185 protein-coding genes, 4 tRNA genes and 16 pseudogenes (2 of these 205 running past the window's edge) are annotated in these 230686 nt (G+C 34.6%); 93 read left to right on the top strand and 112 right to left on the bottom strand.

The window, feature by feature from the left end; all coding sequences use genetic code 11:
- Together ABWU38_RS05215 and ABWU38_RS05210 are read right to left on the bottom strand one after the other, a co-directional pair.
- A protein-coding gene (locus ABWU38_RS05215) for a recombinase family protein (RefSeq protein ID WP_353272608.1) crosses the window boundary here: on the bottom strand, nucleotides 1–148 show its beginning. Its footprint begins 1523 nt before the window's first position; the window shows 148 of its 1671 coding nt (coding positions 1–148); it begins with the start codon at nucleotides 146–148; its stop codon lies beyond the left edge, outside the window.
- Nucleotides 135–353, bottom strand: coding sequence for a hypothetical protein (locus ABWU38_RS05210; RefSeq protein ID WP_341819653.1), 219 nt, complete (start codon nucleotides 351–353; stop codon nucleotides 135–137). Before ABWU38_RS05210 ends, ABWU38_RS05215 begins: the two co-directional genes overlap by 14 nt.
- Before the next feature lie 156 nt (nucleotides 354–509).
- On the opposite strand from ABWU38_RS05210, the gene ABWU38_RS05205 reads away from it, so the two are divergent.
- From ABWU38_RS05205 to ABWU38_RS05175, 7 genes and pseudogenes are all read left to right on the top strand, one after another.
- Nucleotides 510–635 (top strand): BRCT domain-containing protein, encoded by a 126-nt coding sequence (locus ABWU38_RS05205; protein WP_410542156.1) that lies wholly within the window; start codon nucleotides 510–512, stop codon nucleotides 633–635.
- Nucleotides 636–1035: 400 nt separating this feature from the next.
- A pseudogene (locus tag ABWU38_RS05200) lies at nucleotides 1036–1281 on the top strand (PD-(D/E)XK nuclease family transposase); the annotation flags it as partial.
- Nucleotides 1282–1640: 359 nt separating this feature from the next.
- A complete protein-coding gene (locus tag ABWU38_RS05195) occupies nucleotides 1641–1907 on the top strand; it encodes a hypothetical protein (protein WP_265017506.1) in 267 nt (88 codons plus the stop codon).
- An 8-nt stretch (nucleotides 1908–1915) separates the two neighbouring features.
- Nucleotides 1916–2155: a reverse transcriptase N-terminal domain-containing protein gene (locus tag ABWU38_RS05190; protein WP_253309103.1), complete on the top strand. Its 240-nt coding sequence runs from the start codon at nucleotides 1916–1918 to the stop codon at nucleotides 2153–2155.
- Nucleotides 2156–2302: 147 nt separating this feature from the next.
- The gene (locus tag ABWU38_RS05185) at nucleotides 2303–2695 is read left to right on the top strand and encodes a group II intron maturase-specific domain-containing protein (protein ID WP_353272831.1); all 393 of its coding nucleotides are present in this window, start codon (nucleotides 2303–2305) and stop codon (nucleotides 2693–2695) included.
- On the top strand, nucleotides 2608–2901 hold the full coding sequence (locus ABWU38_RS05180; protein ID WP_353272607.1) for a hypothetical protein: 294 nt from the start codon (nucleotides 2608–2610) through the stop codon (nucleotides 2899–2901). The genes ABWU38_RS05185 and ABWU38_RS05180 overlap by 88 nt, the downstream gene beginning before the upstream one ends.
- Complete coding sequence (locus ABWU38_RS05175) at nucleotides 2898–3698, top strand: Rpn family recombination-promoting nuclease/putative transposase (protein ID WP_353272606.1); 801 nt, start codon at nucleotides 2898–2900, stop codon at nucleotides 3696–3698. The genes ABWU38_RS05180 and ABWU38_RS05175 overlap by 4 nt, the downstream gene beginning before the upstream one ends.
- A gap of 34 nt (nucleotides 3699–3732) precedes the next feature.
- Here the strand turns inward: ABWU38_RS05175 and ABWU38_RS05170 are convergent, their stop codons facing one another.
- On the bottom strand, nucleotides 3733–4374 hold the full coding sequence (locus ABWU38_RS05170) for a latrotoxin-related protein (protein WP_265016784.1): 642 nt from the start codon (nucleotides 4372–4374) through the stop codon (nucleotides 3733–3735).
- Between the two features lie 2 nt (nucleotides 4375–4376).
- On the opposite strand from ABWU38_RS05170, the gene ABWU38_RS05165 reads away from it, so the two are divergent.
- Nucleotides 4377–4601, top strand: a complete 225-nt coding sequence (locus tag ABWU38_RS05165) for an ankyrin repeat domain-containing protein (protein ID WP_253309672.1) — start codon at nucleotides 4377–4379, stop codon at nucleotides 4599–4601.
- Nucleotides 4602–4759: 158 nt separating this feature from the next.
- On the opposite strand, the gene ABWU38_RS05160 is transcribed toward ABWU38_RS05165, so the two are convergent.
- The 5 genes and pseudogenes from ABWU38_RS05160 to ABWU38_RS05145 all read right to left on the bottom strand — a co-directional run bounded on the left by ABWU38_RS05160 (nucleotide 4760) and on the right by ABWU38_RS05145 (nucleotide 9090).
- Nucleotides 4760–5869, bottom strand: a complete 1110-nt coding sequence (locus ABWU38_RS05160) for a hypothetical protein (protein WP_353272605.1) — start codon at nucleotides 5867–5869, stop codon at nucleotides 4760–4762.
- Nucleotides 5870–6244: 375 nt separating this feature from the next.
- Nucleotides 6245–6381: pseudogene (locus tag ABWU38_RS08415) on the bottom strand (IS4 family transposase); the annotation flags it as partial.
- A 204-nt stretch (nucleotides 6382–6585) separates the two neighbouring features.
- Nucleotides 6586–8397, bottom strand: a complete 1812-nt coding sequence (glmS, locus tag ABWU38_RS05155) for a glutamine--fructose-6-phosphate transaminase (isomerizing) (protein WP_253309670.1) — start codon at nucleotides 8395–8397, stop codon at nucleotides 6586–6588.
- Nucleotides 8398–8429: 32 nt separating this feature from the next.
- The gene (gene yajC / locus ABWU38_RS05150) at nucleotides 8430–8876 is read right to left on the bottom strand and encodes a preprotein translocase subunit YajC (RefSeq protein ID WP_353272604.1); all 447 of its coding nucleotides are present in this window, start codon (nucleotides 8874–8876) and stop codon (nucleotides 8430–8432) included.
- A gap of 137 nt (nucleotides 8877–9013) precedes the next feature.
- Nucleotides 9014–9090: transfer RNA gene (locus tag ABWU38_RS05145), tRNA-Asp, on the bottom strand.
- A gap of 192 nt (nucleotides 9091–9282) precedes the next feature.
- On the opposite strand from ABWU38_RS05145, the gene rpsB reads away from it, so the two are divergent.
- Genes rpsB through frr form a run of 4 tightly spaced genes read left to right on the top strand, consistent with a single transcriptional unit; the run spans nucleotide 9283 to nucleotide 12282 of the window.
- On the top strand, nucleotides 9283–10131 hold the full coding sequence (gene rpsB, locus ABWU38_RS05140; RefSeq protein WP_353272603.1) for a 30S ribosomal protein S2: 849 nt from the start codon (nucleotides 9283–9285) through the stop codon (nucleotides 10129–10131).
- Nucleotides 10112–10972, top strand: coding sequence for a translation elongation factor Ts (gene tsf, locus ABWU38_RS05135; RefSeq protein WP_264732175.1), 861 nt, complete (start codon nucleotides 10112–10114; stop codon nucleotides 10970–10972). The genes rpsB and tsf overlap by 20 nt, the downstream gene beginning before the upstream one ends.
- Before the next feature lie 10 nt (nucleotides 10973–10982).
- A complete protein-coding gene (pyrH, locus tag ABWU38_RS05130; protein WP_182182811.1) occupies nucleotides 10983–11717 on the top strand; it encodes a UMP kinase in 735 nt (244 codons plus the stop codon).
- A gap of 7 nt (nucleotides 11718–11724) precedes the next feature.
- A complete protein-coding gene (frr, locus tag ABWU38_RS05125) occupies nucleotides 11725–12282 on the top strand; it encodes a ribosome recycling factor (protein WP_164224746.1) in 558 nt (185 codons plus the stop codon).
- A gap of 124 nt (nucleotides 12283–12406) precedes the next feature.
- Here the strand turns inward: frr and ABWU38_RS05120 are convergent, their stop codons facing one another.
- Nucleotides 12407–12619 (bottom strand): hypothetical protein, encoded by a 213-nt coding sequence (locus tag ABWU38_RS05120; protein WP_265016780.1) that lies wholly within the window; start codon nucleotides 12617–12619, stop codon nucleotides 12407–12409.
- Between the two features lie 173 nt (nucleotides 12620–12792).
- Between ABWU38_RS05120 and uppS the strand changes: the two genes are divergently transcribed.
- Together uppS and ABWU38_RS05110 are read left to right on the top strand one after the other, a co-directional pair.
- Nucleotides 12793–13488, top strand: a complete 696-nt coding sequence (gene uppS, locus ABWU38_RS05115) for a polyprenyl diphosphate synthase (RefSeq protein WP_353272602.1) — start codon at nucleotides 12793–12795, stop codon at nucleotides 13486–13488.
- Entirely contained in the window at nucleotides 13478–14104 is a 627-nt protein-coding gene (locus ABWU38_RS05110; protein WP_253309667.1) for a phosphatidate cytidylyltransferase, read from the top strand. Before uppS ends, ABWU38_RS05110 begins: the two co-directional genes overlap by 11 nt.
- 24 nt (nucleotides 14105–14128) lie before the next feature.
- On the opposite strand, the gene ABWU38_RS05105 is transcribed toward ABWU38_RS05110, so the two are convergent.
- On the bottom strand, nucleotides 14129–14320 hold the full coding sequence (locus ABWU38_RS05105) for a zinc-finger domain-containing protein (protein WP_253309666.1): 192 nt from the start codon (nucleotides 14318–14320) through the stop codon (nucleotides 14129–14131).
- A 68-nt stretch (nucleotides 14321–14388) separates the two neighbouring features.
- Entirely contained in the window at nucleotides 14389–14895 is a 507-nt protein-coding gene (coaD, locus tag ABWU38_RS05100) for a pantetheine-phosphate adenylyltransferase (protein ID WP_253309665.1), read from the bottom strand.
- A gap of 81 nt (nucleotides 14896–14976) precedes the next feature.
- Between coaD and ABWU38_RS05095 the strand changes: the two genes are divergently transcribed.
- Both ABWU38_RS05095 and ABWU38_RS05090 read left to right on the top strand, forming a co-directional pair.
- Nucleotides 14977–15049, top strand: a tRNA-Phe gene (locus ABWU38_RS05095).
- Nucleotides 15050–15129: 80 nt separating this feature from the next.
- A complete protein-coding gene (locus ABWU38_RS05090; RefSeq protein WP_353272830.1) occupies nucleotides 15130–16131 on the top strand; it encodes a gamma-glutamyl-gamma-aminobutyrate hydrolase family protein in 1002 nt (333 codons plus the stop codon).
- Between the two features lie 120 nt (nucleotides 16132–16251).
- On the opposite strand, the gene ubiH is transcribed toward ABWU38_RS05090, so the two are convergent.
- The 8 genes from ubiH to ABWU38_RS05050 all read right to left on the bottom strand — a co-directional run bounded on the left by ubiH (nucleotide 16252) and on the right by ABWU38_RS05050 (nucleotide 27206).
- Complete coding sequence (gene ubiH / locus ABWU38_RS05085) at nucleotides 16252–17400, bottom strand: 2-octaprenyl-6-methoxyphenyl hydroxylase (RefSeq protein WP_253309980.1); 1149 nt, start codon at nucleotides 17398–17400, stop codon at nucleotides 16252–16254.
- Nucleotides 17401–17952: 552 nt separating this feature from the next.
- Nucleotides 17953–18963, bottom strand: coding sequence for an Mrp/NBP35 family ATP-binding protein (locus ABWU38_RS05080; protein WP_353272601.1), 1011 nt, complete (start codon nucleotides 18961–18963; stop codon nucleotides 17953–17955).
- 545 nt (nucleotides 18964–19508) lie between these two features.
- The gene (gene typA, locus ABWU38_RS05075; protein WP_253309662.1) at nucleotides 19509–21338 is read right to left on the bottom strand and encodes a translational GTPase TypA; all 1830 of its coding nucleotides are present in this window, start codon (nucleotides 21336–21338) and stop codon (nucleotides 19509–19511) included.
- Between the two features lie 105 nt (nucleotides 21339–21443).
- Nucleotides 21444–22040, bottom strand: a complete 597-nt coding sequence (gene pyrE, locus ABWU38_RS05070) for an orotate phosphoribosyltransferase (RefSeq protein ID WP_253309661.1) — start codon at nucleotides 22038–22040, stop codon at nucleotides 21444–21446.
- A gap of 3 nt (nucleotides 22041–22043) precedes the next feature.
- Entirely contained in the window at nucleotides 22044–23228 is a 1185-nt protein-coding gene (locus ABWU38_RS05065; protein WP_264732084.1) for a dicarboxylate/amino acid:cation symporter, read from the bottom strand.
- A gap of 1006 nt (nucleotides 23229–24234) precedes the next feature.
- Entirely contained in the window at nucleotides 24235–25560 is a 1326-nt protein-coding gene (locus tag ABWU38_RS05060; RefSeq protein ID WP_264688260.1) for a dihydroorotase, read from the bottom strand.
- 122 nt (nucleotides 25561–25682) lie between these two features.
- Complete coding sequence (locus ABWU38_RS05055) at nucleotides 25683–26924, bottom strand: hypothetical protein (RefSeq protein WP_265016776.1); 1242 nt, start codon at nucleotides 26922–26924, stop codon at nucleotides 25683–25685.
- A 102-nt stretch (nucleotides 26925–27026) separates the two neighbouring features.
- On the bottom strand, nucleotides 27027–27206 hold the full coding sequence (locus ABWU38_RS05050; protein ID WP_253302580.1) for a hypothetical protein: 180 nt from the start codon (nucleotides 27204–27206) through the stop codon (nucleotides 27027–27029).
- 22 nt (nucleotides 27207–27228) lie between these two features.
- Here ABWU38_RS05050 and ABWU38_RS05045 point away from each other — a divergent pair, with 22 nt between their 5' ends.
- Together ABWU38_RS05045 and secF are read left to right on the top strand one after the other, a co-directional pair.
- Nucleotides 27229–29049, top strand: a complete 1821-nt coding sequence (locus ABWU38_RS05045; RefSeq protein WP_353272600.1) for a heme lyase CcmF/NrfE family subunit — start codon at nucleotides 27229–27231, stop codon at nucleotides 29047–29049.
- Nucleotides 29050–30144: 1095 nt separating this feature from the next.
- On the top strand, nucleotides 30145–31020 hold the full coding sequence (secF, locus tag ABWU38_RS05040; protein WP_265044950.1) for a protein translocase subunit SecF: 876 nt from the start codon (nucleotides 30145–30147) through the stop codon (nucleotides 31018–31020).
- 6 nt (nucleotides 31021–31026) lie between these two features.
- On the opposite strand, the gene ABWU38_RS05035 is transcribed toward secF, so the two are convergent.
- Nucleotides 31027–31542 (bottom strand): TIGR02281 family clan AA aspartic protease, encoded by a 516-nt coding sequence (locus ABWU38_RS05035; RefSeq protein ID WP_182182693.1) that lies wholly within the window; start codon nucleotides 31540–31542, stop codon nucleotides 31027–31029.
- A 134-nt stretch (nucleotides 31543–31676) separates the two neighbouring features.
- Between ABWU38_RS05035 and yidC the strand changes: the two genes are divergently transcribed.
- The 3 genes from yidC to nusB are packed head-to-tail and all read left to right on the top strand — an operon-like array spanning nucleotide 31677 to nucleotide 34274.
- On the top strand, nucleotides 31677–33386 hold the full coding sequence (gene yidC / locus ABWU38_RS05030) for a membrane protein insertase YidC (protein ID WP_353272599.1): 1710 nt from the start codon (nucleotides 31677–31679) through the stop codon (nucleotides 33384–33386).
- Nucleotides 33364–33792 (top strand): 6,7-dimethyl-8-ribityllumazine synthase, encoded by a 429-nt coding sequence (locus ABWU38_RS05025; RefSeq protein ID WP_253309653.1) that lies wholly within the window; start codon nucleotides 33364–33366, stop codon nucleotides 33790–33792. The genes yidC and ABWU38_RS05025 overlap by 23 nt, the downstream gene beginning before the upstream one ends.
- Nucleotides 33792–34274, top strand: a complete 483-nt coding sequence (nusB, locus tag ABWU38_RS05020; protein ID WP_353272598.1) for a transcription antitermination factor NusB — start codon at nucleotides 33792–33794, stop codon at nucleotides 34272–34274. The genes ABWU38_RS05025 and nusB overlap by 1 nt, the downstream gene beginning before the upstream one ends.
- 110 nt (nucleotides 34275–34384) lie before the next feature.
- Here nusB and ABWU38_RS05015 read toward each other — a convergent pair whose 3' ends face one another.
- The 3 genes from ABWU38_RS05015 to ABWU38_RS05005 all read right to left on the bottom strand — a co-directional run bounded on the left by ABWU38_RS05015 (nucleotide 34385) and on the right by ABWU38_RS05005 (nucleotide 36510).
- Nucleotides 34385–35014: a hypothetical protein gene (locus ABWU38_RS05015; RefSeq protein ID WP_264688253.1), complete on the bottom strand. Its 630-nt coding sequence runs from the start codon at nucleotides 35012–35014 to the stop codon at nucleotides 34385–34387.
- 78 nt (nucleotides 35015–35092) lie between these two features.
- On the bottom strand, nucleotides 35093–35554 hold the full coding sequence (gene dut, locus ABWU38_RS05010) for a dUTP diphosphatase (protein ID WP_264688252.1): 462 nt from the start codon (nucleotides 35552–35554) through the stop codon (nucleotides 35093–35095).
- Nucleotides 35555–35703: 149 nt separating this feature from the next.
- A complete protein-coding gene (locus tag ABWU38_RS05005) occupies nucleotides 35704–36510 on the bottom strand; it encodes a YgfZ/GcvT domain-containing protein (RefSeq protein ID WP_253309649.1) in 807 nt (268 codons plus the stop codon).
- Nucleotides 36511–36683: 173 nt separating this feature from the next.
- Between ABWU38_RS05005 and ABWU38_RS05000 the strand changes: the two genes are divergently transcribed.
- From ABWU38_RS05000 to ABWU38_RS04980, 5 genes are all read left to right on the top strand, one after another.
- A complete protein-coding gene (locus ABWU38_RS05000; protein WP_410542155.1) occupies nucleotides 36684–36974 on the top strand; it encodes a co-chaperone GroES in 291 nt (96 codons plus the stop codon).
- Nucleotides 36975–37074: 100 nt separating this feature from the next.
- Nucleotides 37075–38724: a chaperonin GroEL gene (gene groL, locus ABWU38_RS04995; RefSeq protein WP_264688251.1), complete on the top strand. Its 1650-nt coding sequence runs from the start codon at nucleotides 37075–37077 to the stop codon at nucleotides 38722–38724.
- A gap of 631 nt (nucleotides 38725–39355) precedes the next feature.
- Complete coding sequence (locus tag ABWU38_RS04990; protein WP_253309646.1) at nucleotides 39356–39859, top strand: protein-disulfide reductase DsbD domain-containing protein; 504 nt, start codon at nucleotides 39356–39358, stop codon at nucleotides 39857–39859.
- 254 nt (nucleotides 39860–40113) lie between these two features.
- Nucleotides 40114–41448, top strand: coding sequence for an alanine/glycine:cation symporter family protein (locus tag ABWU38_RS04985; RefSeq protein ID WP_353272597.1), 1335 nt, complete (start codon nucleotides 40114–40116; stop codon nucleotides 41446–41448).
- Nucleotides 41449–41567: 119 nt separating this feature from the next.
- On the top strand, nucleotides 41568–44255 hold the full coding sequence (locus ABWU38_RS04980) for a hypothetical protein (RefSeq protein ID WP_353272596.1): 2688 nt from the start codon (nucleotides 41568–41570) through the stop codon (nucleotides 44253–44255).
- A gap of 274 nt (nucleotides 44256–44529) precedes the next feature.
- Here ABWU38_RS04980 and ABWU38_RS04975 read toward each other — a convergent pair whose 3' ends face one another.
- Together ABWU38_RS04975 and ABWU38_RS04970 are read right to left on the bottom strand one after the other, a co-directional pair.
- A complete protein-coding gene (locus ABWU38_RS04975; protein WP_253309643.1) occupies nucleotides 44530–44961 on the bottom strand; it encodes a hypothetical protein in 432 nt (143 codons plus the stop codon).
- A 65-nt stretch (nucleotides 44962–45026) separates the two neighbouring features.
- Nucleotides 45027–45102 (bottom strand) — tRNA-His (locus ABWU38_RS04970).
- A 150-nt stretch (nucleotides 45103–45252) separates the two neighbouring features.
- Here ABWU38_RS04970 and murJ point away from each other — a divergent pair.
- The 4 genes from murJ to ABWU38_RS04950 all read left to right on the top strand — a co-directional run bounded on the left by murJ (nucleotide 45253) and on the right by ABWU38_RS04950 (nucleotide 50335).
- Nucleotides 45253–46749 carry a murein biosynthesis integral membrane protein MurJ gene (gene murJ, locus ABWU38_RS04965; RefSeq protein WP_353272595.1) on the top strand — a complete coding sequence of 499 codons (1497 nt, stop codon included), beginning with the start codon at nucleotides 45253–45255 and terminating at the stop codon, nucleotides 46747–46749.
- Between the two features lie 124 nt (nucleotides 46750–46873).
- Nucleotides 46874–47014, top strand: coding sequence for a hypothetical protein (locus ABWU38_RS04960; protein WP_353272594.1), 141 nt, complete (start codon nucleotides 46874–46876; stop codon nucleotides 47012–47014).
- A complete protein-coding gene (locus ABWU38_RS04955; protein WP_353272593.1) occupies nucleotides 47011–49563 on the top strand; it encodes an AsmA-like C-terminal region-containing protein in 2553 nt (850 codons plus the stop codon). Before ABWU38_RS04960 ends, ABWU38_RS04955 begins: the two co-directional genes overlap by 4 nt.
- Before the next feature lie 97 nt (nucleotides 49564–49660).
- Nucleotides 49661–50335 carry a hypothetical protein gene (locus tag ABWU38_RS04950; protein WP_353272592.1) on the top strand — a complete coding sequence of 225 codons (675 nt, stop codon included), beginning with the start codon at nucleotides 49661–49663 and terminating at the stop codon, nucleotides 50333–50335.
- 302 nt (nucleotides 50336–50637) lie between these two features.
- On the opposite strand, the gene ABWU38_RS04945 is transcribed toward ABWU38_RS04950, so the two are convergent.
- The 3 genes from ABWU38_RS04945 to ABWU38_RS04935 form a co-directional block, all read right to left on the bottom strand.
- The gene (locus ABWU38_RS04945; RefSeq protein ID WP_353272591.1) at nucleotides 50638–51822 is read right to left on the bottom strand and encodes a phage portal protein; all 1185 of its coding nucleotides are present in this window, start codon (nucleotides 51820–51822) and stop codon (nucleotides 50638–50640) included.
- Between the two features lie 235 nt (nucleotides 51823–52057).
- Complete coding sequence (locus ABWU38_RS04940) at nucleotides 52058–52300, bottom strand: type II toxin-antitoxin system RelE family toxin (protein WP_264688493.1); 243 nt, start codon at nucleotides 52298–52300, stop codon at nucleotides 52058–52060.
- On the bottom strand, nucleotides 52297–52530 hold the full coding sequence (locus ABWU38_RS04935) for a DUF6290 family protein (protein WP_010081986.1): 234 nt from the start codon (nucleotides 52528–52530) through the stop codon (nucleotides 52297–52299). The genes ABWU38_RS04940 and ABWU38_RS04935 overlap by 4 nt, the downstream gene beginning before the upstream one ends.
- Before the next feature lie 275 nt (nucleotides 52531–52805).
- On the opposite strand from ABWU38_RS04935, the gene lipB reads away from it, so the two are divergent.
- A complete protein-coding gene (gene lipB, locus ABWU38_RS04930) occupies nucleotides 52806–53423 on the top strand; it encodes a lipoyl(octanoyl) transferase LipB (protein WP_253309637.1) in 618 nt (205 codons plus the stop codon).
- Nucleotides 53423–54400, top strand: a complete 978-nt coding sequence (locus tag ABWU38_RS04925) for an LD-carboxypeptidase (protein WP_253309636.1) — start codon at nucleotides 53423–53425, stop codon at nucleotides 54398–54400. The genes lipB and ABWU38_RS04925 overlap by 1 nt, the downstream gene beginning before the upstream one ends.
- Nucleotides 54401–55227: 827 nt before the next feature.
- On the opposite strand, the gene ABWU38_RS04920 is transcribed toward ABWU38_RS04925, so the two are convergent.
- Nucleotides 55228–56475: an IscS subfamily cysteine desulfurase gene (locus ABWU38_RS04920; protein ID WP_353272590.1), complete on the bottom strand. Its 1248-nt coding sequence runs from the start codon at nucleotides 56473–56475 to the stop codon at nucleotides 55228–55230.
- A gap of 459 nt (nucleotides 56476–56934) precedes the next feature.
- Here ABWU38_RS04920 and ABWU38_RS04915 point away from each other — a divergent pair.
- The 6 genes and pseudogenes from ABWU38_RS04915 to hemA all read left to right on the top strand — a co-directional run bounded on the left by ABWU38_RS04915 (nucleotide 56935) and on the right by hemA (nucleotide 65511).
- A pseudogene (locus ABWU38_RS04915) lies at nucleotides 56935–57950 on the top strand (IS110 family transposase).
- A 1231-nt stretch (nucleotides 57951–59181) separates the two neighbouring features.
- Entirely contained in the window at nucleotides 59182–61086 is a 1905-nt protein-coding gene (gene htpG / locus ABWU38_RS04910) for a molecular chaperone HtpG (RefSeq protein ID WP_353272589.1), read from the top strand.
- Between the two features lie 159 nt (nucleotides 61087–61245).
- Nucleotides 61246–62709: a lipase family protein gene (locus ABWU38_RS04905; RefSeq protein ID WP_353272588.1), complete on the top strand. Its 1464-nt coding sequence runs from the start codon at nucleotides 61246–61248 to the stop codon at nucleotides 62707–62709.
- 294 nt (nucleotides 62710–63003) lie between these two features.
- Nucleotides 63004–63834, top strand: coding sequence for a hypothetical protein (locus ABWU38_RS04900; protein WP_353272587.1), 831 nt, complete (start codon nucleotides 63004–63006; stop codon nucleotides 63832–63834).
- Complete coding sequence (locus ABWU38_RS04895; protein ID WP_353272586.1) at nucleotides 63818–64234, top strand: hypothetical protein; 417 nt, start codon at nucleotides 63818–63820, stop codon at nucleotides 64232–64234. The genes ABWU38_RS04900 and ABWU38_RS04895 overlap by 17 nt, the downstream gene beginning before the upstream one ends.
- 68 nt (nucleotides 64235–64302) lie before the next feature.
- The gene (gene hemA, locus ABWU38_RS04890; RefSeq protein WP_253307234.1) at nucleotides 64303–65511 is read left to right on the top strand and encodes a 5-aminolevulinate synthase; all 1209 of its coding nucleotides are present in this window, start codon (nucleotides 64303–64305) and stop codon (nucleotides 65509–65511) included.
- Nucleotides 65512–65629: 118 nt separating this feature from the next.
- On the opposite strand, the gene ABWU38_RS04885 is transcribed toward hemA, so the two are convergent.
- From ABWU38_RS04885 to rimM, 3 genes are all read right to left on the bottom strand, one after another.
- Nucleotides 65630–66325 carry an inositol monophosphatase family protein gene (locus ABWU38_RS04885; RefSeq protein WP_264736261.1) on the bottom strand — a complete coding sequence of 232 codons (696 nt, stop codon included), beginning with the start codon at nucleotides 66323–66325 and terminating at the stop codon, nucleotides 65630–65632.
- An 8-nt stretch (nucleotides 66326–66333) separates the two neighbouring features.
- Nucleotides 66334–66900 carry an elongation factor P gene (gene efp, locus ABWU38_RS04880; RefSeq protein ID WP_253307236.1) on the bottom strand — a complete coding sequence of 189 codons (567 nt, stop codon included), beginning with the start codon at nucleotides 66898–66900 and terminating at the stop codon, nucleotides 66334–66336.
- Between the two features lie 62 nt (nucleotides 66901–66962).
- Nucleotides 66963–67469: a ribosome maturation factor RimM gene (gene rimM / locus ABWU38_RS04875; protein ID WP_353272585.1), complete on the bottom strand. Its 507-nt coding sequence runs from the start codon at nucleotides 67467–67469 to the stop codon at nucleotides 66963–66965.
- A gap of 120 nt (nucleotides 67470–67589) precedes the next feature.
- Between rimM and ABWU38_RS04870 the strand changes: the two genes are divergently transcribed.
- Nucleotides 67590–71288 carry a DEAD/DEAH box helicase family protein gene (locus ABWU38_RS04870; RefSeq protein ID WP_353272584.1) on the top strand — a complete coding sequence of 1233 codons (3699 nt, stop codon included), beginning with the start codon at nucleotides 67590–67592 and terminating at the stop codon, nucleotides 71286–71288.
- Here ABWU38_RS04870 and ABWU38_RS04865 read toward each other — a convergent pair.
- Nucleotides 71269–72465 carry an aspartate aminotransferase family protein gene (locus ABWU38_RS04865; RefSeq protein ID WP_264688070.1) on the bottom strand — a complete coding sequence of 399 codons (1197 nt, stop codon included), beginning with the start codon at nucleotides 72463–72465 and terminating at the stop codon, nucleotides 71269–71271. The two genes, ABWU38_RS04870 and ABWU38_RS04865, sit on opposite strands and share 20 nt — an antisense overlap.
- Nucleotides 72466–72530: 65 nt before the next feature.
- On the opposite strand from ABWU38_RS04865, the gene ABWU38_RS04860 reads away from it, so the two are divergent.
- Both ABWU38_RS04860 and ABWU38_RS04855 read left to right on the top strand, forming a co-directional pair.
- Nucleotides 72531–73958 (top strand): sensor histidine kinase, encoded by a 1428-nt coding sequence (locus ABWU38_RS04860; protein WP_353272583.1) that lies wholly within the window; start codon nucleotides 72531–72533, stop codon nucleotides 73956–73958.
- 279 nt (nucleotides 73959–74237) lie between these two features.
- A pseudogene (locus ABWU38_RS04855) lies at nucleotides 74238–75196 on the top strand (IS630 family transposase).
- A 127-nt stretch (nucleotides 75197–75323) separates the two neighbouring features.
- Here ABWU38_RS04855 and ABWU38_RS04850 read toward each other — a convergent pair.
- Both ABWU38_RS04850 and ABWU38_RS04845 read right to left on the bottom strand, forming a co-directional pair.
- Entirely contained in the window at nucleotides 75324–76715 is a 1392-nt protein-coding gene (locus ABWU38_RS04850) for an ankyrin repeat domain-containing protein (RefSeq protein WP_353272582.1), read from the bottom strand.
- A 34-nt stretch (nucleotides 76716–76749) separates the two neighbouring features.
- Nucleotides 76750–76983, bottom strand: a complete 234-nt coding sequence (locus ABWU38_RS04845; RefSeq protein WP_353272581.1) for a hypothetical protein — start codon at nucleotides 76981–76983, stop codon at nucleotides 76750–76752.
- Nucleotides 76984–77217: 234 nt separating this feature from the next.
- Here ABWU38_RS04845 and ABWU38_RS04840 point away from each other — a divergent pair, with 234 nt between their 5' ends.
- From ABWU38_RS04840 to ABWU38_RS04815, 6 genes are all read left to right on the top strand, one after another.
- Nucleotides 77218–78312 (top strand): MFS transporter, encoded by a 1095-nt coding sequence (locus tag ABWU38_RS04840; protein ID WP_353272580.1) that lies wholly within the window; start codon nucleotides 77218–77220, stop codon nucleotides 78310–78312.
- A gap of 60 nt (nucleotides 78313–78372) precedes the next feature.
- Nucleotides 78373–78678 (top strand): integration host factor subunit alpha, encoded by a 306-nt coding sequence (locus tag ABWU38_RS04835; protein WP_253307244.1) that lies wholly within the window; start codon nucleotides 78373–78375, stop codon nucleotides 78676–78678.
- Nucleotides 78678–79013, top strand: coding sequence for a MerR family transcriptional regulator (locus ABWU38_RS04830; RefSeq protein ID WP_253307245.1), 336 nt, complete (start codon nucleotides 78678–78680; stop codon nucleotides 79011–79013). Before ABWU38_RS04835 ends, ABWU38_RS04830 begins: the two co-directional genes overlap by 1 nt.
- A gap of 53 nt (nucleotides 79014–79066) precedes the next feature.
- Complete coding sequence (locus ABWU38_RS04825; protein WP_253310003.1) at nucleotides 79067–79672, top strand: murein hydrolase activator EnvC family protein; 606 nt, start codon at nucleotides 79067–79069, stop codon at nucleotides 79670–79672.
- Between the two features lie 12 nt (nucleotides 79673–79684).
- Complete coding sequence (gene leuS / locus ABWU38_RS04820) at nucleotides 79685–82192, top strand: leucine--tRNA ligase (protein ID WP_353272579.1); 2508 nt, start codon at nucleotides 79685–79687, stop codon at nucleotides 82190–82192.
- A gap of 359 nt (nucleotides 82193–82551) precedes the next feature.
- Entirely contained in the window at nucleotides 82552–82794 is a 243-nt protein-coding gene (locus tag ABWU38_RS04815; RefSeq protein WP_353272578.1) for a transposase, read from the top strand.
- 18 nt (nucleotides 82795–82812) lie between these two features.
- Here ABWU38_RS04815 and ABWU38_RS04810 read toward each other — a convergent pair.
- From ABWU38_RS04810 to ABWU38_RS04785, 6 genes and pseudogenes are all read right to left on the bottom strand, one after another.
- Nucleotides 82813–83166, bottom strand: a pseudogene (locus ABWU38_RS04810) (hypothetical protein); the annotation flags it as partial.
- A gap of 294 nt (nucleotides 83167–83460) precedes the next feature.
- Entirely contained in the window at nucleotides 83461–84540 is a 1080-nt protein-coding gene (gene recF / locus ABWU38_RS04805; RefSeq protein ID WP_353272577.1) for a DNA replication/repair protein RecF, read from the bottom strand.
- Nucleotides 84541–84556: 16 nt separating this feature from the next.
- Entirely contained in the window at nucleotides 84557–85024 is a 468-nt protein-coding gene (gene bcp, locus ABWU38_RS04800) for a thioredoxin-dependent thiol peroxidase (RefSeq protein WP_264688477.1), read from the bottom strand.
- A gap of 302 nt (nucleotides 85025–85326) precedes the next feature.
- Nucleotides 85327–85542: pseudogene (locus ABWU38_RS04795) on the bottom strand (PD-(D/E)XK nuclease family transposase); the annotation flags it as partial.
- Between the two features lie 9 nt (nucleotides 85543–85551).
- Nucleotides 85552–85881 (bottom strand): annotated as a pseudogene (locus ABWU38_RS04790) (ankyrin repeat domain-containing protein); the annotation flags it as partial.
- 382 nt (nucleotides 85882–86263) lie between these two features.
- Nucleotides 86264–87079, bottom strand: coding sequence for an RDD family protein (locus tag ABWU38_RS04785; protein ID WP_410542154.1), 816 nt, complete (start codon nucleotides 87077–87079; stop codon nucleotides 86264–86266).
- A 214-nt stretch (nucleotides 87080–87293) separates the two neighbouring features.
- Here ABWU38_RS04785 and ABWU38_RS04780 point away from each other — a divergent pair, with 214 nt between their 5' ends.
- Entirely contained in the window at nucleotides 87294–88253 is a 960-nt protein-coding gene (locus ABWU38_RS04780; RefSeq protein ID WP_353272271.1) for an IS5 family transposase, read from the top strand.
- Here the strand turns inward: ABWU38_RS04780 and ABWU38_RS04775 are convergent.
- The 3 genes from ABWU38_RS04775 to ABWU38_RS04765 form a co-directional block, all read right to left on the bottom strand.
- On the bottom strand, nucleotides 88237–89475 hold the full coding sequence (locus tag ABWU38_RS04775) for a multidrug effflux MFS transporter (protein ID WP_353272827.1): 1239 nt from the start codon (nucleotides 89473–89475) through the stop codon (nucleotides 88237–88239). The two genes, ABWU38_RS04780 and ABWU38_RS04775, sit on opposite strands and share 17 nt — an antisense overlap.
- 410 nt (nucleotides 89476–89885) lie before the next feature.
- Nucleotides 89886–90674, bottom strand: coding sequence for a phage tail protein (locus ABWU38_RS04770; RefSeq protein ID WP_353272576.1), 789 nt, complete (start codon nucleotides 90672–90674; stop codon nucleotides 89886–89888).
- Between the two features lie 47 nt (nucleotides 90675–90721).
- Entirely contained in the window at nucleotides 90722–91681 is a 960-nt protein-coding gene (locus ABWU38_RS04765) for an IS5 family transposase (protein ID WP_353272271.1), read from the bottom strand.
- A 186-nt stretch (nucleotides 91682–91867) separates the two neighbouring features.
- On the opposite strand from ABWU38_RS04765, the gene ABWU38_RS04760 reads away from it, so the two are divergent.
- Together ABWU38_RS04760 and ABWU38_RS04755 are read left to right on the top strand one after the other, a co-directional pair.
- Nucleotides 91868–92890, top strand: coding sequence for an ankyrin repeat domain-containing protein (locus ABWU38_RS04760; RefSeq protein WP_353272575.1), 1023 nt, complete (start codon nucleotides 91868–91870; stop codon nucleotides 92888–92890).
- A 280-nt stretch (nucleotides 92891–93170) separates the two neighbouring features.
- On the top strand, nucleotides 93171–93620 hold the full coding sequence (locus ABWU38_RS04755; RefSeq protein ID WP_353272574.1) for a hypothetical protein: 450 nt from the start codon (nucleotides 93171–93173) through the stop codon (nucleotides 93618–93620).
- 1004 nt (nucleotides 93621–94624) lie between these two features.
- Here ABWU38_RS04755 and ABWU38_RS04750 read toward each other — a convergent pair.
- A complete protein-coding gene (locus ABWU38_RS04750) occupies nucleotides 94625–96769 on the bottom strand; it encodes a transketolase family protein (RefSeq protein WP_353272573.1) in 2145 nt (714 codons plus the stop codon).
- Between the two features lie 113 nt (nucleotides 96770–96882).
- On the opposite strand from ABWU38_RS04750, the gene rpsD reads away from it, so the two are divergent.
- From rpsD to ABWU38_RS04710, 8 genes are all read left to right on the top strand, one after another.
- Nucleotides 96883–97497: a 30S ribosomal protein S4 gene (gene rpsD / locus ABWU38_RS04745; protein WP_265016347.1), complete on the top strand. Its 615-nt coding sequence runs from the start codon at nucleotides 96883–96885 to the stop codon at nucleotides 97495–97497.
- A gap of 10 nt (nucleotides 97498–97507) precedes the next feature.
- Nucleotides 97508–97594, top strand: a tRNA-Leu gene (locus ABWU38_RS04740).
- A 30-nt stretch (nucleotides 97595–97624) separates the two neighbouring features.
- The gene (gene iscX, locus ABWU38_RS04735) at nucleotides 97625–97819 is read left to right on the top strand and encodes a Fe-S cluster assembly protein IscX (RefSeq protein WP_253308941.1); all 195 of its coding nucleotides are present in this window, start codon (nucleotides 97625–97627) and stop codon (nucleotides 97817–97819) included.
- A 478-nt stretch (nucleotides 97820–98297) separates the two neighbouring features.
- Complete coding sequence (locus ABWU38_RS04730) at nucleotides 98298–98639, top strand: DUF721 domain-containing protein (protein WP_182182927.1); 342 nt, start codon at nucleotides 98298–98300, stop codon at nucleotides 98637–98639.
- Between the two features lie 37 nt (nucleotides 98640–98676).
- Complete coding sequence (gene rpmB / locus ABWU38_RS04725) at nucleotides 98677–98991, top strand: 50S ribosomal protein L28 (protein WP_006279619.1); 315 nt, start codon at nucleotides 98677–98679, stop codon at nucleotides 98989–98991.
- Nucleotides 98984–99847 carry a lipoyl synthase gene (gene lipA, locus ABWU38_RS04720; RefSeq protein WP_264732375.1) on the top strand — a complete coding sequence of 288 codons (864 nt, stop codon included), beginning with the start codon at nucleotides 98984–98986 and terminating at the stop codon, nucleotides 99845–99847. Before rpmB ends, lipA begins: the two co-directional genes overlap by 8 nt.
- Nucleotides 99848–99907: 60 nt before the next feature.
- The gene (ubiE, locus tag ABWU38_RS04715; RefSeq protein WP_253308943.1) at nucleotides 99908–100624 is read left to right on the top strand and encodes a bifunctional demethylmenaquinone methyltransferase/2-methoxy-6-polyprenyl-1,4-benzoquinol methylase UbiE; all 717 of its coding nucleotides are present in this window, start codon (nucleotides 99908–99910) and stop codon (nucleotides 100622–100624) included.
- Nucleotides 100621–101727 (top strand): FtsW/RodA/SpoVE family cell cycle protein, encoded by a 1107-nt coding sequence (locus ABWU38_RS04710; RefSeq protein WP_253308944.1) that lies wholly within the window; start codon nucleotides 100621–100623, stop codon nucleotides 101725–101727. Before ubiE ends, ABWU38_RS04710 begins: the two co-directional genes overlap by 4 nt.
- A gap of 643 nt (nucleotides 101728–102370) precedes the next feature.
- On the opposite strand, the gene ABWU38_RS04700 is transcribed toward ABWU38_RS04710, so the two are convergent.
- The 7 genes from ABWU38_RS04700 to ABWU38_RS04670 all read right to left on the bottom strand — a co-directional run bounded on the left by ABWU38_RS04700 (nucleotide 102371) and on the right by ABWU38_RS04670 (nucleotide 110095).
- Entirely contained in the window at nucleotides 102371–103507 is a 1137-nt protein-coding gene (locus ABWU38_RS04700) for an ankyrin repeat domain-containing protein (RefSeq protein WP_353272572.1), read from the bottom strand.
- A 55-nt stretch (nucleotides 103508–103562) separates the two neighbouring features.
- The gene (gene argS / locus ABWU38_RS04695) at nucleotides 103563–105269 is read right to left on the bottom strand and encodes an arginine--tRNA ligase (protein WP_253308947.1); all 1707 of its coding nucleotides are present in this window, start codon (nucleotides 105267–105269) and stop codon (nucleotides 103563–103565) included.
- A gap of 348 nt (nucleotides 105270–105617) precedes the next feature.
- Nucleotides 105618–106571 (bottom strand): hypothetical protein, encoded by a 954-nt coding sequence (locus tag ABWU38_RS04690; RefSeq protein WP_353272571.1) that lies wholly within the window; start codon nucleotides 106569–106571, stop codon nucleotides 105618–105620.
- Between the two features lie 31 nt (nucleotides 106572–106602).
- Nucleotides 106603–107562: an IS5 family transposase gene (locus ABWU38_RS04685; protein WP_353272271.1), complete on the bottom strand. Its 960-nt coding sequence runs from the start codon at nucleotides 107560–107562 to the stop codon at nucleotides 106603–106605.
- Nucleotides 107563–107662: 100 nt separating this feature from the next.
- Nucleotides 107663–107983: a phage tail protein gene (locus ABWU38_RS04680; RefSeq protein ID WP_353272570.1), complete on the bottom strand. Its 321-nt coding sequence runs from the start codon at nucleotides 107981–107983 to the stop codon at nucleotides 107663–107665.
- Complete coding sequence (locus ABWU38_RS04675) at nucleotides 107925–109232, bottom strand: glycoside hydrolase TIM-barrel-like domain-containing protein (protein WP_353272569.1); 1308 nt, start codon at nucleotides 109230–109232, stop codon at nucleotides 107925–107927. The genes ABWU38_RS04680 and ABWU38_RS04675 overlap by 59 nt, the downstream gene beginning before the upstream one ends.
- Entirely contained in the window at nucleotides 109229–110095 is an 867-nt protein-coding gene (locus tag ABWU38_RS04670; RefSeq protein WP_353272568.1) for a hypothetical protein, read from the bottom strand. Before ABWU38_RS04670 ends, ABWU38_RS04675 begins: the two co-directional genes overlap by 4 nt.
- 444 nt (nucleotides 110096–110539) lie before the next feature.
- On the opposite strand from ABWU38_RS04670, the gene ABWU38_RS04665 reads away from it, so the two are divergent.
- Nucleotides 110540–111550, top strand: coding sequence for a hypothetical protein (locus ABWU38_RS04665; RefSeq protein ID WP_353272567.1), 1011 nt, complete (start codon nucleotides 110540–110542; stop codon nucleotides 111548–111550).
- A 5-nt stretch (nucleotides 111551–111555) separates the two neighbouring features.
- Here ABWU38_RS04665 and dcd read toward each other — a convergent pair whose 3' ends face one another.
- Both dcd and ABWU38_RS04655 read right to left on the bottom strand, forming a co-directional pair.
- Entirely contained in the window at nucleotides 111556–112113 is a 558-nt protein-coding gene (gene dcd / locus ABWU38_RS04660) for a dCTP deaminase (protein ID WP_064125494.1), read from the bottom strand.
- 175 nt (nucleotides 112114–112288) lie between these two features.
- Nucleotides 112289–112450 (bottom strand): hypothetical protein, encoded by a 162-nt coding sequence (locus ABWU38_RS04655; RefSeq protein ID WP_264688080.1) that lies wholly within the window; start codon nucleotides 112448–112450, stop codon nucleotides 112289–112291.
- 115 nt (nucleotides 112451–112565) lie between these two features.
- On the opposite strand from ABWU38_RS04655, the gene ABWU38_RS04650 reads away from it, so the two are divergent.
- A complete protein-coding gene (locus ABWU38_RS04650; protein ID WP_353272566.1) occupies nucleotides 112566–113582 on the top strand; it encodes a substrate-binding domain-containing protein in 1017 nt (338 codons plus the stop codon).
- 348 nt (nucleotides 113583–113930) lie between these two features.
- On the opposite strand, the gene ABWU38_RS04645 is transcribed toward ABWU38_RS04650, so the two are convergent.
- Entirely contained in the window at nucleotides 113931–115019 is a 1089-nt protein-coding gene (locus ABWU38_RS04645; protein WP_353272565.1) for a hypothetical protein, read from the bottom strand.
- A 297-nt stretch (nucleotides 115020–115316) separates the two neighbouring features.
- Between ABWU38_RS04645 and ABWU38_RS04640 the strand changes: the two genes are divergently transcribed.
- On the top strand, nucleotides 115317–116768 hold the full coding sequence (locus tag ABWU38_RS04640) for a TrkH family potassium uptake protein (RefSeq protein WP_353272564.1): 1452 nt from the start codon (nucleotides 115317–115319) through the stop codon (nucleotides 116766–116768).
- A 353-nt stretch (nucleotides 116769–117121) separates the two neighbouring features.
- Here ABWU38_RS04640 and mgtE read toward each other — a convergent pair whose 3' ends face one another.
- Nucleotides 117122–118492, bottom strand: a complete 1371-nt coding sequence (gene mgtE, locus ABWU38_RS04630) for a magnesium transporter (protein WP_353272563.1) — start codon at nucleotides 118490–118492, stop codon at nucleotides 117122–117124.
- A gap of 154 nt (nucleotides 118493–118646) precedes the next feature.
- On the opposite strand from mgtE, the gene prfB reads away from it, so the two are divergent.
- Both prfB and ABWU38_RS04620 read left to right on the top strand, forming a co-directional pair.
- Nucleotides 118647–119751, top strand: a protein-coding gene (gene prfB / locus ABWU38_RS04625) for a peptide chain release factor 2 (RefSeq protein ID WP_253308929.1) whose coding sequence is annotated in 2 segments (ribosomal slippage) — nucleotides 118647–118721 and nucleotides 118723–119751 — 1104 coding nt in all. Because the reading frame shifts where the segments join, the coding sequence is not laid out codon by codon here.
- A gap of 64 nt (nucleotides 119752–119815) precedes the next feature.
- Nucleotides 119816–121306 (top strand): ankyrin repeat domain-containing protein, encoded by a 1491-nt coding sequence (locus ABWU38_RS04620; protein ID WP_353272562.1) that lies wholly within the window; start codon nucleotides 119816–119818, stop codon nucleotides 121304–121306.
- 389 nt (nucleotides 121307–121695) lie between these two features.
- Here ABWU38_RS04620 and ABWU38_RS04615 read toward each other — a convergent pair whose 3' ends face one another.
- From ABWU38_RS04615 to ABWU38_RS04605, 3 genes are all read right to left on the bottom strand, one after another.
- Complete coding sequence (locus ABWU38_RS04615) at nucleotides 121696–122010, bottom strand: DMT family transporter (protein ID WP_353272561.1); 315 nt, start codon at nucleotides 122008–122010, stop codon at nucleotides 121696–121698.
- Between the two features lie 16 nt (nucleotides 122011–122026).
- Entirely contained in the window at nucleotides 122027–122341 is a 315-nt protein-coding gene (locus ABWU38_RS04610; RefSeq protein WP_064124961.1) for a DMT family transporter, read from the bottom strand.
- 108 nt (nucleotides 122342–122449) lie between these two features.
- Nucleotides 122450–123556, bottom strand: coding sequence for a D-alanyl-D-alanine carboxypeptidase family protein (locus ABWU38_RS04605; protein WP_253308928.1), 1107 nt, complete (start codon nucleotides 123554–123556; stop codon nucleotides 122450–122452).
- 1120 nt (nucleotides 123557–124676) lie between these two features.
- Here ABWU38_RS04605 and ABWU38_RS04600 point away from each other — a divergent pair.
- Together ABWU38_RS04600 and ABWU38_RS04595 are read left to right on the top strand one after the other, a co-directional pair.
- Nucleotides 124677–125213 carry a RadC family protein gene (locus tag ABWU38_RS04600; protein ID WP_309166290.1) on the top strand — a complete coding sequence of 179 codons (537 nt, stop codon included), beginning with the start codon at nucleotides 124677–124679 and terminating at the stop codon, nucleotides 125211–125213.
- A gap of 255 nt (nucleotides 125214–125468) precedes the next feature.
- Complete coding sequence (locus ABWU38_RS04595; RefSeq protein ID WP_353272560.1) at nucleotides 125469–125705, top strand: hypothetical protein; 237 nt, start codon at nucleotides 125469–125471, stop codon at nucleotides 125703–125705.
- Here ABWU38_RS04595 and ABWU38_RS04590 read toward each other — a convergent pair.
- From ABWU38_RS04590 to rnhA, 9 genes and pseudogenes are all read right to left on the bottom strand, one after another.
- Entirely contained in the window at nucleotides 125674–127386 is a 1713-nt protein-coding gene (locus ABWU38_RS04590; protein WP_353272559.1) for a recombinase family protein, read from the bottom strand. The genes ABWU38_RS04595 and ABWU38_RS04590 overlap by 32 nt on opposite strands.
- Entirely contained in the window at nucleotides 127373–127591 is a 219-nt protein-coding gene (locus tag ABWU38_RS04585; protein ID WP_341819653.1) for a hypothetical protein, read from the bottom strand. The genes ABWU38_RS04590 and ABWU38_RS04585 overlap by 14 nt, the downstream gene beginning before the upstream one ends.
- Nucleotides 127592–127594: 3 nt before the next feature.
- Complete coding sequence (locus tag ABWU38_RS04580) at nucleotides 127595–127975, bottom strand: helix-turn-helix domain-containing protein (protein WP_353272558.1); 381 nt, start codon at nucleotides 127973–127975, stop codon at nucleotides 127595–127597.
- 49 nt (nucleotides 127976–128024) lie between these two features.
- Entirely contained in the window at nucleotides 128025–128930 is a 906-nt protein-coding gene (locus ABWU38_RS04575) for a helix-turn-helix domain-containing protein (protein ID WP_230609185.1), read from the bottom strand.
- Nucleotides 128931–129009: 79 nt separating this feature from the next.
- The gene (locus ABWU38_RS04570) at nucleotides 129010–130149 is read right to left on the bottom strand and encodes a hypothetical protein (protein ID WP_353272557.1); all 1140 of its coding nucleotides are present in this window, start codon (nucleotides 130147–130149) and stop codon (nucleotides 129010–129012) included.
- A 106-nt stretch (nucleotides 130150–130255) separates the two neighbouring features.
- The gene (locus tag ABWU38_RS04565) at nucleotides 130256–130912 is read right to left on the bottom strand and encodes a RadC family protein (RefSeq protein WP_338406606.1); all 657 of its coding nucleotides are present in this window, start codon (nucleotides 130910–130912) and stop codon (nucleotides 130256–130258) included.
- Between the two features lie 170 nt (nucleotides 130913–131082).
- On the bottom strand, nucleotides 131083–132021 hold the full coding sequence (locus ABWU38_RS04560; protein WP_338406618.1) for a helix-turn-helix domain-containing protein: 939 nt from the start codon (nucleotides 132019–132021) through the stop codon (nucleotides 131083–131085).
- A gap of 67 nt (nucleotides 132022–132088) precedes the next feature.
- Nucleotides 132089–133868: pseudogene (mutL, locus tag ABWU38_RS04555) on the bottom strand (DNA mismatch repair endonuclease MutL).
- Nucleotides 133859–134392, bottom strand: coding sequence for a ribonuclease HI (gene rnhA / locus ABWU38_RS04550; RefSeq protein ID WP_264376578.1), 534 nt, complete (start codon nucleotides 134390–134392; stop codon nucleotides 133859–133861). The pseudogene mutL (ABWU38_RS04555) and the gene rnhA overlap by 10 nt, the downstream one beginning before the upstream one ends.
- 416 nt (nucleotides 134393–134808) lie before the next feature.
- Between rnhA and ABWU38_RS04545 the strand changes: the two genes are divergently transcribed.
- On the top strand, nucleotides 134809–135762 hold the full coding sequence (locus ABWU38_RS04545) for an Rpn family recombination-promoting nuclease/putative transposase (protein ID WP_353272556.1): 954 nt from the start codon (nucleotides 134809–134811) through the stop codon (nucleotides 135760–135762).
- Between the two features lie 345 nt (nucleotides 135763–136107).
- On the opposite strand, the gene ABWU38_RS04540 is transcribed toward ABWU38_RS04545, so the two are convergent.
- Nucleotides 136108–145521, bottom strand: coding sequence for an ankyrin repeat domain-containing protein (locus ABWU38_RS04540; RefSeq protein ID WP_353272555.1), 9414 nt, complete (start codon nucleotides 145519–145521; stop codon nucleotides 136108–136110).
- A gap of 185 nt (nucleotides 145522–145706) precedes the next feature.
- Nucleotides 145707–146954, bottom strand: a complete 1248-nt coding sequence (locus ABWU38_RS04535; RefSeq protein WP_353272554.1) for a hypothetical protein — start codon at nucleotides 146952–146954, stop codon at nucleotides 145707–145709.
- A 788-nt stretch (nucleotides 146955–147742) separates the two neighbouring features.
- On the opposite strand from ABWU38_RS04535, the gene ABWU38_RS04530 reads away from it, so the two are divergent.
- A complete protein-coding gene (locus tag ABWU38_RS04530; RefSeq protein WP_262986535.1) occupies nucleotides 147743–149080 on the top strand; it encodes a hypothetical protein in 1338 nt (445 codons plus the stop codon).
- Nucleotides 149081–149089: 9 nt separating this feature from the next.
- The gene (locus ABWU38_RS04525) at nucleotides 149090–151264 is read left to right on the top strand and encodes a hypothetical protein (protein ID WP_353272553.1); all 2175 of its coding nucleotides are present in this window, start codon (nucleotides 149090–149092) and stop codon (nucleotides 151262–151264) included.
- 21 nt (nucleotides 151265–151285) lie between these two features.
- On the opposite strand, the pseudogene ABWU38_RS04520 reads toward ABWU38_RS04525, so the two are convergent.
- Nucleotides 151286–151426 (bottom strand): annotated as a pseudogene (locus ABWU38_RS04520) (IS481 family transposase); the annotation flags it as partial.
- 95 nt (nucleotides 151427–151521) lie between these two features.
- On the opposite strand from ABWU38_RS04520, the gene ABWU38_RS04515 reads away from it, so the two are divergent.
- A complete protein-coding gene (locus tag ABWU38_RS04515; protein WP_353272552.1) occupies nucleotides 151522–152394 on the top strand; it encodes an IS982 family transposase in 873 nt (290 codons plus the stop codon).
- Between the two features lie 519 nt (nucleotides 152395–152913).
- On the opposite strand, the gene ABWU38_RS04510 is transcribed toward ABWU38_RS04515, so the two are convergent.
- From ABWU38_RS04510 to ABWU38_RS04500, 3 genes and pseudogenes are all read right to left on the bottom strand, one after another.
- Nucleotides 152914–154002: an IS481 family transposase gene (locus tag ABWU38_RS04510; RefSeq protein WP_265017323.1), complete on the bottom strand. Its 1089-nt coding sequence runs from the start codon at nucleotides 154000–154002 to the stop codon at nucleotides 152914–152916.
- Between the two features lie 77 nt (nucleotides 154003–154079).
- A pseudogene (locus ABWU38_RS04505) lies at nucleotides 154080–154331 on the bottom strand (transposase); the annotation flags it as partial.
- A 341-nt stretch (nucleotides 154332–154672) separates the two neighbouring features.
- A complete protein-coding gene (locus ABWU38_RS04500; RefSeq protein ID WP_353272551.1) occupies nucleotides 154673–155005 on the bottom strand; it encodes a hypothetical protein in 333 nt (110 codons plus the stop codon).
- A gap of 106 nt (nucleotides 155006–155111) precedes the next feature.
- Between ABWU38_RS04500 and ABWU38_RS04495 the strand changes: the two genes are divergently transcribed.
- The 4 genes from ABWU38_RS04495 to ABWU38_RS04480 all read left to right on the top strand — a co-directional run bounded on the left by ABWU38_RS04495 (nucleotide 155112) and on the right by ABWU38_RS04480 (nucleotide 159726).
- Complete coding sequence (locus ABWU38_RS04495; protein ID WP_341819653.1) at nucleotides 155112–155330, top strand: hypothetical protein; 219 nt, start codon at nucleotides 155112–155114, stop codon at nucleotides 155328–155330.
- Nucleotides 155317–156987, top strand: coding sequence for a recombinase family protein (locus ABWU38_RS04490; RefSeq protein WP_353272550.1), 1671 nt, complete (start codon nucleotides 155317–155319; stop codon nucleotides 156985–156987). The genes ABWU38_RS04495 and ABWU38_RS04490 overlap by 14 nt, the downstream gene beginning before the upstream one ends.
- Before the next feature lie 484 nt (nucleotides 156988–157471).
- On the top strand, nucleotides 157472–158371 hold the full coding sequence (locus ABWU38_RS04485; protein WP_353272549.1) for a DMT family transporter: 900 nt from the start codon (nucleotides 157472–157474) through the stop codon (nucleotides 158369–158371).
- 47 nt (nucleotides 158372–158418) lie between these two features.
- Nucleotides 158419–159726: a UDP-glucose dehydrogenase family protein gene (locus ABWU38_RS04480; protein ID WP_353272548.1), complete on the top strand. Its 1308-nt coding sequence runs from the start codon at nucleotides 158419–158421 to the stop codon at nucleotides 159724–159726.
- Nucleotides 159727–159743: 17 nt separating this feature from the next.
- Here the strand turns inward: ABWU38_RS04480 and ABWU38_RS04475 are convergent, their stop codons facing one another.
- From ABWU38_RS04475 to ABWU38_RS04450, 6 genes are all read right to left on the bottom strand, one after another.
- Nucleotides 159744–160889: an MFS transporter gene (locus ABWU38_RS04475; RefSeq protein WP_353272547.1), complete on the bottom strand. Its 1146-nt coding sequence runs from the start codon at nucleotides 160887–160889 to the stop codon at nucleotides 159744–159746.
- 140 nt (nucleotides 160890–161029) lie between these two features.
- The gene (locus tag ABWU38_RS04470) at nucleotides 161030–162073 is read right to left on the bottom strand and encodes a threonine aldolase family protein (protein WP_353272546.1); all 1044 of its coding nucleotides are present in this window, start codon (nucleotides 162071–162073) and stop codon (nucleotides 161030–161032) included.
- Nucleotides 162070–163119: a threonine aldolase family protein gene (locus ABWU38_RS04465; RefSeq protein WP_353272826.1), complete on the bottom strand. Its 1050-nt coding sequence runs from the start codon at nucleotides 163117–163119 to the stop codon at nucleotides 162070–162072. Before ABWU38_RS04465 ends, ABWU38_RS04470 begins: the two co-directional genes overlap by 4 nt.
- A 1-nt stretch (nucleotide 163120) precedes the next feature.
- Nucleotides 163121–164896 carry an ABC transporter ATP-binding protein gene (locus ABWU38_RS04460; RefSeq protein WP_353272545.1) on the bottom strand — a complete coding sequence of 592 codons (1776 nt, stop codon included), beginning with the start codon at nucleotides 164894–164896 and terminating at the stop codon, nucleotides 163121–163123.
- Nucleotides 164897–165886, bottom strand: coding sequence for a phytanoyl-CoA dioxygenase family protein (locus ABWU38_RS04455; protein ID WP_265044340.1), 990 nt, complete (start codon nucleotides 165884–165886; stop codon nucleotides 164897–164899).
- Between the two features lie 4 nt (nucleotides 165887–165890).
- Nucleotides 165891–167402: a WG repeat-containing protein gene (locus ABWU38_RS04450; RefSeq protein ID WP_353272544.1), complete on the bottom strand. Its 1512-nt coding sequence runs from the start codon at nucleotides 167400–167402 to the stop codon at nucleotides 165891–165893.
- Nucleotides 167403–167584: 182 nt separating this feature from the next.
- On the opposite strand from ABWU38_RS04450, the gene ABWU38_RS08410 reads away from it, so the two are divergent.
- From ABWU38_RS08410 to ABWU38_RS04435, 3 genes and pseudogenes are all read left to right on the top strand, one after another.
- A complete protein-coding gene (locus ABWU38_RS08410) occupies nucleotides 167585–167809 on the top strand; it encodes a hypothetical protein (protein WP_410542153.1) in 225 nt (74 codons plus the stop codon).
- Between the two features lie 227 nt (nucleotides 167810–168036).
- Nucleotides 168037–168378: pseudogene (locus ABWU38_RS04440) on the top strand (IS110 family transposase); the annotation flags it as partial.
- 323 nt (nucleotides 168379–168701) lie between these two features.
- Nucleotides 168702–169268, top strand: a pseudogene (locus tag ABWU38_RS04435) (transposase); the annotation flags it as partial.
- Between the two features lie 45 nt (nucleotides 169269–169313).
- Here ABWU38_RS04435 and ABWU38_RS04430 read toward each other — a convergent pair.
- The 7 genes from ABWU38_RS04430 to ABWU38_RS04400 all read right to left on the bottom strand — a co-directional run bounded on the left by ABWU38_RS04430 (nucleotide 169314) and on the right by ABWU38_RS04400 (nucleotide 183821).
- Nucleotides 169314–170243 (bottom strand): patatin-like phospholipase family protein, encoded by a 930-nt coding sequence (locus ABWU38_RS04430; protein ID WP_264337378.1) that lies wholly within the window; start codon nucleotides 170241–170243, stop codon nucleotides 169314–169316.
- A 296-nt stretch (nucleotides 170244–170539) separates the two neighbouring features.
- Nucleotides 170540–170773: a hypothetical protein gene (locus tag ABWU38_RS04425; RefSeq protein ID WP_353272543.1), complete on the bottom strand. Its 234-nt coding sequence runs from the start codon at nucleotides 170771–170773 to the stop codon at nucleotides 170540–170542.
- Entirely contained in the window at nucleotides 170743–173070 is a 2328-nt protein-coding gene (locus tag ABWU38_RS04420) for a glycosyltransferase (RefSeq protein ID WP_353272542.1), read from the bottom strand. The genes ABWU38_RS04425 and ABWU38_RS04420 overlap by 31 nt, the downstream gene beginning before the upstream one ends.
- Nucleotides 173027–173980 (bottom strand): NAD-dependent epimerase/dehydratase family protein, encoded by a 954-nt coding sequence (locus ABWU38_RS04415; protein ID WP_182183380.1) that lies wholly within the window; start codon nucleotides 173978–173980, stop codon nucleotides 173027–173029. The genes ABWU38_RS04420 and ABWU38_RS04415 overlap by 44 nt, the downstream gene beginning before the upstream one ends.
- Before the next feature lie 124 nt (nucleotides 173981–174104).
- On the bottom strand, nucleotides 174105–174845 hold the full coding sequence (locus ABWU38_RS04410) for an NTP transferase domain-containing protein (protein ID WP_353272541.1): 741 nt from the start codon (nucleotides 174843–174845) through the stop codon (nucleotides 174105–174107).
- Between the two features lie 120 nt (nucleotides 174846–174965).
- Nucleotides 174966–182390 carry an ankyrin repeat domain-containing protein gene (locus ABWU38_RS04405; protein ID WP_353272540.1) on the bottom strand — a complete coding sequence of 2475 codons (7425 nt, stop codon included), beginning with the start codon at nucleotides 182388–182390 and terminating at the stop codon, nucleotides 174966–174968.
- A 372-nt stretch (nucleotides 182391–182762) separates the two neighbouring features.
- Nucleotides 182763–183821 carry an ankyrin repeat domain-containing protein gene (locus ABWU38_RS04400; protein WP_353272539.1) on the bottom strand — a complete coding sequence of 353 codons (1059 nt, stop codon included), beginning with the start codon at nucleotides 183819–183821 and terminating at the stop codon, nucleotides 182763–182765.
- On the opposite strand from ABWU38_RS04400, the gene ABWU38_RS04395 reads away from it, so the two are divergent.
- Complete coding sequence (locus ABWU38_RS04395; protein ID WP_353272538.1) at nucleotides 183813–184763, top strand: IS481 family transposase; 951 nt, start codon at nucleotides 183813–183815, stop codon at nucleotides 184761–184763. The genes ABWU38_RS04400 and ABWU38_RS04395 overlap by 9 nt on opposite strands.
- Here the strand turns inward: ABWU38_RS04395 and ABWU38_RS04390 are convergent.
- Complete coding sequence (locus ABWU38_RS04390; RefSeq protein ID WP_353272537.1) at nucleotides 184720–184857, bottom strand: hypothetical protein; 138 nt, start codon at nucleotides 184855–184857, stop codon at nucleotides 184720–184722. The genes ABWU38_RS04395 and ABWU38_RS04390 overlap by 44 nt on opposite strands.
- 95 nt (nucleotides 184858–184952) lie before the next feature.
- On the bottom strand, nucleotides 184953–187553 hold the full coding sequence (locus ABWU38_RS04385) for an ankyrin repeat domain-containing protein (RefSeq protein ID WP_353272536.1): 2601 nt from the start codon (nucleotides 187551–187553) through the stop codon (nucleotides 184953–184955).
- 428 nt (nucleotides 187554–187981) lie between these two features.
- On the opposite strand from ABWU38_RS04385, the pseudogene mutL (ABWU38_RS04380) reads away from it, so the two are divergent.
- Nucleotides 187982–189157 (top strand): annotated as a pseudogene (gene mutL / locus ABWU38_RS04380) (DNA mismatch repair endonuclease MutL); the annotation flags it as partial.
- 500 nt (nucleotides 189158–189657) lie between these two features.
- Here the strand turns inward: mutL (ABWU38_RS04380) and ABWU38_RS04375 are convergent.
- Both ABWU38_RS04375 and ABWU38_RS04370 read right to left on the bottom strand, forming a co-directional pair.
- Complete coding sequence (locus ABWU38_RS04375) at nucleotides 189658–190191, bottom strand: JAB domain-containing protein (protein WP_353272535.1); 534 nt, start codon at nucleotides 190189–190191, stop codon at nucleotides 189658–189660.
- 170 nt (nucleotides 190192–190361) lie between these two features.
- Nucleotides 190362–191282: a helix-turn-helix domain-containing protein gene (locus ABWU38_RS04370; protein ID WP_353272522.1), complete on the bottom strand. Its 921-nt coding sequence runs from the start codon at nucleotides 191280–191282 to the stop codon at nucleotides 190362–190364.
- A 129-nt stretch (nucleotides 191283–191411) separates the two neighbouring features.
- Between ABWU38_RS04370 and ABWU38_RS04365 the strand changes: the two genes are divergently transcribed.
- Nucleotides 191412–192281 (top strand): Rpn family recombination-promoting nuclease/putative transposase, encoded by an 870-nt coding sequence (locus ABWU38_RS04365; RefSeq protein ID WP_353272534.1) that lies wholly within the window; start codon nucleotides 191412–191414, stop codon nucleotides 192279–192281.
- A gap of 190 nt (nucleotides 192282–192471) precedes the next feature.
- On the opposite strand, the gene ABWU38_RS04360 is transcribed toward ABWU38_RS04365, so the two are convergent.
- The 4 genes from ABWU38_RS04360 to ABWU38_RS04345 all read right to left on the bottom strand — a co-directional run bounded on the left by ABWU38_RS04360 (nucleotide 192472) and on the right by ABWU38_RS04345 (nucleotide 197640).
- Nucleotides 192472–192594 (bottom strand): hypothetical protein, encoded by a 123-nt coding sequence (locus tag ABWU38_RS04360; RefSeq protein ID WP_353272533.1) that lies wholly within the window; start codon nucleotides 192592–192594, stop codon nucleotides 192472–192474.
- Between the two features lie 28 nt (nucleotides 192595–192622).
- The gene (locus ABWU38_RS04355) at nucleotides 192623–193657 is read right to left on the bottom strand and encodes a latrotoxin-related protein (protein WP_353272532.1); all 1035 of its coding nucleotides are present in this window, start codon (nucleotides 193655–193657) and stop codon (nucleotides 192623–192625) included.
- 63 nt (nucleotides 193658–193720) lie between these two features.
- The gene (locus ABWU38_RS04350) at nucleotides 193721–195790 is read right to left on the bottom strand and encodes a hypothetical protein (RefSeq protein WP_353272531.1); all 2070 of its coding nucleotides are present in this window, start codon (nucleotides 195788–195790) and stop codon (nucleotides 193721–193723) included.
- Between the two features lie 56 nt (nucleotides 195791–195846).
- A complete protein-coding gene (locus ABWU38_RS04345; RefSeq protein ID WP_253309139.1) occupies nucleotides 195847–197640 on the bottom strand; it encodes a reverse transcriptase/maturase family protein in 1794 nt (597 codons plus the stop codon).
- A gap of 1389 nt (nucleotides 197641–199029) precedes the next feature.
- Here ABWU38_RS04345 and ABWU38_RS04340 point away from each other — a divergent pair.
- Complete coding sequence (locus ABWU38_RS04340; protein WP_253309138.1) at nucleotides 199030–200226, top strand: hypothetical protein; 1197 nt, start codon at nucleotides 199030–199032, stop codon at nucleotides 200224–200226.
- Nucleotides 200227–200478: 252 nt separating this feature from the next.
- Here the strand turns inward: ABWU38_RS04340 and ABWU38_RS04335 are convergent.
- The 8 genes and pseudogenes from ABWU38_RS04335 to ABWU38_RS04300 all read right to left on the bottom strand — a co-directional run.
- Nucleotides 200479–200631, bottom strand: a pseudogene (locus tag ABWU38_RS04335) (transposase); the annotation flags it as partial.
- A gap of 57 nt (nucleotides 200632–200688) precedes the next feature.
- On the bottom strand, nucleotides 200689–200817 hold the full coding sequence (locus ABWU38_RS04330; protein ID WP_353270857.1) for an IS3 family transposase: 129 nt from the start codon (nucleotides 200815–200817) through the stop codon (nucleotides 200689–200691).
- Nucleotides 200814–201047 (bottom strand): DDE-type integrase/transposase/recombinase, encoded by a 234-nt coding sequence (locus ABWU38_RS04325; protein ID WP_253307195.1) that lies wholly within the window; start codon nucleotides 201045–201047, stop codon nucleotides 200814–200816. The genes ABWU38_RS04330 and ABWU38_RS04325 overlap by 4 nt, the downstream gene beginning before the upstream one ends.
- 3 nt (nucleotides 201048–201050) lie before the next feature.
- The gene (locus tag ABWU38_RS04320) at nucleotides 201051–201248 is read right to left on the bottom strand and encodes a transposase (RefSeq protein WP_264688017.1); all 198 of its coding nucleotides are present in this window, start codon (nucleotides 201246–201248) and stop codon (nucleotides 201051–201053) included.
- A 620-nt stretch (nucleotides 201249–201868) separates the two neighbouring features.
- Nucleotides 201869–202234: a hypothetical protein gene (locus ABWU38_RS04315; RefSeq protein WP_096641498.1), complete on the bottom strand. Its 366-nt coding sequence runs from the start codon at nucleotides 202232–202234 to the stop codon at nucleotides 201869–201871.
- A gap of 119 nt (nucleotides 202235–202353) precedes the next feature.
- Nucleotides 202354–204021, bottom strand: a complete 1668-nt coding sequence (locus ABWU38_RS04310; protein WP_253309136.1) for an aminopeptidase P family protein — start codon at nucleotides 204019–204021, stop codon at nucleotides 202354–202356.
- Nucleotides 204022–204026: 5 nt separating this feature from the next.
- Nucleotides 204027–205961, bottom strand: coding sequence for a tRNA uridine-5-carboxymethylaminomethyl(34) synthesis enzyme MnmG (mnmG, locus tag ABWU38_RS04305; RefSeq protein ID WP_265016503.1), 1935 nt, complete (start codon nucleotides 205959–205961; stop codon nucleotides 204027–204029).
- Nucleotides 205962–206066: 105 nt separating this feature from the next.
- Entirely contained in the window at nucleotides 206067–206531 is a 465-nt protein-coding gene (locus ABWU38_RS04300) for a hypothetical protein (protein ID WP_253309134.1), read from the bottom strand.
- A 150-nt stretch (nucleotides 206532–206681) separates the two neighbouring features.
- Here ABWU38_RS04300 and ABWU38_RS04295 point away from each other — a divergent pair, with 150 nt between their 5' ends.
- Together ABWU38_RS04295 and ABWU38_RS04290 are read left to right on the top strand one after the other, a co-directional pair.
- Nucleotides 206682–206900, top strand: coding sequence for a hypothetical protein (locus tag ABWU38_RS04295; protein ID WP_253309133.1), 219 nt, complete (start codon nucleotides 206682–206684; stop codon nucleotides 206898–206900).
- A gap of 15 nt (nucleotides 206901–206915) precedes the next feature.
- Nucleotides 206916–207134, top strand: coding sequence for a type II toxin-antitoxin system RelE family toxin (locus ABWU38_RS04290; protein WP_253309132.1), 219 nt, complete (start codon nucleotides 206916–206918; stop codon nucleotides 207132–207134).
- A gap of 803 nt (nucleotides 207135–207937) precedes the next feature.
- Here ABWU38_RS04290 and ABWU38_RS04285 read toward each other — a convergent pair.
- Entirely contained in the window at nucleotides 207938–208111 is a 174-nt protein-coding gene (locus tag ABWU38_RS04285; RefSeq protein WP_353272530.1) for a hypothetical protein, read from the bottom strand.
- A 279-nt stretch (nucleotides 208112–208390) separates the two neighbouring features.
- Here ABWU38_RS04285 and ABWU38_RS04280 point away from each other — a divergent pair, with 279 nt between their 5' ends.
- The 3 genes from ABWU38_RS04280 (at nucleotide 208391) to ABWU38_RS04270 (ending at nucleotide 210477) form a co-directional block, all read left to right on the top strand.
- Complete coding sequence (locus ABWU38_RS04280; RefSeq protein ID WP_406829296.1) at nucleotides 208391–208681, top strand: DUF4143 domain-containing protein; 291 nt, start codon at nucleotides 208391–208393, stop codon at nucleotides 208679–208681.
- A 227-nt stretch (nucleotides 208682–208908) separates the two neighbouring features.
- Nucleotides 208909–209997: a Fic family protein gene (locus ABWU38_RS04275; protein WP_253309131.1), complete on the top strand. Its 1089-nt coding sequence runs from the start codon at nucleotides 208909–208911 to the stop codon at nucleotides 209995–209997.
- A gap of 273 nt (nucleotides 209998–210270) precedes the next feature.
- Complete coding sequence (locus ABWU38_RS04270) at nucleotides 210271–210477, top strand: hypothetical protein (protein WP_353272529.1); 207 nt, start codon at nucleotides 210271–210273, stop codon at nucleotides 210475–210477.
- A gap of 12 nt (nucleotides 210478–210489) precedes the next feature.
- On the opposite strand, the gene ABWU38_RS04265 is transcribed toward ABWU38_RS04270, so the two are convergent.
- From ABWU38_RS04265 to ABWU38_RS04235, 7 genes and pseudogenes are all read right to left on the bottom strand, one after another.
- On the bottom strand, nucleotides 210490–211449 hold the full coding sequence (locus ABWU38_RS04265) for an IS5 family transposase (RefSeq protein ID WP_353272271.1): 960 nt from the start codon (nucleotides 211447–211449) through the stop codon (nucleotides 210490–210492).
- A gap of 115 nt (nucleotides 211450–211564) precedes the next feature.
- Nucleotides 211565–212260 (bottom strand): annotated as a pseudogene (locus tag ABWU38_RS04260) (phage terminase large subunit family protein); the annotation flags it as partial.
- Complete coding sequence (locus ABWU38_RS04255; RefSeq protein WP_353272528.1) at nucleotides 212257–213741, bottom strand: ankyrin repeat domain-containing protein; 1485 nt, start codon at nucleotides 213739–213741, stop codon at nucleotides 212257–212259. The gene ABWU38_RS04255 and the pseudogene ABWU38_RS04260, both read right to left, overlap by 4 nt.
- Nucleotides 213742–213765: 24 nt before the next feature.
- Nucleotides 213766–214239, bottom strand: coding sequence for a hypothetical protein (locus ABWU38_RS04250; RefSeq protein WP_264687789.1), 474 nt, complete (start codon nucleotides 214237–214239; stop codon nucleotides 213766–213768).
- A gap of 176 nt (nucleotides 214240–214415) precedes the next feature.
- Nucleotides 214416–216272, bottom strand: a complete 1857-nt coding sequence (locus ABWU38_RS04245) for a hypothetical protein (protein WP_353272527.1) — start codon at nucleotides 216270–216272, stop codon at nucleotides 214416–214418.
- A 133-nt stretch (nucleotides 216273–216405) separates the two neighbouring features.
- On the bottom strand, nucleotides 216406–217611 hold the full coding sequence (locus ABWU38_RS04240; protein WP_353272526.1) for a DNA modification methylase: 1206 nt from the start codon (nucleotides 217609–217611) through the stop codon (nucleotides 216406–216408).
- A gap of 103 nt (nucleotides 217612–217714) precedes the next feature.
- Complete coding sequence (locus tag ABWU38_RS04235; protein ID WP_174515997.1) at nucleotides 217715–218176, bottom strand: crossover junction endodeoxyribonuclease RuvC; 462 nt, start codon at nucleotides 218174–218176, stop codon at nucleotides 217715–217717.
- A 590-nt stretch (nucleotides 218177–218766) separates the two neighbouring features.
- Between ABWU38_RS04235 and ABWU38_RS04230 the strand changes: the two genes are divergently transcribed.
- The 5 genes and pseudogenes from ABWU38_RS04230 to ABWU38_RS04210 all read left to right on the top strand — a co-directional run bounded on the left by ABWU38_RS04230 (nucleotide 218767) and on the right by ABWU38_RS04210 (nucleotide 226980).
- Nucleotides 218767–219261 (top strand): sigma-70 family RNA polymerase sigma factor, encoded by a 495-nt coding sequence (locus tag ABWU38_RS04230; RefSeq protein WP_019236463.1) that lies wholly within the window; start codon nucleotides 218767–218769, stop codon nucleotides 219259–219261.
- A 94-nt stretch (nucleotides 219262–219355) separates the two neighbouring features.
- A pseudogene (locus tag ABWU38_RS04225) lies at nucleotides 219356–219595 on the top strand (AAA family ATPase); the annotation flags it as partial.
- A 116-nt stretch (nucleotides 219596–219711) separates the two neighbouring features.
- On the top strand, nucleotides 219712–220671 hold the full coding sequence (locus ABWU38_RS04220; RefSeq protein ID WP_353272271.1) for an IS5 family transposase: 960 nt from the start codon (nucleotides 219712–219714) through the stop codon (nucleotides 220669–220671).
- Nucleotides 220672–220702: 31 nt separating this feature from the next.
- Entirely contained in the window at nucleotides 220703–225625 is a 4923-nt protein-coding gene (locus tag ABWU38_RS04215; protein ID WP_353272525.1) for an ankyrin repeat domain-containing protein, read from the top strand.
- 212 nt (nucleotides 225626–225837) lie between these two features.
- Nucleotides 225838–226980 (top strand): latrotoxin-related protein, encoded by a 1143-nt coding sequence (locus tag ABWU38_RS04210; protein WP_353272524.1) that lies wholly within the window; start codon nucleotides 225838–225840, stop codon nucleotides 226978–226980.
- 338 nt (nucleotides 226981–227318) lie between these two features.
- Here the strand turns inward: ABWU38_RS04210 and ABWU38_RS04205 are convergent, their stop codons facing one another.
- Nucleotides 227319–228224: an Rpn family recombination-promoting nuclease/putative transposase gene (locus ABWU38_RS04205; protein ID WP_353272523.1), complete on the bottom strand. Its 906-nt coding sequence runs from the start codon at nucleotides 228222–228224 to the stop codon at nucleotides 227319–227321.
- Nucleotides 228225–228353: 129 nt separating this feature from the next.
- On the opposite strand from ABWU38_RS04205, the gene ABWU38_RS04200 reads away from it, so the two are divergent.
- The 3 genes from ABWU38_RS04200 to ABWU38_RS04190 all read left to right on the top strand — a co-directional run.
- Complete coding sequence (locus ABWU38_RS04200; RefSeq protein WP_353272522.1) at nucleotides 228354–229274, top strand: helix-turn-helix domain-containing protein; 921 nt, start codon at nucleotides 228354–228356, stop codon at nucleotides 229272–229274.
- A gap of 170 nt (nucleotides 229275–229444) precedes the next feature.
- Nucleotides 229445–230119 (top strand): RadC family protein, encoded by a 675-nt coding sequence (locus ABWU38_RS04195; RefSeq protein WP_353272521.1) that lies wholly within the window; start codon nucleotides 229445–229447, stop codon nucleotides 230117–230119.
- Between the two features lie 516 nt (nucleotides 230120–230635).
- Nucleotides 230636–230686, top strand: the start of a protein-coding gene (locus ABWU38_RS04190) for a GIY-YIG nuclease family protein (protein ID WP_007549156.1). The gene runs 240 nt beyond the window's last position; the window shows 51 of its 291 coding nt (coding positions 1–51); its start codon is at nucleotides 230636–230638; the stop codon falls past the right edge of the window.

Here is a 230686-nt window from a genome sequence, read left to right as displayed (position 1 = left end):
AACCATTATCAATAAATTTATATTCACTTAGTAATTTATGTCCATCAGCACTAATCTTATTCTCTATAGCAGTAATTTGGCTTGCTATTGTATCTCCTTGCACTTGTTTTCCTGAAGAAACTCTCGCGTACAGACTAACAGTTATCATTGCTCCCCCTTAAATTGATTCTATTGTTACATTCAAAAATTTTCTCCTTTTGGCTCCCATTTACTTGTTTATTTAATGCTAGTTTTTTATATGCATCTAATAAGTACAATTCTGCTAACCGATTAGGTTCATAACTATAGCTAACACGAACAGTCAGTTTCTTTTTTCCCATGAGCTTTCCTTGAAAATATATAAATATGTTCATATATCACTCATCGAAACAGATGGTCAGTTGATCGTTGGTTCTATAAGTGAAAACAACTCCTCGTTCTTTGAGTAGAAGCTGCCGGGAAATTATTTTTTTTAGTTTTATGTTTGTTGCAACATTGTTGCAGGGGTATTTACTGGAAAACTTTCAAAAATGGAAAGAAATGAAGCGCAAGCACTAATGGAATCTTTAGGCGCAATTGTGAGTTCAAATGTATCGCCTAAAACGGACTTCTTGGTTGTCGGTGAAAAACCTGGTCAAAGTATAAAAAAGCTTTAGAACTAGGTGTTAAAATTTTAACTGAGAAAGAATGGCTTTTTCATCATAAAAGAAACACTTAGACCAGTTCAGAATGGCCTTTATATGTATAACTTCAATTTTGGGGGCATAACTACTTAATTTCATCGCCAGGTTAGTCTCTTACACCAAAAATAAGTGTTTTTAGAGCTCTTTATAGCTCATGAATTCATTTGCAGGGGTTTTTAGGCGCTTTATGAGGGGGTTATAAAAAGATCTACAAAAGGACCTCTAAGGTGCGTAGTAGTATTCTAAAGCCATCTATGGGAGACATTTTTTTCATCAACGCATTCAAAACTTAAAAAAATAAACTAAAAATAAAGAAGTTGAATATTTTTTCAGAATTATGTATAATTATTAATGCTTTTTAGGTACCCTTGCTATGGCTCTTTCGAAGTTTCTCGATCCAAAGAATGATGTCGCATTTCGCCGTATCTTTGGTACTGAAAAAAATAAAGGTATCCTTATTCACTTCCTCAATGATATTCTGGGTTTTGCTGGCAAAAATGCAATACAGGATATAGAGTTTTTAAGTACTATTCAAGACCCTGATATCGCCGCTAAAAAGCAAAGTATTGTTGATGTTCTCTGTAGAGATTCTACAGGTGCTCAATACATTTGCGAGATGGTGCGACCTGAAAGTCTTCGGTCATATTGTTTAAAGGGAGAGGAATTCCTTCAGAAAGAAACTGAAAGAATTCTAAAACTTATTAAACCAGATGTTTTGCCATCTGAGTCTACGCATCAGTGCGAATCGGGTAACCGGTTGGTGCCGAGCGATGCGGACAATGAACCTCCTCTTGAAAAAAGAAGATGCGTAATCGTAAGAGGAGCATAAACTACAAGCATCATGTGGTTGGAGGGCTAGGCTAGTGGTATGGTGAACGTAAGTGAAGCTTCGTAAGTATCGTAAAAATTGAAGAGCTAAAGATGCTGATAAGCTCTGACCAAAAGGTAATGTGGATAAGTTACATTTTTCATCTCTAGATGTACGCAAATAATAACTCCACCGGTATAGAGAAGTCACCTAACCCACTGTTGTATGACAGAAGGAACAGGGTAAGCCTGTATTTCCGCCTATATGGCAAGCAAACCGCAAGGAACGCTGATGAAAATGCAGGTAAAGGAAAATGGAGAAAGCGAATGCCATTTTGTAACGAAATGGATAGAATTTGTAACATTAATTCGCGTGAAAACGAGCAGACTTCCATTTGGTCCCTCGTGACAAGAAACTTTGTCAACCACTTAAGGTAGGAAAGCAGATGATTACAAGTAAAACTGTAAGTGCACCTACCAACAGCTCCGAAGCATGGAACCAGTTGCCATGGAAGAAATGCCAAAAGGTTGTTATGAGGCTACAAAGGCGTATTGTTAAGGCTGTTCAAGAAGGAAGATGGAGTAAGGTAAAATCTTTACAACATCTCTTAACACGCTCTTTTAGTGGAAAAGCTTTAGCCATTAAAAGAGTAACTGAAAACCAAGGAAAAACACAGCAGGTGTAGATCGTCAACTATGGTCAACTTACAATGCTAAATTTCAAGGAATAAAGCAGTTAAAACAAAGAGGGTATAAACCTTCTCCGCTAAAACGAATTTATATCAGTAAATCTAATGGCAAAAGAAGACCTCTTGGAATACCCACGATAAAAGATAGAGCCTATTACAAAAGGGTTCGATTTTCTCGGTTGTAATGTACGTAGATACAGCAAGAAATTAATTATTACGCCTTCGAAGGAAAGTGTTAAGAGGTTTCTTAAAAAAGCGCGTGCATTAATAAAAGCAAATATAGGTAGTTCACAAGCTGTAGTAATTAAATCACTCAATCCTCTACTAAGAGGATGGGGAAACTATTACCGTCATGTGTGTGCTAAAAAAGCGTTTAGTAAGATCGACAATGAAATTTGGCATAGTTTATGGAAATGGGCAAAGAAAAGACATCCCCGTAAAGGGTTACGTTGGATAAAGAATCGCTACTTCAAAGTAACGAATATCGTCAATTGGTCTTTGCTACTTCTGTATGCAAGAACAAACCAAAGGAAATAAGGTTTATGAGCTTACTCAAACTAAGCGATATTCCTATTAGACGTCATATTAAAATCAGGGCGGATGCAAATCCACTTGACTTAAAATGGAAAAAGTATTTTGATAAAAGAGTGAAACGAACAAGAATGTTAGCAAGCTCTTTCTCAAGAGAAGGTTCTCTACTGTTAGTGTCACCACTAAAGATGCTGTTTTCCGAGGAATCATGAAAGACAAGCCGGTTCGAGAAAAGAAGAACTTAGATAAGGGGCTCAAGCGCAGTGCTGGGAAACCTGCATGCTGCGTTTCTAAGGGAGGGAGTAGTAGTAATACTACTTCCTTACCTAACCAGGTCGCTAAAACTAAAGGCTTTGAAAAACGCGCTCAATACTATGCAGCTAAAGCTTATTCAAGACAAGCTGATAAGGGCGATCAATACCATAACCTTAAGGAAATTATCTTCATTGCTATAGCAGATTGTGTACTGTTTCCTAATAAATCTGAGTACAAATCAAAGCATACTATTCGAGATGAAGACACTAATGAACACGATCTAAAAGATTTTTATTTTATATTTATTGAATTGCCAAAATTTCCGAAAACAAAAGAAGATCAGTTAGAAAATATAGTTGAAAAATGGATATACTTCTTTAAATATGCAGATGAGACTAGTGAAGAAGAGCTGGAAAAAATAATAGGTAGTGATGTAATAATTAAAAAGGCCTATGAAGAGCTAAATAGATTCAATTGGTCAGAGAAAGAATTTATTGCCTACGAACAGGAAATAAAACGTATTCTTGATGAACAGGCTGTCCTCGCTCAAAAACTCGATGATGCTACTGAAAAAGGCATAAAAATCGGACATGAAAAAGGCAGAGCGGAAGGTAGGGAAGAGGGCAGAAAAGATAGGGATATTGAAGTCGCAAAAAACCTACTTAAGGCTGGCGTTTCCATTGATACCATCTCCCAAGCGACCGGTCTTCCTAAAGCTGAAATAAAACAACTTCAGGAAGAAAATACTTTTTAACCATTTTTGTTAAGCTCTTCACAAAAGAGGGATTTCATAGCCCTAAAACATGCTTTATGCCTTTAACTACTGATGTATCGCTTAAGAAGGTATCAGGCTTTTTAGATGGCTCCATTGCAACTACTTTCCTTGAAACACTAGATGTTGGCTGATCTGCAGTCTGCTTTTGTTGTAGAAATACAGTTTCCTTTTTAGCTAAAAACTCTTCTAGATGGCTTTTCACATGAACTAGAAACTCACCAGTTTGTTCAAACTCTGGACAAGCTTCTTTTGCAGATGAGTATAAGGTTTTTGATATTTCAGAGAATTTACCACTTCTTATTTGCCCGGCCACCTTTAAGAATACTTCTACAGGATTAAATTTTAGATTTGTAACTGGTATTCCTGACTCAATAGCAGCACCCTCTAATGCTTGTTCAAATTCTTTTGCAATAGGTAATGCATAAATTTGCGCTTCCTGTTCAGAAATACTCCTTATATCGTTAGAAATATACTTTTGGCCTGTAACTTTTCTTATAAATACATCTAATAAAAGAAGTGTACCATTTGTATCAATACCTTGAGCTGTAATAGCTTTAGAAGGTTGGGAATGCTTCATATCTATAGCTGGCTTAAAAGGAGAAGAGATAAACTGAGGAGGCCAACATTCATGCTCAAGCCCAGAATGGTGCAACACCTTTGCACTTTGCTGCTTCTTATGGTCACTTAGATACAGCCAAGTTTCTTGTGGAAAAAGGGGCTAATATTAATGTTGAAGATAATTATAAAAATACCCCTATGGGTTTAGCTATTGCACAAAACAAGCAAGATATTATAGAATTTTTTAATGTACTATTACCTACTCCTAACTCTAGTCTTGAAGGAGTTTCTACCTGTAGTGGCAATACTAGGTTGCAGAAGTGATTTTTGGGAGCTATTCAAAACCTCATACGCTCAAGGTAAGGAGAAATAGCAGGGAAATAAATATTGAGTTAATAATTTAGAGATTATTCTTAAGAAATTATTTTCTTGATGATTATGATTTTTTGAATATACACTTTTATGTTGGATTCAAAGAAGACTCAACAATTAGCTGTTCTACATCTTCCACTTTCTCGAGCTTGGTGTTGGGGTTTATGATATTGTACAGCGCAAAGCTCATACACACCAATCCAACTACTCCCACAGCTACTGCTACTGTGACATCGATTTTCAAAACATAAAATACAACACCGCTCACCAATAACGCTGTGCCAACAATACCTGCTACGATTGCCTGTCTTTGCCGTGTTGAGGGTCACAGTGTTGCCAGATCCACTACATGGCTCAGCGAAAGATGGGCTGTCAGCTCTATCAACGGAAGTTGGCTCTACAGTAGTTGAATCATTTTGCACTTCTTCGCTGCTTTCACATATAGGTTGAAGATCTTCACTATTTATATTACATAATTTAGTGTCAGTTTCTGTAGCTTTATCAATTACGTGAGTAGCATCTTTATGCTCTATATTTATTACACTATATTTACATACTTCATGCACTTCCTTACTATTTTCATCTTTAGCTGTAGTAGTTTTGGCTGTTACAACAGTGGGCTTCTGGGTTGCTCTCTTATTAAAAAGTTCTCCGGAGAATTTTAAGATTTCTTCTACAGCCTCACTATTTTTACGCGCTTCAGCATAGGTAAATGGGGTGTAAGTCATTTCCTCGCCATTTGAATGTTTTATCGTTATTCTTTTTTTGACAATCTCTTTCAAGATACCATTTTCCTCAGAGATCTTTAACACTGCTCTAATCATGTCATTGTCTCTACGTGATATAGCATCTGTAAGTATTGTATGAATTTCTTCCCGACCATCTGAATGTTTTGTGGTCATCTCTTCATTCAGAACTTCCTTTAATAGTTTTTGTTTTTTGGCTTCTTCTAAAAGATCTTTTACAGCTTGATTATTTTTATGACTTATAGCATAATGTAGTAGTGATAATGTCTCCTCTCTACCCTGATACTTGTAAGTTATTTTTGCTAAAAGAATCGTGCTTACGTTATAGCTGGATTTTTTAAATATTCCATTTCTGAACCTTCCAGCAATACCTTTCCCTTCCTCTATTTCTCTTGCTAGCTTTTGAATATTCTTTCCATCTTTATTTGTTAACTCATATATATCACATACTAATGTCAGTTTTGACGTTTTCATAATGTTTTTCCCCTATTAAGATTTATTGATTTAGTTGTAGTAGTTGCAGTTGCTCGCTCCATAAATTTGGTGCTCTTTTTCAATCAAAGGTGTCTTGCTGCTTGAAATGTTTTCCTTGTAAAAATTTAGCTTATCTTTTACATTGAAACAGCATTAAGACGATTTGCCTTTTTTTGGATGTAGAAATTTTCTAGGAATTGTCTTCTTGAGTTCTATGGTATTTTGTTTAACATTGAAACAAGAGTCCGTTGTCGTTTAATCTGCACAGATTGAAGATAAATGAATACCTTCAATACCATGATAAGGGGGGCTGGCGGAGTTTGTCAAGTAGGTTTTTTCGTCTCTATTCCCAATAAAAGTTCGTTATTGGTTATGCAGGAAGTCTAATACTGTCGTAAAAGGAAGTTTTCTTGTGCGTGTGAAACTTTTTTTCCAACAAAATGGATCTTCTGAAAAGTTTTCGAGTATATTGTATTTTTAATTTGTAAAATAAGATTTTTCCCTTTTTGCATGTTTCACCTAAAAAGGACACATTTTAGACTTCTTTGTTGGAATAAAACAGAAACAAAAGTGCTGTTTATTGCAGCTTTTGGGTAATTTAATGGTAAAAATTTTAGAGAGAAATTTTACACACAATCGCAGACATTTTTCCTTAAGTTGACGCCATTGAGTGAACGGTTACCTTAATTAGAAGTCTAGCTTTAACTTTAAATGGACTACTCAACCGTGACAGACTTAGCTAAATTTCTTGGACAATCGGCATCTAACCCTTTTTTTGCTGCAGTATAGTAAGCAAGGAATTGCATAGCAACACTATAGATGATAGGAGAGATAAAATTATCAGTGTCTGGAAGTTGCACCACATCTGCGCAAACTCCCCTTAGGAATGGCGCTCCTTGCTTATCACTGAAGGCAATTACTTTGCCTTTTCTTGCAATAATCTCTTGTATATTAGATAGCGTTTTAAAGAATAAACTATCATAAGGGATAATTGCTATAACAAGCACAGTAGAGTCTATTAAAGCAATAGAACCGTGCTTCATTTCTCCCGCTGCAATACCAATTGTATTGATGTATGAAAGCTCTTTTATCTTCAATGCACCTTCCATTGCAACTCCGTATGAACTTCCTCTGCCAATTAAAATAACGTTATTGTGCTCTAATATACTACCTGATATATGTTGTATTTGCATCACATTCAAAACGTGCTCAACATACTCGGGGATAGAATTGATAGCACTGCTTAGCTGTTTTATTCTCTCTCCACCCAGTATACCTTTTATTTTTCCAAGCTCCACGGCAAAGCATGCTAAAGTTGCAAGTTGCGCAGAAAAGGTTTTTGTTGAAGCAACACCAATTTCTGGCCCAGCAAGAGTATGTAACACAATATCTGAGATCTTTTCAATGCTGCTGTTAAATGTGTTAGTTATACTAATGATTGTTTGCTTCTGTGATTTCGCATAACGCAGCGCTTCTATGGTATCTGCAGTTTCGCCAGATTGAGAGATGAATAACCCAATGCTGCCTTCTTCTAGCTTGACGTTGCTATACCTAAATTCTGATGAGATTTCTAGATATACTCGAACTTGAGCGACACTTTCCAGCCAATATTTTGCTATTAGCCCGGCAAAATAAGATGACCCGCATCCAACTATAGTAATGTAACTCCGCTCAGAAAACAATTTTTTGTTGACCTCTTTATATTGCTTGTAAAATTGATTTATTGTTTTGTTTAATGCACGCGGTTGCTCAAAAATCTCTTTTAACATGAAGCTAGGATACCCATTTTTGCTAATTAGAAAATCACTTGGACTACTATTTTCTATACTACGTTTAACTTGTGTACCATTGTTGTATATACTAACTCCACTAGATTTTATCACTGCAATGTCACCATCTTCCAAATACGATATTCTTTCCACAAATGCACTTAAAGCATTAGAGTCAGATGCAGCAAACACTGTGTTACAGTTATAGCCTATTGCTAAAGGCAAATTTCTCTTCGCAACAAATAAGGCATCTGGATATTCTGCAAATAATAAGACCAAGGCAAATGAGCCATGTAAGTTGTTTAAACACTTAAATAGAGAATCAACTGGCGACAATCCTTCATCAAGATATAAGGTTAGCATATTTGGTATGATCTCTGTGTCAGTATCAGTATGGAATAACATTCCCCTTTCTTCTAGACCCTTTTTTAGCAGATTGTAATTCTCAATTATGCCGTTATGAGCAACAACAACATTATTTGTATGAATGGGATGAGCATTTTTAAGGCCTGGAACTCCATGTGTAGCCCAGCGAGTATGTGCTATACCAACTGTACTGTGAGACATCTTGCTTTCATCAACAACTTCATACAATCTTTTAACTTTACCTTCTGATTTTTTGACTTCTATCTCGCCTTCGTTATTTATGATTGCTATACCTGAGGAATCATATCCCCTATATTCCAATTTTTGCAACCCAGTTAGTAAAGTTGGTATTACTGAATCACCGCTACTTACTACACCAAATATTCCGCACACAAATGGATCAACAAATGAACTTTCTTTTAAAGTTATGCAGCATTTTTGCCTTTATCATCTTTTCCCTTTTTACTTTCCTCTGGTGGTTGATTTTTATTCTTTTTATCACTCTTTTCGATTTTGCCTTTTTCAATTGGTTTAGCTGCCACTTTTTGAGTTTCTTTGTTTAAAACTTCAGATATAGCGGACTTTAGGACTTTCACCTCAACTTTTGGTGCTATTTCTATTATAAATTGTGCATTTGCCTCATCAACTTTATTAACTTCACCTATTATCCCGCCAGAAGTAATGACTGTATCACCATGTTTTATTTGATCTATAATTTTTCTATGTTCTTTTAGTTTTTTGTGGTTTGGGCGAATAATAAGAAAATAAAATACCACAAATATTAAAATCAATGGAATAAAACTAGCAAAAGATGCGCCGATACTTGATGCATTGCTAGTTGCATCTGCTGCAAAAACTTCAGAAATGAGCATATTTAATCCTAATTGTTAATGATAAAAACAAACCTATTTAAGTATTAATTACAATACCATGCCATGTCAAGTCTGGTGAAAACGTTTCTAAATACCGGCAATAATATTGCGGATTTTAGATTATGCTAAAACCACTATGGCGGGAGTGATGAGACTTGAACTCACGACCTCATGCGTGACAGGCATGCGCTCTAACCAACTGAGCTACACCCCCCCTAATTTCTTTTTAGCGTTTTCAGGCTTCGACTTTAAAGCTAATAAACATGTTGCCCTTTGTCAATATTTTTTGTTTGCGCTTTGCTGTCTTTTCTATCACTATGTAAATAATTTAATTTCACACATGGCTTGTACAAGTAGTCCCATTAGGGTTATGCCATGGAAGATAAACTATTTGGAGGAATGATATATGACAAATTTGCCTGAAGTCACTGTGCGTGATTTAGCCGAATCTGGTGTACATTTTGGTCACAAAATTAGTCGCTGGAACGCAAAAATGGCTCCATACATATATGGAGTGCATCAAGAAAATCGTATACATATAATTGACTTGCGAAAAACATTACCATTGCTACAGGTGGCCATGAAGGCTTTATATGACGTTGCATCTCAAGGTGGTCGCATTCTATTTGTTGGTACAAAGTTTCAAGCTTTTGATATTATTGCAAGTGAAGCGATTCGTTGTGGTCAATATTATGTGAATCATCGATGGCTTGGTGGTATGCTTACTAATTGGGGCACTGTTTCTTCTTCGATAAAAACCTTGATACAATATGAGGAAATATTAAATGACGAGGATAGCATTTTAACAAAGAAAGAATTGGGGAACATTGAAAAGAAAAAGCAAAAGCTTGATAAGGCGCTTGGTGGTATTAGAGAAATGGGAGCAATTCCTGATATCTTATTCATCATTGATACTAATAAAGAGCATATTGCGGTTAAGGAGGCTAAAAAGTTAGGAATTCCAATAGTTGCAATACTTGATACTAATTCTGATCCAGATGATATTACTTATCTAATACCTGGAAATGATGACTCAAGAAAATCAATAGAGCTCTATTGTAAATTAGCTACCGACTCTATATTAGCTGGAATAGAGTCTAGTCTAGCAAGATCTGGAGTTAAGATTGATAATATAAAAGGTGATGAGTTTATTCAAGAAAAAGAAGATAGTATTGTGCAAACTAAAAGGAAACGTAGTAAAGTTTACAAAGAAGAAGAAGGGGAGGTAGTAACAAATGAAGATGAATCCAGATAATATAAGGGAATTACGTGATAGGACAGGGCTTGGCTTAAGTGACTGTAAAAAAGCATTAGAAGAATGTGATGGTGACATCAAGAAAGCCGTTGATAAGTTGCGTACAATAGGTCTTGCTAAAGCTGACAAAAAATCTGATAGAGTAGCTTCAGATGGGCTCGTTGCTATGTGTTTGACTGAAAATTATGGTGCATTGGTTGAACTCAATTGCGAAACCGATTTTGTTGCAAGGAATGAGAAATTTATAGAGTTAGTTTCAAATTTAGCATCAATTGCTCATCAAGAACGCTGTATCAGCGTTGATGAGTTAAAAAATGCCAAGTATGAAAGCATTGGCACAGTGCAGGAAGCTATTATGAATGGTACGTCAGTTCTTGGTGAAAAGTTAGAGTTGAGCAAGCTTTGTTACCTAGAGACTAAGGATGGAGTTGTTGCTGGTTATGTACACGGTGATGTACGTGGTTTAGGTAAAACTGGCGCTTTAGTTGCATTGCAATCACCCGGTGATAAGGCAAAGTTACAGGAAATTGGAAAACAAATAGCGATGCACATAGTTGCTATGAAGCCTGAAGCTTTGTCTATAGATGATTTAGATCAAATGAAGTTGAAAAATGAACGTTCTATAATTGAAGAGCAAGTAAGGAGCTTAAATAAACCTGAAGAAGTAGCAAAAAAAATAGTAGATGGACGAATGGCTAAGTACTATGAAGAAGTTGTTTTACTAGAACAAAAGTTCATAAAAGATGATAAAATGAAGGTTTCTGATTTTATAAAATCAAGCGAGGTGAGTGCTATTAAATTATCTGATTACAAGTTACTTGTTTTGGGCAGTGCAAACTAAATGGCAAGAAATGTCTTCCTTAGCAGATAAAGTAAAATACTCTAGAGTGTTATTGAAGATCTCTGGTGAAGCTTTGATGGGGTCACAGTCTTTTGGCCATGATATGGGAATAATAAGCCAATTATGCAAAGATATAGCTGATGTTAACAGGCTTGGAGTTCAGGTATGTATTGTTGTTGGTGGTGGTAATATCTTTCGTGGCGCATCTGCGTCTTTAAGTGGCTGTGAAAGAGCAAGCAGTGATTATATTGGAATGCTTGCAACTATAATCAATGCTTTAATTTTACAAAACTTTTTAGAAAAAAATTTAGTAGCTTCTAGGGTATTATCTGCAATACCCATGGCCACTGTATGTGAACCTTACATAAGAAGGAAAGCTATTCGTCATTTAGAAAAAGGTAGAGTGGTAATTTTTGCAGCAGGCACAGGCAACCCATTTTTTACTACAGATACAGCTGCAGCCTTACGTGCTGTTGAAATGAATTGTGATGTTATTCTAAAGGGTACACAAGTAAATGGTGTATACTCCGCTGATCCGAAAAAAAATGAGGATGCTGTAATGTATGATAGGCTTTCTTACACGGATTTATTGACTCGTGATTTAAAAGTTATGGATGCATCAGCAATTTCACTTGCTCGTGAGAATTCTATTCCAATTATAGTTTTTTCTTTGAAGGGAGAAAAAATAGTCAATATTATTAAGGGTCAAGGTACTTATACTATAGTTTCAGATTGTAAACAGTAGGTAATTTATGTTAAATGAAATAAAAGCTAAAACAAAAGAAAGAATGCTAAAAACTATTCAGTCCTTTCATGATGATATTAAAGGCGTACGCACTGGTAGAGCTAGCGCATCGTTGCTTGATGGTATAGTTGTAAATATCTATGGTGGACATCAAAAGTTAAATCAGGTTGCAGGCGTTTCAGTTATAGATAACAAAACCCTATCAATTAAAGTTTGGGATATTAATGTTGTAGGTGAAGTGAAAAATGCTATATTAAATGCCAACTTGAATTTAAATCCTGTTGTTGAGGGCAATACCATACGTATAGCTCTTCCGGATTTAACACAAGAAACCCGTGAAAAATTAGTAAAATTATTGCATCAGTTTTCTGAAAATGCGCGGATTGCCATCAGAAATATACGCAGAGATGTTATGGAAGAAATAGAGAAAATGAAGGGAAATAAGGAGATCTCAGAAGATGATTTTCATGGTGCTAAGAAGGAAATACAAAATATTACTGATGATAATATAAAAAAGATTGATGGTGAATTGTCCATCAAAGAAAAGGATATATTGCATCACTAAGGTAATATGAAAGAAACCTTCAGTAGTGAAAAAGAAAAAATTATATGCAAAGGTGTCATGGAGGTAGTCGACACACAACTGTATGAACGTTGCAATATTGCACAGTATTATACAGTAAATGATGTCATTCCAGTGTCCTCTTTTTTGTCATCCCAGTGCCTTTTTTCCCTGTCATCCCAGTGCGTAACACTGGGATACATCTTATTTTCATCATGGACATTATATGCTCTAAGAATCTGTTATCCATTTCCCTCTTTCCTGTCATCCCAGTGCGTGACACTGGGATACATCTTATTTTCATCATGGACATTATATGCCCCAAGAATCTGTTGTTCATTGCATAATTTGCAAATATTTTTATACTTAGATCCCAGTGTCACGCACTGGGATGACAGGAAAAAGGGCTACTGGGATGACACCTTTCAAGTAGAGATTGCTACTAAATCACTATTTTTGTACAGTGATATGTTAAGCACTCAGATGATATCGGGTGGTTTAGGTGAACTTTAAATGTTGAATCAAGAATCTTTACCGAAACATTTAGCAATTATTATGGATGGTAATGGTAGATGGGCGAACAATCAAGGAAAGGTAAAAATTGATGGTTATAAAAAGGGCAGTGAAGTTGCATACGATATTGCCAAGTATTGTACGGACCTAAGCATACCCTACTTAACTTTGTATGCATTCTCTATGGAGAATTGGCTTAGACCCAAAAACGAAACTGACTGTCTATTTGATTTATTTTACTCCGTTTTAACTAATGAAGATAAAGTCAATTTCATTTGCAACTGTAACATTAAGTTGAATTTTATTGGCAATTTAAGTCTGTTATCCAGTAAAATATTGGATCAAATTAAAAAAGCAGAAGAAATGACACATAAGAACGATGGTTTATTACTCACTGTGGCAGTCAGTTACGGAGCAAAGCAAGAAATTACACAAGCTATAAGCAATATTATAAAAGAAAATATTGCTTATGTATCAGAAGAGGAATTTGAAAAATTTCTGTATACTAAAGATCTGCCAAAATTGGATTTATTAATTCGCACTGGCGGCGAAAAAAGATTAAGCAACTTTTTATTATGGCAAGCAGCTTATGCTGAATTGTATTTTTGTGATACTTTATGGCCTGATTTTTCTTGTCAAGATTTGAGTAAAGCATTAGAAGATTATACAAAAAGAGAGAAAAAATATGGTAGATAATAATTTTATAATTAGAATGTTGTCCTCAATAGTAATATTATTCATATTTTCCTTTGCTACATATTTCAGTGATTTATCGTTTTACCTATTGATTTTTTCAATAGCAGTTTTATCTTCTTTTGAATGGTATAATCTAACCCAAGGAAACAAAATTTTATATGTTTTCGCATTATTATTGATTGCACTACCAAGCGCCTCATTAATATATTTATATAACCTACCACAGGGAAAATACGCATTAGTATGGTTCGTCTTAACCATTTGGGGAATTGACATTACTGCCTACCTATTTGGTAAGAATTTTGGTGGAGCTAAAATTTGCCCAATTCTTAGCCCTGGAAAAACTTGGACAGGACTTCTTGGTGCGATTTTAGCTGGAGTAGTGTGCACAATTTTTGGATCAATATTTTTTGGTCTATTTTCAATTTTTTATTCTCCAATCATTGGCCTTGCAATCGCTATTCTAGCGCAACTTGGCGATTTCACTGAGTCGCTTGTTAAAAGAGCTTACGGTGTTAAAGATAGTGGAAGTATGATACCTGGCCATGGAGGAGTGCTCGATCGTATGGATAGTTTCATTTTTACTGCCCCTCTTCTTGCTATTTACATAAGCTAAGTCTGCAGAAGAAACAAAGTGCCATTAGAGGTCATCCCTAGTCAGCTCCCCAACCGCTTCTACAGTACAGTCATGGACAAACGTCTTTTCACAATAAGGGCAGGCTATTTCCTCTTCTTCTCCCATATCTAAATATATTAATGGATGGCCGGAACCCTCATTATTCTCATCACCATGACAACAAACTTTTCTATTATTAACCCTCACTTTTGACATGCTACTCCTTTAGCTTATAACATTTTATATATTGAATATACCCATTCAGAAATAAAAAACAACAAGCACTATTCTCCATTTTTTATCCTATTCAGGTTAATCAATTCGTTTTGAACGCCTTTTGATACAAATTTGCTAACATCTTCTCCTAATCTTGCTATTTCCTTTACAAAACTTGATGAGATAAATTGAGTATCTTCAGAAGCAGGAAGAAATATGGTTTCGATTTCAGGAAGAAGTTTATAATTTACCCAACTCATTTGAAACTCGTAATCAAAATCCGATACTGCTCTTAATCCTCTAATAATAACAGAAGCATTCTGCTCTTTGGCAAACTTCACTAGCAACCCATTAAAAGATATAACATCTGCATCAATTCCTAGCCCTTTGATTTCACTTTCAGCCATGCTTGTGCGTAGCTTTGTGTCAAAGGCAACATGCTTATTAACGTTTTCTGCAACTCCTATTATTAATTTATCGACTAGTTTACACGCTCTTTTGATTATGTCAATATGCCCAAAAGTTATAGGGTCAAATGTGCCAGGGTAGATTCCTATTCTGTTATTAATGTTCATCCTTTATTTTTATATAAACTACTTTAAAAACTTTTGATAGACATAATAACATTTTTTATCTAAAAATGAAAGTATACAGTTGGCCTGATAGCTCAGTTGGTAGAGCAAAGGACTGAAAATCCTTGTGTCGCTGGTTCGATTCCTGCTCAGGCCACCTTCTCTTTCTTGGCAAATTTGCCTTTTTGTTATAAAATACTCTATATCGTAATATAAATATTAGAGAGGCAAGTTATGGTGTATAAATATTACAATAAAGTATTTAAGATCTTATTAATTATAGTTCTATTATTAAGCAATATTACTTATGCTGGCGTTAGTGAAAAACCGGCATCTCAACATGTAACCAGAAAAGAAGAACCAGCGTCAACTGCCTTGACGGCAGAAAATACAGTAAATAATGACATAGTTGTTGGTTTGTTGAAAACGGAAGAAGCACATGAGCTTGGGCTATCTCAAAATATCTACGAGATGTTTAATAACTTTGGGGTTAAGACTGTACTGATTGATTATAATAAGATAATTAGCCTTAAAAAAATTCAGACAGAGTCACTTAATCTCGCAAAACAAGATGAAACATTGGCAAAGAAGCTGACATTAGACCGAATAAAAATTGAAGTTGCAAAGTTTATTAAAGAGCACAAAATAAATAGAATATTTATTCCGGATAATTTACACTCAGCACCCACTCCTTGTCGCCAGCTTGTTACTGAAGCAATTGCAAAAATAGTGGATGATAACCCTGCAATTCATTTACTTGGCATATGTGAAGGCATAATGAATGCAAAGGGAATTGAAGTAGTGAGTGTTGTGAGTGATGAAGAGAAGCAAAGATCTCATTTAAAATCAGCATCTAATCCACATAAAGAGGATGCACCTCTCCAGCAGATAAAGATCGTTCCAAACAGTCGTTTAGCGGAATTAGTAGCTAAATTCTTAATACCTAATGAAAATGGCTGGTTTTCAACATATTTTCCAGATGCTCATTCAGGGGCAGTAAGTAATACACCAGAAAATAGAAGAAAATTGGAGTTACTTGGATATAAAGTTGCAGCATTTTCCAGTGATGGGGTAATAGAGGCTATTGAAGATAAGCACGGTAATATTTACTTTCAATGTCATCCAGAAGCTCTTGTTGTAAAATCAGATAAAAACCTCTATTTATCAAATCACAAGGAACGTCAAGTGTCTACACTAGTTGCTATAGCGATTATAAATGATTTTCTTTATCGTGCTTAATGGCTATAGCTTTAGATTTACCAACGATTTGATAAACGACAAATTCGTCATCCCGCTGCTTGTTAGCGGTATCTAGAGATACCGCGGCGGTATGACTTGCATTAGCTATAAAATAGTAGTTTATATAAATCCCATAGCATGCCGAATGAAGCTTTTTTTGAGAAAATTTGAATTTTCAACTGCAATCAAGCCAAGATTTCTTAGTGCTTTAGCGCAGAATATTCTGTTGGAGAACATCCTATTTAATCCATCAGTTGCAAGCGCCATTGTAAAATTATCAAAGTATCTGTTACGTGAAATTTTCTTTAATAAATAACTACTGCCAACATCAATACCAGATGCTTTTGCAGCAACTATGTGCTTTATAACACTTTCTACATCTCTAATTCCAAGATTAAGCCCTTGACCTGCAACTGGATGAATTGAATGTGCTGCATCGCCGATAAGCAAAACTCTACCCTTATATAACTTTTTTGCGAAAACAAAACTTAAAGGATAAAGTTTTCTTTCACCCTCTAATTTTATCTCTCCTAAATAAGAACCAAATCTTTTTTTGAGCTCTATAATAAATTCTTCTTCAGACAGATCCATTAGCATTTTTGAAATTCCAGATTTTTCTGTCCAAACTATCGAAGAAGTATAGCCACCCTTCATCGGTAGAATTGCAAATGGACCGCCAGGAAAAAAACGCTCTACAGCTAAGTTTTGGTGATGCAGTTCATGCTTTACATTAAATACTATGCTACTTTGTTTATAATCAAATTTCACTGTCGGTATAGAAAATAACTCTGGTAGTTTAGAGTTTTTGCCTTCAGCGCAGATAAGTAGCGATGATATTAATTCCTGGTTATTATCAAGAATAACTTCCACATATCCTGAATCACAAGCAATTGTTTTATAGGAATGTGGAGAGTATATATTTAGTTTATTCAGAAAATTATTGTTGATTGCATTCCATATAGTAGCATTGTTAATAACATAACCCATTGGTTCTTCACCAACCATTTTATGATTGTAATGCACAGTAACCGCATCTAATATGCATATATCAAGTATTGGCTCAGCTTCGCTTTCTATAAACTGCCAAATCCCTAATTTTTCCAATATTTTTTTCGAGCCTTGAGAAATAGCAAATGCTCGGTTGTCATCTACTACACGTGGTAGACTATTTTTTTCAATCACAGCTACAGACACAGAGTCACAACTGAGGCCAATTGCAGTAATAAGACCAAGTAACCCACCACCTGAAATGATTACATCATAATTCATTTTATTCACGCTAATTGTAAAATTATATTTTATCTATTTTGAAAATAGTTTAAACAAACTTTGTATACTATGAGTAAAAGACTTTAAGGTTTTCCTATATACAAATTAAGTCTCTTAGAACCTGTCTTGAAAATGGCTAAGCATAGAAGTAATCATATTAGATTTCTTGCATAACCCAAACTAAGTAGAAAAAAGGCAACTCCCCTGTCATCCCAGTAGCCCTCTTCTTGTCATCCCAGTAGCCCTTTCTTGTCATCCCAGTGCGTGACACTGGGATCTCATTTTACTTTATAATGATGTCATGGAAGTAGCTGACACTGGAATTCAGAAAAAAGGATGATGTCATTCCAGTCTGGAATCCAGCCTTTCCATAATCATCAAAACGTTGTATTTTAACATAAAACAGCTATTTTTATACTTAATAAAATTCCTGGATCCCAGACTAGGATGACACCCTTCTGGTAGACAATGTTCGTACAGTTGTGGATTCATTCGCGGTATAAATTCCGCTAACTAGTAGCGGAATGACGGTTTTTCAAATTATAGGTAAACCTAATCCACTTTAGCTATAACATCTTTAGCAATGTCTTCATAAATCTCTGCCAAATCTTCACTTAGCATTAAAGGATTTCCACAATCAGAAACATGACATATTTGTGGATCCAGAGGAATCCTGCCTAATAGTTTGATGCCCAGCTCCTCAGACATTCTTTTTGCGCCGTCTTTTCCAAATATGTATATTTCTGAGTCATTTTGAATGAAATAACTCATATTTTCCACAATGCCAATAATCGGTATACTGAGCTTTTTAAGCATATCATAAATTTTGCGAGCATCGATTAAAGAGAGCTCCTGTGGAGTTGAAACTATTATCGCCCCGGTTAAGTTAAAATTTTCCATAAGACTTAAATGCACATCGCCAGTTCCAGGTGGTGTATCAACTATCAAATACTCTATATCGGACCACTTTGTTCCCATGAGCAGATTATAAAGTGCTTTTGTGATCATAGGTCCGCGCCATATTGCTGCACGATCCTTGTCAACAAAATAGCCGATTGAAATAGTATGCAGTCCATACCTTTCTATAGGTATTGCTTTTCCACCCTGTATTTCTGGCTTTAATTTTTCAGTGCTAAGCATTTTAGGAATTGAAGGACCATATATATCTGCATCAACCAGCGCAACTTTATGTTTCAACTTTGCTAATGAGAGAGCAAGATTTAGCGCAACTGTGGACTTGCCCACACCGCCTTTACCAGAGGCCACAACGATTATATTTTTCACTCCTTCGATATGTAATTTAGCTTTTTGTTGCCCAGTTTGTTTTTGACAAGTAGCAACCACGATCACTTTTGTCACCCCCGGTATAGCTTTAACAGCTTGCTCACAATTTCTTCTTAATTCTTCGTTTGCTTGCGTGTTACCGGCAACTTCAAGCGCAAAACCAATGTCCCCGCCTTTAATAATGATTGAGGATATTATGCCAAGAGCGATCACATCTTTACCGCTTTTTTGCTCTATGACTTTTTTTAAGTTCTCTCTTACAATTTCTTCGTTGATCATTAGACCTCTTACATAGCAGATCCCAGTGCGGAACATTTGTTTCGGAAACAGTATGTTAAATGTTATAGCAGGTTTTGCCTAGAACACAAGCCAAGTACTGGTTCACTTTATGACAGTATCATGAAAGTAGCCTCTTTCTTGTCATCCAAGTAGCCCCTTCTCCTGTCATCCAAGTAGCTTGACACTGGTTTACTTTATGATGATGTCATGAAAGTAGCTGACACTGGTTCTTTTTTTCTAGATCCCAGTGTCACACACTGGGATGACAAAAAAAGGAGCACTGGAATGACAGCAGTCCCACGTCATACCGCGATTCATTCGCGGTATCTCTTAACATAGATCCCGCTAACACGTAGTGGGATGACGGTTGTCGGTGAACCTAAGTTACTTTAGCTACAAACATTAAGAAATTTACTAAATAAAAAAAAAGGCAAAAGAAGCCCCGTGGTTATTATCCGCTTTAAAATATTGGCGTTTTTTATGTTTTAAACGCTTGACAAGCGAGATAGTACGCTGCTACGAAAATTACCTGCAAAAAGAAACCTCTACTCCTTATTCTTTGCCCTTCCTGCACGCTTACGTTCATTTGGATCAAGGAATTTCTTGCGTAAACGTATAGATTTTGGAGTTACTTCCACCAATTCATCATCATCTATATACGCTATCATATCCTCCAGTGTCATTATCTTTGGAGGAGTGAGTTTTATGGCTTCATCACTACCTGAAGCTCTTACGTTTGTTAATTGCTTACCTTTTAGCACGTTTATCTCCAAATCATTGTCACGGCTATGCTGGCCGACAATCATGCCACAATATACCTTATCCTGTGGCTTGATAAACATAATTCCCCTGTCTTGCAAATTGAAAATTGCATACGCCACAGCCTCACCCTTATCTGTAGAAATTAAAACTCCATTGCGCCTTCCAGAAATTGGACCTTTATGTGGAGCATAACTATGAAATAAACGGTTAATTATGCCTGTGCCCCGAGAATCAGTTAAAAACTCTCCTTGATAACCAATTAATCCTCTTGATGGCACTAAAAACGTTAATCTTGTCCTACCATTACCAGAAGGTCTCATGTCAGTCACTTCACCTTTTCGGAAGCTGAGTTTTTCCATGATGATTCCACTATATTCATCATCTACATCAATTACTACTTCCTCTATAGGTTCAAGTTTTTTGCCATCTTCTTCCTTAAATAGCACGCGAGGGCGTGATACTGAAAGCTCAAAACCTTCTCTCCTCATATTTTCAATTAACACTCCAAGCTGTAGCTCTCCACGTCCACCTACTTCAAACGCTTCACCACTTGATGCCAAAGTTACGGTAATTGCAACATTTGTTTCTGCTTCTGCATATAAACGATCCTTTATAACGGTTGAGGTAAGCTTTGTTCCCTCTTGTCCGGCAAAAGGTGAATCATTAACACTCAGAGTAATCGCCATCGTCGGCGGATCAACTGGAGTTGAGCTTACTGCAGTTGTAACCTCTGGTACTGCTATAGTGTCAGAAACTGAAGCTTTCTCAAGTCCTGCAATTGCAATTATGTCTCCCGCCACAGCTTGTTCTACTGGAATACGTTTCAAGCCAGAAAATGAGAGCAACTTAGTTAATCTCCCTCGTTCAATTACTTTACCGTCCAGATCAAGTACCTTAAGATCTGAATTGACTTTTGCAACGCCCTGATAAACCTTTCCTGTCAATATTCTGCCAAGAAACTTATCAGACTCAAGTAGAGTGACCAACATAGCAAAAGGGGCATTTTGATCATAAACAGAAGGTTTTATATAATCTATAACCGTTGAAAATAATGGGCTTAAATCTTTTCTTTCATCAGAAAGCTCCTTAGCACACCAACCATTTCTACCTGAAGCATACAACACTGGAAAATCTAGCTGCTCGTTGGTTGCATCAAGGTTAAAAAATAACTCATATATTTCATTTAATACTTCATCAATTCTGCTGTCTGGTCGGTCGACCTTATTGATTATCACAATTGGCTTCAAATTTGCTTTTAGTGCTTTTGACAACACAAATTTAGTTTGTGGCATGGGACCTTCCGCAGCGTCAACCAGCAGCAACACACCATCTGCCATGCACAATACCCTTTCTACTTCTCCACCAAAGTCTGCGTGCCCTGGCGTATCAATAATATTGATTTTTTCATCACCCCACATTATTGATGTGCATTTTGCAAGTATTGTAATTCCGCGCTCACGTTCTTGGTCGCCACTATCCATAACTCGCTCTTGAACTTCTTGATTCTCACGGAACGTGCCACTTTGTTTTAACATGTTATCAAGCAAAGTAGTTTTACCGTGGTCAACGTGTGCGATTATTGCTATATTACGGATCGATTTAAATTCGTTCATTTTCTATCATTTCAAAATTAATTTAGTAATAAGTATACATAAAATACACTTGGAGTAAATAACTAAAGCTGTGTATAAGTGCTGTGTTTCCAAGATATTATAGGATTACTTTGTTAAATATTCTCTACTCCCAGGTTTTGTTATGGGTAGTTGTTTTAATTCACTTGGAAGTTCTTCCTCGCTGTAGTTTTGGATGTTCAGTTCAATCAAAGATATGACAGGAAAAGGCAGTTTCGTTTCACTATTCCTCTTTATTAGAGAAGCTTCAGCAATGACTTTACCTCCCTCCCCTTCTGCACATTTCACTGCTTCAAGTGAAGATTTGCCTGTGGTTATCACATCCTCGATAAGTAATATTTTCTCACCCTTTTTGATCTTAAATCCACGGCGTAATTCAAACTTGCCATTAACGCGCTCGCAAAACATTGTCTTTATTCCAAGCTGCCTGCCAATCTCATAACCTACAACTATTCCGCCAATTGCAGGAGATAATATTAAATCTATGGAGCTATTTAATTCTTTTTTTATTTTATCTGCCAGTAATGCGCAAACTTTCATGGCTCTGCTTGGATTTTCAAAAATTTTAGCGCATTGTATATATGTATTGCTATGCAATCCAGAAGATAAAACAAAATGCCCATGCAAAATTGCTTCTGCTTCTTTAAATTCTTTTATTATTAGGTTGTTTTCGTCTAATATCATTTTTTAAGTTTCACTATTACATTCTTTATTAATTATCTGAGTGATACAAATATCAGACCACACGTTTATTGCAGTTTCAAACATATCGATGATTGTATAAATAGGCAAAATCAGTCCCATAATATGCAGAGGAACATTCATCGACATGAGATAACTGGTTGCCATAAAATAGCACCCCATCGGCACTCCAGCGTTACCAATTGCTGCACTAGTTGCTAAAAAAATCCATATAAACATTTCGCTTAAGGAAAATGCGCATCCATTCATCTCTGCAACAAACATTACAGTGATTAGTATAAATGCAGCACATGCATTCATATTAATTGTTGTGCATATTGGTAAAATAAAGGACGACAATTTCTTTGGCACCTTTAGCTTATTTTGCACACAGTCTATAGTTGTTGGCAATGTTGCACTGGATGATTTAGAAAAAAACGCAAGTGTGAGTGCCGGCATAACCCCTTTCAGCGTTTGAATTGGTGATATGCCTTTATACCACATAAGTAGCGGTAAAATCAGAAATGCCTGCACAAAATTTGCAGACATTATGCAAACAAAATACCATAAAAGACTGTAGAACTCGCTACCACCTTTTAATTCGTGCAAAAAACATGTAATAAAAGACCACACAGCAAGTGGAACAAGCTTTAGTAACCCCTGAGCAATTTTAAGTAACGTATCGAAAAGTGCAGAGAATATTTGATGTAATATGTCCTGCTTTTCTTTTGAAAGTGAAACAATAGCTCCACCCATCAAAAAAGCGATCAATATGCTACCAATAACGTTATTTTCAAGAAAAACTTGCACAAAATTCGAAGGAATGAGTGATTTTAAGTATGAAAAGTAACTGTAATTGTTATTATCCAAACTTCCTATCGTGTTACATATGAAATTTTTTTTCACTGGGTCTATTAGCAGGTAAAACAATAATGCAACAAACGCAGCTATAATAGTTGTAAGCAGCGTATAAAATAGTGTTTTCTTAACTAAGGTTTTAATTTCGATTGAGTCTTTAAGTCCTGAAATTGTGGAAACTATTGATAGAAAAACTAAAGGTAAACTTATTAATTTCAACAAACTAACAAATATGTCACTAAACAGCTTTGCTATTTCAAATATAATCTCACTGTTTAAATAGTAAGCAACTATTGCAAACAGTATAGAAAAGAGTATTGCAAACTTGTGCATTGAAAATAAAACTTCAAAGTAACATTATACAACAATTTTGCTGTTTTGGAATCAGATTGATAGACAAAATAACTTTACAAATTAGGAAAAGATAAGAGGATGCGTTTATTCGGAGACAGTAGACTTCTTGCATAACCCAAACTAAGTAGAAAAAGGTATCATCCGAGTAGTTGACACTGGTTCCTTTATGACGGCAGTGCCCAGATACTGGAATCCAGCCTTTCTGCAATCTCATCGAAAACGTTTTTCTATGCTAGTTTGCTTGTGAGCAAGCAAACTTTCCTGGATCCCAATGTCTGGGCACTGGGATGACACCCTACTTAACCGTCATACCGCGATTCATTCGCGGTATCTCTTAACATAGATCCCGCTAACAAGCAGCGGGATGACGATTGTCGTTTAGCCATAAATATTAAGAAATTTACCGAATAAAAAAAAGGCAAAAGAAGCCCCATGGTTAACTAGTTATTTATATGTACTTCAAAATATTGGCGTTTTTTTTCTAAACGCTTAATAACCGCGATTCAGCCGCTTTTAAATGCGACTAACCTAAATTACAAACATTAAGAAATTTACTAAGTGAAAAAAAAGGCAAAGAAACCCTAAGGTAGCTAGTATTCAAATTCTCCCTTGTCTATTTGACGTCTTTTGCTGTCTTAAACGCTTTATAAGCGCGTTTCGGCTTGTATAGGTAGAAACCTAAAAGTTTTATAAAAACATGAGGTGCACATAGTGCAAAAAATTAAGCATGATTTACGCCAAATACATTAAGTTTTTTTGTTATTAATCCACTGCAGAGATTGCGAAGGTAAATAATTAGCTTCAGTTTCATGATAAGGGAGCTGGCGGAGTTTGTCAAGGAAGTTTTTCGTTTCTATTCCCAATAAAAGTTTATTATATGGTTATGCAAGAAGTCTAGTGGAATTGGCTAATATTTCTTAATTTAAATTCAGGTGCACTTAGCCCATTCTGGTGATAACAAATTGGAACAGATAAGGTATGATAACTAACTTTTCTGTGAGTATATAGTTTTGCCAGACACAACAGTACGTACCACGTGCCCTTTTACTTTGCGCCCATCGAAAGGGGAATTCTTTGATTTACTAGCAAAGTTGTCAGTTTTAATTTCCCATTCATGATTGAGGTCAACTAAAATTAAGTCTGCAGCAAGGTTTTTTTGTATACGACCACGTGATACGTGTATTATATCTGCAGGCTTATATGTCAATTTTGCAAGCACATCAAGTAGACCCATTTGCCCACTGTGGTAAAGTTCAAGTGAAAGGGGCAGCATTGTTTCAAGGCCAACAATACCAAATGCAGCATTTTCAAGTGGAAGATCTTTAGAATTACGATCATGCGGAGCGTGATCGGTTGCAATGCAATCAATCACACCTGTCTTTAAACCTTCAACCATAGCTAAACGATCTTCTTCAGTGCGAAGCGGCGGGTTCATTTTTGCAATTGCTCCATGTTGTTTTACTATATTTTCAGTCAAAGTGAAGTGATGAGGGGTTACTTCACATGTAACATTTAATCCCAAATCTTTCGCACGTTTAATAGCATCAAGTGAATCTTTTGAAGAGACATGTAGAATATGGTAGTGCACATTTTCCATATCTTTCATGAGCAGTATATCACGATTTACCATAACCGATTCTGACGCACTCAAGATTCCCTTTACTCCCAATTCTTCAGAAATTTTACCTTCGTTGATTGCACCACCTGCTGATAAATTTAAATCTTCTGCATGTTGAGCAATAGGAACACCCAGCATACTTGAATAAAGCAGCGCCTGTCTCATAATCATTGGGTTCATAACTGGCATGCCATCATCAGTGAACCCAACCGCACCTGCTTCCTTTAAAAGTGCCATTTCAGTCAACTTTTCTTCCGAAGTGGTAATTTTAGCGTAAAATTCAACGTTTACATGTGAAGTTTCAAGTGCTCTATATTTCAAATATTTAGCCAAAACAACGCTATCAATTGCTGGAACAGTGTTCGGCTGACAAACTACAGTTGTAACGCCTCCCGCAGCTGCAGATTTGCTGCCTGTATATATAGTTTCTTTATGTTCTTGGCCTGGTTCACGAAAATGTACGTGAATGTCAATAAGGCCTGGCATTAGAACAAGCCCTTTACAGTCTATTGTTTCATCGACCCCACTTGTTGAAAATAATGATTCACCAAAGTCAACAATTTTATCCCCTTCAGTCAATAATGAACCTTTTATATCAAGCTTAGTTTCGGGATCGATAACACGAGCATTAATATATGCAATTTTATAGCCTTCCTTTTGCCCTGTTTGCAGCAAATTCCAAGTTTGAGTCATTATATTTGAGTATCGATTATAAAATAAATCTAAAGTTTTTTTAACAAAATACAACCAAATAAAAACGCAGACTAAAGTTGCGAGAGCTGTCTTGAATTAAAATTGTCCCAAAAATTTGGCTCTTATAACCGAGTTACTTCAGTTTTAACGTTAATATGAAAAACTCTTAGCTCTGTTGAAGGATTTTCCAGTTGAATATCTAGCTCATTCTGTATGTTCGATAAACAAATCAAAGCTGAGTCAAAATTTTCATCACACTGCTTCGCTTCATGCATACCATCGATTATTTCCTCTAATTCTTCCACATCATCCATTTCTTGCGGCGCACTTTTTAATATCGCTTTTATTTGGTTTAAATTTTGACGAATTTTCTCCTGATATCCAGCAATTCTCTCTTGATATATATCAATTATTTTTTGACATGCGTTGCCTCTAAATGGATGTTCTTTTTTCTCTTTTATGTAAGAACTTTGAAAGTCTTTACAGTTAAGGATTGCTTCTCTATGTTTTTTTATGTCATTAATTGCACTGACTATCGACTTATCTATTTTCTTCAAATTTTCTTCCCGTCCTTCTCTTTTAATTATACTTTTGGATTCATTTTTCATTTGGTTCATTTTGTCATACAGGTTTCTGCATTCTTTGTAAGATACCATTGGTTGTAATATTCCTTCTTCTACACCTTTATTGTAAAAATTCTTCAACTCATTACTTGATAGTATTGTTATAGCATCTTCCCTTTTGCCTTGTGATTTAGGATACTTTTTATTCAATGAACTAACATGATTTAACAAGAAATCTTTAACTAGCTCTTCCTTTTTAACTTCAGCTAATTTTTCTAGTGTTTCTATATATTTCAGAACTTCCGCAAAGAGCTGTCCACCAGATGGAGCAAATCCTTGAAGTGGTTTACTCTGAGCTTTATAAAAATCGGTTTGTAAAAAATCTTCAGCTTGTTTTTTTATTACTGAAAGTTCATTGAAGGCTTTTTCTGGATTGATTTTTCTCAAAATACCAACAGTTTTTCTAATCGCTTTTTCTCTCTTTTTATTATCTTGCTTTTCATTTAATATCAGATGTTCAGTTTTGGTAAAAGCATTACCTTGATCACTCTTTGCAATGTTACAAACGATGTTTTTTACAACTTTTTCAGTTGCTGCATAATCTATTTCTTTTGCAAAGCAGTCAACAAATGATTGCCAAACTTTTTTATTAACAAGCTTACTTGTCTTATTTTCAAAATCTTCTCTACTTTTGAATCCTAAAATAGTATAGAGATTTTTTTCAACTATTGGTTCGGCATGTTGTTTTGCCACTTTACCTTTTATATTGAATGGAAATTTACTAATCTTAGTTGTACCCACAATGTTACCTCAATATTAACGCTATCTATAAAAGTATAAAGATTTAATATTTAATTTTTAATTAATACTAGCACAGCTAACTACGGGGGCATTATGCTAGCATCAATAGCAAGCGTCAATTAACACTTTAACTTCTAACTTGTCATCAGTAATATTGTTTATATAAAAACTATAATTTTTTATGCCTGAACTTGGGAATATATTGCTACTCATAGCCTGCTTATTGTCTTTGACATATTTGTTTTTACCGCTTAGTTCTTGTCGGTTTATTACCACTGCCATATTTTTTTGTGTATCAACATCAATGGCTATTTTGATCTACTGCCACATTACAAATGATTTCTCACTCGAAAACGTATATTACCACTCACACACAACAAAACCTTTGATCTATAAGATTTGTGGAGTTTGGGGAAATAAAGAAGGGTCTATGTTGCTTTGGACATTAGTGCTTACCTTTTACCTATTTCTGATGGGTATTTTTACTGATAACGACAGTAAATTGAAGAAAGTATCCTTGATCACCCAAGGCTTGATTTGCTTTTGTTTTTTACTGTTCACTTTACTTGAATCCAGCCCCTTCACTAAAATGCCAAGCGTTGAAAAAGATGGATTGGGTTTTAATCCGATATTGCAAGATATAGGCCTTGCTATTCATCCACCGATATTATATTTGGGGTACCTTGGATTTAGCGTTCCTTTTTCGCTCTCTATAGCTGGATTAATTGCAAATACTGAAGGAAATGTTTGGGCTAAAATTGTCAGGCCTTGGGTACTTATTTCTTGGTCGCTGCTCACTTTGGGCATCAGCTTGGGTAGCTGGTGGGCATATCGCGAACTTGGGTGGGGTGGATTTTGGTTTTGGGATCCAGTGGAAAACGTTTCTTTGATACCGTGGCTAATTGCAGTGGCGCTGACACATTTGTTGCTCGTTGTACGAAATTTCAATACTTTAAGGAATTTCGCTATTTTACTTACGCTTACAACTTTTATATTGAGTGTAACTGGAACATTTCTAGTCCGCTCAGGAATACTCACCTCAGTGCACACGTTTGCAGATGACTCAAGGTATGGACTGTATATATTAGCTCTACTTGGTGTAATTACAGTCAGTAGCTTAGTAATATTTGTAGTGTTTACGAGAAAAAATCGCACATCTTTCCAGTGCTCGACATTGGAATCCAGAAAGAAATCTGCTACTCAAGTGACAGAGGGTAGAAGATTCTTTTCACGCCTTACGATGATGCTGATGAACAATTTATTATTTATTACTGCCTTTTTCATCGTGTTCGTTGGCACTTTATACCCTACAGTGCTTGAGTATTTAACCGGTGAATTAATTTCAGTTGGAGCACCATATTACAATTCTTTATTTAATCCTATTGCACTGGCTATTCTAGTGCTCACCATGATCGGGCAATACTGCCGTTGGCAGGGAAATAGTCTATTGCCAATATTTCGTGAATACAGATTTTCATTCTGTAGTGCTGCAGCTATTTTGCCGTTTATCTTTCACATGGAGCTAATAATTGTGCTATCAATTACTATCTCCATAGCATTATTAATCTTTGTTTTAGAAGCATATAGTAAAAGAATTTGTTTATTTAAGGTAGCATTTGGTGAATCAATTTTATTAGCAAGAAAAGTTTCTAAATCCTACTATGCAATGATGGCAGCTCATGCTGGAGTGGCAATTTTAGTGCTTGGTATAGCTTATTCAGTTGGTTGGCAGGAGAAAAAAGAAAATTACTTAAAAATAGGGGATAGCATAACAGTCAATAAATTTAAAGTTATTTTACGAAATATTGAGCTAATAAAAGAAAAAAATTTCCATGCAGTGAGAGGTACAATGGATATCAGGAATTTGCTGAATAATAAGATATTGGGTGAGATAACCCCTGAATATAGATTTTACCTTGTGGAAGGTCAGAAAAATGTTGAAAGCAGTATCTACCACAATTTGCTTTCTGATATTTATGTTGTAATCGGTGAGATTGATAAGAGTAAGAGCAAAATCGCAGCTAAAGTGCACTATAAACCTGGAATGTCTATAATCTGGCTTGGATCCTTCCTCATCGCTTTTGGTTCGCTCCTTGCTGCTTTTCCTTTATTGAGAAGATTTTAATAGGACTCCTTTATACTATAACGAAAAAACTTCCTTGACAAACTCCGCCAGCGCCCTTATCATGGTATTGAAGGTATTCAGTTATCTTCATCTGTGCAGATTAAACAGCAAGAAAACAACGTAGTTGGCGTCTTATTTTTAATTTTTTGCACTATGTGCACCTTATGTCTTCACAATATTTCTAGGTTTTTACCTACACAAGCTGAAACGCGCTTATAAGTCGTTTAAGACAGTATAGTACGCCAATTTGCAGGATTAGAGAGTGACAACTAGCTAACGCGGGGTTTCTTTTGCCTTTTTTTCTGCTTAGTGAATTTCTTAAACATTTATAGCTTAAGTTAGTTGCACTTAAAAGCAGCTAAATTGCAGTGTTTAAGACTTAAAAAACGCCAAATACTGAAAATAGACAATGACTAGGGCTTCTTTTGCCTTTTTTTTGTTTGGTAAATTCCTTAATATTTATAGCTAAACGACAACCGTCATCCCGCTGCTTGTTAGCGGGATCTAGAGATACCGCGGCGGTATGACGGTTCGTGGCGGTATGACGGTTCGCGGCGGCATCTCGTCATCCCGCTGCTTGTTAGCGGCTAAGAGATACCGCGAATGAATCACGGTATGACGGTTCGTGGCGGTATGACGGTTCGCGGCGGTATAGTAATTCGTCATCCCGCTACTTGTTAGCGGGATCTATCCGCGGCGGTATGACGTAGGACCGCTGTCATTCCAGTCTGGAATCTAGTTCTTATTGTACATTTACTTAGTGTAGAGTTAAGTTTCCTGGATCCAAGTAGTCTGGGCACTGGGACGACACCCTTTTGGATGGAAACCTCAGCTACTTTCATGACACCATTCTTTCTTCTGGATCCCAGTGTCAAGCACTGGGATGACATCATAGGGGTACTAGCCTGACAACCGTCATCCCCGCTGCTTGTTAGCGGGATCTATCCGCGGCGGTATGACGTAGGACTGCTGTGATACCATTATAGAGTGAACCAGTGTCAGCTACTCGGATGACAGAGAAGTCCAATCACAGAATAAACTAGTGAATTTTTTGAAAAGTATATAAAATTCAAGTGATTATTTTAAGTAAATAGCATGGCACTTAGACTCATTCCAGATAACCTCAATATCAAGTTTAGTAAATATAGGGATTTGACTGCACTCGTTAGCATTATTTTTATCATCTTTTCAATGCTCACTGTTGTGCTGCGTGGAGTGAACTTAGGCATAGACTTTGCAGGCGGAATTTTGATAGAGATAAAATCTTCAGATGAGAATCACTCTATTCTCGATGCATTAAAAGAAAATGGTTTTACAGTGCAGAGTTCAAAAGCGGGTGATAATTTAGTCATGCGTTTTAAAGATGAAGGAGATGAAGATAAAATCAAAAAGATAAAAAGCATACTAGAAGAAAAGCTAGGTAGCTCAATAAGCTATCGTAAAATAGACTATGTTGGCCCACAAATAAGCTCAACACAAATATTTGAAGGAATGTTATCCATGTTGATCGCAATTGTTGGAATATTTTTTTACGTTTGGTTTAGATTTAATTGGCAATGTGGATTCAGTGGAATAACAGCACTGATTCATGACGTGATTTTAACTGTTGGTTTTATTAGCCTAACTGGCATTGAGTTTAATATTTCATCAGTTGCAGCTCTCCTCACTGTCATTGGTTATTCAATCAATAACTCAGTAATTATATACGATCGGATTCGAGAGTATTGCAAGAGTGGTAAAAGTGGGCGGATGAGTGAGATAGTAGATGCAAGTATCAACGCTACATTATTTCGCACTATATTAACCTCGGGTACAACCCTTCTTGCTGCTCTTCCTTTGACATTAATCTGCACAGATGCAGTGAGAGACTTCAGCTTGATCATTTTTTTTGGTATTTTGATTGGCACTTGTTCTGCAATATTTATTTCTGCTCCTATATTAACCTACAGAGCTTTGATAAGTAGATTGTAGAAGTGTTTAGTCGCGGTATAATATCAACTTATTATCTCTTATAGTGAAATGAAAATACCTTAAAAAGCTCATTCCAAGTAGTGAATGAGACATAGAATGAGTGTTAACGCTCGCCTGTACATCATTAACTAAAAAATTCCCTATTTTAACCTGAGGGATGTGAACAACACCAGCTTTTATTTGACCTTTAGCAGTTTCATATATTTTAAAATCCTGAACGTTTTGTAAGTTAATACCAACATGTAATGCGTCTTTTTGTGATAGAACAATATCGGTTGCTCCGGTATCAAGCAAAAACGTTATATTGCGATCATTGACCTGAGCCTGAATATAAAAGTGTCCATCGTATGATTTCGTAAATTCGATACTTCCACTATTCTGACCACTATTCTGAATTCTCCCTTTATATGGTAAAAAAGTACTGAGAAATCTGTCGCTTAGTTTGTCCCTTTGTGAATCAATAAGCATTGAAGTGGCAGCTATTATTAGTAACCAAATAACTAGATTTTTCACCGCGTTCATATTGTTAAAATTTGAAGCTATTAAAATAAATTTTAAAGATTAGCGTTAAAAGTTATTATTAAAAATAAGTAAATTTCATTGTTTTAGTACAATATTTAATATACACTTTAAGAAGATATGTTTGATTTAATTTCATGTCAGAAGCAAAAAGTTTAATTTTAGCAGCTATCCTTTCCATGTTGATCATGGTATCTTGGCGCATTATTTATGATAATTTTTTTAGTGCAAACCACAACCAGCCATTGATTGAAAATATTGAACATATCGAATCTTTTAACGACCTTGCTCCTATAATACACCAAAATCGTTCTGAAATTATTAATTCCACTCGAGAACAGAGGGTTAGTTTAACCAATAACATGATTAAAGGATTAATTTCTTTGAAAGGTGCAAGGTTTGATGACTTAATCTTAACTAACTACCACTTAGAACCGAGTTCTTCTTCTCCACAAGTGGTGTTACTGTCACCTGCAGAATCAAAAGATGTATATTTCGCAGAATTTGGGTGGCTCGATCCGAATGAAAAGATTAAAGTTCCAGATTCTAAGGCAGTCTGGCAAGCAGATAAACTCAATCAAAAAGAGGTCAATTTATTTTGGGATAATGAAAATGGCATTTTATTTAGAATGAAAATTAGCCTTGACGATAACTACATGTTTAAAGTTGAGCAAATTATTGAAAACAATACAAAAGATAATGTAGTTTTGGTTCCTTATGGTAGAATTAACCGTAAACGTGACAATATCAACGAATCTTATTGGATATCCCATGAAGGAGTACTGGGTGCATTTGATAATAAACTAGAGGAGTGGACATATAAGGATATTTCCAAAAAACATTTAATAAAAGCAAGCACGAGTGAAAAAAATTGGTTTGGTTTTGCTGATAAATACTGGCTTACAGCCATCATACCTGAGAAATCCGATAAAATAAATGTAAGCATTAAGCATACTAACGCTAATGATATTGATAAATTTCAAGTAGATTTTGTCAAACCTTATAAGAGCATACTTCCTGGCGCAAGTGTTTCTAATGTGAATTATTTTTTTGCTGGAGCAAAAAAGTTGAATTTACTGGATTCTTATAAGGATACTCTCAATATACCTTTGTTTGATAAAGCTGTAGATTTTGGTGTTCTTTATTTTATAACCAAGCCAGTGTTTTTACTGCTTGAATATTTTAACTTCGTTTTAAAAAATTTTGGCTTAGCAATATTATTGCTGACTTTAGTAATCAAACTTTTGATGCTTCCCTTATCTAATAGATCATATATTTCGATGTTCAAGGTGAAAAGCCTGCAGCCTGAATTAACTCGTATAAAAGAGTTGTATAAAAATGACAGCTTAAAGCAGCACAAAGAGACAATTGCGTTGTTCAAGAGAAACAATGTAAACCCAATGTCGAGCATTTTTCCCATGCTAATACAAATACCGGTATTTTTTGCTCTATATAAAGTATTATTTGTTACTATAGAGATGAGACATGCTCCTTTTTTTTTATGGATTAAGGATCTTTCAGCTCCTGACCCAACGAACATCTTTACATTATTTGGGTTGTTTAATTATAACTTTCCTATTTCTATAGGCATTTTACCTATAATTTTCGGTGCCACCATGATAATTCAGCAGAAGCTAAGTGAGAAAGATCAAACCAATAAAGATGATATTCAAGTAAATGTTATGAAGTTTTTACCTTACATTTCTGTCTTTATTTTTTCTTCTTTTCCTGCCGGCCTGGTAATATATTGGATATTTAGTAATATTATAACTTTAATTCAACAATCATTAATAAAGTTGTTTTTAACGAAAAAAGTGGTAGTAAATGTCGAAAATACTAATAGTTAATTCAATTTATTATGCTGAAATAGCAAACCTTTTGCTTGAAGGTGCAGTCGATAGATTAAAAGAAAGCCATGCAAGCTATGACATAATTGAAGTTCCTGGTGCATTTGAGATACCAGCTACAATTCTCTTTGCAGTAAAAAGCAAGAATGCTAATTATGACGGTTATTTAGCTCTTGGGTGCGTGATTCGCGGTGAAACTGATCATTATCAATACGTTTGTAAAGGGGTAATCGAAGGTTTAAATGAGGTTGTTATGCATTATGCAATACCCTTTGGTATGGGCGTAATTACCGCCGACAGCAAAGATAAAGCACTAGTTAGAGCTGACAAAAACAAAAAGAACGTTGGTGGCCATGCAGCCTCAACTGTTTTGCATATGATAGATTTACACAATAAATTAAAATAATGGAGGAAAAACCAGTAGATAAAAAGTGGCGCATAAAAAGAAGTACGGCAAGATTTCTTGCTGTACAAATTGCTTATTCAAATATTTTCGTAGGTTACAACAAAAGCACTTTTAAACTGGAAAATTGTGAGCTTAAGAACTACATAAGTAAGTTGAAAGATATATTTGAATGTGAAGAATTTGAACATCAGTTCTTAGAAAACTTGTTATATAAGGTTATAAAAAGCAGTGAAGAATATGATAAAATAATAGAGTCTTATTTACGTCCAAGCTGGTCCCTCTCACGTTTAAATCTTATAAGCTTATCTATCTTGCGTGTTGCAATATGTGAGTTAGCTAATTGTGATACGCCAGTTCCAGTTGTCATTAATGAATATACTAACATTGCATCTGATTTACTTGATAAACCAAGCGAAATTGGTTTTATTAATGGGTTATTGGATAAGGCAAAAGATGCAGTTAAATTAAATAAAAATCCTTAGCAGCTTCTCACAACTATATAAAAGTTAAGGCAATTTCCATAATAAATTTAAGTAACTGACACTAAAAAATAAAGAGGCAGACTTAATCTACCTCTTTTATACTTAGCTGTCTAGCTTTTTGCTTTTTCTTCAGAAGCAACTTGTTCAACAATAAGTGAGCCTAAATAAGTGTTAACCTCTTTAGCATCATCTTTGTCTAAACCTAATGTTTTATTCCACTCTGTTTTATTTACTGCCTCGAACTCACCTTCTTTGTTTTTCACTTCTAGTGAACTTATACTTAATAATAAAGTATTGCCTGCTGAACTGAAAGACCCAACAATAATACGGTAGTTCTTGCCTTCTAAGCTGAAGTCTATATAACATTTACCTTTCATCTTATCTTTTTCATCTTTAACTTGGTTATTCTTTTTTATTTCCTCATACACCTCTTTTGTTACTAGCAATGCTGCTTGTTTATCATCAACAACAATCTTCGGAGCTTTCAACTCAGATATTTCGTTATTTTTGCTGATGGCATATACTGCTAAACAAATCAGTGCAACAGCAACAAATGCTAAAACACCCATTCCAAGTGGTGTAGCTGCAAAAGCTGCAAGTGGAGCTAGCATGGAAGTTGAAGACACCCAATATGGTGCTGAAAGTGCTACTGCTGCGCCTATGACATACAAAGAAGTAAGTGCAACAAGTGCAGTGTTTGTTTTGTGGAACTGACCTCGATGATTTTTGAAAGTTAGCATAAACGACCTCATTTAATAAAATATTAATATGCTTAAATTGTATATAAAAGAACTGTCATAGTCAAGCTTTTTCGCAAATTACCTGCCACTTGAGCCAAAGCCCCCTGCATTGCGACCGGTTTCTTCTGTGCAGAATTCTTCTCTGTCATCCCAAATTACCTGAGATACAGGAGAAATAAGGATTTGTGCAATTCTATCTCCTCTTTTTATCTCATACGACTGATTACTTAGATTAATTAGGCAAATCTTCACCTCACCTCGATAATCAGAGTCTATAGTGCCCGGAGAATTTAAGACAGTGATTCCATGTTTTGCAGCAAGACCAGAACGTGGGCGGATTTGCCCCTCAAAACCGTTTGGTATTGCAATCACAATTCCAGTTGGAACAAGTAATCTCTCAAGTGGATTTAAAACAGCAGAGTCATTCAATGCAGCATAAAGATCCATACCAGCACTCTGCGTAGTTGCATAACATGGAAGAGACAAGTCTTCTCCGTGTGATAATCTCTTTATTTCTACTTTAATTTTACTTCTTTGCACTCCAATTTACCAACTATGAAGATTCAATTATAGCATGTAAATTGTATCTGCAAAAGTAATAAATGTTACATCGTAAATGATGTCATTCTAGTGCGTGACGCTAGGCCATAAAATAAGTTTTTCGTTTCTATATGCGCTACCTTAAGACTTTAATTATACAACGTCTTAACGCACTTAACCCCATCGACATATAAATTTGCATGACTTTTTTGAGTATTAAGCAATGCAAGTCCAATGTTGTCTACACTAGAGCGCAGTTCCCCTATTTCCTCATTATTTTCATTTGTCACTTTAGTGCCAATATCTGGAAGTGCGTTATCCCCCTCAACAAGATAAAGTTTTCTTCTGAATATTTCTTGTCTGCTCATTCGATTTACGACTTCCTGACCTACGTAACACCCCTTATTAAAGCTTATACCGTTTGCCTTATCGATTAAATATTGCAATGGGAACGATGAATTTTGTACCATATCTTTTGCTCCATCTGGGACAAGGTTTTTAATTCTAACTTTTTCATACTGAATAAAATCTCCAACCGGTTCTTTTATTTCATCTTTATGTATGATCCTCATTCCTAGCAGCTTGTGCCTTGGATCTTGAAAAATAACTTGTGACTTACTACTACACTCCGCCAACTTAGTATCAAACAAAACTCCAACCTTATATAGTGCACTAATGTCTTTAATTTTCACTCTCAAATAAGTTTTAAGTAAATCTAGTTTCTCGATTATTTGCTGTAAGTGCACATTTTCGCACTCTAAGAAAATATATCTACCATATTCAATAAGAAAAAAATCATATAGGTATTTTCCCTGAGGGCTAAGCAATAAAGAGTAAATAGCTTTTTGGCTATCTAGCTTATTAATATCATTGGTTATAATGCCCTGCAGAAAATCTCTAGTGTCAGGCCCATATAGCACTATCACACCACGACTTAAGAATGGTATATAACTCATGAAATCTCTATAAATAAACCTAAATTTTATTATATAACATTAGGCTCTTTTAGAAACTGCTTTTGGCGTGCATATTTTATATGGTGTGCATATTTTACAAGCTCCAGCCCTTGAAATCTAACTTACGAGTATATATATAGAGTTATAGGTTAATTTGTTGAGAGGAAAAGCAAATGTCAAGTATAAGTTTAAATGTATTGGATGATAGCGTGCTGATCAAGCCTATTAGCGAGGAAAAGCAGGGTGGAATTATGCTTCCATCAAGTGCTGAAAAGAAACCTACTAAAGGTGAAATTGTAGCAACTGGTGAAGGTTCACGCAACTCAAATGGCGAACGCATAGCTTTAACTGTAAAGGCTGGTGATAAAGTGTTCTATCGTCAATGGGCTGGTACAGAAATAGAACATAATGATGAAAAGCTTATCGTGATGAAAGAGTCCGATGTACTTGCTGTCATTAAATAGCAGTCTTTATTTTACTAAATTGAAACAAAGCGCAACATGGCGCATTGTAAATGGTTTTATTATAGTTTTCTAAATTTTTTATTAACAAGAGGTGATAAAAATGACTAATGTAGTAGTATCAGGTGAGCAGTTACAAGAAGCCTTTCGTGAAGTCGCAGCAATAGTGGATTCAACGGTAGCAATAACTGCGGGACCTAGAGGAAAAACAGTAGGGATTAATAAGCCCTATGGAGCACCAGAAATTACAAAAGATGGTTATAAGGTGATGAAGGGTATCAAGCCTGAAAAACCACTAAATGCTGCAATAGCAAGCATCTTTGCCCAAAGTTGTTCTCAATGTAACGACAAAGTTGGTGATGGTACAACAACGTGCTCAATATTAACTAGCAGCATGATCATGGAAGCTTCAAAATCAATTGCTGCTGGAAACGATCGTGTTGGTATTAAAAACGGAATACAGAAGGCAAAAGATGTAATATTAAAGGAAATTGCATCAATGTCTCGTACAATTTCTCTAGAGAAAATGGATGAAGTAGCGCAAGTTGCGATAATCTCTGCAAATGGTGATAAGGATATAGGTAACAGTATCGCTGATTCCGTGAAAAAAGTTGGAAAAGAGGGTGTAATAACTGTTGAAGAGAGTAAAGGTTCAAAAGAGTTAGAAGTTGAGCTGACTACTGGCATGCAATTTGATCGCGGTTATCTTTCTCCGTATTTTATTACAAATAATGAAAAAATGATCGTGGAGCTTGATAATCCTTATCTATTAATTACAGAGAAAAAATTAAATATTATTCAACCTTTACTTCCTATTCTTGAAGCTGTTGTTAAATCTGGTAAACCTTTAGTTATTATTGCAGAGGATATCGAAGGTGAAGCATTAAGCACTTTAGTTATCAATAAATTGCGTGGTGGTTTAAAAGTTGCTGCAGTAAAAGCTCCAGGTTTTGGTGACAGAAGAAAGGAAATGCTCGAAGATATAGCAACTTTGACTGGTGCTAAGTACGTCATAAAAGATGAACTTGGAATCAAGATGGAAGATCTGACACTTGATGATCTTGGTACTGCTAAAAATGTTAAAATTACTAAAGATAATACCACAGTTGTCAGCGAAAATAGCGATTCTGACAGTGTGAAAGCTAGAATCGAGCAGATCAAATCTCAAATTGAAACTTCAACTTCTGATTATGATAAAGAAAAGCTAAGAGAACGTTTAGCGAAATTATCAGGTGGTGTTGCTGTGCTAAAAGTTGGTGGAGCAACTGAAGTGGAAGTTAAAGAACGTAGAGATAGAGTTGAAGATGCGCTTCATGCAACAAGAGCTGCAATTGAAGAAGGCATAGTTCCAGGTGGTGGAGTTGCACTTCTTTATGCTTCATCTGTTCTCGACAAATTAAAAGGTGCAAGTGACGAAGAGCAAATAGGCATAAACATTATTAAGAAAGTTCTCAGTGCTCCAATTAGAAGGTTAGTTAAAAATGCTGGTCTTGAATCTGCTGTTATCATTGACTATTTGATTAAGCAGAATGATAAAGAGCTTATATACAACGTTGAGGCTATGAATTACGCTAATGCATTTACAGCTGGTGTGATTGATCCAGCAAAAGTGGTGCGTATTGCTTTTGAAACAGCGATATCTGTTGCGAGTGTGCTGATTACTACTGAATCTATGATAGTTGATGTACCAAGCAAAGAAAATGCTTCATCTCCTATGGGCGCAGGAGAAATGGGTGGCATGGGTGGATTCTAAGTAGAGTGAAACCGTGGAGCAATTGCTCCACGGTAGTTCCAAAAAATCTCACATTTTACTATTCGTTAAAGGTAATACGTTTGGTGCAGAAAGGCACTACTGTTTGCATCCGTTTCACCCCTTTATATTGTGGTTGTCTAATAACAAAAAGGCAGCATAAGAAAACTATAATCCCTAGTATATTTATACTATAGCTGACCCAAGCAACACGTCATACCGCGATTCATTCACGGTATCTCTTGGCATAGATCCCGCTAACACGTAGCGGAATGACGAGCTTATTGTCATGCTGCCGCGAACCGTCATACCGCGATTCATTCGTGGTATCTCATCCGCTAACACGTAGCAGGACGACAGCAATCCTACGTCATACCGTGATTCATTCGCGGTATCTCGGCATAGATTCCGCTAACAAGTAGCGGAATGACGAATTTTTGTTTTTCAAATTGTCGGTAAATCTAAGTCAGTTTAGCTATATGTGTTTTCCACAATGACTTATTCTTTTCACCCATTTATATTACAGTTGTATATATTAGAATAATGCTATATTAATAAATAATCTATATAATGCTATTAAATATAACACTTAAAATCTAAATCACTTTCTCTATAAAAGGAGAAATTTGCCTCAATGAAAATACATATATATTTAATATTGTTTTTATTTTTTTCTTGCACCCAACTATATGCTGACGAGGAAATTGCAAAATTTGATTTACTTATTGGCGAGATAAATGAAGCAAACCTCACTCTTAAAGGTGCAATAAAGGTTACAGTAGAACCAGGCTGGCACATATATTATAAAGATCCTGGAGATTTCGGTCTTCCCACTTCTTTTGATTGTAAGGGTAACACATTAAACATAGATATTTACTGGCCTACTCCAAAGGAACATAGAGATAAAGTAGGAAGAGAGATATTTATCAGTAACGTATATAAGGATATGGTATTATTTCCCTTTAAGATGAATGTGTTTTCAAATCAAGGGTATATTGACCTTAACTTCCATATAAATTATGCGATATGTAAAGATAGGTGCATCCCTAAAAATGTTGAGATAAAAACCAGGCAACCACTAAAGGATTTTATAGATTCTGATATCAATAAACTTATAAATGAGTGGTATGAAAAATAGGGTTCTCATGGGGTAGGTGTCATTCCAGTGCGTGACACTGGAATCTCATTTACTTTTTTGTTCACTATGTGAGGAACTTGGGCCTACAAGTATATAAACATAATGGTTTCGCATAAAAAATTTAGATCCCAGTGTCACGCACTGGGATGACAAGAAAAGGTTTCTAGAATGACGGAAACGAAGTCATACATAGAAAATAGGTTAGGTATTCTCAATTTTTGTTGTATACTTAAATAAAAATCTCACTTTTACAGATGGATACAGTAAAGTTTGTTTTATTACTGCCAACAATATTACTCATGCTAGTTGCTGGTGTTTACCTATCGGTTAAACTAAAATGGCTACAGATATTTAGATTGCCGTACGCCCTTTCACTCATTGGAGTTAAAAGAGGGGAAAATAAATTTTCTTCTATAGCCGCCCTGTTTACAATCTTAGGGGGAAATTTAGGAGTAGGAAACATTTCAGGAACTGCTGTTGCTCTAAAAACCGGAGGACCGGGCTCTATTTTATGGATGGCAATAATTATTGTTATCACTTCTGTGATAAAATATGTCACTTGTTATCTAAGTATAAAAACCAGAAAGGAAAAGAACGGACGGTTTATAGGTGGCCCTGTAGCCTATATGGCTGATGCATTTAATTCTAGAAAAGCTACAATTGTGTTTCTGGTTGTTATGATGATGGTTTCAATAACAGCTGGTAACCTTGTTCAGGTAAATTCTCTATCAATACCACTTAACATGATAGATGTGCCTGTAGTCATTGGTGGCATTGTAATGGCCATAATATTTTTTGTTGTTGCAGTTCTCAGCTTAAAAAAAATTAAAATTTTTATATCGGCTATGATACCGATAATGACGGTAAGTTACCTCACACTTTGCGGTATCATATTATTTAAGTTTAGTGAAAATATCCCTCCTTCTCTAAAATTAATAACAAGCAATTTTTTGACAGCTAGTAGCTTTAACTCTGGTTTATCTCTAGGTTTGATTTTAGAAATGTTGACTATTATTCAAGTCGGAACTTTGCGAGGTATTTTTGCAACAGATATAGGGCTTGGCCTCGAAGGAATCGTACATTCTTCAATTGTTCCTAAGAAAAATAATAATAAATTTATTATTGAGCAGAGTCTAATTACAATAATATCGCCTTTTATAGTTGCATTTATAGTGTTTATTACAACAATGGTACTGCTTGTCACAGATTCTTGGGTCACTGATTTAGAGAGTACTAACATGTGCATATTTGCTTTTAAAAAAGCTATGAATTGGCCCTATATTGACTATTTAATTATGGCCATAATGTTTTGTTTTGCCTTTACTACTATTTTTACTTGGTTTTTTTGCTCAAAACAGACAATACGCTATGTGTCTATGGATAATAAATACACTAAAATCTGGATTGTAATTTTTACCATGATCATTCCGCTTGGTGCAATAGGTAAAGTCCGATTGCTATGGGATGTCGCTGATATCTCGATTGCTGCTTTGTTATTTATCAACATACTCGCTATACTCAAGCTAACTTCTCAAGATCCAGAAGTGTTTACTGTGAGCAACAGATATTTAAAATTAGGCGCCAACTAAAAGTTGCCATCTGAGTAACAACACAACCTTCCTTAATAAAAATTCAACCAATGCTCGTGATAATTATATTAGCTAGTATTAGCTAGAACTAAAGGCAGAGGGTTATTAGTGAGGGGTATATGAATACTAACAATATACAACAAAAACACATTTATAATGAGCGCGTTCAAGAATTTTTTCCTTTATTTGATGAAATAAAAAAGGAAGACGACCTAATTTATAATGTTAGAGTTGATTTTAACACAGTAAAGTTTTTAACAGAACACGCCGACTGGAATTGGGACGAAGATGAAAACAAAAATAAAGCATGTGGAGTTATTCGTCAGGAATGCAACAAGACAGCTAGACAAGAGCTTGAAGATAAAGCTAAAGAAGAGTTGAATAAATATATTACTAGTGCTAATAACATTAATGATGATGTTGAAGATAAAAAAGTTTCAATATACGGTAATCATGCCAGTATTACACTGGAGGATAACAAGAAAGAGTTCAAAATCAGCGAATTTTTAAACAGTGATTTTTGTCAGAAGAATGGAATCTCGGGATTTTCAACGTTGCATAGTGATGGAAAGAGCGGAATGCATGGTTTTGTTGCCGAGGAAGGAGGGAAAAAAATAAGACATTATGTCGTAACCGATGGTTCATATGAGATGACTCTGAAATGGTATGCGAAAGGGGAAGAATGCAAGATCAAAATTAAGATTGATGCTAACGGTGTAGACCTTGTTAAAGGTGATGATTTTTCTCTAGAACGGTTAGAAGCGAATCAAGATGTAAAAATAGGTGGTTTATTCTTGCATGAAATAAAATTCAGGGAAAAAGGAAAAGTGAATGAGGTGCAACATGACGGAAAAGACAATCAAGCCCTTAACAAATCATCTGAAATCGCAATAAAAAGTAACAGTAGAGATATTGAGCAAGAGGTCAAAAAACCTGTTCAAAAACACCAAGCTACTCATATGAATCGAGAAATTGGGTCTCAGACCCCTTCGCTGCCACCACTTAGAACTACACCTGAAAAAGATGTTTTCAATGAGCAAGGGAGTGGAAGCCAAAAACCAGATAGAAGTGAGCAAACACCTAATAATCAGCAAAAAGGTGCAACTTCTGATCCTTCGGACAGTTCTACTTTCACCAAGTCTGTAAGCCACAATCAAGATAATAGGCAAAAAGATGAACGGTATGACAATCCTACATTTGGACATGCTGTACCTGGAAGCCAAAAACCAGATAGAAGTGAGCAAACACCTAATAATCAGCAACAACCTAAAACCCAGCAACAAGAAGGAAATAGCAAAGGCGATCTATTACAAGACATCAGAAATTTCAAGAGAAACAGCTTACGGCGCACTGGTGTTGTTGATGGTAGCGGAGCATCAATGGAAGGAGGCAGGAAAAATGAATCAACGTCTTCTATATTAGAAACATTAAAGGACAAAGTTCCTTACTTGCCTTATTCAAATATACATGAACATGACAGTGATAACCGTGGTGCCAGTGATGCTGAGTGGGAAGAAAGTAAACAGCCACTTTCTGTTCCAAAACCCAATAGCAAAAGTGACTCGGGCTATTCACCTCAAATTCATGCTCAACCTCAAGTAGATCCTGAGCAGCCAAAGAGGAGCTTAGAGAACATTGAACAAAGTGACCAAACTCCACCTGAAAATCTTCTTAAAGAAATCAGAGATAGATCACAGCAAGATAATAGAGGATTAAGGCAAGTTGATCCTACTGATAAACTGTCACAAGATAAAGAAGATGGGTTGCTAAAAGACAGTTCAACAGATGTAAAAACAAACGATTCGGGCTATTCATCTCCAACTCATGCCAATCATGGACAATCTCAAGTAAATCCTGGACAGTTAAAAGCGAGCCTAATGAATGTTGAACAAAGAGATGACACTCTACTTACGGAATTTACCAGTAAGTTGGATAAAGAAACTCAGAAGTTCCCACTAAAACCGGTGGATCAAAAAGGAATTAGTGAACAAACCAAAGAACATTTATTAGCAGCAGGATTGCTAAAAGACAGTTCAACAGATGTAAAAACAAACGATTCGGGCTATTCACCTCAAATTCATGCTCAACCTCAAGTAGATCCTGAGCAGCCAAAGAGGAGCTTAGAGAACATTGAACAAAGTGACCAAACTCCACCTGAAAATCTTCTTAAAGAAATCAGAGATAGATCACAGCAAGATAATAGAGGATTAAGGCAAGTTGATCCTACTGATAAACTGTCACAAGATAAAGAAGATGGGTTGCTAAAAGACAGTTCAACAGATGCAAAAACAAACGATTCGGGCTATTCATCTCCAACTCATGCCAATCATGGACAATCTCAAGTAAATCCTGGACAGTTAAAAGCGAGCCTAATGAATGTTGAACAAAGAGATGACACTCTACTTACGGAATTTATCAGTAAGTTGGATAAAGAAACTCAGAAGTTCCCACTAAAACCGGTGGATCAAAAAGGAATTAGTGAACAAACCAAAGAACATTTATTAGCAGCAGGATTGTTAAAAGACAGTTCAACAGACATAAAAACAGTGGCAGAACAAGAAAACAATGACACTAATTCAATTGTAGATAAAAATAGTAATCTATATAAATTACTAGAGAAAGATGAAGCACAACTGAAAATAGGAGTAATAGAAGAAGAAAGAAAAGATACTTTAACGGAACACACTGATAGTTATGATCGCAATAGAATTGCATTAGGTAACAGAAATAAAAGGCCACTGGATTGGACTAAACGTATTGCTGAGTCACAACAAGAAAAAGATACCAATAAAGGTATTTCAATATAAATTGAGGTTAGGGAATGTTCAAAAAAGCATACGCGTCAAGTTAAGGCCCAATATAGCACCATTCTGATACAATGTTGAACATTTCTTTTTGCATTTTGAATTCTATGGTATTTTGTTTAACATTGAAGCAAGAGTCCAGGCACTGCCTTTGTGTTTGAGGCAAAACCGGCTATAACACTTAACACACTGCCTTTGCAAACAAATGTTCGTACAGCTATATGCTGCACACTAGAATAACAGAAAGCAGAAACCTTACTTAATTGGTTTAAAGTGATTAGCACCCCTTCCCTTTTGAAGAAAAACACTCAACTATAGGAGAAATAATATATTCATTCACTTTTTTAGCAGCAAATGATGTAGCTATGATTGCAAATATCCCTGCAATTGGCGCTATGGCTCCTATTGCCGCACCTGTTAAAGCTGCAGAGCCCATTCCAAGCATTGCACCAGGAAAAATAGCAGTTGCGGCTGCAGCAAGGCCAACTCCAATTGCAGCGCTTGCAACGCATAAAACGGCCATATTGAAAAGATCTTTCTTGGAGCATTCTCCTTCGCATATATCACATGCAGTCAATAATATTACAGGAACGTCAGCAATAATTCCACCTATAACCAAAGGTGACAAAGCTGTGAAACTCAATCCCAAACCTGTAAGTGCACCTATTACTGATGCTACACCTAAAAGTATTAAATCTCCTTTATCCATACAACCTCCCTAATTAATTGATATATTACCATTTGTTCATATTTCTGTAAAGCAGAAAATTTTAGTGGGGCGAGCGACCAGGATCGAACTGGCGACATTCAGTACCACAAACTGACACTCTACCAACTGAGCTACGCCCGCCAAGATATAAAATATCTAACATACGAGCGCAAATAGTCAATTGATTATTTAACTCTCCTTTTGTAGAGGGTTTTAAGTTTAGCCAATAAATATTTTCATTGATACTTTTACTATTATAGTTAATTGTATTGATACTAATGAAGTAGTGGTATGTTTAAAAGTATTTTCACATTTAGTTTTTTTACGGCTATTTCAAGGATCTCAGGGTTAATAAGAGATGTATTGATTGCTACGGTTATTGGTGCAAACTCTCTTGCAGACATATTTTTTTCTTCGTTTCGTTTTGCCAATCTATTTCGCGCATTTTTTGCAGAGGGAGCATTTACCACGTCCTTTATACCGTTATATTCAATAGAATCACACGATGATAAAAAGGCATTTAATTTTGCAAGTAGTGTAATATCCATTACGTTTATTATCTTAGTAATTTTTTGCCTTATCATGCAAACTTTCTCCCCTTATATGATTCAAATTTTTGCTCCTGGATTTGACCAAAGTAAGTTTACCCTTACTGTTACTTTATCAAGAATTATGATGCCCTACATAATCTTTGTTTCAATTGCATCACTTATTGGTGGAATGCTGCAAGTAAAGCAGCATTTTGCTTCAACAGCTATTGCACCAATCGTTTTGAATCTCTGTTTAATCATCAGTTTGTTTGTGCTTTACATAAAAACTCCAGCGCACAACCTTTCTATAGCTGTCCTTATAGGAGGAATTTTCCAGCTACTTTTGATACTATTTAGTGCATACAAGTTAAAGGCAGCTTTTTCTTTTAGCCTTGAATTAAGCAATGAAGTAAGGTTGTTTTTTAAGCGTATGATACCTGCAATTATCAACAATTGTGTAACTCAAATAAGTGTATGGATTGACACAATCATGGCGAGTTTTATACCAAATGCGGTGTCCTATATATATTATGCCGATAGACTAAATCAACTACCGCAGGGAATAATCGGTACTGCAATCGGTACAGTGCTTCTTCCTTTAATTTCAAAACAGGTAAATAATACTGAAAATATAGTCAAAATACAGAACAAGGCTCTCAACATAGGATTAATGTTAATTATGCCAACAACTGCTGCCTTTATTATTATTCCCGACATAATTTTACTTACGCTTTTTTCTTACGGCCGGTTTGATCATTATGCAGTGCAGCAAACTGCTCCCACGTTAATAGCATTTTCTCTTTCTTTACCTGCATTTATTATAAATAAAGTATTGCTACCCACGTTTTTTGCTAAAGGCAATCTAAAAATACCAACTATGTTCTCACTAATGTGCCTTGGAATTAATGTAGTGCTAAACCTTTTGTTAATGAACGAGTATCAGCACACGGGGATTGCTATCGCTACTTCCGTTTCCACTTGGATAAACTCCATTCTATTAATTAGTTATTTAACAATAAATAAAATATATAAGGTTAGCCAAGCGTTATTGTTAAATATCATGAAAATTTTTGTAGCAACGGTAGTCATGTCAATAGCCCTTTATATTTTTAATTCTTTGTTGGCAGGATTATTTTTTGATAAAATATTGGCTCGTATTGTTTATTTAACGACTTTAATAGCTTTGAGTGTTATTGTTTATTTTGGTATTCTCTATTTAATGTTTAGAGGAAATTTGAATAATTTGAAATATGTATAAACTAGATCTTTTGCTAAAGGAACAGCAAACGGTGTCATCCCAGTGCTTGACACTGGGATCCAGATATAAAAATATTTGCAAATTATGCAATAGACAACAGATTCTAGGAGCATACGCTGAAATAATGCCCATGATGAAAATAAGATGGATCCCAGTGTCAAGCACTGGGATGACAGGAGTGGGTGCTGGGATGACAAAGATAGACATTGAGATGACAAAGGTAGGAAATAGAGTAACTCCATTGCAATTAAGAGGCATATTATGAAGCTCTCAATATACGCCATATTATCAATCTCGCTGCTATTAATTCTCATGCACGTTGCTGCAACTTTTAAGGATTGGAGTGGCTACAGGAAATATATCATAAAAGAGTTGGAGAGAACGTATGATGCTAAAGTGCATATTGGAGGGAAAGTTGAAGTTTCACTCATTACTCCAAAGCTCACTATTCATAATGTATATATACAATACAACGAAAATAAAGAGCAAAAGCTATCAGATTTAATTAGTGTAAGAAAAATTGAAATAAGGCCATCGTTCCTATCGTTGCTTTTATTCTCGTTGCAACCAAAGTCAATCACATTGTTTGGCATGAAAAGCAATAAAGAAAATTTAATTAATATTATAAATACAAAAGCCAGTGGTAACACAGTCGATATAGTAATAAAAGACAGCCAAGTAAGTTTTAAGAATGATTTCGCTAATTATAGCAGCATTGTTAATATAAAGGAAGTTGCTGTAAAAAAAAATAGGCAATTCTCCGGTAAAGTAAAGGTAGGTGATAATAATTACGATTTTTCAGGAAAGGTTGATATCACAAAAAAGAATGTACACATTAGTGTTGAATCAAATTTTGTAAATTTGCTATTTACAGGTAATAGAAATCAAGAAGAACTCCAGGGTAATTTAACATTAACAATTAATAACAGTTCCGGTTCTGTGGGTGATTTAGCAAAAATCATTAATCTTAGCTTTCTCTCTTGTGTTATTCCTAGCGAAAATATCAAGATATCATCCAATATAAGTCTTAATGAAAGTGAGTTTACGGCAACTGACTTAAAAATTGATTCCAAAAGCATGCAAGCCAGCGGTACAATACAAAATGATAGAAAAAGCGATCACACTAATTTTAATATTAGCTTCAGTAAAGTTGACTTAGATTCCATACAAGACAATTCACAAAAAACAACGAATATAAAAGACCTTCTGGAATGTTTTAGAGCAGTTGTGCCAAAGAACTTGAGCTTAAATTTTAATATGGAAGCTTCTAACATTCAATATCAAAACAAAATATTGGACAATTTCCGTGCTGTACTAAAATCCACTGATGGCAAAGTAAAAGTTAATACGCTTCTTAAATTTCCTGGAATCAATAATATATCTTACTTATCAGGAGAGATCTCAAACAATAATGTCCTATCTGAATTCAACGGTGATTTGTTAGTAGAAGGAAATGATTTTGAGTCATTCATTTCATGTTTTTTTCCTTCTATAAAGATGAAAGAAAACCAGAAAAATCAATTTACACTAAGTTCTAAACTGCACCTTGCACCAAGAATATTATCTATCTCAGACATTAGACTGCTAAATAATAAGGAATCCTTGCAAGGGTCAATTAGAGTAAGCCACACAAAAAAACGCAGTGTGATTGATGGTAAATTTAGCATGCATAATCTTGATGCAGATAAATATGATCATTCATTATTTAGCAGTTTATCTAAAATGCAACGGCTGAAAAATTTTCAGTATGATGCAAATATAAAGGCCAGTGTTAATAACCTTACATTGAATGATACGAAAATTAAAAATTTGGATTTTTTGCTGAAAATGGAAAAAGGTAAGCTAGTTGCAGATAAAATAAAACTATCTGGAGAAGATTTCGATATTACCGGTAATGCAAAAATATTAGTAGATCAAAAATACGCCAAACCTTTATTAGATGTGAACCTTACGGGCAATAAATTTAATGGAAATATCTTTAAATTACCAAATTTAGTAGAGGTAAAAAGAAATTCAAGAAATGAGATAGATCAAATTCAATGGTCAACAAAGCAGCTTGATTTTTTGGATGACAAAGAAGGCTTTGATGCAAATGTGCAAATCAATACTGCAGAATTTAAAACCGAGCAGAATGTTTTGAAAGATTTTAATTTGGATGCGGTAATGAGAAACAACGTTATCACTATCAGGCAGGCAAGTTACGTATTAGAACACGGGCAAGTGTTTTTTCAGGGTTATTTAAGATCAGACTCAATGAATACAAGATTTTCTATTGTAAATTTGGACACTAAAAAGATTGGTAAGGTTATAGGAATTGACAATGTAAATGGTCAGATAAGCTTAAGTGGTGCAATCAAAACTCAAGGAAAAAGTTTTCATGATTGGGCTAATAGCTTATCAGGAGATGTAAACTTACAAGCACAGGGAATAGAAGTTACTAATGTAGATTTCAATTCATTTATCGCTAATTTGTTAAGCAGTAAGAATAAGTCTGAAATTTCCACATTTGCTTATGTTGATATATATAATGGCAGTACATTTTTTGAAAATATTAGCGGAAAAGCAAGTATTAAGAGTGGTATATGTTCAACTAGTTTACAATTCGGGATTGATCAAGCATCAGGGTCGATCTCTTCTAATTTAACCTTATCTAACTTCGCTTTAGCTTCTATATTCAGGTTCTTTTTCATACCACCAAACTATAGTAATCCAATCTATATCGATATGCATTTGGATGGCCCTATTTGGCGTCCTAAGATGAGTTTTGATGTAGACCAAATCTTCATCGCTCTGGTTGGCAAGAGGAATAGTTAATTTACTAACATCTGTTTATAAGAGTCATATGTGCTTGACACCTGGTTAATATTAGGTTAATATATTGATATGAGCGTTAAGTTGTAGGTAAAAAAAAATGTTTAGTATGTTTTCGAATCTTTTTGGCAAAAATTCTAATAATTCAAGTGTTATTGGAAGTGATGTAGAAGTTAGCCCTATAAAAGAAACAGTGATTCCTGTAGATATTGATGAGGGTTTTGAAGAGATTGATCTTGCAGAAATTGATGAGAAAGAATTTTTTGAATGTGCAGCAACACAAGAAGAACTAAATTCGTTGCTTGAATCTGAATCACAAGGTAAAACTATTTCTTATGCCCTTAAGCCATTGCTTTATACTGCAAAATATGGAGCTAAAGCGCTATCAGCAACAACGGTAGTTGTATCGTACGCCTTAAATGGGGCTTCATATGGTATAGCTGGTATATCTTATATTCCTCATGGTGCATCAAAAGTGCTTAAAAAATGCAAAGGAGAAGATAAAAACACAGTAGGGTATAAAATTACCACTTCTTCTCAGAACTTACTAGATTTTACGTCAGGTGCTATATATACTGTGTCATATGTACCATATGGTGCTGGAGTAGTTTTAAATGGAGTGTCTGGTATAGCGAATCAATTAGATTCCTCTTTATCTCCTAAAAAAATAGAGCAGATCTGCACTAAATCAGATTTGTTTGTAGACAACTTATCCAGTAAATTAAAGGGAATAAAAATAGAGAATTTTTCACAAGCTCTAGCGGTAGCTTGTTAGGCGTGTACGGTTTAGGAGACAATAAACTCATCTGAACGGATATCTTCAAGCATATCTGTTCAATGGTGCGGTAGAAAATGGTTGCGCAGACAAAGTTGCTATAGCTAGTGCAACCCTACGTCACACCGCCGCGGCGCTAACATGTAGCAGAATGACGAACCCTCGGTAAACCCAAAACTATAGGATAAAATAGACTAAATATGGTGTAATTTGGCTGATTTTTTTAATATTTTACAAAGTACAAAGCAAAAACTTAAACTCTTTTAAGTTGTCTTTTAGCCGCACAACTGAACGGATCAAACTTAACCTAACTCATCACCACCTGGCAGTGGTGGCAAGCCAAATGCTTCCCTTTTTTCATTGAGTGTCATAAAGCTTGCGTTTTCTACGTATTTCCACAACTTTTGCCTCTTTTCCATGAGAATTTCTATTGCATCTTTGTCGTACGACAAGCACAGATCCTCGCCAAATTTTGGTGTTAGCCAAGAATTCAGGTGACAGATAATATTTTCTAGCGTTGGTAAAACCTTCTGTTCCCAGAGGGATAAGCGTGCTTCGACTAAATTGCTATAAGTGTTATCACCTGGTATGCCAAGCAACTGCGGTGGGACGCCAAAAGCCAGGGCAATATCACGAGCTGAACTGTGTTTGGACTCAATAAAATCCATATCCCTTGGTGATAAGCTCATTTCCTTCCACTCCAAGCCTCCTTCAAGCAATATCGGTCTTCCAGCATTGACAGAACCTGAATAATGATCATTTATTTGCTCTTTTAAGCGTTGGTACTGCTCTTGACTTAAACTTCCACCACTCCCGTCCTTCGCTGATTTCACAACTATTGCACCACTTGGTCTTGCCCCATTTTGCAACATCGCTTGATTCCAAGCACCCGCCTGATTATGCTGATCTATACTGTATGCAGCTGCCTCAATTGGTGATAATCCATACCAATCATTCAAAGGGTTAAAGGTCTTTAGGTGCAACACTGCTGAACGTCCGGTTAGTTTATCAACTTTAAAGTCATAACCGTTGTTATTTATGGTATAACGATAGATATAAGGAACGTTATTTCTCCCTGGAACAATTTCAACCCTATCAGGGCGCAGAAGATAAAGCTCTGTTGGTGGTTTTCTATTGTTCTGCGACTCAACCATCAATATATAAGAATTGCCGTTAACTAACCGATAAGTTACAATCCCCTCAATAAATTCCGATTTTGATGTCATTGGATTAGGAGAATAAAGTAATTTCAGTAATGGATGGGCTTTTAGTTGCGATTTTCCCTGTTCAGTAAGCTGGCAGAGAGTAAAAGGTACCGAAGATGCAGCACTTGCAATCATATTAATTGCTCGAAAGGCAATAACATTTTTTATGTAACCTTCCTCAGCAAAACTTACATAATCACGCTTACTCCAACTTGGTTCCATCATTAGCTGCAAAGCAGAATATTCACTGCTTTTCTTTCTTTGAAAAATGTTGAAATTCATATGTGCCTCCTAAAAAATTGAATTTGTGGTAGAATTATATCAATTGGTGTCACAGGAAGGATATACTAACGTACGAACATTATGTTTGAGAGCAATCTCTACACAGTAGTTAAATGGCAGGCACAATAAGGGGTAGCAAAAAGAATGAGCTTTTTTTTTGAGCTGAGCGAAGCCACCTAAGGTAGAAAATGAATCAGGAAGGAGTAAAAATATATTTAATGTTTATATGATGTACTTACTTATAAATATCTTTTCTGTGTCCTATCTCTGTGATAACCACTTCATATTTTATAATATTTACGGAATAGATAACGCGATAATCACCTACCCTTAATCTTCTTTGTCCTTTAAATCTGTAATATAATGGCTCACCAAGGTTAATGGGATCAATTGTAAGGCGCTTATTTATCGCATTTATGATCCTTAATCTTATTGTTTTTGGAAGAGCTGGAAGGTCTTTCTCAAGAACGCTTTCTATGAAGATAATATTGTATTCCAGTCTACATCCTCACTTCTAATTTTCTTTACACCTGAAACATTACGTTTAGCAGCACGCTCAATTAGTATTTTATCTTCCTCATTTTCAATTGCTTCTTGTATTAGCTTCTCTGTTAGTTCTTTAATGGACTTATTTCTTATTTTAGCTAGTCCAGCAAGACACTCTGAAATTTCGTTGTTGAAAGTTATGCTAAATTTTGAGTTTGCCATATATTTTACCTAAAATCTACTAATAATTATACAACATTTTTCTGAATTTTTCAATAAAAAAAGTTGCCTATACGTAAAGAGGACCTGTGTTGACAAACAATTAAACATTTGTCATGTACTATGTTTGTTAAGGAGAAATAGCACAGAAGTTAGTATTAAGTATATTAGGAATAAGAAAGGCTGCGCTCAGTGTCACACACTGGAATGACAAGAAGAGGGCACTTGGATGACAGGAAAAGAATGCATTGCTATACTAAAAAGAAAAGAAATTGAACATGACAGAATGGCTAATATCTAATCAGCTTATTGATTATAACTGTGCCGTAAAATCTATGGAAGAAAAAATTCAACAAATTTACAATAATTCAGCAGACGAATTGGTATGGCTACTCCAGCACCCTCCACTTTATACTGCAGGAATCAGTGCAACAGATGATGATATTGTTGAAAAACTATTTCCTATATATAAAACAGGAAGGGGTGGTAAACACACATATCATGGTCCAGGACAGCGCATCATATATTTAATGTTAAACCTTAAAAAAAGAAATAAATGTGACATAAAGCTATATATTAGAGACCTAAGTAAGTGGATAATAAATGTTTTAAAGCAATTTAATATACTTGGAGAATTTAAAGAGGATAGAATAGGTGTTTGGGTGAATAACAATGGAGTAGAAAAAAAAATTGCAGCTTTTGGTATTCGCTTAAGAAAATGGGTAACTTATCATGGCATAGCGCTTAACGTCTTTCCAGATCTCTCTCACTATAAGGGTATTATTCCTTGTGGACTGCAAGGTTATGGCGTCACATCAATGGAAGAACTAGGAGTGAAAGTTCCACTCTCTGAATTGGATGATATACTAAAAAAAGAGTTTTATAAGATATTTTAATGATCATTTACCTTTTATATTTTATTTTCACTTTATGTGCTAACACAGGTATTCATGCAATCGACCGAGTTGATATTATTGCTCCTTCTTCCAAGGGAAAAGAATCAGATCTGACTACTATAAAAGAATATGTAGAAGCTTCGGATTTTAATCCCCATATTTCGGAAAAAATATATAGTAATGACAATCCATTTTATTCCAACTCTGATGAATTCAGAGCAAATGATTTGGTTAGTGCACTAACTAATGATAGTAAAATAATTTGGTGTATCAGAGGAGGAGAAGGGGCTTCTCGGTTAATTCCCTATCTAGAAAAGTTACCCAATGATAAAAAAGAAAGGATTGCTCAAAACAAAAAAATCCTCATAGGCTATAGCGATATAACTGCCTTGCACATCTATCTACAAGCTAAATATGATTGGCAAACTCTTCACGGCACCATGTTGGAAATGATAGTAAATAGCTCCGTTTCTGAAAGCTCTGTTGAAAAATTGAAAGAGTTAATTCTTAACAAGCGGGATTCTATCAGATTTGATAACCTAAAGATGATAAACAATGGCATTAGACTAAAAGATGGCAGATTAGAGTCTAAAGTCATCGGTGGTAATATGACTTTAGTTGAAAATAGTATAGGAACCGCTTGGCAAATAAATGCGAAAGGTAAAATTCTATTTTTAGAGGACATAAGAGTTTACCCATACGCAATAGAGCGCAGTTTAGATCACCTAAAACAAGCTCACATTTTTGATGGAGTGCATGCAGTAATCTTTGGGGATTTCGTTAACTGTTATAATGATAATCTTGTTGAAGTTGTAAAAGAAAGGCTTGCAAAAAGTGTTAACTTTCCTGTATTTACAATGAAAGGGGTAGGCCATGGACATACAAATGACCCTTTACCTCTTAACACTCACGCTATTATTAGCGTTCAAGACGAAAAAGAAGGTTTGTTTTTTATGGATGTGCAGAATGTTAGCTAATCTTATAGCTAATGCGAGCTCTACGTCATGCCGCCACGGTATCTCTTAGCCGCTAACACGTACTTAACCGTCATACCGCGATTCATTCGCGGTATCTCTAGATCCCGCTAACACGTAGCGGGATGACGAGTTATTATACCGCCGCGAACCGTCATGCCGCCGCGGTATCTCTTAGCCGCTAACACGTACTTAACCGTCATACCGCGATTCATTCGCGGTATCTCTAGATCCCGCTAACACGTACTTAACCGTCATACTGCCGCGGCGCTAACAACTGTACGAACGTTGTAGTTTGGGCCACCAGTGGGGTGTCATCCATAAGTGTTGAAAGTGCTATAAGTGGCATTATATAAGGTGGTTAACGGCATAAATTTCAATGGTAATAAAATAAATTAAAAAAGCGCCTTTTTGCCTGTGGTTAGAAGGTTTAAGCGAATTTTCGACGTGGTTTATCTGCTTTCCCAACAACGAAGGTTGATATCAAGAGGAGATTTACATACCATTAATCACCTTGTGTGATTGCACTTTCAACACTTATGGGTGTCATCCCAGTGCCCAGACACTGGGATCCAGCTTCTATGCAACTTAATTAAAAACGTTTGTTTTAGCGTAAGACAACTACCTTTAGCTCATCAGCTCAGTTATAAGCAAAATTTCTGGATCCCAGTGTCTGGGCAATGGGATGACACCATTTGCTGTGCAATTTACCTTCAAAAACGAATGTTCGTACAGCTATGAGTGAGATCAAAGAATTGCAGAATTAAGTGTGAATGGTTACAGAGTAATTTCAAAGTGCATTTGCAGTTGGACTGGCTGAATGGATATACTTAATGAAAGTCCCATTTCACGGTGTTCAAATCTACTCCTTCTTGTACCATCTCCCAAAGTGGGCTCATTTCTCTCAGTCGGCCAATATTTTTAGCAACAAGATCTGCTGCGTACAAAACTTCTTCTTTAGTTGTAAATCGGCCTAGGCCAAATCTAATTGATGAATGCTCAAGGTCGTGGCCATTATTTAGCGACCGTATGACATAGGAAGGCTCAAGAGACGCAGACGTGCACGCAGAACCAGAACTTACTGCTAAATCCTTGATTGCCATGATGAGAGACTCACCCTCAACATAGGGAAAGCTCAAGTTTAGGTTGCCAGGAATTCTATTTTCATAATCACCATTTAAAACGATATCAGGAAATGCTTCTTTTATCTTATTGTACAAAATATCTCTCAGTCCTTCCAATTTGCTTGCTTCTGTTTCCATTTCTTCTTTAGCGATACGTGCCGCTTCACCAAAACCAACTGCAAGAGGTGTTGGAACTGTTCCAGAACGCATACCTCTTTCTTGTCCACCACCACTAATCAATGGTATCAGCCTAATACGAGGATTCTTTCTACGGACATATAATGCGCCTATTCCCATAGGTCCATAAATTTTGTGGCTAGAGAGACTCATAAGATCAATGCACATCTCATTAACATCAATTGGAACTTTTCCAAAGCTTTGAGCTGCATCTGTATGGAAAAATATATTATGCTTTCTGCATATTTTACCAATCTCCTTTACAGGCTGAATTACTCCGATTTCATTATTTACCATCATCACTGAAACCAGGATTGTTTTATCAGTAATTGCTTCCTCAAGCTTTGATAAATCTATAATTCCGTTTTGCTTAACAGGCAAATATGTAACTTTAAAGCCTTCATTTTCCAGATGCCGACAAGAATCCAGAACACACTTATGCTCCGTGCAGACAGTTATTATATGATTTCCTTTATTTTTGTAAAAGTGAGCAATGCCCTTGATTGCTGTATTATTTGACTCAGTTGCACCTGAGGTAAAGATAATTTCTTTGCTATCTGCGTTCACCAGATCAGCGATGTGTTTCCTTGCTTTTTCCACTGCTTCTTCAGCAGTCCAACCAAATGAATGGCTGCGAGAGTGTGCATTACTGAACTCACCAAAATAAGGTATCATTACCTCCAAAACACGGGGATCCACTTTAGTAGTAGATTGATAATCAAGAAATATTGGTAATTTTATTTTAGTATCATGTATTTTCTTACTTTCAATATTCATAAAGCTACCACAGGGACAAAATTTACAACTATTTAATAGCACTAAAACTTAATTTTTTCAAGGTATAATCTTGCATCAACAAACATTGTCACCAAAGGGATGTGTGTATGACGCTGGTTCACTCTGTGATGGTGTCATTCCAGCGCCCCTATGATGTCATCCGAGTAGCTCCTTTTTTTGTCATCCGAGTAGCTGACACTGGTTCACTCTATAATAGTATCATCCGAGTAGCCCCTTCTTGTATCTTGAAAAAAGCATCTAGTGTTTTAAGCTTAAACATTAGATGGAGAAGGGAAAATTTTGTCAATAATCTTAGATATAAAATCTGTGGTAAAGTCAAGAATCCCTTCTCAAAAGTATAGGCTGGACGGTATCGTAGAAAGACCTGAATGGTTCTAATTCTGTATTCACAAGACTAGCCTTACTTTTCATTTTTAATGGTAACGTATGGGGTTATATATGATCAACAACTTTTTGGGCATAGATATATCAAAAGATCGCTTTGATGTTTTTCTCTCATTTATAAGCAAAAAAGGAAAGCGTGAAACTAGAAAAAGAAGCTTTAAGAACGATGGTTTCAAAGTCTACTGAATTTTCTACACAAACATAATGTAGAAAAAGTAAAAACCTGCATGGAATCTACTGGTTGTTATAGCGAAGCACTGGCTGAATTTCTACACAATGCTGGACATTTTGTAAGTGTTGTAAATCCTTATTGCATAAAATCTTATGCAAGGAGTAAGCTGATACGACAAAAGAATGATCAGACCGATGCAGAAGTTATTGCTGATTATTGCCAAAGACAGGAACCTTCTAGTTGGACACCACCTTCTCCTGAAATGAAAAAATTAAAACATCTTTATCGTTGCTCAGTTGCGTTAAAAGATGAGTTAACATTAGTAAATAACCACTTAGAAAAAAAAGAGAGACTGCCTAAAGAAGTTGCAAATGCTTGGGAAGACCTTGCAATGAATATAGCTCAAAAAATAGAAACAATAAAAAACTCCGTACGTGAACTATTAAATCAACACAAAGAATTGTTGGAAAATTTTCAACTTCTATTGACTATTCCAGGCATAGGAGAAGAATCAGCAATAGCTATTTTAGCTGAAGTTTCTGATATAGAGGTTTTTAGAGATGCCAGGCAATTGGCAGCATATACAGGAGTTATACCACGAAATATGACGTCAGGTTCCTCTGTATATGCCAAACCCAGATTAAGTAAATCCGGTTCACAAACATTACGTAAGGCACTTTTCTTTCCTGCCATAGTAGCTAAGAATCACAATCCTATCATTATGAGCTTTTGCCAAAGATTAAAGGAAAAGGGTAAGCATAATATGGCCATCGTTGGTGCTGCAATGCGTAAGCTACTCCATATCATTTTCGGTATTCTGACATCCAAAAGTGCTTTTGATCCTAACCATATCAAAAACTACAGGGCTAGGAGGTTGACTGAAGGTTTAGTACTTTAAAATCAAAAATGCTTCCTATCATCTATCTTATGTAAAGTGGTATCTTACACAAATTTATTGAATGTTGTTGGTTAGTGGATATGTTGATAAGTAAACTTCATCTGTTTTGTGCGTATAAAACTAATTTACTTATCAACATATCCACTAACTATAATCTGTGTACTGTTACACAATTGGAAGTATTTTTTGATTTTATGATGCAACTTGGGAAATTTTTATAATTTTTTTGTTGACTAACAAGACGGTATCTCCTGTCATTCCAGTGCCCAGATACTGGGATCCAGTTTCACCTTATGATGGTGTCATGAAAATAGCTGACACTGGTTTCCATCCAAGACGGTGTCATTCCAGTCTGGAATCCAGAAAAAAGAATGGTGTCATCCCAGTGCCCAGACACTGGGATCCAGGAATTTTATTAAGTTGGTAAGCATAAAAATAGATGTTTTACGTTAAAATACAACGTTTTCGATGAGATTATATGGAAAACTGGATCCCAGTGTCAAGCACTGGGATGACAAAAAAAGGAGTACTGGAATGACAGCAGTCCTACGTCATAACGCGATTCATTCGCGGTATCTCAGCCGCTAACTGTTCTCCCTCGTCATACCGTCACGGTATCTCTAGATCCCGCTAACAAGCAGCGGGATGACGATTGTCGTTTAGCTATAAATATTTAAGAAATTTACCAAACGGAAAAAAAGGCAAAAGAAGCCCTGGTCATTGTCTATTTTCTGTATTGGCGTTTTTTTAAGTCTTAAACGCTGCAATTTAGCTGCTTTTAAGTGCAACTAACCTTAGCTTAAATGTTTAAGAAATTTACTAAGCAGAAAAAAAGGCAAAAGAAACCCCGTGTTAGCTAGTTGTCACTCTCTAATCCTGCAAATTGGCGTACTATACTGTCTTAAACGACTTATAAGCGCGTTTCAGCTTATATAGGTAAAAACTCAGAAATGTTGTGAAGACATAAGGTGCACATAGTGCAAAAAATTAAAAATAAGACGCCAACTACGTTGTTTTCTTGCTGTTTAATCTGCACAGATGAAGATAAATGAATACCTTCAGTTTCATGATAAGGGGGTTGGCGAAGGGTGTCAAGGAATTTTTATGCAAGAGATCCCATAAATTGGGTGTCATAATATGGCGGCTACATTAATTTTGGCGTGCGTGACCTTGAAAGATTGCAGTGCAATACTTAGACTATTAGGGTAGTAGGCAAATAATGGAGCTCAAAATGCATAACGTACAAGAAACTGAAAATTTAAAATTTGACGCTGAAGTAGGGAAAGTACTGAATATAGTGATTCATTCACTTTATACTAATAAGGACATTTTTCTGCGTGAGTTAATATCAAATGCATCGGATGCATGTGATAAATTGCGCTATGAATCTCAATCTAATTCAAATTTGCTAGATTCAAGTGATGAGTTAAAAATCACTATTAGCTCCAATAAAGATAAGAACGAGCTATATATCACTGATAATGGCATCGGAATGAACAGACAAGATTTAATAGATAACCTTGGTACAATTGCAAGCTCTGGTACGCAAAAGTTCTTAGATGCGATTAAAAATAGCAAGGATTCAAGCCAAGCTGTGGAGCTGATTGGGAAGTTTGGTGTTGGTTTTTACTCAAGCTTTATGGTTGCATCAGAAGTAATAGTAGAGTCAAGAAAAGCTGGAGAGGAGGAGTCTTGGGTCTGGAAATCCAAGGGAGATGGAGAGTATTCGATAAGTAAACTAGATAATCAAATTTCTCGTGGAACTAAAATTACACTCATTATGCGTCCTGAAGAGAATGAGTTTTTAGATAAATTTCGTGTTGAAAACATTGTCACTACTTACTCTGATCACATAAATTTTCCTGTTGAATTCATAAATGAAGAAGGAAAAAGTGAAAAGTTAAACAGTAAGGCTGCAATTTGGACTAAGCCAAAAAATGATGTTACTCAAGAGGAACACAATGATTTTTTCCGCAGTGTTGCTCACGTTGGCGGGGAGCCTTGGATGATATTGCATAATAAAAATGAAGGTGCAATAGAATATACAAATTTGCTTTATGTTCCCTCTATTAAACCTTTTGATTTATTTCATCCAGATAGACGTTGCTCTGTTAAGTTATATGTAAATAAAGTATTTATCACTGAAGATAACGTACAGATCATACCGCAGTATTTACGTTTTCTGAAAGGTATTGTTGATTCACCGGACTTGCCTCTTAATATCAGCAGAGAAACGCTGCAGAATAATCGTGTTGTTGAGCAAATCAGAAAATCCTTAACTAAACGCGCGATATCAGAGCTCGGTAAAAAGGCAAAAGAGAATTTAGAGGAATATACAAAATTCTGGACCAATTTTGGTGCAGTATTAAAAGAGGGTCTTTGTGAAGCTATGCCAACTGATGAGAGAGAAGCGCTACTCTCGATTTGCAGATTTCATAGCACTGGTGATGAGAAATTAGTCAGCATTGATGACTACATAAGCAGAATGAAGCCTGAGCAGGAACATATCTATTATCTCACCGGGAATAGCCTCGATTCAGTGAAAAACAGTCCGCAACTTGAGGGATTCGTCAGTAAAGGACTAGAAGTGCTCCTATTTGTTGATCCAGTTGATGATTTCTGGACTAGCGTGATTCATGAATATAAAGATCAAAAATTTAAGTCTGTGACCCGCGCTGATGTTGATTTGGAAAAATTCTCTTCAGAAGAAGATAAAAAAGATGAGGAAAATAAGCAAGATGAAGAAAAGACTAAAGAAAATACGGACTCTATACTGCAATATTTCACCAAGGTTCTTGGCAATTCAGTGAAAAGCGTGAAAATCTCAAAAAAACTGACTGACAGCCCTGTATGTCTAGCAGTTGATAAAGGTGCTATGGATCTTCGCATGGAGCGTTTTTTGCGTGAACAAAAGCAGCTAAATTACCGCACGCCAAAGGTACTGGAAATTAACACTAAGCATCCTGTAATAAAAAGCATAATGAAATCTCACGCTGAAAATGGTGAAAACCCAACATTGGAAGACATGATTCATTTATTATTTTACCAAGCTTGCATCGTGGAAGGTGAAGAGATGGATGATGTAAGTCTGTTTGCTAAGAGAGTTAATAATTTGCTTGGCAAGATTGTTGTCTAATACTATACTAGATTAGTTATTTATGTGAGGTAATATATAATTAATCTACTTAGAAAACCTATTCCACAAACAGCAGGTGTTACAGGAAAAGGTAAAAGCAGGAATAATTCTAGGAATCTAACTAAAATTGCAGGATTTAACCAAAAGAAGTTATTAGAGATGATCAACTTCGCTATGGTAGGCTATTATGCTAGTGATTGTGGTTGTAAAAACAATGAGTTTGTTAAGCTAAAGAAAGGAGGATATAAAACTCCTGCTCAACTTGAGAAAGAGGGTTACAAAGTTGTTCAATTTCATGGCATTATTTCTGACCAAGAAGTTCGACATACTGGTTATGTTTTCATAAGGGGTAAGGAAGTAACTATAGCATACCGCGGTACTTGTAATTCTTATGACTTCAAGAGAGATGTTGAAATACCTTTAATTCGTCAATATGAACTTCTGCCCAAAGGTGGTAAAATTCACCTAGGCTTCTACTCCGTATTTGAAAATTCCTGGGAGAGCCTTTACGGGATATTAAAAGGATATGCTAACGATCAAGGATTAGAAATCAGAGATTTAAAAATTAATCTTACAGGTCACAGCATGGGAGGTGCTGTCGCTAACATAGCTGCTCTATGTTTAAGTGTAACAGAGGATGCAAAAGATTTGCATATTGCAACTTTTGGTGCACCAAGGGTTTTTAACCGTAATGCTGCTAAAGTCTGTAATGAGCTCTTCGGAAGAAAGACTATTAGAGTAGTTGATCGATCAGATTCCATACCTTCATTACCACCTAATTTTATGGGCTATAAACATGTAGGCAAACAATTAAAAATAGGAAGACATTCCGTGCCGGCGCTACATGACCACAAATTGGAAGTTTATCATGATCTTATTTTAAAAATAAAGCCAAAAAATTTTAAGTCGGATAATAATACATCTGCAACATGCTACATCCTTTCCCGGACTGCTAGGGAAGTGTATGATGTACTAACTGTACCCAGTTGTCTTATTCCAAGCACCCATTCAAGTAGCGATAAACAATATTTTGAACGAGTGAAAGATCAACATAAGAATGCTTCATTCTCTGAAATAATTAATATATATTCTGAGCTCAGCAATAGAAATGATAAATTTCTTGACAAAGATAGAAGAAATGGTATTATGGGTGACATAAGGGCTTCAATAAAGAAGCCCAGAGGCAATTATAATAAGGAAGGTGTAATGACCAAATTTAAAGAACAAAGTGAAAAGTCAGTCAGTTTGGGAGGAGGACTTCCTAATATTGACAATTTGACTAATTCTAAAGGAGGATCGACGATCAATTTGAGGGAACAAAACAAAAGGGATGAGACTAGTTTGGTAGAATCGTTTGAAAAATGGGCCAATTCGGGGGAAATTTTTGATATTGGCAGTCCGAATAATCTTGAAGAAGGTGAAAAGACTGTGGTTGAACGTGTAGAATATTTTAACAAGTATTTGAACAATCCTAAACCTAGTAAGCACACCCGTCTAGGAGTACCTACTATGGGTGTCAATCAGGTCCATTTAAAACAAAGTAAAAAGAAGTCAGTCAGTTTGGGAGGAGGACTTTCCGATGTTAATATTTTGACCAATTCGGGGGCTTTGTTGCATCGCTAGCTATGATGGATTAAAGATAAAAAAGATGGAGAATATCAGTAGCTTATTATTCTGGTATTTATAACAAGAACGGTCAGTGAATACCTAAATTTGAGTAAAAGAAATTTCACTACCACTCACTAATCCGGCTAAAATTCAAGAATTTCAATGCTTTAGCTATTTTCAATAGAATTAAGTTTATTAATATAAATAATAAATTACTATTCTTAAATTTGATCAGATTGATTGCAAAAAAACAAGATTTTCAATAGGTTGCTTATAATCCTAGCTATAGTTAGCCTTTCATAAGTAGCGATGCAACAAAGCCATTCGGGAATAGAAACTCCTGATGCTGACAAGTCGACCAACTCTAAAGAGGAGAGACAAAGTAAAAAGGGGTCGGTTCAGAAAAGACTTTCTAATTTTTTCCGTCCTAAAAAAAAGACACAAAGTAATGAAAGGTCGACCAGTTTGAGAGAACTTTTTACTCTTCGAGAAACGATAAATGAGGCCGAGGCAGAAATTAATGGTTTGCAGGGCGAGGAAAAGAATCAACAAGAAAGCAAACTTAAAGAAATTAAGGAATTGTTTCCGTTTTCTAGGATTCAAACTAACCAAGGAAAGGCCATAGAAGAAATTCTTTGTAATGTTCTTGAGAGTGTTGATCTTGAGACAGTAAAACTTATAGTGGGACAGAAAAAAATTTATATAACTGCATCTGCTGAATTTGCTTTACGGGAAGCATTAAGCAAAGCCAAGACAAAAGTTGCTAGTTTAGAGGGCGAGGAGAAAAGTAAACAAGGAGGCAAACTCAGAGAGATTGTGAAACTTCTTAGTGAATGGCTTGTAATTCAAAATGATCATGCACCATCAGTAAGTGATGAGCTAGATTCTTCAAGTAAAGATGTTAGTGATACTACAGGTACTCTTGCTAATCAGTCTACTGAATACATAACACTACAAACAAGTGATACGCCAGATTCCTCAAGTGATGAGGAGGATAATCACCAGCGTGAAAGTGAAGATAATCCACAACCAGAAACTTTAGTTAACGATACAAACACCTTGGATGATAATGCTAGTCTCTCAAGCAGTGATGAGCATAGCAGCACCTCTTCAAATGCTGGCGATGTTGTCTACAACTGAAGATATTACTGACAATGAAGAGCCTGTGGTAACTACAACAGATAGTAAAGAGGGTAATGATCAACCTACAGGTAAAGGTGATTCACAAGGTCCGCAGATTATTGTCATCGGTAATTCTAATAACGTAGTTGTTGAAGATAACGATGTTGAAACGCACCCACAAAGTACAAAAAGTAGTAAGCTGCCTGTTATAGCTGCTTCTGCACTAGCACTAGCTGGAGTTGCTTCGGGAGCGGCTATTGTAGTTTGCCTAGAGATGTTAGCAGTGGGAATAGCAGTTGGAGCTTGTTGTTTAGTTGCTGCTGTAATCATATATTGCTGTAACAGACCTTCAAGTTCACTTGAGGGTGGTAATGTTGAACCTGTAGCTAACAGAAAGTTTGTTGAAACAGTAAGTTGAAGAATAAATATTGTAGTTTACCATTTAATAATTTATTATAATTATATTAATTATTAGCGAATGAAAACTTGGTAAACTACGAAGAAATATTCTTAAACAAAATCAAAGATATAAAAGATGAGGGGCGCTACCGTGAATTTATGCACTTTGCGTCATTGCCAGGTAGGCTCCCCCACATTATGGACTATGAAAGAAATAGGGAAGTAATAGTCTGGTGCAGTAATAACTATTTAGGAATGTCACAAAATGAGAAAGTTATTGCCGCTATTCAAAATTCATCAATTGGTGCGGGGGGAACAAGAAATATATCTGGTACAACAAAAGAGGTTGTAGAACTGGAAAAATCCTTAGCTTGTTTGCATAAAAAAGAGGCTGCTTTAACTTTTGCTTGTGGCTACCTTGCTAACCAGACAACACTTAGCACTTTATCGTCTATTATCCCAAATGTAGTAATTTTTTCAGACGAGAAGAACCATTCTTCAATGATAGAAGGCATAAAATCAGGAAAAAGACCAAAACATATATTTAAACACAATGATGTTGATCACTTAGAGCAGTTGTTAAAGTCCGTAGACACAAAAACACCAAAGATAATAGCACTTGAATCCGTATATTCAATGGATGGCGATATAGCGCCGCTTGAAGCGATATGCGATCTTGCAGATCAACATAATGCAATCACCTATTTGGACGAGGTGCACGCAGTTGGCATGTATGGTTCACATGGTGGCGGAATTGCAGAAAGAGAAGGCCTGATGGATAGAATAACCGTCATTCAAGGTACACTATCGAAGGCTTTTGGAGTGATGGGTGGGTATATAGCGTCTTCAAAGAGCTTGGTAGATGTAATAAGAAGTTCCGCTCCAGGATTTATTTTCACCACTGCTATGTCGCCTGTTTTAGCAGCGGCAGCAAAGGCAAGCGTTGAACACCTAAAATCGAGCAACATTGAAAGGGAAAAGCAAAAGCAAGTCGTTGAAAAAGTAAAAAACTCACTGAGAAATACAGGAATTAACTTCATTCCAACAGAAACTCATATAATTCCAATAATAATTGGCGACCCAGAGTTATCCAAAGGAGCATCAAAATTATTATTTGATGAGCATGGAATATACGTTCAACATATAAATTATCCAACAGTGCCAAGAGGAACTGAGCGTTTCCGTATTACCCCTACACCTTATCATACTGATGAAATGATAGAACATTTAACAGAATCTCTTGTAAAAGTTTTTGAGAAGTTGTCTATCTCTGTAGCCTGTTTATGCTATAGCTAGTACAGCCCTACGTCATACCGCGATTTATTCGCGGTATCTCAGCATGGATTCCGCTAACAAGTAGCGGAATGACGAGTTTTACGCTTATCAAATTGTAGGTAAACATAAATTACTTTAGCTATAGTTTTATATCTCCAGCAATGATTAGCCCGTTGTCTTCCGTTAGCCTTCCACCGCTTTCTTGCAGAAAAAGTCTACCGAGCAAGGCTTTATATTTGTTAATTCCAGAGTAAATTATTCCACTGTGCCTTCCTGCTGCAAGGTACGCAAAGCCTAAAATTGTTGAACCGATGGAGCGTACATTACTATTGCCAGGCAGCAATTTATTTAATAAATTACCACTTACATCTATTAGACCCCCTTCACGGCTTTTCACCCGCATTTTTATATGACGAGATCTAAAATCCTCAAGAAAAGCACCTTTCTTTTCTTCTGCCCAAAAAGTTTCTCTAAGAGCCGGAGCATCAATTACAGCTGCCACAACTTTATTTTTATGAATGAGACAGACTGATACTGCAAAATAAACCATGCAACTAGAAAAGTTCTCCCTGCCCTCTATAGGCATAATAAACCAAGTGTAACCGTTATCTTTTATTTCTTGGTCAGTATCATCTTCGGAAATAAACCCATAGTCTCGTTTGTAGTCGTGCAAGCAATCGTATATGGTTTGCTTGGATTTTGAATAAGTTTTATTAATGAAGTCTGCTGATTTAACATTAGAAATTTGCAATTCATTAAAATCGCGCATAAGCTGCCTGGAAGCACTACGCACAGAATCAAGCATCACATTAATTCGTGGTGATGAGATGGACATTCTTCCTTTTACTCTTTCACTCTTTCATAATAGCTGTCATCTGGAGTATATACTACAATTTTATCCTCTTCTTTTATAAACTGAGGCACGTTAACGCGCATTCCGTTTTCTAAAATTGCAGGCTTATAAGAAGCAGTAGCAGTTTGTCCTTTAATAACAGACTCTGTTTCTTTCACAGCAAGTGTAACATAATCAGGTACATGCGCAGAAATTATTTTGTCTTGATAAGTTACTACTTTAATTTTCATATTATCTTGCAAATAAATCTTTTTTTCTCCCAATAAGTCCAAATTTATAGTGATTTGCTCGTAATTACTTGGATGCATAAGATTTACAATGTTTCCTTCAGTGAAAAGGTAAACATACTCCTCTTCATCTAAAATTGCTCTTCTGATTGTTGCATCAGAGCGAAATCTTTCATAGTGTTTTGCTCCGGTTTTAATGTTTTTCATTTCAGCTTGTATGTATGCACCACCTTTACCAGGTTGAGTATGCATAATACCTACAACCAAAAATAATCCGCCGTTATGTTCCAACACCTGACCTGGTCTGATATCGTTAGCTCTTTCTGCCATAATTACATTTTCAGTTCGATCTTACAATTATAAATAGCTTTATATAAATATCAAAGTCTTTATTAGTCAATAAATTCTGGCATATTGAGCACCATATACCTCTCCTTCATGTTTATGTGCGGAAACATTTCTTTGGTAAAAGACAGCATAATGCGTTTTTTTGTGCTGATAACTAAAATTTCTAATATATCCCCTGAGCCGAAATTATATATAGATTTTACATTGCCATATAATTCATTACTTTCCAGCCTTACTTCCATATCTAAAAGGTCACTTTGATAAAATTCATTCTCATCATTTAGCTTCGGTAGCTTGCTTCTTTCTATATACAGCTTCTTATTCCTTAAAAGCTCTGCTTCATTACGGGAATTTACTCCGCTGATTGTAGCTATTACTAGATTATCACCTATGACGGATACTAAGTCTATTTTATAATTCTCATTACCACTTATTAGCTCACCATATAAGGAGATATTTTCAGGTTTTTCGGTAAAAGTTTTTAATTTAACAGCTCCTTTAATTCCGTGAGGAGAAGTAATCATTCCGAGGCATACCAGATTGTCGTTCATATTAAGGTGATAACTAATGTTGGATTTTTTGTCTATAAGGCATAAAATACCTAAAAATGTTTGTTGTAATTCTATCAATACAATGTATTATGGAATACATTGTATTGATAGTGGGAAGATATGAGTCAATGTATTACTAATCAAATAAAAGAGCTTATCCCTCATTTAAAGGAAGTTAATAGTAAGCTACAAGGTGAATCTATAAAGCTCTTCAGTGACAAAGAATCTATAATAGTAGAACGTCGTAAACCTGTTGTTGAAGAGATGCTAAAGCATCTAGAAAGTTCTTCCATCACTAACTGTAATACTATGATTGATGCAGAAACTGGGTTTGGCAAGACTTATGATATTGGATTGTGGAGTCATGCGCTAGCTCAAGCAGGATATCACCATTTAGTTGCAGTGCCAAATGGTAATTTAGTTGAACAAGCTAAGAAAATGATAGATGGTGCATTTACTGTAGATGTTAAAACACCTAAAACTGTGCAAGAAATTAAAGATGCGCTGAAAGTCACTGAACCTACAACAATTATAGTAACACATGATCTGCTTTTACAGCAAGAGAATGATCGAAAATTTGAAGAGCAAAACGGTGAAAAGCCTAAATTGTGGGTTAGTGTTGATGAAGCAGATAGCATTAACAAGCAGCAGGCCTTTGAAAATATGTGCAAACTTGATGCGGAATATCCTACGACTTACCTAACCGCAACACCAAAGAAAAGGATCTTAAACAGATGTGGAAAAATTATCAGTCCTACAAGATCAAGTAGACGCTGCATTGCAGACACTATCAAAACAGTAAATGTTATTGCAAAAACTAATGAAAGAGAAAAATTCAATCGAGCATTCGTGGTGAATGTTGCTGCTACCATAATACCTTTAATTACATTATTCCCTATTATAAATAGTAATGTTGCTGCAATAATTGGTCTAACTTCAGATTATTGGCTGTATTCCGCTTTAATTAATAATCTATACTTTACAATTTCTTTCGTTATACTTTCTATAGTAATGTTGCCAATTTGGTGGGTGTTGACCAAAATAACTGGAGTAGAATCAAAAGAACTGCTCCTTAGGTTTGCTGCTAACGTGCGCAGCTTATTTACTAGGGAAAAGTCTAGTCCAGCTCATGAATATGTTGAAGAATGTGAAGAAGTTTTTAATTACAATAAACTTGTTGACTCTGATAATCTGCTGGAATCTGTAAGGTGGAACGTACAAAGCCCAATTGGGGAAAATGCTCTTATTCTAGTTGATGATGTGAATAGCATAATTAACCTTAGCTTTGCATTGCAAGGTAAGAATAATTTGGTATATGAAGATGGTACGCGTTATGAAGTTTATAATAAATTTCAGCCTGAAGGGATGTCGTACCAAGATTACAGACTCAAATTACGTCAATCAAACTTTATAAACTGCGTTAAAAAGCAACACCCTGGTCTAACGGAAGAACAGATATCTAAATTGAAAGACAAGGTAGATTTTAGCAATACTGCTAAGTATCTAGAATACAGAGTAATGCACTCAATGATTGATCTTACACTTTCGTATTTAGTGGAATGCGATAACACCGCTTTGGATAAACAAAGAAGAAAAGATTTAGGTGGATTAATAGAAGAGGTTAAAAATAAGGTTAGTACTGCTAATGATAGCAGCATTACAGATTTTCTAAAGAAAAAAGGTTTTAGTGAGAAATTCGCTAAGGATGAGCTTTTACCACAGATAAAGACAGTAATTAAAGCATTGAGTAAAAGCAATGATAAACAACGCAGTCTAATAGTTGATAACTGGCACTTAAGCAAGGAGTTACATAGTTTCATAGAACAACAGGGGGATGTACTACATAACCTAAACGACTTCTGCGAAAAAAATAAATGTATTTTTGCAGGATTTGGAAAAAATGATCTTGATATTAGACAAGATAAACCTTTCTTTAAAATCATGCATGATAGCAAAAGTCAATACGAAGCTGACTATTGTAATTATGACCAAGGCGATTTAAATACATTAGCTAAATATGCGTTGACAACAATTATAGACGAATCAAAAAGTCGTGGTTTCGATAGTGAGTATAATCACGTTGCATCAATATTTACAGATTCAACTAGTCAGTTCAACAATCCAGCAGAAGCTTTGCAGAATTTGGGAAGAAATAGAGAACGCAATCCTAACAGGCAACCTTGGTTTTTTGCTGCTGGAGGTGAAAAAATTGAGTTATTTGTAGATAAAGTTTTAGCAAAATTAAAAAGCGCACCGCAGGATTTTTGTCAAAAGGTTTTATTTCCAGCCACTGATAGGTACAATAAACTAATAAAAAATAGAATGGGAATAGAGCTTGGAGAAAAAATAGAGATCTATATTAGCGAAAACATGGATGCACTAGGAAATATCGATGACGCAGCTCTGAAAAAATTCTCAAAGGATTTGATAAAAGAAGTGTATGAAAAAGTACATGATATAAATGATTTTGACGTAGGAAAGACAGAAGAAGATTTACGTAAGATTTTAAAAAGCACAGAAAAATATCTTTGTTCATATGAAGACAGAATTAAAAACAACGGTAAATTATCTTGCACACGCTCAGTTCTATTTTCTGTGGGAAGTGCTATTGTAAAGTCCATGTATTATCTATGGGCAGGATTTGACTATTTAGTCTTTTTAGCTAAAGCGTATAATGTAGGTAAGTCTGAAAATGCTGATGCAAAGGCATATGTACATATAATCAGAAACTGCTACTTTGAAAGTAGTGTGAAGGCTCAAAATATGTTAAGTCATGTATTAAAAATTGCCGGAGAAAATGATGATAGTTTTACACAAAATAGTTTGTACGAAGGCAATGGAGATAGGTGTAAAGAAAAAATCATCTCATATTTTCAATCCAAACAATATATATATGCATTAGATAAAACGATTTCTCGCATTGAAAATGAGCATTTAGCAACAGTTTTGAAAGCCGTAGGTTGCAGAGATGATGCTAATAAAACAGCACAAGAAATTAAAGACTTTTTGTACGATTTAAAGAATTTAAGCTGCGCAGACTTTAGAAAAAAGCATTATTGTGGATGTTCATATAAAATGAGCAATTTATACAAGATCAATAATCAAATTAGTATGGTAATTGATGAAGTTATAGATTGCCATAAATGGCGTCATGGAGTAATTTCAAAGCGGGACAATCTTTTGAGAGGTTTTTTTCCAGAGTTGGAAGAAAATTTTGGTTTAGAACTTAAATTAAAAACTAACCATAATATTTTTAAAGTAAAAGTTAACAATAACTTTTCTGAATTGTATCGCAAGAACTGGAAAGAACATTCTAGACAAAGGATGGTCTTGGGTACAGCTATGCTATTTATCGGACTTATAGTTTCAGCGAAGCTTATATATGAAATATCATTAGGCCATACTATGCTATTGCCATCACTTTGCGGTTTCATAGCATTTGGACCGCTAGCATTTTTGTGTGGTGCATTATTATGTGGAATAACGACCTATTTAGTGAAAGGGACATTTTTTCTTTTTGGAATACCAATCCTGTTAGAGGGATTATCGAAATGCGTTTTTAGAAACGATTTAGTACAGGATTTATCAGAAACGACATTATCATTTGGTAATAGCGTTTTCTTCCAGGTTCCAAAAAGCATCTTACAATCATTTATATTTGAGGATGCAACAAAGTTTGACTCACTAAGTGATATAAATGGACTTACATTGATAAAAGAGCAAGATAAGGTAAAATGCATGAATGAAGTAGCTACTACTATAATTTCGGTACAAACAACAGTTGGTAAACAGCCAGATCTTACGTGTGTATTTGCTTGATTTCACTAGAAGATTTCTCAGATAAATATTGAGTCAAAATCTCGATGCCTTCATCAATTTCTTTCTCGGTGATAATTAGTGGAGGTAAAATTCTCACAACGTTATCTGATGTTACCCCAACAGTAAGCAAGCCGCGATAACTTAGCTCTTCTGCAAACTTTTTATTGTTTGCTTTCACCTTTATTCCAAGCATTAACCCTTTCCCTCTCACTTCTTCTATTATTGGAAATTTACTTGCTAAGTCTTCTAATTTATTTTTTAAATACTTACCTCTAATTTCAACATTTTTCAAAAAGCCAGGACTGAGCAATTCTTCGAGCACAGCATTACCTACTGAGGTTGCAAGCGGATTGCCACCAAAAGTGGAACCGTGCATACCGACCGCCATATACTTAGCAGCCTTTTCAGTTGCAAGACAAGCCCCTAGCGGAAAGCCTCCTCCTATTCCCTTTGCAAGAGCACATATATCAGGTTCCACTCCTATATGTTCGTATGCGAATAATTTTCCTGTCCTACCAGCACCGCATTGTACGCAATCAAAAAATAACAATATGTCATTTTCATCACACAGCTTTCTTAGTTCTTTCATAAAGACTTCATTCATTACTTTGATACCACCTTGCCCTTGTATTGGTTCTATTAATATAACGCCTATACCACTTGAAATTGCTTTCTTTACACTCTCAATATTGGGCTCGATATTATCACACCAATCAATACAGGGACTCAGTAATTCAGAAAATTTCTGTTTATCGTTTGCAGCACAAGTTAGGAAGGTTCTTCCATGAAATGCACCATGGAATGTTAAAATTCTGTGACGGTTTTTATTGCCTTTTCCGTTTTGATAGACCCTAGCAATCTTAAGCCCACATTCTACTGCCTCTGATCCAGAATTTGAGAAAAATACAGTGTCAGCGAAACTGTTGTTTATTAATTTTTCTGCAAAATTATTGGCAGCAGGTATATTATAGGTATTTGATATATGCCATAATTCTTCTCCTTGCAATTTTAGAGCACTAATTAATCGCGAATTGGTGTGACCTAAGCTACTAACGGCTATTCCAGAGTGAAAATCTACGTAGCGCTTACCGTCAATATCATACAAGTAAATACCTTTACCATAAGAAAAATTTATGTTAACAGGAGAATAAACTGGCAAAATAGGAGAAATTGTCATAAAATATTATATGCTAAATTTTATTATTAATAACATAAAAACCGTTGTTTCACAATAAGAAGAATATGTATAAGCTAGGTAAATCAATGTTTTCTGCGCTGGAGAAAAACAAATACACAAAAGTTATTGCATTACTCTCATCGATCTTTATGATTTTATTCAGTGTGATATATTGTAATTATTTACTAAGGAGTAATTTCCTTTCTTCTTACCGTGATTCAAGTGTAAACTTAAAAAGTATACTGGAAAATGGCACAATAAAAAAATACCATTATTTACTAATAGAAAAGCATCACATTAAATACAAAAATTTTGACTACATAAACCAACTGGTAAAACTGCGTGCTGAATTATTACAATCAGTGAGCAAAGTAAAGGATTTCAGCTTAATACTGTATGATCAAAACAGCAGAATAATATTCAGTAATTTTAACACTCAAGATTATGATTATGAACAGTTACTTACAAACGATGAAATTGATGAACTATTAAGTAACCAAGAAATATTTTATACTACAGGAAATACATTAACTTCTATTTTTCCTATATTCCATGAAAATAGCGTTAAACCTTCGTTTTTTTTGAAGATTCTTCGAAACTACAATAATTCTTATGTTATAGCATATGGCCTATTTTTAACATTTTTGGGCTTATTGTTAATAATTTTAATATTAATAATGTTCTATTTGCAATTTTCTAATACCCAAATGCTAGCCAAGCAACATAAAACTAACATTGAATTACAGCAGATAAAAGAGGCATTAGAGCAAGAAAATGCAAATAAGCTAAAATTTTTTGCAAGCGTTACACATGAATTACGCACACCTCTTAATGCTATTATTGGATTTGCGGAGTTGATCAAAAATGAAACTTTAGGTTCAATGGATAACTCTCAATACAAGGAGTATGCAGACGATATATATAATGCAGGAACACACTTACTTACCTTAATTAATGATGTGTTAGATTTTTCAAAAGCTGAATCAAGTAGTTTAACAGTAGAAAAAGTGAAGTTTAACCTGAACAAAATAATAGATTCATGCGTAAATATGCTATTACCTAAATTAAAAGAAGCCGGGATTAATTTAAAAAAAGAGACGACTAATAAACAATTATTAGTCATTGCAGATCCTAAGAGAATGAAACAAGTTATAATAAATTTATTATCAAACTCAATCAAGTTTACTCCCAAAGATGGTTTAATAAGAATGGTGATAAAAGAAAATATAGAAAAAAACTTATTAACTATTGAGTTTCATGACAATGGAATAGGAATAATGCAGCAGGATATATATAAAGTTATGTCTGTTTTTGGCCAAGCAGATTCGGGATATAGAAATGAAGGTACGGGCATCGGATTACCGCTAAGCAAGAAATTAGTAGAGTTAATGGGTGGAACTTTCGACATTAAAAGTGAAGCAAAACTTGGTACTACGATAACATTGAACTTCTTTTATGAAGAACAAACATGTGAAGATTCGATTGATTTTTAATAGGATCTATTTGATATTGTCTTGAAAACCACACTTTATCAAAAGCAGCAAGCCGAGAAGGTAGGTACCGTCTGGCTAGTCAACAAGAAAATTATAAAAATTGAATCTCAAGCTGTATTGTAAAATCAAAAAATACTTCTAACTGTGTAGCGGTATACAGATTATAGTTAGTGGATATGTTGATAAGTAAATTAGTTATACCAATTCCCGCTATACAAGTAACGGATAGACAATAATGGAAAAAAGCCATACTGGAGTAAGTAAAATAGCGAGGTTTAAATGGCATTAAGATCAAAATTATTGGATGAAAAAGTGAGCAAAAGAAATGCTGAAGAAAGTAAGAAATAATGCATATGTTGCAAAAAAACTAAATGCTGTAATTGCAGCAAAAAAGCATAGTATAACAGCCGTAGCAAAAATATGTTGCATTTCAAGAAAGGCACTTACTGCATGACCTAAAATTTGGCAGAGAAGAAAAATTATTTGCTCCACCTCAACGCCGTAGAAAAACTATATTGAACCAAAGTCAACGTGAACAAGTTGAGGTGTGGATAGAGGAAAACCCCAATATTACTATAAAAGAAATGAAAATAAGAATTCAGGAAAGGTTTGGTTTAGCAAGTCTACAGTACACCGTAATATGCAAAGAATGAAATTCTCATATATCACACCAAGACCAGTGCATAACGGACAAGATAAAAGTAAACAAGAGGAGTTTAAAAAAAAAATCTTAATGAAACTATTGTCATGTATCCTGAAAAAGAGCTGTTTTTCTTCGATGAACCGCGGTTTGGCACACATTCAAAGATTGGACACGGGTGGTTTAAAAAAGGCATTAGGACACAGGTTAAGGTAAAACTAGGTAGGAAAATTTTTATCTCTATAGTGCACCAGAAATGGAGAGAGTTCTGGCTCAAACGTCAATACTGATTGTATGAATATATTCCTTGAGCAGATGTCACAATATTTAGGAACAAGGGAAGCATTTCTTATCATGGATTGTGCTAGTTGGCATAAGTCAAAAAATTTAAAGGTGCCTAAAAATATTGACATTATATACCTACCTCCATATTCACCTGACTGTTGAGAGGTTTTGGTTATACATAAAACAGAACATTTTGCGCAATAAAATCTATGATACAATTGCTCTGCTTGAGAGCGCTTTGTGCAAATTTATTGCCTCTCTTTCTCACTCCACAATTAAACAACTCTGCAATGCCTCTTATTTGATTCACTAATAATGAGAATTGGTATTAGAACAATTGGGGAGAAATCTTGATAGGTTAAAAGAACAAAACCCTAAGCCACGGAGTTTTATAAGTGAATCAGCTATATCTCAAGTTATTGATACTTTACATAAAGCAACTAAAAACCAGGCTGTTGGTTAGTACCGTTACAGATAGAAACATCGTAGAGCTTACTTGACACCATGTAAGCACCAACCCCGGCTATTAATGCAGACACAACTATTGCCAAAATGGGTAGTTGAACTGAATAACAGACCAAAGCTGTTGCTAGTGCAGCAACAATACCAACAGCAATTGCAATTTTTTGTTTTCTAGAAAATATTGGTGGCTCTTTTTGAGAATAAACACCAGAATTAAAAGTAGAACGTCCAGTTACCATAGGTTTTTTATCTGTGTAACTAGTATCACTTATCTCATTCCTGTTTTCTTTAGCAGCATTACCTTTTGATTTTTCCTTACCATGCTGTTTTACAGTATCCTGATCATCTTTATTAGGCTTTTGTGCAACATACTCTTCTGTTATGCTGTCTTCCTTTTTCTTTACTTCAGTCGGTGCACTACTAACTCTGGATTCACCCCAAAGCTCTTGTTTTATAGCCTCTGTGTTTTCCCTGATATAGCGAAATATTCTGTATGACAAGATTTGCGATTTTTGAGATGATAGGTCTTTGACTACAGGATTATCTTCAAAACAAGAAATAATCTTATCGAATAAGTCATAATATCTAAGAGAACCATCTTCAATCTCAATAACAGGCCATCCTGTTCCCTGAGAGAACTCTTGCTCAACCTCACCTTCAGCAATAGTACCTTTAATGACAAGCTTTATATCTGGTATTCCAAGTATTTGAGGTATCACTTTGCTGCAAACTTGAATGCCCATTACACCAATTAGACCATTTCCTGCTATAATATCAGCAAGTGATCTAAGATCTTTATTCTGTTCTACTACCTCAAATAACTTTCTGTGGTACTCTATTGAGTCCTTTTGCTTCTCTAAAAACTTTTGTATAGAGGTGACAAATTTCTTATCATTTATGTGATGACCATGAAACTGCACGTCAATAAGACCTTCAGGAGTCTTACTAAAATTGTTACTAGCATAAATATTAGCCCCATATTTTATAAAAAGTCCTATTAAGTCAGTAAGTTGTTTTTTGAAAGCTTGTTCTCTTATGTCAAATGATTGACGAATAAGCTGATGTAAAACAGTATTTTCTTTATTATCTACCACTTCATTAATGTTTGCTCCATTTTCTAATAGAAGTTTTGCTGCCTCTACATTAAGACTCTCATCAGAATAACGGCACGCTATAGATAACAGGGTTCTTGAATCTGTAGCACCATCGTCTATTGCATTTGGATCTGCTCCAGCGTCTAACAATAACTTTACTACTTCTTTATTATTGTCTCCTTCGGTGTAAACAGCTTCACTTAGTGGAGTACTATTGTAGCTATCTCTTACATTAAGATCAGCCCCTTTCTCTAATAGACGTTGAACCAATGGCATACATGCAGTTTCTTTTTCTCTGCAATTAATTGCGCTATGTAATAGCGTCGTCTCCGTAGTGCCACAAACCACCAGATAACTTGAACTTAAAACTTGGATCAAATTGACTACTTCCCCACTCTTCATATATAGTACTAAGATTTTCTCTTAACTGATTTTTTATTTCCTCATAAATTTCAGCATGACCAACCCTACCGGAATTAATGTTATCACTTATTTTTGCAATGATATTATTAAACTCTTTGAATTGAGACTCACGTGGTGCCATATTAATCTAACCCTAGAATAAAATTATTTAATTGTACAATAAAGCTAAAGGAAGTCAAGTCCAGCACTTATTCAGGAAACAATAGCTTAAAAAGAGACTTAGTGTTAAATTTCTAATAGATTACTTATAAAAATAAATCTTATGGAAAGCAGAGCTAAGGCTTGGTTCATTTGGCTGATCAGTAACTTGGTTGTTATATTCAGCAATATTCAGATAGTTTATACTTTTATAAGTGTGAATCTTGAAAAAGAACTTGGACTTACAATCGCGCAAGTTGCGCTAGCTAACTCAGTATATACTTGGACTTTTGCTATCTTACAATTTTTTAGTGGGGCAACGTTTAATGTTTTTTCCAGTAAAAAAATTTATTTTTTCTCGTTATCAACTATGATCTTGGGGTTTTTTGTCCTTATTAATAGTGATAATTTTTCCCATTTGATTTTATCTCAAGTATTGATTGCAACTGGAGCATCATTTGGTTTTATTGGTGCTGCTCATACAAGTAGCATATGTTTTTCCGTTGCCCAATTTGGATTAATGTTTTCACTAGTGCAGACAATTTCAAGTCTTTCCGCTTTGGTGATTCAAATGTTGTTCTTTAGCTTGCTTGCCGAAGGTGCAGATTGGAAGAATCTGATTGTATGCATAATACTATTTGGTGTGTTGATATTTGTACTTACGCTTTTTTGTCCAAACACACTTCCAGAAAGCAGTTCAGAAGAATGCACAATAAAAAGCTCTATAAGAACAGTAATGTGCTCTGTACTCACAGTGCTAAAATTAAGAGATATCTGGATAACTTCAGTGGTGGGTGCTATTACTTTTGGAACATTTTTAGCACTGAATACCTTGTGGGCTCCAAGGTTACTGAGCAACTCAGAACTTGATGCAGTGGAGTCAGGTGTAGCAACCGCAATATTATGGCTTGGTCTTGCAGTTGGTGCTCCAATTGCAGATCGAATCTCAAATCTATTTAAAAATAGAAGGCATGTAATCTCTGCTTTTGCTCTGTTACAAGGTATTTCAATGATTATTTTGTTGTGCAGCCACTTAACAGTCCACGTTGTGTACTTTTGTATGTTAATGTTCGGGTTTTTTGCGGGAGGACATATGCTTAATTTTACTGTCGGCAGCGAGATTGTGAAACGAAAATACATTAGCACATCATCATCCATTATCAATGGGTTTATGTTTATTGTCAGCGGAATTATAGTGTCAATGCTAGCACTTTTTACAGATCATCAAATGGCGCTTTTTGCAATATTTGTAATGTTGGCAGTTGCTAGTATTTTAAATTATGCTACAGAAGAGACATACCCTAAAAAATAAAGTAGCTGAATCTCGAGTCGATTGCTATATTATATTTACGTATTGTAATATTTATCAATAATGGATCACGTTACAACAAAAGACACAACAGTAACTAAGGCAACGATAGCTGAAAATATAAACCAAGAAATAGGATTATCAAAGGAAGACTCTGCTTCGATAATAGATGATATATTGAACGAAATAAAGACAAGCTTGGTAAAGGATGGAATAGTAAAAATATCGTCATTTGGAACATTCTTGGTTAAGAAAAAGAAGGAAAGACCAGGAAATATACCAAATACATCAGAGAAAGTGATGATTCAGGCAAGAAATTCAATTTCTTTTAGGCCTTCAAAAATTATAAAAAAATTAATCAATAATTAATGAATAAGGAAAAATTATTTTATACGATTGGGGAAGTAGCTGAAGAGCTACATTTGGAACAGCATGTTTTAAGATTTTGGGAAGGTCAATTTCATCAAATTAAGCCTACAAAGCGTAAAGGAAGAAGGCTATATGATCTTAAGTGTATAGAGGCCATAAAGAAAGTAAAATACATGCTATATGATAAAGGATATACAATAAAAGGAGTGCAAAAAGAATTTGGTAATGATATAAAAGTCAATCTTGATCCAAAGAATTTGTTGCAAGAACTTACCGATTTGAGGGATTATTTAACTAGTAAAATAAATAACGAGGAAAGTAACGAACAGGCGTGAAACACTACGTCTCGCTAAAATTTTGGAGTTTTGTGAGAGTTGATATATCTAAAATGTGGCATATAGCTTCATTTCTTATATTATTAGCAATATTAATAGGCTGTGGCCTGCAAAAACCTGCACCTGTGCTGCTTAAAGGCGAAGAATTTTACGGAAAAAGAGAGCTGGAATATACAAGAGAGTACCATTTAATTAGGGAGCCTTTAATAAAAAAAGAAAATAGAAAAGCCATCATAAACAGGATATACAAAGATAACAATAATGCACAAAACGTGGGGGTAAATTGCAAATTTGTAATGCCAGTTAAAGGTACAGTTATTTCAGCTACCTCTTCTGATGAAATGTGTAAGGATGGCATAAAAATTGCTGCTCAAAATGGAACGAATGTAGTTGCCTCTGCACCCGGCAAAGTGGTATATGTAGGCAAAGGGCTGAGATGGTATGGAAATTTAATTATAGTAGAACACAAAGATAATTACATGACTGTGTACTCCTATTTAAAAAACATACATGTTGAAATTGGTGATAAAGTAAAGCAAGGTCAAGTGATTGGATCTGCAGGTAAATCAAGCACACAAGATAAAGATCCACAGATGTGTTTCACAATACGGCATAATGGCCAAGCGGTTGATCCTTTGATGCATGTGAACTGTAATTGAATTTGGATTTATATGAAATATGATTTTAAAAGTGTTGAAAAATTTTATCAAGATAAATGGGATTTTTCTGTAAGCAAGAATAGTGAACAAGAGAAATGTTACGTATTGGAGATGTTTCCATATCCATCCGGTAAAATTCATATGGGGCACTTACGTAACTATGCAATAGGGGATGTGATAGCGCGTTACAAGAGAGCTCGTGGATTTGAGGTTTTGCATCCAATTGGCTGGGATGCGTTTGGATTACCAGCTGAAAATGCAGCAAGGGACAATAATATTAGCCCTGAAACATGGACAAAAGAGAATATAGATAATATGCGTACACAGTTGAAATCTATAGGTCTTTCTTATAATTGGGAGCGTGAACTCTCCACATGTGAGCCTGATTACTACAAACACGAACAAAAATTTTTCCTGGATTTTTTAAAGCATGGGCTTGCCTATCGAAAAGAGTCATGGGTTAACTGGGATCCAGTGGACCAAACAGTGCTTGCAAATGAACAGGTGGTTGATGGAAAAGGGTGGCGATCAGGTGCAGTTGTTGAAAAACGTAAGTTGTCCCAATGGTTTTTAAAGATTACTGATTTCGCTGAAGACTTACTCAAGTGCCTGCAAAGTTTGAAAAATTGGCCAGAAAAAGTCAAAACAATGCAGGAGCGTTGGATAGGAAAATCTGAAGGAGCAACTATAGAGTTTGAAGTAGTTGGCTTAAATAAGAAATTGAAGGTTTTTACAACTTATCCTCATACTTTATTTGGGGCTTCTTTTTGTGCAGTGGCAGCAGAGCACCCTATTGTGCAGGATTTAAAAAATAAAGAAATACAGGACTTTATCGATAACATAAAAACAAATGGGGAGAATGATGAAAAAATAGGAGTTTACACCGGATTAAACGTTAAGCATCCATTTCTTGATAAGGAATTGCCGCTTTACATAGCGAATTTTGTGTTGATGGAATATGGGGAAGGTGCGATTTTTGGTTGCCCTGCACATGATCAGCGTGATTTTGAATTTGCACAGAAATATAATTTGCCGATTATTCCCGTTATTTCTTCAGCCCACTTAGGTGTCATTCCAGCGCGTGACGATGGAATCCAGAATTCTTACAATGGATCCCAGTGTCGAAGCACTGGGATGACAAAGGAGGCGTATACTGGCGATGGGGTAATGTTCAATTCTGAATTCTTAAACGGATTAACGGTAAGTAGAGCAAAGGAAGTAATCATTAAAAAGCTCAAAGAAAAAGGGATAGGTGAGAAAACAACAAACTATCGTTTACATGATTGGGGAATTTCGAGACAACGTTATTGGGGATGCCCTATACCTATAATATATTGTAAAGATTGTGGAACTGTGCAAGTGCCAGAAAAAGACCTTCCTGTAGTTCTACCTGCAGATGTAGAATTTACAAGTGGTGGCAATCCGCTGGATAAGCACCCAACTTGGAAGTTCGTTGATTGCCCAAAATGTGGAAAGCAAGCAGAGCGTGAAACTGATACATTCGACACCTTTTTTGAGTCTTCCTGGTATTTTGCTGCATTCTGTAGTGAAGATAAATCAATAGACAAAGATGCATGTAATCGTTTTATGCCTGTTGATTATTATATAGGTGGGATAGAACATGCAATTCTGCATTTGCTTTACTCACGATTTTTCTGCCGTGCTTTAACCAAATGTGGCTATTTTGCTATTAAAGAGCCTTTCTCTACTTTAATCACTCAAGGAATGGTCTGCCATGCAACTTATAAAGACGAAAATGGTAAGTGGCTATTTCCCGCAGAAGCAAAAGAGTTGATTGCACAAGGAGCTAAGGTTCAAGTGGGCAAAGTTGAAAAAATGAGCAAGTCGAAAAAGAACACAGTTGATCCAAATTTTATCATAGAAAAGTATGGTGCTGATACTGCTCGCTTGTTTGTGTTGTCCGACACTCCTCCAGAAAAAGATATGGAATGGTCCGATGATGGCGTGGAAGGTTGTTCTCGTTATGTAAATAAATTGTGGCGTATGGTCATGCAGCTGAGACCTGTAAATATACACTATGATAATGAAAGTATTACGGGTGGACTTCTAGAGTACAGAAAAAAAATTCATAAACTCTTACACGGACTTACAGATGACTTGGAAAACTGCAGATTAAACTGTGTAGTGGCAAAATTTCGTGAGATGACGAACTTAATAGCTGAAATAGATGTAAAAACTGGAAAATCTCTTATTGATGAAGGTATATGTATACTAATCAGAGTAATTGAACCGTTCATGCCACATCTAGCTGAAAGCCTATGGCAAGAAATAGGAGGTCAACCTTGGCCAAAAGCTGATGAATCATTATTAGTTGACGATACGGTAACTATAGCAGTGCAAATCAATGGAAAATTACGCACAACAATAAAGGTAGCAATTAACTTACCTCAAGAAGAATTGAAGAAAATAGCGATAGACTCTGTGTCCAGTAAGATCGGTCAAAGCAAAGTTCGCACTGTATATGCTGTACCAAATAAGATAGTAAATATAGTTATATAAAAAATCCGAGTGTATCTGTTCAGGCAATGGCGTCAACTTAAGGGAAAATATCAGTGATAGTGTATAAAATTTCTCTCTAAAATTTTTACTATTAAATTACCCAAAAGCTGCAATAAACAGCACTTTTGTTTCTGTTTTATAGTATTTTCAAAAGCGAATGATAAAGGTATAATATATTCTATACTGAGAATATGCACGAGCTCCAAGAGGAGAAAAAATATATGCTGATGTTCCAGGAAAAAAGCGGGAAAGAGTGAGTATAATAGGTGGATGGATTAAAAAGAAGTTTATTGCACCAATGACCTTCACAGGAGGGTGTAATAAATATGTATTTAATGTATGGTTAGAGCGAACCACAATTGCAGCGTAATACAACCATAGTTATGGATAATGCTACATTCCATAAAACTCCCAAAACAAAGTCATTAATAGAGTCTTTTGGCTGTCATTTGCTTTATCTTCCAACATATTCACCTGATCTAAATCCGATAGAGCATTGTTGGCACATCATCAAAAGTCGCCTCAGACCTCTAATGCATCAATGTACAGACTTACACCTTTTAGTTGGTAATACCATTTTAGACGTTTATCATTCGTTTTAGAAAATACTATAACTGCTAACATTGTTTGCTTTTATGCCTTGCCTCAGGCAACATATCTTTGCTTAGAAAGAAAGCAATAGCTCTTGCATCATGCTTGTCTGTTTTGTGTATAGAGCGGCGCACAACTTCAAACTGTCCGGGAGCGACTATTACCACACGCTTAACGTAAGGTGAAACTGCATCATAAAAGAAACAGCTATTGCCTGTTGCTTCTATAGCCACTTTATCTGTTTCTTGAAGATTTTCGATAAAATTATCCAAGTCTTTTAAGCAAAACGTTTGAATATACTCTGGCTTCCCTTCTTGCAGATAACAAGCAGTAAAGCTATTAGTATAACTCCAATGTGACGCATTTTTCCTCCAATTGCATATTTCAATATATCAGAGTACCGGTTGTTCCAAACTCCTATACGAGGTCATCACATTTTGTGAGCCTCGCCGGTGGCAGAATCTGGGTCACGAGGTCTTCTTCCTACACTCCATGTAAGAGAAGAAAGTGCCTCAAAAGAAGTACCAACCTGCCACCTATCCACTCTGAAAAGTTATTATCTTCTCTTGCTTTCAACCAAGCAATACTTATTCATATCATCTGGGTAAGGTCACAGTCATATAATAAAAGACCAAGGACGTAAGTATTTCTTTCCTTTTGCAGAAGAATATTGTCACTTATTTACTTAACAATTCAAAAAACTTGAAAGAATAAAGATAGCTATTGAAATTATCTTGATTTACATCAGTTATCCAAGTTTGACATTGAATACTTAACACTTCCTCTATTAACGCCTTTCTGTAATGTTTATCCAGATGAGACATTATATCATCAAGTAGAAGAAGTGGTGCCTTATTGTAATGAATACACCTTGCTTTTACACTGGATAAAATAATAGAAAGCAGTAATAACTTTTGTTCTCCAGTGGAGCACAGATTTATTGGTACGTTTCTTTTTTGACAAAAAACCCGAAAATTATCGTTATGCACACCAAGGGTTACTCTACCAGTCAATGAATCTTTTTCTCTGTTTTCCTTTAGACGATTCTGAAAATATTCTGCAGTATCGTCCAAAGTTAGCTGGCTGCTGAATTTCAAACTTGCCTTCGGAAAAAGCTTACTGGAATGGTTATCAATTGTATCTTGTAATATTTTTAAAACAGACGATCGCATATGTAAAATACTAACTGCATTAACGGCCATTATGTTTTCAAGACTAGAGAACCAGTTTTTGTTCAAAATGTTCTCCCTCAATAGTTTACTTCGCTCATGTTTAGCTTTTCTATATTTCATGTAGCAGCAAGTGTAATTTTCTTTAAACAGTGAAACTATACGGTCTAAAAATTTTAATCTGTCACTTGGAGAATTAAGAAGAACATAGTCCATTTGTGGAATCAGCCATATTACATTGGATATCTTATACAGAGATGAATAACTTGATTGCGTTTTTCCATCAATTTGTATTAGTTTCTTATCAAAACTCTTTGCGATACCAATTGAATTAAAATCCGTTCCATTAAAAAAATCATAGTGCACTACCCAATCTTCATTACTGAATCTATTTTGTATCTCACTGGCTTTTGCTTTTTTCATTCCATTGCTTTTAGCAAGCAACGAGATTGCTTCAAGTATATTAGTTTTACCAATACCATTTTCGCCAGTTATTACAACTGAGCTATCATCTGAATCCAGTTCAAAGTTTGAGTGGCTACGAAAATTATGTAATTTCAGCTTTTTTATGTAGCAATGGGTAGCCATTAACCTATTCTTTAGTTTACATTCTCCTTACTTCTTCCAGAACCTCATCAACATGCCCACTAACTTTTACATTTTTCCAGATCTTCACTACTTTACCTTTTTTATCTATTAAAAAAGTAGTGCGCTCTATTCCCATATACTTTTTGCCAAACATACTTTTCTCTACCCAAACACCATATTTTTCCAACATTTCAGCATTCTCATCAGAAACTAAGGAAAATGGCAGAGAATATTTTGCTTTGAAGTTAGCGTGGCGCTTAACACTATCTTTTGATACACCAATTATCACTGTGTCAAGGGAAGAAAAATCATCTATTTTATCTCTAAAGCCTTTTGCCTCCATCCTACAACCCGGAGTATCGTCTTTAGGATAAAAATAAAGAACTACATTTTTTTTATCAAAAAATTCACTCAATGATAAATTTTCACCAGAATCTGTTGGTAAGCTAAAATCAGGTGCATTATTTCCTACTGCTAATTCCATACCTTGCTCCATTAATAACACTTTTATGGTATTATAGTAATATGGTGCATTATTTCCTACTGCTAATTCCATACCTCGCTCCATTAATACCACTTCTGTGGTATTATAGTAGTATGGTACATTATTTCCTACTGTTAATTCCATACTTTGCTCCATTGATAACACTTTTATCTATAGTAGTATATTGTAGTCAGAGTATCAAATTTTATATATAGCTAACAGATAAGATTCTTGATGGGGGCTTATTGATAAGTTTCTGCCTTGTATCTTGTAAAAAGCATCTAATGCTTTAAGCTTAAGCATTGTAAGTCATGCTCATTAGTTTCCTCATCTCTTATAGTATTGCTAGATATATAATTGGATTTCTTAGGAAACAAAATACAATTTGAAATCGCAATAAAGAAGACCTTCTTTAAATTAGTGTATCTGCCAGACTGTCTTGAGTAAACTTTACCAGCATATGCTTGTGCGCGTTTTTCAAAGCACTTGTCGCGAGCGAGCTGCATTTCGACCACAAATGCAGCCTTGTAGAGAGGAGTATCATCACCATTGGTCTTAGCATTAATATCAGCCCCTTTTTCTACAAAATATTTCACTGCATTTAAATTACCTTGCTTGGCAGCTAAGTGTAAAGATGTGTTGCTATATTCCTCTATAACTTGCTCTTTTCCTGTTTCAGTAGACAAAATTTGTTTGAGATCATCTATAAAATCTTTTAAATCTTCTATATCACCTAAAAGTTCCCTGGCTGTTTCTAGAGTTTTCTCCTGTCCACGTTTTGTAACTAAGTACCGATTGACTACCTGTAAACCACGCTTCCAACCCAGTTTATCTACCAGCCGATATGCACGATACATAAGGACTACTGAGTAATATATACCTCTTCCCATATCTCGCTTTGAACGACTAAGTTTAACTGTATCATCTATTAGCCCACTTACCCCTACATCACTAATTTTATCACTAAGACTTTTTTGCTTTAAAGTGCTAGACCGTAACAACTGAATGGTATTATATCTTGTAGCTATTTTACCAGTTAACTGTTGCTGACCTATAACCATTTCACCCCCCTTAAGTGTAATTAGAAATTACCCTCACTGTAAAACTAAATGGTCGTAAACAATTTATATAAATACTAAGTATAGCCTTGCTTATAACACGGATATTTTTAGTGTCAACAACTTTTTAAGTAAATTTTATACAGATCAGAAATTGAATAGAAAAAACAAAACACGTAAATTAGCCTGTAGGTTTATTTATCACTATTACTTCTGCTTTCTTTTTTACAGCTACTGTTTTTGCAATTTTATCATGAAAAAACTGCTTTCGTTTGTCAAATATTGCAGATACAAAAATTAGTATTATAGCTGTAAAAATTAAGTCTGATAAAGGTTCAGGCCACCATTTAGAAGTATACTTATCAAAAAATAATATATCCATAATGAATAAAGAACTCAATATGAAGCTAATAACTTCAAGAGAAACATACCTAATTGTTGCTTGCATTAGAGTAATATTGTTAAGTGTATTTGCATCTTTTATACGGATACAGCATAACAATTGCCCTAGAGTACAACTAAATCTTCTTGTTATGAATATTCCGAATACTATTGATAGCAAAAAAAATAAGCAAATGTATATGATTAATAGTTGAGATTTAGCAGGGTGAAAAATTATTTTTACAAAAGGAAAATAGACTAAAGAAATTCCCATAATAATAAGACGGTCAATAATATATGCTATAGCACACCTAGTTATTCCCACATATACATAGTTTAATCTTGGATAGCATTCTTCAGACTTATGATCCATTACTACTGTTTTTGCAATTTTGTCGTAGAAAAGCTGCTTACGTTGATCAAATATTGCAGGTATTAGGATCAATATTGGTAAAATTAAAAACCACTCAGAAATATAGAGAGGTACAAACAAAAATGCCTTGAGAGTGCTTCTCATCACTACTTGCATTAAAGCAGCGTTTTTAAGTGTGCTTGCATCTTTTATGTATATACCAAGTAGCAATTTTCCTGGAGTCGAACCAAGTCTTGTTATCATTAATACTTCTAATGCTATATATACTAAACTTTCTAGTAATGTACCTAAGTCTTCTAATATTTCATATCGTTCTGATATAAGGCCTGTATCAATGTCAGGGGCTTTGTTGCATAGCTAGTGTTGGTTGAGGTTATTGTAAGAAGAAAAGCTTTTTAATATATGGCTACTAACGCATTTTGTTGTAAAATAGGCATTTTTCAAACAAGTACAACTTATGCCACAAAAAATGAGAGTAAGTAACCAAAGAGAATATAACGAGTTTCTCAAAAAAAGAGGAAATGTTTTTCATTTTGTTAATCAAGCCATAGAAAATTGGTATGAAAATAGTCCAAAAGTTGCAGGTGGCAATAACACTTATAGTGATAAAGTTGTAATTTTAATACACATAATAGTTCATCTTTTTAGAATTGGCTTGAGACAAGCTGTAGGTTTTGTAAAAGGTTATATGGTACAAATAGGCAAAAAACTTAAGATTATCAGCTATACACAAGCTTCCAGAAGATTTAAAAAGCTTAATTTGAAGATTGATGACCATAGAAGCAATAAAGATGATCTGGAAAATGTTGAAATTGCCGTAGATAGCACTAGAGTTAGTATCTACAATAAGAACGGTGGGCATAGTAAGCTTAATATTCGAAAAAGAAAATACAGTGGTTATGGTCAAGTAAGAAAATTACATGTTGTTTTAAACATAAATGATAAGAAAGCAATAAGCATGAACTACACTAGTGGTGTTGCTGTAGACTATTTGCCGGTCTGCGATATGTTAGAAGAAGTCAGTGATAAATATAACATTTGTTCTATTCGAGCAGATGCGGCTTATGATATAAAAAGTGTGTATAAAGAATGCAGAAAATACAATATTGTGCCTATTATTCGCCCTAGGAAGGATACTAAAATTTGTTTAGCTGACTACTTATCAGAAAGAAACAAGTATATTAGTAGAATTAGGTCATATGAGAATTATGAAGATGGTATTAATGAATGGAAGAAAAAAGTTAAGTATGGAGCACGGTCTTATATTGAAGTCTTTTTCTATAGGTTGAAGCAAATATTTGGGTTTGGCTTGAAAAATAAATCAGAGGTAAATCGTGAAAAAGAGCTGTTAATTAAGTGCTACTTATTGAACAAATTTACTGATATAGGTATGGCTAAATTTAAATTAGCTGCGTAAATTCACTGTGATTTACATGCCTATCAGTGCTATGCAACAAAGCCCCTGGATCACGCAAATAATGCCCATGTTTTTCAGTATATTTGAGCAGGCTGTACATAAGAATTGCAATTGTAGAGCATATTATTGTTAATAGTAAATTTGGTAAAATGCCATAGCGAAAAAATTTTCCTACTATATATATTCCAATAGCCCCAAACATCATATTGCAGAATGAGAGGACTGCACTACCAAGCCCTATACCTTTGATCGTTTCTAAAGCAGAAGTTACGTTATTGCTGATTACTAATGCAAGCCCAATATTGGCTGGAATCCAGGCAACTTGAAGAATTAATATATTTAACTTGTCCGCGAAATAAAAATATACCAATAAACTATCGGATATTATCGGTAACACCAAACCTATTATTAGCATTTTGCTAACCCCTACTTTTGGTACATACCTTCTATTAATTAAAGTTCCAATTATGTAAAATATGACTATGATCGATATGAGGTAGCCAAAATACTGTACTTCAATGCCCATTGATTCAAATATGAACGGGTAGTTAGCAACATATGCCCAAAGCCACATGAAAGTTAATCCATGAATGGCTGAAAACCCAAGGAAACGATAATTTCTAAATATTGATATGTATTGCTTGAAGATATTAGTAGTTATGTTAGTTATACTGGTTTCATTTTTATTCACAATGAGTGTTTCTTGTAACTTAAAGTAAATAAAAATAAGCATAGCAATTGCCGCAAGTGATATAATAAAAAACAAAAATTTCCAACTATACCCATGTGAAATTATATAACCGCCCACCACTGGAGCTATTCCAGGTGAGAGTGCCACTACCATATTTAACTTTGAAATTACTCTCGAGTATTCACTACCCGAGTACATATCCCTTATTGCTGCATACCCAACAACACCTGCAACACCTGCCCCTGCTCCTTGTATGAAGCGAATTAGTATCAAGAGCGCAATACTGTCGGCTATATAACACATGATACTTGCTAAAGTAAAAATTGTCATACCAATCAGCATCATTGGACGCCTACCATAATGGTCCGATAATGGACCATAAATTAATCCAGATACTGCAAATCCAACTAGATTCAAGCTAATTGTAAGCTGCACTACACTGCCTTCTACTTTAAAATAATTGGCAATGCTTGGTAGTGCAACTGAGTATAGGTCAGTTGCCATATCGACAATTGCTACAGACAATATCATAATAAGAGAGATGATATTTTGCGAAAGAGCTGTTTTCACTTAATGATTTACTGGATTAAATATACTTGATTATAATATATTTTTTTCATTAGTATAAGTACAATGTTACATAGTAAACGATGTCATTCGAGTAGCGGACACTGTCCTCCTTTGTCATCCCAGTGCCTTGACTACTTGGATCCAGGAATTTTATTAAGTTGGTAAGCATAAAAGTAGCCGTTTTATACAACGTTTTGATGATTATGAAAAAGCTGGATTCCAGACTGGAATGACACCCTCCTAGTGGATTCAAATCACAATGTTCGTACAGTTATGTGCTTTGACACTAGAATCTTAAGCTAAAATCATAAAAAGCCTGAATTTCAATATCTTATCTTCAATTATTCAGGTTTAAGTTTAAATACTGAGCATCAATTGTTCAGGACCTTTGCTTCCGTGTTATCCAACGAATCACCATAAGTCACTGCTTTGAGGTAAAATTTTCTCCCTGATTGCACTTCAAAAGAAATTATTGAATCATCAAGTAAGGTAAATTTCTCACCTCCTGTATGCTCATACTCTTTAGTACCTTCTTGCCCTCTAATTAGGTTGCTAAGCTTATATTTATTTTTATCTATGAGTTTAGTACTCTGGAATTTCACTATCTCTTTTCCGATTAATGCTGAATTTGAATCGATAATTCCTAGCAGCTTACCAAAACGTAATACTATTACAAGCCCCTCATCGGTAGATTCCATTACATATCCGTAAGTAGACTGTTTATTTGTGCTTGCGATAGGCTTATAATCCTTATCGTTGTACGAAATAAAGAGCGTTGCTCCCTTCCAATTCCTTTCCTCACCAATTAAAGTAAAGCTTGCGATATTACCTTTAACATGCGGTAAATCTATCATTTCTACGATGGTTTTGCTGATATGAGAAGGAGGGTATTCCTTCAGCATAAGAGACCTTGTTGAAGGAAAAGAAAGCTTATATATGGAGCTGTCATAACCAACACCACTTACTTGAATGGACATGCTTTCAAATTTTGTTTTTATAATTCTCACCGTATGCTTTTTCTCACCGTCTAAAATCGTTATGACATCACTTGGCGCAAGCCACGCATATTTTATCGGCAGCTTGAAATTGTATATATTTCTCTCTTGCCACGAAGAATAAAGTAAAACCTCAGCTATATTTTGCGCCTCTCCCTCCTCCATAATGGCTTTGTTGCATAGCACTGATAGGCATGTAAATCACAGTGAATTTACGCAGCTAATTTAAATTTAGCCATACCTATATCAGTAAATTTGTTCAATAAGTAGCACTTAATTAACAGCTCTTTTTCACGATTTACCTCTGATTTATTTTTCAAGCCAAACCCAAATATTTGCTTCAACCTATAGAAAAAGACTTCAATATAAGACCGTGCTCCATACTTAACTTTTTTCTTCCATTCATTAATACCATCTTCATAATTCTCATATGACCTAATTCTACTAATATACTTGTTTCTTTCTGATAAGTAGTCAGCTAAACAAATTTTAGTATCCTTCCTAGGGCGAATAATAGGCACAATATTGTATTTTCTGCATTCTTTATACACACTTTTTATATCATAAGCCGCATCTGCTCGAATAGAACAAATGTTATATTTATCACTGACTTCTTCTAACATATCGCAGACCGGCAAATAGTCTACAGCAACACCACTAGTGTAGTTCATGCTTATTGCTTTCTTATCATTTATGTTTAAAACAACATGTAATTTTCTTACTTGACCATAACCACTGTATTTTCTTTTTCGAATATTAAGCTTACTATGCCCACCGTTCTTATTGTAGATACTAACTCTAGTGCTATCTACGGCAATTTCAACATTTTCCAGATCATCTTTATTGCTTCTATGGTCATCAATCTTCAAATTAAGCTTTTTAAATCTTCTGGAAGCTTGTGTATAGCTGATAATCTTAAGTTTTTTGCCTATTTGTACCATATAACCTTTTACAAAACCTACAGCTTGTCTCAAGCCAATTCTAAAAAGATGAACTATTATGTGTATTAAAATTACAACTTTATCACTATAAGTGTTATTGCCACCTGCAACTTTTGGACTATTTTCATACCAATTTTCTATGGCTTGATTAACAAAATGAAAAACATTTCCTCTTTTTTTGAGAAACTCGTTATATTCTCTTTGGTTACTTACTCTCATTTTTTGTGGCATAAGTTGTACTTGTTTGAAAAATGCCTATTTTACAACAAAATGCGTTAGTAGCCATATATTAAAAAGCTTTTCTTCTTACAATAACCTCAACCAACACTAGCTATGCAACAAAGCCATCCAGGAACATAAAGGTCATAGATTATTAACGGCTTTGCCGTGATAATATAATTTTACAGGAGGTGTGGGATGAGTGATGTAAATGAAGATATAGTAACAGATAATTTTGGAAATACTCCTTTACATTGGTCTGCTCTAAATGGCGAAAAAGATGTAGTAAAAGCCCTATTGGATAAAGGGGCAAATGTTAATGCAAAAAATAATAGTGGATGTACTCCTTTACATTGGGCTGCTGAATATGGCAAAAAAGATGTAGTGAAAGCCCTATTGGATGAAGGGGCAAATGTTAATGCAAAAGATAATTCTGGAAAAACTCCTTTACATGAGGCTGCTCTAACTGGCAAAAAAGATGTAGTAAAAGCCCTATTGGATAAAGGGGCAAATGTTAATGCACAAAATGATGAAGGAAAGACTCCTTCCAATTTAGCCACTGATGAAGGAATACAAGATCTATTGCAAAGCGTAAAAAAGGCCAATGATAAACTGCTTAAGGCTGCTGAAAACGGTAATATTGATGATGTAAAAAATCTGTTGGGTAAAGAAGGAAAAGCACAGGTTAATGCAACAGATGATTCTGAAAATACTCCTTTACATTTGGCTGTTGAAAAGAATGACAAAGAGGTAGTAGAAGCCCTACTGAAAGTAAATGGGATCAATGTTAATGCACAAAATAAGGGTGGATGGACTCCTTTACATTTTGCTGCTGGAAATGGCGAAAAAGATGTAGTAAAAGCCCTATTGGATAAAGGGGCAAATGTTAATGCACAAAATGATAAAGAAGAGACTCCTTTACATTTTGCTGCTCGAAATAACAACAAAGAGGTAGTAGACGCTCTAATAAAAGCAGGAGCAAATATTAATGTAAAAGATAAAGATGAAAAAACTCCTTTCGATTTAACTACTAACGAAGAAATAAAAACTCTATTTCAAAAAGCCGCAGAAAGCCCTGATGCTGGTTTAATTGATGAGCCATCGACGGATAGTAAAGGGGTTCAAGAAGAAGATGCTGGTACAGAAAAGAAAGAAAAGCAAGAAGGTGATGCTAAATCAGAATCAGACGGCTTTGTTGCATCGCTACTTATGAAAGGCTAACTATAGCTAGGATTATAAGCAACCTATTGAAAATCTTGTTTTTTTGCAATCAATCTGATCAAATTTAAGAATAGTAATTTATTATTTATATTAATAAACTTAATTCTATTGAAAATAGCTAAAGCATTGAAATTCTTGAATTTTAGCCGGATTAGTGAGTGGTAGTGAAATTTCTTTTACTCAAATTTAGGTATTCACTGACCGTTCTTGTTATAAATACCAGAATAATAAGCTACTGATATTCTCCATCTTTTTTATCTTTAATCCATCATAGCTAGCGATGCAACAAAGCCAATCAGACATTGCAGAAAAAGGAACTGGTGTAAGCAACGGTAGTCAACCTACAGGACCTACACAAAATAATGGAGGACAACCCACCACCAGTGCAGGACAAGGAACTGGTGTAAGCAACGGTAGTCAACCTACAGGACCTACACAAAATAATGGAGGACAACCCGCCACCAGTGCAGAAAAAGGAACTGATGTAGCAACCGGAAGTGCACAGCCTATTGCTCCCATAGAACCTGCACAAACAGAAGAACAGCCGAGCTCTTTTTTTGGTAGTTTGTTTAGTATACTTATGAAGCCTTTTTCATTAATTGCATCATTTTTTGGTGGGGTTTTTTCATGGTTGTTTGGGTCTGATGAGCCAATACAATCATCATCTGAATCTGACCAACCAGTTGTGTTAGAACCACCGAATAGTTCAGGAGACCATGACATAATATAGCTAAAGGTTTACTAGATTCCAGCGTCACGCGCTGGAATGACATGGTGGGATGCATCCAAGTAGCTGACACTGGTTTCCATCCAAGAGGGCAGTGCCCAGGCACTGGTTCCTTTATGACGGTGTCATCCCAGTACCTTCTCCTGTCATCCCAGTGCGTGACACTGGGATCTCATTTTACTTTATGATGATGTCATGAAAGTAGCTGACATTGGGATCCAGAAGACTTAATTTCAACCAAATAATAAAGGCTAGATCCCAGTACCTTCTCCTGTCATCCCAGTGCGTGACACTGGGATCTCATTTTACTTTATGATGATGTCATGAAAGTAGCTGACATTGGGATCCAGAAGACTTAATTTCAACCAAATAATAAAGGCTAGATCCCAGTACCTTCTCCTGTCATCCCAGTGCGTGACACTGGGATCTCATTTTACTTTATGATGATGTCATGAAAGTAGCTGGCACTGGAATGACAGCAGTCCTACGTCATACCGCCGCGGTATCTCTTAGCATAGATCCCGCTAACAAGTAGCGGGATGACGGTTGTCGGTGAACCTAAGTTACTTTAGCTACAAACGTTAAGAAATTTACCAAACGAAAAAAAGGCAAAAGAAGCCCTAGTCATTGTCTACTTTCAGTATTGGCGTTTTTTAAGTCTTAAACACTGCAATTTAGCTGCTTTTAAATGCAACTCACCTTTGTTTAAATGTTTAAGAAATTTACTAAGCAGAAAAAAAGGCAAAGAAATCCCGTGTTAGCTAGTTGTCACTCTCTAATCCTGCAAATTGGCGTACTATACTGTCTTAAACGACTTATAAGCGCGTTTCAGCTTGTGTAGGTAAAAACCTAGAAATGTTGTGAAGACATAAGGTGCACATAGTGCAAAAAATTAAAAATAAGACGCCAACTACGTTGTTTTCTTGCTGTTTAATCTGCACAGATGAAGATAACTGAATACCTTCAGTTTCATGATAAAGGGGCTGGCAGAGTTTGTCAAGTGGTTTCTATTGAATATATACAGTGGAATGATAAAATTCACACACACATTTTACTACGTGATCAGCGCTGATATTAAAATGCTCATAAAGTGTTTTATAAGGTGCTGATTCTCCAAAGCTTTTCATGCCAATAAATATACCGTTTGAACCTATATATTTATGCCAACCCATTTCACTTCCAGCTTCAATTGCAACTTTGATGCTGTCATTATTTAATATTGCCGCTTTATATTCATCACTTTGCTCATCAAAAAGTCTCCAGCATGGCATAGAAACAACCCTTGTACCTATACCCTTTTCCTGCAATTTCTCCCTTGCTTCAACTGCAATTTCAACCTCGGACCCCGTAGCAAATATTGTCACTTTTAATTCTTTTGAACATTCACACAAAACATATGCACCAAACTTCGATAGATTAGCAGATTGATCGATATCAAAATAGAATTTGCGCATGTAACTTACGTTTTGCCTTGAGAGCGCAAACAGTGCAGGTGATTCTTTTTTTTCGAGTGCAATGCTAACACACTCTAGAGTTTCAACTGCATCGGCTGGCCTAAAAACATATAGATTTGGTATAGCACGAAGAGAGGCTAAATGCTCTATTGGTTGGTGAGTTGGGCCATCTTCTCCCACTCCAATTGAGTCATGAGTCATCACATAGATAACCTGCTGTTTCATCAAAGCTGAAAGACGTATAGCAGGACGACAGTAGTCGGAAAATACCAAAAAAGTGCCACCATAAGGAAGAATCGCGCCGTGAAGTGCCATACCATTCATACATGCTGCCATAGCGTGTTCTCTCACTCCATAGTGGACATAAGAACCACTATAATTATTACTATCTATTACCTGCATGTGCTTATATTTAGTGCAATTTGACCCAGTAAGATCAGCAGAACCGCCGATTAATTCCGGCATATGTTGTGTTAAAAGTTCCATTACCATGCCGAAAGAAGAACGTGTAGCTTCGTTTGGCATTGTCTCGTGTATTTGTTTCTTCAAGTTAGCCAAAACATTATCGATATTGTCTGGTAGACGTTTATCTAGCCGTCTTTGAAGTTCTTTATTTTCACTGGATTCCAGTGTCAAGCACTGGAATGACACCGAATTGCTGTTATCTGGCAGACGCTCATCTAGTCGCCTTTGAAGTTCTGCATGATATCCTGTCATCCCAGCATTCTCTTCTGTCATCCCAGTGCTTGACACTGGGATCCATTCTTTTTCTTCTTCACTGGTCACATGCTGGAATGACAATGAATTGTAATTTTGCCTTGCTCTCTCAACAGTTTTCTTCCAGGCGTTTTTCACATCTTCTGGCACATGGAATGGCTCGTAATTCCAGTTTAATTTCTCTCTCATCTGTTTGATGTCTTCCTCCGAAAAAGCACCACTGTGAGCAGAGGATGTGCCAGCACGGCTTGAAAATTTTCCGATAATAGTTTTGCAGCAGATCATTGTAGGTTTATCAGACTTTTTTGCTTGCTCTATTGCAAGGGATATGGCATCAAAATTATGGCCATCAATTTTGTCAACATTCCATCCATACGCTAAGAAGCGTTTCTCTACATCATCAGAGCAGGAAAGGCAAGTAGCGCCATCTATAGAGATATCATTATCATCAAAAAGGGCTATTAATTTATTCAATTTAAGATGCCCAGCAAGTGATGCTGCTTCATGGCTTATTCCTTCCATAAGACAGCCATCCCCTAGCATTACGTAAGTGTAGTGATTGATTCTGAATTGCTTTTTAAGGATTGATTCAGCAAGTGCCATGCCAACAGCAGCGGCAAACCCCTGACCGAGCGGGCCTGTTGTTGCCTCTACCCCGGAAGTCAAGCCAAACTCTGGATGACCTGGGGTCTTGGATCCCATTTGCCTAAAGTTTTTTAGCTCATCTATGCTAGTATAACCTGTCAAATATAATATTGAGTATAGTAACATTGACCCATGACCGTTTGATAAAACAAAGCGATCTCTATTGAACCATTTAGAATCATCAGGATTATGATTCAGATATTTAGCAAACAAAACAGTTGCAACATCTGCCATGCCAAGTGGCATACCTGGGTGTCCAGAGTTTGCTTTTTGTACTGTATCAATTGATAAAAAACGGATGGCGTTTGCCATAGATTCCAAATGTGAATGATTCATGTGTTAATAGAAAAACTTAAAAATGAAGTATAAAAGATTATATCAGCAAAAACAAGTTGACACTGAATGCTAAAATCCTTAATAATCTAAAGTTAAATCGTAAGAGTTTTTATATGACAACTGTTATCACTAGAAAGTATAGGATTAGCCGTAGACTTGGTGTAAATTTATGGGGTAGAGCTAAAGACCCAGTAAACAAAAGGAAATACCCTCCAGGTCAACATGGTATTCTTGGATTCAAGAAGTTATCCGACTTTGGTAAGCAGTTTGCTGCGCATAAGAAATTTAAGTTTTACTATGCGATTTCAAGTAAGCAGCTCAGACGTACATTTTTAGATGCTTATAACAGAAGGGGTTATACGGCTGATAATTTTATCGGTATTTTAGAATCAAGGCTCAGTTCTGTTTTATACCACTCTGGTCTTGTGCCAACAATTTATGCAGCGAAGCAGCTCATATCTCATAAGCACGTTACAGTTAATGATAAGGTGGTCAACATATCGAGTTATCGAGTGAAACCAGGTGATATAATAAAAATAAGAGAAAGGGCAGCAAAAATCCCTGTAGTAGTAGAGGCTGAACAAAAACAAGAGCGCAAGGCTCCGGATTATTTAGAGACAGATAGTAAAGAGCATTCAGTGAAGTATTTGAGGTCACCTCAATATTCTGAGGTTCCTTATTCAGCAGACATGGAAGTCAATTTAGTAGTAGAGTTTTACTCTAGATAGATAAAAAAAAGCCCGTGTGGCGGAATCGGTAGACGCAGCGGACTTAAAATCCGTGGGTTTTGCGACCTTGGGAGTTCAAGTCTCCCCATGGGCACCAATTTAACTTAGCAGATAAATACAAAAAAGTATGAAATGGCTTGATATAGAAGATATTGTAGAAGCTCTAGAGGAAAAATTTCCAGATGAGAATATAATTAATATCAGATTCACTGAGCTTAAAAAAAAGGTCTTGAGTTTAGAGGAATTTGATGATGATGAAAAACGCTGTAACGAGAAAATACTCGAAGCCATTCAAGCAGCTTGGATTGAGGAAAGATCTTAACAAATAAGAAATAACTATCGCTATTAAAAGTTAGCGCGTGACGCTGGAATCCAGAAAAAAAAGAAAAATGGATCCCAGTATCAAGTACTGGGATGACAACAAAAAAGAAGGAGTCTAAAATTCGGACACCGTATATCATTCATTTTAGACAATACTGTACTTTTTAAATCTAATTTAAAATTCACTCAGGTTAATAATAATTTAACTAATTACAATTAAAACAGCTAGAAGGTTAATTATGAGGCAAAGATGGCAGCACAAAAATTTTTGGATGGAACGTGATTACGACTTGCCTGACAAGTGCTACGTTGAGATAAATTTTACATAAAAATACTGCTTTTTATGGTGTGAGGCTAGAGGTTTGTAAAGTAGTTAGAAGGTTGTCATCCCAGTGTTAGCTACTTGGATTTGGCACTGAGGAAATCCAATGTAGTAGTAAACCTTACTTATTTAGTTATACTAGAAACAAAACAGAAAAATGCTCAAACGTAGCGGTCCAAAAAAATTAAAGTCTATAATTGAAAATTACGCATTAAAATGCATGAAAAATAAGATTAGCAAAAATGAAATACGTCTGATTTTAAACTGGCGAAATATAGTAGGGAAAGAAATAGCAGAGTGTACAAAACCGAAAAAGATCTCATATGCACAGAATGTAAATTCTGGTGTATTGCATCTAGTAGTAACAAATGGCAGTAAAGCATTAGAAATTCAGCATATGATTTCTCTTATAATAGAAAAAATTACGATATTTTTTGGCTACAAAGCAGTATATGGTATAAAAATTAAGCAAGAGAGTATTGACTATTTGACTATATAAGGTAATCTAAGTACATAGAATAATTTGGTATATTGAAGTGAGTAGAGTTTGTGAATTAACAAATAGAAAAAAATCTTTTGGTAATAAGGTATCACATTCGAATCGTAAAACAAAGCGTACCTTTCTTTTAAATTTACATAAGGTTACGTTGACAAGTGATATATTGAATAAAAAGTTTAGATTTCGTGTGGCAACAAGAACTTTGAGAACTATAGATTACAAAGGTGATTTAGATGCTTTTTTGCTCAACACAAGAACGATTAAACTAAGTGAAAAAGCGCAGAAGATAAAAAGAAGGTTGAAAAAAGTTTTAGTAAAGCAAGAGGTAGAGTTAGCCGTTTCAGATGCATAGCAAACCTCAATGGCTCAGAGCAAAAGCTCCGACCGGTGAAGTATTCAATGAAACTTTAAACATCGTTAAACTGCATAACTTACATACGGTATGTGAAGAAGCTGCATGTCCAAATATTGGTGAATGTTGGAATAAACGTCATGCTACTGTGATGATTCTTGGTTCTGTTTGTACTCGTGCTTGTGCATTTTGCAACGTTGCAACTGGCATTCCTGATAAACTAGACCCTCATGAGCCAGAAAATTTAGCAAAAGCGATAAAAAAGTTAAACTTAAAACATGTTGTCATTACCTCTGTTGATCGTGATGATTTACCAGATGGTGGCGCAAATCAGTTTATACAGTGCATAGAAGAAATTAGAAAGATAACTTCAGAAACAACAATAGAGATTTTAACTCCTGATTTTTTAAATAAGAAAGGAGCATTTGAAGCAATTGCTGTTGCATCACCTGATGTCTATAACCACAATATTGAAACAGTGCCGAGATTGTATGCAAAAATAAGACCACGAGCTCGCTATTTTCATTCACTATATTTGTTGAAGATGGTAAAGCAGATTAATCCTAAAGTTTTCACGAAGTCAGGGCTTATGGTTGGTCTTGGAGAAACAAAAGAGGAAATACTTCAGGTTATGGACGATTTGCGCAGTGCTGAGGTTGATTTTATTACAATTGGTCAATATCTACAACCAACTCCAAAACATGCAAAACTTGATAGGTATGTTACCCCAGAGGAATTTGAGCATTATAAATACGTTGCTTACTCCAAAGGTTTCTTAGTGGTTGCATCAAGCCCACTAACTCGGTCATCATACCACGCTGAAGAAGATTTCAACAGGCTCAAGGCCTGTCGTTGACATTTGTGTTAATTCAAATTAATTTTTACTAATTATAAAGGAGTTGAGCGACTGTACGTAATGTCTACTATAAAAATCGAGAAGAAATCACAATTAGTTAAAGAGGTATTCGATTCCGTGGCAAGTCGCTACGACACCATGAATGATATAATGAGCCTCGGAATGCACAGATTATGGAAAGATAAGATGGTAAATAGTGTGCATTTTACAAAAAACTCTAAGATTTTAGATATTGCTGGAGGAACTGGAGATATAGCAATAAGAATAGTAAGAAAAGAGCCAAGTGCTAAGGTTACAGTATGTGACATAAATCAAAATATGCTAAGCAGAGGACGTGATAAAGCTATAAATTCAAACCAAATTAATTTTGATTGGGTATGTGCGAATGCAGAAAGTTTACCATTTGAAGACTCCGAATTTGATTATTGCACAATAGCTTTTGGCATTCGAAATGTTTCTGACCGCAAGAAGGCTTTAAATGAGGCGCACAGGGTATTAAAACCACATGGAAAATTTATCTGCTTAGAATTTGCCCCTATGCACTATCAAAATGAGATATTTACCAAACTTTATGACTTATATTCATTTAAAGTAATTCCTAAAATTGGCAGCATAGTTGCTAAAGACAGGAGTTCTTATGAATATTTAGTGAAGAGCATTAGAGAGTTTCCAACTCAGGCTGATTTTAAAATGGAAATTGAAGAGGTAGGCTTTAAGAATGTTGAGTTTCATAATATGAGCTATGGAATAGTGGCATTACACATTGGAACAAAATGAATATTAAATTCTGGTATAGAACGCTGGATTATTATCTCATCCTTCCAGTGTTTTTTTTGCTCACTATAAGCTTCATTCTTGTTTATTCAGCAAGCCCTGTAATTGCGCAGCGTCTTTCTTTACCACAAGATTATTTTATACGGCGCCATACAATTTATATAGTCCTGTCACTAATTACCCTGGTGACATTTTCTTTTCTCAACACAAGAACTATACTTAACCTCTCATTCGCAGGTTTCATTTTATTTACTATTTTAGTGGCAGTTGCGATAATACTTGGTATAGAGGTAAAAGGTGCGAAACGATGGTTACATATTGTCAAAATTTCAGTTCAACCATCTGAGTTCGTAAGGCCATTTTTTTCTGTTGTTATAGCTAGTATCTTAGCCAGCGGAATGAAGTTTAAAATGCACATATCAATCATAATATTTCTGTTAGTTTTTGTGTTGTTACTTTTGCAACCTGATTTCAGTATGTCCATGCTTTTAACATATTCTTTTATTGGTCAAATGTTTATTGCATGTATACCACTTTTATACTTTCTATGCATAATAGGAATGGCCACAACTGGAACTACAATAGCTTACTTATGCCTCCCACATATAAAGCAAAGGATTTACAATTTTGTCTTTTTTACGCAACGCGATAACTTTCAAGTCACAAAATCATTAGAAGCATTCAAAAGAGGTCAATTAACTGGAGTTGGACCTGGTGAAGGTAGCGTAAAAACCTCTCTTCCTGATTGTCATACAGATTTTGTGTTTTCTGTTTTAGCAGAAGAATTTGGTTTGATTACGTGCTTAGCCACATTGATGTTATTTGGCATCATTTCCGCCCGCTTGCTTTACGTTGCATATAGAGAAAATGAATTATTCAATCTATTGGTGATTCTTGGTATCTCAATTCAATTCATCACACAATTCATAATAAACACAGGGGTAACATTGAGTGTTTTTCCCACCACCGGCATAACCCTGCCACTACTTAGCTATGGTGGTTCTTCTCTTTTATCTTCGAGCATCGCACTTGGCATAATGCTGTCTTTCAGTAGAAATCAAGCTATCGCATTAAAGTTTCGTGAGCGTGTTATGCTTGTGGACTAGTGGTCACCCGCTCACAACTATTATTGGTATCCCTCCAAAATGGGTATCTGTTCAGATGAGTGGCAAGAGATATTATGAAATCTGAAAGAGTTATGCATAGCTGTACAAACATTCATTTTTGAAGACAGCAAATGGTGTCATTCCAGTCTGGAATCCAGAAATTTTGCTTATAACTGAGCTGATGAGCTAAAGGTAGTTGTCTTACGCTAAAACAAACGTTTTTAATTAAGTTGCATAGAACCAGTGTCTGGGCACTGCCCACTGGTGGCCCAAACTACAACGTTCGTACAGTTGTGCATGGCGCTAACACGTAGCGGGATGACAGCAGTCCTACGTCATACCGTCACGGTATCTCTAGATCCCGCTAACACGTAGCGGGATGAAGGTTGTCAGGGTGTCATCCAAGTAGCCTCTTTCTTGTCATCCCAGTGCCCAGACACTGGGATCCAGGAAACTTAATTGCAAGTAATGCATTGGGTTTGGTGAGTATGGGTTTTGCGTTATAGAATGAAGCACTTTTGGTGAATTTGTAAAGAAAACTGGATTCCAGACTAGAATGACACCTACAGACACTCCACTTGTTATTCTAACGCGTGACACTGGAATCTAGATAACAATTAGACTATATTGTCAAGCAATAGGATTACATAAAATACCCTGCATATATTTTCTGCTCATTTGGTGGGCCTTGTTCTTCTTTCACTTCTTCTACTTTAGTACTAGGTTTTAACATCATATATGTGATACCACCAACTGCTAGTGCTGCTGCTGCAATTGCAACCACTGCTGTTACTATAGGTATTAACTCAACTGCAACCGTTCCGGTTACAAAAAGTGCCATTGCTACAGCAGTGCCTAATACTGCGACTGCACCACCTGCAAAAACACCTTTTTTAATCGCTGATGTAGGTTGTTTTTTTTCTGTTTCTTCCAGAAGAGGTGTTGTATCCTTATTATCATCCTTATCTTGCGGTAAATCGTTTTTTTCTTCGTTTAGTTTTTTTAGCTGTTTTTCTTCTTCTTCCAGAAGCTTCTTTATATCACCAGTTCTAGCTAAATCTCTTGGAGTTTTTCCAGAATTATTCTTTAATAAAAGATCTGCTCCTTTTTTTAATAGAACTTTTACTATATCTATATGACACTTGTAAGCAGCCAAATGTAAAGGAGTCCATCCATCTTGATCTTTTGCATTAACATCTGTTCCTTTTGCTATTAGAACTTTCACTGTGTCTACATGACCATTTCTAGCAGCCAAATGTAAAGGAGTGTATCCATCTATATCTTTTGCATTAACATCTGCTCTTTTTGCTATTAGAACTTTTACTGTATCTATATGACCATTTCTAGCAGCATTATGTAGAGGAGTACTTTTAAAATTATCTTCTGCATTAACATTTGCTCCGTTTTGTATTAGAGCATTTACTATCTCTATATAACCTTTGTTAGCAGCATCATATAGAGGAGTACTTTTAAAATTATCTTCTGCATTAACATTTGCTCCGTTTTGTATTAGAGCATTTACTACATCTGAATGACCATTTTTAGCAGCTGAATGCAATAACATAAATCGATCATATGCTATTAATGTATCATCTAATGTATCATCTTCAATTTCAAATAGGTAATCTACATCAAAACCAGCTTCTTCCCATTTCTTATATTCTTCTGGATATTTCTTTAATTCCTCTTTTATTTTGTCAATTACGTTGTCTTTACTTAAGCCTTCCTCCTTATCAACTGCGCTTAACATTCTTTTCCACTGCTCATAGTTCATTGTCATAATTTTACCCCTACTTCAATAATATTTTAATTATCATGTATTATGGCAAAAAAAATCAACTCATTTCTTCCAAAGGCTCTATATTGAAGATAGAAAGTCCAGAAGCGATGACGTGTGCTAAGGCTTGTACAAGGAACATTCTTGCAGCGGTGAGGTTTAAGTTGTCTTCCAGTATGAACCGCATGTTTAAATCACTCTTGCCATACCCCCATAAAACGTGAAACGCTTCTGCAACTTCAAGTAAGTAGAAAGTAATTCTGTGTGGCTCATAAAGCCTTGCCGCTGTTTCTATCACATTTGGCCACTTTGCTAAGGTTTTTATGAGGAAGAGCTCCCCATCTGTCTTTAAAAGTGAAGGGTCTGCTGTTGGGAGCTCTTTTGGAGCATTACGCATTAACGAATGAGCACGAGCATGCGCATATTGCACGTAAAAAATAGGGTTGTCTTTTGACTGTTCTTTAACTTTAGCAAAATCAAAGTCCAAGACCATATCATTCTTGCGTGTTAACATTATAAAACGAGTTATGTCCCTGCCAACTTCTTCCACTACATCTCTTGCTGTGAGGAAGTTTCCTGATCTTTTGGACATCTTAACAGGTTTGCCATTCTCGAAAAAATTCACAATATTATGCAGTTTTACCTCTATTTTTGCTTGATCATCACTTAGTGCAGAGACAACTGCTTTTAGCCTTTTGATATAACCACTATGATCACTACCGACTGCTACTATCATATTATTAAAACCACGTGATATCTTATCAAAATGGTAAGCGATATCTGAGGCAAAATAAGTCCAACTGCCGTCCTCTTTCTTCAATGCGCGGTCAACGTCATCACCAAATTTTGTAGAGCGAAATAACATTTCTTTTCTGGAAGTCCAGTTTTCACTTTCTTTGCCTTTTGGTTTCTCCAGGTACCCTTCATGCACCAAACCCTTGTCAGACAATATCTTTATACTCTCTTCAATTTTGCCACTTTTTTGTAGCTCATACTCTGAAGTAAAAACATCATGACTTACCCCAAGTAAGTTCATGTCTTCCTTTATGATTTCTAAGATAGAACTTAAAGTATATTCCCTAATCACCTGATTATCTTGCTTTTCTAGAAGCTCCTTGCCATATTTTTTGGCCAGCCCATTCCCTATCGGTTTTAAATATTCACCTGGGTATAAACCTTTTTCAATGCTGATTTTTTCTCCCAGAGCTTCCTTATACCGCAAATATACTGACTTTATTAGTGTATCTATCTGCGCTCCAGCATCATTAATATAGTATTCCTTAGTAACTTTATAACCAACTTTTTTCAATAAATTTGCCAAAACGTCACCAAATACTGCTCCTCTTGCATGACCAATATGCAGTGGACCAGTTGGATTTGCCGATACAAATTCAACATTGATGGCCTGATTGTTCCCTATATCTAGGGTGCCAAACTCTGTTTTTAGCTCATTTATTTGTTTTAAAATTCCATGCCATACTTCTATTTTTAAGTGCATGTTGATGAAACCAGGGCCTGCTATTTCCACTTTTGCAACTTCATCAAAAGGTTTAAATTCTCTTGCTAAGATCCCTGCAATCTCAACTGAATTCCTCTTTTCATGCTTTGCAAGCACCATGGCAACGTTTGTGTAAATATCTCCATGCGCTCTATTGCTTGGAGGCTCTACAATAAAATTTGCCGCACTTGTATTTATGACACCCCTTTGCTTCAACTCATTTAATTTGCTGGAAATTAGAGAGGAAACCTGTTTGAAAATGTTCATTAACTAAAAAGCTATAAGACTTGTAGCAGTATAGTGGATAAATGGAAGGAGTTGAAGGGTTATCTGATGTAATCTATAGCTAAAGTGACTTAGGTTTACCGACAATTTGAAGAACTGTCATTCCGCTACCCGTTAGCGGCCGCGGTGGTATGACGTGTTGCTCCGTGTCAGCTACTTGGATGACACCTATAGCCCTGTCATTCCAACGCGTAACGCTGGAATGACAAAGAAGAATGGGCTATTGGTTTTTCATATGGTTATGCAAAAGCCTAATCTTGCAGTCTTTTCTTTAATGGCACATGTATCAAAATCGTATAAGCTTATACCATTCCCTGTTCAAAATATCATTTATATAAAAAACACTGGCACTACCTCCGAAGAATCCCAAATTACTTCTTTGCACAATTCACAATCTCTGCCACCTTCTGTACAATCAGTTATTCTTTCCTTCTGATCAAAAAATGCTCTGCATTTATCAAAAGTTTTATTACTTATTGTTCCATCTTTTCTTACAAGTCTATCTGTTTTCTTGTCAGCAATCATCAGTGATTGACTTTGAGAGAGCACCACCACTGGCTTGCCTCTGTCAATACTGTCAGGGTAGTAATATGCTCTTGTGTTAACTAAATAACTATTGTCAGAAAACATGTCATTCTTACAAGATGCATACCAATCAGGCCAATGATCTTTGTTACCAACTTGGCGTATATTATAAGATTCTTTGCAAGTACTATTCGAAGGAATAGTAACGCACCATGAATTCATAGTTCCTCTCCAAGTGATAAAAGGGTATTCCATGCCATTCTTATTGCAGTCAGTTGCCGTTATACCAAATTGTTTTACATAATAATCATTAGTTTTAATCTTGTCAATAATGTCTGCACTTAAGTCAGGGTATAATTTATTTATTGCCTCTCTTATATAAAGCTTACCATCGTTACTTACGTCAATATAGTTACCATCTTTTTTGCTGTTTTCACATCCTTTTCGGTTACACCCACCATCATCAATTATTTCTTTAGTTTTCTCTTCAAGGTTACACGTTTTTAATATGTCACAATTTAACTTTACCTTTAATTCTTTGTCTATTTTTTTTTCTACTTCCTTTATCAATTCACCCTTAGTCTTATCATCAATCTCAAACTTAAGATCTTTCTCTAGTTCATTTTTAATCTTTTCTTTCAGTTCATTCTTAGTCTTATCATCAATCTCAAACTTAAGATCTTTCTCTAGTTCATTTTTAATCTTTTCTTTCAGTTCATTCTTAGTCTTATCATCAATCTCGGACTGGCTTTGTTGCATAGCACTGATAGGCATGTAAATCACAGTGAATTTACGCAGCTAATTTAAATTTAGCCATACCTATATCAGTAAATTTGTTCAATAAGTAGCACTTAATTAACAGCTCTTTTTCACGATTTACCTCTGATTTATTTTTCAAGCCAAACCCAAATATTTGCTTCAACCTATAGAAAAAGACTTCAATATAAGACCGTGCTCCATACTTAACTTTTTTCTTCCATTCATTAATACCATCTTCATAATTCTCATATGACCTAATTCTACTAATATACTTGTTTCTTTCTGATAAGTAGTCAGCTAAACAAATTTTAGTATCCTTCCTAGGGCGAATAATAGGCACAATATTGTATTTTCTGCATTCTTTATACACACTTTTTATATCATAAGCCGCATCTGCTCGAATAGAACAAATGTTATATTTATCACTGACTTCTTCTAACATATCGCAGACCGGCAAATAGTCTACAGCAACACCACTAGTGTAGTTCATGCTTATTGCTTTCTTATCATTTATGTTTAAAACAACATGTAATTTTCTTACTTGACCATAACCACTGTATTTTCTTTTTCGAATATTAAGCTTACTATGCCCACCGTTCTTATTGTAGATACTAACTCTAGTGCTATCTACGGCAATTTCAACATTTTCCAGATCATCTTTATTGCTTCTATGGTCATCAATCTTCAAATTAAGCTTTTTAAATCTTCTGGAAGCTTGTGTATAGCTGATAATCTTAAGTTTTTTGCCTATTTGTACCATATAACCTTTTACAAAACCTACAGCTTGTCTCAAGCCAATTCTAAAAAGATGAACTATTATGTGTATTAAAATTACAACTTTATCACTATAAGTGTTATTGCCACCTGCAACTTTTGGACTATTTTCATACCAATTTTCTATGGCTTGATTAACAAAATGAAAAACATTTCCTCTTTTTTTGAGAAACTCGTTATATTCTCTTTGGTTACTTACTCTCATTTTTTGTGGCATAAGTTGTACTTGTTTGAAAAATGCCTATTTTACAACAAAATGCGTTAGTAGCCATATATTAAAAAGCTTTTCTTCTTACAATAACCTCAACCAACACTAGCTATGCAACAAAGCCATCCATAATGAGCGGTATTTCAACTGTTGCAGCAGTGCCTTGCTTTGGCAACTCAGCATATTTAACATCAATTGGATAGCCAAAATTGCGATTAAAATAAACGACGTTAACTTTATTGTTTAAATCCAGTTGACTAATATTAACAAGTTTTGAATTGTTACTGAAAACCGTTTCACCAATTGGCATTACAGTTGTAACTCCCCTGCCCTTTTGGACAAATTTCAGTTTAGAGCCCTGCTCAACCACATCAAAAAAAATAGCAACTTTGCAGCATTTTAATAATTGAACGTACGGGTTGCTGGTCATTTATTACATATCCAGACAATAACCCTTTGACGCCACCTGTATCGAACTGATTGCTTTTTAAACCTGTTTTTTGTAACAGATCCAATAAAACATCGGAAATATTAAGCTGTGAAAGCTTTCCCTGAATCCAATGTCCTGTCTGCCAATTATGGCAGTCAGTCCACACATCACACAAATTGGGAAAGTAAGGAAATGGCCTTGCATCCCATGCCCAGAGAAACATTTTTTCTACCATTTCTGAGCTTTGCCACTTCTTTAGCGTTCCTTCAATTGCAATTTTTTGTGAAAGAAAGCTCACCTCTCCGTTTGAATATCGTGGATATTTGCTCTCTATGCTGCCTTTGTCAACAAACACATTTGGCTCATTAGTGCAGCCGTTCATACTGGGAAATCCATATTCAGTAAACCATATTTTTTTCATTTTTGGTTGCCATTTTGTTTTACTACCACCGGGGTTTATGTGAGTTTCACTCCACCATTTCTCTATATTTTTCCACGCATACCTGCTGTCGTTATACTTTACTTTTTCAGGCTCACTTTTTGAGTAATCATAGAAATAATCATACCCCACTCCACTGCTCCAACCACCCATTACATCTTCCGCAGAATAGCCAAAAGGAGGCTCTGGACCATCAGTCAGTGGAAAATAAGCATCTATGCCAACAACGTCGATGTACTGTGAAGACCACAGTACATCCATATTATACCAACCATCATATGAGTGGTATTCGCTCCAATCCGCAGCGTAAGTTACTGTTACTTCTTTTCCAAGATCAGGTTTTATCTGCTTTGCAAGCTTAACTAGCTCTGCCACTGCAGGGTAATTACCTTTTTCATCTCTGATTTTGGTAAGTTCAACAAATTCAGAACCAATGATAAACCCTTCCACTTTAGTTTGTTTGGCAATGCTTGCATAATGCTCTATAAATTTGTTGTACTGATTCTTAAAAAAATCACTTATATCCCCAGGAGTCCCGCTCAATCTTCCTCGCCACTCTTTGTTCTTTGTATCAAGTAAGGGCATCGGATAGAGCATCACCTTGTAGCCTCTGCTGTGTAGCTCTTCTATATATCTTATTAGCGCTGAATCACTAACTGTGCCACCATATCTTGGGTTTCCATTATCGTCTTTTGAAATTAGCTGAGCATCATCTCTGGTACTACTTCCTACTTGCCAATCATCAGGTAATATTGCGGAATCATCTTGAAATTCAACTGCAGGGTATATTTTACAATCTTTAATGTTCACAGATCATTCACAAACCAATTGACTACTACCGATACCCACTCAACATTTGGTAAATCTCCCTTTAATTGATCCAAAGAAAGCACTGCATCGCTCTTTTTAGTGTGGTTGTTATGATTTACCCTTTGTGCCAGCCCATATGGGATATATTGGTTGCTGCTTATTTTCTCTTGCGCGATTTTCTTCTGTATTTTTGTATCATATACAAACTCTCCTGAGCCTGGTATTATATTGATATTCTGAATATTTTCTACTACTGAAAATCCGCTAGGCTTTAATATAGTCTGCACTTCAAATGTGAATACCGGAACGCGGTTATTATAGTCTGCTAAAGGAAAATTCTTGATGACTATGTAAGATATTCCCCTATAAGCCGGCACACCTTCGATTGACGACATAAATGGATCAGGATTTTGGTCTTCTGTACCGCGGTAAAAAGTATAATCTATTTCATCAAAGCTAAGTGATGTTGTATCTGCCCAGATTCTGTTTAATTTTTCTACTTTCCCCTTGCAGATCGCAATTGCAAGCGTTGCATAGTAATTATACTCAACATTCATACCTCTTCCAATTTTGCTTTTGGTGGTTATCGCCTCTTCTTTTATTGGCTGTGACCAAATAATGTTCCCTGCAATGCGAGCAGTGCCATAGATAATTGGTATCGTCCTTCCATAGGTTGAGGTTTGAACTTGCAGATTTTTTAGTCTCGCACCATGCGTTACTTTCTGCTCAGCATCAAGGCTAAACATCGCACCATCAAGCTGCGCACCAAGAAGAGCACCGAGTTCTGAGCCGATAATCCGGCCAATTGGACCAAAAATGCTGCCTGCTTGACCAAAAATTGATGATAAAACTATTGTAGACATGATAATCCTCCTTTTTGTTTCTATAGTTAATGTAGGCTCTACGTCATGCCGCCACGAACCGTCATACCGCGATTCATTCGCGGTATCTCTTAGCATAGATTCCGCTAACTAGTAGCGGGATGACGAGCTTATCGTTATGCCGCCGCGAACCGTCATACCGCGATTCATTCGCGGTATCTCTTAGCATAGATTCCACTAACTAGTAGCGGAATGACGAATTTGTCGTTTTACAGCCACTTGGATGACAATTTGCCACTAAATAGTAGGAAATTCAATAGCTTACAATGAATAGTTGAAGTTTTTAATTAAGAAAAGCACATGAGTAAATCGTGTAGCTATAATTATTGTAAGCAACAATGAAAAAGTGCGGAAGTAGAAATTTGAGTTGACAAAATAAGAAAAAATATAGTATATTAAAAATATTGATACTAACTTAAACTAATTATGCCAGCAGTAGTAAATACACCAGACAACATACAAAGACCGTCAAAATTAAAAAAAGCAAAAGAAATTCTGCTAGCTCCTGTAAGGTGGCTAATCACAGGTTTATTTGTAGTACTTTTTATAATATTTTTTATTCCTCCCCTGGTGTTTTTCTTAATCGCCAAGGTATTGAGTAAGCTATATCTTTTTGCAGGAGGCAAAAGAATTGAAGCATTTATGGAGGCAGCACGTATCCCACAAACAACGCATGATACTAATGTAAATGATGCAATTAATATTAACGTTCAAAAGCTAAAAGAAAACTATGGCGAGCCTGATGTTGATGATAAGTTTATAGAGGAAATAGAAGGATTTATTGATCAGTTAGAGTGCATAGCAAATGGCACACAAAAAGCTGCAGATAAAGATCAACTTAGAGAAGATGAGAAAAAACATGCACTTGAGTGCTTGGAGCGTATAAAAAATAACCCTGATACACATAGTGGAAGCGGGTTAACATTGAAGCAAGTTTTAAATTTAGCTTGGAAGGCTTGCAACGATCAAACTAGAGCAAATGCTGATCATAATATAGATATTAATACCCGCATATCACAGAGAAAATATCAACTGGTTAAACATTTAGTAGAATCGCAAACAGAATACGGAGTGCGTGGTGGTCGTGGTTCAAGTGCATGTTTTACTGGTACCTTCAACAGTATTGTCTCTTCCTTGTACATTTTTGAAGAGTTTTCCTTCTTGCAAAAAGCAGATAAGAATACTATAAAGCAGGAATTTGAAAATGAGCTGCAAAAAAAGGGAGAAGAACTATTTAATCAGCTTTCCAATGATAAAGAAAAAAAAGAAGTTGCAGAAGCTTTAAGTAATCCTTCTACAAATTTCTTTTCAAGCTATGTAGAGTCATTTAAAAACCACTCTGCACGTGCAGTTTTAGGTGATAAAGAATGCGACAAATTAGTTAAAACTTATCTTAGTAATCTTCAGTACAATAGCACAATATCTTGCTTTACCTAAAGTAATCACTTTACCAGCGGCAAAGTGATACCATGCTGATTCATATATTTTCCTTTCATATCATCATATGATTTTTCACACTCACTTTCGCCGCTTAAAAATACGAATTGGCATGCGCCTTCATTAGCGTAAATTTTTGCAGGAAGTGGGGTGGTGTTTGAGAATTCGAGTGTGACATGACCTTCCCATCCAGGTTCTAAGGGAGTAACGTTTACTATAATTCCACACCTTGCGTAAGTTGATTTACCAACACAAATGACCAGTACATTTCTTGGTATACGAAAATATTCCACTGTGCTTGCAAGCACAAAGCTATTTGGTGGAATTATGCATACGTCTGTTTCTTTATCTATAAAACTATTCTCAGAGAAATTTTTAGGGTCCACGATGGCTGAATTAACGTTAGTAAAAATTTTAAATTTATTATCCACTCTTGCATCATACCCATAAGACGATAGTCCGAAAGATATAACACCTTTGCTGCTTTTGTGATCCACAAAAGGCTCTATCATTCCAAAATTTTCAGCTTTTTCTCTGATCCATTTATCTGGCATAACTGCCATAATTGCCCCTTAAAGTTGTGTAATACTTACAATAATATAAAATAAAATTTAAATGTAAACTGTAGCTTTTGTCATGCAAGTAGCTTGTATCAAATCACAATGTTCATACAATTATGCGCATGACGCTGGGATGACAATGGATTATTAACTAACAAATTGTACATGGTAAATGATGTCATTCCAGTCTGGAATCCAGAAAACTTAACTTTACACCAGGTAATAAGAACTGGATCCCAGTGTCTGGGCACTGGGATGACATCCTCCTAGTGGAAATTGCTCTCAAATCACAATGTTCGTACAGTAAGCTGCTTGCAGACACCATTGTTACAATGTTCATGCAATTGAAATAGCGGTCAATTGGATTAGCTATAGGTCAATCACAAGAGAAAATTAAAGCTTTTCAGTTTGATTTTTTATTACAATAATTAGATTTATGTTCTTAACTAAAAATAATGCTTAGAAACTTTCTCCTGATTTTTGTATTCGTATTATTCACGCCGCTGTCAAATGCTGATGCCAGGAAATACATCAGAATTGTTGGATCTTCAACCGTTTTTCCTTTTATCTCATTTGTAGCCGAGGAGTTCAATCGTGTATTCTCTTTTAAGACTCCAGTTGTGGAATCGATAGGAAGTGGATCAGGGTTCAAAATGTTTTGCTCAGGAATAGGGGAAGACACGCCAGACATCACCACTTCATCTTGCCCTATGAAGGAAGTAGAAAGAGAACTATGTAAAAGAAATAAAATTAATGAAGTGATAGAGATCATCATTGGCTATGATGGAATTGTCATTGCAAATTCAAATCAAAGCCATAGATTTGATTTCACAAAAAAGGACTTATTTGAAGCTTTATCTGCATATTCTCAAGAAAATGATAAATTAGTAAAAAATAATAAGAAGTTTTGGTCTGATGTAAATCAAGCCTTACCAAAAACAGAAATTGAAATTTATGGTCCACATCAAAATACAGGCACATACGAAACTTTGGTTAATTCTATTATGTTCAATCAATATTCATGCATGAACTCGAGAATTTTCAAAGAGAATTATAAAGATCAGGAAGAAAGAAAGAAAGCATGTGGTAATATAAGGGATGACGGAAGGTATATAGAAGTTGGAATTAATGAAAACATAATAATACAAAAATTGAAAAGTAACAAGAACGCTTTAGGGATATTTAGTTTTAGCTTTTTAATGAGGAATCAAGATAAAATACAAGGGAGCACAATTGCAGGAATTGAGCCAACTTACGAAAATATATCATCGGGAAAATATATATTAGCAAGACCTCTATACCTTTATATAAAGAAAGAACACCTGGATACTGTTGATGGATTAAGAGAATTCATAAAAGAAATTATAGATTCGATCAGCATTGAAGATGGGTACCTATCTAGGCTTGGTCTAATCCCACTTTCAAGTGAATATATAAAGAAAGCTTCAGCAAAGGTTTATGATATAACGTGACGGCAACACTTCCTTCTCCTGTCATCCAAGCAGCCTCCTTTTTTTGTCATCCCAGTGCGTGACACTGGGATCCAGACTTTAATTATTATACTCGTAAATAAGTGTAATAGATAATGGTCCTGGTGAGAAAAAAGTTCACCTCAAATGCAGTATTTTTGTTGAAATAGCTCAACTGGATGCCAGTGTCACGCACTGGCATGACACCATTTGTTGTAAACTCACTTTTATGGTTATCTTTTTATACTACCTTGTCTACCTTATTTTGTCGCTTTCCTGAACGGATACATATTCTTTGTCTAGCGTAGTCAGACCCCAGCGCAGCGCGCTGGGATGACAATGGATTACTAATTAGGCAGTTCTTGTTTTGTTGCAACACTGAGAAAGATCTGGGTCCAAGCTTTTCGTATTTGGGCTTTCTGATTTCTCACAAAACTTAGCAATACCAGCACCCATTAATATAACTGCTGCCAAAACTGTTAAAGCCAGTGCAACTACAGGATACGCTAGCACATAGGCTGCAACAGCACCAGCTACGCATAGTCCAGTAACACCTAGAGCAATCTTCCCTTTGTGTTCACTCCAGAAGTTTGTATCGTTCTTTTCTGGGGTTTTGTTATCTGCTTCATTTGTTAATTCAGGGTTTGCGGTGTTAATTACTGGGTTTTGACCTAGATCAGTGTCATCTATACAAGCATTAAGTTCATCATTCTCAAACAGATCATGATTGATTTCTTGTGAAAATCGAGTCGCATACTCTTTATCCCATGCTATCTGATCATCAGCCTTGGCATTATCTAGTGTATCTTTACTAAGTTTTTCCTCAAATTTTTGAATCAAATCTTGAAAGCATTGCTCACCTACTCCAGGTATTTTAGCAAAACGTTTTTGTGCCTTTACAAGTTTACTCATTACATAGTTATTTCCACGGTGCTCATACCCAAGGAGCTGTGGAGAAGCAGCATTAAACATTAATTCAAAGATTTCTTTTATCTTTTCCACATCTTCTTGGTTCAATTCTTTACTATATTTAACTTCCAGAGGATAAACTAAAAAGGCATCTACGTCTCCATCAACCCAATATACTATTCGATCTAAAACACTTTGTACATTTTCACCACAATTCTCTAATGCTGCTTCAACTTGATTAACATTAAGACTTTTTATTGCATCTCTTAGTATTGAACTAAGATCCATTACCCTCTTGTGCTCTTCCATTTCTTGAATAACTGTTTCAAGAGCAGGTATGTCACTAAGGACAGTTTCTCTTAGAGAGTTTTCAAAACTCTCTATTGCATGATCACACACAGAATCACGAATTTTTTGATTAGTTTTCTGCCAAATTAGTTCAATGATCTTTACGCTTTTTTCAAATTTTTCTTTATCTTCAACTATCGTTAAGGCGAGTAATAGCAAAATATAAAATGATATCTTTTTCACTAGTCGGAGCTCCCTCGTGTCTCAAAGCTGCTTGTATATCATCATTTTCATTACTGTTGAATATTTCCTGGACCATTTTAAGGTTGTTCTCGCTGATTGCTGTAATTAATGAAGTTTGAATTTTTTGTTGTATGTCAGTTAATTCAGTCATATTTTACCTCTATTTTCTATAAAGTTTAATTATCATATATATTTACAAGTAAGTCAAGTATATTGTTAATAACTGTTAATAAAGGCCAACAAAATGCTTGACGTTAGAGTAGCTTTTATGGCTTTGTATAGCGAGGAAATAACTCTATGAAAAATCATCAACGTTTACAAACTTTACGTTCAATTGTATTTATTGTGGGAATATTCCTATTGTTATTTAGCTTAGCAATGCTTATTCCTGCTATTACTAATAAATGTCTCAGCTACGAATGGAAAAATTTTCTCGCTGGATTCATAATTACCTGCACATCTGGCGTAATTTTTATTTTACTCGGTAAATTAAATGGCATGCAGGCAATTTTTGCAATTACTAGTTGCACCTGGATTGCCTTGTCTTTGTTTGCAGCTATTCCTTTCTATTTTGACAATCTGAGCTATGTTGATGCATTATTTGAAACGATATCTGGCATCACAACCACAGGGGCAACTATATTTAATGATATTGAAAAACAATCTCCAGGAATACTGCTATGGAGAGCAATGCTACATGGCATGGGGGGTTTTGGTGTAATCACTTTAGGAATTGCAGTTTTTCCTATGTTTAAGATTCTCAGCCTAAATAATTTACTTTATTCTGAATATTCAGATGCTACAAAAAGGAAGTTGCCGAACACGCGAAGCGTAGTAATTCATATTACAGCAATATATTATGGCCTAATTTTGTTATGTATATTTTCCTATTATCTGGCTGGCATGCCACTATTTGACGCAATATGTCACGGAATGTCCGCTGTATCAACTGGTGGATTTGCTAACTATAATGATTCTATAGGGCACTACAATAACCCTATGTTAGAAGTCATAACGATCATTTTTATGATTTTGGGTTCTCTGCCTTTTTTTAGCTATTTAAAAATCATAAGACGGTTAGACATTTGCTATGATGAACAGGTCTCTTACTTTGTTAAGATAGCTATTGTTTCATCTTTATTTGCTTGTTTTTGGTTGTATCAAAATGTTGATTTAGGAGTGTCATTATCATTTAGATACAGCACGTTTACCATCACCTCTTTAATTACGTCAACTGGTTATGCAATCTGTAATCATATAGATTGGAGCTTCATTTCAGTCTTAGCTTTTTTTCTAACCTTTGTTGGTGGATGTAGTGGTTCTTCAAGTGGTGGCATCAAAATCTTTCGTTTGATCATTTTTCTAAAGTCTATAGGAAATCACTTTCGCCTTTTATTAAACCCAGGTGCAGGTAATAGGGTAAAATTCAACGGAAAAACCCTGGAGAATGATGAAGTTCACTCTGTCTTTATATTTTTTGCAATTTTCATGTTAACGTTTACCATTTCATCAATAGTGATGTCTTACTTAAGCAATGCAGACTTTATAACTAGCATCAGTTCAGTCTCTGCAACGCTTACAAATTCTGGCCCGGGATTTAGTAATTTAATAGGCCCTTCAGGTAACTATTCTTCTTTCAGTAATGAAGTAAAATTATTTTTGTCGTTTTTGATGCTGCTTGGTAGACTTGAAATATTGCCAATCTATTTTTGTATAGGTAATTTATTCTTATTTAATAGAAAGAAATAGTTGGTAAAGTTGTGAAACTTGATATTATAGCTAAACTGACTTACGACAATTTGAAAAACCGTCATTCCGCTACTTGTTAGCAGAATCTATACCGCGAATAAATCTACAGATGTACGAACATTGTCTATCAGGAGGGTGTCATCCCAGTGCCCAGACACTGGGATCCAGGAATTTTATTAAGTTGGTAAGCATAAAAGTAGCCATTTTATGTAAAAATACAACATTTTGATGATTATGAAAAGGCTAGATTCCAGTGTCAAGCACTGGAATGACACCATTCGCTGTACAGTTTACCTTTAAAAATGAATGTTCGTACAGCTATGGAATAAATCGCGGTATAGCTATAGATAGTATCAGCTGTTTAATAAAAAGATCGTAGCTAAACCAAGAAACATAAGAGCTGAGAGAATATCAGTTGTTGCCGATGTTAGGATTGAAGAAGAAACTGCAGGGTCAGACTTTAAACGGTGAAGCATTATAGGAATGAAAGTTCCGATGAACGTTGCAATAATTGACATCATAATCATGGAGACCACAAAAATCATCTCCACTTTGAAATTGTGAAATCTTATTGCTAATACTACGAGTGAAATGGTAGATAAAATTACCCCGTTTATAAGACCTATTAAAAATTCTTTCATCAGTACTCTTTTTGCATTTTGCTCAGTTAGATATTTTGTTGCGATTGCCCGGATGGTTAGCGTTACTGTTTGGGATCCTGCATTTCCGCTCATTGATGCAATTATCGGCATGATTATTGGCAGTACTATAAAACTTTTTATTACATCATCGAAAAAGCCAACTACTATGGAACACATTGTTGCAGCTAAGAGGTTAAACAGTAACCAAGGTAGCCTTTTAATTATAGTTTTATGTATAGGGGCATTTATATCGGCTTTAGAAGATACACCGCTTATTTTGAGTACATCCTCTTCTGTTTCTTGTTGAACAACTTTTATCACATCTTCAATTAAGATCACACCAATAATTTTACCATTCTTATTTACTACCGGAGCCGATAATAGAGAGTAATCTTTAAATATTCTTGCTACTTCCTCTTGGTCTACTCCAGTTTTAATGATTTTTATGTCATGATCCATTATCTCTTTTATTATTGTGTCTCCTGAGTGAGATATTACCTTATTTAAATTAACACTGCCTATAGGCTCTAATTTTGAGTTGATAATGAATATCTGGTGAAATCTTTCTGGTATTTTTTTATAGTTGCGCAAGAATTCCATTAGCTGATTTATCGTCCAATAATATGGAGCTATAACCACATTTTTATGTATCAACCTTCCTGCACTTTCTTCTGGGTATGATAACAACTCCTCTACTAATTTTTGAGTTGCATTGGGTAAGTAGTTAAGTATGTTTTCTATAGACTTTCTATCCAAATCTTTCACTATGGTTACTATATCTTCTACATCAAGGAGCATTAGTAACTTTGCTGTATTTTCTATTCCCAATGTTTCTATGATCTCTCTTTGTAAATCTGGCACTACATGCACTAGGGCATCACTTAACAAATGTTGATCGAGGATATTAACTAATTTCTCCCTGTGATCACTGATTGAAGTAGATAAAAAATAAGCTAACTGAACGCTATCTATCGTTTTTACAATATTACAAACATTTTCTAGCTCCTCGTTATCAAGTGACTCTATTAAGTCATCAATAGCCTTTTTGTCTAAACCATAATGAGAACTTATTTTAATATTCATTACTTTACCTTATTTTTTAATAAATATACACACTTGATTTCCTTAAACATTAAAGTATAATGAAATTATTTTGAATTAACTATCATATGGTTAAATTTCTATTTTGTTTGCTGTTATTGTTAGTAATAGTAAATATATTAAAATCTAAAGTATAATGAAAACTTATTCAGAAATTTTCGAATACTTTCAAGGCTTAAATAAAAGTATTTCTCTTATCAGGAGGTGTCTTTGACATAGAAAAATTAAAGTTGCGTCTTGAAGAGCTGGATTCCCAAGCGTCGAATGATAATCTGTGGCAAGACAATCAAAAGGCACAAGAAATTTTAAAAGAACGTTCTAAAATTAAGCATGACGTAGAGTTGTTTTTAAAGTTGGAAAGCGATTACAACGATGCCATTAGCTTAATGAAGTCTGCTATTGATGAGAATGATGAAGAATTTTTCTCTGAAGTTGAAAGTGAATTAGCTAAGCTAGAGAAATTAATCAAACTTAAAGAGACAGAATCCTTATTTACTGGTGAAGCAGATAACAATAACTGCTTTTTAGAAATCCACTCAGGAGCTGGTGGAACAGAGAGCAATGATTGGGCTGAAATGCTGATGCGCATGTATGTAAGATGGGCAGAAATTTATCACAACTTTAAAGTTGAAGTTGTAGAAAAATTAGAAGGAGAGTCGGTTGGTATAAAGTCTGCAATGATAAAAATCGTTGGAGAAAAAGCTTATGGGTGGGCAAAAAGTGAAAGTGGAATTCACAGGCTGGTTAGAATATCGCCGTTTGATGCAAATGGTAAACGTCATACCAGTTTTGCAAGTGTAGGAGTAACTCCAGTGATAGAAGATTCAATTGATATTGCTGTGGATGAAAAGGATCTAAAGATCGACACCTACCGTGCTTCCGGAGCAGGCGGTCAGCACGTGAACAAGACTGAAAGTGCGGTACGCATTACGCATATTCCAACTGGTGTTGTAGTTCAATGCCAAAATGGTCGTTCTCAACACAGAAATAAGGATGAGGCGTTAAAATTACTTAAAGGACGTTTGTACCAAATTGAACTGGAAAAAAAAGAACAAAAGATGGCTGAAGAATATGGTAAAAAATGCGATATAGGCTGGGGCAATCAGATCAGATCGTACGTTATGCATCCATATCAAATGGTGAAGGATTTAAGAACTGGACATGAAGTGGGTAATATAAATTCTGTTTTTGATGGTAATATAGATTGTTTCATAGTTAGTGTGCTTACTAAGCAAAATTAGGTAGGGTTAACTTTCTTGTCATAATATATGATAATTAAAATATTGTTAAAGTAGGAGTAAAGTTATGACAATTGAACACGAGCAGTGGGAAAGAATGCTAAGTGCAATTGATGCTGACAAAAATTTAAGTAAAGATAACGTAATTGGGAAGATAAAAGAGAAATTATCACAATATTCAGATGAATATAAAGAGTGGGAAGGAGCTGGTTTTGGTGTAAACCACTTATTTGCAGTAGAATATGGATTATTGCATTTAGCTATCCACAATAATTTAGAAAATGTGGTGAATGCTCTATTGGGAGTAGAAGGAATCAATGCTAATGCAAAAAATGGATATGGAGACACTCCTTTATGTAAGGCTGCTCGCCGTGGCTGCACTAAAACAATAAGAGCTCTAATAGACAACGGAGCAGATGTTAATGAAAAAGATAATCATGAATATACTCCTTTGCATTTGGCTTGTGAAAATGGTCAAACAGAAGTAGTAAATCTCCTATTGAAAAGAGAAGATATAGATGTTAATGCAATAAGTAAAGATGGGTATACTCCTTTACATTTGGCTACTGAAAAAGGTTACATAGAGATAGTAAAAACTCTAATAGAAGGAGAAGGAGATGTCAAAGCGGTAGATAAATATAGGAATACTCCTTTACATTTGGCTGCTAAAAAAGGTCGCATAGAGATAGTAAAAACTCTAATAGAAGCAGGAGCAAATGTTGATGCAATAGATAGAGATGGACGCACTTCCTTACATTTGGCTATTCAATATGGTTGTAAAGAAACAGTAAAAACTCTAATAGGAGCAGGAGCAAATGTTAATGCAGCAGATGAAGATAAACGCACTCCCTTGCATATAGCTACTCAATTTTGCCGTAAAGAGATAGTAAAAATTCTAGTAGAAGCAAGAGCAAATGTTAATGCAGCAGATAAATATGGATGTACTCCTTTACATTTTGCTGAAGATGCAGAGACAGTAAAAACTCTAATAGGAGCGGGAGCAAATGTTAACGCATTAGATAAAGATAAACGCACTCCCTTGCATAATGCCAAGAATGAAGAGACAGCAAAAGCTCTAATAGGAGCAGGAGCAAAGGTTAATGCAGTAGATAAAGATAAATGCACTCCCTTACATATGGCTGCTCGACGTGGTTGCAAAGAGGTAATTGAGACTTTAATAGGCAAAAGAGCAGATCTTTTGTCAAAGAATAATGATAATAAAATTCCGAGCGATTTTGACAAAAATCATTATATAGTTCGGCATGTGAATTTTCTTTTATCTGAAGAAAGAATGAAACGACATGACCAACAGGGTAAAATATCTCTTGTTGCTTTCAGTTTAACAATATTGTTTGGTACTGCTATAACGATAACACTTTTTGCAATTGGAACAATTACAGCTGGGCTATATCCTGTAATAGGAGCAGTAGTTACAGTTGTAGCAGCAGCATTAGCGGTAGCTTATACTACAGTTAGAATGTTAGAACCTAGTACTAAAATGGATGAAACGAAAGAAGCGCAAAACGTAAATGGGAATGTGCAGGAAGTATTTCCTTAATATAATTCCAATTGTGGGATCTCTTATTCCATTTTATCAACAGTTTGTTTTGCAGTATCAAACAATTTTAATCCTATAATCCCGAATGGCTTTGTTGCATCGCTAGCTATGATGGATTAAAGATAAAAAAAGATAGAGAATATCAGTAGCTTATTATTCTGGTATTTATAACAAGAACGGTCAGTGAATACCTAAATTTGAGTAAAAGAAATTTCACTACCACTCACTAATCCGGCTAAAATTCAAGAATTTCAATGCTTTAGCTATTTTCAATAGAATTAAGTTTATTAATATAAATAATAAATTACTATTCTTAAATTTGATCAGATTGATTGCAAAAAAACAAGATTTTCAATAGGTTGCTTATAATCCTAGCTATAGTTAGCCTTTCATAAGTAGCGATGCAACAAAGCCATCCCGAATGTAACTAAAATAAAGCATATTACTTCGAATAAATTAACTGGTTCATTAAATAGGTAAACTCCAAGTATCGAAGCTCCTATAGCACCTACTCCAGTCCAAATTGCATAGCATACTCCGATAGGTATAGAACGTATAGCGAGCGAAAGTAAATACGTACTAAGAGCCATGGAGAGTATGCTAATTATTGATGGTACGAGATGAGTAAATCCACAACTATGCTTAAGTGTTATGACCCAGAACACTTCAATTAGTGACGATAAGAGTAAATATATCCAATTCATGCATAAATTTTTAGGTTTAAATAGAGAGCTTTAGCCCTATGGTTCCTATTACAATTAAAATGATACATAAAACTTGAGATAAATTAATATTCTCTGTGAAAGCGGTTGCACCAATTATAGTTATTCCAATTGTGCATATTCCAGAGGAAACTGCATAGCATACTCTAATAGGTAGAAAGCATGCTGCAAGAGATAAAAAGTAAATGCTAATGATCATAATTACCAATGTTGCAATCGAAGGCACAACTTTAGTAAAACTGTTACTAAACTTTAACGTTACAGCCCACAGTATCTCTAGGATACTAGACAGCAACAAATATAACCAGCACATTTTCGTAACATTTCAATCTTGTATTGTAACAGAAATTGTTAGTTAAAACTACACTAAAGTGCAATAGATCTCTCTTTCGAAATTGCTTTGAAAGCCAATATATTAAACTTAAAATAACATTCTAAAAAACTTTTCTACGAAATTCAATTCCTGTACGTCATTTGCTGCATAAAGAGGCGTAGTTTGTTGCTCAACACCTGGTATTTCTACAAAAACTTTGCCCACTTCTTGACCTTTTTTAATGGGTGCAGGTATCATATCTTTATATTCAATACGCACCTTAATTTGGTCATGCAATTTGCGGTTGTAAGTTATGGTAACATCGTTTGCAACTGTAATAGGCACTTTTTTATCTTTTCCATAGAGAACATTTACTTCCTCAACTACACTGTCTTTAGCAAATATTTTCTTAGTATTAAAATGTTTTAAGGAGTATTGTATCAGTCTTTTTGCTTCTTCTATTCGCTCTTTCTCAGTGTTTAAACCATTTACGACAGCAAAAATTCTCCTATCATTTCGTTTTGCAGATGCTACAATGCCATAACCACCAGCATTTGTATAACCGGTTTTTAAACCGTCAACCCCAATGTCGTGAAAAAGTAGAAGATTTTTATTCTTTTGTGCAATTTCGTTATATGTCAAATATTGTTCAGAAAATAAATCGTAATATTCAGGAAAATCAGTGAAAATCCTTTTTGCCAGCATTACCAAGTCTTTTGCGCTCATAAAATGATCTCCATCTGGCCACCCGCTTGAGTTGACAAAATGACTGTCATTCAGGTTCAAATTTTGTGCAACCTCATTCATTTCAGCCACAAAATTCTCTTCTGATCCTGCAATACCCTCGGCTAGTGTTATGCAGGCATCATTACCTGAGACTATTGTAATTCCTTCGAGTAATTCCCTCACCGTAACGGATTGACCTTCTTTCAAAAACATAGAAGAGCCTTTTCTTTCCCACGCTTTTCTGCTTACTCGAAATTTATCCTCCATGTGTATTATTCCAGCTTTTAGATAATCGAAGGCTATATATAAAGTCATTAGCTTGCTCATTGAAGATGGGGCCATTTTTTCATCAGAATTATGGTCAAAAATGAATGAATCTGAAGCTAAATCTAAGACTACTGCTTGCTTTGCTTTGGTTCTAAACTGGTATGAGTATGAAGAAAAAGGAAGTATAAAAACTAATAGCAAAATTACCAATCTGCTTAACATATCTATAATTTTAAATTTACAGTGCACTAATTAATAGTATAATTTTACAGGGGCATTTCAATAGATCTCTTGCATAAAACTTGCTTGACAAACTCCGCCAGCCCCCCTATTATGATAGTGAAGGTATTCAGTTATCTTCATCTGTGCAGATTAAACAGCAAGAAAACAACGTAGTTGGCGTCTTATTTTTAATTTTTTGCACTATGTGCACCTTATGTCTTCACAACATTTCTGGGTTTTTACCTATATAAGCTGAAACGCGCTTATAAGTCGTTTAAGACAGTATAGTACGCCAATTTGCAGGATTAGAGAGTGACAACTAGCTAACACGGGGTTTCTTTTGCCTTTTTTTCTGCTTAGTAAATTTCTTAAACATTTAAACAAAGGTGAGTTGCATTTAAAAGCAGCTAAATTGCAGTGTTTAAGACTTAAAAAACGCCAATACTGAAAGTAGACAATGACTAGGGCTTCTTTTGCCTTTTTTTTCGTTTGGTAAATTTCTTAAATATTTATGGCTAAACGACAACCGTCATCCCGCTACGTGTTAGCGGCTAAGAGATACCGCGGCGGTATGACGGTCTGCGGCGATATGACGGTTCGCGGTGGCATGACGATAACTTCGTCATCCCGCTACTTGTTAGCGGGATCTATGCTAAGAGATACCGCGGCGGTATGACGGTCTGCGGCGATATGACGGTTCGCGGTGGCATGACGATAACTTCGTCATCCCGCTACTTGTTAGCGGGATCTATGCTAAGAGATACCGCGGCGGTATGACGGTCTGCGGCGATATGACGGTTCGCGGTGGCATGACGATAACTTCGTCTTCCCGCTGCTTGTTAGCGGGATCTAGAGATACCGCGGCGGTATGACGGTCTGCGGCGATATGACGGTTCGCGGTGGCATGACGATAACTTCGTCATCCCGCTACTTGTTAGCGGGATCTGCTGAGATACCGCGAATGAATTGCGGTATGACGTAGAGCTCGCGTCAGCTACTTTGATGACACAATTTACTGTCTTTAAAAATGAATGTTCTTACAATTGTGCGTCATGCGCTTTATTAAATATTTTACTTAAAAATCTAACTTCTTATTATACAAGAGATAAGCAATTCACTAATGATGAAAAATTACGAAAAGGGGCATAGAAAGCGCCTAAGAGAGAAAATTATTTTAGATAATGGACAATCATTACTTGATTATGAAGTTTTAGAGCACATTTTATATTCAGCATACAGTAGAATTGATGTAAAGCCGATAGCAAAGAGTTTGATAGAAAATTTTGGCAGTTTGAATAAAGTTTTTAATGCTGACCTGGAAGCACTGCAAAATGTTGATGGTGTCAGCAATGCAGCAATATCTGCCATCTTTTGTGTGAAACAAGCCTTTGTTCGTTCTGCAAGAGAAGAAATAAAAGACCTGCCTATAATCGATAACTGGGAAAAATTGCTTGATTATTTAAGAATAAGCATAGGAAGCCTCAATAAGGAAAATTTTCGCGTCATCTATATGAATAAAAAGTATCGTCTAATAGCGGAAGACCTGCAAAACGTTGGTACAGTAGATCAAACTCCTCTTTATGTCAGAGAGATCATCAAGCGCGCACTTTTGATTGGTTCAACATCCATTGTAATATCGCACGATCAACCACCTTAATACCCCATTCAACAACCAAAAAGAGATTACAGTTACAGATCCAACTCATCCGCTATTTGGCAGAACTTTTCCTATATCCTTTATCAGTTCAAGAGCCCATTGTAGTAGTAATGTATTTGTTATTCATCGTAATAACATAATTCTGCGTATCCCGTTTCTTGCTACCAACTTAGCCAGTAAGCAAGATTTTCTCACAAGTAAATTAACATGGGATTCATTATACGAATTTGTTTCTTTAGCAAAGGAGTATAAATTATGCCATGTAACCCAAATAGAGTGTGGAAAAAAATGCCGCAATGTCTCAAATCAGAAATTTTAGAAAACATATTATTAGTGTCCAAAGAGGTCATCCATGAATACATCAGAGCTAATTACAGCACAACATTTAACACGCGAAGCGATAATTTACATAAGACAATCAACACCTCATCAAGCACTGAGCAATCAAGAAAGTTTGGAGTTACAGTATGCGCTGAAACAAAGAGCAATTGATCTTGGGTGGAAAGCTGATAATATTGTTGTTATTGATAATGATCTCGGCTTGACTCCTGCAACAATGTTGCAATAAACTTTGGTCCGCTTTTCCACTGTGTGTGAAAGAGTCTGGCAGCTCTTTTACTCGAAACACGATATGCACGTCTTCATGGTTAATCTCAATTCGCTTAACTAATGTTCTAATGATATCACGTCTAGTTAGCCAATCTGCGTTATCAAGACTTGAGTTAACGCTAGAAGAAAACTCTTCTAAAGTAGTCACCACTAGAGTTAAGTCTTGTTCAAGTCTTTTTTGATCAAATATCTTTTTCTTTTGCTCTCCGATCATTTGTAAGGTTTGTTTCATTGCTTTAATTCTTGGTTTAAACTCTTCTTCATTGATGTATCCTTGAGTATAGCCATCAATAAGCCTTGCAATGCCACAGTTTAATTGATCTTCTTTTTTCTCAAGAAAGTCACTTTTTTGATCTAATGGTGATTTTTTAATCTCTGAAAGTCTACGCTTGTATTCTTCTAATATCCGAGTAGGATTTTTCAATAGGTATTTTACCTCTTCCCATACAGCCACGTCTAATACATCTGTACGAATCATTCTATTATTACACATTTTATTGCCACCAAAGTGACCTCGCTCCGTACCAGTACAACGATAATATGTTCGACGAGCGCTAGAGCAAGTGCTAATACCATGATATCCATAATGACAAAGCTGACATACTGTTAAACCTTGCAACAAGTAATTTGCTCCCATTCGTCTTCTCCTAGCTATTCTTTTATTTTCAGTTAGCTGTTCTTGAACTATATCAAATAAATCTTCGTTTATAATATTAGGTACAGGAATATAAATCCAATTTTCTTTATCAGTACGAAAAGTAGAATAATTGTCTTTCGGTTGCTCACAAGAGCGTTTCTGTGGTCTTACGTGTTTTAATTTTACTCCTAGCTTTTTTTTACCGAATGCTGCTTGTCCTTTATAAGCAGGATTTTGTAATAGACGACAGACTACACTCCTATCCCAATACCTTTTTCCTGTTCGTGTTACGATGGACATAGCTCTTAATCTATGACATACTTCTCCAATGCTTACTCTTCCCCTTCCCACCCAAAAAAACATTTTACGAATGACTTCAGCTTCCTCTTCATTAATTTCAAAAAAGGCTTGTCCTCCTCCTATATGCTTATTTATATAACGATAGCCATAAGGAGCTCCACTCATTACATTTATACTGCCTTTATTGGCTGCGTGAATCTTGCCTCTACGACTTCGTTCCATAATTTTTGCACGTTCATATTCTGCTATCATACCCTGTATTTGTAATAGTAATTGAGATTCTGGATTATCGTCAATTTGACAATTCAAGAAAACTGTTTCTACACCCAATTTCTTAAATTCATCAACTAATAACATTTGATGTACATATTTGCGAGCCAAACGATCAGGAGAATGAATATAAACCTTATTAATATTACCTTCTGCTATTTGATCTCTTAATTTTTCTAAACTAGGACGTATTATATCAGAGCCACTATAACCATTATCAATAAATTTATATTCACTTAGTAATTTATGTCCATCAGCACTAATCTTATTCTCTATAGCAGTAATTTGGCTTGCTATTGTATCTCCTTGCACTTGTTTTCCTGAAGAAACTCTCGCGTACAGACTAACAGTTATCATTGCTCCCCCTTAAATTGATTCTATTGTTACATTCAAAAATTTTCTCCTTTTGGCTCCCATTTACTTGTTTATTTAATGCTAGTTTTTTATATGCATCTAATAAGTACAATTCTGCTAACCGATTAGGTTCATAACTATAGCTAACACGAACAGTCAGTTTCTTTTTTCCCATGAGCTTTCCTTGAAAATATATAAATATGTTCATATATCACTCATCGAAACAGATGGTCAGTTGATCGTTGGTTCTATAAGTGAAAACAACTCCTCGTTCTTTGAGTAGAAGCTGCCGGGAAATTATTTTTTTTAGTTTTATGTTTGTTGCAACATTGTTGCAGGGGTATTCATAGCTGTCTTCCCTTACTATTACTGGTTCAGGTAATAAATCTACAACGTCAACTGATAATACTCTTGCTATTATATATAGTACTTCAATTGGAATAGGAATATACCCATCTTCATAGCTGTTTACTTCTTGGTATGTTAAACCTATTTGACTTGCTAATCCTATTTGAGTATGCCCTCGCATTAACCTACAATTTTCTATTCTTTGCCCTATTCCGTAACTAACATTGCTTGCAGAAACAAACATTTATCCTCCATTTAAGAAAAAAACTTTATTGCTATAATTTTTTTACGAGCTATCCATCTAAAACCATATCAATAGATAAACCTACCGCTTGCAAAATAGTATCAATAGAAATTCCACCTTTTACTAGATCCTTTGCAACTTTAATCCTTTCTATCTCTCTCACTTTCCCCTCACAAATACGTATCCCTTCAAACAAAGATTTTATTAGTGCATGACGTAGTTCTTGGCTCTCAATTTCTTTGTATTCTTTAATCAAATTCGGTAGCTCATTTTCCACTTTACTACCTTCATCTTCCTCTGTTAGTAGATCTGTAATACTAATCGATAATGTTTCTGCTATCTCATATAATTTTCCCAGTGGAGTAGCTACGCGTCCTTGTTCATAGTTGCTTATTTCGTCACGTGTTGTACTCATTTTCTCCGCTAAATCCTTTTGAGTATACTCTCTCACTAGTCTCCATTCCTTTATCTTTTTGCCTATTTGGTAGTAGATAGAACCAACTTTTTCTTCAACACATTCATCAGCAGACAGACCAATTGTTTTTGCAACAATATCAACAGAAACTCCTGCTTTAACCAGACTCTTTGCAATTTTTATTTTTTCCGATTTTCTACTACTTTTCTCACTAACTTGGACAAATTTGGTTAGCAAACAAAACATCTTACGTAACTCCTGATCGTTAATCTTTTTATATTCTCTTACTAGATTTAATATTTCTTCTTCATCTTCAAGACAGCTTTTTGATACAGGAATAAGATCCGTAATACTGATTGATAGTGCCTCAGTTATAGCATACAACCTTTCAATTGGAACTCTACGATTCCCTTTCTCATATTGCAATATCACCCAGTATTTTACACCAATTTTCTCTGCTAAATCTTTCTGAGTGTACCCTCGCTCTAACCTCCAGCTTTTTAATTTTTCTCCCACTTTATAATCTAGACTTTTTTCCACAAAAAGAACCTTGCATATAATATTTTCTATTATAGCTCAAAGGCTCCAGATATAATAGCCAGACTCTGGAACCTTTAAATTAAAGTGCCCTACAAGTTTCTTTACTATTTTCACGTACTTTGTCTACCCATGAAAACAATTTTTCACTTACTTCCTTCTGCTTTTCACTCCATATGCCACATCTAGTGAAACTACCTTTCTCTACTGCTTCTTTAAGTTTTACTCCCCCGAAAAGGCAATTTTTTCCAATTTCTTCCCCTATTTGTTGTAATTCAGCCCACATTTCCTTGTTTTCTACTCTGACTTGTACTTGATCATATTTTTTTACATCGTGGTACAATATAACATTTAGCTTACCAATGCTTGTAGGAAATTCTAATATAATAGAGCTTTCATCTGACATATCGATATAGTTTCTTATACCTCCCTTCTCACTTTTAACCTCAACTGCATCATTGCCAATTTTTAAAATATTACTTCCTAACTCTCTCAGTATTTTGGCTACCTCTACCTTGCTATTATCAGAAAATTCTATATACGATGTTGTATTGTCTATCTCAACATCTATTAATTCTCCTTCTTGCACAGCATTTTCGCCAGCTTCCTCTAGCTCTTCTAGTTGCTTATCTATCTGTGGCTGAACTTCTGGCTGTAGCTCATTATAGATTTCACCTATTAGTTTATTCTGCAATAAAGTATCATGAAAATCTGCACCACTTAGCATTAATTTACGCATTATCTTTTTTCGATCAGTCTTATCAAATTTATGAAAATGTGTACCCAATACTACATACTCTGCAATGCTCCATTCCCCATCGTTATATGCATTTATTCTTGCTCCAGAGGCTAGTACTTGGTCTATAGTTTTGTGCAATTCATTTACGTTTTTTGCCTCTACCACTTCACTTTTAAACCAGCTCAACTTTTCGCTTTCGCTTATACTTGGCTTTATTTTTTGCAAAGCTGAAGCAAATGGATTTTTATCTTCTTGATCACTTACAGGTTTTGTGCCATATATATAATCAAGTCCTTTTCCATAGTTGATTTTGTTTTCGCGAACGTTTCTGCTAGGGAAAGGCATTGTATCTTCCAGTTTTATCTCCTTCTGGCTATTAATTTTACTCACAAATTTAGACTGCTCTATATCAACGCTTTCAAGAGCACCAAATATTTTCTTGTGATTAACATTAGTCTTTTTATTCTGATCTTTACTAGTCATATAAACCTCATATTAAAAATACTTTTTAAGTGTACAATAAACTTTGTTATTATACATTATATTACTCATTATAAATTATAGTGGGTAGATTTGCAAATACTTTCTGCTATAACAATCCGTTTTCTCTAAAGCTAAAATAACCCCCACTTGTAATGATAATATGATCAAATAATCTAACACTTACAGTACTACACGCTGCTGCTAAGCTCTTCGTTACTGCTTGATCTTCTTCTGAAGGTTCTAAACTTCCCCCAGGGTGGTTGTGTGACATTATTACTAATGTTGCATTCTTTATTAATGCTTTTCTTGTAATTTCCTTTATGTATACTGGTGCTTTTTCCATTTCACCAATATAGGATTCTTCTCCGATTAATTGGCGCCTTTTATTCAAGTACAGTATTTTTACACATTCCCTTTCTGAGTGTCCTATACTTACGTTTAAGTACTCTACTAGCCCTTGTAAGTCCATTATTGGCTCACTCTTGAGCTTTTCTCTCAGTACCCTTTCTAGTGTTTCCTTAACACACATAATCATTGCTACTGCAGAATCAGTTACTCCTTCTATAACTTTCAGGTCATCCATTTCTCTACCTAAAATCCTTCCTACTCCCGTATAAGTATTCACCAGATTTTTAGCAATTTCTTGAGCCTGTGGTCTTTCATGTACTGCACTTAGAAACGTTTCCATTATTTCACGATCAAGTAGTGCTTTGCCTTTGCTTTCTAATATTCTGAACTCTATTTCCTCTTTACTTTTATTCATATAATTTACCTTTCACTAACAACAAACTTTTTTTAAATATTTACTGCTGTTTTTTATCAGCATTGGCATAGAGCCATAGCTTTCGAGTGAAGTCAAATCAATTTCTCAATCTTTTTTACTTATTTTTTCATCAAGAAGTGAAGATATTAATATATGGTGATTTTTTTATTTTAAACTTGTTGAATTTCATCTAAAGAAATGCCTACCGCTTGCAAAATAATATCAATAGAAATTCCTCCTTTCACTAAATCCTTTGCAATTTTCATCTTTTCTGCTCTTTTCACTTTCTCTTCGCAAATTCGTATCCCTTCAAACAAAGATTTTATTAGTGCATTACGTAGTTCTTGGCTTTCAATCTTTTTGTATTCTTCAATTAAATTCGGTAATTCATTTCCTACTCTTTCATCTGCATCTTCTGCTAGTTCAAGTAGATCCACGATATTAATCGATAACACCTCTGCCATTCCATATAATTTATCAAGTGGAACAGCAACCCTTCCTTGTTCATAATTGCTTATTTCGTCACGTGTTGTGCTCATTTTCTCTGCTAAATCCTTTTGAGTATACTCCCGTAATACCCTCCATTCTTTTATCTTTTTTCCTATTTTGTAGTAGATAGAATCCGTTTTTTCTTCAACACATTCATCAGCAGATAGACCAATTGTTTTTGAAACAGTATCAACAAAAACTCCTGCTTTAACCAGAGCTTTTGCAATTTTTATTCTCTCCGTTTTTTTACTATTTTCTTCACTCACTCTGGCAATTTTAGTTAGTAAACAAAGCATTCTACGTAACTCCTGATCGTTAATCTTTTTATATTCTCTTACTAGATTTAGTATCTCTTCTTCTTCGTTTTTAAGGCAAATTTTTTCATTTGATACAGGAATAAGATCCGTAATATTAATTGATAACACCTTTGCTATAGCGCACAACTTTTCAATCGAAATTTTTCGTGTTCCTTTTTCATATTGTAGTACTATTTGATACGTTACACCGATTTTTTTTGCTAAATCTTTTTGAGTATACCCCTTTGCTATCCTACAACTTCTTACTTTCTGTCCTACTACTTTATAATATAAAAAATTAGAGTAATTATTCTCTTTTTTCACATTTTATACTCATAATCAGAAGAGCCGTTACGTATACCTAATTGGGAACCTTTTTGACAAACTGAACTCATCTCCTTTCAAACAATTTTTCTATATCACTTAGTTTTATTTCTATATACGTTGGTCTTTCATGACCAGAATATAGAGTTTTCTCAATTTGTCTTAGTATCTCATTCATCTCTTCCAATTTCATTTTTCTTCCTGCTCCATGGCAAGCGATTGTGGCTGATATTTTATTCACCTTATCCTCTATTGGCACCGTATCTTTCATTTCCATTAACTTATCTACTATATCAACTAGCATCTCTTTTATATCTATTGTTCCCAAGATTGCAGGTATTTCTTTCACCCTTACTTTATCTTCTGATTCTATTTCAATACCAAAACCCATTTCAAAAAGCTCATCTTTATAAGTTTCAATCATCTCCATTCCAGCTTGGTTTTTGATTTCAACTGTTTCAGGAAGAAGAAGTTTCTGTCTTTTTATGCTTGATTTTTGCTTTAAGCACTCGTATATCAATCTTTCATGAGCTGCGTGCTGATCTACTATAATTAATTTGCCTTTAGCCTCAGCAATAATGTAAGTACTGTGGACCTGACAGCGTGCATACCCTAGAGGATGATCCTCTATTAAATCAATTTGCTCCCTTTCTAGAACCATCGCTCCCTTTTGGGGTGGAGATTCTCCATACTTAAACGTTTCTGGTAAGCTTTGCCTTCTTTCATCTGGTGCATTGAATTCTTTCATTAGACGATTTTCTAAAAGACTTGGTCTCTTTTCATAAAACTCTTTTTGATTTTTTTCCTCTTCACTATTAACCTTCTCTTGGCTATCAAACTCTTCAATACTTTGAGACTTAACATCACTTGCTGCGAACCTCGTCAATAATGCTTTTATTATCCCTCTTCTCACTATTTCATATATTGACCTTTTATTCTGAAATCTTACTTCTGATTTATTTGGATGCACATTTACATCTACTTGATCGTATGGTATCTCTAAGTGCAACACTGCAAAAGGATACCTCCCACTTAGAATAAAATCTTGATACGCATATCTAATTGCACCAATAAGTAGATTGTCTTTTATTGGCCTGCCATTAACAAACGTATAGATCTGAGTTGAATTGCCACGACTAATAGTTGGTTTACAGATGTGTCCCTTAAGTTTGATGCCTTCTTCTTCCTCTTTAACTTCCAGTGAATTGTTTTGAAATTCTTCTATTTCACATAATCTGTTGAACAGCGAAGTTTGCTTAACATATTTTAAGAGCTTTTTATTACCAGAAGTGAGAGTAAACCCAATACTATAATTAATCATCGCTAAGTTATTCACAATATCAACAATACTTTGTGTTTCTGCCCTTTCGGTTTTTAGAAATTTTAGTCTATTTGGAGTCGCAAAAAATAAGTCACGAACTTCAATATATGTACCCTGCAATAAAGAATAAGGGGTAATCTCTCTTATTTTTTCTCCTCCCTCATACCTTATAGACCATGCTTCCTTTGCTCCACTTGCCTTAGACGATAATTTCATTCTACTTACTGCTGCAATTGAAGGCAAAGCTTCTCCTCTAAAGCCAAGATGTTTGATTTCTATTAACTCACTATCGCTTAATTTTGAAGTAGCGTGGCGCATAAACGCAAGTTCCAAATCTTCCTTTTCTATTCCATTTCCATCGTCTGTTACAGTTATAAGATTACGCCCACCACTTTCTATTTTGATCTCTATCTCTGAACTTCCAGCATCTATTGCATTTTCTACTAATTCCTTTTGCTGGCCTCTCTATTACCTCTCCCGCTGCTATACGATTTATAGTTTTTGTGTCTAAAAGAATTATTGCCATAATACTCCACCCAATCTATGAAACTTAGAGTTCCCTCTATTTTTTGGTGATTTCTTGACCTCACAATCTCTATATTTTAGCTTTTTAGATTCCTTTCTAGCAAGTCTATCTGCCTCCTCATTGTACATATTACCGTTGTGAGCTCTAACCCACTTCCAATTAATATCATGCTGCAAAGCAACTTCATCTAGTTCCTGCCATAATTCTCTGTTCTTCACTGGCTTTTTATCGGCTGTCTTCCAACCATTTATTTTCCACTTGTTGATCCACTCTGTTATACCTTGTTTAATATACTGACTATCAGTGTGTACAATAACTTTGCAGGAAATTTTTAACATCTTTAGTCCATTAATTACAGCCTTTAGCTCCATCTTGTTATTTGTTGTGTTTTCTTCACCTCCAGAGATACGTTTTTTGATAAAGACACTTTTATTTTCATACATCACCACGGCTGCCCATCCACCGGGACCAGGGTTTCCAGAACAAGCTCCATCTGTATATATTATAACCTTCTTTTTGTCCATATTGACAGGATATAGATTTAACATAAATTTGCTACTGAAATGTTGACACTAAGTTTCAAGATCTTTATCATGTAAAGGTGTGGGAGATTAATGAACCTGTCCTCACGATATTAGGTAAATCGTAATTGAGCTTTTGGGCTTGTATTTTTATTAGGAGGTTAATCTCTCACACCCAAAATAAGTGTTTTTAAAGCTCTTTATAGCTCATGAATTCATTTGCTGGGGTTTATGGAGGGAGTTGTAAAAGATGATAAAATAAACAGCTAAGGTGCGCAGTAGCATTCTATGGTCATCTATGAAGGTAGTTTTTTGCCAACTCTTGAAATTTAGCTAACTTTAATAGACTTTAGCACAAAAACGTTGAATATTTCTTCACAATTGTGTATAATTATTAATGCTTTTTAGGTTAATCCGTCATGGCTCTTTCGAAGTTTCTCGATCCAAAGAATGATATATCGTTCAAGCGCATCTTTGGCACTGAAAAAAATAAAGATATCCTTATTCACTTTCTTAATGATATTCTTGGCTTCACCGGCAAAAGTGCAATAAAGGATATAGAGTTTTTAAGTACTATTCAAGACCCTGATATTGCCTCTAAAAAACAAAGCATTGTCGATGTTCTTTGTAGAGATGAAAATGGGCTGCAAGTCATAGTCGAAATGCAGGTCGCTAAAACCAAAGGCTTTGAAAAACGTGCCCAATATTACGCAGCTAAAGCTTACTCAAGACAAGCTAGTAAGGGTGATCAATATCATGACCTTAAGGAAATTATCTTTATTGCTATAGCAGATTGTATTTTATTTCCTGATAAGTCTGAGTATAAATCAAAGCACACTATTCGCGATGAAGATACTAATGAACATGATCTAAAAGATTTTTACTTTATATTTATTGAGTTGCCTAAATTTCCAAAAACCAAAGAAGATCAGCTTTCAAGTATAGTTGAAAAATGGGTATACTTTTTCAGATATGCAGACGAAACTAGTGAAGAAGAGCTAGAGAGAATAATAGGAAGTGATCTAATAATTAAAAGAGCTTATGAAGAACTAAATAGGTTCAACTGGTCTGAAAAAGAATTTATTGCCTATGAACAAGAGATCAAGCGTATTCGTGATGAACAGGCTGTTCTTGCTCAAAAACTCGATGATGCTAAACAAGAAGGTAGACAAGAAGGTAGACAAGAAGGTAGACAAGAAGGTAGACAAGAAGGTAGACAAGAAGGCATCGAAATCGGCCATGAAAAAGGTAAAATTGAAGGTAAAATTGAAGTTGCAAAAAACTCACTCAAGGCCGGTGTTTCTATAGATATTATAGCTCAAATTACCGGTCTCTCTCATTCTGAAATTTTACAACTCAGGGAAAAAACATAAATACTACAACTTATTCACTTCAACATTTATGAAAACCTTTCTTAAGTTAAACATACCCCATAATTAAGAGTCTAATGAACTGTCTAAAACAGCTATAAAGATTGCACAAAGAATTATATAAATTACTATCATAACGTTACCCAAACTTCTATATCAAAGCTACGTGCTGTAAGTTCAATATGGAAAACACATTAACCACTTAGCATTATTATCTGTAATATCTACTTCATCCATGTTAGTATTAGAACCATCAAACTTGGTCTGGTATCTCTAATTATTTTGGCTACCTTCACTTTAAATTTTCCACTACTTGGTATATTATAGCTCCACCCCTTATATTATAACTCACCTATTGAGATTACCTCTAAGCTTGGTTACTCCTATCTCAGAAAGACAAGTTGATACTTTTGAATGGCTGTGAACTGAAGCATTACTTAAATAACTTTGAGGCTCTAAACTCATTTGCTTTGCATCATCAACTTCTAATCTACCATCTCTGTTGTGTAATATCTGCTCTATTGATTGATTTAGCAGACCCTTATTAAATTGAGCTATAAACTTGTCAAATTTCTTCGGACTTAATTTACCAGCTTCTTCATCAGGACATGCTTTCTCTACATACAATTTTAAAATCCCTGAAATTTCATTAAATTTACCACTCATGACTTTTCTAGTAATCTCTTTCTGCATTCCCATATAATCAATATTTAATCGATGCATTGACACACCACTTTTTAATCCAGCTTGCTCTACTACTTTCTCAAATCCCTTTGTAATATTCAATGCATAGCCCTGTGCTTCTAGTGGAGATATAGACTGATCTACTGTAGAAATGTACTTCTGACCTGTAGCTTTTCTAATGAGCACGTCAAGTAACATTATTGTACCATTTACATCGATTGGTGCACTAATTTGTGAGATTGAACTTTGAGTGAATGTTTTCTCAGGTAAAGCAGCTCTAGAACCTAATAACCCACCTATAGAGCTCTTTACCCAACCAAATAAATCATTTATCCATGAAGATGGTCTTGTGCCACTACTTGCTGCTATCTCAGGTTGATTACTTGAATCTATAGCAAGAGGTTTACGTGATAAGTGATGACGACTATGATCTCCATGATGATGACGGCGTTTGCGTTGTAAAGGTTCTCCTCTTTCTTCCTTAACTTTTTCCAAATATTCTACAACATTATTATGTTTTTGCTCAATAGCAATATCTAGCGGCGTTTTGCCATCATTAGCTTTAGCATTAACTTCTGCTCCTCTGTTTACAAGATACTTTACTACATCCAAATGGCCATTCTGAGAAGCCCAATGTAATGGTGTCCAACCACTTTTATCAGTATCATTAACATTTGCTCCCTTGCTGAGCAAAAGCTCTATAACGGTTTCATAATTTTTTTCAGCAGCACGATGTATAGGTTTCTTACCATAAATATTTTTAGCATTAATATCAGCACCTTTTTCTATTAAAGATTTTGCAATCTCTAAATTGCCTTTTGATGCAGCCCAATGTAATGGTGTCCAACCATTTTTATCGGTAGCATTAACATTAACACCTTTTTCAATAAGACACTTTACTATATCTAAATGACCATTCCAGGAAGCATCATATATAGGGGTTCTACCATCATGATCTTTAGCCTCTAAATTAGCACCTTTCTCAATAAGATATTTAACTACATTTAAGTAACCTTTCGATGCAGCATTGTGTAAAGGAGTGTTACCATCTTTGTCTTCAGCATTAATATCAGCTCCTTGCTTAACAGAATCTTTCACTTTACTAAGATCCCCAATTTTCGTAACAGTCAACAATTCTTGATTCAATTTGGCTTGTTCTAAAATTTTTACTATACCCGCATGCCTTTCTTGTTTAGCTAAATATAAAGGTGTCTGGCCATTCACATCTACGACATCAACATTAGCACCACTGTCAAGGAGAAGCTTCACTACGTCTGATTTATCTTTATCAATAGCAAAATACAAAGGTGTTTGACGATACATATCTATAGCATCAACATTAGCGCCATTACCCAGAAGAAGCTTCATTATATTTAATCCGCTTACTTCAGCAGCAAGATGCAAAGGTTTACGATTATAGCTGTCCTCAGACTCAACTTTAGCACCTTTATTAAGAAGAAATTGAACCATACCCAAATCATTTTTTTGAACCGCAAAATGCAAAGGTGTTCCTTGATACGTTATTTCATTATTAAACTTAGCACCACGAACTATAAGGAATTTTACTATATCCCATTTACTTCCTTTAGCAGCATAGAGTATAGGCGTCCAGCCATGATTATTGTCATCCGTAGCGTCATGAATATCTATAGCATCTAAGTTAGCACCTCGACTTACAAGATCTTGAACTTTATTAAGACTACCATCTTGTACTGCAGTAAACAATTGCTTATCTAGACTTAATTGTGTTTGTTGTAAGTATTCTACAACATTATCATGTCCCTTATCTCTAGCAATATCTAGCGGCATTTTACCATTCCTATCTTTAGTATTGATATTGGCTCCCTTACCTACAAGGTATTCTATTATATCAAGATGGCCATTCCAAGAAGCCCAGTGCAGAGGCATCCAGCCGTCTTTGTCAACCTCATTAACACTTACTCCTTTATTAAGAAGAAGTTCTATAATATTTTTATTATCGTGCTCAGCAGCAATGTGTATAGGCTCTCTGCCATAAACATTTTGAGGATTAATATTAGCCCCTTTGTCAACGAGAAACTTTGCAACTTCTAAACAGCCTTTCGACGCTGTATAATGTAGCGGTGTCCAACCATAGTTACTGGTATCATCAACGCTTACCCCCTTACCGAGAAGGAACTCTATGATATCTTTGTAATTTTTTTCAGCAGCAATGTGTATAGGTTTCCTACCAAAAATGCCCACTTCTATAGCATTAACACTAGCACCCTGACTAACAAATTTCCTGACTTCAGGAAGATCTCCATTTTCTATAGCAGTCAATAATTTTTTGTCTAATTGTGTTTGTTTTAAAAACCCTACTATATCTGTGTAATTACCTTGAATAGCTAAGTCTAAGGGTGTTTTTCCATCTTTATTTTTAGCTTCAATGTTAGCCCCTCGACTTGAAAGTACTTTAACTATATCAAGCCTGTCTTTGAAAACTGCATAATGTAAAGGTGTCCAGTCATCTTTCGTTTTAGCTTCAATATTAACACCTTTATTAAGAAGAAACTCAATTATTTCAGGTGTAGCACTATTATGCTGAATAGCCACATGCAAAGGCGTTAAACCATCATTAGTTTTAGCTTCAAGGCTAGCCCCTTTATCTATAAGAAGCTCAATTATTTTCAATTGACCATAAGCATTTGCTATATGTAAAGGTGTTTCACCAACGTTAGTTCTAGCCTCAATATCAGCATTTCGATTTAAAATTGCCCTAGATATATCAAGCTTATTATCATTGTCGGCAGCACAGTGCAAAGGTGTCCAATTACGTCTATCTCTAATATTAACATCTGCACCCATACTAAGAAGATTATCAACTTCACTAAGATTATTTTGTCTCACAGCATTAAACAGCTGCTCTGTCGATAGAACTGCTTTTTCTTTATTAAGCTCCACTATAACATCTTCTGAATTACAAGTAGAAGCTATACATTTTGAGTTAGAAACCATTGTATCATTGAAAGCAAACATCATTTCTCTTGCTGGTTGATAAGTATTCCAGTTCTCTACTTTTACAAGAGTGTTATTTTTATGTGATAGCAATAAGGTATCATTCATAACTTTCATATCGCAATCTAATATAGACTTATCTTTCAAATCAACTAAACCAATATCATTCTTGTTAATAGGTTGATTATGATAAATCTGTAACCCTTGCTCATCTGGTTGGTAATATCTGAAAGAACTAAATTCATCAGCTCTTTCTCCAAATTCTTCTGGTTCTATAATTCTATTGTTCAGTCCTACAGATAAATCCCAGTTTTTATGAACAGAAGAATAGTAATCCGATATTGATAATGCCCCTCTATCTGATAACAACAGCAAATCATTATTTAGTTTCAAAAAAAGCACTTTATCTGAGTCAAATACAAAACAATTATGATGATTTAAAAGGTCAGTACCATTAACACTAAATCTTCCATCTATTTTCAAGCTATGAGAGCAATAATCTCGCTCTAATTCTCCATTCTGAAGTTTGTAATATTCTTGCCCATCAAATGTAACTGTGACATCTTTATAATCTGGTAGCAAGGTTACATTTAGGCCATTTTTATTAATCTTTATTTCTCCTTTATTATTTTCTATAAATGGTATATCATCTAATGTACAATTTAATTGGCTAAAATCCAATATACCATTTGCTTGAGCAATTGTAATATTAGCGTTTCTATTATCGAAAAGATAAAGATGACTTATATTGCTTGGAGCTTCCCAGTAAAAATTATGATGTTCTTTATCAGGATAAAAAATATGATTACTGGAACTACCTATAGTGCTATGATAATTGGCACTTGATAATTGCTTTGTAATATTAAAGTTTGAATTATCTATCTTCCGTAAATTATCCAACTCATCATCTAACACAACATCACCACTTATGCTTTTTGTCACATGCAAGTTTGTTACTACGCCAGTCTTATCATCTACTTTTGTTGGTGTTACAAATAAACCATCTGCTGTTTTTACCAATGTTTGTTTATCTACACTTATAAAAGCTCTACTTTTATTATAGATGGTTGTTATATTGTTAATGTGTGTTATGTTACCTATATCATTAAAATTTATCGGTAATAATACTAAACCTTTTCCATGAATGGAATCACCAAAATAACCCTTTATTGTAGTAAAGTTTTTTGCTGTTATTACATCATTTCCACCCTTACCATCTACATAATCCGCATGAGAAACTTCTATATGATTAGCTTTATCACTGCCAATAATAGAATATATATTCTCTGAATCTGTAAAATTACCTCGCGTTACAACTATATTATTTTGTCCAATAGAAGATCCACCTAAATTACATACAAAATTATCTTTTGCTATGTAGAAGAAATTTGTTCCTTGTTTATGAACATCACAATTACTTAACTGATTTGTAAAATAATACCTATTCTGTGCACTAGATCCTTGATTATCGATTCCATAACTATTAAGTAGTATATTATTACCATTAAAAATAACATCGATGGTATAGTTAGAAGTTACATCTATAAAAGTATTTTGAGATGTAATATAATATATATGCCCATATCCACGGGAACTTTTTCTCTCATATATAATTATGTTACTACAGGCAGACGGGAAATTCTTGAAAAAAAATTTTGTTTTTGTTGTTGTTACTGTTCTGGTGTAACTAGCACTATACTCTTCACCTTTTGTTGTTCGATTATATACTTTGAACGATATATCATTACTAATAGGCCCACAAACCACATTATACTCATCTATAATAGGAACTAACCTTGAGACAGTACCATCAAGTTGCAAAGGATACTTAATGTGTGTTTGGATACTAGAATCTAAAGTCATACTATATGATTCGGAACCATCTCTACATTCATTCTTGTAATAGCCGCCTGAAGCAATTTTGTTTCCAACTCGCCTAAGATGACAAGCATTATATACTCCCTTGGATTCCAGTATTGTAGGTAATGTCATAGCTATTCTATCATACCTATCTCTAAATTTATTTATAACATTTGATATATACTGTTTATAAATGTTTTCTGCTTCTATATCATTTTCTATATAATCTGGTACCTTTTTACCAAGAAAGAAATCCCAATAAAAGTCATGCTTTTCCTGATCTGTAAGATTTATGTGCTCTTCTAGTTTTTCTACCTCAAGCTTTGCTTCTGCAAATTGTGATATGATAATAGCAGCAACTGAGATACCAGCACCAACTGGACCAGCAAATTCTCCTATTACCCCGGTTTCTAAACCTGCTACTGACATTGTTTCAGTAACAACTGCAGGTACATCTGCAGATATAAAGATGGAGTTAGTTGCTATGTTTAAGTCAGCAATCTTTATATCTACAGGATCTATTGCATTCTGCCTTGCTTTTATTGACTCTGCTAGCCCTAAAAATGCTGCAAAGTTACCTATAGCACGTCCCATAACTGGGGCAAATCCTTTTAACATCTGAGAATCAAGCTTTGTTCCTAACTCTAATATTTTTCCAGAGATCTTTTCACCAATCTTTGGCATTACCCAGAGATTTAATGCATCATAACCTAGCCCTTCTACATCTCCATTTGCTATATGTTTACCAACTAAAAATACCGTAAAGGCAAGACCTGCACCTTCTGCTACTTTCCCTATTTTTTCTGCTACTCCAGACCTTCTCAGGATATTTTTCATTTCTTCTTTATTTTCTATGTTGTCCTTCATCTCCTTCACAATATCCCTAATCTCTGGATCTATTGAACTTAGATCTATATTTTTAACTTTTGCGATAAATGCTTCTTCAACATTTTGGTCTATAGTTTCACCTCTAGATATTCGCTCAGAAACCTTGAAAAGCTGATCATAAAACTCAATATTCTTTACTCTTTCTGCTACCTTGTCAGCATTAAACAACTCTTTGATACGTTGTTCTTTTTCCTCTTCTGTAATCTCTTCTTCATCAAACGAATCCTTGCAGGCCATATTTACACTTCTTTCTCTTCTTGGTTTTTTACTTGGTGGATACTCTGGTGATGAAGGTTCTCTTTTTTCTCCTTTAGAACACTGCCCTACAGTAGGTAACATATGAACTGAACTATGAACTACACCAACAGGAATAAATCCTTCCTTAGCTGTCCTACTTGTTAAAATAAGTTTATTTGGATTATTAGATCCTTTATCGAAAACAACACCGATAAATTTCACCTCATCACCATCTGTGAGTGTTTTATAGGTAACGCCCTCTTTATACTCTTCATTTATTTGATCATTTGCTTCCCTCAATAAAGCTTTAGCTCCTTTGCCCTGCCTTGATGTCTTAAGTTCTAATCCTATTGGAGTGTACTCCTCAGCATTTCCACCTTGAGCTACAAACTTAATACCATGAACTAGCATATCAATGCGTTCCCCTCTACCAGTTTGAAACTCAGTTAAAACTAATGCTCTAGTTTCTGGTGATTCTTGTAATTTTAGGTCGCTATAATAACTAAATACTCCATTCAATATTCCCTGGAAATGAGCTTCTTTATTAACGAGGCTCTTAAAAGGGAATATTCCTTCTCCAATTTTTTCTAATAATCTACTATATCCTCCTATTGATAAAGATTGAATATCTAATGCTCTATCGAATGTTTCTTTTAACTCATTAGGATAAGGAACTTCTTTGAAAGTACCTTGAAATCTATTATCTCCGTTGTTGTACTCTTGTAAAGAATTGTATTTTTCAGCCCAAATAGTAAGATATCTTTTAAAATCTGACTTGTATCTAGTGTCAAAATTAAGATTTAATTCAACTATTTCCCTATTCCCTATTTCTCTATTTAATCTATCAAGAGGGAGCACTTCATTTAGCATGTTCAGAACATCTTTTCTGTTAGCTTCAATAATATTTATCACATAAACCAATTTCTCTGTATTTTCTGGAATAAGCACCATTGTTACAACTGCATGGCTTGCATCAAGATTAGCCGATAGTCTTTCTCTGGCTCTTTCAGCTGCTGGACGTCTAAGCCTACGAAGATTAGGATGCACTTCAGTAGGTATATTGCCTCCATAGATAAAAATGTATTTTTTTAAACTTGTTCCTGAATCTTCACTTAATAATAACAATTGCCCTAGTAAAAACCTACTAAAATAATGATTATCTCCCTTTTCCGGTGTACCAGGAAACGTGTGATAGATACGTTCCATATTATTTTTTATTCGTTTTTTTAGCGCATTTGTGTAGATTTCTTGCGTATCCCAATCATCAGCAGACTTTAATATATCTTGAAAAAGAGGAATTACTCTCCCCTCACGGCTCGACCCTCCGATATTAGAAATAGGAGATGAACTATCAAGATTGACACCAACACATAAAATTTCGTCCGCAGTGGTTAAAACCCGCATAACATTTGGTTGGAAGCCTTGTGCATACCTCTCTGCTTGTTGCAAAGCCTTATCTGGAGTGGCATTAGGACCTGCCCCTGCTTTTAATTCAATAATAATGGGAATAGAGTTTAATGCACGATCAGGACCACGAGCTAGCAGGATAATATCTGCATAACCCCTTCCTGCAAATTGCTCTGGATAAACTCTAAGATTATACCTATAGTGGAAATTCATGAAAACGCCTACCATAAATCCATGATGTGCTGCTTCACGTGCACTATTATCATAGACTACTGATTCTACATATTCAGAATGAACGTTATTAATTTTTTCAAGAACTTTTTTTAAAGACCTGCTAACTGTTTGCGCATCAGAATCAGATAGCTTCGCTATATCACCTTCGGGATTATTCCATATTCCTTTCTCTACTTCATGAAATTCTTTACCAGCAGGGGAATCAAGTATCTCTTTAACTTCCATATTAACAAAAATTCCATCCTTTCCTTTGTAGATCTGTACTAATCTGGATTTTATTCTATCTTGAATTTCATTCTTAATATTTTGCTCAACGTTCCGATCTCTAATCTTACTCCTATCTATATTATTTCTTAATATGCTCTCCAACTCATTAACAGTAAACTGATGGCCACGCTTACCTTCTGAAATGGAAAATAAATCTATATTATTAATAGCGTCTTCAGCATTTCCAATTTGACCATTTTTGACAATAGCTACTTTTAAAGTTTTCGAGGTATCAAAACTAAAATAAATCTTTTTAATATTTAACTTTTCTGCAATCCCTGTATCCAGCAAAGTAGAAAAGCTCCCTAAGAAGAAGTGCGTAAAAAATCCTGCTTTTTCTACAGAGTGTAAATAAGATGGAACCTGATCCACAAATGACTGAAATCTCGGTTCAAAAGATTTAAAGTCCTCATCTTGCCGGCTTATACCAACTCCTTTACCTGCTTCCTCTATTAATAACTGTATTAATTCAAAATCTTGTGGTCTTCCTTTACCCATGACTTTTTTTAAACCTTTCGCAAGCTCTACATCATTATCAACATTACCTCTCTCAAGACCAAAGTTATAATGATTTCGTTTACCTGGTGCGCCAACATGAAATAACTGTATTTGAGTATTTCCATTTTCATATCGACTTTCAGTTGCACCAGAAACACTAATCCTTGCTCTGAGCATTTCACTCATTGCTTTTATTTCAGGTTCACCTCCCCAAGCATTAGGTTTCCGCATGTTCTCTAAGTAATTATCAAAATTACCTTCAACAAAATCTCTGAACTCATTTTCATGATCACGTATATAATCAACTACTCGGTTGCGAAACACATTTCTTACTAAGTTTGCAAATGTATCATCATAATTGGCAGTACTTAAATTCCTTACCAAATTCCTAATAAGATCTAAATTTTGAATTACAGCTCCTTCATTTCCAAATAGTACTTCATACCTTTGTCGAAATAAATCATCGTCGTTTCTGACAGGTATTAAGTAAGCCATAGTAACAGACCAAAACAAGCAACTACCATCTCCTGGAACATCGATTCTCTTAACCTGACTTCCACTTTCGGAATCAACATCAGATCTACGATAACGCTTAAGTTGAGAAAATTCTTTAGCTTGCTCTATATATTGTATTTTACCCGATGATTCGGTAATTTTTGAATTAATGCCTCCTTTTTTTAGATGATCTATTGGATACTGTATCTTGAACATAAAACCCCCTTCATTATATTAAACTCACTATATCAAGCCTAATTAATATAAGCTGTTTTTATCTATATACTAATTTATATATAATATGTGTATTATAATGCAATATCTTTTTGACGAAAACTAAACAAGCTAAAGTAGTAACAAGAAACCACCACCTGTTTTATAGAATTGCCTCATAATACCTCTTAATTACCCAACCCTAATTGCTCACATGCTTTACTTAATTTAACCTCAGTTAAGCTAGTAAGCTCTTCAGCTGTAGACTTACCGTATGATAAAAATTTATTTAATGAATCAATATCTCTTTTCTCTAATACAGATCGTATATACTCCGCTTGTCTAGAATCCATAAATTCTTTGATTTGATCAGGATTAGCCTTATCTAATATTGCCCATACCGGTTCCATGTAACTTTGATTTACCCAAGGTACTAATAAACTTGTAACAAGAAAGCAAGATCTATTAGAAACTTCTTCCTTCAGCACATAAGTACGATGGCTATCAAATCCCTCCTTTCTCCACATATGCATAAAAAGCTTTGCACCTTCACCAGCATAATATGAGCTGTTCTCTGTTTTTATATAGTGTAGCCAGACAAGATATTTATCTTCTGAAACATTACTTGGTTTCAAATAGTCAAACAATGCTTGAAATTGATCAAAGCGAAGTGCACCCTGTAGCGTGTTTAGACTACCATAATAACCATTTTCAGCTAAATCTCTTTTTAGAAGTTCTGTATATTTATCAGGATTTATTTGACTAAAACAAAATTCGAATATTTCAGGATAACTATTACAACGACTACCTGCTGCATACACTGCTGTCTTCATGAAGATCTCATCCTTTTTCTGTGAGCCCATTTCATCTTCAGGTAATGACTTTATTTTATTCCAGAAGAATTCTACTGCTTCCGCTTGTTTCAAATCTATAGCACATTTAAGTCCATATTCATATGGATGACGACCATCTAGATTTAGTTTAGAGATGTAACCGCTAACAAAATGTGACCAAAAACCTGTTAAAAGGTCGCTTGTTAAAGATTTAACTAAGTGACCATACTCCAACAGACTACTTTTACCTTGAGCTGATAATCTTTTTTTTCTTTCCTTAAATAAAGCAATAATATCTTCCTCTAAGCAGCACCTACAGGCAATTTCATAGCTAGGGTTACTAAAGGGACTGCCTGGCATTATCAGCTTTTTACCTATCACCTGCCTATCAAGTTTAACTTTATGTAAATTGTCTACTTTCTTCCAACAATCCTCATTAGATAGCACTTGTGAAAGAAAATTGTGCCTCTTTTTACCACCCCTTTTGTGCAAGTCCCAATTTGCATAACACCAGCGCTCAATTTGAAAAAGCTTAGATGCTCTATAGGGATCATCCTCTTTAATAGACGAAAACAAAACTTTTGGAATATCTGAACGCAGCATAATTACCCCTCTATGAATGGAAAAACATGGAAACTGTTACGTCTAACATACACTATAGTAACTTGATACCATTTCGAGTAAGATATCCCTTTTCTAAGTTTTGTCAATCCTCAATTTGAAAAATTTTTTTAGACTTGAATAACTCTCAACAAAAGCCTCTTAATATGAGAGATACATGACGTTTTGTTTATTTTAAATTCTGTTTTTTATAAGTCTACCTTAGTTATTATTCTAAAATAAACTAGTATTAATTTAGCAGAATGTATTATTAAGATCTTAAGTAAGATAACCATTTCCAGAACTCAAAACCAGCTAATGAGAGAAGAGTTTGTTTTGGGATGGGTTGGTCTACCGCTAGATCCGTGCGAACTTTTTTATATGGTAATTTCATTGTACGCTAAAACCAACTATATTAGCCTACTTTAGCCATGTTTACATACGAACTAGTTTGCCTAATTTTGTTGCAAAAATTTCAAGCTTCTATTTTTACAACCTTATTTTTACACAACATGCTCTCACAAATATACGACCTTTTTTGCAATTTTAGAAAGAGTCAATAATTCAAATTGTTGCAGCACTAAAATAGACGTTTCTTTAGTTACAACAAGGTCTATTTTTTCGTAAATAAAAATGTTTTATAATAATTAATTATTAGAATGAAAATATCATACTTGGCTCTCAAGAAATTTCCTGTTGTGCAGTGGTAAGGTTTGGAGAAAAAGATTGGCTTGGCAACGATAATTTACTAGACTAAAGTTTATATTAAAATACAAAATGGGGTTGCGGGTATGGAATCTGGTTTGGATCACAATTACAATAAAATACTTGATATATTAAAAGGTGGTATTAAAGGCGACGATAATCAAGTTAAAGCAAGAAAACATCTTAGAGTAGAAAGATGGTTGAGGGTTTATATTCAATTAATTGAAGATTTTGATGAGGGAAAATTAAAATTTTTCTCTGATATATTCTCTGATAATTCTTGTTGGGATGGAATAAAATTAAAAAATAAAGCTGTTGGTGAAAGGCTAACTGAAGAAAAAAATAAAAATGGAAAAGAAAATCCGCTTGATCTTGCAGATAGATATTACTTGGCATGTAAATATTGTCTAGAAGATAAGATTCCTGGATTGTTTGAACAAGTATTTATGAGATTTAAGAGAAGTGTCTTTGAAGAGGATGGATCTGATGATGATCTGAGAAGAGAATTATTGGAAAATATCGAAGAAACTAGCCCTATAGAAGCTTTCTGGTCTTTTCTTATTGATAAGCAGATTGGAAAACTAAACGAATATAAATCAGTTGAAGGTTTGCAAAAATCCATACAGATAAATTCTAATAAAAACTGGGAAGAAGGTATAGAGTTCTTCTATAATAAATTACACAATGATTCCAGTATTTCTAGTCAAGATAAAAATAATTTGTTAATTGAAGCAGCTTTATCTGCAGTAAAGGGTTACAAAGAAGTAGACACTATAGAGTTTTGCCTGTCTAAAATGGATGATGAACAAAAGAAAAAATTACTAGATAGAGATTATAAGGAAAATACTTATTATGCAGTGTTGAATATGCTAGTAGGTCAGTATTACTTTGATTCTTTTATGGAATTAAGCCGATTGTGTAGTCAGATTGAATGTGAACGTTACACAACTTTTTTATCTTCATTATCAGATCAAGTACTGAAGAATCCAGATCTGTCTGAAGAAACAAAAAAATGTATGATGAATGTTTGGGAACGTATAATAAAATTAAAAACTCAAGACCGCGGGGAGCAATCTATTTCCTCTATTTTTGTAGACTATTCAGTTACATATACAATAGCAAATTTAATTGTGGATCCAAGTAGACAAGGGGTAAGTAAAGAAGAAATATTAGGGAAGATATTAAAGCATGTAAAAGAAATGAGTGGTGAAGAGATGATAAAGGTTAAAGATTCTGTATTAAGTAAAATTCAGTTATTTCATGGGGGTAAAAAATTGCAATTAGGAGAACAAGTGTTTTCTAAATTAGCTCAAGAAGCTTCTAAAGAATCAATTTTGCGTGAAGCTGGTGATACTTTGCCACAGTCAAGTCTCAGTACGACTGATACCCCATATAATATAAAATCTTTAGGCCATAGCAAATAGGAGAGTAATATGCCAAGTAATGTCAAGCCGCTTGAGTTGGTACAGCTTCTGTTGATGAGAAATAAATCAAAAGACGAGTTCCTAGATTTTCACAAAAGGTTCCAATCGTTTATCAATCAATCTCCTTCTTTTTTGCATTCAGTTGGAAAGCCAGGCTTTTTCCCTAGTTTCTTTTTTGGTATGTTTGCTACTGTATTAGACACAGAACTTGCTACTAAAATTGGTATCAAAAAACTTCATTTTCGTTTTGATGATAATAGAACTTTAAAAATAGCTATATTAACTAATGAGGGACTTAAGTGTATAACGGTGTCTGATCAAGTTGATGGTAACATGCATCTAAAGTTCTCTCAAGGAGAGTTAGAAAAAATAGCACAGAAATGGAAAATGGGAGCAGAGTTTGATAAACTAGAAAAAGAAGAGCATGAAATAACAATTACAGGAAAAGAAGTAAAGTACGGAAATGTTGATCCAGCTTTTAGTAAAAAGACTGATTATTCACAAAAAGGTTTTACAGAAATAGAAAAAGATCGTGACCAACAAGACCTAGAGAGCTTAATTTCAAAATTGAGTAATCAAGATTTCGAAGAAGTAAAAAAGAACGCTAGAAGAATGTTTAATTATATTACAAATGTCTATAAGAAATATGAAAAAGAAACTCTATTTAGCGGTAAAGAATCAAGTCATCATGGGTTTTTAGCTGGGTTTTTGATAAATTTTAAGTATCGTTTTCACCTAAAACTTTATCTCGAATTATTTGCTGGAAAAGGTTACGCAGACATTATTTTACTTGTGCGCGGTTCTGATAAGTCGCTAAGCTGTATTCCTATTATTATTGAGCTTAAAGCAGGTACTGGTGAGATAAGTACAGTGATAAAAGCATTGAAGCAAGCACAAGATTATGTTAAGGGCTCTTTTTCTAACTCTATAAGAATGATTACTATAGCTAATGAAGCTATTTGTGTAGGATTAAATTTTGATATGGTTCATCACGAAAATGTTAAAATTGATGTAGAAAATTTTCTTAGTCGAGAAGGTAATTCTGTAATAGAAAAGTTACTTGGCACTGAAGCAGCGAATGCTGAGGTGATAAGAACACAGCTAGAGTATCTTTACTATGGAATTGTTTGGAGCAATGGTGGAAGTGATAATATTAATTATGTCAGCAGAATGATCTTAGGTCAGCTAGTACTTATTTCTAATATTATTAAGCGTGAAAAGTTAGGTAAACATATTTTTATTTATGATCAAAATGATAAAATGGTTACTGGATCACAGAAACGCCCAGAAGCAGCAAAAGAAAGTATTGCGGATTGTGTTACAACTATAGTGCTAACTTTAGGTAAGAAGGTGCTTATACTCAACATAAATGAAAAAAATGAATTTGCATTGAAAGTGCCAGATAATAAAGGAATTCCTATTGAAAATATTAGGGGAATTCAAAACGTCAATGACATAAAGATACAAGAAATAACCTGTAACTTATACAGTACACCTAGTAATAAGAATCCATTTGATCAGTACTGTAATAAGAATAAGGGAATTACAGTAAATACGTATGACTCATTGGACAAATACAAAAGAGGTAAAGAAATTTTACAAGGTAATTTTACTCGAATTGTGGAAAATAAAAAATTTAAAGCAGCTTTGAGCAAAGCTATAGAATCTGGTAAATATGATGATTACAAAAAACTATTTGAAGAAATTTCTCATATACTACATCCTTTCAAATCATTAATAAGCAATGAGGCTACATTTCAAGCTGTATTGCATGGTTTATTTAGTAGCTACGGAGAAGATAATATAAAAGTTATTACTGAATTTCAAATAGGTGGTGGAGAGAAGTTGGATGTTATGTTGGTTATAAATGCTACTGATCAAAAAAAAGAATACCCCCCAGTTGGAATAGAGCTAAAATTTGCTAAGAAAGGAGAATTGGATAAAAAAGAAAAAGATGCTAAGGATCAGTTGAAAAGATATAAAGAAGGTGAAGCGTATAAGGTAATTACTGATGCTGGCAAAGTGAAACTGATATATGCTGTTTTTAATAAAGGTGCAACAGATGAAGGTTCCCTTATAAAAATTGGTAATGAGTTTGTAGAGGTAGATGTAAGACATAGTTCTGTGGTTGCTTTTGGTCAACAGCCAGGTAGTCTCAAACAACCTTATGTTGTAATAGTTTAGACTTGATCTGACAGGCATGAATTATCTGACAGAAGAATCGACGAAGTCAAAACCGATATCAGAATCTGTTTTAATGTTATCAATATTTTTTTGGTAAGCAATATGCATACTATCAAAAAAGGTCTGCATAGGAGTCTTACCATAGCAATACTTACCGTAATGAACCCCAGTTATGGATTAGAAAATAGATAAAAGTAGAACTAAGAAGGGGGAAACAGGGTAAACTCGAGTATTTTAGTAATAATAAGAGGTTACCCATGAAGAAAGATATTACAGAACTGTACTGTTGCGTCGAGGATTTTTGTCGTGCGGTAGATGATAATTTTGCAAATAGGTTCTTATCAAAAGGCAAAAAACCAACCAGAGTACCAGAAATAGCGCACTCAGAAATTCTAACCATAATCCTGTTATACCATAAATCACCATGTAAAAACTTCAAGGCTTTTTATCTTTGTTATCTTCAGTTATGCTATAGATCAGAGTTTTCAAAGCTGCCTTCATATCACAGATTTATTGCCTTAAAGCCGCGAGTTTTGTGGTATTTAGCATTACTTTTGCAATGGTTCTGTGAACAAGCGAAAATGACCGGTACTTCCTACATCGATACCTCTACGATTGCCGTTTGCCACAGAAAAAGGATCTCTAGGAACAAAGTTTTTGATGGTTTAACAGAAATTAGTAAGAGCACGTACGGTTGGTTTTTTGGCTTCAAGTTGCACTTGGTGATTAACGAAATTGGAGAAATTCAAGCACTTACACTAACCAAAGGCAACGTTGACGACAGAAAATCTGTGCCAACTCTAACCAAAAAACTAACCGGACTTTTGTTTGGAGATAAGGGCTATATAAAGAAAGAGCTTTTTGAGAAACTCTTCGATAGAGGTCTAAAACTCGTCACTAAAGTGAAAAAAGGTATGAAAAACGCACTGATTTCGCTGAAAGAGAAGATTTTACTAAGGAAAAGATCGATTGTTGAAACGGTTTTCGGCTCTTTAAAAAACAAATTTGAGATTGAGCATACAAGACATAGATCACCAACACATTTCTTAATTCATGTTTTTTCTGTTCTGATTTCCTACTCCATGCAGTCGAAAAAGCCCTCTATTTCTATGTCTTCCTTTATCGGCTAATCCATAACGGCTTTGTTGCATCGCTACTTATGAAAGGCTAACTATAGCTAGGATTATAAGCAACCTATTGAAAATCTTGTTTTTTTGCAATCAATCTGATCAAATTTAAGAATAGTAATTTATTATTTATATTAATAAACTTAATTCTATTGAAAATAGCTAAAGCATTGAAATTCTTGAATTTTAGCCGGATTAGTGAGTGGTAGTGAAATTTCTTTTACTCAAATTTAGGTATTCACTGACCGTTCTTGTTATAAATACCAGAATAATAAGCTACTGATATTCTCCATCTTTTTTATCTTTAATCCATCATAGCTAGCGATGCAACAAAGCCATCCATAACTGGGGTTATAGGATTTATTTTCTTTGATATTTTCTCTAGTGTTGTATATGTTTGCCTACGTATTTTCCATGACCTTATGGTTTGGTTGATCTTCTTCTTGGCTTTGTTGCTAATTGCAGGTAGAAATGAGACAAAATAGTTTTGTAATAGTTTAGACTTAATCTGACAAGCATGAATTATCTGACAGAAGAATCGACGAAGTCAAAACCGATATCAGAATCTGTTTTAATGTTATCAATATTTTTTTGGTAAGCAATATGCATACTATCAAAAAAGGTCTGCATAGGAGTCTTACCATAGCAATACTTACCGGAATGAGGTCTAGCTCTGTTGTAAGAATGCAACCAATGATCGACATCTAACTGAAGCTCCTCCAAAGTACTATAAATCTTTTTCCTAAAGATAATATTGTAACATTCATCTTGCATAGTTCTATGAAACCTTTCACATATACCATTAGTCTGTGGAGAATAAGCTTTGGTTCTAGAATGATCAATATTTTCTACTCCCAAATATAACTGGTACGCATGATTCCCTGGTTTGCCACAATACTCTGTACCACGATCAGTTAAAATGCGTAGCAATGGAACTTTCTGTTCATCAAAAAATGGTATAACTCTATCATTGAGAAGATCTGCAGCTGTGATAGCAGTTTTCTCCGTATAAAGCTTGGCGAAGGCCACTCTAGAGTAGGTGTCAATAAAAGTTTGTTGATAAATTCTTCCAATACCTTTGATATTGCCTACATAATAGGTATCTTGACTACCTAAGTATCCAGGGTGTTGTGTCTCAATTTCGCCATTGGCTTCTTTTTGTTCCTTAGTTTTTTCTAAAGCAGCAACTTGCTCCTCTGTTAAAATTATACCGTCTTGGACCACCTTTGCTTCCAGGGCTTTCAATCTCTTTTTAAAATTTTCGAGATCGTTTCTTTGCCATATTGACCTTATCCCACTAGCAGATATTAGAATTCCTTTTTTCTTTAATTCATTAGCTGCTCTTTCTTGTCCATATGCTGGAAACTCTACTGCTATTTTAACTACTGCTTCTTCTGTATCCTTTGGTACTCTATTGGCAAGTAATGGTTTGCTTTTGTTTATCTCATATAATGCTTTTTCCCCTCCTGTTTCATACAGCTCTTTGAAGCGGTAAAATGTATCCCTTGAATATCCCATTACTTTACACGCCTGGGATACATTTCCTAATTGCTTTGCAAGTTCTAGCAACCCCAACTTTGGTTTTAGTATTTTTTCTTGTGTTGTACTCATATCTGACACTCCTTTAAAATTTATTTATATTTTTATCTTACTTTATTAGTCTGTCAGATCAAGTCTAAACTATTACAGCTTAAGACCTTTGCTTCAAGTTCTGGATGTAGGCTTGTTTGCCTTTTTTTGACTATTTGTGGCTCAAAACTTCCCTCCCTATCTCTTGGTGTTAGTAGCTCAAATGAGCCTCCACTCGTGCGTAAAGTTTTTGCGTTTCTCCCATTTCTTCAGTTGTTTTCTTCACTTTTAGCTAACATGTGGCTTTCTATTTCACCTTCCAGACTTGCCTCTAGCAGCCTTTTTATAAATGGTGTTAATGCTCCATCTCTTTTAAAACTTTCTCTAAATCAGATACAATACCCCACCCACCAATACAGAAAATAGAAGAGGTAATAATTAAAGAGGTAATAATTAAAAGGATAAGAATAATTATAAAAAAACTACTCGCTCTTCTAATTACTATATATCTGTTGATTAACTTACACATTTTGATAACTCAACCTTTAGATTACATTTTATTTTAGAGTTTATTCTTACATAAAGTTTAACCCACTCAACAGAAAACATCATTCAAAACTTAGTCATACAATTTCTAAAACCCAAAACCAGCATGCATAAGAAGCTCGTTTTCTTAGTAATCGGTAGATCTACGCAAGGATTCTACAATCTATTATGAAACAAACAGTGGTGCTTGTTGTCGAGAAAACGGCTCTACCATTGATATCTCCATCCTACACGATGGTGGGTAGAGAAAGTCTTGCTTCTTAGAGTTTTTTTCATCACGTAAGGTAAGTGTATCTACAGAATACTTGAACTGATCGTTTTGTACAACATCAGAGCTGTTTCCTTTATGGTCTTTTTGTAACCCCTCCCCACAAGTGACCCGTTTTCCGGCTTGTTCTCCCAGATCTTGTCTAGAAAAACCAAGAGAGGTAATTTTCTCTACCAATTGAAGCTGCTTAGACTTGACAAAATACCCCTGCAACAATGTTGCAACAAACATAAAACTAAAAAAAATAATTTCCCGGCAGCTTCTACTCAAAGAACGAGGAGTTGTTTTCACTTATAGAACCAACGATCAACTGACCATCTGTTTCGATGAGTGATATATGAACATATTTATATATTTTCAAGGAAAGCTCATGGGAAAAAAGAAACTGACTGTTCGTGTTAGCTATAGTTATGAACCTAATCGGTTAGCAGAATTGTACTTATTAGATGCATATAAAAAACTAGCATTAAATAAACAAGTAAATGGGAGCCAAAAGGAGAAAATTTTTGAATGTAACAATAGAATCAATTTAAGGGGGAGCAATGATAACTGTTAGTCTGTACGCGAGAGTTTCTTCAGGAAAACAAGTGCAAGGAGATACAATAGCAAGCCAAATTACTGCTATAGAGAATAAGATTAGTGCTGATGGACATAAATTACTAAGTGAATATAAATTTATTGATAATGGTTATAGTGGCTCTGATATAATACGTCCTAGTTTAGAAAAATTAAGAGATCAAATAGCAGAAGGTAATATTAATAAGGTTTATATTCATTCTCCTGATCGTTTGGCTCGCAAATATGTACATCAAATGTTATTAGTTGATGAATTTAAGAAATTGGGTGTAGAAACAGTTTTCTTGAATTGTCAAATTGACGATAATCCAGAATCTCAATTACTATTACAAATACAGGGTATGATAGCAGAATATGAACGTGCAAAAATTATGGAACGAAGTCGTAGAGGCAAGATTCACGCAGCCAATAAAGGCAGTATAAATGTAATGAGTGGAGCTCCTTATGGCTATCGTTATATAAATAAGCATATAGGAGGAGGACAAGCCTTTTTTGAAATTAATGAAGAGGAAGCTGAAGTCATTCGTAAAATGTTTTTTTGGGTGGGAAGGGGAAGAGTAAGCATTGGAGAAGTATGTCATAGATTAAGAGCTATGTCCATCGTAACACGAACAGGAAAAAGGTATTGGGATAGGAGTGTAGTCTGTCGTCTATTACAAAATCCTGCTTATAAAGGACAAGCAGCATTCGGTAAAAAAAAGCTAGGAGTAAAATTAAAACACGTAAGACCACAGAAACGCTCTTGTGAGCAACCGAAAGACAATTATTCTACTTTTCGTACTGATAAAGAAAATTGGATTTATATTCCTGTACCTAATATTATAAACGAAGATTTATTTGATATAGTTCAAGAACAGCTAACTGAAAATAAAAGAATAGCTAGGAGAAGACGAATGGGAGCAAATTACTTGTTGCAAGGTTTAACAGTATGTCAGCTTTGTCATTATGGATATCATGGTATTAGCACTTGCTCTAGCGCTCGTCGAACATATTATCGTTGTACTGGTACGGAGCGAGGTCACTTTGGTGGCAATAAAATGTGTAATAATAGAATGATTCGTACAGATGTATTAGACGTGGCTGTATGGGAAGAGGTAAAATACCTATTGAAAAATCCTACTCGGATATTAGAAGAATACAAGCGTAGACTTTCAGAGATTAAAAAATCACCATTAGATCAAAAAAGTGACTTTCTTGAGAAAAAAGAAGATCAATTAAACTGTGGCATTGCAAGGCTTATTGATGGCTATACTCAAGGATACATCAATGAAGAAGAGTTTAAACCAAGAATTAAAGCAATGAAACAAACCTTACAAATGATCGGAGAGCAAAAGAAAAAGATATTTGATCAAAAAAGACTTGAACAAGACTTAACTCTAGTGGTGACTACTTTAGAAGAGTTTTCTTCTAGCGTTAACTCAAGTCTTGATAACGCAGATTGGCTAACTAGACGTGATATCATTAGAACATTAGTTAAGCGAATTGAGATTAACCATGAAGACGTGCATATCGTGTTTCGAGTAAAAGAGCTGCCAGACTCTTTCACACACAGTGGAAAAGCGGACCAAAGTTTATTGCAACATTGTTGCAGGAGTCAATACTATCACATTATCAGGAAAAGTAATCGGGAGTACTGACGGCTGTGGCGATTTTACCAACTAGCTCCTCTGCTAGCATTAGCAATATGTGTTTTCAGCATCAATTTTAAAAGCATTAAATTTGAAGTTTATCAAACAACACGAATTAGCAGCAAAACTTTATGAAAATGCTTCAGTTGAGTCAGCTAAACAAGGATTTAGAATGGTTAATATATTGACTATTTTTACTTGTATCTTAAACACAATTCAATTTTCACACTCATCGGCAGTTAGGCCACTTGCTCGCAAAATAACATCAGTAGAAACACCCGCATTCGCAAGTATTATCATATATTACAAAAAAATCAGTTAGCATTTCTGTTTATTAAAATTATGCAATAAAGCTGCATTTTATATAACACTTCTCAAATTATTTCTACTAAATATTTATGAATATGGTTAAACAGTAGATAGAAGAAACCTTTTCTATTATTGATCTTTTGTACAGTAAAGTTATCTCATAAAATATTAAATTTGGAGTTTTATGGATCACAGACTAAGAGCTTATTTGCTTGGAGTTACCTGGTTTATACTCAGTTTACTTAGTAGTGTAGTTAATGATACTATATCAAAGTGTCTCGGTTTACACCTTCAAAGTTTTGAGATAATCTTTTTCCGTTTTTTATTTAGCACTATTACTCTTATACCTTTTATATTTTACTATGGAATAGGAGTTTGTAAAACAAGTCGAATATCTATTCAAATAACTAGAGGTGCATTGTTGTTTTGTGGAATGACCTTATGGACCTATGGGTTGACTATTTGCCCAATAGTAACTGCAACAATTATAGGTTTCTCAATACCATTATTTGTTATGCTTCTTGCAATTCCTTTTCTGGAAGAAAATATAATTTGGCAAAGATGGGTAGTAGCTGTCATTGGTTTTATTGGTATTGCTATTACTACTAAAGCTTATAGTGAGGATTTTAATCCTAAAATTCTTATTTTTATTGTATCCGCATTAATCTTCGCTATACTAGATGTACTTAATAAGAAGCTTGTAATGAAGGAGACAATAATAAGTATATTATTTTACTCAGCTCTAATGACAACTGTTTTTTCTACTCCACCTTTGTTATTTTATTGGCATATGCCTTCCTTGTCAGAATTAATATTACTGCTGATTTTAGGAATAAGTTCAAACCTAATTCTGTTCTTCATGTTAAAAGCTTTTGCTCTTACTGATGCCACTGCACTTGCACCGTATAGATACATAGAGCTAATAATTTCTGCAATAGTAGCATACGTTATATTTAATGAATTACCTGATAAAAGTGCTTTATATGGTACTTTGATATTAATACCATCAACCTTATTTATAGCTTATTCGGAAGGTAAGGCAATTAAGAAAAATAATGTAACAACAAAAGTTTATAATTGTTAATGGTATTTATTTTAGATGCTAAGCTATATTTTTAAGGTGATAATAAAATGCACATAACTATTATAGGAGTAGGGTATGTAGGATTAGTATCTGGTACAATGTTATCGGAGCAGGGCCATAAAGTTGATTGCATTGACATAAATACTGAGAAGATTGAACTTTTGAAATCAGGGAACATTCCTCTATATGAACCTGGATTAGCAGATTATTTAGAGAATAATATAAAGTCACAAAGGATAAGATTTTTTGATTCGTATTCTCAAATAAATCCCAATACAGAAGTAGTATTTGTAACTGTAGATACTCCATCAGACTCCCTAGGAAATGCAAATTTAAAGAATGTATATAATGCAGTAAGTGAAGTTTCTGAGAGAGTTAATCAAGATTGCTTAATAGTGATAAAGTCAACTGTTCCTCCTGGTACTGCAGAAAATATACATAATTATTTATCTAATAAGGGCTATAACTTTGATTTAGGAGTTAATCCAGAGTTTCTCAAGCAAGGCTCTGCAGTATCAGATTTTTTATACCCAGATAGGATAATAATAGGAGTAAAAACTAAGCTAGCTAGGGCAAAACTAGAAGTTATATATAGATCATTTATAGATAAGAATATTCCGTTAATAGTCACTGATACAGTTACTGCTGAAATGATTAAATATGCTTCTAATGCCTTTCTAGCAACAAAGGTTGCTTTTATCAATGAGATGGCAGGTTTATGTGAGCTATTAGGAGCAGACATTGACCTTTTAGCTAACAGTATGGGAATGGACCATAGAATAGGTAAGGAATTTCTCAAAGCTGGTCCAGGATTTGGAGGATCATGTTTTCCTAAAGATTTATCGGCCTTAATAAGGCTTGCTGAAGATCACAATGTCAAGCTACAAATTTTAAATTCAGTTAAGGAATCTAACTATAATCATATAACAAACATTGCTAAAAAGGTAGAATATCTATTAAATGGAGTCCAAAATAAAAAAATAGCAATATGGGGGCTAACTTTTAAGTCTGGTACTGATGATGTAAGAAATAGCCCAGCTATAGATATTGCACAATTGTTAGTGAATAACAAGGCTAAAATCACTGCATATGACCCAATGGGGATGGATAATGCTAGGCAAGTTCTAAAGGATATAGAGTACGCGGACAATGCTATAGGGGCTGCAAGGGACGCGGAAGCCTTGTTATTATTAACAGAGTGGGGGGAATTTAAAAATCAAGATTTTGCAAGTTTAAAGAGTATTATGGCTGCACCTAATGTTTTTGATTTCCGTAATTTATTAGATAGCGAGCTGTTACTAAGATATGGTTACCATGTTTATTCCTTGGGTAAAAAATCTATCTACAAAGTTTAACTGTTGAGAAATGTTTTTTACACCGCTTTACTTAGTTTTTTAAGATCTTTGCTTGATAATATGGAAAAGCAAACGAGTGCAATAACAGAGCAAATGGAAAAAAATGAAAACATAATACTGTTACCACAGTGCTTAACAAGTACTCCTAAGAGCACGCATGAAAATATTGAACTTGCAATATACCCAAATAATCCTGTTAAGCTTACAATTGCACATACATTATTTTGTGGAGCAATTTCTACAGCTATAACACCTGTCAGTACTTGCACTCCAAATATAAAGAATCCTGATAAGATTGCACCAAGGTTCATAAGAATTATGTTTTGACCAAAGTTCATTGCAATAAAAGTGAGTGCTATACCCAACATGTAAAATAATGCCAGCAAGCTTCTATTTTGAAAGAAGTACATATCACTAATTCTTCCTGTTATTAAAGTTCCAAGGATTCCACCTAAATCATATACGCCTGTTATTAGTGAGGATTGTACAAGAGAAATTTGTAATTTATCCTTTAAAATTATAGGAAACCAAAAGAAGATTCCCATTTTTATAATATAAGCACAAAAAGTAGCACAACATAGAAACCATATGGAACTTGTTACCTTGATACCTATTTGAGATTCCTGCACCTTATAATAGGTAGTAAAGTTGGCACTTTCTTTGTAATATGCTTTTAATATTATATAAATTCCAAAAAGTAAGCATAAGAAACCAGAGTACAAAAATGCACTTTTTGCATTATATATTTTAATTATACTTGGTAATACAATTAAAGTAATACAAGAACCAAGTTGCTGAGATGCGCTCATAACTCCCCATGATGATGCAATTGAAGAGATGCTAGAGTTTGTAACCATAAACTTGGTAATAGCTGGCCAACCTAACCCTTGTGTCCAAGCTAATAATATTAATGTTAACAGTAATAAAGTCAGATTATTATATGATAAAGTTATACCAATGGTTAATAATCCAGTTGCAATATTGCATAGCCCAAACATAAATAATGGATTATTTTTGGAGTCCATGATTATTCCATTAACAAATTTTGATACTCCATAAAAAAAAGAAAAGCAGGCAAAAAAATAGCTTAATTTTACATGGTCAGTATCTATTAACAGTGGCAGAGCAATTGGTATACTTTGTCTTGATAAATAAAGCAGCATATATCCACAGAAGAATAGTAAATATTGAAAGAAGACAAAGTTCACACCTATTCCCAAATAGCTCTATGCAGATGCCAGCATAATACTATATTGGTATAATATTATTTGACAAGAAGTTTGCAAACAATTAGTGCAGAAAATTACTTACTTAGTATCTTTCTTATAGCAGATACAGTAATATTAATATCTTCATAGCTTATATCTCTATGTGTTATAGCTCTGATTTTACCTTTGATGTTAGCCATTCTAATTCCATAATTTGTTATTAGTACGTTTATTAATTCTTGAGTAGATATACAATTATTACGTAATGAGAAATACGCTATATTAGTTTTGTATAGGTCAATATCAATTATAACTTGATCTATGGAGTCTAGGCCTTCTATAAGGTGCTGCATTTTTTTATGATCTTCTTCTAAAGAATTTACATTATTACGTAGAGTATATAAACATGCAGCTGAAATAATGCCAGCTTGGTGCATACCTCCGCCAATTTGAAACTTATAGTACCAAGCTTTTTCAATAAACTCTTCACTTCCAAGCAATATTGCGCCCATTGGAGCACCTAATCCTTTACTAAAATCAATGAATACCGAATCAAAATAACTTGCATACTCTTTTGGAGATATTTTAGTATGAGCACAAGCGTTGAACAGTCTTGCTCCATCTAAATGAGTGAATACGTCATTCTCTTTGCAGAGACTTGAGATCTCTTGAATATATTCTAAAGGCCACACAGCTCCACCACCAAAATTTGTCGTTTGTTCGATAGAAACAAGCCCAACTCTCGGAATATTTCTTAAACTAGGACGAGTAATAAACTCAACAATTTGTTCTCCAGTAAATATTCCTCTCGTACCTTTGATTGGCAAAGGAGTGGCATGTGCCTGGGCTGCGATCAAGCCAGATTGTACTATGAGCGGATGTGAAGTTTCATCAAGCAGCAAGTAATCACCAGGTCTTTGAATGTGTACTTTATAAGCAATTACATTGGACATTGTTCCTGAAATCAAAAAGATTCCTGCAGGTTTACCTAATATTTTACATGCGGTTGCCACTAATTCGTTCACAGTTGGATCTTCACATGCAGCTTCGTTTCCAACTTTTGCTTTAGCCATCGCTTCCCTCATTTTAGCTGAAGGGTCAGTGTTTGAATCGCTAAAGAAATCTATTTTTATTCTCATATTAAATTTAACACAACCTCCTTTATAATTTCAGCAGCTTTCATGATGTCTGTTTCCTTTGTGCCAAGATGGGTAACTGCTCTTATATGAGACTCGAGCCAAGGAAAAAGTAATAAACCATAAGCTTGGCACTTACTCAAGAAAACCTCATTAGTTACATTTAGTGCTTTTATACTAAAGCTTACTATATTAGTTTCTGGATAAGGTAGTACCAGTTTTATGTGTGTAATTTCCTTAATCTTGTCTGCAAACAGTTTGGCGAGTTTATTGTCTTCTTTAAGCCTAGAAATATTGTTCTGTAGTACATACTTTGCTGCATTAGCACAATACCCTATCTGATGATAACCACTACCTAGCCAAACCTGTAGCTTTTTAGCCCTTTCAATTATCTCTCTTTTACCCATAAGCATTGAACCAAAAGGAGCGCCAAGTCCTTTAGTAAAAGAAAAGCTCATTGTATCCACATATTTAGCATAATCTGCTAAAGCAATATTTGTTTCGATATGAGCATTAAATATTCTTGCACCGTCTAAATGAAGATTTACATTGTGAGCTTTTAAAAAGTGATATAACTCGACTTGTTTTTCAAAAGGATAAATTTTACCATTAAACCCATTTATACTATTTTCTATAGAAACAAGACTCACCTGAGCAAAAATTTTATACCTCGGCTTAGAATTAATAGCATATTCTACTTCATCAACATCTAAGATTCCGCTATTATTTCTAATACAATTAAATACGATATTATTTACTTTTGCATTGCCTGCGCTATCGAAAAAATTAACGTGATAATTATAATGAGTTATTAGTTCATCACCAGGACTTGTTTGACTGGCAACGGCTAATCTATTTGCAAGCATACCGCTGGTTACAAATAATGCTTCTTCTACTTTGAATAATTGTTTGCAATATTCTGATAAGTCATTACAGCTTTTGTCTTCACCATAAGCAAAATCTCCAACAGTTGCATTACTTATTGCATGTATAACGTTGGAGCTCTGCAGAGTTGTAGTGTCACTTCTCAGATCAATAATTTTTTCCATCTTATTTTTTGCCATTCAAACAACCAATTTGAGCATTCCAAAGTTCTTTATAAAGACCGTGTTTAGAAACTAGTTCAGCGTGTTTACCATCTTGGACAATTTTTCCTTTGTTAAATACTAGAATTCGGTCCATGTGTAAAAGTGTAGAAATACGGTGTGCTATAGTAATCGTAGTTTTATTTTGCATCAGTTTAAATAAACTCATTTGAATTGTTTTTTCTGTTATAGAATCTAACTGACTAGTTGGTTCATCGAGAAATAGTATTGGAGCGTTTTTTAAAAATGCCCTTGCTATTATTATTCTTTGTCTTTCTCCTCCAGATAGCTTGATGCCTTTTTCTCCGACTGTAGTTCCATATTGATCTGGTAGAGTCATAATGAAATCGTGAATACCAGCCAGCTTTGCAGCTCTCATTATTTCTTCGATAGTAGATTGAAGTTTACCATATATGATGTTTGCTAAAATAGTATCATGAAATAACAATGGGTCTTGAGGTATTACAGATATTTGTTGCCTCAAAGAACTCTGTGTAACTTCTGATACTATTTGATTATCAATCTGTATATTACCTTTTTTAACATCAAATAGCCTTAGGATTAAGTTTATAAAAGTAGATTTACCACCTCCAGAATAACCAACTAGACCTACCTTTTCGCAAGGATTAATGGTAACTGAAAAATCTTGAAATAATGACTCCTGACCTTCATAAGAAAAAGAAACATTATTAAACGTTATTCTTCCACTTAATAAATTTAATTCTTTAGCATTTTTCTTATCTTGAATTTCTGGTACAGTAGTTAAGATTGGCAATGCATCTGAAACTTTGCCGAAATGAGTAGAAAATTGGGTAAGATTCCTAGTTAGATGGTTAAGAAACTCTATAATCGATATATTAATTCCAAGTACAAGAGCAATATCTCCTATTGCGATCTTGTTCAATTGATAATCATGAATTAAAAAATACAAGTTTACTGCTTGGAGTATATCGAATGAATAGCCATATATAAACCAAAGACAAAAGTATGCCCACTGCAATTTTCTCTCTGCAATAGTTCTTTTCTTGCATATTTGAAAAAATTTGTGTCTCTCATGTGCTTGCTGAGAAAATAACCTTACTGATATAACATTTAAAATACTATCTGCTATACTAGCTATTACTTGTGAATTTTGTTTAGAGTAATTATCAGCTAGTTCAGTAAGTACACGAAAGCTGAAAATCGAGACTAAAATAAAAATGCTTACCCAAGTGAATGTAGCGATTGCAAACTTTATGTTTACTAATGATAAGGTATAAATAGCTAAGACTAATGCTATACTGTAACCGAAAAAACAATCTATAAGCAATCTTATTAACTCTATCACACTATCCATTAAGCTACTGACCTTATGTACTAAGCTTCCAGATAAATTGTTCTGATAATAGGAATGGTCTTGTTGGAGTAGCCTACAAAAAGATATATCAGCTATTTTTTGACGCATTAAGGTAAACATTCGAATGTCAACAAAATAGCCATAGAATCTAAAAGCAGTAGTGATAAGTAATGCCATGCCAAGATAAGCGCTTACAGGTAATAAAAGATTTTCAATTACATTACCTTCCTGATATTTTACAGCTGTATCTAGAATATTTTTTACTAAATACTTTCTAAAAGACAAATCAACAGCTACCACCAGAGCAACTAAAGACATTATAAGTACATTAAGCTTGAATTTAGATACTATATTCAAGATGAACATCAATACACATTTGAAGCTATCAACTCTACTTCTGTTCATTTACAATGCTAGCTCCACTACTTTGACTTTTTTATTGAGAAATACAAGTAGTGAAAACCATAAATTTTTGTATATTTTTCCTGAGATGTCTCCAGCATCATGTAGTGCTGATGCTTGATTTAGAATAAGCAGCTTATATAAATCTCGCTTAGCCTCAGTAGTGTCGATCTCAGAAATATTTGTAGTTGTGTCTGTAATAAAGGCTAACCAGCTCTTGATAAGTTCTTCCATGTTTTTTGCTTTTATACTTTCCTGGTAGCCAAACAATGACAAGCATTCTCTCAGTATAGATTCTGTTAACTCACCACAATTGAGTATACCAAAAACTGAAGGCTGAGGTTTTGGCACATAGGGAAGGTCTTGATCTTTTATAATCCACCTTGTTACATAAGCAAATCTATCTTTAGCATCTGTATTCTTATCACTACCATGCCATAACCGTGAATCAAAAACTATCGCATCTCCTGCTGAAATAGGTAGTGACTTAATTTTATAATTTTCTCGGTTATTTGAGTACTGATCAAAGAAATATGGGTACCAAAAATCAACTAAAGGCTGTATTTCCCATTTATGACTGTTTTCTATAATTTGCAGTGCACCTGAAGTTTCACTGACATTATTCAAAGCTAACCAAACAGAAAAGTGGTAAGGATCATTGAAACTATAGGAGATGTCTTGATGGAAGGGAACTGCATCTATTAAATCAGCAGTTTTACATATAACATTTGATTTTTTCTGCAGTATCTGACACTGAAGTGACTTTTCAAGGTAATTTTTAATAATTTTATCTAATGCTTGAGAGATAATTCTAGTTACTTGAGATGACGTGCCCCATCTGCCGGTACAGTTTAAGTAGTCAGAAGTTGAAACACTTAGTTCTTGGGATAGCTTTGATATCTTATTTGTTATATCACTTAAAGACTGAGTTATTAGCTCTAAAGGAACCAGATTTTTGATAATAAAAAAACCATTTTTTTGTAATGTTTCCATATGATTAACACCTGACATCAATAACTGATAAGTAATCTGTTAAAGGTATAACAGCAAAAATTTTGAATCCTTTTACTTGTTTGAGTATTTTTTCCCAATCGCTTAATGTTCTTAGTTTACCTCCTGTTTCAACCATGACATTAATATCTACAGAGCCTCCAGCTGGAGAGCGGTAATCTAAAATAGTTTCTATCAATAAAATACGAGATATTCCTTTGACCAATTTTAAATAAGATAATACTTTATCATCATCATAATGCTGTAGAAAGCGGCAAAAGACACCTAATTCATAATTTGTAGCTGATAGTTCTTCCTGAGTTATAAGTTTGACTTTTAAATTTTCTACTAACTGTCTTGGCACTTTATGTTCGTTATATAGGCATATGGAACCTTTATTGTGTATATCAGAATAAGCAAGAAATAAAGAGTGTACACCAAATAGCAATATATTCTTAGCACCATCTATATTAATCCTAGAATTAAACTCTTTAGTATCAAACCTAGAATATCCTAGCAATGCTTGGTAAAACGCTATTTTCTTATCTTCTGATGCTTCTCTTTCCTTAAAAGATTCAAATGAAGAGATTGACTTCTGTTTTAGTATATCGGCAATCTTTAACCAATTCTTTTCAGCGGCAACTCTTGCCCACATCGTTGCTGCTTTTGGCAAAAATGGTATTTCCTTAAAACACTTACCTTTTGATGATAGTTGCCATAAGTCCTTGTCCTTATCGTAATCAATAAACCCTATTTCCCACAACGCCCTTAACAGCCTTTCTAGATTTGGTACGATAATGTTTAACTTTTTAGATAAAAACGGCACAGTTGCAGGTAAAATATTTAACAAATCAAGTTCAATAGCAACGCTTGTTAGGTAAGTTTTCCAAAAGGCTGAAAGTTCTGCAGAAATCCTATGCACTTGAGATTCTTTACCTAAATCAAAAATACTAAACTTTACATTTCCGGTAATATCGATTTGTCCTAACACACCTTCAAAAGTTTCAACTTTTGCCATCCCATTATAAAATGCTTCTACCATTTTAAATCTCTGCTGGTAAACAGGATCACCATTAATATCTATATGAAACCAACCATGTTGATCTTCTGCAATAGAATACCCTTTATGAAAAACATTAAGTTTTTTATACCATTTATTATGTACTAACTTTCCATGATGATTAATATGTGTAGCTTTACCATCCTTATAGACTACAGCGATACCATCCTTAAAATCTCCAACATAATCATATTCCTCCTGATAAATCCTGTTGCCATTTAAATTAATATGAAAACATTTATCATGTCTTCTAACTACACAAATATCTTCCTGATAATTTCCAATCCATTGATACAACTGTTTGTATACTCTACATCCAGATGAATCAATATGGTAACACCCTGTATCATCTTCTACGGCCGCTCTATTAAAGTAGAATCCAAAAGTTTTTAGAAATCTATGATGATAAACTGCTTCTTGTATCTTGTAAAAAGCATCTAGTGTTTTAAGCTTAAGCATTAGGTGGAGAAGGGAAGAACTCTGAGTCATAACTTAGATATAAAATCTGTTGACCAGATAAGAGTCCCCTTCTCAAAAGTATAGGCTGGACGGTATCGTAGAAAGACCTCAATGGTTCTAATTCTGTATTCACAAGGTAAGCCTTACTTTTCATTTTAAAATAGTAACGTATGGAGTTATATATGATCAACAACTTTCTTGGTATAGATGTTTCAAAAGAACGCTTTGACGTTTTTCTTTCGTTTATAAGTAAAAAAGGAAAACGTGAAACTAGAAAAAGGAAATTTAAAAACGATGATTCTGGATGGCTTTGTTGCATCGCTACTTATGAAAGGCTAACTATAGCTAGGATTATAAGCAACCTATTGAAAATCTTGTTTTTTTGCAATCAATCTGATCAAATTTAAGAATAGTAATTTATTATTTATATTAATAAACTTAATTCTATTGAAAATAGCTAAAGCATTGAAATTCTTGAATTTTAGCCGGATTAGTGAGTGGTAGTGAAATTTCTTTTACTCAAATTTAGGTATTCACTGACCGTTCTTGTTATAAATACCAGAATAATAAGCTACTGATATTCTCCATCTTTTTTATCTTTAATCCATCATAGCTAGCGATGCAACAAAGCCATTCTGGATTTCAAGGCCTGGCAAACTTTCTACAAAAACATAACATAGAAGAGGTAAAAGCCTGTATGGAAGCTACTGGTTGCTATAGTGAAGCTTTGGCTGAATTTCTCCACAATGCCGGATATTTCGTTAGTGTTGTAAATCCTTATTGCATAAAATCTTATGCAAGGAGTAAGCTGAAACGACAAAAGAATGACCAGTCTGATGCAGAGATTATTGCAGATTATTGTCAAAGACAGGAACCTTCTCGTTGGACACCACCTTCTCCTGAAAAGAAAAAATTAAAACATCTTTATCGTTGCTCAGATGCATTAAAAGATGAGTTAACACTAGCAAATAATCATTGGCTTTGTTGCATCGCTAGCTATGATGGATTAAAGATAAAAAAGATGGAGAATATCAGTAGCTTATTATTCTGGTATTTATAACAAGAACGGTCAGTGAATACCTAAATTTGAGTAAAAGAAATTTCACTACCACTCACTAATCCGGCTAAAATTCAAGAATTTCAATGCTTTAGCTATTTTCAATAGAATTAAGTTTATTAATATAAATAATAAATTACTATTCTTAAATTTGATCAGATTGATTGCAAAAAAACAAGATTTTCAATAGGTTGCTTATAATCCTAGCTATAGTTAGCCTTTCATAAGTAGCGATGCAACAAAGCCATAATCATTTAGAAAAAAAAGAGAGACTTCCTGAAGAAGTTGTAAATGCTTGGGAAAGCCTTGCAATGAACATAGAACAATCAACAGAAACAATAAAAAACTCCGTACGTGAACTATTAAATCAACACAAAGAATTGTTGGAAAATTTTCAACTTCTATTGACTATTCCAGGCATAGGAGAAGAATCAGCAATAGCTATTTTAGCTGAAATTCCTGATATAAAAACTTTTATAAATGCCAGGCAATTGGCAGCATATGCTGGAACTATACCACAAAATATAACATCAGGCTCATCTGTACATGCCAAGCCCAGATTAAGTAAAACCGGTTCACGCATATTACGTAAGGCAACGTACTTTCCTGCTATAGTAGCTAAAAATCACAATCCTATCATTATGACTTTTTGTGAGAAGTTAAAAGAGAAAGGCAAGCATAATATGGCCATTGTGGGAGCTGCAATGCGTAAATTACTCCATATAGTTTTTGGTGTTTTAAGTTCAAGGAAGGCTTTTAATCCAGATCATATCAAGAACTATAGAGTTAGGAGGTTTACTGAAGCTTAAAAGGAAACGTCCAAAAATGCGAGTTCTAGATTAAAAGGTTAAAGTTTATGATACTACTGTACAGAATTTATCTATTGCTTTTTGATTACATTCAATCATCATTTGTGCTTCTTTTTTTAAACACTTGATATTTTCGTATGTTGTATTGTCCATCTCCGTTGATGCTACTTTTAGCTGCGATTGAATTCTGATATAGCTATTGTTAATAATCTGGTCTAGCTGATAATTTACACAATCTAGTCCAGAGGCAAACATTACGTTTATCAATGGCTTAATCCAGGATATTTTGCCAAGTCTTTTCGATCTGAGGTATTTAATGGAATGAGACGATCTGCCAGTGCCGATGGACAGAAGTACTACATCATCGTTAGGAAATAGCTTTCTGCTGCTTGCATAGCTACATGCTGCTGGATTATTGGCAAAAACTCCTCCATCTATTAATACCATTTCCTTTTGGTTGATTTTTAAATATTTAGGTGCAAAGTAAGTAGGTGCTGCAGTTGCTGCTCTTAATACATCCCTTAATTTAATAAAATTTCTATCCTCTTTCCAGCTTTTGAAGAAAAATGGGCAATTATTGTGAATATCGTAACTCGTAATCAACACATTACTTAAAGTGTTTTTAAGGATATCATCGCCAAAATATTTATGAAGTACATGTTCAATATTTTTACTGGGGTATTGTGCACCGTTAATCCAAGAAAATATTGATCTTCTTAGAAATGAAGACTTAAAAATATAAGGTCCGTACTCCTGATAAAGATTAACCAAGTCATCAGCTGAATATTGTAGCTTTCCTTTGCTATCTTTTTTACATAATCCTGCTACAATAGTGCCACCAGTTGAAGTACCCACCAATAAATCAAAAATTTGAGAAATAGGTTTACCCGTTTTTTGCTCTATTCCGGATAATATCATTGCTGGAATAATTCCTCTTATTCCACCACCATCAATTGAGAGAATATATTTTGTCATTTGTACTAAACTTTAGATGTTCTTGAGTATCTTTATTACCTGGTTACAATTGCTGCTTGTTTTATAAGAGACAGATTCGCTGAACGTATAACTGATGCACTGCCTCTCACATTGACTTTAACAGAGTTGCTTAGTAACTTTGTAAAACAATTCTCATAAAACTAAGAAGGCACAGTAAAAAATTAGTGTAACTATTTATAAGTACGCCACACAAACTGAAAGTACTTATAAATAGTTACACTAGTTTATAGAAGGTATCAGCCTAAATTAAAACTTTTTGTTATTTTTTATTCTTTTTAGCTAAATAATTTGTTGACAATAAAGACGGTATCTCCTCTTACATTGATATGATAAGCACCTGTCTGATCATAAACCGGTGCAAGACCGGGCTCATGAAATTTACCAGCCTTTATAAACCTATTTTCATACAAAGGATTTCCTAATAATTCGTGAAAACTCTCACACGGTGAAATTTTAATAGATTTAAGATTATCTTTGATTAATTGATCAAAGGTTTTCTCATGTTGCATGTTTTGCATAATTTATAATTTAAATAATTCTTTTGTAAGCTTAGGTACTCACTACTCTGCCATATTTCCTCGAGTTTAACCTCATTAACATTACCAAAATTTCCTAATGTCTTACGGAGTTCATCTGGAGCACAGCAAGGACTAAACTTTCCTTCATTGTTTATCCATGCTTCTTTACCTAAAAATGGGCATTGACCACCTGGAGCCAAATCCTTAATACCTTCTTGAGAAAGAATTGTAAAATTTTCTAATTTTATCTTTTTACCATTTGGTAATAGCATATTATCTCTAAGCTCATATAACCTTCTCACCTCTGTATTCCATCTACTAATTGCTAACTCATCTCTTCTCATAGATAGATCCTTAATTTCCTCAAAATGTGCCCAAAGATGATGTCCTTTAACTCTATCTATGCCGTTTTTTATGGCCATCTTAACTATGTCATAGAGTTCATGTAAATTACTTTCCAAAAATGTTAATTGTAAAGTAACGGTACACCTTTCACCTGTATCGCTAAAGTATTTATCTCTAACTTCAAGGAAAGTTTTTAAATTTTCTGTCACTACTTCCCATTTTGAACCTTTCATGATTCTTTCATGAGTTTCTTTAGTTGCCCCATTCCAGGAAATCTTAACATCAGATAAAATTGGTACCAATAGTTCAGCCCATTTTCTAGCTCCTTTAATGGGAAAAGAACCATTGGTTGTGAGGTTAAGCTTAAGGCCGAACTCATGGCACAAATTGATTATTTCATCAAAGCTTTTATACATTAAAGGCTCACCCATAGTAGAAGGAATGATTTCCCTTAAAGGTGTGCCAGCTGCTTCCTTAATTACTTTTCTGATAGTTTCTATCGACAGTATCTTAGGTTTTATTCCTTTGGCTTTCTTCTCTTCTTTAACTTTGCTGTATGGTGAAAAACATTCGCACATTATACAAGCAAAATTGCAGTAATCTGGATTAGTATCAAAAGTAATTCTCCAAGGACCAGGTTTCAAAGCTACTGATTTGCCTTTCTTTTCAATAGCATTACGGTAAATCTTGTTAAGTTTCTCAGTATGCTCACTTATAGAAGGTATATTTCCATTTTCAGTATAAGGATAGCCTTTTTGGGTAAGTTTACTATATAACTCCTGATCTGTAGATAGGATTTGCATTTTTTCTGATAAACTACTTGCATCTCTGTGCTTAAATAATAGTCCATCTCTTACATATTCTGCCATGCCACCATAATCGGCTGTTATAACTGGTATTCTAAGTTGCTGTGCTTCATGTATTACTAACGGTGAATTTTCACCCCAAATTGAAGGAACGACTATTGCATCAACTTTATTAAATACGTCAGTAACTATATTCTTATTATCATAACTTCCCATCCACTCTATTCTTTCTTTAACAACAGGTGAAAACTGATTGGCAATCGCTTTTAAAGCTTTAGTTTCTTCTCTTGCTGCTCCCCAAATTCTAAGTTTTGCTTTAGATGATAAGTGAGAAAAAGCTTTCAATAATAGATTAACACCTTTTTCGGGAGTATGAGTACCAATATAACCGAAAATAAACTCTTTTTCTTGTGCTCTATTTCTATTCTTAAGACGATTGAGATCAAAACCATAATCAAGATAAGAAATTTTGTTTATCGGAACATTAAAATCCTGAGTAAATTTGTCCATCAAGAATTTCGATGGGGAAATAAAGTAATCTATATAGTCTATTATTTTCCTTGTGTGCTTCATTCTAGTTGCAACCCATTGTTCCCAATAATTTATGTCTAAATTCAGGAATTCTTTATCTCCTGTAAAATATCCTTTGTAACATTGGGTTGCACATTTTTGATCCTTTTGTCCATCACAAAGCCGTAACAAATCTTCAGAATTGCGTTGAATAAACCTTCCTCTTGGACACATTAACCAAAAGTCATGTAGCGTAAAAATTGTAGGTATATTTTCTTTAAAAGCAATTTCTGGTAAAGTAATTGATAGATGATTAAGATGACCAAAATGTATAAGATCTGGCTGAAAGTTATCTATTACTCTTTTAAATTGTATATCTACTTCTTCATTGATAAATTTGTAACGATATTTAGCTATGGGTATATTAATTAAATGCAGTAAGATTCGAGAATCACTACGATCTAGGACTGTAGTGTAATAAAAATCAGGTAAAAAGCTATTTTCATACCTAGTAAATACTTGTACCTCATTGTTATTTGCTAGTTCATGAGCAAGAGTTTGGCTATAAACCTCTGAACCAGCACTATAATAAGGAGGGTAACCATGAATAACTTTTAATATTTTCATATATTACCATATCTATATTGTTAGGATATTCTTGTGTATTGTTTTGTAGACTTTTTATAAATTTACTTAATCCTACTTCTAATGAATGTTTTGGAGACCAACCAAGTAGCTCTTTAGCTCTAGTAAAATCACCATAGAACTTAGTTACGTCAAAATTTCTTGGAGGATAAAAATCAATTCTAGAATCACTTTTCGTGACTTTTAATATTGTTTTTGCTAAGTTTTCTAAAGTACATGGGCTATTAGTAGTAAGATGAATAGCAGGAAGAGAAGATTTTTCGCTTTGTAAATATTTAACAGTTAAGCATATACCCTCTATAACATCATCCAAATAGGTAAAATCAAAAACACATTCTTTACCTTCTATTTTAATTGGATCACCTCTTAATGCATTAATACAGAGTGCAGGAATTACTCTACTGTTATGATCTAGTAAACCACCGTATACATTTGAAAAGCGTAATATTGCTACATTAAAATCTTTTGAACTTGTTATTTGTTCCTCAATAAATGCTTTACCTTTGGCATAATTATTTATTGGATCGATACTAGCAGATTCTGTAACTGGCAGTTCCTTCTGCTCTCCATAGACTTCCCTACTACTTGCATATATAAACCATGGTTTATTTGAAAGTGACTTACATAACCCTAAAAACTGCATTGTACCATCAACATTAATTTTTCTACACAGTTCAGGATAAAGTTCACCATGTATAACTCGAGAAATTGCAGCCAGATGAATAATTCCTGTACACTTAGCAAGTAGTGGTACTATATCTTCTGAAAAAAAACTGAGTGGATTGTTGTGAAACCTAATATCACAGCTTATTACTTCATGGCCCTGGTTTTCTAACTTTTTCACCAAGGTTGACCCTATCAAACCTGCAGCACCTGTTATTAATATCCCCATGTATACCCTCTCACTACAACTAGGAAAATTTGTCGTACCAATTATCTTACAAGTAAGAATCAAAAGGTATTATAAAACCAGTATAAAACAAATGTCAACTTAAATTAGTGAATAAAAAATGTGATTATGAAAGAAGAGTTGTTGCTTGAAAATAGTGTTCAGCTTTAACCAAATCCTCTTTATTATTTACTCCCATTGCTTCTCTTTCATCAGAAACTACATAACCTACACTCAAGTTATTGTTTGCTGCAATGGGTACTATATCATTAAGACAATATTCATTGGTCGAATTATTAAATTTTATTTCTTTTACTAAGGTAGAGAGATCTTTAGCATATGAAGCTATTATTCCAGAGTTTGCAAGAAGCATTTTATCTCCATTTTTTAGGATTTTTTGAACATTGCCGTAATTATCAATTACTAATCTTCCATATTGTTCATCTTGACTATTGAATCCAAGAAGAACTAAATTATTATACTTTAAACAATCAGTCATTTTCATAACTGTATCACTAGATATAAAGGGAGTGTCTCCATACTGTATTAAAACTATGTCTTGATCAGATAACTCCTCCAGATTTTCTAGAGCAATTTTAACTGCAGTGCCAGTACCTGTAATATCTTCTTGAATTATTAGTTTTATATTGTATTGATCGATTATACTTTTTAGGGTATCAAACTTTTCTAAATCTTTTAGAAGGGAGTTGTTAACAACAATTGATAAGCTTTTTAGACTCAGCAATTTTGCATTAGAAATTATATGTTCTAAAAGAGTAAGATTTCCCACTTGGTGCAACGCTTTTGAATATTCAGAATTCATTCTACTGCTCTTTCCTGCTGCTAATATTATCAAAATGTTACTCATACATGACTTAGGGATTGATTAGATAGTAAGTTAATTTATAATTAATAAGATGTAAAGCCCACTATAATTTTCTCAATGATCTAGATCTTGGCACCCTCATTAGAGTTTCATTTAAGAGAGCTATAACTTCAAACTCTTTACTCTATTTTCTACGCTGACATCTTGTAAACTCTGATCTGGACTTTTTAATATTTCTAATAATCTACTTGCAAGGTTTAAGTGTTTATTGATTACTGCAACCTGGACTAATGACTTGCCTTGATCATCACGAGCATTTGTTACAGCTACGCGCTCATCGGGTTTTATTGCTTTCAGCTTACTGATAATTTCAACATTACCATTTTTTGCATTCTCAAACAGCTCTTCTACTAATTTCAATAGGTTAGTAATATTTTGGTCTCGAGAAAGATCAAGTGGTGCTTTACCTTCTTTATTCTTGATGTTATAAATTGCACCATGTTTTAATAAAGATTTTACAACTTCCAAGGAGCCACCTTTAGCTGCAACATGAAGTGATGTAGTACCACTAGAAGTAGTTTTAGCATTAACAAAGTCATTTAATTTATCACGACTGATATGTTGTAACAGAACCTCAACAATTTCTTTGTAACATTTGGAAGTAGCAGTGTGTAATGGTGTATTACCTTTATTAGTAACTTGACTAACATTAGCTCCATTTGTTAGTAAGATGTTTACAATATCTATGTGTCCATTGCTAACAGCGTAATGCAACGGTGTTCTTCCATCAATATCTTTATCGTTGGCATCAGCTCCATCTTTTAACAGACGCTGAACAGTTCGTATATCACCTTTACTAGCAGCAATGTTGATATCTTTCTGCAGATGCTGGAGAACCTCTGATGCTTCGCTACCCTCAAGCTTAAATCTAAAATTAATCATCTCTATCTTTTTTAAAATATCTAAAACACTCGGATGACTTGGTCCAAAAACAGCTTTTCTTTGATCAAAACTTTCTCTGTAGACTTTAAGTGCGCTGATCCATTTCCCTTGAGCAAAAAGTACATTTGCTATGTTGTATTGAGTATTCAAGGTTTCTGGGTGATTTTGTTGTAAAGCTTTTTTCTGGATATTTAAAACCTCTTGAAAAGCTTTCAAGGCTTCATGATATTTATTTTGATTGAAGAGTACCCCAGCAATGTTATGTAACGTTCTCAAGGTATCATCATGATTAATACCTAAAATTATTTTCTTCTTTTCAAAAACCTCTTTATAGATTTTTAAGGACTCTTCGTATTTACCTTGGTTAGCTAGTACCATTGCTATATTATTTTTGGCACTCACAGTGGCTAGATCATGTGTACCTAGTGTTTCTTTCCTCTTTTCAAAAACTGCCCTATTGATATTTAACGCTTCTTCATATTTTCCCTGTTTATCTAATACTAATGCCATGTGAAACTGAGTATTTAAGGTATCTGAATGATTTGACCCTAGTATTTCCTTTTGTCTCTGATAGACTTCTTGATAAATATTAAAAGCTTCTTCATCTTTCCCCTGTCTATGCAGCACTAAAGCGATTGTACTTCTTGTACTTAAAGTATCCTTATCGTTTAAATCCAGCATTTCTTTTTGTTTCTGAAAAATCTCTTTAAGCATATTTAAAGCTTCTTGGTAAATTCCTTGCTTATATAGCACTTTGGCTATATATGTCTGAATATCTAAAGTACCAGGATTGTCTGGTCCTAGTATTTCTTTTCTTCTTTCAAATGCGCTTCTGAAAATACTTAAGGCTTTTTGGTAATTGCCTTGATTCAAGAGCACTAAAGCTGTATCAATCTGAGCGGATACGTCACTTTGCGATATCTGCTTCAACTGCTCGACTTTTGAAAAGTTACTATGTACTGCAGCAACTACTAACGTTTTGTTCTCTCTATTACGAGCACTCATCACTGCTTTTACTGTATCAATATCCTTTATCTTATTTAGGTCATTAATAACTTGAGCATTACCATCTTTAACCTTTTTAAATGATTCACTGACTAGTTTAAATAAGCTAGTTATACTTTTATCCACAGTAAAATCTGATGGTGTTTTCCCACTGTCAGAGACAGCATTGTATACTGCACCATTAGATAATAGGGCCTTTACAACTTTTAAGTGAGAGAACTTAGCAGCATAATGCAGAGGAGTAAACCCCTTGTTACCAACCACATTAGGATTAGCTTTATTTTGTAATAGAATATTGACAACTCCATCATAGCCCTTCCATGCAGCATAATATAATGGTGTTACACTATCAGCATTTTTGGCATTAACAAACGCTCCTGCTTTAATGTAATTCTCAACCTCTGAAGAGCTATTACGTTTTACAGCCTCAAATAATTTCTCAGTTGATGCTAATAGATTGATAACGTCTTTATCGTTAATCATTTCTAATGGTCTTCTACAAAGCTTGTCAACAGCGTTATAAACTGCACCATTTTTTAATAAAACTTCAATAACGTCTTTATAACCAAAATTAGCAGCAATATGCATAGGGGTTAAGCCATTAGTATCTTTAGCATTAACGTCAGCACCTTGTGCTATCAAATACTTTACAACTTCTAACCGACCTTTCATTGCAGCATAGTGTAGTAATGTCTGGTTAGCTGTACCAAGCTCATTAATACTCAACCCCTTGCTAAGGAAAAACTCTACGGTATCTTTATAACCTTCTCTAGCTGCAATGTGTATAGGCTTTGATCCAGAGGCATTTTTAGCATTAATATTAGACCCTTCATCTACTAGACATTTTACCATTTCCAAGTTACTTTCCTGTGAAGCAATGTGCAGTATAGTCCAATCATCATTGCCTTTAGCATTCATATCTACTTTTTTATACTGCAGTAACATTTTAACCACTTGCAAATGACCATGTGCAACTGCTAATTCTAAAGGTGTTCTGCTCTTATTGTCCTTAACATTAACTTTTGCTCCATTACTTAATAGGACTTCAATAACATTAACATGGCCGTGTCCTGCAGCTATATGTAGTGGAGCACCTTCAACATTTACAAAGTTAACGTTAGCCTTGTTTGCTATCAAAATTTCAGCAACTTCTTCATGGCCTTCTTGTGCCGCAAGATATAATGGTGTTGTACTATTAATAGTCATAGCATCAACATTGGCTCCCCTTGCTATCAGAGCATTTACTATTTCCCTGTGGCCTCTTTTAGCAGCCAAATGTAATAGTGTAGCATCTTCAGGACCTTTCATATTAGTACGGGCCTTGTTTTTTAGCAAAATCTCTACAATATCCCTATAACCAGCGAGCACTGCTAATGATAAAGGTTCACCACCTTCTGCATTAACACTAGCTCCATTTTCTACAAGAACTTCAACGATTTCCTTATGATTATGCTTAATAGCAGAAAGCAATGGTGTTAGGTTGTTACTCTTAACATTAACATTGGCTCTATTTGCTACCAAAATTCCAACGATTTCTTTATAACCTTCCTCCACAGCTACATGTAATGGTGTACTACCTGCAATACCTTCCATATTAACTTTGGCTTCATTTTTTATTAAAAGGTTCACAATATCTTTGTGACCCCCTACAATAGCTGCATGTAAAGGTGTAAGACCATAATTAGCACTAGTATTGACTTCAGCTTTACTTTTGATTAGAAAAGCAATAGCGTCTTTATGTCCACTTAGAGCAGCTACATGCAATGGCGTCATGCCATCATTAGTTCTAGCATCAACTTCAGCTTTATTTTTTATTAGAAGATCAATAATATCTTTGCTACCATTCATCGCAGCTGCATGTAATGGTGTACTACCCTTAATGTCTTGAGCTCTAACTTCAGCTTTATTTCTTATTAGGAGTTCAATAATATCTTTGTGACCTTTCAGAGCAGCTACATGTAATGGTGTTAGATTATTATTGGCTTTATCATTGATTTCTACTCCATTTTTTATTAAAAGCTCAGCAACTGCCTTATGACCACTCTCTGCTGCATAGTGTAATGGCGTAGCATTATTTTTATCTTTAGCGCGAATGTTAACCCCATGCTCGAGAAGAGCAACAACTATCTTCAAGTGGCCACTCTGCACTGCAAAATGTAGTGGGGTTATACCTTCCACAGTGGCAATACTAGCATTTGCCTTATTTGTCAGTAAAGCCTTAACAATTTTCTCATGTCCATCTTTTGCTGCGTAGTGCAAAGGTGTGTTATTATAGGTTTTGTCAACAACATTAACATTAGCTCCATGCTTCAATAAAATATTAGCTATCTTTTCATGACCGTTTTCTATTGCATAGTGTAATGGTGTACAACCATCTATAACTCTGGAGTTAACATCGGCTCCTTTGAGAATTAAAGCATTCACTACTTCTAGGTGGCCATTTAGTGCTGCTGTATGTAATGGTATTCCCTCCTTATCGTTTCTTGCATTAACATTTGCCTCATTTTTCAGTAAAAAATTAACTAGCCCTAGATAACCACTTTCTGCAGCTATATGTAGTGAAGTAAAGCCACCCATAGTTTCGTTGATGTCAACATTCGCTTCTTTTTCCAGCATAATCTTAGCAACATCAATATGATTGTTTTTTATTGCATAGTGTAAAGGTGAAAAACCAGCTATATCTTTGGTATTAGTATTAGCATTATTTTTTAGTAGAATTTCAACAGCATCTTTGTGACCATTTTTAGCTGCAATATGTAGTGATGTTTTGCCACTATTATCTAGATCATCAACATATACACCTGTTTTTCCTATAAAAAATTCCACAATATTTTTCCTTCCATATGCAGCAGCAATATGTAGTGGGCTTTGACCATTAATATCTTTAACATTAACGTCTAAATTTTGATTAAGAACAAATTTTATAATTTCAAGACTAGGTCCCTTAGCAGCAAAATGTAATGTAGTCCATGAGTTAATACTTCTAGCATTGATGTCTGCTCCTTTTTTGAGATAACTCTTTAAGTCTTCAAGATTTCCTTCTTCCAACGCAGCAAACATTTTTTCCTGATTAGTAATAGTGATAAGGTTTTGATCGTATTTATCTTTCAGCTTGGAAGGATCATCTCTTACCGACTTGCCAATTTTCTTCTTACTTTTTATTACATTTTCTGAAATAAGTTTTTTAGCGTTCAAGATAACTGCTATTGAGGGATCAGATAACAATACATCAACTAAGGTATTATCGTGTGCTAAATGATTACGCAAACATTTTCCAGTTAATAAAGGAGTGTTATCATCTAAAAAAAGTAGATTGTTTTCTAGATGCTTCTCTGATCTACCTAAAATTGACATTATATCCAGAACAAGCATTTCTACTACTGCTTGCAACTTTTTATTCCTCTTGTAGGAAGGAAGCTTTTCAGTTAACTTGCCACTTAATGCGTTATTCCTCAAAATACTTTTCAGTTCAGATAACTTCAGTTTAAGCTGGTTATTGTATTTTTCTTCTGTTATGTTGTAAGCCTTCCTTTGTTTATGTATAGGAATAAACGAACCTTTCTCATTCAACTTGTTTCTTAATTCCTCAATCCATTTAAGGTCACCTGTTCCAAGTTCAGCAATGTAAAAAATCTCACAAGTTAATCTATTTACTTTATCAAGGTTGTCATCCTGTATTCTTGACCTAACACTATGAGAAATTTTCATTGATAGTTCGGCTATTTCTTTAAGATTGTGAGACTCTATTTGGGAAGGAATATTCTCTAGTGTTTTATTAGCAAAGAATTTTATTCCTCTAATAACATTATGGTCAATCTTATTGTCATTCAAACCAACATCTAAGCTCTTTAATGATATAAACGCCGTAACATAATCAGTTCTGATATTTTTTGATTTAGTTTTTGCAAAATTGATTATGTTATCAATTTTATTAAACAGCTCCTTTTCATAATTCGTCTTTTCAGTTATATTATTGCTTAATTCTTTTATGAGTTTTTCAAGCTTATCATGTTCCATCACTTTAAAACTCTCTGTAATCATTTCATCTAATTCAACGTTACTAAATATTCCAGCAACTTCTTTTATCTCGTCTAAGTTTTCACTATTGGTAATTTTCTTTAGCAATATTATGACTATTTTAATCTTGTTATTGTAAAGAATATCAGTAATTACATTATCGATTCTTTTAGTATCATTTTGAACACCAATAAAAAAGTTAACATCTGTATTTTCCTCAATCTCTGTTCTTTTAGAGAGCGAGTAAGCATGTGATAGTGAATTACGTAAATCTATAATGACTTCTCTTGTGTTCTTTGGTAATGATAGTAGAAGAAGCTCGCTTGTAGTGCTAGATAACTTGGGAGATTCTAGAGTGTTTTTTAAATATTCACCAATAACCTGTAAAACCCTTGTAATAATTAACTGTCCTTCCCTTTCTTTAGGATTAGCTGATAATGCCAACTTTATATAATCACTTATTTTCTCTAAAGAATGAATATCCCTAATTTGTTGATAATCGCTATACAACTCTCCAAATTGAGGATAATTGCTAACGATCTCTGCAACAACCCTCTCACGTTTTAACTTCGGGAGATCAGCAAATTTACCAATGTCCACACCTTCTATAATATCTTTTTCTTCTTTAAGTTTCTTTGCAAAATTTTCCAAGTGGTCTAGTATTTTACTTTTATTCAATGTGGCATTATAGAATAGATTCATTTCCTGTCGTTTTATGTGAGAAGAAACAAAACTGATCAAACAAAATTCCATTTCTTCCCAAGGTAGTCTATCGTAGGTTGATTTCAACTGCCGCTTTAATATATGAATATTTTGTGCAATAAATTTTGCTATGAATAAAAACTTTTCATCTACTTTTTCTGTGTTTGAATACTCTGCCTTTAACAGGCTAATATTTTGAAGTACTAACTCAATCCGCTCTCTTATGTTATTAAGATAACTCTTCACATTCTGATCTTGTCCAGAAGCACTAGAGAAAAAACGGAGGTTTATCAACTTATTTTCAACAAAAATTTCTATCTCTTCTGACAAGAATACGTTCTTTAGTTTTAATTCCTCATAAGCTCGTGAAAGAATTTCATCTAATTCCCTGAAATGAACAGCAAAATAATTACCTAGCCATTTATTAATGAGTGTATCAAGAAGTTCAACATTACCTGAACGTATAGCATAATAAAACGCATTATGGCATGTTTCATCCTCATCATCTGGTAATATAGTAGTTTCTCTGATGCCAACAGATAAATTACTGAGAATTTTACTATTATTGCCAAGTAGGTATTCTAAAATCTTTACCTTATTGTGTTTACAAGCTAAGATAACTAAGTTAGTACTCTTAACAGGATTGTTAGCATTATCATAATAGTCTCTCAAAGTTACTTGATCTTCTGCATCACTTATGTAATCAATAAAATTGCTTAATTTTTTTAAGCTGTCGACATTACCATCTGATATTGCCTCTTCGAGTTCAGTTAAAACCAGGAGATAAAGTTCTTCAGCTTTTGCTTTTCTGCGGTAGAGCTTTTTATATTCTCTAATAAACTCCTCTTTTGATGTGTAAGAACGTGATAAAAACTGTTTATCTTCTTGATAAAAACTGGTTTGTTGTTTAGGTACATGCATAAACCCTCTCTGAGATATATTTACACCAGTATTAGAATAGCAAAGTTTACTTAATATGGCAAAAATTAAAATAGCATCTTTTGTTAATAAAATATTTTTGAGAGAATATCTACTAATCCTGCAATTTCAGGACGAAAAGCCTTCACAACATTTGATTTTGGGTGTGGGAAATGTGTTGGTTGTTTAAATTTTTAGTAACACCTACTAATAATAACCCGTTTGAAAACAACAAAGAGAAATGATGATCAACTTACATAAAAAAGCACTAAGTTTAGTGTTTTGGCATTATAGCAATCTCTTATGTATCACCTCTCTGGAACCATACGACTAATTGTTGTTCATAAAAAACTCTAGTACTGACAAAAAATGTATTTATTCTAATCTTGCACGTTTGGTATCATTACTTATAGAAGTTTCATAAAGTCTTGTACCAGGCTCTACGAGATTATTTAAGGAACTTAAAGATTGAAAAGTACGTTTATTGGAATCATCAAACGCTACTATAAAGTTTAACAAGTTATCATTAGATAGATATTCAGTTATATTATATGTAGAATCATGATCCAGAATAATTTTCTTTTCTTTGGCATCTTGATCTGCCACATCTAATTTAGTATAAAATTGTATCTTACTTAACTTATTTAACAAATCTGCTCTTTCTAAAAAAGGTTTTACCTTATCTAATATGATATCATTATATATAGGATAGCGTATGGAATAATCAATTTTTGCTAGTCTTACAGATAATTGATTATTATATAGTACATGTATGTTGAAGTTATTTGTAACAAATTCATATAGTGGAAGGCTATCTTTTATTTCATCTGTTTTCATTTGAAGAATTTCACAAACACAGTCATCTAGATAACTTGATAATTTACTGTAATTACTGCATCCTTTATAAGGAGATAAGTCAATAATTTTTCCGTAATCCTTATTGAAGTTCCTTACTAAAGTAAATTTAATCAACAATTTAGCGCATGCTAGATCACTTACAGCGTTATCTAAAGATGTGGAACAATTATCATAAAGCCGTCGTTTACGATTTCTTATATTAATATCAGCTCCATATTCTAATAGTTCTTTAACTACTTCCAGATTTTTACCACTTTTTTTTACAGCATGGTTCAGTGCAGTATTGCCTTTACGGTTTGTTGCATTTACATCAGCACCATGTTTCAGAAGTTCTCTAACTAATTCTAATTCCTTCCCCAGTGTTATAGCAGAATGTAGTGGAGTTTCACTATACATGTTTCTTGAATTGACTTCGGCACCACCTAACAAAAGCTCTTTAGTAATTTCTACACTACTAGTAGTATGAAGTAACGTATCTCTATTCCTTTCTACTCTAAGGTGCTGTACAGTCCCAGAGTGTGATGGTATGATAAAATATGAGAAAAAAATACCATCAAAGGAGGAGTTATGGGACAAATATTACATGGGTGCGCCAAAACAACACAGACGATTCGTAGAGCAATACAAAATAGAAAAGAGAGCATAGCAAAACTCTCCAAGCATTATAACCTTAATCCAAAAACTATTATTAAGTGGAGAAAACGTTCATTTACGAAAGATGCTGATATGGGTCCAAAGCGTCCAAGATCGACTGTTTTAACGCTAGAAGAGGAAGCTATAATAGTTACATTTCGCAAGTATACACTACTGCCACTAGATGATTGCCTTTACGCTCTGCAGTCTACAATTCCGCATTTGACTCGCTCTAGCTTGCATCGTTGTTTACAAAGACACAACATTAGCAGATTACCAACTGTTGATGGAGAAGTTAAGTCAAAAAAGAAATTCAAACAATATCCTATCGGTTACTTTCATATTGATATTGCTGAAGTTAGAACTGAGGAGGGCAAATTACATTTGTTTGTTGCTATTGATAGGACATCCAAATTTACCTATGTTGAGTTGCGTAACAGTGCTACAAAACCCATAGCTGCTGAGTTCTTACGTAATTTGATTAGAATTTTACCGTATAAAATCCATACTATTTTGACAGATAACGGTATACAATTTACAAACCAGAAGCGTCATAAGTATGCTTTCCAACACATATTTAATAGAGTTTGCGAAGAGAATGTTATTGAACATCGTTTGACAAAAGTTAGCCATCCTTGGACAAATGGGCAAGTTGAGCGTATGAATAAAACTTTAAAGGATGCTACAGTTAAGAAGTATTACTATCAATCGCACCAGCAACTTAAAGAACACCTTTATAACTTTGTTATGGCTTATAATTATGCAAAGAGACTCAAAACTCTTAAGGGTCTTACTCCTTATGAATTTATATGTTATCAGTGGACACAGTCTCCAGAATTATTTATACTAAATCCACACCATCACACTCTGGGACCATACAGTTAGCATTAGCACCTGCAGACAAAAGAGCTTTAACTTTTTCTAAGTTTCGTTCATAGACTGCTTTTTCTAATTCTTTGTTAATATTATTATTTAGCATATTTTTAAAATCCTCCTAAATTTCACTATTTTGTAACAAAATTTTTGTATATTTTCTAGATCTTGGCACCCTCATTAGAGTTTCATTTAAGAGAGCTATAACTTTAAACTCTTTACTCGATTTTCTACGCTGACATCTTGTAAACTCTGATCTGGACTTTTTAATATTTCTAATAATCTACTTGCAAGGTTTGAGTGTTTATTGATTACTGCAACCTGGACTAATGACTTGCCTTGATCATCACGAGCATTTGTTACAGCTACGCGCTCATCGGGTTTTATTGCTCTCAGCTTACTGATAATTTCAACATTACCATTTTTTGCATTTTCAAATAGCTCTTCTACTAATTTCAATAGGTTAGTAATATTCTGGTCTCGAGAAAGATCAAGTGGTGTTTTACCTTCTTTATTCTTGATGTTATAAATTGCACCATGTTTCAACAAAGATTTTACAGCTTCGAAAAAGCTATTTTCAGTAGCAACATGCAACGATGTAGTGCCTTTAACTATTGTTTTAGCATTAATAAAATCACTCAATTTATTGTGGCTTACACGTTGTAACAAAGCTTCAATAATTTCTTTATGACCTTTGGAAGCAGCAGTGTGTAATGGTGTATTACCCTTGTTAGTAACTTGAGTAGCATCAGCTCCATTTGCTAGCAAGATATTTACAACTTTTATGTGCCCATTATTAACAGCATAATGTAATGGCGTTCTTCCATCCACGTTCTTCGAATCAATGATTGCTCCATCTCTAATGGAACTCTCAATTCCTAAATAATTATTATCTTCTATAGCCTTAAATAACTTCTCAACCAATTTTAGTAATTTTATTACTTCTGGGTTTCCTCTTCTTTCCGCAAAGTGTAATGGTAAAACATATCTACCTCCTTCAGCTCTAGCATTAAAGTATGCTCCGCTCATAAGTAGAGACCTAACTATATCTAAATTACCAATTTGTGCCCCTAAGTGTAAAGGCGTAGCATTTTTATCCATTTTTGCATTAACATCCGCTCCATTTATAATAAGAGTTTTAACTACCTTAGGATGACCATATTGAGCTGCAAGATGTAGGGCTGTGCCTTTATTTTGATTTTCTTTTACATTTACATCAGCACCATGTTTCAATAGAACGGTTGCTATCTGATCATAACCTTTTTCTGCTGCAAAATGTAAAGGAGTCCAATTTGTGTGATCTAAAGCATTAATATCTGCTTCCTTTTCTAAGAGCAATTCAACCACCTCTAAATGATCATGGTCTACTGCAAAGTGTAGAGGTGTAGTACTTTTAACTGTTTTAGCATTAATGTCTGCTCCTTTATCAAGCAAAGATTTAGCAACTTCTAAATTACCATCATATGCTGCAAAATGTAGAGGAGTCCAACTTCTGTTATCTAGAGCATTAATATCTGCTCCATTTTCAATCAAGAAATTCATTATTTCCAAGCGATTATGTTCTGCTGCCAAATGTAGAGCTCTTCTACCATCATCCATCTTTGCATTTATATTTGCTCCTTTTGCAATTAAGCTCTCTACTATTTTTAAAGAAAAACCATTATATGCTGCATTATGTAAAGGAGTCCAATTCTGATCATCCACGGTGTTAATGTTTGCTCCATTTTTAATTAAAAAATCACTCACCTCGAAATGACTTTGCTGAATTGCTAGATGCAAAGGTGTAAAACCTTCGTTTTTTTTAGCATTAACATTGGCTTTTTTCTCTATTAGTGGCTTCACTACTTCTAAGTGACCATTCTGAGATCCTATATGTAAAGCTGTGGAATTATCGTGGTCCTTAGCATTAACATCAATTCCCCTTACGAGAAGAAGAGACTTAACTACTCCAAAGTGATTACGTTCTGCTGCTAAATGTAGAGGTGTAAGATTCTCATAATCCTTAGCATTAACATTAGATTTTGCTTTTAGTAAAATGTCTACTAACTCTAAAAAGCCATTTTGAGACGCTAAATGTAGAGGTGTAATCTTATCATCTGTTTTTGCATTAACGTTTGCTCCCGCTTCAAGCAGAACTTTAACTATATCTAACCTACCAGTTTGTGTTCCCAGATGTAAGGGTGTAATGTTTGCATCAACTTTATGATTACCTATGCCTGAAGATCCAGCGTTAATATTAGACCCTTGTGAAATAAGAGCTTTAACTACTTCGAGGTTACCATTTTGTACTGCAGAATGCAAAGGTCTTGCTCGATCATTATTTACAGCATTAACATCTAATCCCTTTTCAATAAAAACATTTACTATATCTAGATGACCATTCTCTGCTGCTAGGTGTAAAGGTGTATTAAGTTTATCTGTTTTAGTACTAAGATCTGCTCCATTTGCAATCAAGGTGTTGACTATATCTAAATATCCTTGCTGGGATGCAAAACTTAAAGGTGTAAAGCCTAGAATGGTCTTATGGTTTACATCTGCTCCATGAGCAATAAGAAAGTTAACCATCTCTAAGCGATTTTTTGCAATTGAAAAATACAGTGGCGTAAAGCCATCGTACTTAATCTCTGAATTAATATCTAAACCTTCTCCTAATAAAGTGTTGACTAAATCCAACTGACCATTTCCTGCTGCTAAATGTAGTGGTGTAAGACTAAGATGTTTCTGAATTTCATAATTTTCATTTAAAAACTCTACAAAAAATTGCAGCTGATCCAGATTATTAGATATTCTATTAGTAAACATAAAGGCCTCGCATGAAGAATTTATGTAAATATAGTATCTACAAGTTTTTAAGCAAGATAAATCTTCTTCTTAAAAAAGATACTGTAATCCAATCTGTATGCTTATAACTTTTTCATTTGATCATGAGTAGATCAGTTGTCTCAGCTGCAATAGAGACACCTGCCTTAAGTAGCTACGTCAATTTTCTCTGTTTTTGCCCCTTTTTTTTCTGATGAAGATGTCTTCATTCTTCTCAGTAGCCAATATTCTTTTTAAAGAATAATCGTTACGTGCACCAAGGAACTTAGAAAGAACAATAGGAAATCCACTTAAAAAGCATTAATAATTATACATAATTCTAATGATCTTCATGAAAGGGCTTAGAATAGAATTTAATAGACAATCTGATTTTAATTGATATTAAACTGATCAGACTGAGAGTTGAAAATATGGCAATAATTCTTTTAGACACAAAAACTATAAATCGTATAGCAGCGGGAGAGGTAATAGAAAGGCCAGCGAGTGTAGTAAAGGAATTAGTAGAAAATGCAATAGATGCTGGAAGTTCAGAGATAGAGATCAAAATAGAAAGTGGTGGACGTAACCTTATAACTGTGACAGATGATGGAAATGGAATAGAAAAGGACGACTTAGAACTAGCATTTATGAGGCATGCCACTTCAAAATTAAGCGATAGTGAGTTAATAGAAATCAAGCACCTTGGGTTTAGGGGAGAAGCTTTACCTTCAATTGCAGCAGTAAGCAGAATGAAATTATCGTCTAAGGCAAGTGGAGCAAAGGAAGCATGGTCTATAAGGTATGAGGGAGGAGAAAAAATAAGAGAGATTACACCTTGTTCTTTGCTACAGGGTACATATATTGAAGTTCGTGACTTATTTTTTGCCACTCCAAATAGATTAAAATTTCTAAAAACCGAGAGGGCAGAAACACAAAGCATTGTTGACATTGTAAATAACTTAGCAATGATTAACTATAGTATTGGGTTTACTCTCACTTCCGGTAATAAAAAGCTCTTAAAATATGTTAAGCAAACTTCATTATTTAACAGATTATGTGAAACAGAAGAAGAATTTCAGAGCAATTCGCTGGAAGTTAAAGAGGAAGAAGACGGCATCAAACTTACGGGACACATCTGTAAACCAACTATTAGTCGTGGCAATTCAACTCAGATCTATACGTTTGTTAATGGAAGGCCAATAAAAGATAATCTACTTATTGGTGCAATTAGATATGCGTATCAAGATTTTATTCTAAGTGGGAGGTATCCTTTTGCAGTGCTGCACTTAGAGATACCATACGATCAAGTAGATGTAAATGTGCATCCAAATAAATCGGAAGTAAGATTTCAGAATAAAAGGCTAATATATGAAATAGTGAGAAGAGGGATAATAAAAGCATTATCAACGAGGTTTGCAGCAAGTGGTCAAGGTATTGAAGAGGAGCTAATTTTTAATGATAGTAAAAGCCAAGAGCAGGTTGATAGTCAAGAGAAAAAAGATCAAAAAGAGTTTTATGAAAAGAGACCAAGTCTTTTAGAAAATCGTCTAATGAAAGAATTCAATGCACCAGATGAAAGAAGGCAAAGCTTACCAGAAACTTTTAAGTATGGAGAATCCCCACCCCTTGTTTCAGCGCATACTGTAACTCCAAACTTTCTTGATTGCTCAGTGCTTGATGAGGTGTTGATTGTCTTATGTAAATTATCGCTTCGCGTGTTAAATGTTGTGCTGTAATTAGCTCTGATGTATTCATGGATGACCTCTTTGGACACTAATAATATGTTTTCTAAAATTTCTGATTTGAGACATTGCGGCATTTTTTTCCACACTCTATTTGGGTTACATGGCATAATTTATACTCCTTTGCTAAAGAAACAAATTCGTATAATGAATCCCATGTTAATTTACTTGTGAGAAAATCTTGCTTACTGGCTAAGTTGGTAGCAAGAAACGGGATACGCAGAATTATGTTATTACGATGAATAACAAATACATTACTACTACAATGGGCTCTTGAACTGATAAAGGATATAGGAAAAGTTCTGCCAAATAGCGGATGAGTTGGATCTGTAACTGTAATCTCTTTTTGGTTGTTGAATGGGGTATTAAGGTGGTTGATCGTGCGATATTATTATTGACGTCGCTTTTCTTATTAATGCCTTTCTTGTTACTTCTCTTATGTAAAAAGGTACCTTATCCACTGTACCAGTGAACACTTCTTCCCCCTTTAAACGGCACTTTTGATCAAAATATATTATTTTCATCTTTTCCTCCTCTGAATAACCAATACTCACCCTCAAATATTTTACTATGGTTTCCAAGTTATCCATTACAGGTCCTTTCTTTAACTCTTCTCTTGGTACTCTCTTTGCAGCTTCCTTTAGGCATAAAATTACTGCTACTGTAGAGTCAGTTATCCCTTCTATAGTTTTCAAGTCATCTATTTCCTGGCCTAAAACTCCTCCTATTCCAAAACTATCTATTAGCTTTCTAGCAATAATTCGAGCTTCTTCCCTGTCATGCACTGCACTTAGAAACGTTTCTATTACTTCACGATCAAGTAGAGCTTTACCGTTGCTTTCTAATGCTCTGAACTCTATTTCTTCTCTACGATCTCTACTATTTTTCTTATTATTCATAAAAATTACCCTTCACTAATAACAAAATGTTTTTATATATTTACTGCTGTTTTTTTGTCAGCATTGGCATAGAGCCATAGCTTTCGAGTGAAGTCAAATTAATTTTTCAATCTTTTTCACTTATTTTTTCATCAAAAAGTAAGTATATTAATAGATACTGATTTTTTATTTTAAATTTGTTGAATTTCGTCTAAAGAGATGCCCACTGTTTTTAAAATAATATTGATAGAAATTCCTTCCTTAACTAAATTCTTTGCAATTCTCATCTTTTCTACTCTCTTCACTTTCTCTTTGCAAACTTGCATGCTTTCAAACAGAGATTTTATTAGTACATTACGTAGCTCTTGGCTTTTAATCTTTTTATATTCTTCTATTAACCTTGATAGCTCTGCTTCACTATTCTCATTTTCTCTTGTTTCTGGAAGTAGGTCTGTAATACTAATTGATAGTACCTTTGCTATTTCATCTAACATTTCAAGTGAAACAGCAGCTCGTCCTTGTTCATATTCATATATTCTTTGATTTATTACGCCCACTTTGCTTGCTAAATCTTCTTGAGTGTATCCTCGTATCAATCTCCATTCTTTTATTCTTTGACCTACTTTATACGGAATAGAAATTTTTTTCTCATCATTATCATATTCATCAATAGATAAACTGGTCGTTTGAGAGATAACATGAGCAGAAACTCCTTCCTTAACTAAACCCTTTGCCACCTCTACTTTTACTGCCTTTCCACTTTCTTCCTCACTAATACGGATGAATTTGGTTAATAAGTAAAACGTTTCACGTAATTCTTGATCCTTAATCTCTTTATGTCTTCTTACTAGATTTAATATCTCTTCTTCCTCATACCTTTCCTCATTTGATACTTCTTGTCCGCAAGCTAGATCTCTAGCAGTTGTTGATAATGCTTCTGCTAATTCATATAACTTCTTAATTGAAATTCTGCGTGTTCCTTTTTCATATTGCAGTATTACCTGATATGTTGTACTGATTTTTTTTGCTAAATCTTTTTGAGTATATTTTCTTTTTAACCTCCAGCTTTTCACTTTTTCTGCTATCTGATACCTTATAGAGATATTTGCCATAAATATTATACAGGTTAATACTACCAAATAAAGATATACAAAAGGGATACTTCTTTCTATGTTTGAATTTTAGTTGAATATTTCTTCACAATTGTGTATAATTATTAATGCTTTTTATCTTACTTTCTCATGGCTCTCTCAAAATTTTTAGATCTTAAGCTTGATTTAACATTTAAGAAAATTTTTGGTACTGAAAAAAATAAGAATATCCTTATCCACTTTTTGAATGATATTTTGGGGTTTACTGAAATAAATACTATACAAGAAGTTAAATTCCTTAGCACCATTATGGACCCTGAAATTGCCTCTGATAAGCAGAGTATTGTCGATGTTCTGTGCAGAGATTCCACTGGGGCCAGATACGTGATTGAGATGCAACTCGCTCGTGATAAAGGCTTCGAAAAACGGGCTCAATTATATGCTGCTAAGGCTTACTCGAGGCAGGCTGATAAAGGTGGTAAGTACATTGATTTAAAGAAGGTTTTCTTTATTGCTATAGCGGATTGTATTTTATTTCCTGATAAGTCTGAGTATAAGTCAAAGCATACTATTCGCGATGAATATACTAATGAGCATGATCTAAAAGATTTTTACTTTATATTTATTGAATTACCTAAATTTTCCAAAACTAAAGAAGATCAGCTTTCAAATATAGTTGAGAAGTGGGTATATTTTTTTAAGTATGCTGATGAAACAAGTGAAGAATACCTGGAAAAAATAATAGGTAGTGATTTAATAATTAAAAAGGCCTATGAAGAGCTAAATAGATTCAACTGGTCAGAAAAAGAATTTATTGCCTATGAACAAGAGATCAAGCGTATTCGTGATGAACAGGCCGTCCTTGCTCAAAAACTCGATGATGCTACTCACAAAGGTAGACAAGAAGAAAAAATCGAAGTAGCAAAAAACTCACTCAAGGCCGGTGTCTCTATAGATGTTATAGCTCAAATCACCGGTCTCTCTCATTCTGAAATTTTACAACTTAAGAAAAAAACATAATATCCCTACTTATTCACTTATGAAAACCTTTCCTAAGTTAGACATACCCCTTAATTAAGAGTCTAATGAACTATCTAAAACAGCTATAAAGATTGCACATAGAATTATATAAATTACTATCATAACATTACCCAAACTTCTATATCAAAGCTACGTGCTGTAAGTTCAATATGGAAAATACATTAACCACTTAGCATTTAATGTCTACTTCATCCATTTTAGTATTAAGATCATCAAACTTGATACTGGTTTCCCTAATTATTTTGGCTACCTTTACTTTAAATCCTATTGTAAACTTCCCACTATTTGGCATATTATACCTCCATCTCTCATATTTTAGTCTACCTACTGAGGTTATTCACAAGCTTGGTTACTCCTATCTCAGAAAGACAAGTTGATACTTTTGAATGTCTGTGAACTGAAGCATTACTTAAATAACCTTGAGGCTCTAAACTCATTTCCTTTGCACCATCAACTTCTAATCTACTATCTCCGTTGTGTAATATCTGCTCTATTGATTGATTTAGCAGACCCTTATTAAATTGAGCTATAAACTGATCAAATTTCTTCGGACTTAATTTACCAGCTTCTCTACCAGGACATGCTTTCTCTACATACGATTTTAAAATCCCTGAAATTTCATTAAATTTACCACTCATGACTTTTCTAGTAATCTCTTTCTGCATTCCCATATAATCAATATTTAATCGATGCATTGATACACCACTTTTTAATCCAGCTTGCTCTACTACTTTCTCAAATCCATTTGTAATATTGAGTGTATATTCCTGTGCCTCTAGTGGAGATATAGACTGATCTACTGTAGAAATATACTCATGACCTGTAACTTTTCTAACCAATAAATCAAGTAACATTATTGTACCATTTACATCTATTTGTGCATCAACTTGTGAGATTGAACTTGGAGTACTTGATGTTTCCTCAGATTTAGAACCTAATAACCCACTCACAGAGCTTTTCATCCAACCAAATAAATCATTTATCCATGAAGATGGTTTTATACCATTACTACTCACCATTCTACGATTTCTAATGCTCTGTCTGCTATGCTCATGTCTATGCCTACGAAGTTGATCAGATACCATAACCTCTGAATCGTTTTTTGTACGATTGAAAACATCATTATACACTTGATCCTTATGTCCTTTTTTCACAACACTCACGTCTCTTGCCGTACTTATTTCTTCCTGATGATCTTTTAACACTACCTCTTTATCAGCAAATTTTACAGACAAGGTTTTCATCTTAGGCTCTTCATAGAAATTTTTAAAATATATGATAGATGACTTATCCACCTCCATATTATTTTCGTTATTTGTTATGATACTGTCATTAAAAGCGTCAGTACTGATCAAATCATATTTATCACAAACAGAGATATACTACACTGCTTTGAGTTAATCTCATATCTTCGTTTATCATGGACTTTCACGCCCACGCCTCCTGGAAACGTTACCAACTCCTGGAGATCTTAACTCATTTCCAGGTCTTGCATCATAGCTACTATCTCTAGCAAATATATATTCTAGGTTAGCTATACGTTGTTGATCTATACTTAATGCCTCTGAAACATCTTTTCTCATATCCATAAAATAATTTTCACCCCTTCGGTGAATTTGCAATTCGTCTCTTATTTGATCAAGAACATTATTTCCACTTCTTTGCAATGCAGCATTAATATCTCTAGCATTTTCTAATGCCCATAAACCGCAATTGTAACCATCTCTCTGTTGAGTAACAGAAACATCATTAACGTTAATTTGAGCATCTTGTAAAACTTGACGAATATTATCTGGAGCATTACTACCCAACGAGTCCGCATAGTAACCATTGTACTGCCCATTTTGATGAGAGACGACTAATGTAACCCAATGATTGTTATCTAAATTCACAATTAAAGTTAATGGCTTTCTTTTATCATCTGTTGTTACTTTACTCTGAAATTTTTCCAATTGATTAGCTATATGTCCTACTGACCCTACAACCTCAAACAACCTATCAGTTTCACCAGTTTTATAATCATATCGTACCCTTGCAACATCAGCTATATCATGTTGTTGAAGCCAGTAATGATAATCGTTTTCCGCTGTTGCAGACTCTAAAGTAGAAAATTCTTCTTGTATAGTCATATTCTTGAGTCTTTGTGATAGTTCCTTCTTTAGCTTTTCTAAATCTTCTTCTATGGCTACGTCAATAGAACTATGGCTCACTTTAGCAGGAATAAGCTCGTCACTCGTTAATATTAAAGAATTTCTATCTTTAGCTCGCACATTAACAACTACACCCATGAAAAACATTTTATCACTATCTGTAATCGCTTTCAGCGCCGCCCCTTTAGCATATCTAACATTTTGTTCTTGTGTTAATTTATCAACTTCTTCTTTCATTCCTTTTTCGTCTAAGTTTTTATCTATAAGCTTAAATTCCAGCGCTATAGGAGTATATTCTTTAGTACCTTGAAGTGAAGGACCAATACCTTGAATTACCATATCAACACGACCACCTGCTCCTACTTGAAATTCAGGTATAATTATAATTTTTTCAGAATCTACTTGATTTGCAGAACTCTCTTTTAGCTTCAAATCACTATAACTACTAAGCAAACCATTAAGCACAGCTTGTAATTTAGCTTCATCATTGATCAAACCTTTAATAGGATAAATAGTATCTGCTATCTCAGTAAGTAGCCTTTTATAATCTATTAATAAATCTTTACCATCAGAAGAAGTAACATGCTGAGAAGCAGTTGCCTGGTCAAATTCTGCCTTTAATTCATCAGAATTAGGTATCTTGAGAAAACTACCTGTAAATTGCTGATCTGCACCACTTGGTTTATATTTACTTATCTGTTTTATCTCAAAAAGGTCTGTGAAAGATAAGTTTTCTTTATACTTCTTCAAACCTATCGTAATTTCTATAACGTTTTTTATTTTTCCAACTTCAGGTATATCTACAACTGGAACTTTTTTTTGATTAAGATTTTGTATTTCTGTTTCTTGTTCAATTATGTGAAAAACAAATGCTGTTTTATTTTGTTTCTTGCCACCTCTGATAAACACCAAGGTAGTCACAGGCCTTTCTTCTGACTGTACCTTACCTCTTGTCTTAGATTCCAAAGGAAATTCATTATAAGAAAATACATATTTTTTTACATCAGTTTCATCAATTAAAATTGATTGACCTACAATATATCTGCTAAAATAGTAAATGTCTCTCGTTTCCTTATTTGCTGGAAAAGTATAGTATTCGCTTGACAATAAATCTTTTACCTCTCTCTTAAAAACTTCCTCATAGTCTGATTGATTATCCCACTTGCCAATTAGTTCAATAAATTCCTCCATCAAAGGAGCTGGTGGTTGTTTAATAGGCTTTACTTCAGTTCTAAACGGTTCCGTGTGATCTAAATTTAACCCAACAGCAATAGCATTATTTGCATTGGTTAAAGTAGAGTGGGCAGCCAGCGAGTTACTTGTTAAGTACTTTTCCAACAACCCCTCTCCGAACCACGCATGATCGTTTCCGTATCACGTGGCTCTCCAATAATCTAACGTTTTAAGGAGTCACCATCATATTTTCCATATTGGATTTTCTTATGGCATTCATGACAAACAACAAGAGTCTTCCTCTGTCGTTCAATCATTCTCTTTTTCCATTTCGGTAGCTCAGTATTACGTTTACCTAGCAAATCAGCAAGTTTACGTACGTGATGTACTTCAATCTGCTCTTGTGATTTACATAATTCACAAGTTTGTGCCAATAGTCTTTGCTCTATTTCACTACGCTTATTCCATATTGGTATAAGGTTATCACTTATACTTACCCATTTATTCCATTTTAGTGACACAGCACCAAAGTGTGTAATTAATGGTATCTTTGATGGTAAACGATCTACTCTGACTTGGATGACTTTTCGTTTTTCACCTTCGTCGTTTTCAATCATTGCACCAAATTTTCTATAAATTTTCCTGCAAGTTGTTTTGTATTTAGATGCTAAAGTCTTTACTAATGATACTTCCATCACATACTTCAAATAACTTAGTGTGTGAAGGTTGTAGGCCATTTTGTAATATTGTACAATTCCTCGATATTCAGTTTGATACTGAGCAACAATACTGTAAGCTGTATCAAGTGTACGTTGAGGTAAATGTATAGGCTTTCCACAACGCATATATTCAGAACACTTTTTCTGCTTTATATGATGTGGTACACGTAACCCAATACTACCGTTAATACATCGTTGTGTCCGATGATCATGTTTATCATCTGCATGCAAGACGTGTATTTTATAACCTAAAAAATTGGCTTTGCTATCACACGCGTGTGTAATAAGCGTTTTATCTTCATTAAGCATAAGTTTGAGCTCCTCATTGAGGAATTTAGCAATCTCATTTTTAATTTGTTCAGCTTCATTTTTTGGTCCTGCAAACCCTACCAGAATATCATCAGCATACCTAACATACCAAAGACGTCGATAATTTAGATCACAAGAATCCTTAGATGGCATACCCTGCACTAATTGACGCAGTTGTTTTGCTTGATCCCAGTTCCCTTGTTTTCTCATCATCGATACTTGCATGGTTAACCTTAAATATTTTGGATTTGTCTTTCTTCGCTTACCTCGGTTATTTGCTGGTATTAGTATATGTTCCACATGTTTATCTAACCGATCGAGTAATATGTTACTCAAAATTGGACCAATAATAGAACCTTGTGGTACCCCACTATGACTCTTATTGTACTTCCAATTTTCCATATATCCTGCTTTTAGCAGTCGATTGATTAGCTGAATAAAACGGTTATCTTGGAAGCTTTCACTCAGTATTTTCAACAACATAGTATGATCAATTGAGTCATAACATGCACTGAGATCTCCCTCTATAAACCATTTTGTACCTCTGCCTTTTTGCATTACTGCTCTTAATGCAGTGTGGCATCCACGCTTTGGTCGAAATCCATGTGAACATTCACTAAATTTAGGCTCATAGTAGGCTTCCAATATTAATCGGATTACTTCTTGAAGTAACTTATTTGACCATGTTGGCAATCCTAACGGCCTGCGTTTACCACTCTTCTTTAAAATATAGATACGTTTTACTGGTGTCCACCGATATCGCTCATAGCGTAAATCCTCTATGATTTTATCGATTTTCTCCAAAGACATACCATCAACTGTTTCAGTTGTCACACCTTCTGTCATAGCACCTTTATTACGACAAAGTTTGCCATACGCTCGAAGGTAAAGATCACGCTGATAAAGTAGGCGATATACGTTTTTAACCGGCAAATTTCTTTGTCCACGTTCACGTATAATGTTAAGTATTGTTTCAGCTTTCCGCATCTTGCGTACCTCCCAATTTCAACATTCAATTATCTGTCACCCTTTGCCCTGTATGTGGCTTTCCCACGCTCCCCGGTGATTCGTTACTTTCACGACTACTACGATGACTCCGTAACCATAGAACTCGCGTTCCTTAGGTCATCCCATGTTCCGTCACTAAGAACTGTTCTAGATCAACTTAGGTTTTCCATTCATCCTCTTAAATAAGTTCACTACTTATCGTTCTACAGCCAGAATGTCACACAAACGAAAGTTTAATCTGTGCTTACCGTAGACATGGGGTTTTAAATGCGATACCCATGGATGTGAAGTCCCACCCCTGAAGATTAGAATTCAAGCAGTTTAGCTTTAACCATATTGATCAGGTGTTGCAAGCCGTTATCTTACACATCTTCAGATAACTCTCGCTTTACATACATGCTCTTGTCCTCCTTCCCTTTCGGGTTAAAGTTAGTTGTTCACCTCGAGGCCATTTATTCTGAACCCCGCTTAGCTCTGCTAAGTATTTCTTAATGCGTACCACGGCGCACCCTCTCGACTCACACAGCTCCCATTATTCGGCCCTTGCTACTAATTATAGCATAATCAAGGACTCTGTTTTAATCAATTGCTCATCCCATTTCTGGTTGACAAAACAATTAAAACTAAATCCCTTCGCTCCATTTCCATTACAGAGACTTCTTCACTACTACGCGCCCCTGTTTTTCGCATCGGTACTCTCACCCTTGGAGTTTAGCTCCTTGGATTTCTCCCTTATCATCGAAACGACAGGTTCCCGCAGTTCCACGCAATAGCCCAAAATAGATTCACGCCACCTCTATGCCGGACGCCACCTATCCGGTAAACAAGCTCCCGATAGATTTATCCCAGGTTAAGTTAGACCCCTGGTTTTGACGTCATTTAAAAGGTTTCGACACTTCATCAGTGGTTCACTTTCGTTCATCTCTCCATTCCTTACATGACATATAATTGTGCCTTTTCCATAACGCTCACTACCTTGCCAAAGCAGCTTATAGTTGTTTGAAGCCTGCTCTTGTAAACCGGCTCCGAGGGGCCCACCCTCATCTATTGCGTAGCTTTTGCACTTAGTTTGCTCTTACTTGAACATTCTTTGTGTCTCTACGGCACACCTAACCCAAGAAAGGTTTTCCTACGTCATACCGCCAAGGATAGATTCCGCTAACAAGTAGCGGAATGACGAATTTGTTGTTTTTCAAATCGTTGGTAAACCTAAGCCACTTTAGCTATAGCAGCCGTCTATCTTAGATTGCTTCTTATTAAAAAAAACAAAGCCTTATTAATTAAATATTATAGTTAATAATTACACTCTTTTGACAAATAATTAAAATAGTGTTAAACTGCGTGCATAAAATAATTAGTGAGGTTGCAATGTTAAGCAGTATTATAAAAGTAAAATTAGAGAAAAACTGTTGTCCTTTTGAGAAATTAGAAAACTTCTTTGCTAAAGGGGTATTTCATATAGATGATAGAAAAAGGTTCAAAGAACCTTCAGTAAAGTTAGTTATCGAACATGGATACAATGAAACTTTAACTCTACCAAGAGAAGCAATACCTAATTCTTTCGCTTTGCAGCTTTTATCTTCACTTTATAGAGGAAATGCACTAGCTTTACCTATTATATTAAAATACCTTGTTCACAGGAATTTATCTAAAGATTTTGATGAGATCAGTAAAAAATTACAGGCCAAAATGGATCAAGATATACAAGAAGCGGAGCTACAAAACAATTCTAAAATTTCTAAAAAAATTGAGGTATGCAAACAAGACATTTTAAATGTTCTTAGTGACGGTAAATCAGTATTGAGTGATCAATTGAAGCAAAAATACTATTCTATACTAGAAAATGAGGTTAAAGAATTAAAGGCTGAGATTTCAAAAGAACTAGAAGACTATACTAACAACACTAACATTCATGAAATATATCAAAGCCTTAATAATAAAAAGAAAAACGGAGGATTATTAAAAGAAGTAGCATTAGGATGTTTAGGTATCACTGCTATAATATTAATGCTTACTTCTGTATTCTTCTTTCTCCCAATAATAATAGCCATTAACCCACCCACTCATATGAGTATGCATGAAGTAACGGTTTTTAGGTATATAGCAGTTTCACCTTTCATTGTTATGGCATTAACGCTTATAATAGCAGGTGTAGCTTACTTAGCAAGTTGTTATCTAGAGCATAGTTTTGCAAAAGAAATGCAAGACTTTATAGAAGGACCAAAATATGTAGATAAAGCAACTAATACTGAAGATGTGAAGAAATTAGAACAAGAAGAAACAGAAGTAGGCGATTATGGTAAAAAACCTTCGGCACCACCATACGATGGACCTAAGCAGCCAAGATTGTACCCAAATCTTTCAGAAGTACAACAACCACCATCATACGAAGAAGCTTGCTCTACCGTGCAACCGAAAGATTCACAACCAAGCAGTAATCTTGATTCTGCTGAGCCTGAGCAGCCAAAACTAGTTATGGATCTTTTAGAAAGTCTTCCAGAACAACTAAACACAAAATTGGGTCCTGTTCTACGTCCATCTAATACAGCAAGAGGTGTAATTTAGGGCTAGAGGTTATGATTGTAATAAAGATATAAAAAAACGGACAAGTCAAGTAAAGTTACAAATGTAATTTTGCTTGACTATCCATTTATCACCACCTAAAGCAGCTAACAAAGCCATCCCATATGACATTTTACTTATATCTAATCAAGCATATTAATAAGTAAGTAAATTTTAATATAATCTTATTATACTTATAAATATGCTGTATATAGCTAACCTAAGTAAGGTTTCCCCGAGTGCTGAAAAACAAAATCAATAGCCGAATTGATATCGGGCCAAAAGCTTGGCAGCGCTTTTTTTTATGGCATGCTTGATGGCAAACCAGAACTTCTCAATTGGATTTAAATCAGGCGAGTATGGCGGCAAAAATAAAACTTTACATCCAACACTTTCTATTAATTTTCTCGTTCTTTCAGACTGACCTTACCCAGAAAAAGTAGAGAGAAAGTTAAGACGTTTTTGTCATGAGAATGATGCATCAAATTGTGCAGGAATGCAATAATTAATAGTAGAATGCCTACGTTGTTTGTTATAAAAGATTTCTATGTATTCAAATATGGCAGTTCTGGTTTGTTGAGCGAGAAGTATCAATAAGCAGCTCCCTTTTGAGTGAACTTTTCTGCAACAGAGTTATCGTAACAACATCCCTTATGGCTCATGCTGGAAATGATGTTTTTTGTATTCAATAGAAATTGGTAATTTTGAGAGGTATACTGTGACCCTTGATCGCTATGTAACAGCAGATTTTTATCGGGTTTGCGCTTATTAACGGCCATCAATAAAGAGTCAACAACCAATTGTTTATTTATTGAACTGCTCATTAACTACCATGCGTGAATATAGATCCTGCCAAATATAGTCATCCTTCTTTGGTTTTTATATAAGTAATCCCATATTTTATTTGGTTGATCGACAATAAAGTTTTGGTCTAATATATTGAGAGCTACGACTCTATTGTCCGTTTGTTGCTTCTTAGTTTTAAATTTTCTTCTCAATATAGCCCGAATACCATTTTTCTGCATAACACTTTGTACTGTTTTAATTTTTGCCTAAAGCTTTTAATTCAGCGTGAATTTTAGGGATCTGCATTTGGATGCTTTTTTTGAATATCTGCTAGAAGCCCATCTCTTGCTAATTCCTTACTGCTTTTTCCCTTAGCAACCCATTTATAATAACCACCAGCAGATATGTCTAAAACCCTACATAGTTCCTGTATTTTATAGCAATTTCTATATAAAAGAATACTTTACTCTTTTTGTTTGGTCAGGGCTTTTTTTTAAATGTCTCTTTCTCTTGTTACTCTTGCTAGTTCTTTTTTTAGATCAAATCTTTCTTTGTCATAAGGAGCCTTTGTCTGGAAATGCGTATGCTTCTGACATTTTTCCATCATATTTTCTTACCCATTTACTTAACATACTGCCATCTATGCCTAGATCTTTTGCTATTTTTTTACTTCTGTTTCTTTAACCAGCTTAACAGCTTCTAATTTGAATCCTGCTGCTTCTATTTGCCATATTTTGAAAAAACGTTTTATTTTACTCCAAAAACGTCTTAACTTTCTCTCTACTTTTTCTGGGTAAGGTCACTAGACACTTATGCAGCTGTGCATAGAATGACAGAAGAGACTTGCGTTAGATATTGTTTATTTACTTTCGATCTTTTCTATCAATTTTTTAACTAAGCCTCTTAGCTTTTTACTGGATTCATCAAGCTCTTGAATCTGCGAGCTATGTTCTTTCATTAGTTCCTTATAGTTACCTCTTATGTAGTCAATCATTTCCTTCATCTGAGCAATCATCTTGTTAACATCCATACTACCCAAATCAGGTACCATGCCAGGCATAGCCCCTTCTAACATACCGCCAGCCATAAGCTGCTGGGACATTTGCATAAATGGTTTTAAAGTCTGATTAAGCAATTCAGGATCCTTGGCTAATTTTTCTATTTGCTCTTTGCAAGTATCCATATACTGCTTCATAAATTCATCTTCTTGTCCTTTGTCTATCATAATATGTCTACCTTAAAATACGTATTCTTTATTATATATCGTTTTTAAATTAAAAACAATACAAAATACCTATCACAATTGCATTAATACTTTTTAAACAATAAAAAATGCTCCTTTGCTTACAAATGGTCACATACCTTCTTTAACCATTCCTTATCTTTTACGCTATTTTCTAAGTTTTCATAGACAAATTGATGATAGCTATTTATCCATTCAATTTCATCTTTAGTAAGCATTTGCACATCTATTAGCCTTCTATCATATGGAATGAAGGTCAGTTGTTTGAAATGTAAAAAGCTATTTTCTTGTCTGTCGACATACATCAGATTTTCAATTCTTATTCCATACTCTCCCGGAATGTAATAACCAGGTTCGTTGGAAAGTATCATTCCTGGCGTGAGTTTCACTTTATTGCCCTTTGATATTGCTTGTGGTCCTTCATGTACTGATAGGTAACTTCCTACTCCATGCCCTGTACCATGCATATACTCCATTCCAAATTTCCATAAATGCGTACGTGCCAATATATCCAATTCTCCACCAGTAGTGCCAGAAGGAAAGATGACACTTGCTACAGCAATGTGAGCTTTCAATACTATTGTATAGTGGGTTATTTGCTCACTAGTCGGATTACCAACCACTACAGTTCTTGTCACATCAGTTGTGCCATTAAGGTATTGGCCACCAGAGTCAATCAAATATAGTCCACTTTTCTGAATTACCTTATTCGTCTTACTGCTTGCACGATAGTGAATTATTGCACCATTTTCATTAAATGCGGAAATTGTTGGAAAACTTGGTTGCTTAAACAAATTCTGTTCTTTTCTGTATTCTAAAATCTTTTCTTCAGCTTCAAGTTCTGTACCAACATTACTTTCAAGCCAATGTAGAAAGTTTGTAACTGCCACTCCATCTCTGATATGCGCATTTATAGCCCCAGCTATTTCAGTTTGGTTTTTTACTGCTTTATAAATTAGACAAGGATCTTCTCTTTCAGCTACCTGTTTATCTTTTATTACAGCCATGATACTCATTGGAGTTGTGTTTGGATCTATAACTATTGAATTTAGCCTGTGCAGCGAATTTTCTAGCTCACTAATATCAAAAATATTTATATGATTGCCTAAATTTGCTTCTATAGTTGAATGTTCTTTATCTTGAATAAACAAATCAACATTACCGCTTTTATACAATATAGCACGGCCCAATATACATGGAGTATATTTGGCATTTTCATTTCTTAAATTTAATAGCCATGAAATTGAATTTGGATCAGTTAAAAGCACTGCTTCAGCTTCTTTATCTATGCTTTTAGCGACTTTTTCACATTTATTCTTGCTACTTTCACCAGCATATTTAATAGAATGTAAAACCACTGCTTGTTTTCGATAGTCACTTTTTTTTCCAGCTAAACAGGGTATTAATTTACAGATATTCTCATACTTTCTTATATCTTCTATGGTAAAATATTGCAAATAGTAACCTAGTGAGGTGGTCAATGTTAAGTTTGCTTTTACCCATTCGCGTGGATCCTCTTCTTGTATATTATATACTTGAAAATTGCCCCGATCGAGCTGATTGCGAGCTTGTGTGATATAGCGTCCATCCGTAAAAAATGGGCACTTGTTGTCTTTTGTAACGATAAGTAGCCCATTTGTTCCTGTAAAGCCACACAGCTTTGTTAGCTCCTCTGAATACTCATTTAAATATTCATCTTTAGTATGCAACATAAATGCGTCAACATTTGTTTCACACATAAAAGAACGAAATTCTTCGATTTTTGACATATACCTCACGCAAAACTAGCAGCTACTTTCGTTTTCTTATTCCTAAGGTACACTAATATGCTCACTATCGCTGCGGGAGTGATGCCTTGTATTTGCTTTGCAATGCCAATCGTCGCTGGTTTTATCGTCTCCAACTTTTCTATTACTTCACTTGACAGGCCTTTAACTTGTGAATAGTTAAAATCAATTGGAATTTGAGTGTTAATTTCCTCTCGTAAAAACTTCATATCTGCTTCTTGTCTTATTAGATAAGGTTTGTATTTTGCTTCAATTTCAACTGCTTCGCATATTTCATTCTTAGCTCTATTATCCGCTTTGGTGTGTCCCATTTTGTCATTCCAGCGCGTGACGCTGCTTAACTCCGGCCATATTTCTTGTAATTTATTCCAGTCGATGTTTGGATAGCTAAGTAAATCTAATGCCGTTTTTCTTATCCCATCATAAGATATTTTAATACCATAAGATCTAAGCTGCTCAGGAGTAATCGTCAGACTCCCTAACTTCTCTTCAAGCTGCTTAATGGATTCAAGTTTATTCTGTAAAACAGAGTATCTCTCATGCGACACAAGGGAAATATCATAACCTTTTTGTGTTAATCTTCTATCCGCATTGTCTGACCTGATAGCTAGCCTATATTCTGCACGTGAGGTAAATAATCTGTAAGGCTCGATCACCCCTTTGGTGACCAAATCATCTATCATTACACCGATATATGAATCTGTGCGGTGAAGAACAAAGCTTTCTTTTTTTTCAGATGCAGAGAGTGCTGCATTAATTCCGGCGATAATTCCTTGCCCTGCTGCTTCTTCATATCCAGTGGTGCCATTAATTTGGCCAGCAAAATATAGACCTTTAATTTTCTTAGTTTCAAGAGTATGGCTTAGTTCTCGTGGATCAATATAGTCATACTCAACTGCATATCCAGACCTCAATATTTCTGCGTTTTCAAGTCCTTTGATACTCTTTATCATTTCATTTTGCACTTCAACAGGCAATGAATTTGAAATTCCGTTTGGGTATACAGTATCATCATCCAGCCCTTCTGGTTCTAAAAATATTTGGTGACTACTTTTTTCTGCAAATTTATTAACTTTAACTTCAATGGATGGGCAGTATCTTGGTGCAACAATGTCATCCAAATACGAAGAAGCTGACCTATGAAGATTTTCTCTAATTATTTTATGCGTATTTTCATTAGTATGGGTAATAAAGCATGATACCTGAGGTTGGTTAATTTTTTCTGTGAGATAAGAAAACGGCACAGGTGGGTTATCACCCACTTGTTCTTGCAATATTGACCAGTTTATAGTATTACGATCAAGCCTTGGTGGAGTTCCGGTACGCAGTCTACCTAATCTAAAATCATACTTCTTCAACGTATTTGCAAGTTCTACTGCAGACTTATCTCCCATTCTTCCTGAAGGAGTTGTTTGCTCTCCTATATGAATCACACCCCGCAGAAAAGTCCCTGTAGTTAGAACGACTTTACTTGTTGATATACGTTCACCTGAGCTTATCATTACAGCTTTAATGCACGGTTCTCCATTGCCATTACTTTCTATAAGAAAATTGTCAACTGACTCTTCTTTTACCGTCAAATTGTTATAATTTAGAATAATTTCCTGTATTGCCTGCTTATATAATTTTCGGTCTGCCTGTGCACGTGGTCCCCATACTGCTGCACCTCTGCTGCTATTTAAAATGACTGAGTGTATGCTTGCTTGATCGATTGCTCTTCCCATTATTCCATCAAGAGCGTCAACTTCCCTGACTACAACACCCTTTGCAACTCCTCCAATTGCTGGATTGCAGGACATTTCTCCTATAGTTGAAATTTTATGAGTTATAAGCAGCGTGTTTGCACCAAGGCGAGCTGCCGCAGCAGCAGCTTCGCACCCTGCATGACCACCACCTACTACTACTACGTCATATTTATGCATGCTTTTTTGAGTAATTCTACTCTACTAATATTCCGATTATCAACGGTTAATGTCAAATCTTGTTATTCCAATGTTACACACTGGAATAACAGAAACCTTACTTGATTAGCTTAAACTTTCTTCCTTCCCTTTTGAAGAAAAGTGCTCAACTATAGGAGAGATAATATAATCGTTCACTTTGTCAGCTATAAGGAACCCTGCAATTGGCGCTATTACTGCTATTGCTCCTATTGTTGCACCTGCTAAAACTGCAGATCCGGCTCCAAGCATTATACCAGGAGAAATAGCAGTTGCAGCTGCAGCAAGACCAACTCCAATTGCAGCGCTTATGGGTGCTGCAATACTGAAAACTGTACAACCTCTTTTAGAATCTATTCCATCAGATTTGCACAGCAAACATCCTGCAAAAAAAAATATAGCCGCTGCTGGAATTATAGAACCAACAATTCCACCTATGGCTAAAGGTGAAAAAGCTGTGACACTTAATCCCAAACCTGTAAGTGCCCCTATTGCAGGGCCTACTAATGATGCTCCAATCACAAATATTAAATGCTCTTTGTCTTCATTCATAGTCATACCTAAAAACTATTACATACAGAAATTATAGAAGATATTCTATAAAAACAAAATGTATTTCTATACAGCCCTACTTCCTTTCTTTATTGAAAAATTTAGAAAAATGTTGTATAATTATTACAGTAGTAGATTTTGGTAAAACATATGGCAAACGCTAACATAGCTCTCAGTAAAGAAATTTTGCAGAATCTTACTAAGTTATCTGAACTTACTAAGCAGCCTGCTCAAGAATTAGCAGAGAAACTACTCGGAGAAGCAATTGAACTTGAAATGGATGACTTTTTATTATCTGTGGTTGCTGATCAATATGATATTGAAAGTGCAGAAACAGTTGATTACGAAGACGTTAAGTGGAGATGTTGATCATAAAGACGCCAAGTGGAAATAAAGCATTACAAAATTAAATTTTTAAAGAATGTTACTGAAAAAGATCTTCCAGCTTTACCGGTAACAATAGAATCAAGAGTAAATAAAGCAATACAGGAACGGCTTACGGTCGATCCAGTGAATCTTGGTGAGCCTTTACACTATAGCTTTAAAGGGTTTAGAAGACTAAGAGTTCCGTATTATATATCATGTAAACACTGTGAAATATGAAGTAACTATCGTTGCAATAGGACATAGAGACACCATTTACGATAAGGCTTTGAAGATAATCAATAAATATATTTTTCAATAAATTTTACCCTCCTTTTTTATCAAGTTACATAAGTAAATTATACAGAAAATCATAAAGATTATATATATTATACAGCCCTCCTTCCTGATCCATTCTCTACCTTAGGTGGCTTTGCTCAGCTCAAAAATAACTCATTTTTTTGGCTACCCCCCCCCTATAAATTATATACTATATTATATTTTATATATAATATAGTATATAATTAGGGGAGAGGCGACGAAAACAAGATTTAGAGTTTGAGGAGCCTCCGGTTTAAGGTAGAGAATGGATCAGGAAGGAGGGCTCAGGGTCGATGGACGTTGAGTTGTTTATCGACTTAATTCCATCAACTATGTTTTTGTAGAAAGTTCAGCGAGCAAATGTTCGTGTAAGTGTTGCCATCTTTAACCTTTTATAGTATTCTTGCATATTGAAACTATAAAATTCAATTTATGTATTTACGTTCTATAACCCCAGTTTTAGAAAGATTTTCTAACTGCTTTGGACATTACAGAGTGGCTTTGTTGCATCGCTAGCTATGATGGATTAAAGATAAAAAAGATGGAGAATATCAGTAGCTTATTATTCTGGTATTTATAACAAGAACGGTCAGTGAATACCTAAATTTGAGTAAAAGAAATTTCACTACCACTCACTAATCCGGCTAAAATTCAAGAATTTCAATGCTTTAGCTATTTTCAATAGAATTAAGTTTATTAATATAAATAATAAATTACTATTCTTAAATTTGATCAGATTGATTGCAAAAAAACAAGATTTTCAATAGGTTGCTTATAATCCTAGCTATAGTTAGCCTTTCATAAGTAGCGATGCAACAAAGCCTTACAGAGTCTGGTAAAACAACTATTACAAAACATGTACGTATCTTTAGAAGAATCTCGTTTTCATAGGGCATTTCTAGCTAAAGGGCGCAATTTTTGATCCTGAGATATCTTTAAGAACCTGCAAAGTGTACTAACAGGGTCTCAAAATTTTCCCTATATCTCTTTCAGGGCGCATAGGCATTTCAGTTTATCTGATGCCTACAAACATTTATTTTTAAGTCCTGGCCTTAACATGCATCCACTGGCTAGTTATCTACATTGAGCGAGACGTTCGACAACTTAAAAACATTGCAAACCTTAGGTCGAGTAGCTTATCTCTTACTCAAGATTGTGGCACTTCTCATACAACTATGCAGCAGTGGCTGAATATTTTGGAAGCTAGTTACCTAATATTTTTTCTTCAACCATTTCACCAAAGTTTCAACAAGCGTTTAATCAAGATGCCAAAGTTATACTTCTATGACTTGCTTGTTGGCCTTGAAAAGGAGTACTACCTTAAAGGAGCTCTGTTTGAAAATTTGATTGTTTTGGAGATTTTCAAGAAGCGCCTCAATCAGGGATTACCTGCCAATCTATACTTTTGGCGTGACCGAACGGGACACGAAATAGATTTATTAGCAGAATGGGGTGGATGCTATTGAAATTAAGCACGCTTCAGAGTGATTTTTTTTTAAATGTACAGTATTTCTGTGAACTCTCTCAAACAGCTAAGGGGTTATACAGTTCAGCAGACACGCAAAAGTTAAACTTGTGCCAATAAATGAAATAGATCAACTATCCAGAAAGTAATCTACAGTATTTAGATTTGCAAATGTTGCATTATCTGCATTTTATCAGCATAATATAGAAGTAATGTAATGCAGATATTATGCCGATAAAATTTACACCAAATTATACAATTACCTCCAAAATCGCTAGCTGCCTTATAAGAATTGAGGCAGCAAAGGAAAAAGTGTTACATTTACCACTCACTGTATCAATGCTTTCATCTCTTCGTGAAACTGCAAGGCTCTATACGACACACTATTCTACTATGATTGAAGGAAATCGACTTGAGCCTAAACAGATTGAAGAGATTTTAAAGCATAAAGGTCACTTTCCGAGGTATAAGAGAGATGAAAATGAGGTTAAAGGATATTATGCAGCCTTAACTCGAATTGAACAATGGGCAGCAAGGAGAATACCCATTACTGAGAAAGCTGTTCAAACACTGCATGCTCTAGTAATAGCAAGTGGAAAATCTAAAATAAAACCAACACCTTATCGTGATGGTCAAAACGTTATTCGTGATAGCCGTACACGTGCAATAATTTATATGCCACCTGAAGCAAAGGATGTACCAAAGCTCATGAGCAGTATGATTGATTGGATTCGTGACAGTGAGCAAGTGCCTTGCCCAATTATTGCAGGTATTGCGCATTATCAATTTGTAACAATTCACCCTTACTATGACGGTAATGGTCGTACTGCAAGATTGTTGACTACATTAATTTTACACCTTGGTGGATATGACCTAAAAGGACTTTATTCATTGGAAGAATATTATGCCAAGAATCTAGGAGCGTATTATGAAGCAATCAGTATAGGTCCATCGCACAACTATTACATGGGAAGAGCTGAAGCAGATATTACCAAGTGGATAGATTATTTTGTGGAAGGTGTGGCAATTGCATTTGAGAATGTTTTACAGCGTATAAACGAGGAAGGGCACAGAACTGACCAGACTGATCTTATACGTAAACTTGATCCTAAACAGCGTAGGGCTCTTGAGCTCTTTGGGGAATTTTCCATGATTACAGCTAGTCAAGTAGGCAAATTATTTAATTTTAAGCCTCGCACCAGTGCTCAGCTTTGTAAAAAGTGGGTAGAAATGGGATTTATTGAGGTTGTAGACTTTTCCAACAGAGGAAGAAAATACAAGCTTAGCAAGCAATATGAGGATTTGATTTCAAACTAAAAACTGTTTCTAATCTAGAATTCGGGTTAAAAGCACGCACTCAAGGCAAGTAGGACATGAGTACTAGCAGAATGGGGTATTGAAATCAAGCACGCTTCAGAGTGATTTTATTAAAAATGTACAGTATTTCTGTGAACTTTCTTAAGCAGACACGCAAATTGTGCCAATAAATGAAATAGATCAACTTACCCAGTTGCTTGGTTGAAAGCAAGAAGAAGACAAGGAGTACAATTTTACTATTATTTAACTGCTAGTATGGTATGTTAGGCAATCGTGTTGGATACAAAAATGGATAACTATGCGGGAATTAATAAACGCGTTGCAGCATATATAGTTGACCAAACGATATTCCTAGTCTGCTGTTCATCGTTTCTTTCATTAATTTTATTTATATTACCAGAAGAATTCCTTGCCAACTTTTTTAATTATTTCTTTCTTAATCCTGACAGGCTTTGTTGCATAGCACTGATAGGCATGTAAATCACAGTGAATTTACGCAGCTAATTTAAATTTAGCCATACCTATATCAGTAAATTTGTTCAATAAGTAGCACTTAATTAACAGCTCTTTTTCACGATTTACCTCTGATTTATTTTTCAAGCCAAACCCAAATATTTGCTTCAACCTATAGAAAAAGACTTCAATATAAGACCGTGCTCCATACTTAACTTTTTTCTTCCATTCATTAATACCATCTTCATAATTCTCATATGACCTAATTCTACTAATATACTTGTTTCTTTCTGATAAGTAGTCAGCTAAACAAATTTTAGTATCCTTCCTAGGGCGAATAATAGGCACAATATTGTATTTTCTGCATTCTTTATACACACTTTTTATATCATAAGCCGCATCTGCTCGAATAGAACAAATGTTATATTTATCACTGACTTCTTCTAACATATCGCAGACCGGCAAATAGTCTACAGCAACACCACTAGTGTAGTTCATGCTTATTGCTTTCTTATCATTTATGTTTAAAACAACATGTAATTTTCTTACTTGACCATAACCACTGTATTTTCTTTTTCGAATATTAAGCTTACTATGCCCACCGTTCTTATTGTAGATACTAACTCTAGTGCTATCTACGGCAATTTCAACATTTTCCAGATCATCTTTATTGCTTCTATGGTCATCAATCTTCAAATTAAGCTTTTTAAATCTTCTGGAAGCTTGTGTATAGCTGATAATCTTAAGTTTTTTGCCTATTTGTACCATATAACCTTTTACAAAACCTACAGCTTGTCTCAAGCCAATTCTAAAAAGATGAACTATTATGTGTATTAAAATTACAACTTTATCACTATAAGTGTTATTGCCACCTGCAACTTTTGGACTATTTTCATACCAATTTTCTATGGCTTGATTAACAAAATGAAAAACATTTCCTCTTTTTTTGAGAAACTCGTTATATTCTCTTTGGTTACTTACTCTCATTTTTTGTGGCATAAGTTGTACTTGTTTGAAAAATGCCTATTTTACAACAAAATGCGTTAGTAGCCATATATTAAAAAGCTTTTCTTCTTACAATAACCTCAACCAACACTAGCTATGCAACAAAGCCATGCGGACATGGTACAAAAAAATATCTCTTATCTGTTGCTTCAAATTCTTTCTCAATTCTGCTTATTCCATGAATTGTTGGCGTTGATACTAAAAAAATCTTTCGCCGTGCAAAAGTGTTAGTTCGAGCAATACTAAGCAGTACTGGATCTCCTTCTCCTCCTGAATCTCCTGGATACGCATCAATCTCATCAAGAAAGAGATACTTTACTGGCATAGATCGGAGGCCTACACTGCTGTTTGCTCCAGTTATTACTACTATTCCACCTGGAAATTCCTTACTTTGTACAGTATTGCCTGAGTCTCTTGATCTTGGGTCTTTTACTTTACTCTTTAAACATGGTGTACTCTCTATTAATGGTGCAAATCTTCCCTTTGACCAACGTTTTCCCATTTCAACTGTTGGCTGCACAACTAACATTGGACCTGGTGTTTGATCGATAATATAGCCAATCCAATTGTTACCAGCTTCTGTTCCCCCAATCTGCGCTCCTTTCATGAATACTACTTTTTCTGCTGGTGAGGATGGAGAAAGTGAATCCATGATTTCTTTTAAATAAGGAGTTCTTTCTGTTCTCCATTTACCTGGCTCTGATGCTGCAGTTGGCGCTAAAACTCGATACTCATTCGCCCACTCTGATACTTTAAGCTGGGGATCTGGTCTTAAACCTTCAGAAAAAGATGTTGCGTATATCATTGTCTGCATCTACTCATAATTGGTTCTATCTCGACACCATTAACAGTAGAACTACACTCCTCCAATTCCATACACATCTTTTTCTGAAATTCGTTTTCTATACATCTTTTGCTCATCTCACTTATCATTATTGCTATAACAAGCGCAAATATCCCTGTTATTGTTGCAAAAATGATTGCACTGCTTATTGTTGCTGCTGTTAAACCTATATATGCTGCCATTGCTACTGCGCTAACTGTAATACAGATGCAGATAATATTATTATGTTTTTTCATCCTTTTATCTGCTATTTCTTTCTGTGCTATATATTTATTATGAAGGGTTGGAAAATTAACAACGGTATCTCTGCAGAGTAACGCTCCATTTTTTTCATTAAATAAAACTTTAAGTAATTCTAATTTATTTGACTTGATTGCTAAGTGCAAAACAGGTGTATAACTTGCTCCTTTTTTCAGCAATAACTTTACTACATGTAAATGCCCTTTTTCCGCAGCAAGGTAAATCGGTGATAGACTTCTATTGTTTGAAATATCAATATCGATTTCTTCTTTTAAAATTGCATCTACAAGTTCAATTTCTCCTTTTTGTGCAGCTAAATGCAATAGACTATTCTTTTCAGAACCATATTTATTGCTCATCAAAGTCTTCTTTATCTCAGGTCTAGCGTAATCAAATGGTGTCTTGCCGCTATCGTCTTTTACCAGAGGGTCTATATCTTCTCGCGTTAGTAAGACCTCTATTGTTTTAAGTCTTTCAGCGTAATGTAGTGGCGTTTTATTTTCGTAGTCTTGTAAATTAACTTGAGCATTAGGCTCCTTTATTAAGCATTTGAGGATATCAAGACATAAGTCTCTTTCATCGTAATTAGTATTACTTACAGCTATATGAACAGGTGACAATTTCATTGAGTTTTGTCCCATACGTGCACTATTTACATCTGCTCCTAGCTTCAGCAGTAACTTTACTATCTCCAACTTTTTATTATTAACTGCATAGTGCATTGGTGTCTGATTTCGTGCATCAAAGACATCTATTTCGGCTTTTCCTTCTTCCACTAAAATTTTTACAACATTTTCATGTCCTATGCCCGCTGCTAGATGTAATGGCGTATGATGCAAAGCATTTCGTGCATTAACGTCAATACCTTTTCTGATCAAATATCTAACTGCATTAACTTCACCTATCATTGCGGCCAAATGAAGTAAGCTATCTTGTTCTGACCCGTATTTGTTATTAATTAGCGCTTGTAATATTTCTGCTTTTTTCCCTTCTTTGGCGTAATCAAGAGATGTTTTACCGTCATTATCTTCTACAAAAGGATTAATGTTCTTCTTTGTGAGTAACAAATCTACCATACTTAATTCGTCAAACTCTATAGCGCAATGTAGTGGGGTCTTTCCGTTTAACCCTCTGACATTAACATCTAATCCAGGTTGATTGATTAAACACTTTATTAACTCTAAACTTAAGTTATCAGCCATTTTGTATTCAAAATCTTTTTATGTTTAAAATTTAGCGTTAGATAATTCTTCAAGTGAGCTTGTAATCTCTTCAGTTAGCGCCATATGAATCTTTTCAGTGTCGCTCAGTGATGCAAGCAGTGCTGAAACTCTATTTGGAATATTAAGTAAATTATTACGGACAACTCTTGCTATGTTAAATGCTTCAGTTTTTACCTCTTCAATTGACACAAATTTACCTACTTCAGCTTTCACTTTAGCTTCCAATAGTTTACCACGCTCCATTTCATTTTTTATTCGCGTTTTTAGCAATATCGTTGAAAGTTTTTCTTCGTGCTCTAGGTTGTTCTTTCTCCTGAGTGGTTGACTTGGATCTCTTATTGCTGCTACCGCTTCATTTGCTTGTTCTCGGTCAATGAGCCCATCTTTGAGTTCAACAATTCCTTTCTTTACCAAAGAACAGACATATTGCTTTGAAAATCCTAGTTCTTTTGCCCATTCTGTTTGCGTGATTTTCACTTTTTTTTGCCTATTTTTTACGAGTTTTCTTCTTGAGTCTCTGAAAAGGTTTTGCCAATATCAGCAATTCCTTACCTGTTTATACTTTCCAATGTTTTAGAGATACTTTACTAACATCAAGCGAAGTACTCCGGTTTATAGCTGCTTTCTTTTTATATGGTGAAATTTGGCTATTTTCAACTAATACTATAAATTACATCTTTGTAGTTATGAGATTCAACCACTACTTGCTCTAGCGTTAAACTGCTGCATTTAGCATCTTTACTATGGTTTTCTTCAAGCACTTTTATTCTTGCTTCCTTTATTTCCTCAATGAACTTTTCATTAACTTTTTCTGGTTCAACTCTTTCCTCACAATATACAAGATTTGTGCAATTTGTTTTTCTGTAGTAATGTACTCCAAGGCATATCATTGATAGTGCAAGTATACTCGAGCCTACAAGTACTGATAGCCCTACGTTATTAATCAAAGCATTATGGTAAAACTTCTGTACACTACTAATACCACCTTCCACATACAGTAATAAAGGCCATACTATATTTGCAGCAACCAAACTGCTTAATAATGCTGTAAATAATGGCCTATCTTTGATTACTGATTCTACTTTATTTCTTCTACTAATGACTTTGTCGTCAATATTAATGAAATTGTTCTTACCCTTCCAAGCGTTAAGTGTAAAATGTGAATGAGTACCATTGCTGTATTCCAGTTTGACTGATTTTATTACTTTATCTTTTGGTTGATACTTTAGCACCTGATTCAAAGTTTCATTCGCATTCTTTCTCCCTACTTGACACTCTTCAATATCTCTAAATTGCTTTATTCCACAAAATATCGGACTAATTGCAACCAATAGTGCAACAGCTAGAATTGGTATAGTCACATAGATGGTACTGTTTGCAAAAAATGCAATTAATTGTGCTTTATTCTGTAAATATACCAAAGCTGCAGAAACGCTAAGTGCAACAGCAGCTATACCGAAAATTATAAATTCCTTCTGCTGCACTGTATATTTTACTCTTGGCAAAATTCTATTTGTTTTCTTTTCTTTTTTAATTAATGGAGTTTCTGAATTCACTCCTCCACTATTTGTTTGATCACTTTCATGTAGCAAAATATTTGAAGATATATCACTAAGTGTGTCAATAGATGACCTTTCTGATGCTCCCTCTCTATCAGATATTGAGTTATCTTTCAGTTTCTGTAGATCTGATCTTTGTACTCCAAAGCTATTACCACTTATTCCACTATCACTCCCTTCTAAAACCTTTTTTGGAGATTTTGTATCTTGGTTTATTTTTGAATAAATAGGCTCGCCATTAGCTAGTTCTTCGTTTATTTCTGAATAAATAGGATCAGCATTAACTAGTTCCTCTATATTTTCCTCGTTATATGATTTTACTTCTAATGATGATTTTGATGGTGCAATAGACTGTATAACATTTGACACATGATTTTTTGCTGTTCTAGGTGAAGGTGGAGCCACACTCCTACTATTGTCCTGCTGTACGATTTTAGGTGATGACTTTGGCTTATCCCCTGATTTTCTATCCTCTTCATGCACATCTATTTTGTCATATGTTTGGCAGTTGGAAGATGTGCTGAATGCCACATTAAACTGATCAGGATAATATCCACCGTTATATCCTATTCCATTTGCCTCACAAACTGCATTAAATTCGTCCTCTATGTCTTCACCCTCATCTAATGATGAAAGTGCATCAAATTGATCAGCACCTGCCTCGTCCATTTCTAGTGTAATACTGCTATCACTACCATTTCTAATCACATTCGAAAAAGCTGCCTTGTATTCAGTGTTGCACTGCTTCAGATCGTGACTACCACAAGTTCGCTTCATATGTTTCTCCTTAATAATAGGTGTTTGCTTCGTACCTTTTTCAAACAATTCAATTCTCTTCTTAACAGATAGTGTAGAATCTGAAACATTATTTTCTACTTCTTCAGAAAACAACGATGTTTCATTACTTGTTTGCGACGTTACTACTCCAGCTGACGTCTTTGCTTGATTCATTGAGTGCATCACATTTAATCCAAAGTTATTTGTTACGCTAAACTCATTAAAATACGGTATATACCAGTAAATTAATATTACAACTACTCAGGCTTACTAAATTTCTGTTTGCATTATCCCTTCCACTTTTTTCTTACTGTTTTTCTTCTTGAATTTCTGCAAAAGTTTTACCAGTACCAGAAAGAATTGCCTCCCTACCTGTGTATATTTGCCAACGTTTTATGGTTACATCTACAAACTTTGAATCTAGCTCTATTGTTCTACAAATTCTTCCTGTTCTCTTACATGCAATCAGTGTGCTGCCAGAACCGCTAAATGGATCAAGTACAGTATCCCCAGGTCTGCTGCTATTAACTATTGCTTTCTCCATTAGCTCTACTGGCTTCATTGTTGGGTGCAGTGAGTTATGTATTGGCTTATCATAAAACCATAGATCACTTTGATTTCTACCTCCATGCCAATCACGTTTATTGCCATTTTTCCAACCGTAGAGCATTGCTTCGTATTGTCTCTGATAATCAGATCTGCCTAGCGTAAAGTGATTCTTTGCCCAAATGATAAATGTTGACCATTTTCCTCCCGCTTCCTCAAATACTTTTTGTAACGTTGAAAACTCTGATGATGATATGCAGATGTAAATTGCACCTTTCGTATATGCTAAAATATGGGAACAGATGTCGTAGAGAAAAAGTTCGTACTTTTCACCTTGATTATCGTTTAATATCTTTTTATCTTCCCTACTACCATAGTCAACGTTATATGGAGGATCACAAACAGTAATGTCTGCCATTTTATCATCTAACAGCGCTTTATATGATTCAACTACAGAGCTATCACCACAATAGATTCGATGATCACCTAAAATCCATAAATCACCTGGTTTTGTTACTTTTTTGTCATCAATAGCTAAGTCAGAAAGATCTTTTTTTTCACCATCAAAATCATCGAGAAACCGTTGAACTTTTTCTAATTCAAATCCTGTCATTTTAAGATCAAACTGTAAATCTTCTAACTCTTGAATTTCTACTTTCAAAAGCTCATCATCCCACTTTGCCCAATTAGCTGATTGATTTGCCAGTAATCGAAAAGCTTTGGTTTGTGGTTCATTTAGATTATCACTTAAGACCACTGGAATACTTTCCATACCAAGTTTTCTTGCTGCTTTAAGTCTTAAATGACCATCAACCACAGTGCCATCGCTTTTTGCAACTATTGGTATACGAAAGCCGAATTCCCTGATTGAAGCACACATTCTGTTGACCACATCGTCATTTTTACGAGGATTACGCTTATATTCGACGAGGTTTTCAACAGGATAGTAGTGGATTGCTAAATTCATATCTTAATAATTAAAAAGTTAATATTCAAAATATCTCTGACGCTAAAGAAGGCCTGAGGTCGAACCCACCAAACCCGCCATTATGGCCGAAAGGACCCACTTTTTATGGATTTTTCATCTTATTAATATCTTTACTGAAATCCATAACATAGAACATTAATGCTAAAGCATCAGATTCATTATCATCTTTAGGCAAACCCCCTTTTTCCTTTACAGCTTCAATAACTTCACTCTTACTTGCATTACCTTTGCCTGTTATAAAGCGTTTTATAGTTTTAACATTAACACCTTGGTAGGGAATATTGTTCTCTTCACACCAAGCAGACAGCACTGCAAGAAAACCACCATAGCAATGCGCTGCATCAGTTCCTAGATGTCTTCTTACTTCCTCAAAATACACTGCAGTGAACTCATGTTTCAAAGAATTAAGCCAATTGTGAAAACTTAAAAAACACATTCCACCTCCACTGAAACGGCTACCATGAAAGCTTTTGCTTCCACTTTCAATTACTCCATCTGTTAGAATTGCCCAGCCCGTTTGTTTGCCAAGATCTAATGTTAAAATCGACGTACAAAAACTCCTTTGTGTAATTAAAGTTCAATGCCCTGTATAATATATATGTACGATGACTCGCAAATTCGTCCGCAATTTTGAAAAAAAATTAAAAAAAATTTTCATATTCCTTTTCCTACCATTTAAGTTTTTACTTATCTCAATAGCTATTTCACATAATTTATATTACGTCAATATTTATATTATTATATTATCATATATTATATTTTACCTTTATTTAAATATATATATAATATATATAAGACTTCAGTAATCCGTAAATCCTCTTCACTGGCCGATTTTAGCCACTTAACTTTAGAAACGGCTTTTAGGAATAGAACATAAAAAAGACAATATTATCAATAACTTAACGATCACTGCTTTCTGAAATACTAATTAGTAACTCAGAAATTAGGTACGAAATTGGTAGTTTTTTACCTATGAAAAAGTAGCTTCAGTAGTGTATCAAAACGTTTAAATCTTATTTTAATTTTTAAAGATTTTATTCTTTTAGATAAAAAAATTATTACTACTTTTTTATAATAAATTAGTCATACAAAGTCTTGGTAAAAATCTCTATTCATGAAACTTTTGGAGTTTTTATGAAGAATTCTTATCAAGGAATCGATTCTACAATTGTTAAACATGTGAGATTTCAAGCTTCGCGCCTTAAATCCAAAAGCTGTTTTATTAACGAAAGTCTCGAAGATATAGAACAAGAGCTTTTTTGTCAGGTTTGGCAATATCTGAACCAGCACGATGAGAAAAGAAGTAGTTTTAGTACTTTCGTTGCTAGATTAGCTAATTATTGTGCTCGCAATATGTTACGCAATCAGTTGTGTCTAAAACGTAATATAACTTTTGATGATATAAACGACGATATTCCAGATCATAGGAACTCGGAAATCGAAGCGATAATTCGCACTGATATAAATAATATAATTTCAACTTTGTCTGAAAAAGATAGTAATTTATGTCAATTACTTAAGGTATTTACTATTACTGAAGTTTCTGTAATAACCAAAATACCAAAGACAACTATCTATCGCACACTAGAACGAATACGCGATAAATTCTCAGTTTTAGAGAAGTTATAAGCTCTCGATTATATTTGCTCAAAATTTTTTTTTTGCAAATTGCGGACGAATTGCCTAGGTCATCGTACATATATATTTAGGTACTGGGAGAAAAATGAAAATAATGAACAGCAATGAACGGCTAAAAGTTCAAACAGGTATAAAAATGGTCATCTTTGGTCCTTATGGTATAGGTAAAACTAGTCTCTTAAAGACCATAAATGAACCAACACTTTGTCTTGATTTTGAGGCAGGTTTACTTGCTGTTCAAGATTGGCAAGGGGATTCTGTAAGTATTCGTACTTGGAATGAGGCAAGAGATATTGCATGTCTCATAGGTGGTCCTAATCCTGCGTGGCTTTGTTGCATAGCTAGTGTTGGTTGAGGTTATTGTAAGAAGAAAAGCTTTTTAATATATGGCTACTAACGCATTTTGTTGTAAAATAGGCATTTTTCAAACAAGTACAACTTATGCCACAAAAAATGAGAGTAAGTAACCAAAGAGAATATAACGAGTTTCTCAAAAAAAGAGGAAATGTTTTTCATTTTGTTAATCAAGCCATAGAAAATTGGTATGAAAATAGTCCAAAAGTTGCAGGTGGCAATAACACTTATAGTGATAAAGTTGTAATTTTAATACACATAATAGTTCATCTTTTTAGAATTGGCTTGAGACAAGCTGTAGGTTTTGTAAAAGGTTATATGGTACAAATAGGCAAAAAACTTAAGATTATCAGCTATACACAAGCTTCCAGAAGATTTAAAAAGCTTAATTTGAAGATTGATGACCATAGAAGCAATAAAGATGATCTGGAAAATGTTGAAATTGCCGTAGATAGCACTAGAGTTAGTATCTACAATAAGAACGGTGGGCATAGTAAGCTTAATATTCGAAAAAGAAAATACAGTGGTTATGGTCAAGTAAGAAAATTACATGTTGTTTTAAACATAAATGATAAGAAAGCAATAAGCATGAACTACACTAGTGGTGTTGCTGTAGACTATTTGCCGGTCTGCGATATGTTAGAAGAAGTCAGTGATAAATATAACATTTGTTCTATTCGAGCAGATGCGGCTTATGATATAAAAAGTGTGTATAAAGAATGCAGAAAATACAATATTGTGCCTATTATTCGCCCTAGGAAGGATACTAAAATTTGTTTAGCTGACTACTTATCAGAAAGAAACAAGTATATTAGTAGAATTAGGTCATATGAGAATTATGAAGATGGTATTAATGAATGGAAGAAAAAAGTTAAGTATGGAGCACGGTCTTATATTGAAGTCTTTTTCTATAGGTTGAAGCAAATATTTGGGTTTGGCTTGAAAAATAAATCAGAGGTAAATCGTGAAAAAGAGCTGTTAATTAAGTGCTACTTATTGAACAAATTTACTGATATAGGTATGGCTAAATTTAAATTAGCTGCGTAAATTCACTGTGATTTACATGCCTATCAGTGCTATGCAACAAAGCCAGACTGAATTAGCCAAAAAGTATATTTGTACATACGCTAAAGAACATTATAAAAATGTCATATGGATAAATGCTGAAAATGATAAAACAATTGCAGGTTCATTTTATAGACTGGCTTCAGATAAATTAGGGATTAAAACAAAAAATGCAGATAGGGAGGAAAAACATGTAAAGTCCATTATAGAGGAAGTATTTAAATCTTTCTCTACACAAAAGAGTCTTTTTGTTTTTGATAATGTTGAAGGATTGGGATATTTAAAGCAAATTTTACCACTCAATAATTTAATGCCTAATGTTAAAATACCTTATATTTTGATTACTTCCCGTAGTAAAGAATGGGACAAAAAGGTAAAAACTATAGATCTAGATACGTTGAGTTTAGATGATTCAATAAAATTTATAAAGAAAGGGCTAGAGATAGAAGATGAATCCCAGAACGACCAAATAGGAAATTTAGTAAAAGAACTGCAGTATTTCCCTTTAGCTATACACCAAGCAATAGCACATATAAAAGAAACACAAGAGAGCTATAATTTTGAAGGTTACTTGGGAAAATATAGGGAAAAGACTAAGGAGTTGATTAACCATAAGGTGTTTGAATGGGTTAATAATGGTTATACTAAAACAACTTATACAGTTTGGGAAGTTACGCTTGATAGAATAATAGAGGATAAAGAATATGGGCAGTTGGCTTTAGATATTCTTAGTACTATAGCTTATTTTGCACCTAAAAATATTGGAAGAGAAATGTTTTTGAGTTTAGCAGGTGGTAGTCAAACGAAATTAGAATCAGCTATCAATTTGCTTGTAAATTACTCTATGGTAAACGATGAACAAAAGCAAAGCTTGAGTGTTCATAGGCTAGTTCAAGAAGTGACAAGATTAAAACTGCGAGAACAGCAAAAAGAGGAAGAAGTTCTGAAAAAAGCTCTGGAATTAATAAAGAGCTCTACTATAAAAAAGGAAAATATAAGTCACGTTACTTCTGTTTTGGATTATGCAAGTAGGTATAATAAATTGATTAATAATTTTGATTTTACTTACAGGGAACGTAAATATACCCCACTTAATCTACTTATTGAGGGTAATAGAGAAGAAGGGGTTAAAAATATGTTAGACAATCTAAGACGCGAGAGGTATCCAAGTAAATTGCTTAAAGTTATCAATACTCTCGATGAATATGGCTATTCTCCTTTAAGGGTTGCTATTGAGAATTCTAACTTACAGATAGTAAAGTATCTTATAGAAAATGGTGCTGATTTAGATATTAAGTATGAAAAGGGTCTTACTCCTCTACATTTTGCTGCTTTGTTTGGTGACTTGGAATTAGCAAGATACCTTGTAGATGAAAAAGATTGTAGTTTTAATGTCTTAGATAAATATGGAAAAAGCCCACTACATATTGCCTCTGAAAATGGTAGGATAGAGTTGGTAAAGTACCTAGTAGGTGAGAAAAAGGCTAATATCAATGTTTTAGATAATCAGCACATGGCTCCTTTACATTTTGTTGCTGAAAATGGTAACTTAGAATTAGCAAAATACCTTATAGAAAAAGGAGCTGACTTTTTTCTCTGTGATAAGTTTGGTTTTAATCCTATAGCACGTGCTATTGATAGAAGCCAAGATGGTATAGTAAAATATCTTATAGGAGTTAAGGATAGATTTGGTTATACCTATTTACACAAGGCTGCTTTCGACGGTGATTTGGATCTTTTTAAGCTTCTTATAAATCATAATGCTGATTTGTACAGAGTTGACAATGATGGTTCCTCTCCTCTACACCGAGCTGCTGAAAATGGTAAGCTTGAAATAGTAAGGTATATTATAGATAAAAAACTTTATAACATTGATGCTGTTAACAATGACAAACAAACACCACTGCTGTTAGCTGCTCAGAATGGTCATTTGGAAATAGTGAAATTTCTTGTAGATAAAGGAGCTGATTTTTTTCTCCCTGATAAGTTTGGTTTTACTCCTCTAAAACGCGCTATTGATAGAGGACATGAGAAGGTAAAAGAATATCTTGAAGAAAAGGGTAGATCTATAGCGGATGAATGCTTGCCAAGTCCAAGTTATAGGCAGAAAAGAGAAGCTGAAAGTAAATGTTTATTTACCTGGGAAGACGTGGATGAATTTAATGAGGAGAAAGATGAAAGAAGAAATTTAGGTAAAATTAAAATAGATGGTGAAAAGTTTATTGATTACATTAAAGATTTACCAGAAGGAAAGCAGGATCAGCTAATTCAATTAGCAGATAAAGTGAGAATTGTAGGTAATTCTCAAGGTCTTGTAAGTAAGCTTACTAGTAATCAAAAAGTTATGAATCATTTAAGCAAGGTAGGAAAAATCTCCGTCATGACCATGCATGGAATGATGGCTAAAAATGTTCTCGCTGACTTTTTAAATGGAGATTATAAAGGTGTAGCAATAAATATTGGTTTTATAGCAGGTGGTCAAGGATTTGCTAAAGTTGCTGAAATTGCATCTCTTAAAGGGCTAAAATTAGCTTCAGAAGGAAAGTTGTTACTTGGTAGATCTTTAAAAGCAGCATCTCCTTTTCTTGCTCGTGGTACTTCTGCTTTTGTTGTCTATGATTTGGTCAATCAGATAAAAGCATTTAAAAATGGTACAGAAGAAGCGCTAGTTGGTGTAGTAGGAGATAGTATTTACTTGGGAGTTGACGCTGCAGAGATTGGTATAGAAATTGCTGAAGCTTTTGAGGTTCTAGAAGGAGTATCAAGTGTTACTGGTCCTATTGGAGCTGCAGTTGGAGCTGTAGTATTTATTGGTACTGATATTTATATGGCAGTAAAAAGAGTTGATAAAATTGATGAGATAGTGCACTTAACTGGAGGAGAAAAAATTATTGAGGGGTTACGTGCATTTGTAGGTATGAAACCTGAACAATATATAGAGGAATTAATGGAAAGAAAACAGCTTAATGATCAATTAGTTAAGCAACGACTTGAATATTTAAAAGAACATAATAGTATCCAAAGGTATGTTTTTCCTACTAAAAAATCAATTGTAGATTCTTGTGAGACTTTTACTAGAGAAATCGTTGGCATGAGAGGACATTTTAAGGTATTAGAAAGTGAAAGATGTAAGGTTAAAGTTCAGGATGATTTAGATAATGTGGCATTTTTGGATAAGAAAGTAAGTAATGTAATTTATGAAAGAGCAAAGCCAGATAATCCAAATGAAGGAAAATTATTCTGTCTTCCAACTGATCCAATACGTCCTGAAAGCGGAGGTGAAAGTGCTTACCTTTGTCATGATACAATAGGCTTGGATTATCAGGCAAATAGAACAGGAGATTATACTTTAATTACATTGGGAAAAGGCAGAGATAGAGCAATTGGATTTAAATATAGTCCTAATGTTTTCTTGGTAGACGATGGTGATAAGGACTTTACTGGAGGTAATAAAGATGATTTGTTCATCCTAGTAGGTAATAGGGTTAAAGGAAGGTTAGATGGAGGTGGTGGAAATAATACACTAAACTTAGCAGAGTTTTCCTTGAATGAGAATCTCAACATAAAACCTGACTCACATAAAAACGATAGTTCAATATCCTCATTCTCTAATGATATTAGAATAAAAAATATGAATATAATTTACGGTAGGAAAGGAAAACAGGATATAGTGGATTGTGGATGCGATGTAAAATATATAGATGGTCAAGGTGGCTTAAGTAATAACACTCCTGATAATATCACCATACCATATTGTTATAGACCTAATGAAAAGAAAGTAATAGTAAGACCTAGTACTGAAATAAATAATTTAGACCAATCAAGTAACGGAAATTTTGATTACATTATTCTTCCTGACAAAGGAAAAGCTAAAATTAATATTGAACCTGATTTCTCTCTTGCAAGACAAAGAAAGCATAATTTTTTATTTAACTATACCCTTTTTGATTTAGCAAGCGTTGATATTAAAAACATTAAAGATATCAATCATTGGCATGCTGGTTATGGAAATATGACTCATACAATGAGAAATGTTACTTTTAGTTTCCTATCAACTTTATCGAAAGGTAAGTCTATTAATGAAAAGTTTGATATAACAATTTCAGATATTCCAGCTAACGCCTCTTATATACTGAGTGACAATACTGAGATAAAAATAGGAAAAAACAATTTATATGCAATGCATAGTACTGATAAAACTATTGATGAGATTGTTGAAAATTATCCAACTATAGCAGATCATTTAAGGATGTCTCTTTTTATAAGTACAAACAATGAGACTGTTGTTATGGGGCATGGAAATCATGATATAATTAATAATAATTTTTTACAAAAAAGTCATTTAATTGGTAGTGGTGGTGCAAATGTATATGTGATTACTTCAGGTCATGAGATACTTGATATAGAAAACCTTCCTATTTCAGAAGTTGTAATTTATGATTATTTCAATAAAAAGAACAGTTTAAAGGATACATTAGATTTACGTCAGTTAGTAGGACAAGTAAATGGTGACTTGAGTATAGAGCCAATATCAAAGATTATCAAAGATAAAAATGATTTGTTGATAAAGTTATCTATATCAGCTACTGCCTTAAAGCAAGATGTAATAACGGTTAGACTAAAAGATGCATTTGTAAATAACTGGTATAAGGAATTACAAGTTATTCTTAATAATGCGCCTATGAAAATAAGTTCTGAATTAGAGTTAAAACCACTACCTTTGATATTTGATAGGGATAAAGAAGTAATTGTAGTCGCACCTCAAGAAGTAGAAGAAAAAAGTGAATTAATTATATCTAAAGAAGCAGGGCAATATACTTTTCTTTATTCTGGAGGGCTTTGTTGCATCGCTACTTATGAAAGGCTAACTATAGCTAGGATTATAAGCAACCTATTGAACATCTTGTTTTTTTGCAATCAATCTGATCAAATTTAAGAATAGTAATTTATTATTTATATTAATAAACTTAATTCTATTGAAAATAGCTAAAGCATTGAAATTCTTGAATTTTAGCCGGATTAGTGAGTGGTAGTGAAATTTCTTTTACTCAAATTTAGGTATTCACTGACCGTTCTTGTTATAAATACCAGAATAATAAGCTACTGATATTCTCCATCTTTTTTATCTTTAATCCATCATAGCTAGCGATGCAACAAAGCCATTCTGGATATGACTTAATGATTACCAACGTTTTTAATGCTGATATGGAAATAAGCAAGTTTTGTACTATATGTCTTAAAGATTTTTATGAGCAGCCTAAAATGGGAACATTATCTATAAAATTTAATGACACAGAAATATTGTTAAGTAATGAAATAGATAAAATAAATAATGCAGATAGTATTAGTGACAAACTAAATATGAATGGTTACATTAGTTCTATCGTTAAGTTACAAGGTTCTGCACCTTTAGAGGCTGCAAGTAGTAATCATCCTATTAGGCACAAAAGACATAAGGATCATAGTAGATATGAAGATGGTATGCATCTTATAAGACATAAGAATCATAGAGTACAGAAGCATAATATTGATTACCAAGAAGATATGCATTACAGCATAGATCAACTAGAAATAGCAACAAGCAGTGGTGCAAAACCGTCTTCATGGATAAATAATTTGTTTAGTTGGGTAAAAAGCTCTATAGGTGGGTTATTAGGTTCTAGAGCTGCTTTACCTGGGAAAACATTCACTCAAAGTTCAATCTCACAAATTAGTGCACCAATCGATGTAAATGGTACAATAATGTTACTTGATTTATTAATTAGAAAAGTTACAGGTCAAAAGTATATTTCTACAGTAGATCAGTCTATATCTCCACTAGAAGCAAAGGGCTATGCACTCAGTATTACAAAGAGATTTGAGAAAGTAGTAGAGCAAGCTGGATTAAAAAGTGGTGTATCAATGCATCGATTAAATATTGATTTTGTGGAAATACAGAAAGAAGTTACAGGAAAAATCATGAGTGGTAAATTTGATGAGATTTCGGGAGTTTTAAACTCATACCTAGAAGAAGCATGTCCTGGTAGAGAAGCAGGATGCCCTGGTAAGTTAAGTCCGAAAAAGTTTGACAAGTTTATAGCTCAATTTAATAAGGGTCTGATAAATCAATCAATAGAGCAGATATTACACAACAGAGATGGTACATTAGAAGTTTATGGTGCAAAGCAAATGAGTTTAGAGCCTCAAAGTTATTTAAGTAATGCTTCAGTTCACAGCCACTCAGAAGTATCAACTTGTCTTTCTGAGATAGGAGTAACCAAACTTGGGGTAATCTCAATAGGTAGGTTATAATATAAGAGGTAATATGCCAAGTAGTAGAAAATTTAAAGTGAAGGTGGCAAAATTAGCCACAAAATCATTAGGTATACCAGTAGCAAGTTTGATGGTTCTAATACTAACATGAATGAAGTAAGAATACAAGACTAGAGTTGGGGAATAAATGGTTAATATACTATTCATATTAAACTTACAGCACGTAGCTTTGATATAGAAGTTTGGGTAACGTTATGATAGTAATTTATATAATTCTATGTGCAATCTTTATAGCCATTTTAGACAGTTCACTAGATTCTTAATGAGGGGATGTTTCTAACTTAGAGAAGGTTTTCATAAGTGAATAAGTAGGAGTATTATGTTTTTTCTTTGAGTTGTGAAATTTCAGAATGAGAGAGGCCGGTAATTTGAGCTATAACATCTATAGAGACACCGGCCTTAAGTGAGTTTTTGGCTACTTCAACTTTACCTTTTTGATGGCCGATTAGGATGCCTTCTTGTCTGCCAATTTTCAAGCCTTTTGCAGTAGCATCATCAAGTTTTTGTTCCAAGATAGCAGCTTCTTTCTGTAAATCCATTACTCTTTCTTCATAAGCTACAAGATCTTTCTCATTCCAATGAAACTTATCTAGCTCATCATATGCTAATTTTATTATTGGTGATTTTTCTGCTATTTTTCTTAAATCTTCATCAGTTGTTTCTTCTGCATATTTAAAGAAAAATAGCCAACGATCTACTACATTTTCTAGCTGCTCTTCTCTGTTCTTAGGAAACTTTGGTAACTCAATGAAAATAAATTGAAAATCTTTTAAGTCATGCTCATTAGTTTTTTCATCTCTTATGGTATGGCTAGATATATAATCAAGCTTATCAGGAAATAAAATACAATCCGCTATAGCAATAAAGAAAACCTTCTTTAAATCAATGTACTTACCACCTTTATCAGCCTGCCTCGAGTAAGCCTTAGCAGCATATAATTGAGCCCGTTTTTCGAAGCCTTTATCACGAGCGAGTTGCATCTCAATCACGTATCTGGCCCCAGTGGAATCTCTGCACAGAACATCGACAATACTCTGCTTATCAGAGGCAATTTCAGGGTCCATAATGGTGCTAAGGAATTTAACTTCTTGTATAGTATTTATTTCAGTAAACCCCAAAATATCATTCAAAAAGTGGATAAGGATATTCTTATTTTTTTCAGTACCAAAAATTTTCTTAAATGTTAAATCAAGCTTAAGATCTAAAAATTTTGAGAGAGCCATGAGAAAGTAAGATAAAAAGCATTAATAATTATACACAATTGTGAAGAAATATTCAACTAAAATTCAAACATAGAAAGAAGTATCCCTTTTGTATATCTTTATTTGGTAGTATTAACCTGTATAATATTTATGGCAAATATCTCTATAAGGTATCAGATAGCAGAAAAAGTGAAAAGCTGGAGGTTAAAAAGAAAATATACTCAAAAAGATTTAGCAAAAAAAATCAGTACAACATATCAGGTAATACTGCAATATGAAAAAGGAACACGCAGAATTTCAATTAAGAAGTTATATGAATTAGCAGAAGCATTATCAACAACTGCTAGAGATCTAGCTTGCGGACAAGAAGTATCAAATGAGGAAAGGTATGAGGAAGAAGAGATATTAAATCTAGTAAGAAGACATAAAGAGATTAAGGATCAAGAATTACGTGAAACGTTTTACTTATTAACCAAATTCATCCGTATTAGTGAGGAAGAAAGTGGAAAGGCAGTAAAAGTAGAGGTGGCAAAGGGTTTAGTTAAGGAAGGAGTTTCTGCTCATGTTATCTCTCAAACGACCAGTTTATCTATTGATGAATATGATAATGATGAGAAAAAAATTTCTATTCCGTATAAAGTAGGTCAAAGAATAAAAGAATGGAGATTGATACGAGGATACACTCAAGAAGATTTAGCAAGCAAAGTGGGCGTAATAAATCAAAGAATATATGAATATGAACAAGGACGAGCTGCTGTTTCACTTGAAATGTTAGATGAAATAGCAAAGGTACTATCAATTAGTATTACAGACCTACTTCCAGAAACAAGAGAAAATGAGAATAGTGAAGCAGAGCTATCAAGGTTAATAGAAGAATATAAAAAGATTAAAAGCCAAGAGCTACGTAATGTACTAATAAAATCTCTGTTTGAAAGCATGCAAGTTTGCAAAGAGAAAGTGAAGAGAGTAGAAAAGATGAGAATTGCAAAGAATTTAGTTAAGGAAGGAATTTCTATCAATATTATTTTAAAAACAGTGGGCATCTCTTTAGACGAAATTCAACAAATTTAAAATAAAAAATCAGTATCTATTAATATACTTACTTTTTGATGAAAAAATAAGTGAAAAAGATTGAAAAATTAATTTGACTTCACTCGAAAGCTATGGCTCTATGCCAATGCTGACAAAAAAACAGCAGTAAATATATAAAAACATTTTGTTATTAGTGAAGGGTAATTTTTATGAATAATAAGAAAAATAGTAGAGATCGTAGAGAAGAAATAGAGTTCAGAGCATTAGAAAGCAACGGTAAAGCTCTACTTGATCGTGAAGTAATAGAAACGTTTCTAAGTGCAGTGCATGACAGGGAAGAAGCTCGAATTATTGCTAGAAAGCTAATAGATAGTTTTGGAATAGGAGGAGTTTTAGGCCAGGAAATAGATGACTTGAAAACTATAGAAGGGATAACTGACTCTACAGTAGCAGTAATTTTATGCCTAAAGGAAGCTGCAAAGAGAGTACCAAGAGAAGAGTTAAAGAAAGGACCTGTAATGGATAACTTGGAAACCATAGTAAAATATTTGAGGGTGAGTATTGGTTATTCAGAGGAGGAAAAGATGAAAATAATATATTTTGATCAAAAGTGCCGTTTAAAGGGGGAAGAAGTGTTCACTGGTACAGTGGATAAGGTACCTTTTTACATAAGAGAAGTAACAAGAAAGGCATTAATAAGAAAAGCGACGTCAATAATAATATCGCACAATCATCCAAGCGGAGATACACAACCTTCAAATAGCGATATATCTCTCACTAGGCAACTAGCAGAAGCTTGCCAAAGTATAGGAATAGAATTAATAGACCACATTATTATTACATTCAGTAGCTATTTTAGTTTCAAGGAAAATAGGTTGTTGTGAAAGCTTTTATAGCTACAGTAACTTAGATTTACCGACAATCGTCATTCCGCTACGTGTTAGCGGCTAAGAGATACCGTGACGGGATGACGGTTGGCTTTGTTGCATCGCTAGCTATGATGGATTAAAGATAAAAAAGATGGAGAATATCAGTAGCTTATTATTCTGGTATTTATAACAAGAACGGTCAGTGAATACCTAAATTTGAGTAAAAGAAATTTCACTACCACTCACTAATCCGGCTAAAATTCAAGAATTTCAATGCTTTAGCTATTTTCAATAGAATTAAGTTTATTAATATAAATAATAAATTACTATTCTTAAATTTGATCAGATTGATTGCAAAAAAACAAGATGTTCAATAGGTTGCTTATAATCCTAGCTATAGTTAGCCTTTCATAAGTAGCGATGCAACAAAGCCATGACGGTTCGCGGCGGCATGACGGTAAGTTTTATTGTGGCACGATGGTGTAGTATAATGTTGGTAAACCTCAGTTACTTTAGCTATAAACGATTAAGATGAAGTTATCATATATCTATATACTTACAAATAAAGCTAATAGCACATTA

It is taken from the genome of Wolbachia endosymbiont (group A) of Urophora cardui (genome assembly GCF_964028435.1).
Classification (GTDB): domain Bacteria; phylum Pseudomonadota; class Alphaproteobacteria; order Rickettsiales; family Anaplasmataceae; genus Wolbachia.
This window is presented reverse-complemented; position numbering and strand designations above follow the sequence as displayed.

Coding starts and splice junctions, on each gene's coding strand:
- ABWU38_RS04975 (WP_253309643.1), bottom strand. CDS start 44,961: ATGGATAAAGGAGATTTAATACTTTTAGGTGTAGCATCAGTAATAGGT.
- ABWU38_RS05060 (WP_264688260.1), bottom strand. CDS start 25,560: ATGACTCAAACTTGGAATTTGCTGCAAACAGGGCAAAAGGAAGGCTAT.
- ABWU38_RS04750 (WP_353272573.1), bottom strand. CDS start 96,769: ATGAATCATTCACATTTGGAATCTATGGCAAACGCCATCCGTTTTTTA.
- ABWU38_RS04565 (WP_338406606.1), bottom strand. CDS start 130,912: ATGAATAAAAGTAAAGAGGAAATAGAGTTCAGAATATTAGAAAGCAAA.
- ubiH (WP_253309980.1), bottom strand. CDS start 17,400: ATGAATTATGATGTAATCATTTCAGGTGGTGGGTTACTTGGTCTTATT.
- rpsD (WP_265016347.1), top strand. CDS start 96,883: ATGACAACTGTTATCACTAGAAAGTATAGGATTAGCCGTAGACTTGGT.
- ABWU38_RS05050 (WP_253302580.1), bottom strand. CDS start 27,206: ATGGCAGTGGTAATAAACCGACAAGAACTAAGCGGTAAAAACAAATAT.
- ABWU38_RS04415 (WP_182183380.1), bottom strand. CDS start 173,980: ATGGGGATATTAATAACAGGTGCTGCAGGTTTGATAGGGTCAACCTTG.
- ABWU38_RS04860 (WP_353272583.1), top strand. CDS start 72,531: ATGTATAAGCTAGGTAAATCAATGTTTTCTGCGCTGGAGAAAAACAAA.
- ABWU38_RS04370 (WP_353272522.1), bottom strand. CDS start 191,282: ATGGCAAATATCTCTATAAGGTATCAGATAGCAGAAAAAGTGAAAAGC.
- leuS (WP_353272579.1), top strand. CDS start 79,685: ATGAAATATGATTTTAAAAGTGTTGAAAAATTTTATCAAGATAAATGG.
- ABWU38_RS04650 (WP_353272566.1), top strand. CDS start 112,566: ATGCTTAGAAACTTTCTCCTGATTTTTGTATTCGTATTATTCACGCCG.
- ABWU38_RS04585 (WP_341819653.1), bottom strand. CDS start 127,591: ATGAACATATTTATATATTTTCAAGGAAAGCTCATGGGAAAAAAGAAA.
- tsf (WP_264732175.1), top strand. CDS start 10,112: ATGAAGATGAATCCAGATAATATAAGGGAATTACGTGATAGGACAGGG.
- ABWU38_RS04200 (WP_353272522.1), top strand. CDS start 228,354: ATGGCAAATATCTCTATAAGGTATCAGATAGCAGAAAAAGTGAAAAGC.
- ABWU38_RS04600 (WP_309166290.1), top strand. CDS start 124,677: ATGATGAAAAATTACGAAAAGGGGCATAGAAAGCGCCTAAGAGAGAAA.
- ABWU38_RS04365 (WP_353272534.1), top strand. CDS start 191,412: ATGGCTCTCTCAAAATTTTTAGATCTTAAGCTTGATTTAACATTTAAG.
- yidC (WP_353272599.1), top strand. CDS start 31,677: ATGTCAGAAGCAAAAAGTTTAATTTTAGCAGCTATCCTTTCCATGTTG.
- ABWU38_RS04530 (WP_262986535.1), top strand. CDS start 147,743: ATGGAATCTGGTTTGGATCACAATTACAATAAAATACTTGATATATTA.
- ABWU38_RS04670 (WP_353272568.1), bottom strand. CDS start 110,095: ATGTCTACAATAGTTTTATCATCAATTTTTGGTCAAGCAGGCAGCATT.
- ABWU38_RS04455 (WP_265044340.1), bottom strand. CDS start 165,886: ATGGAAACATTACAAAAAAATGGTTTTTTTATTATCAAAAATCTGGTT.
- ABWU38_RS04230 (WP_019236463.1), top strand. CDS start 218,767: ATGAAGAATTCTTATCAAGGAATCGATTCTACAATTGTTAAACATGTG.
- ABWU38_RS04515 (WP_353272552.1), top strand. CDS start 151,522: ATGAAGAAAGATATTACAGAACTGTACTGTTGCGTCGAGGATTTTTGT.
- ABWU38_RS04285 (WP_353272530.1), bottom strand. CDS start 208,111: ATGCCCTATGAAAACGAGATTCTTCTAAAGATACGTACATGTTTTGTA.
- rimM (WP_353272585.1), bottom strand. CDS start 67,469: ATGAACGACAATCTGGTATGCCTCGGAATGATTACTTCTCCTCACGGA.
- ABWU38_RS04945 (WP_353272591.1), bottom strand. CDS start 51,822: ATGAATTTCAACATTTTTCAAAGAAAGAAAAGCAGTGAATATTCTGCT.
- murJ (WP_353272595.1), top strand. CDS start 45,253: ATGTTTAAAAGTATTTTCACATTTAGTTTTTTTACGGCTATTTCAAGG.
- ABWU38_RS04595 (WP_353272560.1), top strand. CDS start 125,469: ATGCCATGTAACCCAAATAGAGTGTGGAAAAAAATGCCGCAATGTCTC.
- lipB (WP_253309637.1), top strand. CDS start 52,806: ATGACAGAATGGCTAATATCTAATCAGCTTATTGATTATAACTGTGCC.
- ABWU38_RS04325 (WP_253307195.1), bottom strand. CDS start 201,047: ATGAGCAGTTCAATAAATAAACAATTGGTTGTTGACTCTTTATTGATG.
- recF (WP_353272577.1), bottom strand. CDS start 84,540: ATGGCTACCCATTGCTACATAAAAAAGCTGAAATTACATAATTTTCGT.
- ABWU38_RS04620 (WP_353272562.1), top strand. CDS start 119,816: ATGACAATTGAACACGAGCAGTGGGAAAGAATGCTAAGTGCAATTGAT.
- dcd (WP_064125494.1), bottom strand. CDS start 112,113: ATGGCAGTTATGCCAGATAAATGGATCAGAGAAAAAGCTGAAAATTTT.
- ABWU38_RS04960 (WP_353272594.1), top strand. CDS start 46,874: ATGCCCATGATGAAAATAAGATGGATCCCAGTGTCAAGCACTGGGATG.
- ABWU38_RS04895 (WP_353272586.1), top strand. CDS start 63,818: ATGTTGTCTACAACTGAAGATATTACTGACAATGAAGAGCCTGTGGTA.
- pyrE (WP_253309661.1), bottom strand. CDS start 22,040: ATGATATTAGACGAAAACAACCTAATAATAAAAGAATTTAAAGAAGCA.
- ABWU38_RS04770 (WP_353272576.1), bottom strand. CDS start 90,674: ATGGAGGAGGGAGAGGCGCAAAATATAGCTGAGGTTTTACTTTATTCT.
- rpsB (WP_353272603.1), top strand. CDS start 9,283: ATGACAAATTTGCCTGAAGTCACTGTGCGTGATTTAGCCGAATCTGGT.
- ABWU38_RS04775 (WP_353272827.1), bottom strand. CDS start 89,475: ATGATATTGTCTGTAGCAATTGTCGATATGGCAACTGACCTATACTCA.
- ABWU38_RS04475 (WP_353272547.1), bottom strand. CDS start 160,889: ATGCTGCTTTATTTATCAAGACAAAGTATACCAATTGCTCTGCCACTG.
- ABWU38_RS05105 (WP_253309666.1), bottom strand. CDS start 14,320: ATGTCAAAAGTGAGGGTTAATAATAGAAAAGTTTGTTGTCATGGTGAT.
- ABWU38_RS04315 (WP_096641498.1), bottom strand. CDS start 202,234: ATGATAGACAAAGGACAAGAAGATGAATTTATGAAGCAGTATATGGAT.
- ABWU38_RS05110 (WP_253309667.1), top strand. CDS start 13,478: ATGGTAGATAATAATTTTATAATTAGAATGTTGTCCTCAATAGTAATA.
- bcp (WP_264688477.1), bottom strand. CDS start 85,024: ATGGAATTAGCAGTAGGAAATAATGCACCTGATTTTAGCTTACCAACA.
- ABWU38_RS04300 (WP_253309134.1), bottom strand. CDS start 206,531: ATGAATGAAGACAAAGAGCATTTAATATTTGTGATTGGAGCATCATTA.
- ABWU38_RS04500 (WP_353272551.1), bottom strand. CDS start 155,005: ATGTTTGTTGCAACATTGTTGCAGGGGTATTTTGTCAAGTCTAAGCAG.
- ABWU38_RS04835 (WP_253307244.1), top strand. CDS start 78,373: ATGGATCACGTTACAACAAAAGACACAACAGTAACTAAGGCAACGATA.
- ABWU38_RS04430 (WP_264337378.1), bottom strand. CDS start 170,243: ATGACAAAATATATTCTCTCAATTGATGGTGGTGGAATAAGAGGAATT.
- rnhA (WP_264376578.1), bottom strand. CDS start 134,392: ATGGACAAAAAGAAGGTTATAATATATACAGATGGAGCTTGTTCTGGA.
- ABWU38_RS04480 (WP_353272548.1), top strand. CDS start 158,419: ATGCACATAACTATTATAGGAGTAGGGTATGTAGGATTAGTATCTGGT.
- ABWU38_RS04210 (WP_353272524.1), top strand. CDS start 225,838: ATGCAACAAAGCCATTCTGGATATGACTTAATGATTACCAACGTTTTT.
- ABWU38_RS05210 (WP_341819653.1), bottom strand. CDS start 353: ATGAACATATTTATATATTTTCAAGGAAAGCTCATGGGAAAAAAGAAA.
- ABWU38_RS04360 (WP_353272533.1), bottom strand. CDS start 192,594: ATGCCAAATAGTGGGAAGTTTACAATAGGATTTAAAGTAAAGGTAGCC.
- ABWU38_RS04955 (WP_353272593.1), top strand. CDS start 47,011: ATGAAGCTCTCAATATACGCCATATTATCAATCTCGCTGCTATTAATT.
- ABWU38_RS04780 (WP_353272271.1), top strand. CDS start 87,294: ATGCCACAAAAAATGAGAGTAAGTAACCAAAGAGAATATAACGAGTTT.
- ABWU38_RS05005 (WP_253309649.1), bottom strand. CDS start 36,510: ATGAGTTATATACCATTCTTAAGTCGTGGTGTGATAGTGCTATATGGG.
- ABWU38_RS04680 (WP_353272570.1), bottom strand. CDS start 107,983: ATGACCAGCAACCCGTACGTTCAATTATTAAAATGCTGCAAAGTTGCT.
- ABWU38_RS04755 (WP_353272574.1), top strand. CDS start 93,171: ATGCAACAAAGCCAATCAGACATTGCAGAAAAAGGAACTGGTGTAAGC.
- ABWU38_RS05080 (WP_353272601.1), bottom strand. CDS start 18,963: ATGATCAACGAAGAAATTGTAAGAGAGAACTTAAAAAAAGTCATAGAG.
- ABWU38_RS04710 (WP_253308944.1), top strand. CDS start 100,621: ATGAATATTAAATTCTGGTATAGAACGCTGGATTATTATCTCATCCTT.
- ABWU38_RS05205 (WP_410542156.1), top strand. CDS start 510: ATGGAAAGAAATGAAGCGCAAGCACTAATGGAATCTTTAGGCGCAATT.
- ABWU38_RS04395 (WP_353272538.1), top strand. CDS start 183,813: ATGGGACAAATATTACATGGGTGCGCCAAAACAACACAGACGATTCGT.
- mnmG (WP_265016503.1), bottom strand. CDS start 205,961: ATGCATAAATATGACGTAGTAGTAGTAGGTGGTGGTCATGCAGGGTGC.
- ABWU38_RS04405 (WP_353272540.1), bottom strand. CDS start 182,390: ATGCATGTACCTAAACAACAAACCAGTTTTTATCAAGAAGATAAACAG.
- ABWU38_RS04545 (WP_353272556.1), top strand. CDS start 134,809: ATGGCTCTTTCGAAGTTTCTCGATCCAAAGAATGATATATCGTTCAAG.
- ABWU38_RS04420 (WP_353272542.1), bottom strand. CDS start 173,070: ATGAAAATATTAAAAGTTATTCATGGTTACCCTCCTTATTATAGTGCT.
- ABWU38_RS04570 (WP_353272557.1), bottom strand. CDS start 130,149: ATGACTAGTAAAGATCAGAATAAAAAGACTAATGTTAATCACAAGAAA.
- ABWU38_RS08410 (WP_410542153.1), top strand. CDS start 167,585: ATGATCAACAACTTTCTTGGTATAGATGTTTCAAAAGAACGCTTTGAC.
- ABWU38_RS05045 (WP_353272600.1), top strand. CDS start 27,229: ATGGCTATTTTGATCTACTGCCACATTACAAATGATTTCTCACTCGAA.
- ABWU38_RS05190 (WP_253309103.1), top strand. CDS start 1,916: ATGATTACAAGTAAAACTGTAAGTGCACCTACCAACAGCTCCGAAGCA.
- groL (WP_264688251.1), top strand. CDS start 37,075: ATGACTAATGTAGTAGTATCAGGTGAGCAGTTACAAGAAGCCTTTCGT.
- uppS (WP_353272602.1), top strand. CDS start 12,793: ATGTTGAATCAAGAATCTTTACCGAAACATTTAGCAATTATTATGGAT.
- ABWU38_RS04605 (WP_253308928.1), bottom strand. CDS start 123,556: ATGTTAAGCAGATTGGTAATTTTGCTATTAGTTTTTATACTTCCTTTT.
- ABWU38_RS04460 (WP_353272545.1), bottom strand. CDS start 164,896: ATGAACAGAAGTAGAGTTGATAGCTTCAAATGTGTATTGATGTTCATC.
- ABWU38_RS05120 (WP_265016780.1), bottom strand. CDS start 12,619: ATGAACAACAGATTCTTGGGGCATATAATGTCCATGATGAAAATAAGA.
- ABWU38_RS04345 (WP_253309139.1), bottom strand. CDS start 197,640: ATGCGGAAAGCTGAAACAATACTTAACATTATACGTGAACGTGGACAA.
- ABWU38_RS04935 (WP_010081986.1), bottom strand. CDS start 52,530: ATGGCAAACTCAAAATTTAGCATAACTTTCAACAACGAAATTTCAGAG.
- ABWU38_RS04825 (WP_253310003.1), top strand. CDS start 79,067: ATGTGGCATATAGCTTCATTTCTTATATTATTAGCAATATTAATAGGC.
- iscX (WP_253308941.1), top strand. CDS start 97,625: ATGAAATGGCTTGATATAGAAGATATTGTAGAAGCTCTAGAGGAAAAA.
- ABWU38_RS04830 (WP_253307245.1), top strand. CDS start 78,678: ATGAATAAGGAAAAATTATTTTATACGATTGGGGAAGTAGCTGAAGAG.
- efp (WP_253307236.1), bottom strand. CDS start 66,900: ATGGCAGAAAGAGCTAACGATATCAGACCAGGTCAGGTGTTGGAACAT.
- ABWU38_RS04490 (WP_353272550.1), top strand. CDS start 155,317: ATGATAACTGTTAGTCTGTACGCGAGAGTTTCTTCAGGAAAACAAGTG.
- ABWU38_RS04375 (WP_353272535.1), bottom strand. CDS start 190,191: ATGAATAATAAGAAAAATAGTAGAGATCGTAGAGAAGAAATAGAGTTC.
- ABWU38_RS04615 (WP_353272561.1), bottom strand. CDS start 122,010: ATGAATTGGATATATTTACTCTTATCGTCACTAATTGAAGTGTTCTGG.
- ABWU38_RS05035 (WP_182182693.1), bottom strand. CDS start 31,542: ATGAACGCGGTGAAAAATCTAGTTATTTGGTTACTAATAATAGCTGCC.
- ABWU38_RS04215 (WP_353272525.1), top strand. CDS start 220,703: ATGCAACAAAGCCAGACTGAATTAGCCAAAAAGTATATTTGTACATAC.
- ABWU38_RS04655 (WP_264688080.1), bottom strand. CDS start 112,450: ATGAACATTGTAACAATGGTGTCTGCAAGCAGCTTACTGTACGAACAT.
- argS (WP_253308947.1), bottom strand. CDS start 105,269: ATGAACATTTTCAAACAGGTTTCCTCTCTAATTTCCAGCAAATTAAAT.
- ABWU38_RS04525 (WP_353272553.1), top strand. CDS start 149,090: ATGCCAAGTAATGTCAAGCCGCTTGAGTTGGTACAGCTTCTGTTGATG.
- typA (WP_253309662.1), bottom strand. CDS start 21,338: ATGAACGAATTTAAATCGATCCGTAATATAGCAATAATCGCACACGTT.
- ABWU38_RS04640 (WP_353272564.1), top strand. CDS start 115,317: ATGAAAAATCATCAACGTTTACAAACTTTACGTTCAATTGTATTTATT.
- ABWU38_RS04390 (WP_353272537.1), bottom strand. CDS start 184,857: ATGCTAAATAATAATATTAACAAAGAATTAGAAAAAGCAGTCTATGAA.
- ABWU38_RS04265 (WP_353272271.1), bottom strand. CDS start 211,449: ATGCCACAAAAAATGAGAGTAAGTAACCAAAGAGAATATAACGAGTTT.
- ABWU38_RS04485 (WP_353272549.1), top strand. CDS start 157,472: ATGGATCACAGACTAAGAGCTTATTTGCTTGGAGTTACCTGGTTTATA.
- ABWU38_RS04765 (WP_353272271.1), bottom strand. CDS start 91,681: ATGCCACAAAAAATGAGAGTAAGTAACCAAAGAGAATATAACGAGTTT.
- ABWU38_RS04465 (WP_353272826.1), bottom strand. CDS start 163,119: ATGGAAAAAATTATTGATCTGAGAAGTGACACTACAACTCTGCAGAGC.
- ABWU38_RS05000 (WP_410542155.1), top strand. CDS start 36,684: ATGTCAAGTATAAGTTTAAATGTATTGGATGATAGCGTGCTGATCAAG.
- ABWU38_RS04985 (WP_353272597.1), top strand. CDS start 40,114: ATGGATACAGTAAAGTTTGTTTTATTACTGCCAACAATATTACTCATG.
- ABWU38_RS04685 (WP_353272271.1), bottom strand. CDS start 107,562: ATGCCACAAAAAATGAGAGTAAGTAACCAAAGAGAATATAACGAGTTT.
- secF (WP_265044950.1), top strand. CDS start 30,145: ATGGCACTTAGACTCATTCCAGATAACCTCAATATCAAGTTTAGTAAA.
- ubiE (WP_253308943.1), top strand. CDS start 99,908: ATGTCTACTATAAAAATCGAGAAGAAATCACAATTAGTTAAAGAGGTA.
- ABWU38_RS04900 (WP_353272587.1), top strand. CDS start 63,004: ATGCAACAAAGCCATTCGGGAATAGAAACTCCTGATGCTGACAAGTCG.
- ABWU38_RS05065 (WP_264732084.1), bottom strand. CDS start 23,228: ATGCACAAGTTTGCAATACTCTTTTCTATACTGTTTGCAATAGTTGCT.
- ABWU38_RS04785 (WP_410542154.1), bottom strand. CDS start 87,079: ATGATAACAAGACTTGGTTCGACTCCAGGAAAATTGCTACTTGGTATA.
- ABWU38_RS04540 (WP_353272555.1), bottom strand. CDS start 145,521: ATGTTCAAGATACAGTATCCAATAGATCATCTAAAAAAAGGAGGCATT.
- ABWU38_RS04925 (WP_253309636.1), top strand. CDS start 53,423: ATGATCATTTACCTTTTATATTTTATTTTCACTTTATGTGCTAACACA.
- ABWU38_RS04590 (WP_353272559.1), bottom strand. CDS start 127,386: ATGATAACTGTTAGTCTGTACGCGAGAGTTTCTTCAGGAAAACAAGTG.
- ABWU38_RS04255 (WP_353272528.1), bottom strand. CDS start 213,741: ATGGCTGATAACTTAAGTTTAGAGTTAATAAAGTGTTTAATCAATCAA.
- ABWU38_RS04220 (WP_353272271.1), top strand. CDS start 219,712: ATGCCACAAAAAATGAGAGTAAGTAACCAAAGAGAATATAACGAGTTT.
- nusB (WP_353272598.1), top strand. CDS start 33,792: ATGGAGGAAAAACCAGTAGATAAAAAGTGGCGCATAAAAAGAAGTACG.
- ABWU38_RS04580 (WP_353272558.1), bottom strand. CDS start 127,975: ATGTTTGTTTCTGCAAGCAATGTTAGTTACGGAATAGGGCAAAGAATA.
- ABWU38_RS05160 (WP_353272605.1), bottom strand. CDS start 5,869: ATGAAAACGTCAAAACTGACATTAGTATGTGATATATATGAGTTAACA.
- ABWU38_RS04245 (WP_353272527.1), bottom strand. CDS start 216,272: ATGAATCAAGCAAAGACGTCAGCTGGAGTAGTAACGTCGCAAACAAGT.
- htpG (WP_353272589.1), top strand. CDS start 59,182: ATGCATAACGTACAAGAAACTGAAAATTTAAAATTTGACGCTGAAGTA.
- ABWU38_RS04205 (WP_353272523.1), bottom strand. CDS start 228,224: ATGGCTCTCTCAAAATTTTTAGATCTTAAGCTTGATTTAACATTTAAG.
- ABWU38_RS04425 (WP_353272543.1), bottom strand. CDS start 170,773: ATGCAACATGAGAAAACCTTTGATCAATTAATCAAAGATAATCTTAAA.
- ABWU38_RS04450 (WP_353272544.1), bottom strand. CDS start 167,402: ATGCTTAAGCTTAAAACACTAGATGCTTTTTACAAGATACAAGAAGCA.
- ABWU38_RS04845 (WP_353272581.1), bottom strand. CDS start 76,983: ATGGCACCACGTGAGTCTCAATTCAAAGAGTTTAATAATATCATTGCA.
- ABWU38_RS04730 (WP_182182927.1), top strand. CDS start 98,298: ATGCTCAAACGTAGCGGTCCAAAAAAATTAAAGTCTATAATTGAAAAT.
- coaD (WP_253309665.1), bottom strand. CDS start 14,895: ATGAACATTAATAACAGAATAGGAATCTACCCTGGCACATTTGACCCT.
- ABWU38_RS05025 (WP_253309653.1), top strand. CDS start 33,364: ATGTCGAAAATACTAATAGTTAATTCAATTTATTATGCTGAAATAGCA.
- ABWU38_RS04870 (WP_353272584.1), top strand. CDS start 67,590: ATGAGTCAATGTATTACTAATCAAATAAAAGAGCTTATCCCTCATTTA.
- ABWU38_RS04385 (WP_353272536.1), bottom strand. CDS start 187,553: ATGTTTACTAATAGAATATCTAATAATCTGGATCAGCTGCAATTTTTT.
- ABWU38_RS04990 (WP_253309646.1), top strand. CDS start 39,356: ATGAAAATACATATATATTTAATATTGTTTTTATTTTTTTCTTGCACC.
- ABWU38_RS04275 (WP_253309131.1), top strand. CDS start 208,909: ATGCCGATAAAATTTACACCAAATTATACAATTACCTCCAAAATCGCT.
- yajC (WP_353272604.1), bottom strand. CDS start 8,876: ATGCTCATTTCTGAAGTTTTTGCAGCAGATGCAACTAGCAATGCATCA.
- pyrH (WP_182182811.1), top strand. CDS start 10,983: ATGTCTTCCTTAGCAGATAAAGTAAAATACTCTAGAGTGTTATTGAAG.
- ABWU38_RS04340 (WP_253309138.1), top strand. CDS start 199,030: ATGTTAAGCAGTATTATAAAAGTAAAATTAGAGAAAAACTGTTGTCCT.
- ABWU38_RS05015 (WP_264688253.1), bottom strand. CDS start 35,014: ATGCTAACTTTCAAAAATCATCGAGGTCAGTTCCACAAAACAAACACT.
- ABWU38_RS05195 (WP_265017506.1), top strand. CDS start 1,641: ATGTACGCAAATAATAACTCCACCGGTATAGAGAAGTCACCTAACCCA.
- mgtE (WP_353272563.1), bottom strand. CDS start 118,492: ATGAATATTAAAATAAGTTCTCATTATGGTTTAGACAAAAAGGCTATT.
- ABWU38_RS04310 (WP_253309136.1), bottom strand. CDS start 204,021: ATGTCAAAAATCGAAGAATTTCGTTCTTTTATGTGTGAAACAAATGTT.
- ABWU38_RS04470 (WP_353272546.1), bottom strand. CDS start 162,073: ATGAGAATAAAAATAGATTTCTTTAGCGATTCAAACACTGACCCTTCA.
- ABWU38_RS04510 (WP_265017323.1), bottom strand. CDS start 154,002: ATGAGTACAACACAAGAAAAAATACTAAAACCAAAGTTGGGGTTGCTA.
- ABWU38_RS04535 (WP_353272554.1), bottom strand. CDS start 146,954: ATGCTGCGTTCAGATATTCCAAAAGTTTTGTTTTCGTCTATTAAAGAG.
- ABWU38_RS04850 (WP_353272582.1), bottom strand. CDS start 76,715: ATGCCATTGGTTCAACGTCTATTAGAGAAAGGGGCTGATCTTAATGTA.
- ABWU38_RS04295 (WP_253309133.1), top strand. CDS start 206,682: ATGGCAAACGCTAACATAGCTCTCAGTAAAGAAATTTTGCAGAATCTT.
- ABWU38_RS04240 (WP_353272526.1), bottom strand. CDS start 217,611: ATGAATTTAGCAATCCACTACTATCCTGTTGAAAACCTCGTCGAATAT.
- ABWU38_RS04950 (WP_353272592.1), top strand. CDS start 49,661: ATGTTTAGTATGTTTTCGAATCTTTTTGGCAAAAATTCTAATAATTCA.
- ABWU38_RS04320 (WP_264688017.1), bottom strand. CDS start 201,248: ATGCAGAAAAATGGTATTCGGGCTATATTGAGAAGAAAATTTAAAACT.
- ABWU38_RS04865 (WP_264688070.1), bottom strand. CDS start 72,465: ATGACAATTTCTCCTATTTTGCCAGTTTATTCTCCTGTTAACATAAAT.
- ABWU38_RS04495 (WP_341819653.1), top strand. CDS start 155,112: ATGAACATATTTATATATTTTCAAGGAAAGCTCATGGGAAAAAAGAAA.
- ABWU38_RS04195 (WP_353272521.1), top strand. CDS start 229,445: ATGAATAATAAGAAAAATAGTAGAGATCGTAGAGAAGAAATAGAGTTC.
- ABWU38_RS04700 (WP_353272572.1), bottom strand. CDS start 103,507: ATGACAATGAACTATGAGCAGTGGAAAAGAATGTTAAGCGCAGTTGAT.
- ABWU38_RS04665 (WP_353272567.1), top strand. CDS start 110,540: ATGCCAGCAGTAGTAAATACACCAGACAACATACAAAGACCGTCAAAA.
- ABWU38_RS04410 (WP_353272541.1), bottom strand. CDS start 174,845: ATGAGTAACATTTTGATAATATTAGCAGCAGGAAAGAGCAGTAGAATG.
- ABWU38_RS04920 (WP_353272590.1), bottom strand. CDS start 56,475: ATGAATATTGAAAGTAAGAAAATACATGATACTAAAATAAAATTACCA.
- lipA (WP_264732375.1), top strand. CDS start 98,984: ATGCATAGCAAACCTCAATGGCTCAGAGCAAAAGCTCCGACCGGTGAA.
- ABWU38_RS04980 (WP_353272596.1), top strand. CDS start 41,568: ATGAATACTAACAATATACAACAAAAACACATTTATAATGAGCGCGTT.
- ABWU38_RS04760 (WP_353272575.1), top strand. CDS start 91,868: ATGAGTGATGTAAATGAAGATATAGTAACAGATAATTTTGGAAATACT.
- ABWU38_RS04610 (WP_064124961.1), bottom strand. CDS start 122,341: ATGTGCTGGTTATATTTGTTGCTGTCTAGTATCCTAGAGATACTGTGG.
- ABWU38_RS04690 (WP_353272571.1), bottom strand. CDS start 106,571: ATGCAACAAAGCCAGTCCGAGATTGATGATAAGACTAAGAATGAACTG.
- ABWU38_RS04905 (WP_353272588.1), top strand. CDS start 61,246: ATGATCAACTTCGCTATGGTAGGCTATTATGCTAGTGATTGTGGTTGT.
- frr (WP_164224746.1), top strand. CDS start 11,725: ATGTTAAATGAAATAAAAGCTAAAACAAAAGAAAGAATGCTAAAAACT.
- ABWU38_RS04280 (WP_406829296.1), top strand. CDS start 208,391: ATGCAGCAGTGGCTGAATATTTTGGAAGCTAGTTACCTAATATTTTTT.
- ABWU38_RS04885 (WP_264736261.1), bottom strand. CDS start 66,325: ATGTCCATCTCATCACCACGAATTAATGTGATGCTTGATTCTGTGCGT.
- ABWU38_RS05175 (WP_353272606.1), top strand. CDS start 2,898: ATGAAAGACAAGCCGGTTCGAGAAAAGAAGAACTTAGATAAGGGGCTC.